The organism is Cupriavidus sp. P-10 (genome assembly GCF_003402535.2).
Lineage (GTDB): Bacteria > Pseudomonadota > Gammaproteobacteria > Burkholderiales > Burkholderiaceae > Cupriavidus.
Window position 1 is genome coordinate 1,997,100 of sequence record NZ_AP025171.1, and the last position, 230,686, is coordinate 2,227,785.

Consider the following 230,686-nt stretch of genomic DNA (forward strand, 5'->3'; position numbering starts at 1 on the left):
CCATCTAAATGGCCCGTGATGAACCGTTGCGCAGGGGGCCAGCAGTCTCCTGGCTTTTTTGTATTGCGCCTCGACGAGCACTTACGGGCTTTATGCGGGTGAGTCCTTTACAACTGGACCTGCCCTTGGCCTTGCGGCACATGAATCCGTGGATTGATGCTAACTGAAGCTAAATTAGTCTTGGCTTAAAGTTTTTTATCGTATCTATTCATGACCGCTTATATATTGCGGGAACTGGCATGAATTCGGGTGCAGGAATGCCATCGAGGATTGCCGGTGGCACCCCACCCCTGGAAAACCCCTACGCCGGCGTTTCCTCCAGCTGCCGCAGCAACGCATCGACACTGCCCTTGGCATCGCCAAACCACATGCGCGTGTTGTCCTTGTAGAACAGCGGATTGTCGACTCCCGCGTAGCCCGCCGCCATGCTGCGCTTGGACACCACGACGGTCTTCGCCTTCCACACCTCCAGCACCGGCATGCCGGCGATCGGACTGGCAGGGTCTTCCAGCGCGCCCGGGTTGACGATGTCGTTGGCGCCGACCACCAGCACCACGTCGGCTTTCTCGAAGTCGTCGTTGATCTCTTCCATTTCCAGCACGATGTCGTACGGCACGCGGGCCTCGGCCAGCAGCACGTTCATGTGCCCCGGCAAGCGGCCAGCCACCGGGTGGATGCCGAAGCGGACATTGACCCCCTGCGCGCGCAACCGCCGCGCGATCTCGCTGATGGTGCCCTGCGCCTGCGCCACCGCCATGCCGTAGCCCGGCACGATGATGACCTCGTTGGCATCCTTGAGCAGGCTGCTGACTTCCTCGCTCGACACCGGCAGCACCTCGCCCTGCTCGGTCGCCGTGCCCTGCGCCTGCACCGCGCCGAAGCCGCCCAGGATCACCGACAGGAACTTGCGGTTCATCGCCTTGCACATGATGTAGCTGAGGATGGCGCCGCTCGATCCCACCAGCGCGCCGGTGATGATCAGCAGGTCATTGCCCAGCATGAAGCCGGTCGCCGCGGCCGCCCAGCCGGAGTAGCTGTTCAGCATCGACACCACCACCGGCATGTCGGCGCCGCCGATGGCCAGCACCAGGTGCGCGCCGACCAGCAGCGCGATCCCGGTCATGACCGCCAGCGGCACCAGTCCCTGCTGCGGATCGGCAGCACTCAGGAAGCTGTAGCCCAGCCACACGCACACCACCAGCGCGCCGGCATTAAGCACGTGGCGGCCCGGCAGCAGCATCGGCTTGCCGCCCATGGTGCCCTGCAGCTTGAGGAAGGCGATGATCGACCCGGTAAAGGTGACCGCGCCGATCAGGATGCCGAGGTAGGTCTCGATCTCATGGATCGCCTTCTCGGCGCCGGCCAGCGTGGTGGGTTCGAGGTAGTTGGCGTAGCCGACCAGCACTGCGGCCAGGCCGACGAAGCTGTGCAGCACCGCCACCAGCTGCGGCATCTGCGTCATCTCCACGCGCCTGGCCAGCACCGCGCCGGCGATGCCGCCCACCAGCATCGCGCCGATGATGATGGCGACGCCATCGGGCGTGCCGGCCAGCACGGTGGTCACCACCGCGATCACCATGCCGGCGATGCCGAACAGGTTGCCGCGTTTGGCGGTGGCAGGATGGCTCAGCCCGCTCAGGCTGAGGATGAACAGCGCGCTGGCGCCAAGGTAAGCGATATTGCTGATTCCGGAAGGCATGGCTCGGTCTCCTTTGCCCTTGTGTTCAGTCGCGCTGGAACATCTTCAGCATGCGCTGCGTGACGAGGAAGCCCCCGGCGATATTGATGGTCGCAACCAGCACCGCGCAGCCCGCGATCACAGCCGTCAGCAACGACGGCTTGCCCAGTTGCACCAGCGCCCCCACCACGATGATCCCGCTGATGGCATTGGTCACGCTCATCAGCGGCGTATGCAGCGCGGCGGTGACGTTCCACACCACCTGATAGCCAACGAAGATCGCCAGCACGAACACGGTGAAGTGCGCCATGAAGGCCGGCGGCGCCACAGCCCCGAGGGCGAGCAATGCGATCGCCGCCACCGCGAGCACGGCCAGCTTCACGCCGGTACGGTTTGGCGGCGGGGCGGCTTCCGCCTGCACCGGCGGCGACGCGGCCGGCGCCTGCTGCTGCGGGATCGCCACCGTCAGCGGCGGCGGCGGCCAGGTCACGGTGCCCTGGTGCTGCACCGTGGCGCCGCGGATCATCTCGTCGTCCATGTTGACGACGAGCCGGCCGTCCTTGCCCGGCGTCAGCTCGGTCAACAGGTGGCGGATATTGGTGGCGTAGAGCTGGCTCGACTGCGCCGCCATCCGGCTCGGCAGGTCGGTATAGCCGATGATCGTCACCCCGTTGCGGCGCACGCTTTCGCCCGGCACGGTCAGCACGCAGTTGCCGCCCTGCTCGGCGGCAAGGTCCACCACCACGCTGCCGGAACGCATGAGCCCGACGGTCTCGGGCTGCAGCAGCTTCGGCGCCGGCTTGCCCGGGATCAGCGCGGTGGTGATGATGATGTCCACCTCGCGCGCCTGCTCGGCAAAGAGACGCATCTCCGCCTCGATGAAGGCGGGGCTCATCTCCTTGGCATAGCCGCCGCTGCCACTGCCGTCCTCTTCGATCTCGACGGTCAGGAACTCGGCGCCCAGGCTCTCGATCTGCTGACGCACCACCGGCCGCGTATCGAAGGCACGCACCACCGCGCCCAGGCTGCGCGCCGCGCCGATTGCCGCCAGCCCCGCCACGCCCGCGCCGATCACCAGCACGCGCGCCGGCGGGATCTTGCCCGCGGCGGTGATCTGGCCGGCAAAGGGCCGGCCGAAGGCATGCGCGGCTTCGATCACCGCACGGTAGCCCGCCATATTGGCCATCGAGCTGAGCGCATCCAGCTTCTGCGCGCGCGAGATGCGCGGCACGCAGTCCATCGCCAGCACCGTGGCGCCGCGCTGCGCCAGCCGCTCCAGCAGCGCCATCTGCTGCGCCGGCCAGACAAAGCCGATCAGCGTGGCATGCTTCTTCAGCAGCGCCGCCTCTTCCACGCCGAGGCTGGGGTGGACCTGCGGCGGGCGCACCTTGACCACCACGTCGACCGAGGCCCACAGGCTCGCCGCATCGACGATGGCGGCGCCGGCGGCGCGGTAGTCATCGTCGGAGAAAGAAGCCTCCTGCCCCGCGCCGGTCTCTACCACGACCTGGTAGCCGAGCTTGAGCAGTTCCTTGACCGAGTCCGGGGTGGCGGCAACGCGCCGCTCGCCCGGGTGGACCTCGCGGGGCACACCGATCGTCATTGGCATGGCATTCACCGTAATCGAGTTTGCGTTAGGTCGCGCTCAGCCGCGCACGTGGTTGACCAGCGAGCCGATGCCAGCGATCGACACCTCCACCACCGCGCCATCCTTCATCGAACCCACGCCCAGCGAGGTACCGACGGCAATCACGTCACCGGGCAACAGCGTCAGGTCTTGCGAAATGCGGCTGACCTGCTCTTCCGGCGAGAAGATCATGTCCGACAGCGGATAGTTCTGGCGCTCCACGCCATCGAGCCGCGTCACCACGCTGGCGGCGCGCCAGTCAAAGCCGGTGACAATGGCCGGGCCGACACAGCCAAAGGTGTCGAAGCCCTTGGCGCGCGTCCATTGCGGGAAATTGGGATCGGCGGTGATCAGCTCGGCCGCGGTCACATCGTTGACGATGGTGTAGCCGAAGATATGGGCGCCGGCCTCTCCCACCGACACATTGCGCGCCTTCTTGCCGATGACGATGCCAAGCTCGCCCTCGTAGACGATCTTGCCGTCGTAGCTCTTGGGGCGCTGCACGGCGTCGTTGGGGCCGGCCAGCGACGACGCCGGCTTGATCAGGAACAGCGGGTGCGTCGGCACCGGCTTTTCCAGCTTGCGCGCGAGCGCGTGGAAGTTGTTCCACAGCGCCACCACCTTGCCGGGCTCGCACGGCGCAACCAGCGTCAGCGCCGCGAGTTCATGCACAGCGCCGGTGGGCGCGGGATGGTTGAAACCGTCGCTGTCGTATTCGACGACACGATGTTGATCTTCGAGGCGCCCATGGGCGATGCCGCCGTCAGCGCGGCGAAAGCGTATCCAGGTTTGCACGGGAATGCTCCTTGCGCAGGCAAAGGCGGGCCCTGCCTGCGCCGATATCGGTTGCAGGATTCGATCGAGGAAGAAAGAGGAATTGGCGGGAGGGGCCGCCTGCCGCGCCTGTCGCCCTCGCCGCTGCGGGAACGACTGGCGCCAGCAAGCGCCCCTCAGGCCGGGTGCGTCATACCGCCCCGGCCAGCTTCATCGCCGAGATCTGCGCGGGCGTGCGGCCCAGCCATTCGAGAATCTCGTCGGTATGCTCGCCCAGCAGCGGCGAGCGCTCCACCTGCACCGGCGACGCCGACATCGTGATCGGGCACCCCAGCTGCACATAGTTACCGCGCTGCGGATGCTCCAGCTCGACCAGGTAGCCGCGCTGGTACAGCGACTGGTCCTCGATCAGGTCCTTCATCGACAGGATCGGGCCGCACGGTACATCCACCTCGTTGAGCGCTGCCATCACGTCGAACTTGCTGACCTTGCCGGTCCACTTCTCGATCACGGCGAAGCAATCGGCGAGGTGCTTGAGACGCGCTTCCGGCGTGGCGTAGTCCGGGTTGGTGATCAGGTCCTCGCGGCCACACAGGCGCATCAGCGGCTCCCAGCCCTGCGGCTGGATGATGACGTAGACATAGTCGTTGGGGCCGCCCGGCGCGCAGCGCAGCGCCGCGCCCGGCTGGCCGCCGCCAGAGGCATTGCCGGCGCGCGGCACGTGGTCGCCGAACTCCTGGTTGGGGTATTCGCGCAGCGGGCCGTTGTCCAGGCGCTGCTGGTCGCGCAGCTTGACGCGGCACAGGTTCAGCACCGCATCCTGCATCGCCACCTCCACGCGTTGTCCGCGGCCGGTGTGCTCGCGTTGCAGCAGCGCGGCCAGGATGCCGACCACGCAATGGATGCCAGTGCCCGAGTCGCCGATCTGCGCGCCGGTCACGGTCGGCACGCCTTCGGCATCGCCGGTGGTCGAGGCCGACCCGCCCATGCACTGCGCCACGTTCTCGTACGCCTTGCAGTCAGCATATGGTCCCGGGCCGAAGCCCTTGATCGAGGCATAGACCAGCCGCGGGTTCAGGTCCTGCAGGTGCTCCCAGTCGAAGCCCGCGCGCTCCAGCACACCCGGCCCGAAGTTCTCGATCAGCACGTCGCTTCGCTGTACCAGGTCTTCCAGCAGCGCCTTGCCTTCGGGCGTCTTCATGTTCAGCGTCAGGCTGCGCTTGTTGGAGTTGAGCATGGTGAAGTACAGGCTGTCGGCGTTGGGCACGTCGCGCAGCTGGCTGCGGGTAATGTCCCCGCGGCCGGGCATCTCGACCTTGATCACGTCCGCGCCCAGCCACGCCATCAGCTGCGTGGCCGAGGGGCCTGCCTGGACGTGGGTCATGTCCAGGATACGAACACCTTGCAGTGCCTTGGTTTCCATTGCGAAAGTCTCCTCGGGAGATGGTGATTTTTGTCGCTCCTGATGACATACGGTATGTGATATATCAGAAGAGAGCAAGAGGAGTTTGACGGATGCATCAGAAATATCGACGATGCGGCGCAACATAAGCGCATGATGAGGCACCTTGCGCAAACGTCACTACAGACGCCAGCGCTAAATTCTCACATTGATATATTACATACCATCTGGCGAAATGGCATTCGCGTGAACATCAAACAAAAACGGCGGACCGAAGTCCGCCGATTGTTGCCTTCCCCGCTCGCCTCAGTCGAGGAAGTCGCAGTGCTTCTCCACGTATTCCGCCAGGTCCAGCGAGTGCTGCCGCACCAGCCGCTCGGCCAGCTCGGTATCGCGCTTTTCCAGCGCTTCGATGATGCGCAGGTGATCCACGATCGACCTTGAGGCCCGGTCGCTCTGCGAGATCGTCATCTTCCGGATCGCGCGTACGTGGATAAAGATATTGCGGATCGTGTCCATGATGATCTGCGACTTGGACAGCTGCACGATCGCCTGGTGGAACACGATATTGGCGTCTGAATACTCTTCGATATGCTCCGCCGGCGTCGAATCGCGGAAGCTGTCGAACATGCGGCGCAGCTGGGCGATTTCCTGGTCGGTGGCATTCTGCGTGGCCAGCCGCGCCGCCATGCTCTCCAGCGCCGCCCACATCTGGATCATCTCGACGATCTCGCGCTTGGTCTTGCGCATGATGTAGATGCCCCGGCGCGGCACGGTACGCAGGAAGCCTTCCTGCTCGAGCAGCGTCATGGCTTCGCGGATCGGCGTGCGGCTGACGCCCATGGCTTCGCTCAGCACCCTTTCGTCGAGCCGGATTTCGTCGTGCGACTGGTAGATGTCGGCATCGGCGATGGCCTGCCGCAGCATGGCGTAGGCCTGGTCGCGCAGGCTGGCGCCAGCGTTGATCGGTTGCACGGACAAGGTCAGCCCGTTGGGCTGGACGATGGATTGTGGTTGCGCAGACATGGAATATGCTCGTGTGAGACCGGTGGCGCGGCGGCCGGGATGGCTGCCCGCCACATTTCCGCACAGCTTAGCAAAACGCCCGACTCATTACGAAAATGCATCAAGCAATACGTTGCGGTCATGCATCGGCACCGTCAGCGTGCGCGGTCTGTCGTATATGGTATATCACAATCGTCCTGCCATTTCTTGCCCCAAAGCGGGCCAGGCGCAACATTGGCGCGGCCGGCTCAGGGCGGGAGGGCCAGACCCGCGGCCTCTCCCGTCATCCACTACCGCCGGCGGTTACGCCGCGAGCTTGGCCATCGCATCACGCTGCTTGATCAGGCCCAGCACGGCGTCGCACATCGGCGTCGGTTGACCGACCAGCCGGCCCATTTCCTGCACCACCGTCAGCAGCGGGTCGATTTCCATCGCCCGCCCGGCCTCCAGGTCCTGCAGCATCGAGGTCTTGTGCGCCCCGACCGCTCCTGCGCCATCGATGCGCCGCTCGACGTCGACGCGGAACTTGACGCCGAAGCGCTCGGCAATGCCCTGCGCTTCCACCATCATCTGGCGCGACAGCGCGCGCGTGGACGGGTCCGAGGTAATGACATCGAGCGTGGCATGGGTCAGCGCGCTGATCGGGTTGAAGCACAGGTTGCCCCACAGCTTCAGCCAGATTTCGTCGCGGATGTTGTCACGCACCGGCGCTTCCAGGTCGGCGGCCATCATCAGTTCGCTGAGCCGCGTAACGCGGGTGGAGCGGCTGCCGTCCGGCTCGCCCAGCGGGAATTTCTTGCCATACACGTGCTTGATCACCCCGGGCGCGACGATCTCGGCAGCGGGATAGACCACGCAGCCGATCGCGCGCTCCGGCCCGAAACCACGCCACTGCCGGGCGCCGGGATCGACGCTTTCCAGCGTCGATCCCGCCAGTTCTCCGCCGTGCTTGTAGAAATACCAGTAAGGAATGCCGTTGACGCCGGTCACGATCGCGGTCTCCGGGCCCAGCAACGGCTGGATCAGGTCGACCACCCCCGGCACCGAGTGCGCCTTCAGCGTGATGAAGACATAGTCCTGTGGCCCCAGCTCGCGCGGATCGCTGGTGCAGCGCACGCGCGCGGCGCGCTCCTCGCCGTCGATCAGCAGCCGCACCCCGTGTTCCTGCATCGCCGCCAGGTGCGGGCCGCGCGCCACGAAGCTGACATCCGCCCCCGCGCGCGCAAGCTGCGCCCCGACATAGCCGCCGATGGCACCCGCGCCGTAGATACACACTTTCATTGCTGTCTCCTTGATGGCTCGATTGGATGTTTTGATATATCACATACTATATTCCACTAACGTGCAAAACAACCTTTATCTTCGCGGACACATTTCGGCAAGCGGCGCTGCGCTAACATGAAGCTTCGTGCGCCTGGAACGATGCCTGGGCGCCGGCTGCTTACTGACACCGGAGCCCGTACATGGAATCGTCGCTGGCATTGCTGCAGGACCCCGCCGCATGGGCGGCGCTGGCCACGCTGGTGGCCATGGAAATCGTGCTGGGGATCGACAACCTGATCTTTATTTCGATCCTCACCAACAAGCTGCCCATAGAGATGCGCGAGAAGGCGCGCAAGATCGGCATCAGCCTGGCGCTGCTGATGCGCCTTGGCCTGCTGGCCACCATCGCCCTCATCGTCAAGCTGACCGAGCCGGTCTTCACGATCCTTGGGCAGGGCCTGTCGTGGCGCGACATCATCCTGATCGCCGGCGGCGCCTTCCTGGTGTGGAAGGCCACCCGCGAGATCCATCACCACGTGACCGCCGAGGAAGAAGGCGAAAGCAACGGCAGCGGCAAGGTGGTGCACAGCTTTGCCGCCGCGATCGGCCAGATCCTGCTGCTGGACCTGGTGTTCTCGATCGACAGCATCATCACCGCGGTCGGCATGACCGAGCATGTCCAGATCATGTTCGTCGCGGTGATCGCCGCCGTGATGGCGATGCTGTTCGCCGCCACGCCGCTGGCCAACTTCATCAACCGCAACCCGACCATCGTGATGCTGGCACTGGCCTTCCTCATGATGATCGGCATGACGCTGATCGCCGAAGGGCTCGGCACACATGTGCCGAAGGGCTATATCTATACGGCGATGGCGTTCTCGGCCGCGGTGGAAGGGCTGAACATGCTGGCGCGGCAGCGGCGCCTGGCGCGCCGCGCGCGGGGCGAGTCCCGCTGAGCGTCCGGCGGCACAATGTGACTCGCGTGCCGCCGCAGGCTGTAACAGACGGTGTCCGAACTTTTCCCGGGAAACGCCGTCTTTTAGAGTGCTCTGCTCAACCCCGGAAACAAAAGGACGCTTTCGCCACATGATGAACCGCCGAACCCTGCTGGTCTCCGCCACCGCCTCCGCCGCCCTGGCCGCGCTGGGCATTACCCCATCGGTGCTGGCGGCCAGCCGGATCAAGCTCGGCGAGGCCCAGCCGTTCGGCTTCGACGCCCTGATCGAGCGTGCACGCGCCCTGGCTGCCAAGCCTTACGCGCCCCCGCCCTCACCGCCGGCCGACGTGCTGTCGCGCATCGACTACGACGCCCACGGCAAGATCCGCTTCCGCACCGACGATGCGCTGTTTGCCAAGGGTCCGGGCCAGTTTCCGGTCACCTTCTTCCACCTCGGCACCTTCTTCCGCACCCCCGTGCGCATGCACGTGATCGAGCGCGGCAAGGACGGCGCGGGCCGCGCCCGCGAGATCGTCTATGACGATGCGTACTTCGACATGCCCGCCGACAGCCCCGCGCACAAGCTGCCGCCGGGCAGCGGCTTTGCCGGCTTCCGCTTCCAGGAAAGCCGCCTCGGCGACCAGAAGACGCGCGACTGGCGCAAGAACGACTGGGTCGCCTTCCTCGGGGCCTCTTACTTCCGCGCCATCGGCGACCTGTACCAGTACGGGCTGTCGGCGCGCGGCGTCGCCATCGACGTGGCCGAGGCAGGCAAGTCGGAGGAATTTCCGTCTTTCACCCATTTCTGGTTCGAGACCCCGGAAGGCAACGGCGATACCGTCACCGTCTACGCCCTGCTCGACGGCCCCAGCATCTCCGGCGCCTACCGCTTCGTGATGCAGCGCGCCAAGGCCGTGATCATGGACGTGGAATGCGCGCTGTTCCTGCGCAAGGACGTGGGGCGCCTGGGACTCGCGCCGCTGACCTCGATGTACTGGTTCTCGGAAAGCATCAAGGGGGTCGCCGACTGGCGCCCGGAAGTCCACGACTCTGACGGCCTCGCCATCTGGAACGGCGCCGGCGAGCATATCTGGCGCCCGCTCAACAACCCGCCGCAGACCACGGCATCGGCATTCTCCGACGACAACCCCAAGGGGTTCGGCCTGCTGCAGCGCGACCGGCTGTTCGACCACTACCAGGACGGCGTCAACTACGAACGCCGCCCGAGCCTGTGGGTCGAGCCGCGCGACGGCTGGGGCGCCGGCACCGTGCAACTGGTCGAACTTCGCACCGACGACGAGATCCACGACAACATCGTCGCCATGTGGGTTCCCAAGGCGCCCGCCAAGGCCGGCGCGGCCTACCGCCTGCGCTATCGCCTGCACTGGCAGGCCGACGAACCGAACCCGTCGCCGCTGGCGCGCTGCGTGGCCACGCGCCTGGGCAACGGCGGCCAGCCGGGGCAGCCGCGGCCCAAGGGCGTGCGCAAGTTCATGGTCGAGTTCAAGGGCGCGCCGCTGGAAAAACTGCCGTTCGGCGTCAAGCCGGAAGCCGTGCTGACCGCCTCGCGCGGCACCTTTTCCTATGTCTTCACCGAAGCCGTGCCCAACAACGTCGCCGGCCACTGGCGCGCCCAGTTCGACCTGGCCGCCGACGGCAAGGAGCCGGTCGACATCCGCCTGTTCCTGCGCCTGAACGGCAAGCCGCTGTCGGAGACGTGGCTGTACCAGTACCACCCCTACCAGTCGTAAGCCCGCCCAGGGCGCAGCCGGCAGCCGGCGCCGCTTTGCAGGATATTGCGACGCCGTGATGTCAGGCGCGCTTGAGCGGGTATGATGGCTGGCTACGACAGTCAAACCGCACCAGCCAGCCTCACATGATTTCTCAAGAGTTTGCCGGTGCCGCCGACGGCGGCCAGGCTGCATCGCTCCCGCGCTCGGAGCGCGCCTATCAGCAACTGCGCGCCGCCATCCAGGCGGGGCAGCTATCTCCCGGCACCCGGCTGCGCGAAGTGGAACTGGCGGAATCGCTGGGGCTGTCGCGCACGCCGGTGCGCGAAGCGCTGTCTCGGCTGGAATCCGAGGGCCTGGTGGTCAACGAGCCAAACCGGGGCATGATGGTGACCCAGCTCGACGCCAGCATGGTCAGCGAGCTGTATGTGATGCGCGAGGTGCTGGAAGGCACCGCCGCGGCCCTGGCCGCGCGCCATGCCACCGATGTGGAGATTTCGCTTCTGCGCGATATCGTCGAGCGCGACCTGGCGTTCGCCGACGATCCGGACCGGCTGGCGCAGAACAACCGGCTGTTCCACGAGACCCTGCACCGCTGCGCCCATAACCGCTATCTGCTGAAGAACCTGCGCTCGCTGCATGAATCGATGGCGCTGCTCGGCCGCACCACGCTGGCAGTACCCGGCCGCGCGCGCAGCTCGTATGAAGAGCACACCGCGCTGGTCGAAGCGCTGGAAAAACGGGATCCGGCGCAGGCCGAGCAGATCGCCCGGCGCCATATCCAGCAGGCCTACAAGGTGCGGCTGTCGCTCTGGATCCAGGAACAGTCGGGTAGCTGAACCCTGGGAGCGGGCGTCAGGCAGCCGCTTGTGCCCGCTCCGTGCGCAGCGTGCCGACGCTCAGCACGGCCAGCGCCAGCAGGATCAAGATCACCGCATACAGCGTCTGCGGCGCGATCAGCTCCCCACCCAGCCAGGCGCCCATCGCCAGCGCCACCGGCGGATTGACGTAGACGTAGCTCGTCGACAGCGTCTGGCTGACCGTCGCCACCAGGTACATGTAGGCCGAGAACGCCACCAGCGAACCCGCCACCACCAGATAGACCCAGGCCCAGCCAGCCTGCGCGCTGATCGACGACAGCGACGCCGGCCACGGCTCCTGCCGCAGCGCCGACAGCACCATCAGCACCACCCCGCCGATCAACATTTCCGCGGCAAAGGCCGCGGCGCCCTGCGGCAGTTCGAGCCGGCGCACCAACTGCGAGCCGAACGACCAACTCGCCACCGCCAGCATCAGCGCCACCACGCCGCCCGTGCTGACGCGGAATTCCGCCCCCGCGGTCAGCACCAGGATGCCCGTGCTGCCGATTGCAATCGCCACATACTCATACCATTTCGGGCGCTGGCCGAAGCAGGCTGCCCAGATCAGCGCAAAGATCGGCATCGAGCCGATCATCACCGTCGTCGCGCCCGAGGAGATGGTCTGCTCGGCAATCGCGGTCAATCCCATGCCGCCTACCAGCAGGAACAGCGCCGGCACCGCGCAGTTGCGCAGCAACCGCCACGACGGCATCGGCGTGCCGCGCCACGCCAGCCAGGCGCTCAGCAGCAGGCCCGCACAGAGAAAGCGCGTACCCGTCATGAACAGCGGCGGAAAGCTCTCCAGCGTAAAGCGGATCGCCAGGTAGGTCGTACCCCAGACCACGTAAGTGATCAGCAGGCACACGAGGACAAGCGGGGGCATGGTCGCGGACGGTTCTGCAAAGGCATCCAAGATAGCCCCTGGCCGCGCCGCGACAAAATGAAAAGGTCTGGCAAGCCTTGTCAGAGTTGCTCACAAGGCACGTCGACCTGCAGTGCGTGAAACGCGCAGGCAAAACAAAACCGGCCGCGTCTTGCCCATCGCGGGCGCGCGTCTGGCCGGTTCTCAACGCAGCCACAAGGGGCCGCGGGTACTGCAATACTGCTGGAAACTGCTTAGCCGTTGGCGTAGACCACCTTGGCCTTGCGGGCTTGCGACTGCAGGCGAGCAATGGTTTCCTGCACGGCGGCGATGGCACGCTTGGCGTCCTGCACGAAGCCCAGGCTTTGCTTGCCCAGCTCACGCTCGATGAGGTCACGTTCCAGTTGATCGGTCAGCTTGATATCGGATTGGGTGTTCATGGCTTCCTTCCTTGCTTGCTTCGAGGGATTACCCTCATGGGGTTTTCCCGAATTGTAGCAAAGGAATTGTCGCATTGCAGCATTAGGTGATAGTACGTATGCGGGAAAGCAACGGTGTGTTAACTGAGGACACCAGGCAAAGGATGTCGCAAACGACAGGCTATGCCTTGTCAAAAAAAACGACACGCTATGCCTTATGAAAGCCCTATAGATGGTCATAAAAGCACTTTCGAATCATGTCGGCTGCTTCCATGCCTCCATAACGGGGAGGCAGCACTAAGTACTGCTTGACACGATGGTGAGTTGGGGAGTAGCCGTCGGCGATAGCCTTGCGCCCCGCTTCCCGCACCAATCTCTCGAGTTCCTCCAACCGGTTTTCCGCCTGTGTCCGCCGATGGAAATTTCTTACCCCTTGGCAGAGCTCCCATACAGAGGAATGCTTCTCCGAAAGATATGCAGCAGACACACCGAGACGCTTGCTTAGCATTTCCCCCGAGACGACGCGGCCACCATTTCCCAACTCTCGATAAGCATCCAGCACCTCTTGAGCACTACGAGTTGAACCCCTAGGGCGCACAGGCTCATAGGCGAACGTTGGAGCAGAAAGAACCTTACTCCCCACTTCGCCTCGGACAATCCCTACCAGCTCGGCATGACTATGAGCTGCGAGCGCCAGTAGCCCCTGGAGGTTAGGGCAGATGCGCCCAGCCAACCAAGAGCGGACAGTGTCGAAGGTCATACCGGTTTCGTTTTTCCGTTCTCTGTCCCATTTACCGGCTCTTTCAATACATTGCCGAATGCCGTGACGGAGGCTTAAGGCAGAGAATTCGCCACCGCTGGAAACGAACGAAAGCAACGCTCCCACCTGGCTCGCAGCCCAGACCTCCTTCTCTGTAGCGACATCTTGCTTCGGTCGTTGGCATTGCATACCAATAGAGCCGCAGCGCGGACAGACACCACTAAGCTGTACCGTATGAGGTCCTTTCGCCCAGTGTTCACCCGGTGCGCCACACCTTGCCACGCCCAATTTCTTGCCATGGATAGGACAAGCTTTCACTGCCTTAAAGGACCACAGAACACGTCCGAAAAGCACATCCGCTTCGATAGCATCTTTCAGACTGGCAAATCCAGCCAAGTCGGCTGCAAAGCACTCGAAGCAGAATTGCTGTGCTCGGCATGCCAGTCCTGCGCTGCCTAGCACCGCAGATAGACGAATCAGACTAGCTGTCACTGCAACGATTTCGCCCGTGAGCTCTACCAAGCGTTCGGCTAAGATCTTCAATACCAAACTGTCCGCCCCGATCGAAAACGTCTTCGATGCCAGGGCGATAGGCGTACCCGTTGCTTTCAGGCCCGACGCCTGCAAGGTCGGTTTGATATAGGAATTGAACAAGACTCCCGGTGTCACGCGATGCTTAAACGCGAGCCGCCGAAAGACACTCTGCAAGGATTCCAGTTGTGAGGTTCCGACACCCTTCCATTGAATCTCGTAGAGCTCGGGATGGTCTTTCGGGACGTAGAGCATTCCGGACATGACTTTCTCTCCCTTACGTTTCTGCGTCTGGTTCAGCGGCTTTGCGATCGACTTGTGGCAGGTTCCTTGCCCCGCTGGCTGCTAGTAGGGAACTTCTTGGGGGGATCGACCACGATGTCCCGAGCCATCCACCCGTCGTCAAAGCCTCGGATGCGCTCCTCTTGTTCTTCAAACTCCGCCTTCATTCGCGCGAGCTTTGCCGATTGGAGCCTGCAATCGCTAAAGTATTCGTCGTCCCATTGACCGTGGTTGGCATCTTGTTTTTGCGCCAAGGCAGCACACAGCTTCTTGGTCGCTCTCATGTTGCCCAGGCATTCGGTATAGAAATGATCCACGTGCGCCGCCAGGTTCGGACGTTCCCGATAGGGCCATTGATTCTGGATTCCAACCAGGATCTCGCTGTACGCCTCCTTTTCTTCTTTGTGCCATCCTTCCTCTTCTTTCTCATCATCGGGGCATCCCGACTTTGCCCCATACCTGGCGAGATAGAGATCCGAGCCTCGTAGCTGGATCTGCGCATAACCATCGACTGCCTCGAGCATCTCGAAGCCACCGATGATGATGATCTTTGGACCACAGTCGTCCGCACAAGATTTGATGGAATCCAGCGTCGCATGCTGATCCCCGAAGCGGAGCAGATGAAAGAACTCATCAAGGGCCAGCGCGAGAATTTGACGATTTTTAAGGGCAGTCATCATTTCCTTCTGCTTGGCACTGACCTTCTTCGCCTCCCGCTTGGGAAGCATCACGATCCGTCCGTCTATCACCTCATAGGCGACCTTCTGGTCCTTCATCTTTTCGTTGATGGCGTCCAAAGCCAGGTCGTAGACCACACTGGCTTCTGTCTTTTGCCCTTTGAGGGCAGGGATGCTTAAGGGCAGGATCCCCCCGGGAAATCCATAATCTGCCGAGACAAGCAGGTCAGCAACCAGTTCGAAGACGAGGGTTGACTTCCCGACGCCGCTGACCCCCGCCAGGGAAATGATTGACACATCATTGCAGGGACATAGCAGCTCCAGCATGCGATTGGCGACGTCCTCAAGGTTACGGTGCTTGATGCGCAGTCCGCGGAGGTGCCGGATCTTTTCTCGCAAGGGCAGCTCATACACGAGAGCCATCTTCTCGGCAAAGGCCTCTTCCGCTTCCAAGCTTTCCATTTCGGGATTTGTCATTGATGTGCCTCCTATAAGCGTACGCAAATAAGGGCAAGCAACTCACCAGGCAGATTCGCCAGGCAAGGGTCGCCCCCCGACATTCCGTCGATTTCTCCGAGCAGGATTTAAAAGAATGGCTAAAACGTAGTGCCCTACTTCAGAACTACCACCAAACCCATGGCCTACGGCAACCACGATATGGCAATCATGAGAACCCTGACCGCTTCCAGGCGTCGTCCGGCACGATGCGCGTCTTCCGCCGGGGGCGCCCAACCGAGACAGATGTCGCAGGCGGTTTGGACGGCGGCGGCGTAGTTTCGCCCGTAGTTTCGCCGTTTGAAGCAGTCGGTCCGGTGTCGATTGGATGCTCCTCTGCCGCACTGCTTACAAAAGACGCTGATTGCAGCACCGTAGACGAAGTCGTGTCAGCAGTCGGCTGTGACCTACTGGGAAGACGATCTGCCCCCGCATATAGGGGACGGCCCCTGGAACTGCTCAATGGCTTTTCCACGCCAATGCGTACGTTTTTGCCTTCGACGTCGATGTTCAATCCAAGGTGGTCGAGCAAGACCTGCTCTTCCTGGCACTCTAGAGTGAGAAGGCGAGCATCGAAATTCTCCGGATGCAGCATCCGCTCTTGGAGATAGCAGGCGTATTCATTTGTCTTCGACTTGCGGCTCGCAGACGTCGCCAGCTTCTTCCACTCGCTGTGGGCGATGGCCGCTTCGTGCCATGTCCACTTTCGATACGGCTGGAGATTCCGCGCAAAAGCCGCCCGCCATCCATTCGTTGTTTTCACGTAAATCAGATTTGCGCAATGTGGCTCGACTCGAACCGGCAGCTTCGAACCTGCCTTCGTATTGGCAATCGCCGCGTTGGTGAAGTATTGTCCATCGACAAAGACGCCCTGCGGTTCTACCGTACGCGTGGCACTTTTGAAGATCGGCGCCGTCATCACGACGAGGTCAAAGTCGTAGGACACGGGCAAGAAATCCCTACTGCCGCAGTACTTGCGTAACTCGTTCTCGTGCTGCTCAGGCGTTCTGCCCGTTTTCACATGCTTCTGATGCTTGGCACGGAGCTCGAAGAAGTAGTCCTGATACGCCAGATACAGCGCAGGCAGCGTCCACTGTGCGTCATCCCGCGGCAGCTTGCGGCCCGCATAGCGGCGGGCCGCTTTCAAATGGGACGTATTGCCCTGCATTTGCTTGTCAACTTGCTGCTCCCTGGCTCGGTTCTGTGACTCAATCGGCGAACCGGAGCGGGGATCTGAGCCCTTGCGTTTCCGAATCGTAATGCCAAAGGCCTCTTCCAATGCCGCGACGCTCTCGGTATGCAGATCAACGCCGCCGTCCACCACGAATGTCTTGGCCAAGCACCCCCATCGCTTGACGTATTCGCGGATGGCCATCAGACAAGAGCTGGTGTTCGGAGGCCGAAAGCTCAAGTACATGGCGCGACAGCGTCGGACGCTTGCGTCCCAGATCACCGTCAGCCACGGCCGCCCCAGTTTTGTACCGTCCTCCGCGATCGCGAAGACATCCACCTGGGTGTGGTCAATATGGCAAACATCGTGCGGCAACTCACCATGAGGAGATCGGCGGACCTCCATGCGGCCCGTCAGGTTGCGTAAATGGTAGGCGCCCCTTCGCCCATGCTTGTCGACGGGCGAACTTACGCGATCGATGCGCTCACTCGCTGCCGCAAAGCTCATCGGATCCTCGCCCACCGCTGTCTTCGGATCGCGGGCAAGATAGACCTTATAGGTTGCAGTCTTGGTGGCGCTCGGGGTGCGGTCGTGCACCTCCCTCACAATCGCGGCGAAGAACGCTTCATGTACTTCTGTAAAGCGTGCTGCGCGATTGCCGACGTGATTGCTTTTGCCAAGGGCAACAATCTTCCAAAGGCGTGTGCGGACCGCCGCTGCGAGTTTTGCCCACCGCTGCTTCGTTCTCACATTGACGGGCGCGAGCTTCTTTTCATTGGGCCCTTCGAGGTAGCTCAATCGTGCGATGCCGCGCTCACGCTCCTCGTGGGACAAGTCAACATATGCCGCACGCATCTGCTGGTGCGCCGGCCCATCGTGGTAGTCTCTGCCCGCACTGTTCGCTTTGAGGATAGCCAGCTCTTCCCGGGTGACCATCAACGCAATATCGCCCGCCCCTTGCAGCAAGACTTCGTGCTCGTCGACGAATTGGACGACATACGTGTACCCATGGTATTTGACGAAGTCTCCGACCTCGACGATGCCGTCTCCGGGCAGCGGGAGCGGCTGCAGCGGTTCTTGCGCGGCCTGCCAATCTACAAGCAGACCGCGATCCCGGTAGATCATGACGTCCGGTGTACTGATCCGCTCGTGAATTAGGTCCGCAACAACCAGACCCTCTACCAATGCGCGACGGATGACGTTCCCGTCAATCGAGAACTTGTCAACGCATTCGCGGACACTCATGAATCCGTTGGCGTCGAACACATCGAGAATGGTTTGTCGCGCATCCTCGGTCAACGGGGGCCAGACACCATCCTTGTAGCGTTCGAGGTCCTTGATATTGTCGAGCAGAACGTAGGGAATTTCCGCGGTGGACCGGATCTCGTAGCGCAGTCCAAGCGCGGCATAGGCCCGCTCCGCGTCCGGCCAACTCCAGTCGTGCGTCGCTGGATTCTGAATGAGACCTTTTCCCTTCTTCTGTCGCTTGCGCAAGTCGCTGTCGGACGCGAAGTCCATCACTACGAAGCCGGATTCCCGAAGCACCACGTAGTCGGGATCATGCCGGCTTCTTCCCGTCGCCTTGCCGTCCAAGTTCTGGCTTACCCAGCCATATTCGAATGGCTGCGGCCACCATGCCAATATCGTGGGATCTCGCTCGAAGCACTCGGCAACTGCCGCGAGATCGTGGTGACCGCTCAAAGCCATCCGCCGCCCCGTCTTTTCGCTGAACCAGTGGTCCACACAGCCGTTGGTCGGCCGACGCAACGCAGATGAATCCTTTTGCCACATGCGTTGAAGCAGTGCGGCGGCATGAAACCCCACGCGATGCTGGATCAGTGCCGCTTGAAACGCTTCCTCTCGCATCCGCAGCTCCCTTTGCGAAGACTTTTGGCCCGGGCATCCAGCATGTTCTCAGTGCTGGTGCCAGCGAGCCATCGTGATTTCATCAACGTCTCGTACTGATTGCACGTCCGCGGCAAATCCGGACAGCACCGTTAATCGTGCTCGAAACGCGGCGACGGCCGAGCACGTCACCCACTGAACAAGTCAACGCAACCTCGCTGGAGTTGCGCCTGCGGCTGCTCCGGACTCATCCATCCGAGCCTAACCGGAATCTGCCCAGCAGTCGGAACATTGTTTGATCGCGATCGCCTGCAGGCGCAACAGGGATCGCGTACTGGAGACCTAGATTGCCGTACTAGCACTAGGCGTCGAGCCACGCCAGTGAAAAAATCCGGATCGCACTCCCCCAGTATTCCGCCCTGATCTTCTCAGCAGCGCGGATGGGCTGATGACATCGAGGACCGTCCCAAACCTGGCCTTCCCCGCCAAGCATTTCGAGCCCGATTTCCGGCAGCGTCCCCGCAATGCCTTTCTACAATCGGAAGACCGCGCTCTGGCGAGTGATAAGCAGAGCCAAATCGTTGTTCCGTCAAACGCGAGTATTGCCGGTACCACATACACCGCAGTAACGCCTCGCTGTGCGGAAGACTGCCGTACCGGACCGAGTGCCACCTCAAACTAGTCTGATAACAGCATGATGGCTATCGCGCTGTCGTTGGCGGCTCATTCCGTGGCCTCGTCCGGGCCGGCAATGGTCGCCCGGGCGCACGACTTGGTGCCAGTCGGCGCCATCGGCCGTCACGACCCGGGCCCCGCGGTCCTGGCCCTCACTCACGACTTCGTCACAACTGATCTGGCCGCTCATCTCACACACCACCGACTCTTGCATCGTCGGGATCGACGCCGCCCACGGCGGTGCGCTGCCGCCGGCGGTAGCAGTGCAGGATCAAATGTGCTTGGATTCGCGAGCGGAATGTTGTGAAGCCCATCGGCCGCGGAGGTGTCTCTCGATCCTCGAACAAGCGCGACAGATACAGCAGGTACATCGCCCGAAACGTCGGTCTCCCGCCGTGGAAGTAAGCGTCCTCGATAGCGTCTCGAACGAGCGCCTCATGCCACTCCGGAAAATATTGACGAGCGCGGGACCGTTGCTGCGCGCCCGTCGCCATTGGTGCAATTTCCTTCAGGCCAACACCTGCCGCGGCCATGTCTGGCCGCCAGGGGATCACCGGTCCGACCCCATGCTCTCGCCGCTCGCTATCCGACATGTTTCCCCCTTTTTTACGTACGCCCTTGGCGGGAACGGTTGGGTCGTCACGCAGGTCCCTGTCCCGATTCTCGATGGCTTTGGCGATGACCTTGCCGTTGTAGTGGGTGGGCATAGCTCGTCCGGCCAACAGGCTGGCCTCCGACGGATGTCGGCCCGTGGTGTTGCGCACTGCGTACTGCACCATCTCTAGCGGGAACGCCTTCTCATAGTGCCCGCCCCCATGAGCCAGAACCCGATCGCCGTCGACTCGCACGACCACAAATCCTTGACCGTCGAAGGCGAATACCATACCGACATACACACCATCCCGGACAGACATCGGCACGAGGCCACGCTCCGGTACTCGGAGTTGCGCCACCGGCAGATAGCGTAAGTCCGCCACGATTTGCGGGGCCGGCGTGCCGCTCAGACTGAAGTGAAGCAGGTCGGCATGCAGGACACCTGCCACGATCCCTCGCTTCACCGTGTCGACAGGGATGTCGAACCTATCGCGCAACATATCCATCGGAATGACTGGGATGACGGCAAACAGATCGGCGATCTGCTTGCGAACTTCATCCGTCAAGCCCGGATCCGACGACACACGATAGCGATCAAGATCCCGCTGATTGATAACCCATAGATACGGTATCTCGGCATCGGAATGCAGTTCGTATGCCAAGCCCTTGTCCCGGTAGTAGCGCTCGAGGTCTGGGTAATGCCAGGCATATGGGCTTTCCGTGTCCTTGTGGACCCGCCCTCTGGCCGCTTGGCCAACGAGGTAGCCTTCATCTCGCACATCGATGACCACAGGACGGTCGGCAAGGATCAAGAGGAATGCGGGCTTGTGGGTGAAGCGAGCAAGCGTCATACCACTCTTGTCACGAAGGTGAAGCGTATGCTCGAACGGCTGTGGATAGAACGCGAGAACGTCGCTACGCCGTTCGAACATTTCCGCCAACGGCGCGGCGACGGTGCGATTTGGGAGGGCGATCATGCGCCCTCCCATTTTGAGGCTTGGCTGTCGCACCTCGACACCCTTGCCACGCCAGCGCAGTGTTCCGAGGTCGCGCCCGCGTGCCTCCTCGACCAACTCCAAGCCCAATTGCGAAATTTGCCAACCACTCGAGATGCGATAGAAGGATGTCTCGTCCACGACGCCTCCGTCGATGTTCCAGTTCACGTACGATCCGCAGCAGAAAGCCAAGAGCGAATTGCCGCCACGTTATTCCCACAGGATGGATCGCCCCCCTAGCGCCGGATCTACATTCGATTGATGTGGAGCATCTCGCACTGGCCAGCGACCCGCGCGCGCCCCTTGCAATGCCATCCACGGAACCCGCCGCAATACGGCGCGGCGACGTTTCCCCTCTTGCGCCGCGCGCACGCAGTACCGGCCCACCAGCAAGCGACGGTCAGTTTCAATCGCCGAGGAACCCGTCATCCCACTTCCCACCGTTTGACGCTTGCTTGCGGGCCAAGGCCATATAGAGCTGCTTGGTCAGCGCCATGTTCCCGTGGGTACGCGAATAGAAGGCATCCACTTTTGCCGAGAAATCTGGCCTGTTTACATATGGCCAATGGTTGCGCAGACCATTCAGGAGATTTCGGTATGCGGCGTTCGCTGAGCCGCCTCCGGAGGGCGCGTCCGGCGACACCGGCTCTCGCCGCGGCGTCCCGTAGGCACCAAGGCGAACATAGGCCGCGCGATGCCAAACACTCGCCAGTTCGGCGAACACGTTGTCCAAATTGCTGTTGCCGACAAAAAGGACTTTGCGCCCAACGCCATCGTTCCATGCGAGGAGTGTCTCCAGGGCGATTTGCTGCGCGCCGGAGCAAGGCAACCCGACGACGTCGTCGATGACCAGAATGCGGGGAATGCAGCGTTGCTGCTCCGCCAGTCTCGTCCGCCGCGTCCGGCCCGGCCCGTCAACCACCCCCGCTGCATGAGCAAGCTGGTCAACGACATGGCGCACCGATAACACGTGCGGCGCGCGTGGCCATGCGACAAAGGCCATGTCCGTCCCCCCACCCGATTCCTCCTGAAGGTGCTTGACCAGCGAGGTTTTCCCCACCCCTGGCGGCCCCCCTAGCAGAATCGTCGACATCCCATTCTTGGGATGAAGCCACGCCGCCAGGCTGCGCGCGGCCCGCTCAAAGCGGGGGTGTCTCAGCACCACGTGATCGAGATAGGCGATCTTGTCCTTATCCGAGAGCCGGTGGACTTGATCCATGGTTAAGGAATTGTTCGCCATGGTGACCTCCTGTTGGCAAGGAATGGTGGACGTAGCGCTCACGTCTACTTGCGCACGTTGACGGTGACCGGCTCGGACGATGGGCGCGCACCATGTCTCACGGTCTGCGAACTGATCCACATACGGACACGGCAACGAAAAGCGGTGTAGCTCATGGCCCGCGTATCGGGCAATTCGGACGCCGACAGTTCGCAGCAATACATCCGGTAGGCATGCCGCATCGTTAGCCTTTGCGTGTCGGCATACGCCCTATTCAGGACGTCACGCAACAACCTGTCGTGATCGGCCGAAAAGCGTGGCATACGGTTGCCGCTGGGCGACTGCTCTGCCGAGACAGGTCGGGCGGGTAGGTCTTGCCGCGGGCTTTTGAAGCCTGCGTAGCAGCGCGCGGTACTCTGGCGAGCCGGGGTCCGAGGCAACAGCGTGTCGACCTCTCGAGCCAGATTCCGTGACGTGCTGGACGAAGCGGATCCGCGATCCGAACGCTTGTTGGGCATGACACGCTCCTTGTCGCGCCAGAGTCAGGGATGACAGCAGTGTGGGCCCCTGCCGGCGCGCGAGGCGAAATCCGACGACTGGAAGCATGAGGCGCTTCGACCTCCAACACTTGCCACTGCGACAAGAGAACCTGCAGTGCAGACTCGACCTGCATGATCGCTCCTCGCCAAAATCAAAACCGGTCCATCGACTCTTCGTGACGGCCGCACAGGCGCACATGCGTCTGCAAACGGTTCGGCGTCATAGGCCGAACCGCGTACACGAAAACCCCCGTGCGGTTCGGACGTCCGTCGCTCTACGGCTACGCCCTACGAGAGGGCAGCTTTCCAGTTCTTGCTCATATCGGGGGCGCCAGTCGTCGACGGCGCCCCCAGCCATTCGTGTGTCGGCCCTCGACGTGCCGATTTCTGCGCTACACCGGGCTCTTCCGGTATTGACGGGCGTAAAGCTCGCCAATCAACTGGCCCTGAGACTAGCTCTCGCGGCGCCGTGCATGGGATCATCCGTCGATATCCCATCCACTGGCGGCCTCCGCACAGGGGCGCCACATCCGTGACAAATCATTGGAGCAGGCCGACCACGTCTGCGGTAATTGCCATGCCTGCCCTAGGTGCAGCGCGAAAGAAAGGTCACGCCTTTGAGACCGCCTTAGCCAAAGAATGATTTATGCCATCGGTGGTCCGTACACCGACTCGGTCTCTTCGCATTGACATTGATCTGGAGATGCGGCAGCGAGGCCCGATAGCCGTATGGTTTGCCGTCTGGCGCGATCATCTCTGCGCGCCGGAGCATGCTGTGGACCGCTTGCCGCTTCATGCCGGTCAGGCTCTCGACGACCTTGTAGCGATGGCCGTTCAGGCGCAAGGCCATGGCCAGCATCCGCTTCTGGACTGCCTCGCGTTCCGCCTCCGCCATGAGGTCGTAAGCCGGTACCGGCCAATCTTTGCGCAAGTCCAGTTTGTCACAGCTAATCTTTCCTGATTTGGACATGGCCCCCCTTTGGGTTCTGCGCTAAATCACGTGACTAACGTATCGCTGTTCGGCAGTAAAGCCGAGGACACCACGTCGCGCAATCCGCTCAGGGCGGCTAGGTGACATAACACGGGCACTTTCGCGACAAAATCGCGGGAAAACCCCTAGACGAAGCCAGCCGGAAAGCAGACCTTTTAACATCAAGCCCCGAGGCCTCCGGTGCGCCCCGCTCGGTTACACGCAGGAGTGGTATCGCGCGCGCCGGCCGTCCAGGAATCGGCCGGACGGCCGTTTGGCCGCCAGTCCCGGCGCCCCTAAAAGATCCCCGGCCGCTCCAGTTCCTGCGCCCGTCGTTCGGCTTCGGTACGCACATACACCGACGTGGTCGAGAGCGACGCATGGCCCAACTGCGATTGCACGACGTCGAGACCTACGCCCACGGCCACGGCATGCATGCCGAAGCTGTGGCGCAGAAAGTGCGCCGACGCCTTCGCGAGCCGCGCCGCGCTTGCGGGGTCGTCTTCCTGCAGCGCCGCAGCCGCCTCGGTAAAGAAGCGCTTTAAGATCGCGTGAATCTGCTGCACCGAGAGGGCCCCGGCCTGGCCATCGGCCTTGACCCGGCCAATCAGCGGCGTCGCCGGATGCAGGCGTCCGAAATCCTCACTCAATCCGCGTTGCGCGAGGTAACGACGCAAAGCGGCGATGACGGTATGCGACACGTGCACCTCGCGCTCAACGGTCCCTTTACCGGTGAAGACCAACTCCCAGCTCCCACGCGGGTCGTCTTGCAGGTCATGGTGACGCAGGTCTCCGACCGTGGCACGCGCCAGTTCGCTGATGCGCAGGCCCGTGGAATACGCGAAGCGAAGCAGAAATTGCAGACGCATGCTCCTTGGATCGTCCGCCGGCAGGTCCGCCGCACAGCGCTGCAGGAACGCCCACTGGGTCTTGCTGAAACTCCTCGCCACCTGAATTCTGGTGCGTGCACTGCGCGGCTTGGACACCAGGGCGAACGGGTTGTAGCGCAAGTACTGCGCCTCGACCAGCCAGCCGAACATGCCACGCAGCACCGTGTAACTCTGGCGGACGCTGTGTGGGGAGAGCGGCCCCGCCAGCGGGCGCCAGCCATAGGAGTAGCGTGGTACGCCGCGCGGCCCGACCCATCGGTCTGCCGGCTGTGGATCGGCGAGAAACGCCAGGTACGCCGTGCAATCCTCGACCGTCAGGTCCGAGAGCGCCTTGCCCCGCGCGAACACCGCCCACAGCAGGAATCGTTCGCTGTGGCAGCGATAAGTGCGCCAGGTCTGGCCGTCCTCCGGCCCGCACGTCGCGAGCCAGGCCTGGATCGCGGCCAGGTCGGTCTGCGCCGTGGTGCGCGGGGTCGCGCCAGGCCCCGGCCGGTTGTGGCCGATGTGGCCATCGCGCTCGGCCGGCAACGCCAGCGCCTCGAGCGGTGCGATCATGACCGCGGGCGGGCGTAGCGCGGCGCGCGTCGCCGCCGCGAGGCCGCGGCGCGGCACGAGCGCCGCGGGGGCGAGCGCGCCGAGCGCAGCGCTTTCCGTTTGCAACCAGGCCACGATCCGTTTCGCGGTCATGGCCCCGATGCGCGGGACGCGCCGGTACCAGCGCACACCGCGCGCGAGCACGCATCCGTGCAGGACAGCGAGCGTGGCGAGGCCCGCCGCCTCCAGCCGCGTCGCCACGGGCTGGGAGAACCAGCCCGCGACCGGATCGGTTCGCGCCGGCGTGCGCGTCAGCAGCGGGCGCAGCGCTTCGAGCGCGGCCAGTTGCCGGGCGCGCACGCGCGCGGGCACGCCGGCTCCCGTCTTTCGGAACAGCCGCTGCCACGCTTCGGCCGTGGGCAACTTTTTTGATGGACAGTCGGCGTCGGCGGTCGGGTCGCTCTCGGCAGCAGCGGCTTGCAGCCGGCGCACGCCGCGCAGCAGCTCCGCCTCGATCATCGCCAGCGTCAGGCGCACCTGGCGCCGGTCGCGGCCGGTGTCGAGATAGCAGTCGCCCAGGACGGCTAGGTCGACGGCTTCGAGGTTGCCGCGATAAAGCGCGAAGTGGTGCGCGCCGAGGTGGTGCGTTGCGGCGACCGGCTGGCCGGCGCCGCGCCGGCGGCGGCCATCGGTGGTTGGGTTTTTCCCCGGAGGGGTCCCCGCCGAAGCCGGACGGTGCGGGATGGCAGGATTGGAAGCCATACGGGCCCTCCTGAGGCAGCGCTGCTGCGCATGACGCATGCGGCGCTTGGGTGGCGAGACGCAGAAACGCTTGTGCAGATAGGTGTTGATATCTATATAAGCAGATTTGCTGCAGTTTCCCAGCTAGCTCCAACTCGCCTCCTGGCTCGCTACCCCAGGCCTCGCTCAGACGGCACGACCGGTGAGCCAGCATCGGCAGCGTTGGGTTGCGCCCCTCGTGCGCGAGCGTGCCGCGGCGCCAACGCCACCCGCACCGCGGCGGCACAGGGATCATGCCCGACGCAACGCAGCGCTCTCACCGCGAGCAGCCCTGAGCGCCAATCCCCCCGCCCTGCCACCGGATCGCTTTGACCACCGACGCCTGCGGTCAGCGCCCGATCGATCGCGCCCCTCGCCGCCAGCGCGCCGGCCTATCTCCGGCCGGCTCCGGGCCCACCGCCCCTGCTGGGCCATTGCGCCATGCGCGTCAGGCGGCACGACGGACCGTTCGCCGGCTTACCGGGCTGCGCCTCATGCCGACGTCACGTACGAGGCAATGCGGTTGGGGGAACAAGCGCCGGAGGCCGGGCTCCGCGCAACGAAGGCGGCGGCAGGCCACACAGTCAGGCGTCAGTGCCCTGATCCGGAATGGTTGCCGCACGCCGAATTGCATTGCGAGGACATCGTGCCGGCACGCCCGTGGGGCGTCCGGCCAAGCAAGGGTCCGCTCGTAACCCAGCGCGTCTTGCCAAGATCGGTCCCGCGAGGCTCGTCGTGGCGAGCAATCACGGTGGCAATGCCTGCGGCGGCGGTCCGGCACCGGCAGAGGCATTGCCATCACGCCGCAGCCGAGCCGGCGTTCGGCCCCACCGTTGGAGCGCAACGTCACCCTTCCCTACGTGTCCATTCCGCCCAGGCTGGCCAGCTTCTCGAGCAATGACGCTTTGCTGGTCTCCTCTAGACGCAGGATGCCGCTCGTCAAGGTGGCGAGATAGAGCTTGACCACGTTTTGCCCGAGCAGGCCGCTTTCCACCGGCACACACCCGCTTCCGTTGGCGACGGGTGTTGGATTGTGAAAGACCATGAGGTCATGCAGATTGGAGAAGCCCATGGCAACCTCTGCCGGCAAGAGGGAGGGCACAAAGTATCTTAAGAATACCCCCCGGTCTTCGATGTACGCGGTGTCGCGCCACTTCCGCCCAGCGGCCTTGCCGGGCGACACATAGAACGGAAGCAATGCCCAGTCGGCACCGCGACTGAATACACCTGACGGTAACAGTCCCTCGTTGCGCGCCATCTCGTCGAGGGCCTGTTCAATACTGCCATACTTGGCATTGAGAAGAATCTTTGGCGCCAGGGCCCCACTAATGCGCTGCAGGAACACCTGATTGGCGTCATCCACCACGAAAAAGTGGTCCGCTCGGATTCCATTTTGCAGGCAGGGATACTGCCGGGTCAGCGCCTGTAGATCGCCAAGCCCTAGCTCAGAATGGAATTCGCGATGGACAATCTGGATTTCGCCATTCCCCGCTCGTACCTTGACGATCGCGGCCATCAACAGCTTCTCGCCCTTCAGGCTGCCCAATTGCAGTGTCACCGCATCGGTGTGAATCAGGGTGAATTCACCCTCAAGCTCACACTGTGTCGGCAGCGCGACTTTGCCTTGAGCAAAATTGCATTTGATGCCCAATTCCAGCGCGCAACGACGCAGTTCGTACAGTTTCTTCGCGGGTACATCCGGCAGAACCACGGTGTCATGTTCCACCGAACAGTCCAGCCCCTGCAAGACCGGGTATCGAGGCTTGTCGCGACGATAGAGATGCACGTATTTCGCCCACGTGTAACTATCCACATCGTCTTGGCCCAAGATAGCAGTTGTCAGCCCGTGATAGGCCTCCCAGGGACGACTGCATGGATCGCCCTGGATGCGAACGCTGCCGAACGGCGCATTGGCCGGATTCAGGACCAGCAAGGCGGTACGGGCATCCACCAATTGAGTCCAGTCAGCATTCGTCGCCGGCATCCCGGCGCGATAGAAGTCAATCCCACGAAACTGCAACCCATCAAAGCGCAGCGCCTCGATGATGCGCTGCCGGTCGCGATCGACCAGCCGCGCGCCAGTATTGTTCACAATCAGCACTGCGTGGTCGGGATGGGCGATCTGGGCAAGGGAGAGCCGTGGCAGCGCAATGGTCCGAGACGGCGAGAATTTGGTCCGCTGATAGCGAACGCCGGATTCCTGCAGAATCGCGCAGAAGAGTTCGGTGATCCGGTTCAGCAAGAACAGTCGCGAGCGCCGGAGCGACGCGTTGTCAAAGGTGATATCAAGCGGCCGGGACTTCCGTGCATCCCATTTTTGCAGGCGTGTCGGCGAAATGTTCGACAAGAGAAAGCCCGCGTCATGCTCATCGTCCGCCACGGTGCCGGATACCATTTCACCGGCCGCAACCTGCATCACTCGCGCTGACAAGGTCGCTTGTATTTCGTTATGCCGAATGCGAATGCCGAGCTCGAACGCCTCGATGCCCGTCTGCCCCTGCTTCGTGGTAAAACTTCGGGCGCCAAGATAGACATGCGGTCCGATGGCTTGCGCCCGCAAGGCGTTGGCGCCGTATGCCGTCCGGTGCAGGAGTCCAGCCAGCAAACAGAGGTGGATCACGACCGCCGCGTTATTCTCGGCAGGCACCGTGGCTGCGGGGCCGGGTTTCAAGAAGAAATACTGCCCCTCCCCGGTGCCCCGCAAGAAGGGAATCGCATCGGGATCCAGCCCTAGCGGGCCCGCGATTTGTCGCTTGCGCGCCTGGATCCGAACGTCGGGATTTTTGCGATCAGCTTTCGCGAGCTCGGTGGACGCCACCGCCCAGTGCCCCTTCCCCCCGAGCCGAAGAGAGGCGAGCAACCGCTCTGCGGCAGCGTCGATGGGGTCGTCGACGCGAATAAAGTTAGTCCAGGCAGTGGCAATCTCGGCCGGGGTGTCGACAAACATTACGCTTCCCGCTTGACGGACGCCAACCGGCTTAGCAGATCGGCGTTGAGTTCGTACCGCAGCAGGTTCGCTTCATCACGGACGGCCACGAAAAGATTATAGAAATGGAGGGGATACCCCTCGAGCGTTTCATCGCTGTGCGGTCGTTCCCCACACAAATTGATATAAATGGGAATGATCCGCTTCCCGAGTAGATTGCCAACCCGTTGGGCGCCGCTAATCGTCTTTCGTCTCAGGGTCAGTGGCATCCGCAATGCTTCGGCCACGATCTGCACTTTTGGCACCGCCTCCATGCGAGTCCGCGCGCCCAGCATGCGATCGCTCCTGCGGTTCCAGTTCTTCAAATCGAGGGCGAGAATGACATCGCGTCCCTCGATGAAAATATCAAAGCGCTCGAAGATTGCCGCCGCGCCAGGGTGGCTCAACGGGTCGATCTGGCGAATGCCGCCCCGCCGCACCAGGATTTCCTGCATGACCAGCTCGGCAAAATAGCCCTTGACATAATCATTGAAAAACTGCGGACGCGGCACCCATTCACTGTAGAGGGTATCAAAATCCAAACCAAGCTTGCGCTGAACTTCGGCAAACTCCGGGCACGACCGCAATGCGCGTGGTACCAAACGCTCGGCCGCGTCGAAGCGGCGGCCTTTGCCGTGATCGAGATCAGCATAGATGGCCAGCTCGCCGTATGCTCCCTCAACCAGAGCGCACACGGTTTCACCAAGCAATTCGGAGAGACCTGGCGTGGCGCTGATCACTTGACGCGCCTTCACCACGTAGCGTTCGGGCAAGCTGTTAGGAATGAAAAGGTTGCTGACAAAGTCTTGCCAGACCTTCTGGTCAAGGCCTTCCGGGGTCGAAGCAAGCGTAGCCAGGTAAGCCGCGGGATCGCGAAACATCAGCGGGCTGCGGATGCGCGCCCAGGCTTGACGGTTGGCATTATTGCGAAAGCCACGATAGATACGCCGGCTAGCGCGCAGAAAATCCCCTCCGGCGACGATTTCACGGGCAGCGTAGTCGGCCCACTCTGCTTCGGTCGCAAACATTCGGGTACGCCGAACGAACTCCTTGACATGCTCGTAAACCGCATAGTTTCCCGCTGACAAGCGTCGATGGAAGTCAGGCTCGACCTGATGAAAATGTGCGAGTTCTCGCACAAGCTCCTGGTTGATCAGGATCAACTGGCGAGCCGGCCGGTCTTCCACCCGCTCAACTCGCCCGATCGTCTGGACCATTTCGCGGCCGATCTTCCGAAGGTATTCATCGTAAAAGACGTCGTCCGATTCGTCTCTGAGCACCGCCGGCAAGTCCCGCAGATGATAGTCGGACAGTCGCCCGTCCAGATACAAGCGCTGCTGCATGGCCTGCAGCCGTTCCATATGGGCCAGCTCTTGGTGCGACACGCGATAGAGGCCATCGTAGTACGGCGACATGGCCAACATCAGAATGTCAAAATCCTTGATCGACGACGGGAGATGGCGTCCGTCCTGTTGCCGAATCGGCTTGCACTTCGGTGTCAGGTTTAACCCCCGATTGCCGGAGCGGAAGCTGCTGACCACGAGCAGCTTCTGTTCCCGTTCGTCGAGCAGCGACTGGAGCCGGGACTCGTCGACGTCGTCCTCACTAATTTCCCCGTCTGCAACCGGCGATGATTCCCCAACGCCCAACCGATGGCGCTCCTGCCCGAAGGAGGCGGTATAGAGGAGCAGTCTGATAGATTCCGGGGGGCCGCCGAACACGGCCGGATCGAACGTGTAGAGACCCTCAATGCGCTCGTCCGCCTCTACCCCCAGACCCCGTCGGGAGAGTCCATCCAGTATCAGCCGGAAGTTCCCTACGGTCTGCGTGAAGGCAATGGCCGATCGCTCCGGCCCCAGTGCCAGCCGCCACAACAAGGCGCAAAGGTATTTCAGTTCGTCGACCTTGTACGGATTACGCCCGATATGGCTCCCCTCGAACACCAGTTCATTGATGAACTGGTGCTCGACCCGATGGAAATGATCACCGGGCTCGATCCGCTCCAGACAGTTTTCGCGATCAAATGCCTTCACCGCAGTTTGGCGCTTGGACGCCCGGTACTCGCGAAACGCTCGCATGAACTGGAATTCGCTGTCGGTCGGCCCTATCACCCTTCCGCCGGCCTCCTCCAGTCGCGCTCCCAAATAAGGCAACAGGAGACCGCCCCAGCAGCCACCCATGCCACCGGTCGCGGACAGCACATAGGCCAGGTTGCCCGGCAACTCGGGTTGCCTGCGCCGCTTCTGCGTCAAGAATTCGTCCAACATATCCTCCGGCGTCCGCTTCAGGACGGTCGCCGCGATTGACATGATGCGCATATCGTTCGCGTATTCCTGCCGGTGCATCGAATCTTCCACGATGCTCAAGGCGAACTTGGCGCGCCGAAAGACGGCCTCGGCCGTAAGCGGCTCATCCGGGGCCTCCTGAGTCAACTCCGGCAACGCGTCCTTGGGAATGCGCCATCCGCCAATCTTGTTGCGATACATCGATAGCACTTTCCACTGATGATCGGATATGCGCGCCAGGGAAGCACCGAGGGGTTTTTGAATCCTCGTTCTCAGGATCACGCGGGTGATCAGCATCACGAACCGCAAAAACTCTCCCAGCGAAAAGCTGTTCTTCTGGCGCTGGACGTCCTTGTTCTCCTGCAAGCTCGCGGCAGAAATCAGTTCCAAATTGTTGTGCGCAAGCACCGGAGCGACGCGAATCTGTTCGAGAATTTCGTGTTCGTAGATCTCCAGCCGTTCATTAAAGAACAGATAGACCATGTCCGTTCGGAACTCACCAAGGCAACCGGTGTTGATCAGGATATGCTTTTTGTCGTGGAAAACGTTCTCCAGTCGACGATAGACGTCGAAGTCCGACTCCACCGCATTCCGGTCCGGCCACGGCTTGATCGTGTCCTGGATAAATCTCTTGACGGCCTCCAGGATACGGAGCTTCTCCTCCAAACGTGAGAAGCGGTTGTCGACGTCATGCTTGCTCAGAAAATCTTCTATCAGCTTCCGCACCCATGACGGGCTAAAGCTGGCACAGCAGGGTATGCCCCGCATCGCTGCCACCTGATCGTCCAGGTCCGGATTGCTGACAATGGCTTCTTGAATCTTATCCAGCGAACGCAGTATCTCGCCGGAATTGTCGAATAGCTTCCTGGCAAATGCTTCGCTGTCATGTTCGGCATAAGCGGAAAAACTAGACAAATCGAAATGGTGGAAGAAGGAGTAAATGACACGGTGCAGATCAACGTCCTTGTTTGTCAACTCCTTCTTTAGCGACTTCATGATAAATTGATGGGACTCCTCCTCTTCGTCGACAAGCAGGAGGAACCGCTCGGGACGCGCAGCCGCCCAGCCAAAAAAGGAATCCGCTTTGCCACGTACAATCTTCGGGATATCGAGTTTGTTGCGCTCGACCGAATATACGGTAGGCTTGCTAGCAAATTTGCTGGTGGTAGAAACGAAGATGCCTGGTTGCTGGTCGAACAAATTCAGGGGAACAAGCCTGAGCAACATGGGGCGGAGCTTGCTATGCTGAAAGAGTCCGGCAGCATGCTCATTCAGCAATTCGTGCTCGACGATTGCGGCGCAAACGTAATTCAGGTCGCTCCAGATGCGGCTCATGGCGGACTTCATTTCGTTCACCACATCCTCAGAGGGGATAAGCTTGAGGATGTCGCGCGCACGGCGATACTTGAATACCGCTCCTTCGATCCGCCGCAAGCGCATGGCGGGCGTAATCCGGGTGGACGGTGGTCCGCCCGGGTCGTCCACCAGCGCGTCGTCGGTCTCTTCGAAGGGCAATTCCCTATCGGCGACAAAATACTGCTTCGCGGCCGTGCAAAAGGGCACGACTTCTTCCAGCAGCGTGTCATCGTTTTCAAAATCGCTACGGGCATAGATACGGTAAATCGGGATATCCAAACCCAGTGACTGCAGTGTCTGCGTGACTTCAGGAATGAACTCTTCGATCAGGCGCTTAAGCGGGGCCACATAAATGGGAATGACATGGTCCTGATGAAATGCGTCCACCACCAGGCGACTGGCGGCGCGGGTCTTCCCACTCCCAGTCGGCGCGTAGACACCTTTGAGCACCGGCGCGCCGCTGCGTAACCACTGACGCAGCGGCGTCTCGAACGAATCCTCCGGGAATCGTGGCCGATTCGATATGGTCATGGACCTCCGCGGACTGAGCCATTGCCTTGTGTAACCGCATTAGTCATCCGCAATGCCCTTGCAGACGGCGGAGTCGAAAGCCTACCGACGCCAGTGGAAGCCGCAAATAGGCCATTTGACCGAGATGGCATCCATCTCTACGCGCATCAGCCTTGATCGGAGGCGCTTGGGTGCGATTCCTGCCCCCCACCGATTATTGCCCTCAAGCTTCCGAGGGCGAGAGTGCTTTCTAGAGCGCCCCGCGCGCGAACGGGCATCCCGGCGAGCGAAAGTTTGGGCAGCACCTGCTGAGCGGTCGGGACTCGGGCCGCTGCGGCTCAATGTTACTTATAGATCACCGTCGTAATTCCGGCCACGGCCGCTCGTATGGGCCGGTCCGGTACGCCGACCCGCGGGCTCCGCGCGCGTCGGGATTTTTGTGCCCCAAGATACGACGCATTATCTTGGGGGTCTCCAGCGGCAAAAATATCGACGCGATCTGCCGCGCGCCGCCGCTTTGGACACAGTTCCGTCCCGCGCTGTGCCCCGGGTAACCCCGGGCGCTGATAGCAACCCGCTGTGCCCCGGGTAACCCCGGGCGCTGATAGCAACCGGTCGCCAGCCATCTCTGGGGGCCGGTCCGACCTGGTGCAACACGAGTAAAATGCGAGGGAAAACGACAACCCCCGGCTTCTATCGAGCGAAAACGACAATCTGGCCGGTTCTGCTGACCAGCGGCGCCCCCCTAGCGATTCGCGATGAGCCAGAACGGCACGTCATAGGTCTCCCGGAGATAATTTTCCGTCACGCCCAGCAGTTCTAACTGCGATCGACTCACGTCCCGCTTCGACACCCCGGGTTGTACGGCATAGATTTCCAAGGTGATTGACAGGACGTTGAGCCGGCGCGCGATGTCATGCAGGTCCGCCAGCGTGCCTTGATCCAGCCGGGTCCCGCCCCGCTGGTTCCGCTCGACTTCGCGCCGACGCATCCTGTCCACCATCTTCCAGACCATTCCCTTCCAGCTCACGCTACGCTGCGCCTGGCCGCACACCTCGTAGAGGTCCTTCACGCGCGCGCCCGCCTCACCCTCGCTTGAGAACTTGCAGTGATAGAGGCGCACGAACAGCGCGTTCTCCGTCACGCGCAGCGCGACCACATCGGCAATCTCGCCCGATCCGTCATCGTCGAACACGACGTCGAATCGTGTGGCCGCGGGCTCCGCGAGCAGGCCCAGGACGACCTTGCGCTGAATCGACTCCGGCCGGCGTTCCTCGCGTTGCGATTCCATGCGGATGTTAGTCCCCTGCCAATCCCATTCGAGGATGCGCTCCAGCGGGAACGGCATGCGCCGGTGCGCTTCGGGAAGCGGGTAAAGCTCATTGCCAACCATCATGGCGCCATCGGCAAAATAGATGGTCGGCGGATTGTCCGCGAACCACTCGGCAAGCGGCCGGGACGCCCCGCGCCCGACCGAAATGCTCGCCTCCGGGCCCGACACCCTGACGAAGATCGCGCGCCGGTCGGCGATCCTCACCTCGTACTCCGCCGCCGCACCGATGTCATCGGCAACTACGGCAAACCGCAGCGGCCCGGCCGGTTCGTGAGAGGTGATTGCCAGGCCGACGTCGTAGAGAGACACTTCCTGCTGCCCCATCTGGATCAGCACCCGTTCCTGCGGTCGCGCGAGCAGGTCCGGATGCCACTCCACGGCGATGGCGACCGTCTCCGGCCGGCCCTCGACCTCGATCGGGATCACCACGTTGCGGAACACGTCGATGGTGGAAATGGTCGCATCATTGAGTTTGGCGCCGACGCCATGGCACCACTCGACCCATTCGGACAGGTCGTAGGCGACCCGATGCGACCAGACGCGGCCCTTCTGGGAACAGCCGAACGTGACGGGCTCACCGTGCTCGAACCCCTTGCCGAACAGGTTCGACTTCGCCTTGTTTTCCCGCATCGCCGTGGCGAGGGCCTGGGCCACGTCCGCACCGTTGTGCATGGAGAATTGGATGTTGCGGTTGAGCAGATGCCGCAGTCCCAGGCTCATGATCACGAAGCGGTTCAGTCCGTGCATCGCCCGGAAGATCGGCTCGCCCCGGATCAGCCGGGCCGAATCCCCGGCCACCACCGTCGCCAGGTCTTCGTGAACGGAGCTGTTGTCGGAACTGTTGATGAACAGCAGGCCGCTTTCCTGGTCCCAGTGCAACAGGTACAGATGCCAGAACGTTTCCTTGAGGTCGCGAATGTCGCCCCAGGGAACCGGCAGGAGGTCGCGCGCAACGACGATCAGCGTGCGCGCTTCCCGGTTGATATAGGGACCGGCATATAGCCGCCCCGCGGGGAAGTTCCTCACGATGGCTTCCGGCTGCCAGTCTGCACACTCTGTCTTGAAGACGACGGCGCTCATCTTGGGGAAGATGTTCTGCAGCGAGATTACTGGATTGGCCTCCCTGAATCCCTCGATGAAATCCGATCTGCGCACTTCGCGCTGCGTCGCCCCTTCGCTCAGCTTGCGCAACAGTTCGTTCCAGTCCGCATCCTCCGCATAGAGCTCCTGCAGCTTCTGCTCGACATTGGCGTCGGCAATATTGGCAATAACCGTGGCCTCGCCAATGCCGTTCGCCGAGCGGGTAAAGCGGCCGGTGAACTGCAGGGTGATCGCCAGGCTCTTGTGCATGTCGTGCAAGGCCGCGATCTTGAGGGCCGGCAAGTCGAAGCCCTCCCCCAACATATCGACACACACGACAATTCTCGAGGCACGCGTCTGCAAGGCCGATAGACCCGCCTGGCGGGCCCCGGCACCCTGTCGGCTGTGCACCAGGACGGGCCGGTGCTCGGGCGCCATCTGCTGGTAGATGGCATGGAGCTTCTCTGCTCGCGGGATCGAGGCGGCGCGGGCCATCACCAGATGGTCATGGCCGCCTGCCCGGTCCTCGTTGAGAACGGCGATGGCAGCTTCGCAGATCGCCGCGTCGGCCTGCCGCGGATCGAACTCCATGACGGGCCTGAACGACACGGCACGAAAGTAGCCTTCTGCCTGGGCCCGCCGGAGGGGGTAGTTGAAGATGACCTTGCCGTCGACGGGTTTCCCGTCCTGCCGGAATGGCGTCGCCGTAAACTGCAGGATGCGCGCGGCAGCCATGCGCTCCTTGAAGGCATCCCAAGTCCGGGCCGCGACATGATGGGCCTCGTCGATGAACACGTGAGACGCCCATTGCGCCAGCGCATCGTCGCGCAGACTCATGCCGTTCGCGATCGCCATCGTCGTGACAAGGACGTTGCACTGCATCAGGATGCGATCGGCGTCTTCGCGGGACTGGGGCATCTGCGTGAGCATGCCCACGACGGGCAGGCTCGCCGCCCGACCGACGATGCCAAACGCCTTCAGCCAGCCCAACGTCAGGAATTTTCGCCCCACCTGCGCGCGCAGCGCATCGGAGGGCACCACGACGAGCAATCGCGGGATCCGCCTCGCCACCAGGAGTGCCAGCATGGTTTCCGTCTTGCCGGTGCCTGTTGGCATGACCACGGTGGCCGTAGCCTCGGAAACCTTCCAGTGCGCCAGCACGGCGTGCAGCGCGCCTATCTGTGGCCCGCGCAGGCCAGGCGACACGGTCCCGTCCGGCAGGATCTCCTCCTCCCGGAAAAAGAACTGGTCCCGCCAGCTTTGCAGGACCAGGTCGCGACGATGCTGCGCAGCCGCGGCGTCCATAGCTTCGGGCGCCTGCGGCAACGGCGACAGCCAGCGCGCACCTCGACTCGTTGCCAGATCCCATCCCCGCTCGTCGCTGGGAAAACCGACCTTCGTGGTGACCAGAACGGGCACCCCGGCGTGGCCCGGGTCCGCGCCGCTGGGCAGGACGCGGGCGCGCTCGCCGCCTGGCATCTCGACATCGAATGCCACCACGCGGCCCCTTGCGTCGGTCTCTTCCTCGACTTCCAAACCACCGCGTATCGCCTCGACATGCAGTTGCTGGACCGCATTTCCTCCAATACTGCCATACAGGTGAAACCGCTCCGGAATAGAGCCTTCAAATCGCTTCGCCATTGCAAGCATCACGGTAGACGGGTTGTGCCGGAGTATACGAGGTAACCCATCCTGCGTATTTACCCCTCTGGTCCGGTACTCCCGCGTCGCCGCAGCCATGCACCCGATCCACCCATGCCGCTCGCTCCGGTTTTTGCGCCAGCGTGGCCCTGTCAATGCGGTACCATGCGATGACAAATGTCAGAAACAACAAGGATTACGATCTGGGGTCCCGCACATGTATTTGGCGCAGCTAACGATTTCAAATTTCCGGAAACTGAACAGCGCGACACTGAAGTTCCAACCCGGCCTCAACGTCCTGGTCGGCGCCAACAATGTTGGCAAGACGGCGATTGTCGACGCCCTGCGCGCCCTGCTTGCCGGCCATGACGAGCCCTACCCCCGCCTCGACATCGACGATGTGCATCGTCCGCCTGGCGGAACGCCCGCAGGCGACATCACCTTCGAGTACGTCTTTCGCGCTCTCGACGAGGATGACGAAGCCGATTTCCTTCCAGCCCTCAAGCTGGATGCCGCCGGAAAGGCCGAGGCACACATCACGATTCGCTATGCAGAGGCCGACAAGACTGGCCGACTGCGTGCCAAGCGATGGTGTGGCGACCATGACGACACCGGCCTGACCGCGGACATGATGGAGAACCTGCGCGGAGTGTATCTGCCCCCGTTGCGGGACGCTTCGCAAAGCCTGAAGCCCAGCCGCACCAGCCAACTGGCGCGCCTGTTCCAGCTTCTATCCGATGATGCCGGACGGGATGGCATCAACGACGTCCTGAAGAAGCTCGACGAGGAGCTAAAAAGGCATCCACCGATTACCGCCACCCAGAAGGCCATCAAGGGCCGACATGACAGCATGCTTGGCCCGCAACTATCCCAGCTTCTTGAACTTGGGCTCAGCGGCAGCGATTTCCAGCGACTGGCCTCCCGTCTCTCCCTGATGGTCAACACCTTCGACATCGAGCAAAACGGCCTCGGCTTCAACAACCTAATCTTCATGGCGGTGGTCCTCAGCGAACTGGCCAAGAACCCCGAGGCCAGCTATCGCGGTCTGATCGTCGAGGAACCGGAAGCGCATCTGCACCCACAGCTTCAGGCGGTCCTGCTCAGCTACCTGGAGACGGTCAAGGCGACCGACGGAGAGAAGCCGGTCCAGCTCTTCGTCACCAGTCACTCCCCCAATTTCGCGAGCATCGCCGACATCGAGACGCTGACTTGTTTGGTGGACACCGGCAGCCGGGTCGAAACCTTTTTCCCCCGCGACATCACCTTCGAAGAGGGCAAGCGGGAAAAGCTGGAACGCTATCTCGATGTGACGCGTGCGGAAATTTTCTTTGCCCGCCGCGTCATCTTTGTGGAAGGGGCTGCGGAGTTGATGCTAGTCAGCGTCCTGGCGGAAAGAGCCGGATACAAACTGCGAGAGCACGGCGTCAGTCTTATAAGTGTCGAAGGCCTGAATTTCGACTCGTTCCTGCCATTGTTCGGCGAGAAGGCGCTGAAGATCCCGGTTGCCGTCATCACCGACGCCGATCCCGAGGCTACCCCCGCCGATGGCAGCGAACCGGTCGCGCTTTACCCCGCTGCCCACGATACGGTCAAAGTGTCCGACAACACTGCGAAGATGAAGGCACGTGAGGACGCGCTGGTGAAGGTCTTTCACGGCGTCAAGACGCTGGAATACGACCTGGCGCTGCACGCCGACAACCGGACCGCCATGCTGAAGGCACTCAAGGAGCTGCATCCGAGAATCGGCGAGGCGGTGGGAACCGCCGTCAACGCCGCGACGGGCGATGTCGAGAAGGCCCGCCTGCTGTTTTGCGGCATGTTCGAACGCCAGCAGAACAACGTCCAGAAGGGACGGTTTGGACAAACACTGGCGCAGGTGCTGGCCGATGGCGCATCGTGCGTCGTGCCAGAGTACATCCGTCAGGCCGTCGCGCACGCTTGTCAGACGCCCGCGGCACACCCATGACCGAGCTCTCCCTCGAACAATCGGCAATAATCTACGCACCGCTGGATCCGGTGTCCGTCATTGCTTGCGCGGGAAGCGGGAAGACGCTGACGGCTGTGCGCCGGCTCGTGGAAATCCGCCGTCAGCTTGGGAGCCACCGGGGGCGCGTGGCGTTGCTGTCGTTCTCCAATGTCGCCGTGGATACCTTCCGCAAGAGCTACATGTCCCTGATGCAAGGGCAGACGCTCGGCGCTGGCGGCCACCGGGTCGAGATTGACACATTGGATGGTTTCTTCGCCCGCCACGTCCTCCACCCTCACGCGCACCGAACCATGCAGGCGTCCCAGGCGGCCTTTCTCGTTACCGGGGGCGAATCCTTCCTGAGCGGCTTCACGTTTCAGGCCGGGGGACTACCCCGTCGCCATCACGAACATGCAGGTCGGCAGACGTGCCTCCGGCGTCTATTTCTACTACGGTAACAATGACCAAGTTGTGGAACTGGACGCCGGCTATGCCGGCGCCATCGTCCATCGTCTGGGAAGAACCGGGGCCTATTCGCACAACCTCGGGCGCTACTGGTGCCATCGCACGCTGAGCGAGCAGCCCATCATTCTGCGGGCGCTGGCACGCCGGTATCCCCATGTTCTCATCGACGAAGCGCAGGACATTGGTACGCTCCATCAGGCCATCCTCGAACAGCTCATCGGCGCGGGCGTACGTGTCTCGCTCATCGGCGACCCCAATCAGGGCATTTACGAATTCGCCGGCGCCAATGGCAAATTCCTCTCGCAATACGGCACACGTGCCGGCATCGCGAGTCTGGGATTGACCCGGAACTATCGGTCCGTACCGCCGATCGTCAGCCTAGCCAATACACTGTCAACGCGTGGCGATGCGGCAGATCTATCCGTCCCTGCCACCCTGCATGGCGCGTTCTTTGTGCCGTTCAAGACGGCTGAGCGCGACAAACTGATCGACGCCTTCCAGGCCACGGTCCGCGCAGCGGGACTGCAGGTCCAGAACTCAGCCGTGCTTTGCCGCGGCCGCGAGCTTGCCGACAAGCTCGCGGGCAACGACTCCCCGGCCGGCCAGGGAACCGTCAAGGGCTTTGTGCAAGCGGCGATCGCACGCGACACCAAACAGGACTATCTGGCCGCCTTCAAGGGTGTCGCCACCTGCATAACGGGCCTTCTTAGCGATCCGCCCAAAGGATTGGTGGCCTCGATCACCCAGCCGGCCCGCTACCATGACGCGCAACCCTTGCGACGCCTGATCTGGCGCTTCACCCGGAACCCGGACAGCGGATTGCCATCTGCCACGCTCCGCGCAGATGCGGAATGGCACCCGTTACTGCTGGCCAGAGTCAAGGATTTGCTCGTTACCTTGCAGCGCGAACACGGCCTGACACCGGCCAACAACATCGGTATGAAGCTGGCCAAGAAGAGCCTTCCCAATGCACCGCTGGTGGCCGCGGACGATCTGGCTGCACCGAATGTCCGGCGCATCCGGATTGATACGGTCCATCAGGCGAAGGGGGAAAGCCTAGACGCTGTTCTCTACCTTGCCACCAAGGAGCATGTTTCCGCCTTGCTCGACGGAGTTGCGTCAGAGGTAGGACGTATCGGCTATGTGGCCGTGACCCGCGCCAGAACGCTGCTCTGGCTGGCCGTTCCAGCCAATACCCTGTCGGAGTTGCGCCCGAAGCTGATCGCGCGCGGCTTCCTGGAGGCGAGCATGCCGGCAGCGCAACCCGTGTCCAGCCCCACAGCCGAAGTCGTGCCAACGGCGTGAGGAAGACAGCATGGAATGGAGGATATCGGAGGAATTCGAACCGGATGAGTCCGTGGCTAAAATTCATATCCCTCTCGGTTGTGGCACCAAAGTACTGTTTGGCCGTTTCCGGCCAGAAGCGGTCGGTCGACCTCGCCATCCAATTCGAATAGCCGAGGTGTCGTTCGCCCCGGCTCAACCGATGCCCCAACGTCCAGACGGTACTGACCGGAGGCTTACCGCAAAGGATGCCCGACGTCTGCCGGTGTCAACACTAGGCCGCCCCTGCCTCGAATTGCGAACTCAGCTTCGGAAGTCAAAAAAAATTGACATGGACTATAATGTCAATTATTGTTGACATCAGATTTGCTGAATCCAACCCGGTTAAGGGGGTCAAATGGACCATCGAGGAGAGCTACATGATAAAGCGGACGCAATGCGCCGCAAAATCGGGGAAGCCTTGCGCTCCGCGCGCGAGCGACAAGGTAGTAAGCAATCCGACATCGCCCAGAAAGTGGGCGTGTCTCGGGCAACCGTCATTGCAATCGAGAGCGGCCAAAGCGTCTCGACGTTGAATCTACTCCTGATGGCGGCTGCGGTCGGCGTGAACCTTAACCCTCAACCAGACCCGGCGATCGTCACGCCACCACGTCGCCCCATGCTCAGGGAAATGATGCGAGCGGAGCGGGAGCGCCAGGCAATGCTCCAGGCGAAATTACCCAGCCGGCAGCGCGTGGGATCGGCGTCCTTTATCGCCCCAGTTTCCTACCCGGAAAGCAACGTAAGGCGTCGCCCCACGCTCAGGGAAATGATGCGAGCGGAGCGGGAGCGCCAGGCAATGCTCCAGACGAATCTCTTGCACAAAGTATCTCAATGAGTAGCGAACTCGAGGTTTTCGTTTCGGACTATCCTGTCGGCTTGCTCAGTGAAGACATCGAGACAGGCCTGATTGATTTCCGTTACCTTCCGGATGTCCCGGATCAAATGACAGTCTCGTTACTGATGCCGCCGAGCGCGCCAGCAGAAGAGTATCTTGGTTTCAACGGGGTGCCCCCACCCTTTCAGGTATCCCTGCCCGAAGGCATCGTGCTGGAAGCCATTAGAACCCGCTTCGCCAAGCATATCGACGTTGATAACGATATGTCGCTGCTCCGTCTTGTCGGTCGTCACACTATCGGCCGCACTACCTTCGACGGCCCGCTGGACCCAGACGCCACACTTCAACAAAACATTCTGGATGCCGCCAGAGCTGAGGGTGCGGCACAGCGGCTGATCGAAATTCTGAAGACATCTCCGGAGATGTTTGGCGTGTCTGGCGTCATGCCCAAGATGTCGACATTCCCGACGGAAAAGACTCGCCCCGGGACTGTCGCCGCGCACGGCTCCATAGTTAAATTCGACTCGCCCCATTATGTTGGCGCGAGTTTGGTTGAGTATGCATGCTTGAAAGCATGCTCGGCAGCGGGACTAGACGTTCCTGCGATTGAATTAAGCCCGGATCGCACGTCACTGACGATGAGCCGATTTGATATCGCCCCTGACGGATCACGTCGCGGATTCGAAGATGCATGTGCGCTGTCGGGCTTGTTTCGTAGTGGGAAATATAACGGATCGATTGAACACCTGTTTGAGATGATCCGCTTCTTCGTACATCCAGACGACCAGGCGACAGATCTCGTGGCCATGCTGAAACTGGTCATGATGAACGACGCACTACGCAACGGCGATGCACATCTGAAAAACTTTGGTTTGGTCTATGACGATGTCATGCGCCCGCGGCTCTCCCCCGTGTACGACGTACTCACCACCCAGGTATGGTTTCCGCAAGAGGTGCCCGCGCTGGCGATGCAAAAGACCGACCCGAGGGGTACGGAAAAATGGCTGGATCAGCTTGAGCTGGAGCGCCTCGCCTCTCTCAGTCATTGCCACAATGTTGACGTCGTTCAAATGCAAGCACAGTGTCGCGAGATCGCATTGCAGAGCATGGCGACGACCTTGGATGAGTGCCCAAAATGCCCGCCGCGCAAAGCGCTTGAGCACGCCTTGAAGATCATCGAGGGGGCACTGCCTGTGCCCTAGCTCAATAAAAGCGTCACTTCGGCTCAGTCCGTATTAAATCTGACACTTTGCCTCACCGCAGGCCTTTGCCGGAATTTCAGCGGCTTGATCAGCAAGAGTGTAAGCGTCCGCTGATGGCCGTGTAGACGCGAGAGTCGAACCTATCCAGAGTAGTTCCCATCAAAAATCTGGCGGAGACTACTTTGGAGACTGTGGCTAAGCGTGGTGGCCGCGTACGCGGCAGCCGCAATCATCCGATCGAACTGAAGCAAAGGCTTGCAGAAGCTGCGTGCGTGCCAGGCGTCTCGGTTTCAAAGCTGGCGCTGGAACACGGTCTAAACGTGAACATGGTCTTTCGGTGGCGTCGCATGCTTCGAGCAGGCCAACTAGGGATCCCCCATGTTGGTGACACCCCAGTGCTGTTCCCCGTTGTAGTCAGAGGCCCCGGAGTCGAAGCGTCGCTCACGGGCAAGCCATGCGAGCGGCCGGAAGCGTTGCCAGCAGGAGTCATCCGATTGCACCTGGCCAAGGGCCAGGTGAGCATTGAAGGCCGAGTCGATCCAGAAACCCTGCGTATGATCGTGCAATGGCTGAGCTGATGATGGAGCCGCCGGCGAACACCCGGATCTGGGTTGCTGCAGGATTTACTGACATGCGATGTGGTTTCGATGGCCTAGCTGCCAAAGTGCAGATGGTCCTGCAGAAAGACCCATTCTCTGGCCACGTTTTTATCTTCAGGGGCAAACGTGGTGATCTGCTCAAGTGTCTGTACTGGCGGGACGGTGGCTTGTGCCTGTTCGCCAAACGTTTGGAACGGGGTAGGTTCGCCTGGCCGCGTGCCGAAGGTGGCGTGGTGGCCCTGACGAATGCGCAACTTGGCCTTCTGTTGGAGGGGTTCGACTGGCGCCAACCCATCAATGCGGCCCGTCCGTGCAGTGCTTTGTAAACGTCTGTGACAACACACGTGGGGAGTGACGCTGGCGCCTAGACTGCCTGCATGACCTCCAGTAACGCTTCACTTCCCGACGACATCGACGCCTTGAAGGCCCTGCTTCTGGCGCGGGAAGCTGAGCTTCGCGAGCGCGACAGCGACGTGGAAAATCTACGTGGCACGGTCGCGACGCTTCAGAGGACACTCTCAGATCGAGCACTGGAAATCGAGAGCCTGAAGCTGTGGATCGCAAAGCTCCAACGAATGCAGTTCGGGCGCAAGTCCGAGAAGATTGATCGCCAGATCGAACAATTGGAATTACGTCTGGAGGATCTGCAGGCCGACGAAGGTGCCGGAGTGCTCGACGCAAGCGAGCAGCGCTCAAAGGACGCGACCAGGCCGACTGGACGCAGAGCCCTCCCTGATCATTTACCGCGCGAAGATCTCGTCCATCAACCTGACGATGTGTGCTGTCCGCAGTGCGGCGGAACGCTCAACGAGCTTGGCGAAGACATCGCCGAGCAACTCGAGTAGGTGCCGGGGCACTGGCGAGTGATCCGGCATCGTCGACCAAAGAAGGCCTGTGCCTGCTGTGACTGCATCGTACAGGCACCAGCGCCCAGCCGGCCCATTGATCGCGGTATGCCTGGTCCTGGTCTGCTCGCCCATGTCCTGGTTGGAAAATTCTGCGACCATCTCCCCCTGTATCGGCAGTCGGCGATATACGCGCGGGATGGCGTCGAGTTGAGCCGCTCGACACTTGCCGACTGGGTCGGACAAGCCAGCGCACTATTGCGCCCCCTGGTCGATGCAATCCGGCAGTACGTGATGGCGGCGTCGAAGATCCACGCTGACGATACGCCGGTACCAGTACTTGAACCTGGGAAGGGCAAGACCAAGACCGGACGGCTCTGGACCTATGTACGTGACGACAGGCCCGCTGGTTCAGTGGACGCGCCAGCCGTATGGTTTGCGTACAGCCCGAGTCGGTCAGGCGAATATCCGCAAGCCCACCTGAAAGGCTTCAGGGGGATCCTGCAAGCTGACGCATTCGCAGGCTACAACTCGATTTACAGAGACGGCGAGGTGCAAGAGGCCGGATGTGTCGCTCAGTATCCCGAGTACCGTTTTATGTGGGGTGAGCGCCGTTCGGGCGCCAACGGACGAGTTTGAAGGGCCAAACAACTCGGCATATTATCTGTCTGGACGCTATGCATGTACGGCGTCTGGGCGGTGAACATGCAGATCCCACTGCGAACGGTATCGAGTGCCGAGAGCTACGTCGCGAATCGCGAATGGCTCATCGCGCGTTTGGACCGTTGTCCGTTGCATCCCTCTGGCGGTTGCTCGTTTGCTCGCCATGGCACCTATCGGCGTGCGGCACCATCAGGGATGCGCATTGCCAGGTGGTACTGTCCTCAGGGACACCGAACTTTCAGTCTCCTGCCTGATTTTCTCGCCGCAAGGCTGCCGGGTCTGCTTGCCTCGATCGACGCCGCCGTCGCAAGCTTGCCGCATGTGCGCAGCATGGAGGCCGCTGCCGATGCGCTACGGCGGGACGACGTGAGTTTGCCGTCGGCTGTACGTTGGTTGCGCCGCAGGGTACGCGCGGTTGAAGCAGCGCTGCATGCGGTATCTTCCCTGCAACTGCCAACGCCGAGCATGCCGCAAAGGTGCCGCATGCCCGGCGAAGCCAGCCCGTACCGGACGCTACTGGAGTTGAGGCATGCGCTCCCACCACAGATACTCAGCGAACTACCGGCACCGCTGGGTTTTCTGAGATTGCAGCGAGGCGTGTGGATCCGTCCTGCGCTTGACCAACAAGACACGGGGCCTGACGGGAGGCGCGAGCCGATCTACGCTGCAGCGGTCAACTTTGAGCAAACATTATGCAGCTTGATCCGACCGATACACGCCGATCCAGGCCGTCCCCGACGACGAGCGAGATCATCCACGTGTGGCGTGACGACCGCTCCGTAAAGGACGGCAGTGCCTACGTGTATCTCCGGTGGATCAGGCGCTTCAGGGCATATTGCGACCAGCGCGGACTGCACGAGCAAGCCCAGTTGACTCTCTATGGTGCACGTCGCTTCGTCGATTGGTATTCCCGACGGCATGATATAGGTCCCGACGCAGCGGCGAACGCTAGGACTGCGGTTCACGCATTGAATCGTGTTTATTGCGTGCTCGGAAGGGAAGCGCCGCCCTGGCGGGTTGCGCCGGTTGCCAGTTGCCCTGCGACGGGGGTACTGCGCGCATACACGGATCACCTCATAGCACATCGCGGCAGCCCGCAGACGACTGTGCACAAGAGGCTGATCCACATGGGCTATTTTCTGGAGCATCTTCGCAAGTGCGGTCAGACGTGGCGCTCCATGACTCTGGTTGATATCGATACGTTTCTCGTTGACTGCAGTCATCGATACGCCCGTACCACGACGGCCGACATCGCTGGCAGCATCCGGTCTTTCGCGCGCTTTCTGATTGCCACCGCTCGCAGCCGGCGCAATCTCGCCGATTCAGTAATAGCGCCCGTACAGCCAAAGTATGAGCGTCCACGTCGGGCGCTGCCGTGGGAGGATGTGCAGCGGTTGCTCCATGCCGTTAGCCGGTCAAATCCGTGTGGTCTGCGCGACTACGCGATACTGCTAATGATGAGCACCTATGGCTTCGGCGCCGGCGAAGTGATCGGGCTGCGACTTGACGATATCAACTGGAGCGCCGCCACGTTTCGGGTGATTCGACCGAAGACCGGAACGGCCTTCACGTTACCGCTGCTGCCGGCCGTCGCGAGGGCACTGGCTCTCTATCTTCGCGACGGAAGACCACCACACGCAACGACCCGCTATCTATTTCTTCAGTGCAAGTTGCCATTCGCCCCTCTGAGTTGCGCGTCCGCTGTCAGGCACATCGTGGTCAAGCATGCCACCGTGGCCGGCTTGACAGCTACTTACCTCGGCAGCCACGTGCTGCGTCACTCCAACGCATCACGTCAAATTGACCTTGGTGCGGACCCGCGGGTAGTCTCCGATATTCTTGGCCATCGCGACCCGGATTCCATTTCTGCATACGTACGCATTGCAACGGAGTCGTTGCGGGACGTTTCACTGCCGGTGCCATCATGAGAACGCTTGTGACAGCGAGAGGGCTGGCCCGTGATGCAGCGAACTTTCTGAACTTCCGGCGTGCCATGGGCGTGCAATATCACCGCGGCGAGTTTGTGCTCAACGGCTTCGTGCTGTTCATTGCCGAACAATGGGGCGAGCAGACCGTGGCACTTGATGAGGCTATCCGGAGATGGTCGTCGCGCGTCGCCGGACGCAAGGCCGTCACGGTGAGCCAGGAATTCGGGGTGGTCCGCCAGTTGTGCCTTTACAGGCGCCGCACCGATCCGCGCGGATATGTTCCCGAACATGCGCTCGCGCCAGTCAAGGAATCGCCGTTTCTCCCGTACATCTTCTCGCATGAAGAAGTGCTTCGGCTCCTGCATGCGGCGAGCAGCCATCGCGGTCGCTGGATTTGGGGGCCAATGTTTCGCGCATTGATGCTGGTGCTTTACTGCACTGGCCTGCGACTGGGAGAAGCGGTCCACCTGAATATGGAGGACGTAGATCTCCGCCGCAACACGTTCCTGGTGTCGCACAGTAAAGGGCGATCCCGCATCGTGGCGTTTCGCCCGGATCTGGCCAGGGAGCTGCATCAATACCTGGAGGCACGTCGACAGCTCCTTCGGAATCGTCGCGTCAAAGAACCGCAAGCGTTGTTCATTCGTCTGGACGGCACACCACTTACGGTGAAGTCCGCATCGGAGGCAATTCGGCGGTTGCTTCGGCAATTGGCGATCAAACCACCCGCCGGCAGGATCGGACCGAGACCGTACGAGTTCCGCCACGCCTTCGCGGTGCATCGTCTCACGGCATGGGCATCTACCGGAGTGGATGTCCACGCAAAGCTACCCTTACTATCTGCCTATCTCGGTCATCAGGACGTGCTCGGTACAGAGGTCTACCTGAAGGCGACACCACAACTGCTGGATCTCGCCAGCAGACAGCTCCAGAATCATCTGCGCCATGCGCATAGTCCAGAATGAAGAATGCACCATCCGCGGCCTTGTTCATTCGGGTCGAGTCGTTCTTTGCCGATTACCTGCAACGCGCGCGCGGTGCTAGCATCCATACGGTGCGCGCCTATCGCGATGCCCTGAAGCTTTTCTTTGAGTTCGTCGCGACGAACAAGGGGTGCAGCGTTTCGGCTATTGATCTTGGTGACATGAATGCTGCAACGGTTTCCCGATTCCTCCTTCATCTCGAGACGGACCGGTCAAACTCGGTGGCAACGCGCAACTGTCGACGTACCGCTATTCGAAGCTTCTTCAAACACCTGCTGCGCACAGACATCGTTCACTCGCATCAGTATGCCGGAGCGCTCGCAATTCCGGCAAAGAAGGCACGACATCAGCCGGCGACCTATTTGGAAGCTGATGAAGTCCGTGCGATTCTTGCAACGCCCAACACAAAGACCATTCGTGGGCATCGCGACTACGCATTACTGCTGTTTCTCTACAATACCGGCGCGCGTGTCAGTGAAGCGGCGGGTCTTTGCTGGAACGACCTGCAACTAGCCTCTCCACGGCAGGTCCGGCTCCACGGTAAAGGTCGCAAGGATCGACTCCTGCCGTTGTGGCGCGAGACTGCCGATGCGCTTCGCCGGCTAGGAACGATCAACCATCCGGGCACACAGCCTCATGTTTTTCTCAATCGCCATGGAGAAGCGCTAAGTCGTGATGGGATTGCCTACATTCTGCGCCGGCACGTGCAAGCCGCGGCTCGGGAACTGCCTGCGCTCGCTCATAAGCGGGTCACGCCACATGTACTGAGGCACAGTTGTGCTGTCGGATTGCTGCAATCGGGTAACGCCTTGCCGGTGATTCGCGACTATCTTGGTCATGCGAGCATTGCGACAACCGGACGCTACATCGAGACAAACCTTCAGATGAAGCGCGATGCCCTGGAAATGTTCTGGCAGCATGCTGGGATCGAGCCTGCTCATGCGAGATCATGGAAACCGAAACCCGACCTTCTCGCGTTTCTGAGTTCGCTGTAAGCGATAAGATTTATGTGGTGACGCAGGAGCATCCGAAGTCTACGTAAAAGCGTCGACCGCTCGATGCTCAGCATAAAACCGTACTCGGGATACTGCGCTGTATCTGGAGCTCCAGATACCGCTCACGCGAGACGAAAGTTCCACGATCTGTACTTAGCACGCAGGAACGACGTCAACACTGAGGCGCTGCGCCGGATCGGCGAACTTTACGCTATTGAGGCTGATATCCGCGGGAAGCCTCCCGACGAGCGAAGGCGCGTCCGACAGGAGCGGGCGCGTCCATTGCTGGAGGCCTTCGAGATCTGGTTACGTTCGACGCTCAGCAAGGTGTCGCCCAAAAGCGATACCGCGAAGGCTATTGGCTATGCATTGAATCAGTGGTCGGCATTGACCCTGTATGCCAGTGACGGTCGCGTTGAGATCGATAACAACGCAGCGGAGCGTGCGCTGCGGGCCGTTGCCCTCGGTCGAAAGAGCTTCCTGCACTTCGGCTCTGACAGTGGCGGCGAACGCGGTGCCGCTATCTATTCGCTGGTGGCCTCAGCCAAGTTGAACGGCCTCGACCCCGAGGCCTACCTGCGCCACGTCATTGCGCGCATCGCCGACCACCCCGTCAATCGCGTCAGCGAACTGCTGCCATGGGCCATGGCTGAGCCGATCCGTTCGACCGCCGCCTGAAAGCAACCCCGTCGTCAAGAACGCTGTCCGCCGGACGGTTACGCAAGAGTGCAGTTTCGTCGAAAAACGCGGCTACATCGCTGATACCCGTTAGCGACAGGGCCGCGCCTTTTCGGCAAGATCGTCGCATGCATGCCGCTATCAGTGGCCGCTCTCGGGCGATACGTCAGGCACTAGCCGGCCAGGAAGGGTCGTTGGATTTGCGCTGGAGAGGCGCGGTAGATTCGTCGAAGGCTGAGATAAGGAGGACTATGGCGCTTTATTTTGATCTCGCGCACGGAACCAAGCCGCTAGCTAACGCAGGTAATTTCCCTTGGCCTTACGACATCGCTGTGTGCTTTGAGTTAGTGTCCCGCATCCAATGGCATTCAGCGAGGGCGTTGGTCATGGCGCCGCCGGATGTGTGGTGTCTGCCGCCGAAGCGCTAGAGGAAAAATGGAAGGAGCACTTCGAGATTACCGGGGCGGATTGGCTTATTCCTTACATAGAATTATTGGCCCAGGGCATCCCGTTTTCAAAAGTTGACATCTTGCTTGCCTTCGAAAGGATTCACGGCCGGCCTCCTACCAGCTAGGAATCAAGAGTCTGGTAGCACCGGCTTGCAAACGTCCGCTTTTGAGAGTTGCAACTGACCGCTTCGGGTCGACTCCAGCCCTCCATTGCCTCGAAGCGGGAGCTCGACGCCGGCCACCAGCGAGCCTTCGCATACCTACGTGATCCTGATGGCGCAGTATGACGGTGCGTTACCGCCCCCCTGCCCCAATCTCGCGCCAGACACTTATGCGTCAAACGACAGGTATTGTGATAAGCAGACTTTGGGGTATCCATTTAACCGGAGCTATTCCATACTTCGAGCATGGAGCTTCCAACCGCAGACATTGACTACCCCCGTTCCTTCGGTGAATTCCAGACATGGTTTCAGTCCGATGCTGACTGCCTGGATTACCTGGAATGGCTGCGCTGGCCGACCGGATTCGTCTGTCCGGCTTGCGGCCAAGCTGGCGGATGGCGACTCGGAGACGGGCGATACATGTGCACGCACTGTGACAACAGGACATCCGTGACGGCGGGGACCATCTTCGATCGAACCCGTACGCCACTCACAGTTTGGTTCGCTGCTTGCTGGAACTTCGCCAGCGGCAAGGACGGAATCTCGGCCCTGAGTCTGAAGCGCTCTTTGCAGATTGGTTCCTATCAGACAGCCTGGGCTATGCTGCATCGGCTGCGATCAGCGTTGGTACGTCCCGATCGGGAACGCCTGCGCGGAAGGGTAGAGGTAGATGAAACTTACATCGGTGGCATTGAGCCGGGGTTGGTCGGAGGACGCGCTCAAGGTAAGAAGGTGCTGACCTGTATTGCGGTCGAACTCTTGCAGCCCAGCGGATTCGGGCGCTGCCGTATGGCACCCATTGCAGACGCCTCGTCGGATTCACTGCAGGCATTCGTGTTAGCCAACGTGGAACCCGGGGCAACAGTGGTCACCGATGGTTGGCCGCCCTACCGGGGGTTGGAGCAGAAGGGCTACATCCATGAGCGTCGCAGCCAGCGGGCAGCCCGCGCGCGAGGGGAAGACCCGGGCGCGCTCTTGCCGGGCGTACATCGAATTGCGTCCCTGGCAAAGCGCTGGCTGCTCGGGACCCACCAAGGAGCGGTGGACGCTGCGCACTTGCCCAGCTATCTCAACGAATTCGTGTTCCGCTTCAACCGCCGACGTTCGCGCAGCCGCGGGCTGTTGTTTTACCGGATCTTGGAACTGGCTGTTGCTCATGACCCCGTGCGCTACCAAGACCTGACGCGCAAAAAGAGTCCTAAGGCCGTGCGTCCGACGCCACCCAAGAAACGTGGACATCCTCCCAGTCTCGATCGCCCCCGGCAGAACCGGCCATGGAGGCGTGTGGACTCCGGTTAAATGGATACCCCAAAGCAGACTTATCGCAATAGCATCCCACTTAAGTGTAGAGAGCAGCTTGCCTCGTACTACGGCCTGCGCGGCTCCCGACGAGACGTTGCTGACGTATGCCTATGTGAATGATCGCGACAAACTGCATCTCTTTTGGGGCAGCGTGAAGGCCTGGTGCCCATGGGGCGCCTGGCGGTGTTTGCCTAGACGGGTTTTGGAATAGGCGTGGCGCGCCCGCTGGAATCGCTTATGCGTCTTTGCGTTGATGTTGGCGCTGTCCGGCGTTCGCCGCTCCCCCTTACTGCATCGCCAACGTCCCAGCATGTCCGGTTTGCTTCCGTGACGCTTATGGCCACGTGTGGGACGGCCACGGCGATCTGCCGGACTGGCTGCAGCGCGCCGTGAACGCTGGCCAGTCGATCGAACATTTTCGCGTAAAGCCGTAGGATACTTTTTGCGCCGCCGTAGCCGTCGAAAGTGCGCTGCCCAGCCGGAGACTACGATGGGCCGATTGGCGCTTGGCGGCCGTTCTCAGTAATCAAGTCAGCCAATGGATCGGCTAACCCGAACAGCGCCCGCCACTGAAGTCAAGCGTATTCATCGAGATCATAAGATACCAAGCAACAGATCAGCATTACGCATTTCCTGGCATGCCTTGCGTCGGGCATACTGGTCGTAAACACTGACCATATATGCCAAAGTCAACCATGGACCACCCCTTGCGCGAGACGCTTGCGCGCGAACTGCACGCCCGCCCCTTTCTGCGTATCGGCGGGTCTGCCTCGCTCACGCACTTCGCCATCTATGCCGACGGCGATACTGCCGTCCACCATAGTTTGCTGACCGAGCTGTGCCGGCTGACCGGCTTGGAAGAGCCGGCCGAAGGCGTGACGCACTATTCCGCGCGATGGAGCGATGACAAGCAGTTGAAGTGGGAGCGGCACACCGAGTTTTCCACTTTCACATTTGTGGCGCGGCGGGATGACTCGGACTATTTCTCCGACCTTGCCATCTCTCATGTCCCGACCGGGTGGTTTGATAGTTTCGCTGGCAAGCGTCTAGTGGCGCTGCGCATGGAACTTGTTTCCGGCGCGGCCGCGGCCGCCGCGCGCGACAACGTGCGGCAATGGATCGACGGCCCCATCCTAGCCGGCAGCCACGTGTTGGGCGGCGGCGAGGTGTTCTGCGACTGGACCATTCCGCCAGATGGCTTTACGCGCTTCCTGGTGATCGACAACGGCTTTCGCGAGGTGCAAGGCGGACGACTGCTGCAGCGGCTGTATGAAATCGAGACCTATCGAATGATGGCGCTGCTGGCCTTGCCTGTTGCGCGCGAACTGGGCCGCAGCGTGGACAACCTGCAGGGCTCACTTGCGCCGCTGATGCGCAGCATGGACACCAGCCGGGGCGGACGTCAGGACGCCGAGTTGCTGGAGCGGCTGACACACCTGGCGGTCCGCATCGAGGCGCTCGCCGAATCCGGTAACCGCTTCAGCGCATCGCGCGCCTACGAGAAGCTGGTGCTGGCGCGTATCCAGGAATTGCGTGAAGAACGGATCGAAGGTATACCGACCATCGCCGAATTCATGGAGCGTCGCTTCGCCCCCGCCATGGACACGTGCCGATCGGTATGGATGCGGCACGAACAGTTTGGCGATCGCGTGGCGCGCGCGCTCGACCTGCTGCGCACCCGGGTCAACCTCGCCCAAGAGCAGGACACCACGCGCCTGCTTGAGGGCATGGACCAGACCGCGCGCAACCAGTTGCGGCTGCAGCATGCGGTCGAAGGCCTGTCGGTTGCAGCGATTTCCTACTATGTGCTGTCGCTCGCAGGCACGGGACTCAAGGCTCTGCATGTGGCGCATTTGCCGCTGGACCCGGATCTGATCAAGGGCGTGTTGATCCTGCCGGTGGTGCTGCTGGTGTTGCACGCAACTCGGCGCAGCAAGCATGCCGGGCTAAAGAGGGCAGCGCGGCAGCCGGCAGCCAATCCGACGGCCTAGGAGGCAGGCGCTGGAGTAAGCATGCGATCGCCTCAGCGTATTGCGCGATCGCAATGCCTCCATTACGCCAGCGTCGGTTTCGATTCCGCAGCATCGTCGACACATTGCGCCGCGCCGACCCCTGCGAGGGTGCGCGGTTGGTTCAGACGAGAGTCATCCGCGTCCGGCACGTGAAAATGTCAATCACCAATAGCGGCCAGCGCATGCCGGGGCGCCCGAATTCGTCTCCGCCATTGGTAGAGACGCAGGCTCCGAGACAGGCGTACCACCGCTGTCGGGTCATGCTGCCCAAGGCCCGACAGCACGCATTCAGCGGACGAGTTCTGGCAGGCCGCCGGCCTCGTCGGCAAACCCATACACCGACTTGATCTCAAGATACTCCTCCAGCCCGAAGACCCCCATGGAGCGGCCAATTCCCGACTGCTTGTAGCCTCCCATCGGCGTCAGCGAGTTGGTTGCAGCCCCATTAAAGCAGATGCGCCCGGCTCGAAGGCCGCTGGCAAATTCATAGCCCCGCTCGCGGTCGCTCGAGAAGACATATCCGCCCAGACCGTAGATCGAGTCGTTCGCAATCTGCAGGGCCTCGTCCTCGGTGCGGTAGGGCATCACGGCGAGAACGGGGCCAAAGATTTCCTCTTTCGCAATGGTCATGCCCGGGGTTACATCGCTGAACACCGTCGGTTGCACGAAGAAGCCCCGGTCCAGGCCAGCGGGGCGCTCCATGCCGCCGCAGACCAGTCGGGCGCCTTCATCGATGCCGGACTGAATGTAGCCCCGTACAGTTTCGTATTGCGCCTGGTTGATGACCGGTCCCATCGTGGTCTGGGGAGCCCTTGGATCACCGATGCGGAATTTGGAAATTTCGTCCACCAGGAAAGGCAGCACAGTTTCGACCTGGCTCTCATGGACCAACATCCGGCTGGGCGCGTGGCAACTTTGCCCGGTATTGAAGAAGCAGCGGCCAACGTTCCAGCGCGCAGCGGCCTCGAGATCGGCGTCCTGCAGCACGATGTTGGCCGACTTGCCGCCAAGCTCGAGAGATACACGCTTAACCGTGTGCGCCGCGGCTTCGCCGACTTTGATGCCCGCGGTCGTCGAACCGGTGAAAGACACCAGGTCCACGTCGGGATGCGCGGATAGCGCCTCTCCCACTACCCGGCCGCGCCCCAGGATCAAGTTAAAGACGCCCGGGGGCAGACCGGCCTTATCGATGACTTCGGCCAGCAAGATGCCACTGAGCGGCGAGGCGTCCGAGCCTTTCATGATCGACGTGCAGCCAGCCGCCAACGCGTAGATGAATTTGATGACTGGCGTCTGGATTGGCCAGTTCCACGGTGAGATCAGTGCGCAGACCCCGATCGGCTCGCGCCGGATGATGGTATCGCCCATGTGGGTGTCGAACCGGTACGACTGCAACAGTTCGCGCGCGACCTTCATGTGCCCGATGGGGCCGGAGACCTGCGCGCGCGCCGAGACCGGCGACCCGAGTTCGCTGGCCACGATGTCGGCGAAATCGTCGACCCGCGCCTCGTAGGCAGCGATGATGCGATCGATCATGGCGACCCGTTCGGCTACGGTGGTGCGAGAGAAGGTCTCAAACGAACGACGCGCAGCGGCCACGGCACGATCGACGTCCTCGGCGGTGCCGCCGTTAGCGACCGTGGCAAATACTTCCTCGGTAGCCGGGTTCACCATGTCGCGCTGGCCCGGCCCCGAGGGGGCGACCCAGCTACCGTTGATGTATTGATGAGGATAGATTTTCTGCATATACGTTCCAAGCAGGTTCGATGAGGGAAAAAGGCCGTGCGAGGCGCACTGCGACTGATCTAAAGAAGCCCGTCCGGATTACGAGATGCCGGGCACAGGCGCGCGCGAAGGCCGCTGTCTATTGCTGCCGTGGGCCGTTAGGAAGCTCAGCCGGCGGTCGCTCCGATCTGACCGCTGGCTCTCCCACCGTTGAACTGGGCGGGTGTCATTGGCTGGCTGCTTCCAGGATGGCGCGAGCATCGATGCCGGCTTGCTCTCCCATGAACTGGATCAGCAGCATGCTGTCTTTGTCGAGGTACCCTGCCTCGGCGGCCGTTTTCAGGGTCTCAACCATGCGCGGCGCGAGCCAAAGGGGCACGCCGAGAGCCTCGGCCTCGTCCATCAGCAGGGATTCATCCTTGACACTGTTGGCCAGCCTGGCCCCATAAGCGAAGTCCCCGGACCGAACGGCGGCGGGAATCTTGTCCGACGTGGTGTGGTTCCGGCCTGTGCTGGTATTGATCACTTCGAGCAAGCGCATGGGATCGATGCCGGCTTTCATGCCCAGTACCAACCCCTCGAACGCCGCCAGTCGACCTGCTGCAGAAAGGTGATTGTTGATGAGCTTGGCCAACTGGGCCTGGCCCGCACGATCGCCCACGTGAAAGACATTCTTGGCCATGACTGCCAGATATTGCCGTGCCAGCGCAAAAGCCGTCGCGGGCCCGGACACCATGGTCGTCAGTGTCCCCGCCCGAGCGCCGTTCGGCCCGCCGCTCACGGGCGCATCGAGAAATCCGATCCTATTGGGCAATCCCTCTGCGATGCGCCGGGCAACCTCCATCCCAATCGTCCCGGTGTCGACATACACTTCGACAGCGTGTCCCTCGCTGATCGGCCCGAGAGCAATGTCCAGCGACAGTTGCGTCGTCGGCAGGCAGGAGAACACCACACGGGCCCGGTCGGCGACCTCGCCGACACTGGCTACACTTTCGGCGCCCCCCGCAACGAAGGGCGCCACGTTTTCGGCGTTCACGTCATAGACAGTGAGCGGCACGCCCCTGGCGAGCAGCCGCTCTGCCATCGCCCCGCCCATGCGTCCCAGCCCTATGAAACCAACCCGATCCTTCGACATGAAACTCTTCCTGTCAGTACTTTCGGCCGCTTCCGACCGACTCTCATCGCAGCTATTATCTATATAAAGTCCCACATTCTGCAAGTATTTTCAGACCTCCACCGTAGTGCATATTGAGGCACCCATCGCCCAGCGATGCGCCGTATAACCGCGTAAAGTGGCTTTTCCTCCGCGAATCCGGGACGACGAGAGAGGAAAAAATTATCGCCATGTAAAGTTACTCCCGTAATATGGGATTAATGTATGATCTCGAAGCGCGAAATGACGCACATCCATAAAGTGGCATACAGGAGGCAGCGACGTCCCTGCAGATCCAATAACGGCCTACATGCCTCCACAAGCAAAATCGGCGACCACAAAAAGCACCGACTTGCGGACCTTGCTGCTATTGCTTGGGAATGCCCAGATCGCTGATCAGCTTGGCCGCCTGTACGGTTTCGCGCGCAAGGAACTGATTGAACTGGTCAAACTTCATGTCCATCACTTCGGCGCCCTCATCCTTCATCTTTTGCTGTAGCTGCTTGCTCATCACCGCCTGACGAAGTGCGTCGTGGAGCTTTTTGACGATGTGGGGTGGCGTGCCAGCAGGCGCAAAGAAGGCAACCCAGGTGTACGCACTGTAGTTTGCGATCCCCATTTCAGCGAAGGTTGGCACGTCCGGTAGCGCGGCGACGCGATGCTGAGCCGTTACGGCTAGCGCTCGAAGTCGCCCGCCCCGCACGTTGGGCGCGGCACTCGCTACGGTGTCGTACATCATATCGACACGACCACCGATGACGTCAGGAACCGCGGGAGCGTTCCCCTTGTATGGGATGTGGTTGACGCGCAGTCCAGCTTGCTGCAAGAAGCGCTCTGTGGCCAGGTGGGGGGCAGTGCCAACACCCGCGGAAGCAAAGGTGAGCTTGCCAGGATTCGCTTTGGCCCGTGAAATAAAGTCGCCGAGCTTCTTGTCCGGCTGGCTGATACTCACGACCATGAGAAACGGTGATCTGCTGACCGGCCCGACACCAATGAAGTCTTTGCCCAGGTCGTAGCCGGCATCGATGCGCAATGCCATCTGCTGGGTAATAGTGCCGGTAGCGGCGAGCAGTGTGTATCCATCCGCTGGTGCAGCCTTGGCTGCGCGAATGCCGATCAGCCCGTCGGCACCTCCCTTATTCTCGATCACCACAGGCTGCCTTAGATAGACGGCCATCTCTTGTGCCGCAACTCTGGCCATCGCATCGGTAAAGCCGCCCGCCGCGGTGTTGACGATAACCTTAACGGGGCGGTTTGGATAAGGGTCGGCGGCAACGGCTGGCGCGCCGCTCCCTAGCATCAACATGAGCACCGCAGCGCGGCGGGCGAGACCTACTGGCATATTGTCTCCAGAGCTGTGAGGTTTGATTGAGTCTCTATTGTTTGATGGCGATTGATTTAGTTGCCGCATCCTTTGGCTCCGAGGTCGAGCATCAAAGCGCGTGTGCCACTTCAGGGTTGGCGACACATCCATCATGCTTGGCCAAGATCATGTCCGCACATTTCTCCCCGATCATCATGCACGGCACACTGGTGTTGCCCGAAATGATGGTCGGCATGATGGAGGCATCAGCTATCCGAAGCCCCTCGATGCCGTGCACCCGCAACTGCTCATCGACAACGGCCATGTCGTCGTGCCCCATCTTGCATGTGCCAACTGGATGAAAAGTGGTGGCGCCGGTTTCGCGAATAAAGTTCAGGATCTCTTCATCGCTCTGGATCTGTATGCCAGGATGAAGCTCCTCGGCAATAACATCGGCTATCGGCCTGGAGGCGGCAATCTCCCTCGCCTTCCGTACAGCAGCCACCGCAGTCTTGCGATCATTCTCCGTGTCGAGGAATCTATAGTTAATCGCCGGAGGTGCGAAGGCGTCGGAGGACTGAATATGCGTGCTTCCGGTGCTTTCTGGGCGTTGCACCTGAGCGTAAATGAAGAACCCATTAGTGTTCGACATTCGCCGCTTCTGATTCTCGATCTCTAGCAGGAACGGATTGATCAGCAAGCCGATATCTGCTTGCGCCGCCACCTGTTCGCTTGACCGTGTAAAGACGCGCAGCGTGGCGACGCCCTGCGAGATGAACCCAGAACGGAACAGGGCATAACGGGCGACTTCGAGCAGCAGGCGCCACCCTCGACCGCGGCCTGCCAGGGAGAAGCCTCGCCGCTTGAACGCCCACTTCAGGGTTGGTCCATAGTGGTCCCTCATATTCTCGCCAACGCCAGGCAAACGCTTGACGACCTTGACGCCGTGGCGCGCGAGAATGCTCGGATTCCCAATGCCGGACAATTCCAATAGCTTCGGGGAGCCGATCGCGCCGGCACAGACGATCACTTCTTTGGTCGCGTAAATTTCCTGTGCCTCACCGCGGTAATGAAGTCTTACGCCGCGGCATCGCAGACCGTCCAGAATCAATGAGGTAACTTCGGCGCCGGCCAGGATAGACAAATTCTTCCTGGCTGCCGCCGGAGCCAGGTACTGAGTTGCAGTGCTTTGGCGCAGCCCCCGGTAGATCGTCTGCTGTGCCATCGCCACGCCGTATTGGCTTTCCCCACTGTAGTCAGGGTTGAGCGGGTAGCCTACCGCCTGCGCCGATTTGATAAATAGGTCGAAGAACGGTGATGTTTTTGCAGCCTGCGTGACCTTCACCGGGCCATTGCGTCCCCGGTACCGGTCTGACCCGAGTTCTGTGCTCTCGATCCTCTTGAAGTACGGAAGCACATCACGATAGGCCCAACCCCTGCAGCCAAGCTCTTCCCACGTATCGTAATCCGTACGCTGTCCACGGTTGTAGATCATCCCGTTGATAGCGCTCGATCCACCGAGGATTTTCCCGCCCGGCACATAAATGGAGCGGTTACCGGTGGATTCGTTCGGCGTGGAATGTCGACACCAATTGACGGTCGGATTGACTATGGTGAAAGCCGTACCACCGGGCGCCCGTGTCCAGATGTAGCTGGCACCCTTCGTGCCAGCCTCGATGCAGAGAACCCGGTACTTCCCACTCTCACTTAGGCGTGCCGCGACCACACCACCGGACGATCCTGACCCGACCACAATAAAGTCGTAGCTTGCCGACATTCTCCCATCTCCATGATTGCCCAATGATGTGCGTGCACTGCCGTGGCATCCACTCTTCGAGTGGTCGCCTATTCGTCACTCTTGATGTTGTTCTCCTGCACGACCTTCTTCCAACGTGCAGCTTCCAACTTCAGGTGGGCCTTCGCATCCTCAGGATTGCGAGTCTCCGCGGCGTAACCGAGCGCCGCCAGCCGCTTGCTGGTCGCCGGATCGTTGATAGCTTTGGCATACGCATCATGCAAGCGCGCCACCGTTTCTTTCGGCGTCGCGGACGGGACCATGAACGTGTACCAGACAGATGGCGAAAAATCGGCCAAGCCCAGTTCCGTCATCGTTGGAACACCGGGAAAGCTCGGCATTCGTTTCTGCGACGTAACACCAAGAACGCGGATCTTGCCTGCCTGCATCAGGGGCAGCGCCTCCGCTGTGGTGGTGAACATGAATTGGACTTCGTTTGCCAGCAAAGACTGGATTGCATAGGCGTTGCCGCGGAATGGGACATGCATGCCATTGCCACCGAGATCCCTGAGCATGCGCACCGCGGTAAGGTGCGCGAGGGTTCCAGGTCCTCCCGAGCTATAGTTCAGCCCCCCTTTTGCTTTGGCTGCAGTGGCGAGATCCTGATACGAGCGGAGTCCGGAATTAGCGTTGACCACCAACGTCATCGGGAACGAGCCGGTACCGATCACTGGCTGAAGATCGCGCTCCGTGTTGTAAGGCAGGTCGTTTCGCATAAGGCCGGCAATCAAGCCGGAAACTGTAAACTCCAGGATGGTGCAGCCATCCGGCTTGGCGGCAGCCACCACAGCATTGCCAATCGTGGTGGTAGCACCGGGGCGGTTGTCAATCACGACGGACTGTCCCAGAATCTCGGTCACTTTTGCGCCAATGATTCGCCCAACCGTGTCTCCCACACCCCCCGGCGGTTGCGGGATAACCATCTTCATGTATCGATCCTGGCACGGACTGCCGGCAGTTGCATGACCAATGCCAAGTATCGCCATCACCAGGATACCCATCACCTTTGCACTTCCAGTCATCATCGTCTCCTCATCTTGTCGTCCAGCCGTTCCAGGCATCATCCGTTTGCCTGCAGCGTGTGACCGCTCTCCATCGGCAAGCCTAAATCGCCGATAACGGCAGCAACGTTTTCTTCCGTTGCCCTTCATCCATGAAGGCACAACTGAATCCTTCCAAGCATTACGCGTGAGGCGTCGTGCGCGGCATCAGCCCAAGGCTTCCGAGAGTTCCGCCACATCCCCGAGCCCCTCAAGTCGCGAAATCAGATCCAACGCCCGGTCGACTTTCGATTCTGTGAGCGGAACCGCCGCGGCATTGGCACAGTCCCGGAACTTCGCTGCCAGGGAGTCCCAACCCATTGGCGCCTCCGGACTACCTGGCACCTTGTGGCCCAGTTGCGAGAACGTGTGCCCGTCTCGCGTAACGATCTGTACCCGTCCCACCGCCACTTTTGCCTTCCGCTCAGCACTCTCGTCGTCGACCGCGACTACGCGCGCTGCCATCGCGCGGACGTCGCCGGCCCGTAATGCCTCGGCAGTGAAATCGCTGAGCCTGATCTCCCCATGCATGGCGGCAAGAGCAATACAGAAGGGAAGGCTGAATTTGGCATCCACGGCAGTTTCCGGCGCACGGCGTCGTTCCACCGGCACGCACATCTGCTTCTGGCGCTGCGCCACGAACACCTGAATTTGCTCGATGTCGTCAGCGACGAGCCTGTGCCGCTGCATCAGTTCCGTGGTGGCGTGAATATAGGTGTGAGCCAAGCCGACGACTGGCCATGGCTTGTAAAGCATATCGGCACCGAGGTAGTCCTCTCCGAGCTCTGCGAGCATTCCCTCGCGGTCGTAGTCTTGCCGGAAATAGGTCGGAAGAATTCCCCCTCTTCCCTCGAAGGCATCATCAATACCAGTCAGCCCCTTGTCCGCCAACAGCGCAGCAATGACGGCAGCCTTGGCACTGAATCCGGCATACATGCCGCGCAAATGACTGCCGCCGTAGATCAATTGCATGGTTCCGCTGGACTGCATGCTGGCAATGCCAAGCGCATGCGCAGTCTGCGCGGCGCTCAAGCCAAGCACCTGTGCAGCGCCCGCGGCCGCGGCAAACACCCCCATCACGGTGGAGACGTTCCATTCATGATCCTGCAGCACATTGCACCGTAGCCGCACGAAGATGTCCTGTCCCACAGCGATCGCCGAAATGAGCCGCTTGCCGGAAATGCCACCCTTTCGCTCGGCAAGCGCAAGCACCGCGGGAATAAGGGAGCTTCCCGCATGCCCCCCCCAGGTTGTCCGGTCATCGAAATCCAGACAATGTGCCAACGCACCATTGACCAGTGCCGCCGATGCCGCGGGGAGGCGGCCTCCGAACCCTAGCAGCAGGCTCTCAGGCTTGCCTCCGCTTTCTCGTGCGAGCGCCACCACGCTGCGCACCGATGGCTCCAGTCCGCTTGCCGCGAGAATGACACCCAGAGTATCGAGAAGGCTCTTCTTCGCAGTGTCCGCCGCTTCGGCAGGCAGGCCTTCATAGTGGGTGCTGGCGACGTGGCTGGCAAATACATCGCAAAGGTCCTTGGATGGTTGCATGACTTCGTGACTCTATAGTGGTATGCGGCCGGCCTCTGAGCCACCCGGCAAGGCGATCGGCCGCGCCTGTTTTTGCGACCTGGCGCGGCGCCATCACTGGCATGCTGGGCGATCTGCCAGATGGGGCGTCCGGCGCTATGCTGCGGATCACCGAGCAGTGATCGACAGTCCGTCTGCTCGTTGTGTGGCACTGCGATGACGCAGAACTCTCCTATCGGCAGCGCCACTGAACATTCCTGTGAGGGAAGTCTCAGAAGAAGACTTGCACCGATTTTTCCTCGGTATATGAGTAGAGTTCCTCAATCCCTCGCTCGCGTCCCACTCCACTATTCTTGTACCCGCCAAAGGGCACGGCACGGGCGTTCGAGGCCACTCCATTGATCCAGATGTATCCGGTTTGCAGCCGTCTGGCCGCCCGCATGGCGGTTCCGATGTCCTGCGTCCAGATCGCTCCCGTCAGCCCCAGATCGACAGAGTTCGCCATGTCGATGACTTCGTCCACTTGCGACCAACGCAGAATGGAGAGCACCGGGCCGAAGATCTCTTCGCGAGCAATCCGCATGTCCTGCGTGACATCTGCGAAGACGGTCGGCTCATACCAAAAGCCTCGTTCGAAGGATGACCCTGCAGGACGGTGACCGCCGGTCATCAAACGTGCGCCCTCTGCGTGGCCATGCGCGACATACTGTTCGACCTTCTCGAGCTGCGCTTGTGAGATGATCGCTCCCATCTCCGTCGACCACGAGAAGGGATCGCCTAAACGAATTGCCTTAGCCTTTTCCGTGACCCGGCTGACGACCTCGTCATACACCGCATCGTGCACGAACAAGCGGCTTGTAGAGCTGCAGGACTGCCCTTGCCAGATGAAATTCATGCCGAGGACCGCTGCATCCGCCACGCGATCCAGCGGCGCGTCGGGGAAGACAATGAACGGGTTTTTTCCACCCAGTTCCAGCGATATGGACTTGACCGCAACTTCGGCGGCACCGCGTTGAATGGCCAAGCCAGTGCGCGCCGAACCGACGAATGACAGTCGCTTGACACGAGGGTGCTGGACCAGAGCGTTTCCGACCGCGCCATCACCCGTTACGATGTTGACAATTCCTTCTGGAAACACGGCGTTCGCAATCTCGCCGAGCAGTGTTGACGACAGCGGGCACTGCTCCGAGGGCTTGAGCACGACGGCGTTGCCAGCCATCAACGGAGCAGCTAGCCCATTGACCGCCATCGCCAGGGGGTGATTGAAGGCCGCGATTCTGCCAACCACACCGTACGGCTCCCGCACCGTATAGTTCAAACGGTCGGTCCGACCAGGAATGGTGGCGCCCTGCAGTTCGTACCCCAACCCTGCAAAATAGCGCAATCGCTCGGCGCAGTTCACTACATCGCCGTGCATCCCGGTAATCGAGTTGCCCGAGTCTGCCACTTCAAGCAGGAGCAGGTCGTTTGCTCTTGCCGCAATGGCATCGGCGAAACGCACGAGATAGGTAGCACGCTCGGCAACCGAAAGCTCCGCCCAGGACTGCTGCGCACCTTCTGCCACGCGCACGGCCCTGGCAACATCATTGGCGGTGCCTCGCGGAACCCTGCCAATGGTGCGACCATCTGCGGGATTGACGCATTCGATCCAGCCGCCCTCACTCTCGACAAACTGTCCGCCGATCAGCATCCGGCCAATGTGTGGATGGTCGTGCAAGGAACTGCCCGAGAGCACTGGTCGCACATCCGCCTGCGTCTTTGTTGATCCCCGATCTGAACTCATCTCTTCCGTATCCTTACAGTCCTTAACATGCGTTTGCCAAGCATCCATGGCGTGACGCCGACGCGCTCAGCGCCAGCACCATGCCAGTCGTTTCCTGGTTCTGCGGAATGCCGAAGTGCGCCGCCTCATTGCCCCGGGATTCACCCGCCAGGCCAGCACCGTGCCAGCATTGGTGGCGCATAGGCGCATTTGAAACAGCCGGGAGCGCGTCCCACTCCTTATGGGGAAGGCTGGATGCCAACCCGTTGAAATGCGGCCTGCCACTTCCTCTGATCGCTGGCAACAAACTGCGCGAAATCACTGGCGCCCTGGCGCGGGCTGGCGGGTCGATAGCCGTTGTTTGAGATCTCTTGTCCGCCTGAGCCCCGCAGCATCTGATCCACTTGGTCTCTGAGTCTCGCCTGAATCTCAGGCGGCGTTCCTTTGGGCGCGAACACCCCGGTCCAACCAGCGTACTGCTCGGCGAATACGCCGAGTTCGACCAGACTTGGCACATTCGGGAGCCGCTGATCTCGCGACTTTTGCGTGACTGCAATCGGACGAAGTTTTCCGGCGGAAATGAGTTGCATAGATAGCGGAACAACATCGATGGAGAAATCGACACGTCCCGCCACGAGATCGGCGCGAAAGGCGGCCGCTCCCGGATAGGGAAAGTGCACGGCTTTGATCCCAAGTTCCTTTGCGAGATGCTCCGACATCACGTGTGCTGTGGTGCCAACCCCTGAGGTGGCGTAGGTGATTGAGCCCTGCGCCCTGGCGTACGCGACAAACTCCTGCCAACTGCTCACCTTCAGTGAAGCCGGTACCACCAGGACATAGTCCTGGTCCATCAACTTAGCGATAGGCACGAAATCCCGGTCGATGTCATAGGGAGGCTTGAGTCGGTTGGACTTAAGCATGGTCGTTTCGGACTGGGAGGCCACCAGCAGGGTCCCGCCATTTGCTGCAGACCGGGAAACGTGGGCCGCTCCCACAGTGCCCCCTGCACCAGGCTTGTTCTCCACGACCACCGGAATCGGCAACGAGGCCTTCATCGAGTTGGCGAGGATGCGGGCGGCAAGGTCGGTATTGCCGCCAGCGGCAAACCCAACGACGAGCGTAATCGCGCGTGGTGGCCACGGATCGGCCGCATAAGCAGCTCCGAACAGACACACCGCACCGAGGGCGGCGACGAAGCGTTTCAGCACAGGTTGTCTCCTTGTGTCAGACCCACCGAACAGCGCACTTTCCCACCGGCGGGATCAACAATCTTTTCTCGTATTATGCGACTACTTTAGCAACACGAATAGGCCAGGTCAACACTGCGAAGTGCGGGTTCGCGTGCCCACTGGTAATCGCTCGCTGAATTGCGGGCAGGAAGTGGCGATGGATATGGCGCACGCGCACAATCTCACCAGAAAATCGAAGCAAAAGTGTTATCTCATATTGCGGGATATATTTTTATGAAATGATCGCCCACCGCGTACTTCCCGGAGGTGCCCGAGGCCCATATGAAGCCGCAGCAGCCCCGGCCATGACCTACGATTCATGTGGCGTCCGGGAGAGACATGCCCCGGCACGAGGTCGGAAGAGGGACATGCGCTGCTTAACCTGCGGATATGAGAATTCTCCGGGCGGCAACTTTTGCGAGGCCTGCGGGGCCTCCATGCCGGCAGACTCGCTGCACCGGCGCGCCGACCCCGGTTCCCCCGCCAGATTTTGCCGCTCATGTGGTCGGCCATTTGCGGCCGGCACGCCGCACGTAGGCATCGGCTTGTGGAGTGCTGCCGGTACAGACCTTGCCCCAGCCCTTTACACCCCGCTGCATCTCGCCGAACGCATCCGTGCGCAACAAGCGGCGACGGGAGGCGGGGACAATATGACCGGTGAGCGCAAGACCATTACAGCGCTCTTTTCCGACATGGCCGCATCGACGGCGCTCATCCAGGACTTGGATCCGGAGGATGCCCGTGGGCTGATTGATCCGGTGGTGGCGCTAATGATGGAGGCGGTCCACCACTACGAGGGATATGTCGCCAAGTCGCTTGGCGATGGCATTCTTGCGCTCTTCGGCGCACCGATCGCCCATGAGGACCACCCCCATAGAGCGATCTATGCTGCACTTCGAATGCAAGAGGCGATGCGCCGTCACAGCGACAAGATCCGGGCAAAGCAAGGCATCCCGTTGCAGATACGGGTCGGCGTCCACACTGGGGAAGTGGTGGTGCGGCCCATTTGCAGAGACGACTTGCGCGCGGACTACGATCCAGTCGGGCACACGATCCACATCGCGTCACGCATGGAAGGCGTGGCCGCACCGTCGACAATCCTAGTCAGCGAGACCACAAAAAAACTGGCGGAAGGATATTTCGAGTTCAAGTCCTTGGGCACCATCCAGGTGAAGGGAGTGCGCAACCCGCTCACCGTGTATGAGGTGATGGGGCTCGGCGCCCTGCGCACGCGGTTGCAAGTGTCGGCCTATCGCGGCTTGGTACGGTTCGTCGGCCGGCAGCTTGAAATGGACTCTTTGCATGACGCGTGGGACAAGACGCGCGCCGGCCACGGCCAGATCGTCGGCGTGTCCGGAGAAGCCGGTGTGGGCAAATCTCGCTTGTTCCACGAGTTTAAGGCGCGCTTCCAGCAAGGTTGCATGGTCCTTGAAACCTATTCTGTTTCGCATGGAAAGGCGTTTCCCTATCTGCCACTGTTTGATTTACTGAGAAACTATTTCGACCTGACAGGGCTGGATGACGACCGCCTGTCGCGCGAGAGGGTCACCGGCCGCCTTCTGGCCCTGGACCGCGATCTTGAGGAATACCTTCCTTATCTCCTGTACCTGCTTGGCACCAGCGAAGCGGGATCGGCGCTGCCTGGGATGGATCCAGGCATCCGGCGCCAGCGTACCCTAAAGGCAATTGTCGAATTGTTCTTGCGCGAGAGTGTGAAGCAGCCCCTGCTGGTGTTGTTCGAAGACCTGCAATGGCTCGACCGCGAGACCGAGGCCTTCCTCAACATGCTCATGGCGCATGTGCCACATGCCAGAATTCTTCTGCTTTTGAACTATCGCCCGGAGTACGTGCCAAGTTGGGGCAGCACGACCCGCTATGCCCAGATCGATCTCAAACCGCTGGGTGGCGGGGAGGCGCAAGGCATGCTGGCGGCGCTGCTGGGCAGCCAGCCTTCCCTCGCACCGTTGAAGGCGCTGATCATGTCGAAGACCGATGGCAACCCGTTGTTTATCGAAGAGGTGGTTAAGACGCTAGCGGAAGAGCACGTCCTGTTAGGCGCTCCCGGCCACTACTGGGTCGACAAGCCCCCCCTGACACTCCATATCCCGACCAGCGTGCAAGGGGTGCTGTCGGCGCGCATGGACAGGCTACCCCACGCGCAAAAGGAGCTTCTCCAGACCTTGGCGGTCATCGGCACGGAGTTCCCCTTCAGTCTGGTCCAGCATGTCACTGCCCTGTCCGAAGCCGTATTGCGTTCGCTTTTGCACGATCTCCAGGAAGGAGACTTCATTCACGAACGCCCCTCGTTCCCCGAGGTCGACTATGCATTCAAGCACGCATTAACCCAAGAGGTTGCGGGCCAAGCCTTGCTTTCGACAAGACGGAGTGCGCTGCATGAGCGTACGGCCGAGGCGATCGAGGCATTATTCCCCGGCCGGCTGAAGGAATACTGCAACGAGCTCGCGCATCATTACAGCAAAAGCGGAAAAGTCGCCAAGGCTGTCGAATACCTGCATCTGGCCGCACGCCAAGCGTTGCAGCGGTCAGCCCACGTCCAAGCGATCCAACATCTGCAAGACGCGCTTGCGCTGCTCAAGTCCGCGCCCGACGCTTCGCAGCGCTCTCGCGCCGAACTCTCGCTGCTGCTAAGCCTTGGCCAGGCGTGGATGGCGGTCCGCGGGCAAGCATCCGTGGAAGTGGAATCGGCTTACCGACGTGCCGCTGCCTTGTGCCAGCAAGGCGAAAAAACACAAGAGTTCTTCTCCGCGCAATTGGGTCTTTGGTCCTTCCATCAATTGCGCGCGCAATATGGGACCGCACGATCTCTGGCCGTACGCTTGTTTCGCATTGCCAAAGCCACGAAGAATTCCGAGCAACTCACAGAGGCCCATCGCGCTCTTGGTAGCACCTTGTTCCGCTTAGGCGACATCAAGGCGGCACGTATCCACATGGAACATGCGCTGACGCAACAGCGAAGCGATCAGCAAGACTACGACCAGCTCATGCGCTATATGAGGAACCCAGCGGTTCATACCCGCAGCGCTTTGAGTTGGATTCTTTGGTATCTAGGCATGCCCGACCAGTCGCGCGCCTGCAGCCAGGACGCATTGGCGCTTGCAAGGAAGGGCTCCGATCCATTTAGCCTCGCGCTGGGCCTCGCCTTTGCGGCGCAGTTGTACCAATGTCGGCGTGAAGCGTACCGGACCATGGAATATGCCGAAGCGGCTGTCAGTGTTTCATCTGAACAGGGATATCCGCATTATCTCGCCTGGGGCACGGTACTTAGAGGCTGGGCGTTGTCAGCCCAAGGCGCCGTGGACGAAGGGCTTGTGCAAATTCGCCAGGGTCTGTCGGCGCACCAAGCCACGGGAGCGGCGCTGGGACGCCCAACTCTCTTGGCTTTGCTGGCTGAGACCTATGCTAACGCTGGACAAGTCCAGGCGGGGCTTGACGTACTGACCGAGGCAATTGACCTGGTAGCCGAAACGTGCGAGCGGTTCAGCGAGCCAACGCTGCTTCGCCTCAAGGGTGACCTGCTGCTGCGCTTGCCATCACAAGGCAGGTCTGCGCATGTCACGGAGAAAGACGCGGAATCCCATCTTGTGCGAGCCATTGCACTAGCGCGCCAACAAGCATCCAGGTCAGTCGAACTGCAAGCCGCCCTTAGCCTGGCCGCGCTATGGCAGCGTCAGGACAAACGGCATGCCGCGCACGAGATGCTAGCCGCGGTTCATGGCGCGTTCACTGAAGGCTATGACACCGTGGATTGGCGTCACGGAGATGCACTGCTGAAGGAACTCTCCTGAACTGTGCCGTATCGATGTCGCAGAAGAGCCACAGACTTAAGTATTACTTGGAAGCCCCGAAACACGGCGATTCCCTCGGCTCGATCACTCGATCAGTTGTAGCCGAGAATTGCCACCTTAGCGACATCCGGTCTATCGTTCGAGTTCTCCATGAGAACCTGTGTCGGCCGATTCGGCCGCTTAACCCAAGCGCGGCCGTCTATCGGCACAAAGCGTTCGATGGATTCAGCGGAAGTGCCTGGTTTGCCGTAATGGTCGGACAAGGGGAAAGTGTTCATCATCAATGCCTTAGCGGGGTGAAGCCAAAATCAGGTCGTGACCCGAGCGTCTGCGGAGCCACGTCGGCAAATGGAAGGACGATTAGGAGCGCAGTGCGGGAGACTCGCGCACGCCGGTACTGAGCAAATTACTCCAGCGGCACCTCATGTATAACATAGTCCCTTATTATGGGACAACTTTATATGCGATCTCGGCTAACTGCAAGTGCGACAGCGGCGCCCAACCTTTACGCGGCGCGCACGTCACACCCCATTTCATTCGACCAGCCACGCCCGCCCTTCGGATCGAGCCACCGCGCGCCCTCCTGTCCCGGATGAGGGTCCAGGCTACTTCGCCAATTCCCTGACGATCTCGATCATCCGATCCAGAATGGGCGTCCGCTCACCTTTTACCCAACCGAATATAAAACTGGTTGGGTAGTTAAGGCTTTCAAGCGGCACGACGGCAAGGTTGTTCGGATAGGTAAAGCCCTTACCCATTACTGCGAGGCCGATCCCCATTCCTACGGAAATAAGGTTGAGCTGAGCAGCAATGGTGCTCACTTCCTGTACAACATTGGGGTTACCCCGTTTCATCGGACAGATTCGCATTGGAATTTTATGTCGATGGGTTTTCTCCTTGTGATGGGGCAGTGTAGGCCCGGTGTAGCGCCGGATTCCTGCCATTGACGGGCAGCTTTTCAAATTCCTGCGGAGACCGATAGCCCAGAGCGCTGTGCAAGCGATGCGGGTTGTACCAGCCCTCGATCCAAGTAAACAGTGCCCGGCGTGCGTGATCGTGCGTGGCGAAGCGCGAACGCATCAGCAGCTCGCATTCGAGCGTGGCGAAGAAGGACTCACACATGGCGTTGTCGTAGGCATCGCCCACCGAGCCCATCGAAGGCTGAACACCGGCGTCCCGGCAACGTCGCCCGAAGGCGACAGACGTGTATTGGGCAGCCTTGATCCGAGTGGTGAATGACATCCTCTGGGCGGCGCTGCGCGAGCGCCATATCCAGTGCCTGCAACATCAGCGCGGTACGCAGATGGCTGCCCATGGCCCAACCAACAATGCGCCGGCTGTACACATCCAACACCACTGTGAGATAGAAGAAGCCCGCTGCGGTCGGAATGCAGGTCGCATCGGCGACCCACAGACGGTTTGGCACGTCAGCTTGGAAGTGGCGCTGGACCAGATCCGGAGCCGGTCTTGCACCAGGTGCTCGTCGCGTGGTCTTTACCCAGCGTCGCCGGCTCACGCCGCGCAGGCCCGCTTCACGCATCAGGCGTGCCACGCGTTTGCGCCCGACGTGTATGCCTTGCCGGGCCAGCGTCGCATGAATGCGCGGCATGCCATAGGTGCCGTGCGAGCGCGTGTAGATGGCCCGGATTCGTGCCAGCAGGTCCCTATCCTGCTGTGCATGGGCCGATGGACGGCGTTGATTCCACGCATGGAAACCGCTGCGCGAGACCTTGAGCAGCCGTGCCATGGTCGCCAAGGGCCAGGTGGCCTGATTCGCCTTCATGAATTCGAACCCTTGTCGGGTACCGTTCCGGCCTCCCGGGCGAACCAAGACGCGGCTTTCCTAAGAAACACCATCAATGGCTTCGAGGCGGAACCCGAAGTTTGCCGCTCGCCGCTGAAGCTGCTTGACGACACGGTCTCGGTAAGCCGCCTCGTAATAATCGGCACCGGGATCTTTATAGTCGGCCCCGTAGCGCATTGTGTTATAGAACAGCACGGCAATCTTCCGTGCTGTCGCCGTCACCGCCTTTGCCTTGCCGAGGCGGGCCGCAAGGCGCCGATAAAAGGCGCCAAGCGCAGTATCGGTGCGGCCCACCGTCACTGCTGCCAAGCGAAGATGGGCGGCGACGGGATTGCTCGACCTGCGTGTTCGCGAAGACAGGACCTTGCCGCCACTGATTTTGCAACCTGGCGACAGGGACAGCCAAGACGTAAAGTGCTTAGCAGTCGGCCAACGGCTCAGATCAGTGCCGCATTCTGAGACCAGGCGCAGCGCGAGGTAGGGGCCAATGCCATGGATTTGAGTCAGATCAGTGCCCGTGATCTGATGCAGCAGTGGTCGCGTGTCGAAATCGACGGCGTTGGGCTGTTTGGTTCGATGACGTGGTTTAGGCAGCGGTGCGGTGGGCGCAGGGGATTGCGCAGCAAGCCTCGTCAGTACTTGCTCGATCTGCCGGTCGCATTGCTCGACCTGTCGCTGATAGAAGTCATACAGTTCGAGTGCCTGCTGTAGCGCAAAGACGTGTTCGGGCTGATAGTTGCCTTGCAACGCGGCTTCGATCACCTCGTGCGTCGCCTTGCATCGGAGATCACGCATGCGTGCCAGTACTTTAGTGTCACGCTCGCCGGCGATGATGGCCCGCACGATCCTCAGCCCGGTCGCCCCCGTTACATCGCTGACGACGTGATGAAGGTGCAGATTCATGAACGTCAATGCCTTCTGCATATGCTGGATATGGGCGGCAGCGTAATCCAGATGCCTTTCTCTAAGCCGCAGGTACGCGCGTAGCGCCGCGATCTCCCGGCCCGGACGAAAGCTGGCCCGCAGAAGACCGCAAGCATGCAAGCGCTGTAACCATTGGGCGTCCTTGATATCGCTCTTGCGGCCGGGCACGGCGCGCGCTTCGCGCGCATTGGTGACGATGACCTCCAGCCCCGCGTCCTCCAGCACCTCATACACCGGGATCCAATACACGCCGGTGGATTCCATTGCCACCGTCGTGATCCCCAGCGCGGACAACCAGTTGGCCATTCGGTGCAAGTCACCGGTGAAGGCTTGAAACGTCTGCACTGGCTCGGCACACAATTCGCTGGGCACCGCCACGACATGGAAGCGGGCACCGATATCGACGGCCGCAGCACGTGCGTTGAGAATTGGTAGACCTACCGCCTTGGATCGCCTGCTCATGGTCACCTCCTGCGTTGAGCGCCCGGACGGGGACACGGACAAGCATCACTTTCCTAAACGGGGTCACCGAAGCGCCACCAAAATCGGGTCCGCAGATCCCCTGGACCATGTTTGCCGACGGGGTGGAATATCGCCAAAAAGCTGACGGCCTCGGGCCCGGGTGCCACGACAGTGTAGGCGCCGCGTGTTTCTTCTGCCCGGGCCGCGACGGGTCGCGAAGTCAGTTTGCCAATATATCGCGCTCCATCTTGACCTGCCGAAGCTCTCTACGAAGATGGGTCAGTTCCTGGCGCTCGGCAGTGCTCAGGCCATCGTGACGTTTGCCCGCGTCACGGTCAGCCTGTGCGACCCAGTTGTAGATGGTCTGGGCAGTGGGTTCAAACTCCTTGGCCAGGTCTTCCGGCGTCCGGCCGGCATGGACGAGGTCAATCATTTGCTGCCGGAAAGCAGCGGCATACGGCGCTCGAGTCTTGGCCATGATGGGTACCCCCTACGGTTCAAGATAGCGGGTGTCCAAAAAAACGGGTCATCTCCAATTGTGCCTCTGTCGCCATCGAACCCCTGTCCGCCGACCAGATCAAGGCCGTGCATAGGATGGTGCAGACATTGGAGCGTGCGGATGACGCGACCGAGGTATTGCAGGCGCTTTCGTGAAGTGGGATCCAAGCCTCAGCTAGCAATCGAACGCCCGGCGCATCTCTTCCGGTGGTGGCGCCCGGCACCCCAAGCTGTCAGATAGCAACGGGGCCTAGTTAAACAGGAAATAGTCCGCGCTCCCCCACGCAATGCCGGACAATGCAGCCTACCTACCGAGGCGTCCCCCCGACCAGCGATACTCGGTGCGACCGCCTCCAACTTCTGATGCTGGCGTGCCGGGATTTCCCGGCACGCCCTCTTCATGCCAGAGCCCGCAGAACGTCGGTAGCGTCCTCCAACGACTCCAGGCGCTGCACCATGCCGCATACGGCTTTCGTCTGGTCGGTCGATCGGGGAACCGCAGAGAACGAAGCGCAGTCTTTAAACTTCATCACGATATCGTCCCAGCCCATCGGCGCTTCTGCGCTACCAGGGACCCCTGTACCCACTCTTTCGAACCTGCGACCATCGTTCGTAACGATCTCGACGCGGCCGGGAGGAAGTTCGAGTTTCCAGTCCAACGCCGCGTCGTTGACCGGCACAACCTTCCTTGCCGCCTCCAGCACAGCGGGGCTCTTCAGAGCCTCGTCGGTAAAGTCCTTCAGTCCCATCTCGCGGCGAGCCGCGGCGACGCCAACGAGAAACGGTAGACTAAACTTCGCGTCAACGAGCGTCGACGGCGCGCGGCGCTTCTCAAGCGGGTCGCACATGAGCTGATGGTAATCGCCCACGAATACGCGGATTTCCGAGATTTCCGCCAGATTGAGATTGTGGTCCTTGATCAAGCCGATGGTAGCGTGGATATGGCTATGCGCTGTACCCACGGCAGGCCAACGCTTGTAGAGGGTCCGCCCGCCAGAAAAGTCCTCGCCAAGACCGGCGACGAGCTTCTCTCGGTTGTATCGGCCGCCGAAATACAACGACAGAATGCCATACTTGCCTTCGAACAATGTGGGGACGCCGCTTAGGCCTTTCTCGGCCAGCAGCGCCGCCATTACGGCACCTTTGGCTGGAAATCCAGCGTACACGGCCCGCAGGTCACTTCCCGTAGCGTTGATCATCTCCGTCGTGCCGCCCGACTGCAGGCTAGCGATACCCAAGGCGTTAGCGATTTGATCAGACGAAAGCTTGAGGATACGGCCCGCTGCAGCGGTGGCTGAAAACACGCCCATGACGGTGGAAAAGAACCAGTCTTTTTTCCAATCCGTAAATTGCCGGAATCGATTGAATATATCCTGGCCGATAGCGACCGCGGCGATCATATCCTGGCCGGACACCCGCCCCCTTCGCTCAGCGACCGCAAAAATTGCCGGCAACAAGGAACTTGCAGCATGTTGACCCCAGGGGGTCTGATCGTCGTAGTCCAGACTGTGCGCCATCGCACCGTTCGCAAATGCAGCCATGACAGCGGACACCTTGGTTCCGAAACCCAATATTGTGCTTTCGGGCTTTCCTCCACAGTCCTTCGCCAGTTCCACAGCGATGCGAGACGCCGGTTCCATCCCGCTCGCAGCCAGGATCACGCCTAGCGTGTCTAGTGTACTGCGCTTTGCACCCTCGATTGCCTCTCGCGGCAGTCTTTCATAGGGAGTGTTGGCGGCAAAGTCTGCCAGTACCTGACACAGATCCCGCTCTATGGTCCTACTTTCACTCATATCTGAAAAAAATGCTGTTAGTGTGGGTTTAGATCCAACTCGCGGGCCAGCGGCACACCATCCAGAATCGATCTGGTCGGCACATACTCCAGGCCGATGGAGCCGGTGTAATCGAGCTGTCGCAAGGCCCTGAAAAGAAGGGGAAAATCAATCATAGCCGTGCCGGGCTCGTGCCTTCCGGGATAGTCGGCAAGCTGTATATGGGCGACCTTATCCGCATGCTTTGCGAGGAAATCGATTGGATCCTCGCCGTTTACGTGGGCGTGATAGACATCCAAGATGATCTTCACCGCAGGTCGGTTGATCTGAGCGATCGCGCGGAGCACGAGCCCAAGATGATCGATGAAGTACCCTTTGAAATCCCTCGCATTTACCGCCTCGATCACGACGGTCAGGCCCTCCGCCTGAAGCCGGTCATGTGCCTGCGCGACACGATCGCAGTAGGTATCGAAAGCTACCGCCTCGGAAACGTCTGCCGCCTTGGGTCCGGCGAACACGTGTACCTGGGAGCACTCGATAATCTTGGCATACTCGATGACAGTATCGATCGAGCGGTCGAACTCGGACTTCTTACTGGGCGTCAGCGAGAAGCCGGGCTCTCCCCCTTTGTAATCACAGGCTGGCGCCCCGATAGAGATTTGCCGTAGGCCGTTATCGGAGAGCAGCCTGGCATACTCTGATGCCGGCATTTCATAGGGAAACGGATACTCCACGGCACTAAAGCCAAGCTGTCTTGCCGCGACAAATCGTTCTTCAAAAGGCAGCGCCCCAAGAACATAGCTGAGGTGAATTGAGGTGTGCATAGCTTTCCCCGCTGATCATGCGAACCCGCACAAGGCGACTGAAGTCGCCGTCACGGGCTGCGGTGAGTAGCGGTGGCGACATATGTCGCCACCATCGTTAAGGTTCAGACTCTTGCGGTAGATTGCAGGATCGTCTTTGTGACCAGGTATGCGTCAAGACTCGATGGACCGCCCTCGCGACCGATTCCGCTGTCCTTGACACCGCCGAACGGCGTATCCGCATCTGGGGTACCAAAGTGGTTGATTGCCAGCACCCCACACTCCAGCCCTCGGGAAATGCGTTCAGCATCCTCCAGCGAGTTTGTGAAGGCGTACGCGGCAAGCCCCACCGACATGTCATTCGCGATAGAGAGCGCCTGATCGAGATCCGGGACCGAAACGCAAGCTGCCACGGGACCGAACGGCTCCAGCGTCATGGCCTCTGCGTCCAGCGGCACATCTGCCAAGAGCGTGGGCGCGAAGAAGTAGCCGCGCTCTCCGATTCGGTAGCCGCCGGCCGCAATGCGCGCGCCTCGCTGTTTAGCGTCCTGGACCATGGATTGCGCGGCGGCGAGTCTGCGAGCGTTCGCAACCGGCCCCATCTGCACGCCCGGTGCAAATCCGTCTCCGACCCTCAGCCCATTCAAGGTATCCGCACAGGAGCCGACGAAATCATCATAGGAATTGCGATGGACAATGAATCGCGAGACCGAGGCGCAAATCTGCCCCGACGCGCGCACTTTTGCCATTGCGGCGAGCTTGCCAATCTCGACCGCGTTTACCCCATCAGCGATCAGCACCGGTGCGTGCCCGCCCAATTCCATCAGTACTGGCTTCATGGCTTGCGCAGCAAGCTGCATCAAGTGCTTTCCGACCCGCACCGAGCCGGTGAAGGTGACCAGCCGTGTAATCGGTGACGCGATCAGGGTCGACGAAACATGTTCCGGATCGCCGAATACAAGGTTGAGAACGCCCGACGGCAGTCCTGCCTCCTCGAAGCATCTGACCAGCTCGCAGGCCGTGCCAGGTGTTTCCTCGGCCGCTTTGAGAATGACGGAACACCCCGCGGCGAGCGCCGCACTGGTCTTGCGGGCTGCCGCGCTCATCGGCACGTTCCACGGTGTAATAGCGACCACGGGACCGATCGGTTGCCGTATCACAAACTTTTGCATTTGCGGCTCACCGGGAACAATGGTTCCGAAGGCACGAAGCGACTGCCCTGCGTCCCATTCAAAGAAATTGCCGCACCGCTCAATCTCCGCAATTGCATCCTCAACATGCTTGCCGTGCTCGAGAGTCAGCACCCGGGCGATGGCGCTCGTCCGATCACGCAGCAATTTCACCGCCCGTTGAATCACCCGAACACGCTCTTGCGCGGGTGTGTCGCGCCAAGCCAAAAATCCGCGCGCTGTGGAACTCAAGGCGCGCGACAGATCGTCGTCAGTCGCCTTTGGCACGGTCCCCAGAACCTCTTCCGTGCTCGGATTGATGACATTCGCGCAAGGCGCTCGGTCGTAGATCCACCTTCCATCAATGAACAGACCGATCTTGGGGTATGCAGAACTGTTCACCACCAAGGGCTGATTCTCTTGTTCAGACATTTCCTTTCCTCATTATGGCGCGGTGGTCGCCACCGCCGTCGACCACCGCGGCGACTATCGCGAAGTGCTAGTCACGCATGAATACGGCGACGCGGCACTGCGTCCTGGCTGATCATGTCGGCACCCTTTGCACCAATCATCAACGAAGGGGCATTGGTGTTGCCGGAGGTAACGTGCGGCATGATGGAGGCGTCAACGACGCGCAATCGCTCTACTCCCCGGACCCGGAGGCGTTCATCGACCACTGCCAATGGATCGCGACCCATCCTGCAGGTACTTGTCTGGTGGGCGGCGGTGTTCCCGGTTTCAGCCATGAAGTCGAGCAATTGCGTATCGGTTTGGACGTGCGGCCCCGGGATGTGCTCGCTGATGACGTGCGAGGCAATCGGCTCTGTGGTCATGATCTTCCGGATTTGCCTGAGGCCACTCATCATCGCACGGACATCGTCTTCATCCGTCAGGAAATTGGGAGTGAGCTTGGGTGTGTCGGCGGGATTCGCAGAACGAAGGGTAACGGCTCCGGTCGTTCGAGGGCGCAAGATGAATACCGACACACCCATACCAGGCTCAGAATCGACCTCCACCTGCCCAGTGGAGTGATATGTGAAGGTCATGGGACGGAAGCTGATCTGAAGATCGGCGTACTCCACGTCAGGCCTGCTCTTCACAAACGCCGCGACCTGTGATGTTCCAAGCGCGAGGTAGCCGCCGTGGGTGGCCAAATAGCGCGCGCCTTCAAGATACTTCCATAAGCCGCGGATGTTCCGGTTATAGGAGCTCGACTCAGTGGAGCGCCAAGCGGTGTGTACGTAGAAGTGGTCCTGCAGACTTTGGCCGACGCCGGGCAGATCGTGGACTTGCCTGATCCCGTGTCGTTGCAGTTCCTCATGGGGACCGATCCCGGACAGCATCAACACCTGAGGAGAATTCAAAGAGCCGGCCGAGAGGATGACTTCCCGGGCGGCCAGGATGGTCTTCTTCTCCCCGTTCGCCGACACCTCGACGCCCGTGGCTTGCTTGTTTTGAAACAGAATGCGCTCCACCAGACATCCGGTACGTACCGTGAGGTTGGGACGATCGAGAACCGGCTTCACGAACGCGACATAGGCGGACTGCCGCTTGCCGTCGCGAATGGTGTGCTGCATAAAGCCAACGCCATCATGCAGGACACCATTGAGATCCTCCGTGCGAGGAATTCCCATGCGATGCGCCGATTCGATGAAATCGAACGAGCTGGACATCTTTACCGCAGGATCACTGATCCATAAGGGACCACCCACCCCGCGATATTCGTCCGCACCGCGCTCGTTGTGTTCGATGGCTTTGAAGTATGGCAGGACATCGTCGTAACCCCAGCCGGGGTTGCCAAGCGCCCTCCAGTTGTCGAAGTCGCTCCGATGTCCGCGGATATAGATCATCCCATTGATCGAACTCGATCCGCCCAACCCCTTGCCACGCGGCCAGTACATCTTTCGGCCGCGCAGTGCCGGCATCGGTTCGGTGAAGTAATTCCAGTTCAGCTCCTTATCGAAGTAGAGCTTCGCCATCCCGGCAGGGGTATCCACCCAGAATCGGTCTGAATGCGGACCCACTTCCAGCAACAAGACTTTGTTCTCGGGGTTATCGGTGAGCGCTCGGGCCAGCACGCACCCGGCCGATCCGGCACCAATGATGATGTAGTCGTAGATTTCCATGGCGATGACCGCCTCTCCTGCTAAGTTGCTCTTTTGCTTATCGACGCGCGATCGCCGCGCCCGCTTTGATGGTGACTGACTTCGCTGCCGATGCATCTACCGACGTACTCAGGTCAACATCCTTGGTTTCCGGTACAAAGCGAACAAGAATGAAGCACAGGACCGCCATGAACGTCACGTACCAACCGGGTGCGAGCGGGGAGCCGGACGCGTTGACGAGCCACGCCGAGATCAGCGGCGTCGTGCCACCCAGGGCCGCGACAACGGTTTGATAGGCGATCGCATGGCCAGTAGCCCTGAACGACGTCGGAAAGAATTCTGGCGCGGCGGCAAAGCAAGGACCGGAATAAATGCCAGCGCCGATCGCGATCAGAATCTGGCCGATGAAAAGTTCTGGCAGCGTCCCGACCGATGCCATCCGGATGGAGAAGTATGCGAAGACGGCAATCCATAGCGCGCCAAACGACAGGACAGTCTTTCTTCCATAGCGATCGCTCAGATGACCGCCAATCGGAATGAAAATCGCGTAGACAAAAATGGCAAGTGCGTTGGAGAACAGTGCCACCCGGGAATCCACGCCCGCCTGCTTTACCAGGAAGGTGTACATGAAGCCAATCAGCAGATACGCAGACACCGTCTGTACCGGCTGAATCATCGCCACATACAGCATGGACTTGAAACCTGATTTGGTTACTGCACGCAAGGGATTCTGAAATTCTGACTTCCGTGCCGCCTTGTACTCTTCCGGATCATCCAGATTGCGTCGCAGCCAATAGCCAACGACACCAATGAGTCCGCCAATCAGGAACGGAACCCTCCAGGCCCAGTCCAGGTAGGTTTCCTTGCCAACAGACAGTTGCAGTCCAAGCAGCATGACTGCTACCACCGCATTAGGGAGTGTCGCGAACGCAAAGATCACTCCCACCCATCGCCCTCGGTTTTGTTTCGGCGCGGATTCCAAAACGAAGCTGGTGCTACCCGTGGTCTCGCCCCCCATCGCCAGGCCTTGACATAGCCGGCACACGACCAGCAACACCGGCGCAGCCAATCCAATACTTGCGTAGGTCGGTAGCATACCGATGACGGCCGTACCCAGGGCCATCAGCCAGATAGTAATGGCGAGGACTTTGACCCGGCCGACCCGGTCTGACATATAACCAAACAACAACCCACCCACCGGTCTTGCCACAAACGCCACCGCATACACGGCAAAGGTGCTCAGCAGGCCGGCCTTCGGATCACTGCTCGGAAAGAAATGTGCTGCAATGAACGGGACCGAAAATCCGAATACCGCGAAGTCGTAGATTTCACCGAAGTTTCCGATTGAAGCTGCCCCTAAGGTCCGCTTGGAACTACTTTGTCTCACTTCTGTCTCCTGACAAATCCGCCGCCGGGTGGCGGCGTTTTATTGGCAGACTACGGCTGATCCGGGGAGCGGCTGCTTACGTATCCGAGGGATGCGAGGTCGACGACAAGCGAGTCAGCGTAGTCATCCGCCCTGCTGTCCGGGCGTGCGAGGTATTATGAAAGTCAAGCTAGACGAACGGAAATGAAGAGATCGGATGCACGCATAAGCAAATTTGCATGACCCGTGACGTCTGTGGCAGCGGGGCTTGGCTTGATGGGGATCCCCGGCGCAAGCGCTCGGATCATCCACCGCTTACGCTACGTCCAGACCTGGCTGCGACTCTGCTCGCAGCGCCTCCAGAAGATGCGACACAAGGGGACTGGCTCGCTCGCCGTCCCAGATAGCCCCGATATCGGGAAAAGATATGCCCGGAGTGAGCGACACATTCTGAAGTCCGAGGGGGCTGTACAAAAGCACTTCCGAGGCCAGGAGAATCGACAAGTAGTTTCGTTCCCCCATCAGAAGCTGTGCGCGAATCGATGAACCCGCTTCTACGCATGGCAGTGGCGGCGCCACACGCTGTGCGGCAAACGCGGCGTCGAAGATCGTCCGCATCTCGGCCCCGCGCGGAGGAAGAATCCATGGGAAGCTGATGATATCTTCCCAGCTACAGGACACTTTCTGAAGACACGGATGTCCCGCCCGGGCCACCACCTGTATGCTATCGGGTATCAACGCTTCGCAGGCATAGCCAGTTGTGAGCGCTTGCGAGCCCAGCGCGCCGATGATGACATCGATCGACCGATTGCCGAGCATGTCGATCAATGCAGCAAAAGGTGCCTCTACGACGGAAACGAATATTCCGGGCCGACTTTCCTGTAAGCGGGCGATTGCTTTCGGTAGCAGAACCCGCGGCAGGCCGCTGCCAACGTTCAGCCGTCCTTGCAAACCACTTTGGACGGCCTTCAGTTCCGCGTCCGTACGGTAGACGTCCCCAAGCATTCTCTCCGCGTGCCGGCGCAGCACTTCGCCCTCAGCCGTCAAGGCGAGGCGACGGTTGCGCAAGAACAGCGGACGGCCAATGACCGCCTCGACGTCGGACAGCCAGTGCGACAACGCCGGTTGAGTCATGTGAAGCTGGGCGGCGGCTGCAGTGAGTCCCCCAGATTGATGCACCGCCAGGAAGACCTCAAGGTGCCGCAGCTTCAACTTGCGCGCCCACGGGATGCTTTCAAGGGTGTTCTCCACTTTAGTCTCCCAACTAAGCGTTCGCCGCTTCCTTGGTCCTCGCCAGCATCTTGGCCAGCAAAGGGCCGATCGACACCACTGTCAACAATCGCAGCGTTTGGGCGGCGACTACAAAATTCATATCGGCGCTGGTCCCCATCGCAATGGCGACAACAGAATCCAGGCCGCCGGGTGTCGTGGCGAGGTATGCAGTAAGGAAGCTGATGGAAGCGATGCCCGACAGCAGCCATGCGCAGCATCCGCAAAGAATCAGCATTGCGAGAATCGCAAGGAGCATTTCGGGAAGCGAGCGAAACATGGACATGGCCAACTCGCGCCGGAATTGCAATCCGATCGCCCAGCCCAGGATCGTAAAGCAGCCCGCCAGAAGCAGCGTCGGCACGTGCAAGGCAAGGGAAAAACCGCCGGTGCATACGGTGCCCAGCAGAAGTGGCACTAGGAATGCACCGGCGAGAATCCGACATTTCTTACCGACCCAGCATCCCAGCAAGCTTACGGCGATCGCCAAGAAAACGCTCCCTGTCAGCGATGGCGCAGTCGCATGGCTCGCCGCTGAAGTCGCAATCACGGCTGGTCTGGCCCCGTCCAGCGCATGGGCGATGACCGGTCCGGTCGCCACCACAAGTACCACACGAAGGTATTGCATGAGCGACACAAGAATGCCGTCGGCGCCGTGGTCCATACCCAACGGCCCCATGACAGAGGCAGCCCCCGGCAAACTGCCCCACGCCCCCGTGGTTCCAGGGAGAGAGCCAAAGCGTACGATTACCCAGCCGACGACGACAGGGATCGCGACCGTCAACAGTACAGCCACGAACACCCATCCATCGGTCGCGGCTTTCACCAGACCTCGCGTGTCAATCGTACTCGCGATCGCGACGGCAGTGATCGCTTGTGCTATCAATACAAACCTGGGTGGCACTATTAGCCGGCCGCCGGACAAGCCAACGCACATCGCGCTCAACATTGCCGCAACCAAGACGCCGGCCGTGGACATCCAATGCTCCAGCGCTATGGCAAGCATCGAAGAACCGACTACAAGTAGGCACCATTGCAGCGCTTTAGCAAAATGACGCATGCTCCTTTTCCGCTGTACCCATAGCGTTTGCTCTGTCGCATTGCCGATCCACTGAGCTGGGTCGGCAACAGGAGCGAAATCCGGGCTCCGATCAGCGCTACAGTTAGCCCCAGGTGCTGATATCGCGAAGCGGCAGAGGCACGTGTAAGCGGTCGACCAATCCAAGGCGCGAAGTGTCCTCGCCCCCAAACGCGGAAGTAAAGCCATCCGCGATTCCCAACGGCACATCCCGAGGGGGTGTGCCGCAGGAACGCCTACTTGCCAGCCGGTCTCACTGAAGCGAGACTTATGGACCGCTACTGGCGCTCGAACACCATTAGAACTTATGACGCAACCCCAGCATCACGCCCAGCCGCGTGCTGTTTCCAAAGGTGTTGCCGCTGTTTGTGAAGGTGGGCATGCTGTTCAGCGCGATCCAGCCGCCCTTCAGATTGGTATAGTCGACTTCGATGTACGCATCGGTCCGCTTGCTGAAGTTGTAGTCCAGCATGGCTGCTGTGGTGAGGCGCTTGCCACCGGTACCAGCGTGCTTGAGCCAGTCATAATAGAACTGGCCGATCAAGACAAGCGATGGAGCAAGCTCATACTTCGCACCTACATAGGCAGAATCATTTCTGTAGTCCGCGACGTCAAGACGGTTGTTGGTGTAGCCGAGGAAGTACTGGCCGCGACCGACCTTGTACTTGCCACCTGCCGCCCACACCGTTTGCTTGCTGGCCTGGCTGCTCGGCAAGCCAAAGTAGGCCGACGAAACATTATGCGAGACCTGATAAACTGCGCCCACCTCAAAAGGCCCGGAGCTGTAAGCAACACTCCCCCCTGCAGCATTGTTGGTGGAGAAGCTTCCCGGCACTTCACCAAACGTATAGGCTGCTGCCAACTGCAAGCCACCAAACGACTTGATGTACTTGACCGTGTTGTCATAGCGAACCCCGGTATACGCCGCCTGGTAACCGACGATGCCATTGTTGGGAATTCCCATGGCATCGTATGACCCGATCATTTCGTGGGCAAGGGTAAATTGGCGACCAAAGGCCACCTTCCCGAAGTCGCCATCGAGGCCGAGGACGGACATCCGTCCAAACAGGCGGCCACCTTGAAGACTGGTCCCCGTATCCGGTGCAAAGCCCGATTCAAGGATGTACCAGGCCTTCAGGTTGCCACCGAGATCCTCCGTGCCACGCAAGCCCCAGCGACTTCCGGTCAGCGCCCCGTCGGTCATCTGGACTTTGTTGTCCCCGGCAGCATTCTCGTTGGTACTGAACCGGATGGTGGTATCAATCAGACCATATAACTGCACATCTGCGGCATTTGCCACGCATGGCAGGCTTGCCATGCAAGTTGCAGCCAATGCCACCAGCTTCTTATTCATCCTCTCCTCCGTAGTTAATCGTTATTTGAGGCGCCTTCCGAATCTGTCGATTGCCGAGCGCCTCTGGGGTGATGGCGAAAGACTCGCCTTAAACGATCATTGGCCGCGCGCCGCCGTCCATCGAAACGATGGCGCCCGAGATGTAGCCCGCACGCGGCGAGGCCAGGAACACCACGGCATTGGCTACGTCTTGTGGGGTCGCCAGCCTGCCTAGTGGCAGCGCTTCCTTCGCCTTCGACAAGGCCTCGTCAACTGAAATGTTGCTCTGCTTGGCCTCGGCCTCCACTCCGTGGGCCAGACGGGCGGTGGCGGTTTTGGTCGGGTTGATGGCATTGACACGAACCCCTTGCGGGCCGTACGCCATGGCGAGTCCGGCGGTCGCCAACATCAGTGCAGCATTCGCAGAGCCGCCCACCAAATGCGTGGTGATGGGCATCTTGCCCCCCATCCCCACAATGTTCACGATCGCACCGCTGCCCCGTGACCCCATGCGCTTGATCAAGGGGTCCATCATGTTGATGTAGGTAAAGAACTTGGCATCCATCGCATCGCGCCAATCCTGCGGCTGCAATTCCGCGAACGGCTTCTGCCGTGCGGCGCCCGCAGCGTTGACAAGGATATCGACCGGGCCGTTCGCCGCCTCTGCGTCGTTGATCACCTTCAATGCCTGTGCCGCATCGGCAAGTTCGGCGAGGAACGCCTTCACACGCTTGCCTTCCGGATCGAGAGTCGCCTGTGCAGTTTCAAGTTGCAGTTGATCACGACCCACAAGCGAAATGACGCAGCCTTCCTTATAGAATTCCTCCGCACACGCAAAGCCAATGCCGCCGGAACCACCGGTAATCAAGACATGCTTGCCTTGGAGTTGCAGATCCATTGAATGTCTCCTTTCGACAATCGCTACGCGGCTTGACGCTCGCGGAGAATCTGGTCCGCGATCTTTTCTGCCAGCATGATGGTGGGAATATTGGTATTGCCTCGCGGAATCGACGGCATGATCGACGCATCGACCACGCGCAGCCCCTCGACGCCAAGCACACGGCCATGCGGGTCGACGACCGCATCAGGATCGTCGGATCGCCCCATCCGGCATGTACCGACGGGGTGATAAACACCCGTCACCTCTCGCCGCACGAACTCCACCAACGCTTCCTGGTTGTTCGACAGGGCCTCCAGGTCGACGGCTTCGCCAGTCATGCGAGCCAGCAGGCGATCCGCAACCGACAGCGGCAGCGCATCAAGTACCGCTGCAAAGGCGGCGGCCTGTAACGCATTCTTCCGCGTATAGGTATTCCACTTGCGGATCCGATCGCCTAGTCGTACAACGAACGGCTTCCCGATGTGCGGGGCAACGTAAGACGAGCGCAACACACGGAAGGTCTGGCGCAGGCCGACTGCGAGGCGTTGCATGTCGCGCGCATGGTCACCGAATCCAAACTCGACGATAGGCTCGCGATCGGGATCCTGCGGCGCCAGGCGCACGGTGCCAGTTCCTTCCGGCTTTAGAAGCACCGCATTCAGGCTCGCCAAGCGGTTCCCCATCGCATTCCATGAGGTCTTGCTTTGGATGTTGACGTACAGGTCCGATGCCGGTGCCCCCGGCAACCCGGACGACAGGCGCATACAAGTTGTCGGATGCGTACGCAGTGTTTGCTGTTGGCGAAATCCACGCGGGAGAATCGCACCGACGAACAATGCCGCATGGTTCTGCAGGTTTTTCCCCACCCCGGGGCGATTGACGAGCACCGGGATGCGAAGATCCTGCAATTCCTTTGCGTCGCCGATACCAGCGCGCTGCAACATCGCAGGCGAATGGATCGCGCCGGCCGACAGAATCACCTCCCGCGCTTGATAAACGACGGTCTGTCCCTCGGCGACGACGACGACTCCCGTGGCGCGCCGTGCTTCAAAGATCAGCGAGCGAACAAACGTGTTCGACAGAATCTTCAGGTTCGGTCGCTGGCGCACAACCTGTGTCAGATAGCCGGAGGCAGTGGTCACACGGCCAGCCTCGGTATTACTGATCGGCGTCATGCCAAAGCCGTCACGGAAATCGGCGTTCATATCCGCGACGAAAGGCATGCCGGCGCCCTGTGCGTATTGCTCAATGGCGCGCGTCAGCGGCGGCCATTGTTCGCGCGGGACACGACGAATCGGGATCGGCCCACCCGAACCATGCGCTTCGCCGTTGAAATCCTGGTCCGCTTCCAACTTGCGGAAGTAAGGCAAGACATCGTCCCACGACCACCCGCGCGCCCCGGCAGCTTCCCATTCCTGGTAATCCTCCGCTGTGCCGCGGAAGGCAACCATGCCCGCAACGCAGGATCCCCCGCCCATGACTTGCGCCTGCGGAAACTTGACAGCGCTACCGGCCGACCTGTTCCGCCAATACGCTTTGACGTCAGGCCAGAAGTACGAAGCGTTGTATGAAGACAGTGGATAGGGATCCCGAATGTCTGCCGGCTCGTTGCCGGGCGGGTTCGCTTTCCCCGCCTCTACCAACAGAACCGTGCAATTCGGATTGGCCGAAAGCCGGCTAGCCAGTACACAGCCAGCCGATCCCGCGCCCACGATGATGTAGTCGTACTTGGTTTCCATGGATTTCCGCTCTGCCACGCCGCCCCCCTTCTTCGACAGGGTGCTGGCTCAGGCCTCCAACACGATCTTCGGCGCGATGGGCCGGGTTATCGAATGCGGGGCACCCCGCGTGCCTTTGGGAACTGCGCGCCAATGCAGGGCGCGAATCTCGCCGAACTCGTGCGGCAACCGTACCCAGGAGTCCCCGCCATCGACGCTCCGGAATAGCTGGCCGAGGTTCGTACAGACAAACATCAGGGAAGGATTCGACGGATGGACGGAAATGCACCACACCGTGCTATTCACATCGCCAGGCAGTTCCAAGCGCTCCCAAGTGTCACCACCGTCCCTGCTGCGCAACAGTCGTCCATCGTTGCCGGGAGGCCCGTTTCCGTTAGCGAGGAACACCGTCGACGGATCATCCGGACGCACCACGACGCCACGGCCGTATTGCCACGGTGAATCGAGTTCCACGAAGCGCCACGTCTCACCCTGGTCTTCACTGACATGCAAGCCGCGATTAGTGGTCGCCAGTACGCGCGGCACCCCTTCCCGCGTTTTGGTCACCGCAATACCATGGACGTCGCCCGAAATCAGGCCGTTGGTCAGCAGACGCCAGGTAACTCCCCGATCGTCGCTTCGGTAAATGCCACCGATCTCTACCGTTGCCCAGAGCGTATCTTCGGCAAACGGGTCGAACAGCAGTTGTGTCACCCGCGTCGGTCCCATGTTGACTTCAGAGAACTGGGCAATCCCCGGCGCATTCAATTGACTCCATGTCACGCCACCGTCTTGCGAGCGGTAAAGCCCCGCGGGGCGCGTCCCGGCAAACAGCGTATTGGGATCCTTCGGATCATGAACAATGGCCCATACGTCACTCAGCTCGGTGGAGATATGTTCCCAGCGCGCAGTGGTCTCGCTCCACTGATACACACCATCGTCCGCGCCCGCGTGCAGGGATGCGGGAGTTGCGTCGTGGCTGCTGATGGCCCACACCCGAGCTTCCAGATACATCCCCGAATGGCTGTTCGGATGCACCCAGGTCATTCCCAGGTCATCGCTGAACCATGCCGAGTGGCCTGCGGTGCCGGCATAAACGTGAATCTCGCCGCAATCCGCATCCGGACTCCCGGTCCAGTGCAGGCGACTTACTTTGTCTGATGTCATATACGGCCTCATGGGAAGGTTTAGAAGATTGTCTCGTATGGTGACACTTTGTGCAAGACGATTTTTTGCAAGGGGCTGGGATGAGAAGCGCCATACGCACCATGGGCGCAGCAGATGGCGTCCGCGCGGGCGGCATGTCGAGAATAAGCCGCGCACCTTCGGATAATCACGTTATCCCGTATTTCGGGACTTCTTGACTTCGTCGGTGCTGGCACAGACAATGTTCTCGACAACCCTCACAGGAGAAATACCTTGCAGCAGCCCGTTATCCTTACGTGCGCCGTTACCGGCGGCGACGATACCGCTGGACGTTTCCCCGCCGTCCCCGTCACCCCCCAACAGATCGCCGTTGCCGCCATCGAGGCCTGCAAGGCAGGTGCAGCCATCGCCCACATTCACGTACGCGACCCCCAAACCGGAAAGCCCAGCATGGCAACCGAGCTGTATCGGGAAGTGGTGGAGCGAATTCGCGACAGCGGCAGCCCGGTCATCATCAATCTGACCACGGGCCCCGGCGCCCGCTTCGTTCCCAGCAACGTCGAAACCAACCGGGCCGAGCCCAGCTCCAACCTTCGTCCGCCGGCTGAACGCGTTCAGCACATTCTTGAGCTGAAGCCCGAGATCTGTAGCCTGGACATGGGCTCGCTGAACTTCGGCAAAGGCGCGCTCATCAACGTGCCGGCACACGTCGAAATCATCGCCGCCGCGATCCGTGAAGCAGGCGTGAAGCCGGAGCTCGAAGTCTTCGACAGCGGCCACATCGCACTGTCTGTTGACATGATTCGTCGCGGCCTGCTGGATCCGAAGCCGCTCTTTCAGATGGTCACGGGGGTGCCGTGGGGCGCGCCGGCGAACAGCGAGGTGCTGGCGGCGATGAAGAGCCTGCTGCCTGTCGGCTCGCCGTGGGCTGCGTTCGGTGTGGGCCGCTCGCAGTTCCCCATGGTGGCGCAGGCGTTCCTGCTCGGCGGCCATATCCGTGTCGGGCTGGAGGACAATCTCTACATTGCCAAGGGTGAACTCGCGCCGGACAACGCCTCGCTGGTTCGCAAGGCCGCAACGATCATCGATCTGCTGGGGAGCCGCCTCGCCACCCCGGCCGAAGCCCGCGACCTGCTCGGACTTCCTCAGCAATGAGCGCCAGCAGCTTGATTGTCGGGTGCGTGCAGGTCAACCCAGGCGATGACCGGAAGGTCAACATCGAGAACGCCTCCGCGGCGGTCTGCACCGCAGTGCGCCGCGGCGCCTCTCTCGTCGTATTGCCGGAATATTTCAGCTTCCTGCACGCCAGCGGGCGCGCCATGCGCGGCAATGCGCTGCGCGAGGAAGAGGAACCCACCCTTTCTCACTTCCGCACGCTTGCCAAGGAGCAAGGCGCCTGGATCCTGCTGGGGTCGATTGCCACGGCAATCGATGACGACAGGCTCGCCAACCGCTCGTTCCTGATCTCGGCAGATGGCGATATCGTTGCTCGCTATGACAAGATTCATATGTTCGATGCAACCCTGCCAGGCGGAAGGGTGATCAACGAGTCCTCCAGCTATCGCCCCGGCAACGAGGCGGTGGTCGCCAGCACGCCCTGGGCACACCTCGGCTTGTCCATCTGCTACGACGTACGGTTTCCCGCGTTGTATCGCGCGTTGTCGCAAGCCGGGGCGGAACTGCTGGCAGTTCCCGCTGCTTTCACCAAGGCGACCGGTACGCTGCATTGGAAAGCCCTGCTCCAAGCTCGCGCAATTGAAAACGGCGCTTATGTGGTGGCCGCCGCAACCTGCGGCGAGCACCCTGGCGGGCACCAGACGTACGGGCATGCCATGATCATTGACCCCAATGGTCAGGTTGTCGCCGAGGCAGGTGATGAACCCGAGGTTCTCTGCGCACCAATTGATCTGTCCTTGGTACACACAGCGCGTTCGCGTATCCCCTCGTTGCAACATGATCGCGAGTTTGACCTGCAGCGCCCCACCGGGAACAAGGAGCACCATGACACGGTTTGAAATTCTCGAGCGCGAAGAAATGTCCGAGCGGCAGCGCGAAGTTGCCGACGCCATCGCAAGCGGCCCGCGTGGTGCATTGAAGGGCCCTTTCCTTGCGTTGATCCACAATCCCGAACTGGCCGCCCGCGTTCAGGCGCTCGGTGAACATCTTCGCTATGGCACCGGCCTGTCACAGGCCCTGGTCGAGATCGCCATCCTGGTCACGGCCCGGCGTTGGAGTTGCGACTATGAATGGGCCGCGCATTCGCGCATTGCCCGGGAGGCGGGGCTGCGTGAAGGGATCATTAGCGCAATTGCAGTGCGCGCACGCCCGCAAGACCTATCCGCGGACGAGGCACTGCTCCACGACTTTGCCATTGAGACGGTGTGGAACGGCGAGCCCTCGGACGCCTCCTTCGACGCGGTGGTAGCGCGATTCGGCCGTGCGACGGCACTGGACCTGCTTTCGGTGTGCGGATATTACTCGCTACTAGCCTTTGTTCTGAACGCGGCCAAGCTGCCCTTGCCGCCGGGCTCTACAGCACTGGCGTCCATTTCCTGAAGAGCATCGCGACGAGGCGAGCGTGACGGTGTACAACTTAGTGCTTGAACAGTCTTTACCGGAATATGGCGCACAATTGGCGCCGAAATGGCAGACGAAAGACAGTAGAAACGATGGCTGAACCAAGTAATGCGCAGGGCGCAACGGAAGTACTTGCGCACTTTATCCAAGAATTGCATTTCGCCGCCCTCCCCGAATCGACGCGTCATGCCGCGCGTCGGGCATTGGTCAATATTATTGGCTGCTGCCTGAGCGGCGCACGGCACGAAATCGTCGACATTACGGCGCGCTCGCTCTTGCCTTTTGGCGGTAAGGAAACTTCCAGCCTGGTTGGCCGGGGCGAGCGAACGGACGCGCTTACTGCAGCACTGCTAAACTGCCTGAGTTCCGCCGCGTACTCGTTTGACGACACGCACGCCGAAACGATTCTCCATCCAAGCGGCGCCGTCACGGCTGCGCTATTAAGCCTCGCGGAGCAGCAACCGATGAGCGGGCCGGAGTTCATGGTTTCCTTCGTCGTAGGCGTGGACATCGCATCCAGACTGAGCAAAGCCGTTTCTACGCCGCCGGCAACGGCAGACATCGGTTGGTCCCAGACCGGGATTGCCGCAGGGATCGGTGCTGCGGCGGCAGCGTCCCGGGCACTGCGATTGGGACCTGAAGCGACAGTCGCAGCGCTCGGTATTGCCGCGCTCCAGGCATCGGGCCTACGAGTAGCGCATGGGACCATGGCCGCCACCCTGATCTTCGGGCATGCCGCTCAGTGCGGGCTGCGCGCTGCGTTGCTCGCACGAGATGGTATTACGGCCCCCTCCTCACCGCTTGAAGGCAAACACGGTTTCGCCAGTCTCTTCGCCAATCGCGCACACCTGCCGTACCTCACCGACTCCCTCGGTGAGCAATTCGAAGTCGAAGCTCTTACCTTCAAGCCCTACCCATCCGGGATTGTGATTCACCCGGCAGTGGATGCGGCACTGGAATGGTATCGGACTGCGCGTGAGGAAAGCACTGCCATCGACGAGATCCGCTTGCACGCGCACCCCAGCGCCCTCGCGCTGGGGTCGCGACGACATCCGGCTAATCCTCTTGAAGCCAAGGTCAGCTTGTGCCATTGGATCGCCGCCGCGCTCCGGTATGGTCGCGCAAGCCTTGCCGAGGTGGGAGAATCGGTGATCGCGGAACCTGAAGTCGGCCGACTTCGCGACATCATCGAACTCGTCGACGACCCAACCCAGACAGCAGAGAGCGCGTTGCTGACAGTCACCGAACGGGATGTCCCGCCGAGGACGATTTCGATCGAACATTGCAAAGGCAGCATCGCCAACCCGATGACCGACGAAGACCTTACCGAGAAATTCCGCGGCCAGGCTCACTTGAGCTTGTCAGCGCAACGTACGGCGGAATTGCTCGAAAACTGCTGGCGAGTCGACCAACTTGCCGATGTGGCTTCTCTGCTGCCCTTGACACTGCCGGCGTGAAATGCTTTGGAAGCAGGTCATGCGGGGCCGCAGGCTGACGGGGCTTTTCAGAATGGTTATAATGTTCCGCAGTATGGGAAAATTTCCCGCACCTGATCTTTTCTGAATGCAGGGGTGTACCGTCTGAGCACGTTCACCGAGCATTCGGAATCGCCAATCAGCCAATTCCGGATACAAAACATGGTGAAACGCGCTACGCCGCGAGCATCGACCGACGGCGCCGAAGCCAAGGCACCCAAAGCGACCAAAAAGGAAGCGGATTCGCAGAGCAGTTTCGAGCGGATGCTCGGCCTGCTTGACCTTTTCACGCATTCAGCGCCGGTTCGTCCGGTAACCGACCTGGTCAGCTACCTGGGCACATCCCGGTCCACATCCTATCGGTACATTAAGGCGCTGCATGCCGCCGGCCTGATCGAAGCCGTTGCAAACGGCAAGTATGTCCTGGGTCCCCGCATCGTTGAATTCGATCGTCAGATCCGGATGAGCGATCCGCTGTATAAGGGTGGCGGGCATGTACTCCATTCCCTGATGAAACTCACCGGTCACTCGGCCTTGCTGTGCGGCCTCTACAGCGACTCAGTGATGTGCATTCGGGAAGAGCTGGCCGAAAACAGCCCGCCGAACCTGTTTTCACGCGGGCAACGCAGGCCATTGTTCTCCGGGGCGGCCTCCAAGGTCATTCTGCCGTATCTCCCGCCACACCGCCTGCGCAGCATCTTTCAGCAGCATCAGCGCGCGATCGCCCTGGCGGGGCTTGGCACCGATTGGCAGAGCTTCCGTGACAACATGACTGCGATCCGGCGCGATGGTTATCTGATGAGCCACGGCGAGTTCAATCCCGGCGTATTCGGCATATCCGCACCGGTATTCAATGCCGATGGCCTGGTTGTGGGCAGCATCGGGATAGCAGGTGCTGAAGAGAGGCTCGACCGCAAGAAGGTCTCGGCTTACGCTGAAGCGGTGGTCGAAGCGGGCAAGAAGCTTAACGACATTCTCACCGATTCGGATGCGGCCCTGGTGAATCCGCCTCGGGCGTACGGTTCAGTCTCGGCCCGAGGTGGGCGCTAGCGCCACGAAGTGTAGTCGCGGTGTCCCCGCCCTTGGGCCAGCTCCGGCTGAGGGAAGCCAAAAACCTGGCCTTCGCCTCGAGGTACTCCCCAAGGCCCTCCCCTTCTCGACGCTTGCCGGATTGCTTGTAGCCCGCCCATGGGCGGGCCGGGACTGCTTCCAGCGCCATTCACGCACTCGCCCGGCCCGATTGCCCTTTGCGCAGATCGGTCGTGACCAGGTATCCGTGGCAAACCTAGCCGCGGGGACGGCGTCACAAGTTCAAAGGATCGGGGCGATTGGGTTTCAACCCATTCGCACCCGACATTGATCTGCCCTTAGTGCTTCATTGCGCCGCGTGCAGCGCCGCCGGTTAACTGCTGTGCGTCAGGCCGCCGTCGCAGGCAATGGTTTGGCCGCTAATGAAGGCCGACGCCGGAGTCGTCAGGAACATGACGATGCCGACCAGGTCGGTCGGCACCTGGCCCTTGGGCACACACTGCTGTGCCAACATCTGCTGGCGGCGCTCTTGCGTGGGATTCACCGTGCGCTCGACCTCGGTGGCCACGCCACCAGGACGGATGCAGTTGACCGTAATACCATGCGGACCGAGCTCGCGCGCCAGGGAAGCGGTCATGCCGATCAGCGCAGACTTCGAGGTGACGTAGTGCAGATAGTTGGCCACGCCAAGTCGAACGGAATCCGACGAGATGTTGACGATGCGACCCCAACCGGCTTCCCGCATTACCGGTGCGACTGCACTTGCACAGTTGAACACGCCGGTGATGTTGATCCGCATGACTTGCTCCCACTCCTGCAGCGGAATCTGATCAAACGGGCGCTTTTGCAGCGTCGCGAAGATTGCCGCATTGTTGATGAGGCTGTCAATGCGACCATAGTTGGCCAGGACTGCAGCGACCATTGCGTCCACGGATGCCCGGTCGCCCACATCAACTTTCAACGCCATCGCCTTGCCGCCGGCGGCCTGAATCTCGGCCTGCACGCGTTCGGCATTGGCAATGTTCAGATCAGCAACCACCGCTACGGCACCGGCCGCCGCGAACTGCCTTGCGAACTCGCGCCCAATGCCTTGCCCCGCGCCGGTAATGATGACCACGCGATTCTCAACACTGAAATCTCGCGCCGAAGCGGGCACGCCGGAATCGTCGGGTGCGTGGATGAATACATCTTGGGTCATTTGCGACTACCTGTCTAAGTCTGAAGAAGTGATGAAGTCAGCCTTGACCTGCCTTCGGCTCCGCCAAGGACTGGACTCATAAAAATGTACCGTAATACGGGATTTGATTCAATCAGGAATGTCCCGCTTGGAGCTTCGTCGGGTGCGCGTGCCGCAGTGGCGCCGCGCCTGAAGGGTACAGGCCCGAAGCATTAGTGGAACGATCGACCGCCATCGGCAGCCAGCGCGGCACCTGTGATGTACGAAGATTCACTGCTGGTCAGGAACAGAATGGCCTGTGCAATCTCCGCAGCATCGGCCATCCGCTTGAGCGCATAGTTACCCACGTTCCCGCGAAAGCCGTCTGCCATGGGGGTATCGACCATTCCCGGACAAACACTGTTGGCACGAATTCGCGGTGCCAGCTCGGCCGCCAGCGCCCGAGTGAGGTTGATTACGCCACCTTTGGATGCCGCGTACGCGGTGAGTCCGGGGGCGTTTGGCAACAAGCCCGCGGCCGAAGCAATGTTGACAATGGTGGCCGCAGGCTCTTGCGCCATCCACCGCAGGCAGCTTTGCGTAACGATGTAGGTGCCCGTGAGATTGACCTCCAGGACTCGCCGCCACGCCGATGCTGGCACATCCCCCACCGGGCTCGAGCACATCACTCCCGCGGCATTGACCACACCGTCAATCCCACCCAATACAACGCTGGCTTTTTCGATAACCGCGGCGACGAGTTCCTCGTTGGTGATATCGACTTGATACGGGTGGCCGCCCGTTTCGCGCGCAATCTCGGCCAGCCCCCCTTCGTCCCGGTCGAGCAGCGCGAGCGATGCACCTTCGCGCGAAAATAGCCGTGCGGTAGCACGCCCGATACCGGATGCAGCTCCTGTAATCACAATGCGGCGCCCGCGAAGTTGGCCGCGCGACGTCTCGGTCGTAGATTCATTCATTTCCAAAACGCTGTCTGTCATGGGTGTTTGGCCCGTGGTGAGTGAATTCGTTATCGAACTTGCAGCGATCGCCGCTAGACCGGCGACTGGATCTTGTTCTCCGTGATGACGGTGCGCCACCGGCTAGCTTCTGCATTGATGTAGGAGTTAAGCGCCGCGCCCGACTTAAGCTCTTCCTGAAACGCCAATGGCTTGAACCGGTTCTGGAACGCCGGCGCATTGACGGATCGGGTAATCGCCTCGGCGAGCTTGCCGACGATGTCTGCCGGCGTACCGGCTGGTGCGACAAAGCCATGCCAAAGCGTTGAATTAATGCCGGGAAAGCCGAGTTCGCGCATTGTCGGCACATCCGGAAGATTCGCCGCACGCTGGTTCGAGGTAACGGCCAAAACCCGCAGCTTGCCCTCGCTTCGAAGTGCCGCCACTTCGGACGCGGAAGCGAACATCATTTGGGTAAAGCCCCCCGCGAGCGCCTGCAAGCCTTCCGGGTTGTTCTTGTAGGCAACGTCCACCCCTTTACCGTGCACCGTGTTAAGAAACATCACAGAAGTCAGGTGGGCGACGGTGCCGACCCCACCGCTGGCAAACGTCACGCCCTCTGGAGATTTCGCCACCGCGATGAGATCCTGGATGCTATTGAGTCTCGCCTTCGATGTTGCCGAGACGGCCAGCGCCAACGGGAAGCCGCCCACGCCAACGATTGGCGCAAAACTGCTGAGACCGTACTTGAGTTTGTCTCGCAGAACCGTTTGCACGATGCCAGCGCTGATAAGGCAAAGAATCGTGTAGCCATCCGGAGCCGCCGATGCCACCATGGAGCCCGCGATCGTGGTCGACCCGCCACCGCGATTCTCGATGATCACACTCTGCCCAAACTGCCCCGCGATCTCATGGGCTACCGAGCGGCTGATGGCATCATCGGTTCCGCCCGCTGCATTTCCTACAACGATCCGGATCAGGCGCTCCGGATATGGCGTCCGCGCGAGCGCCGGGTTTAGCATGCCTAATGACATCAAACCGGCGGATGCACCAAGAAGGCCCCTTCGTGAAACCATGGTGTCTCCTGTTGGGATGCGCGTGGTGGGTGCTGGGTGAATAGCGATCACCCTTCCCCACCGGCGCTCAATCCTGCTTTTCGTTGTGTTTTATGAAAAAGTGCCTTAGCGCTGCACAAAGGGATTGGCCGGTACACTGGTGGCGGTGGAGATCATGACGCTCTTGGTCTCGAGGTAATCGTCCACCGCTTCAATGCCGCTCTCCCGTCCGAGGCCGGACTGCTTCATGCCACCGATTGGCACCAGGAAGCTGTACGCCCGGTAGGTATTCACCCAGACCATCCCGGCCTTCAACGCTTTCGACATCCGGATTGCCCTGCCGACGTCGCGTGTCCACACTCCTGCTGCGAGGCCGTAGATCACGTCATTGCCGATGGACACGGCCTCCTCTTCACTGTCAAAGCCGATGATCGACAGCACCGGCCCAAAGACTTCTTCCTGCGCAATGCGCATACGGCTGAAAACGTCGACGAAAATCGTCGGCTCGACAAACTGACCGACGCCTAGGCCATCGCCACGCGCGGGGTTGCCTCCGAGCACGCAGCGTGCGCCTTCGGCCTTGGCCAGGTCGATGTAGTGGAGAACTTTCTCGTATTGAGGACGCGTCGCAATGGGCCCGATGTCAGTGTCTGCCGCCATCGGGTTCCCGAGGCGCAAATGGCGCGCCATCTCAAGAAGCCGCTCTGTGAACGCCTCGCGGATAGAGTTCTGCACCAGCAGCCGGGAGCCCGCCGTACACATCTGGCCCGCGGCGCCAAAGATGCCGGCGACTGCGCCCACGCAGGCGCTATCCAGATCTGCATCCTCAAACACGATGTTGGGCGACTTTCCGCCGAGTTCCATCGAAACCCGCTTCATCGTCCGCGCCGCGGTTTCATACACCTTGGCACCCGTCGTGTCGGAGCCGGTAAATGTAACCTTTGCCACATCCGGATGCTCGACCAGAGGCGTGCCAAGTTCCTGACCAAGCCCGGTCACCACATTGATGACACCGTCCGGGAGCCCGGCTTCCTTGACCAGTGCGGCAAGCTCCAAAGAGCTTGCCGAGGCAAACTCCGAAGGCTTGAGTACCACCGAGCAGCCGGCAGCCAGAGCAGGCGCACACTTGATCGTGAAGAACATCAGCGGCGAGTTCCACGCCGTCAACGCGACCACCACCCCCACCGGCTCACGATACGTCATGGCGAGCATGTCAGGCTTGTCCACTGGCAGGACGGCCCCTTCAATCTTGTCGGCGAGGCCGGCGAAGTAATACCAGTGTTCGGGGAGATACTTAAGCTGTCCCTGCATTTCGGCAAGGATTTTGCCGTTGTCACGAGACTCGATCTCGGCCAGCCGCCTGGCATGCTCCGGATCGGAAAGCAGATCGCCGATCCGGCGCAAGATCCTGCCGCGCTCGGTTGCAGTCATGCTTGCCCATGGGCCTTTCTGCATGGCATCCCGAGCCGCGGCTACGGCACGATCCGCATCTTCCTTGTTCCCTCTCGGAATTCTGGCCCATACCTCTCCGCTGTAAGGGTCCACCGTATCGAGCCACTCGCCGCTCGCAGGCGCGATGTGTGCGCCATTTATCCAATGCTGGTAAGTTTTCATCGATCTGTCCAGGAAGCTACATGTGATCAAATTCATGTACGGTCTGTTCAACTGTCCTTAGGACAGCGTCTTGACAAGCGTGTTGGTGCTGTCGAGAAACTCGAGGTGGCGGACCATTTCGGTGGCACTCCGGATCTTGTCCTCACACACCGGCACCGCCGCCACCGAGGCGCAATCGCGGAATTTTGCGCTGAGGGCTTCCCACGACATCGGCGCTTCGGGACTGCCGGGTACGTTGTCACCCACCCGCTCAAGTCTTCGGCCGTCACGGGTGATGATCTCCATACGCCCATCAGGGATCTTCACCTTCCAGTCCAGATTGCTGTCTTCCACCGGGACGACCTTCTGCGCGATGGCAAGTACCTCGGGATCCCGGAGCGCTGCGGCGCTGAAGTCGGCGATGCGGATCTGGCCGCGCGCAGCGGCCAGCGCCACGCAGAAGGGAAGGCTGAACTTGGCATCGACGAGTGTCTCCGGCGCCCGCCGGATATCGATAGGGGTGCACATACGTTGGTGGAAGTCCCCCACGAACACGCGGATTTCCTCGATATCGCTGGCATTCAGGCGATACTGCTTCATCAGTTCGATGGTGGCGTGGATGTAGGTGTGCACATTGCCAACCGCCGGCCACGCCTTGTAAAGCATCGCGGAACCGAGATACTCCTTGCCCAGGTTTTCGACCATCTTCGCCCGCTCGTACTTGCCGCCGAAGTAGACGTTGAAGATCCCTGCCTTGCCTTCGAACAAGTTCGTAATACCCGTGATCCCCTTCTGTGCCAGCAACGCTGCCAGCACTGCGCCCTGCGCCGTGAAGCCCGCGTACATACCGCGCAGGTCGCTACCGATGCCGAAAATCACTTCCATAGTGCCGCTCGATTGCATGCTGGCAATGCCCAGGGCATGCGCGACCTGTTCGCGACTGAGACCCAATACCCACGACGCCGCAGCAGCAGCCGAAAAGGCGCCGACCACCGACGAGAGATTCCAGTCCTGGCGCCATCCCACGTTGCAACGCAGCCGCACGAAAAGATCCTGCCCCAGCGCCACCGCAGTGATCAGATCCCGCCCCGTGATGCCACCTGTTCGCTCGGCCATCGCCAACACTGCCGGCACCAGGGAGCTGTCGGGGTGGGCGCCCCATGGCGTCTGATCATCGAAATCCAGGCAGTGCGCCATCACCCCATTGGCAAAAGCGGCCGCCGGCGCCGGCACGCGACCGCCGAAGCCCAACACCGAGGCTTCCGGGCGGCCGCCGCCTTCCAGCACGACCTCGGCTACGCCGCGTACTGCTGGCTCCATACCGCTGCCCGCGAGGATCACGCCCAGCGTGTCCAAGATGGATTTTTTTGCAGCTTCGACCGCCTCGTCAGAAAGATCCTCATAGCTGGTGTGGACCACATGGCTTGCAAACAGGTGACACAGATCGGTGTCAGGGGACATGGGGATACGGTGGTAGGACAGTGGATAAAAGCCCGGCTCGCGCCTTCATTTGCATACAAACGGCAGGACGCCGGCAATGGATGCGCCTCGGCATTGCTTGCGATGCCCTCGCCGATATCGCAGTTCTCCTGACTCAGGAGTCACCGATCTTGACCTTGCCGCGCAGTTGCTTCCATGTAGCAAGATCCTTCGCCAACTGTCGCGCAAATGCCTCGGGCGAGTCGGTGTGCGGCCGTAGGCTGACCTCGCGCATACGCTGAGCCACGTCAGGCATCGCGATGGCCTTGTTGAACGCTTCGTTGATTCGCTTGACGATTGGCTGTGGCATGCCGGCTGGCCCCATCACGGCATAGAAGGTGTAGCTGCCGACGGCTTCCAGCCCAGGCACACCGGTCTGCGCGATCGTGGGCAGATCAGGCATCGACTTCAGGCGCTCCGTACCTGTCACGGCAATCGGCTTGAGCTTTCCCGCCGTGATCAGGGGCACGGCGGTCTGGACCATGGCCAACACGACGTCAACGTTGCCGGCCATCGCATCCCGCGTCGACTCGGCCTCCCCCTTGTACGGGATGTGTAGCATGGATGCCCCCGTGAGGGCGATCATGTATTCCATCGCCAGGTGGCTGCCAGAGCCGACTCCGGCCGAACCATACGTCAGCTTGCCCCGATTGTTCTTTGAGTAGGCAACCAGTTCGCTCATGGTATTGCCGGGCGCCTGCTTGCGCGCAAGAAGGACCGCCTCGCCGTCAGCAATCATCGCGATAGGCGTGAAATTCTTGACCGGATCATATGGCAAATCGGTCCTGACAGCGGGCCCCTGCACCATCGCACCGGCCGAACCCAGCCACAGGGTATAGCCGTCTGGCGCGGCGTGGAGCACGGGCTGTGAAGCCATCAACTCGGAAGCGCCGGGCTTGTTCTCAATCACAACCGGAACTTTCAGAATCTCGGTGAGCTTTGGCGCCAGCAGTCGTGCCAGACTGTCCATGCCGCCACCCGGGGAATAGCCGATCAGGATCCGGATCGGCTTGGAAGGAAACTGCTCGGCCAAGGCAGCACCAGGGACCAGTGCGACAGTTGCGCATAGCCATAGGAATGCGCGGGCGATCTTTGAAGTAAGCATTGTCTCGGATTAGTAGTAGTTGTGTCGGATCCGCGAGTTGCGTTTGCAGATCTGGGTAAAGCCTCCCGAAACGCGCGGGAGCCAACAAGACTGTCCACAACTAACAAGAGCGCCATCACAAGCGCGCCGCGCTGGCTAAACCTACTCTCGTCGCGAAACGAAATTGACTAGGGAATTGAGAGCAGCGCTCTTGAGATTGCTCAGACTGGTGTGGCCATACTTCGGTACGGCAGGCACAAGAGACTCTAAGCCCCTTTTGCCTGCTCATGCTTTTAGTTGGTGATGTTTGCCATCTTGACCACGGGTCGCCACTTGGCCATTTCAGCTTCCAGTCCCTGCTTGACCTCTGCAGGCGTGGTGCGCTTCGCAGCTTCCACCCCGGCGGCCAGCAAACGCGCCCGCAACTGCTCATCGGCCAGAACGTCATTCAGTGCCGCATTGACCTTCTTGACCACCTCGGCAGGGGTCCCCTTCGGCGCTGCGAGGTAGTACCAGGTGCCGACCTCTACTCCGGGCACACCCGCTTCGGCCATCGTTGGCACATCCGGCAGCGCCTTCGAGCGCTCCTTGGCAGTAACTGCTAGCGCTCTGAGGCTGCCGTCCTTGATACGCGGGCCGCAAATCAGCGGAGCGCAAAGCTGAAAGGTAATCTGCCCACCAAGGAGGTCATTGAGGGCCGCGCTCTCGCCCTTGTAAGGGACATGCAGCGCACTGGACTTGGTGACAAGGCGGAAGAGCTCACCGCCAAGATGCGCCGGGGCCCCGATGCCGGGCGAACCAAACTGGACCTTACCGGGCTGCGTCTTCATGAGATTTACCAGGTCCTGCAGGTTGCGAATCGAAGATTGCCCGCGCACCACCACCACAAGATCGATCTTGCCTAGCTTGCCAATGAATTCGAAATCCTTCAGCAGATCGAACGGGGTCTTCATGCCCTCGACGACAGAGCTTGCCGCAAGCGCCGCAGTGCCAACCAGTAGCGTATAGCCATCCGGCTTCTCCCGTGCTACTGCGCCTGCGCCAATCGCGCCACTGGCGCCCGGCCGGTTATCAATGATGAGGCTCTGTCCCAGCTTGCGTCCTAGCTGCTCGGCGACCAGCCGGGAAGTAACGTCAGTTCCGCCGCCAGCGGTGAAGGGAACCACCAGTCGGATCGGCCGCGACGGATACTCATCTGCGGTTGCTACTGCAGCGCTCAACGACAACATCATTCCGGTTGCCGCCATCAGCAGACTCCGGGTCAGTTTCTGCTTGAATGTCGTGCTGATGTGAAAAGCCGGCGAACGCCGGTTAAACGTGCTCACGTACTTGTCTCCGTGCATCTCGTATTTGTTGACACAGTTGAGTGGTCAGCCGCCCGACTCGGCGATGGACTTAAGGAAGTCGTGCTTGTCCTTGAACCGCAACGCCTTCTGATTACCTGCGGCCTGCTCGCACAGTGCCTTGATCTGCGAGAAATAGACGCGCCTGGCAGAGTTCATTGGTACGACCTCCAACATCAGTCCGAGCGCTGGCGGGGATTTGAAGTAATAGACATCGACCTCGCCAGTCGGCGCACAAATGGAGGCGATCTCTTCGAAGCCCTTCGAAACGAGGTCAAGACGCGCCGCCTCCATGTCGTCGGGCCAGAAAGCTATATGGTGTGCCGCGCCGCTGCCAAAGCCTTCATGCATGACTTCGGTATAGATCGACGGCGCATCGTTCCTGGGGCAGATCAGTTCGATCTGCGTTTCGCCGACGTACGACAAGGCAAGCGACAGATCGACCGGACTGCGCTTGCCCCGGTAGACAAAGTGACGATCGCCCAGTGCATGTTCGAAAACAACGAACGGCCCAATCTTGAGTTTGTCTGTCCAGACTTCTAGCGCGGCCTCCATGTCTTTCACCAAGAAGGCCAGTTGTAGCTTGCGCCCGAGGAAGAACGGGCCATCAAAGCCGGCGGGGACTGTGTTCAAAGCTCCACTCCTTTTGCGCCGATTGCCAGCACTGTCGCACAGCGCTCGATCGCGTTAATTTGTCTCTGTATGTGCGATTAGTTTATACGCATCCTCCAGCCACGGCAAGTTTACGATGAAGGCTGGAAGGTGTGACGACGGCGCTTTTTGCGTCAGATCTACATGGGCGCCGGGGTTCTCCGTCACCTACGCACCACATCGGTACGCTTTGACAATGATCCCGCAATACGGGACAATTTTCAACATAAACGCCGAAAGACGACGGCGTGGACCAACACCCTCCACAACACGTTACGGAAACTACGCAAATGAAGGCCTCTACCATTCGAGTCGCGGAAGTCAATGCTGCAGCGGTTGAACGCTATAAAGAAATGCGTTCGGTCTTGATGGCGGCTTCAGGCGACGATCGAACGATGTGTGAAATCGTCGTGACCTCTCAGTTGGGCCTTCTGGGGCATGAAGTGCCCTTCAAACTGCATGCAAAGCGCCTGTTCGAGCTCAGCATATCCAAGCAGCAGTTGCAGAATGTGATCCTGGCGGGAGTTGGCGTTACTTTTGTACTGCCACAGGCCGCGCTGGTTCTGGATTGGATCGATGAGGCCTACCAGCAATATCAGCAAAGCTAGTGTGAGCTAAAGCCGCTCCTAGATCTCTTCTGGGGCGGCCACCGCCGTCTCTTGATGGCCTCAATTGAGGCGCCTAGCTCGCCCAAAACGTGTGATCCCGTCACCGACCTTCGGCGCCGGCACGGACCCTTTCTGGACATGTGCAGGAAATCGTTCCGGTCCAATCTTGAACGCTTCCATTGAGAGATGACGGGCAGTGCCATATTCCCTACCGCTGGTAGGAGAACACCAGTGTCGGACAGATGCCGCCGGCACCTGAACATAGTTGCACCCAAGGACTGGAGACAAAGTGAATTACACGGAGCGAGATTCAAATTTGTGGGACGACATCGTCGTTGGAGCGGGAAGCGCGGGCAGCGTCGTCGCAGCTCGACTAAGCGAGAACACCTCGCGGCGCGTTCTTGTCCTTGAGGCCGGCCCTCGGGAAGTGTGGCTGATGAAACCGTTCGGCCTCAGCTATTACCTTGACTTCTCGCGCTTCGAGTGGGGTTATTGGTCCCAGCCCGACGCCACACGTAATCTGCGAACCGACCATTGGCGGCGCGGACGCGTGGTGGGCGGCAGCGGCAGCATCAATGGCATGAACTACGTGCGCGGTGCCCGTGCCGACTACGACCGTTGGGCTGCCATGGGCAACGTCGGCTGGTCGGCCGATGACGTCATGCCTCTGTTCCGGGACATGGAGCGTTGCGAGCCCGGCTACCACTCGCCGCCTGACTACTCAATTCGTGGCAATTCTGGTCCACTGCCCATCCGCGAGGTGCGACACTGCCATCCGCTCACGGAGGCGTTTCTCGAAGCTGCACAAGCGGCCGGCATTCCGCGCACACACGATTTCAACGGTGCGCAGCAAGAAGGAGTTGGCTACGGACAATTCAACCAGCGCCGAGGAATGCGGGTGAGTTCGGCGGATGCATGGCTCAAACCGGCGCTGCGGCGCAAGAACCTGAAGCTGATTACGGAGGCGCTCGTACACAAGCTGCTGGTAAAGGAAGGTAGGGTTACGGGCGTCAAGTACGAACGCGATGGCGTCGTGCACGAGGCTCGGGCTGGCCGCGTCATCTTGTGCGGCGGAGCGATCAATACGCCGCAGCTTCTGATGCTATCGGGCATCGGCGGTGGAGAGGAACTGCAAGCGCTTGGCATCGATGTTGTGCTGCACCAGCCTGGGGTCGGACGGAACCTGATGGAGCATCCCCTGATTAGGCCCACTTGGCGTGTTAAGCGGCCGAGCTACAGCCCTACGAACAACTTGTTGCGGATGGCAGGCTTTGGAGCCAAGTTCTTGTTGACAGGGCAAGGGCCGCTGGCCACGATTACAGAGGCCATGGGATTCCTGAGAACTTCACCGGCGGAACCCATGCCGGATGTTCACATGCTTTTCTCGGTCGCTGGCGCGGTCAACGACGACGAACTCAAGTTCTACAAGAGCCTCAAGGTGCTGCCATATCCGTCGTTCTCAATGGTGCTCGACAAGAGCTATCCCTTGAGCCGCGGCACCATCCGCCTCGCCAGCGCGGATCCTAAGGCTGCACCGTTAATCGACCCCAACCTTCTGGGGGATTATGGCGATGTGGAAACGCTGGTGAAAGCGATAAAAATTCTGCGTCGTATCGTCTCCAAGTCGCCGTTGGCCGATATGGTGATGGAGGAGGTAGAGCCAGGCCCACACGTGACATCCGAAGCAGCGTTGGTCGAGTACGTCAAGGCCCGCGCCGGGCTGGCATACCATGCGTCGGGCACCTGCCGCATGGGAGTCGACGAAAAGGCAGTAGTGACTCCCGACCTCAAGGTAAGGGGACTGGAGAACCTCTGGATCGCCGATGCGTCGGTGATGCCTGACCTGATCAGCGGAAACATCAACGCGGCGTGCATGATGATCGGAGAGAAGCTGGGGCGGCAGCTCCGAAACTGATAGGTGCGAAAACAAGGCAGCCTGCAACCATTCTTTCAATTGCCCGGACATCCAACGGTGCCGAATGTCATCACTTTCGTGGACGGTTCCGGCACGGACATCAGAGTGCGCCCGGCCACCCAACAGCACGACATTCTTCATGATGCTCATCCTTTGTTGACCTGGTAGCGCAGCCACACCGTGCTGTCCTTCATTGGCTTCACGTCGAGCAGGGAGAACGAGCGTGGCTGAACCGACGTCAGCGGTTCTTTGGCCGTGAACAGGCCAGGTGCTTGGGGCGAGGCGTCGGTGACGGGCGCCATCAGGATGCTCACCTCGTCCACCAGTCCATCCTGTAGGTAGGTCCAGTTCAGGACACCGCCGCCGCCGATCATCACGCGCTGCATCCCGAACAACGTGGCCAGCTTGTGCAGCACCAGGGCGTTGTCCAGCTTGTCCTGGCCGGCGATGACGTAGGAGATGCCCAGGCGCCTCAGCAAGTCCTTGTAGGCATTGCTGGCCTTCTCGGTCAGCACCGAGACCACGTGCGCCCTGCGGGTGCCGTAGTTTACGAAGTTCTCCTGCCAGCCCAGCCGCCCGCTCGGGTCGATCGAGACGTAGTACATCGTCGCCTCGGCGTCCGCCACGAAGTCGCCATCGGGCACCTGCGCGGCCGATTCGTTCACGTCGGGCTTGCGATAGAACGTGTTGTTGTCGTCGGTGGTGACGCGGCCGTTCAGGTATCCGTTGATGTTGAAAACCTGCTGGTCGGTGTGCAGCGCCAGTTGCTCGTACAGGAGGGCCGCGGAGTCGAACTCCGGCAGGTCGATGTTGTGAATTCGGCCATCCAGAGTCGTCAGCGTATGGATGATAACGTAAGGCTTTTGCATGGAGGTCTCCCTGTCCTTCATCGGAAGCTAGTTCTTGGAAAACACCACCCGCACATCGCCCCGGCCGAGCGCCTGGGCCAGGCCGGCAGGGTCGTCCACGCGGCCAAGACGGGTGTACGAGTAGGGTGAATCGAAGGTCTTGTAGAAGACGACCACGGTGCGCGCTCCCCACAGCAGAAGGTCGCCGGTGCGGATGGTTCCCGGCTGGAACGTGGCGGTGGGCAGCGCCTGGGGCAGTTCCTTCTTCTTCTCGTTGCCGTTGAGCTCTTCCATGTCCAGCGTCAGCGGCAGCTTGGCGGACAATGCGCAGGCGGCCTCGGTGTCGGCCAGGGTGATGGCGAAGCGGCGTTCGCCGACGGTCATCCACATGCGTGATTCCTCCGATTGGCTTGCGGTCCGCGCGGCATCCGGTCCCGCGGGACTGGCCGCCTGGGCGGCATGGCTGCCAGTCAGTGCAAGGAGAAGCAGCGGCAGCCCGAGCAGCCGTATGGCCCGCGCGCGCCAGGAATGGCCGTGGGTTGCCGCACCCATCGAGACGCCGGTGCTGATTGCATCCACATCAAAGGTTCTGATGGCCATGGGTTCCCCTTGCAATACGGACAGGGATCAGGCCGCTTGACGCGCTTGCGCGCGCGAGGTCTGAAAGGTCAGGAAGGCGGCAAACAGCAACACCACCGCGCTGGCGATGAAAGTGCTCTGATAGCCGCTGGCATCGAAAAGCAGGCCGCCAACCGTCGAGCCGAGGGCAATGGCGAACTGGATGACCGCCACCATCAGGCCGCCGCCCGCTTCGGCGTCGTGCGGCATGGCCTTTGCGATCCAGCTCCACCAGCCCACGGGGGTGGCAGTCGCCATCAATCCCCACAGGCCCAGCAACACGGCCACGGGAAGCACCCAGGCGCCCACCGGAATCAGCGCCACGGCGATCACCGACATGAGGATCGGAATGGTGATGAGCGGGCCGTACAGGCCGCGCTTGAGAATCGTGCCGATGACCGCGGTGCCGATGAAGCCCGCGATGCCGATCACCAGCAGCAGCAGCGACAGCGTTGACACGCTGACATGCGTCACCGTTTCAAGGAAGGGACGCAGGTAGGTGAACAACGCGAACTGGCCCATGAAGAAGGCCCCGCAGCCGGCCATGCCGTAGGCGACGGTGCGGCTCTTGAGCACCTTGAAGACGTTGCCGGAGCCGGGGGCGCGTGCTTGCGTCTTCATGGCGGGCAAGGCGAACCATTGCCAAACCAATGCGATCAGCGCCACGGGCACCAGAGCGAAGAAGGCACCGCGCCATCCGATGATGGAACCCAGCCAGGCACCCAGCGGAGCTGCGATCACCGTCGCCAGCGCGTTGCCTCCGTTGAAGATTGCCAGGGCCTTCGGCACGTCACGGGAGGGCACCAGGCGGATCGCCATAGCTGCCGACATCGACCAGAAGCCACCGATCACCACGCCAATGAGCGCGCGCCCGATCATGTAGATCAGGTAGTTCGGCGCCATCGCGACGATGGCGCCAGAAACGCCCATCAGGACGGTCAGGACGAGCAGCAGCTTCTTGCGGTCCATGGTGCCGGCCAGGGCCGAGATCGACAGGCTGGTCAGTACCGCGAAGGCGCCGGAGATCGCAATGCCCTGACCAGCCATCCCCTCGGTGATCCGCAGGTCGTCAGCGATCGGCGTCAGCAGGCTCACGGGCATGAATTCGGAGGCCACGAGTGCGAACACGCACAGGGATAGGGCGAAGACGCCGCTCCAGTAAGCGGGCCGGTCTTCAGTTTCGGTTTGTGCCCCGACAGGAGTGTCAGATGTGTTGGGTGTCATGAAATTCTTTGTTTTGTCCCGAGGCTCATAGGAAATCGCCATGCGCATCCGTTGGACGGGCATGGCGACGTAAATAACAGTCGCTAATCAAAGGACCGGCGCTCCCCGGTCCTTGCCGTGGGATTGCGGCAGTCGCCTTCCCACTGAGGCAGATGGCGCACCATCCGCCTCATCCCTGATGATTCAACCGGCCAATCGGCGCGCTCAGGCCAGGTGTTGCTTGAAGAACGCCGTCAGCTTGTCGAACGGAATCTTGTCCACCTGGTCGTACAGATCCACGTGGACGGCTCCAGGGACGATCAAGAGTTCCTTCGGCTCTGCCGCAGCCGCGTAGGCGGTTTCGCTGAAGTAGCGCGAATGCGCGTTCTCGCCGTGGACGAAGAGGACGGGCCGCGGCGCGATCTCCTTGATGTAGGTGAGGATCGGCATGTTCATGAACGACAGCGGCGTGGTGAACGTCCAGGCGTTGCCCGAGTTGACTGAGCGCGCGTGGTAGCCGCGCTTCGTCCGGTAGTAGTCGGCGTATTCGACCAGGAACTGTGCCTCGCCACCTTTCAGCTCGTTGTAGGGCGGCTGGTAGGCGGGCTTGCCGGCTTCCGCGTCCTTCCAGCGTTGCTGGCTCAGTTGCTCCAGCGTCTGCGTGCGCTGTTCGAGGGTCACGCTGTCGTTGTAGCCCTTGGACATGACGCGGGTCATGTCGTACATGGTGCTGGCAACGACCGCCTTCACGCGCTTGTCCACGGCGACGGCATTGAGCACCATGCCGCCCCAGCCGCAGATGCCGATGACCCCGATGCGCTCACGGTCCACGTTGGGTTGCAGGCCGAGGCAGTCCACGGCGGCGCTCACGTCTTCGGTGTTGATGTCCGGCGAGGCGACATTGCGCGGTTCGCCGCCGCTTTCGCCGGTATAGGATGGATCGAACGCGAGGGTGACGAAGCCACGCTCGGCCATGGTCTGCGCATACAGGCCCGAGGACTGCTCCTTCACCGCGCCGAACGGACCGCAGACAACCAGGGCCGCCTGCTTGCCGCTGGCGCCTTTGGGTTGATACAGATCGCCCGCTAGGGTGATGCCGTAGCGGTTCTTGAAAGTGACCTTCTTGTGATCAACCTTGTCACTCTTGGGGAAGGTCTTGTCCCATTTGTCGCTGAGCTTCAAGCGCGTCTGCGCGGCGGCAGGGCCCGTGGCGATTGCTCCCACGCCCAATGCGGCGATCCCGGTAGCCGTCATCTTCAGCACGTTGCGACGGCCGACGTTGGCGTCGTCTTGATGGGCAACGGCGGTGCCAATTTCATTGTTCTTCTCCATGGTGAAAGTCCTTTCCTGCTCGAAATTGAATTGATTGGGTGTGATAGAAGACGTCAAACGGTCTGTCCGCCATCGACGACGAGGTTGGAGCCCGTCGAGAAGGCAGCTTTCTCCGAGCACAGCCAGAGCACTGTCGCTGCAAGCTCCTCGGGGCGGCCCGGGCGGCCGACGGGTTCGTTGGCGACCACCGTCCGCAGGCCTTCTTCCGTGCCGCCCGTGAAGCGTTCCATCATGGGCGTGGCGACGAAGCCGGGCGAGACGACATTCACGCGGGTGCCCTTGGCAGCGTAGTCGAGCGCCGCAGCCTTGCTCATGCCGATGACGCCCCATTTGGAGGCGCAGTAGGCGGCCTGCCCGGCAAAGCCCTTGACGCCAGCGCCCGACGAGATGTTGACGATGGAGCCGCCGTCTTGCTTGAGCACCTGCGGGATCTGGTGCTTCATGCTGAAGAAGACGCCGCCCAGGTTGATGCCGATCTGGCGCTCCCATTCCTCGGTGGAAATGTCGGCCAGGGCGATGACCTCGTGTTCGACGCCGGCGTTGTTCAGGACGAAGTCGAGCCGGCCGAAGGTGGAGATCGTCTTGGCAACCGCCGCCTGGATTTCATCCTCCTTCGCCACGTCGCAGCGGATGGAGATCGCACGGCCACCGGCCTGCTCGTTCATTTGAACGGTTTCTGCGTGCTCGCCTCGGTGCGACCCACCACGGCGACGCTGGCGCCTGCCTTGGCGAAGGCCAGTGCGGTGGCGCGGCCGATGCCCGTGCCGCCGCCGGTGACGAAGGCGACCTTGCCCGCGAAATCAAATTGGATGGCCATGTGAACTCCTTTGCAGTCTTCGGTTGAAAGACATGGAAGGAGCACGCTTCAGCTCGCGCGGGCGTCAGTGAATTCGCATGCCCTAAACGCAGACCTCCATCGGTATGTGGCAAATTTTCCCGCTTCTCGCGCACCTTGACTACCTAATGAATGCTTAAAAGGTATATTAGTTGCACTAATCAAAGGTGGGTGAGAAACTGCAAGCATGGTCAGACGAAACCTCAACGATCTACTCTCATTTGTCACGGTGGCGCGAGAAGGCAGCTTCACGCGCGCGGCCGCGCTCTTGGGTGTCACACAATCGGCTCTGAGCCAGGCCATCAGCGGGCTGGAAGCCCGACTGGAGATTCGCTTGCTCACCCGTACCACGCGCAGCGTCTCGCCCACGGCGGCCGGGGAGCGGCTGTTGCAAGCCATCGGGTACCGCTTCGACGAGATCGAAGCGGAGTTGGATGAGTTGTCGGGACTGCGCGACAAGCCGGCCGGCACGGTGCGCATCACCTGCGGCGACCATGTGCTCAAGACGACGCTCCTGCCGAAGATCGCGCCGCTGCTGCACCAATATCCCGACGTGAAAGTGGAGTTCGACGTCAACTACGGGTTCCGGGACATCGTGGCCGACCGCTTCGATGCGGGCGTGCGCCTGGGCGACACCATCGACAAGGACATGATCGCGGCGCCGATCGGCCCGAAGCTGCGCATGGCGGCGGTCGCCGCGCCGGACTACTTCGCCAAGCATCCGAAGCCGAAGACGCCGGAAGACCTGACCAAGCACAGTTGCATCAACCTGCGATTTCCCACGCATGGCGGGTTGTACGTTTGGGAGTTCGGACGCCGGGGCAAGGAACTGAACGTGCGTGTCGAGGGACAGGTCACGCTCAACAGCACCCCGCACATCGTTCAGGCGGCGCTGGAGGGCCTGGGTGTCGCCTTTCTCCCGGAAGAAGAGTTCGCGCCCCACATCGAGGAAGGCCGGCTCATCCGCGTGCTGGACGACTGGTGCGCGCCGTTCGAGGGGTATTACCTCTATTACCCGAGCCGGCGGCAACCATCGCCCGCGTTTTCGTTGGTGGTCGATGCGCTTCGCTCGCACGAAGCTACTGGAAAGAAACGGCGATAGCGCCCGCTAGATGAAGTCCATGACTCGGTACATGGCAGCGTTTCTGGCTGCCGCCGTGGCGACTGGCGCTATTGCCAGCATCTTCCAGACGCAGATCGTCCTCGGTCAACTCGTCGAGTTCGGCGCGCCGGTGACGCGGTTCGGGCCTGGAGCACATTGGAAGACTTGGCGAGGTTCGGGCCGGTCATGGTCGGCATGGCGGTTACTGTGCTGCTGCCTGCGGTTCTCGCGGGGCATCTGGTCCTTCGCGCTGTTCCTCCTGCCTGGCGCAGGATTGTTTTCGCTGTCGCGGGTGTGGCTGTGTTGTGACTGGCGTTCTGGCTGATGCGCTCGGTGATCCCCATGCCTGCGATCCCTGGCACAAGGGGGCAGCTCGGCCATGCGCTGATGTCTCTGTCCGGGGGCGTCGGCGGTCTGCTGTATGCAAGCCTTACTTCGCCAGCACGGTGGTCCCAACAAGCTTCGGGTCGCCAGCAATGGCGCCATGTTGCCGCAGCCACGCTCGTGTTCGTCCCGCCATCCTCTTCTTCGCCATGGCACCGATCGCTGGCGACAAGCCCGCAGCCGTTGACCCTCAAAGCTATGAGGTTCAGACCGTCGCCACTGGACAGGCGCCTAGACACGGCGAAGCGCCGAAGGCACACGGCGCTTGAAAGGATGGCACCAGTCTTTCCAGAGGAACGCATCCCCCTAATGGGGTGGCCTTAAGTGGTTTTCAGATCGTCCCGCGTCATGGGCAGCCTGCGGATGCGCTTGCCCGTCGCGTCGTGGATGGCGTTGAGCAAGGCCGGCGTGATGAGGACCGTGGCAAGCTCGCCAATGCCGGTGGGGTCTTCGTTGCTGGGCAATATGTGAGTTTCCATCGCCGGAATCTCGTTCATGCGCAGCACGCGATAGTCGTGGAAATTCGACTGTTCGACGCGCCCGTCCTTGATCGTGATGTTGCCGAACAGCGCGGCTGACAAACCGAAGATCGTCCCGCCCTGTACCTGGGCCTCCACCGAACCGGGCGACACCACCCGGCCGCAGTCCACCACCGTGACGACGCGCTCGATCTTCACGTTGCCGTCGGCATCGACGCTGACCTCCACCACTTGGGCCGCATAGGTGTGGAAGGCGAACGTGAGCGCCACGCCGCGCCCACGGCCCTTGGGCAGTGGGCGAGTCCAGCCGGATTTCTCGACCAGCGCGTCCAGCACGCGCACTGCGCTCGGGTGCTTGTGCAGCAGAGGCTTGCGGAAGGCGATGGTGTCCTGGCCCGCGGCTCGGGCCAGTTCGTCGATGAAGCTCTCCACGGGGATGGCGTTCTGCATGTGCCCGACGCCGCGCCACCAACTGGTCAGAAAACCCGGCAGCTTCGGTTCCTGGCGGACGTACTGGATGAGCACGTTGGGAAACGCATAAGGCCCTGCGGCATCGCGGGTGGCGTCCGCGTCGATGTTGTCCTTGAAGGCCGCCGGTGCAAACCGGGCCATGATGGACGATCCGGTGACGCGGTGCTGCCAAGCGATAGGACGCCCCTGCGCATCAAGTGTCGCGCTCAGGCGGTTGTAGTGGTAGGGGCGATAGGCGCTGTGCTGCATGTCCTCCTCGCGGCTCCAGACCACCTTGACCGGCCCCTTGACCTCGCGAGCGATGCGTACCGCCTGCGTGATGAAGTCCACCTCAAGACGGCGGCCAAACCCGCCGCCCAGCAACTGGTTGTGAACCTGCACCTTTTCCTGGGGCAGTCCTACCACCTCGGCCGCCGCAGCCTGGGCGCGGGTGGGCACCTGGGTGCCTGTCCAGATCTCGCAGCCGTCCGGCCCGAGGCGTACCGTGCAGTTCATCGGCTCCATGGTGGCGTGAGCGAGCAAGGGCTGCTGGTAGATGGCCTCGATGGTGCGATGGCCTTTGGAGGCGGCATCCTTGCGCACGGCCGCCACATCGCCTTCCTTGCGGGCTATGGCGCCGTCCTGCTCCGATGCCTTGGCCAGTTCGTCGATCATGGCTTGCGTCGAATAGCCGGCGGCTGGGCCGTCGTCCCATTCCACTTTGGCGGCCGCGAGGCCTTTGCGCGCTGCGCCCATGTGGTCCGCCACGACGGCAACCACGTCATCGAGCCGCACCACCTGCCGCACACCCCGTACCGCCATCGCTGCCTGTGTGTCCACGCTCTTGACGCGCCCGCCAAATACGGGGCTGGCTGCGACGGTGGTCACGCGCAGGCCAGGCAACTTCACGTCGATGCCGAACTGTGCGCTGCCGTTGACCTTGGCAGGACCGTCAAGGCGCTTGAGTCCGCTGCCGATGATCTGGAACTGCTCGGGCTTCTTGAGGGGAATGTCGGTGGGAACCGGCAATTGCGCCGCGCGCGTGGCAAGCTCGCCGTAAGTCGCTCGGCGGCCGCTGGCTTCGTGCAGTACAACTCCATTCTTCGCCGTACAGGTGGAGGCTTCGACCTTCCAGGCCCGCGCAGCGGCATCAATCAGCATCATGCGGGCGGCGGCACCAGCACGTCGCATGGGCAGCCAGGCGGTACGTACCGAATCGGAGCCTCCCGTCACCTGCTGGCCGCCAGGAGTGGGGGCGTAGAGCTTGTCATTGGCTGAGGCGTGCTCCAACTGGACGCGCGTGGGATCGATCTCCAACTCTTCGGCGAGGAGCATCGATAGCGCAGTATAGGTGGCTTGCCCCATTTCGACGCGAGGCATCACCAGCGTCACGACATCACTGGAGTCAATGCGTACGAAAGCGTTGAAGGTGGCAGGCGCGGAACCACCAGGCGCCGCGAGCGTCTTCGCAACCGCCATCGGCAGGTCCACGCTCAGCAGCAAGGCGCCGCCAACGCCAGCGGCCTTGAGGAAGTTGCGCCGCGAGAAGCCCGCAGGACCGTTGACCGAATGATCGATTTTCATCATCTGGCTCCCTTGCTTGGCTGCTGAACGATGCGTGCCGCCTGCTTCACGGCCGCGTGGATGCGCTCATAAGTGCCACAGCGGCAGATGTTGCCGGCCATGCCGTCGCGAATCTGATCGTCCGTGGGGGAAGGCGTCTGCATCAGCAGCGCCGTGGCCGACATGATCTGGCCCGGTTGGCAGTAGCCACACTGAACCACGTCCACGTCCAGCCAGGCCTCTTGCACGGCACGGCCTGCCGCGGTGGTATGCACGGCTTCGATGGTGGTGATGGATTTGCCAGCGGCGGCCTCCACCGGCGTCACACAGGAACGGATGGCGGCACCCTCCATATGCACCGTGCAGGCGCCACACAGCGCCATGCCACAGCCGAACTTCGTTCCCGTCATGCCGAGCACGTCGCGGATGACCCACAACAGGGGCGTATCGCCGTCCACGTCAGCGGTGTGCTGCGCTCCATTGTAAGCAGTCTTTCATTGACGCCCTACCAAGGTAATCGGTGAGTAGGGATGATGGTGTCCACCTACAACAAGGTGGACACCTACCATGGAAGAGAAGACCCCTGAACTCAGAGTCATTGAGTCGCGTAAGGATGGCCGTCGCAAGTTCGACGAGCAAAGCAAGCGCGCGCTGGTCGAGGCCTGCCTGAAGCCAGGCGTATCGGTCGCCCGGATGGCGCAGACCTACGGCGTTAATGCCAACCTGCTGCGCAAATGGATCGCGCGGTATCTGGTAGAACGAGAGCAGCAGGCTTGGGCCGAGCCTTCGCAGCACGACCACGCACCGAGTGCGGGCAGCCTTGACGAGGTTTGTATCGATGTCCCTGCCCAGCCTGCCAGCGACGCCTTGGCAAGCAAGGCTCATGCTGCGTTTGTGCCGGTCGTCGCGGCACCTGCGCCATTGGCGACATCGCCACAGCCCAAGGCAATGGCCGCTGCTTTGCATGTGCGGCTTCCCAATGGTGTCGAGTTCGATCTGGGCGAGGCACACATTGAGGAACTGGCGACGATCATTCAGATGCTGGGGAGGATGCCGTGTTCCGGTTCGACGACAGCCTGAAGGTATTCCTGCATCGCGATCCTGTGGATTTCCGCGTTGGCATCAACGGCCTTTCGATCCTGGTCGAGCAGGCGATGTTGCTCAATCCGATGTCGTCGGCACTGTACGTGTTCGGCAATCGTCGACGCGACCGGATTAAGATTCTTGGCTGGGATCGCAACGGCTTCTGGGTCCTGATGAAGCGGCTTGAGGTCGATAGGTTTACATGGCCCGATGCAACTGACATCGTCAAGCTCACCGTCGAGCAGTTGCACTGGTTGCTGGACGGCATCGACATCGCAGTCATCAAGAAGCATCCCCAACGCATCTACGTGCGTACGAGTTGAACTCGCGCACAGGCATGTCGGTCCAAGCCGACATGCCCATCAACGTCACGATCACCGCTGAGGAACTCGAGGAGCTACTCGCAGAACGCGACGCAGCGCGCCAACTCCGCCTCGAACGTGATGTACTTCAGGGTGAGTTGCGCCTGGTAAAGGCTGAACGCGATCTGGCAGAAGAACGACTGCGTGCCTATCGGCGCGAACTGTTCGGCGCTAAGAGCGAAGCGCGTGATGCGGGCCAGCTCGGGCTGTTCAACGAGGCTGAAGCACTCACCGCCAACGCACAGCCTGCACAGGAAGACGTGCCCGGCACGAAGGTCGCCGCTCACACCCGCAACAAGCGCGGTCGCAAGCCGCTCGATCCCAATCTGCCACGCGAAGTGGTACGTCACGACCTGCCCGAGTCCGAGCGCTTCTGTGCAAACGATGGCCACGCGCTGGTCGAGATCGGCGTCGAGATCAGCGAACAACTGGACGTGATCCCGGAACAGGTCCGTGTCATCCAGCACCAGCGCGTCAAGCGCGCCTGCCCGTGCTGCGATCTGGGCATCAAGGTCACGCCGGCCCCGCCGCGTATCATCCCCCGTGGCCTGTTTACCGAGTCGGCTCTTGCCTGGATTGCCACCGGCAAGTACCAGTTCGGCATGCCCCTGTATCGCCAGGCCGCATTACTGCGCCGCTTCGGCGGCGACATCTCGGCGAATACCATCGCCGCCAGCATGGTGCGCGTGGGCCAGGCCGTGCAGCCGGTGATCAACCTGCTGCGCGATACGCTGCTTGAGTCTGACATCATCTACGGCGACGAGACGACCCTCCAGGTCCTGAAGGAGCCGGGACGGCGGCCACAGACGAAGAGCTATATGTGGGCGCAAATGAACGGCTCCGGGCCGCCCGTGCGCTTGTTCAGCTACGCGTCGGGACGCGGCGCCAAACATGCCAAGGAAATCTATGCTGGCATCCGTCCAGGTGCGGCGTTGATGACCGATGGCTACGAGCTTTACAACGGCTTGGCGATCGAGCACCAGCTCATTCACCTTGGTTGCTGGGCCCACGCGCGGCGTGCCGTGATCAAGGCAGAGGAGGCTGTGCCCAAGGCCCTGCGCACGCCGCAATTGACGGCCACGCGCTTCGTCAAACTCATCGGCAGGTTGTTCGCCGCGGAATCGCGCTCGGCCGACTGGCCGTCAGCGCGGCGACAGCGCCTGCGTCGGCGTTACAGCGCGCGCGTGCTGACGGTCATCGAGAAGCTACTGCTCGAACAGTTGCCAAGCGTAGTGCCTGGCAGCCTGCTTGGAAAGGCGCTGCAATACCTGCATGGGCAGTGGCCCAAGCTCATTCGCTACGTCGAGAATGGGGATTGGCCGATCTCGAACAACGCTTGTGAAAACGCGATCAGACCATTCGTGGTCAGCCGCAAAAACTTCCTGTTCTCGACCTCCGTCGGCGGCGCAAAGGCCAGCGCTAACCTCTACTCGCTCATCGAGACCTGCCGGGCCAATGGCATCGAGCCGTATCGTTATCTGACCTGGCTGTTCCAGCGCCTTCCGCTCGCACAGACCGCCGACGACTACACGGCGCTGCTGCCGTGGAACATGCCTGCTGAGCCCAACTGAATCTTGCGTATCACGCTGCAACTCTGAGGGGCGTCGTTAGAAGACTGCTTACGCTCCATTGATCGTGATGGTGTAGCTCAAGATGTGTCCTCCAAATTGTGGGGTGTCTCCGGATCAACATCGAGCAACAGGCTCACCTCGTCTGTTGGATCGTGGGCAGACGTCAAAGCAAGAACGATCAACCCCTGCCGGCTGGTCGTTGCGCATTGAAGACTCGGCGCGCTAAGCTGCATCAGAAACTTCGGTTGGCTGCAATGAACCGCCCCTGAGATCAAGACAAATGCACCTCCGAGTTTATTTTTTTTGGTGCGCGTGAGTAACCGTCTGATACTGAATAGCGTTATTAGTTGGACTAATTAATTCAGGTCTGGGGACGCAAGCGCCAGTAGCGAGAGATAAGGGTTATTCGGTGGCGTTTCGGAGAAAAGCAGCCTTGCATCTTCTAGAAGGTAGCCATGCAGGCGCCGGGATTTTCTCGGTCCGGTGACCTCGCAGCTCCAAATGTCCAGGCCGTTTGGCTGCTTGCGGTGCAGGTGCAGCCGCTCGAAGCGCTTTTGCATCCATTGCCAATCCTGTTGGCTCTCCTGCCTGGCCAGCGTGCCAACTTGCGGGTGTTCTTGTGCGTAGCGTTGGAACACGCCGGGGCTGACCAGGTAGGCCGTGTCGCTCACCGTATGCACGAGCGCCTTGGCGTCGTTGATGATGAGTCGTCGTGAGGCGATTCCCTGCTTCAGCCACGCCATGAAGTGCTCCCCGGACGGTTTTGCTGCCGACGAAACTGGTGCAGGCGCGGGTACAGGTGGCGGAAGAGACGTTGCGGCTGTCGCGGGAATGGGAGCGTCGAGAACCTGCGCCGGGATCTCCTTCGCATGCTTGTCGGCGGAAGCGCCGCCCAAGCCCACCATCGTCAGCATGTCCTCCACGACATCGGGCACGGGCTGGGCTGCAGGCGGCGAAACGGTGGCGGTGCTGTCGCCTTCCCAAGGCGGAGGTTCCTGACCTTCCTGGGCTGGTGTCGCTGCGGCCGTAGTCGGAGTGGCTGGCAAACCGGCGTTGTTTTCCGCGGAACGCCGCGTCGATCTCGACCGAGCATCTCCTGCGTCTCAGCAATGCCACCGATCATCGATCCCGCGATGGCGCGTCGCTTGGTAATCAGGTTCAGAACATTCTGCTGAGGGTGCGGCGATGCCGGTGCACCGACCAGCGCCATCGCGCTTGAGCAGCGTGACAAATGCGTCAAGGTCGTGCGGCGCTGCGACGGTGTTCAGGATCCAGTCGAAGCTTTTCGTATGGACCGCCATCTCTTCGACGTTTCGTGATACCACAACCTGATCTGCGCCCAGCGCCTTGACCGCTTCGCGCTTGGACTCTGAGGTGGTGAACGCAACGACATGCGCCCCCATCATGGGCGAGCTTGATACCCATATGGCCAAGGCCAACGATGCCAACAATTCCGATCTTCTTGCCGGGCCCTGCTTTCCAGTGTCGCAGGGGCGAGTAACGTGGTAATGCCTGCGCACAACAGGGGCGCTACTGCGGCGAGCACGGCTTCAGGATGACTGATGCGCAGCACATAGCGCTCATGAACCACAATCTGCTGGGAATACCCGCCAAGGGTATATAGCCCGGTGCGTCTACAGTCGGAAAGTTATAAGTTCCGACCATCGCGTCGCAGTAGTTCTCGAGGCCCGCATCGCAATCTTCGCAATGCTTGCAGCTATCGACGATACAACCCACACCGACGAGATCTCCAGGACGGAAGGCGGACACATGCGCCTCTACTGCTGCCACCTTACCTACGATTTCGTGGCCCGGGACACAAGGAAAATGTGTTCCAGCCATTCTCCACGTGCCTGATGTAAGTCGGAATGGCAGATGCCGCAGTAAGCGATGTCGATCTCGACATCGTGCGCCCCGGGGGCGCGCCGAGTCATTTCCATCGGTTCAAGTGGTTTGTCACCTGCGTAAGCGCCATAGGCCTTCACAACCATAGGGTACTCCTGTTCATCGATGCCCAACGGAGGGCGAATGACCATAATTTAGAGCATTTATCACCTCTGAATTACGCATCAGACTGCGCATCCTATGCATCAGATTGCACAATCCGATATCGGCGAAATTGGCAGAGGAGACGCATGGAGGGCTATTACGCTGAGAACAACGGCAAGGCGCCTGCGTTCTGGTGGAAGCGGAACGCCGGACACAACCATGGAATGGAAGCGCCACCATTGGAATGCTGGACGCCGGACGTCTAAGCACGAACCACGTCGACCCTGATATGACGCGCCAATGCTTCCTTCGACCGCCTCGTATGGACGCCCTGACCGTTGCAGCAGCGCGCCCGGATCCAGGATGTGGTGTTTCAAATCGCGGTAATGTTGGCGTCGCGAATCACCTTCTCTAACTGCCTCAAGTCTTCACGAATGAATCGTCCAAATTCCCCTGCGGGCGCACCTATCGCCCGCCCGCCGACGGCTTGCAGTTTCGCAACGACCTCTGGTTGCTTCATGATCTCGACGACCCAGGAGGAAAGCTTGTCGACGATCGGAGCTGGCGTCTTCGGCGGGGCAACCAGGCCATACCATACGGTGGAGGTGAAGCCTGGGAGCGTGGCCGCAATTGGCGGCACTCCCGGCAACAAGCGATGGCTGGATGAAGTCCCCACTCCCAGCGCCGCCACCCGCCCGCTCTTGATGTGCTCAATGGATGCACCTAACTCACCGAAGAACATGTCGACCTGCCCGGACAGCAGCCCCACGGCGGCGGCCGCAGACCCTTTGTAGGGCACGTGCACGATGTTCGTTCCAGTTCTTGTCTTGAACACTTCCATCGAGAGATGTGTGCTGGTGCCGACGCCTCCGGACCCGTAGTTCAGCTTGCCGGGATTGGCCTTTGCAAATTCAACCAGTGCACCTAGGGTTTTGAAGCTACCGGCGCGCACCAGCAGCACGTTCGCCGCCTCGGACATCAAGCCGACCGGTGTAAGGTCCAGTGGTTCATAGCCGAGCCCCTTGTACAGAAGCTTGTTGACTCCCAGCGGCCCCGGCGAACTGAACAGAAGCGTGTAGCCGTCATTCTCTGAACGAGCGACGAACTCGGCTCCTACGCTTCCACCTGCCCCGCCCGCTCGATTGTCGACGAGCACCTGGACACGAGCCTTTTTTCGCAATTCTTCGGCGAGCATGCGTGCAAGGGCGTCGGTGTTGAACCCGGGGCCCACCGGTACCACGATTCGGATAAGGCGATTCGGATAGGGTTCCTTCGCCCGGAGGGGAGCAGTCGTCAACATGGTGGCTGCCGCCGCCATGGCGTGGAGCGCGGTTCGCCTGGACATTCCGTTGGAGTGCATTATGGGCCTCATCCATCTACAATAAGATCCCGTATATTAGGATAACTTTACGTATTACGCACTCCTTTTCCTTCGACGCGATGCACGGGCTACCGCCGGTGGTGAACAAGCGTACTGCCACAGACCGGTCGCGAACAGGGCGCGTGAAGCCCTGCGCTGTGGACGCTTTTCGAGGTTCTGCGAAATGGCCATAGCTGAATACAGGTATCATTGGGCCGCCGGGGCTCTATCAACCGTTGCACTCGCGCTCGATTGGCGATCGCACGGAGCGCCCATCTGCGGGTTCGGCAGCACTATCGAGCCGGGGCAGAGCCAGACCGGTGCTACTTTGAGCATTCGGCATAAATTCTGATTGAACGCGGGAGCGCGGATTGGTATCCGGCCATGAGACCGATCTCCTCGAGATGCGGCTCACTATCTCAAGTCTCTTGCGATGCTGCCTTGTCGAGTGACCAGTTAAGCATTGGCCGCTGATTCTCCAAATTTGAGTTTCGAACGGCCAATCGTTAAGAGTCAATGATTTATGTTGAAGCTGAAGAGCCATGGTAGCCGGCGCGACTTGATACCACCATCTCTTCCCACGCTAGCAGCAATAGGTCGGTTTAAACGCCGTAGGTCTCTACTGACCGGACAAGCCGATGAGCGCAAGTTGAGCGGCGGCTTCTGGAGCAGTGAAATCGCCGATTCGAAGGGCCGCCCGGGGCCGGTCAGCGACAAGCGCAGTTCTCGCGACAGGTACCTTCCGCGGCCAATTTCCGCCACTCGTCATCGCTGTCGCACGGACATTCGAGTGGCGGCTCCGCATTACAGATCCTCAAAGCTGTGCCCGTCTCCTCGCTCCATAAAGTCGACAAGCTTCGATAGGTTATCCAACCACGCTGAGGGGATTGGAAATCGTCCGAGCGCCCAGTGTCCACCACTACTGACGAAAATGACAAAGACCGCGCGATACGTCGCTGAGTTGGCACGGCGGGAAGGCATCCAGTATTTGGCGACCTTCGCCGATGAATGGGCTACAGCCGTGACGGGCCTGCTGGGTGACGACGTGGCGCCTGACGCAACGGATAATCTGCTTGTTGCCCTTGCGCGCGCTGGCAAGCTGTCACTCCGTGACATGGTGGCCTTGACCATCGCTCATCATAGGGAACTGAAGCAGCACGTTTAGTCTCGTCCGTCAAGGCTGGCAGGGGTTGCCTACCGTGACGCGTCACTGTCGCTCACCATCAAAGATGGAGAGCCTCAGGATCCTTCGAGGATGAGGCCGCGAAGTGGGCCATAGACTGCACGAAGTAACTTCCTTTTTTCAGATGCAAAAGCGCTATGGACGTTCGATCTGGTTGTCGTCGATCTCGACTTGTCTGACTGGGAAGCTGTTCCTATCCGAATTTTTTTGTGACCTGGTACTTCGGCGCGCGGTCATTTAAACAATTTGCTGAAGACATTGGGTAGTCCCAGAGTAAGCCTCACACGAGTGAGGGGGCCTTGTGCTGCCCGCTTCCGCCTACTAGTAGCGTGGCTTTCGCCGCAACGAGCCTTGGAATTCAGGCGCTGGTGCGTCCGCAAAGACACGAAGCATTTGCCTGGCGCGATCAAGCGCCGGCAGCAAATCTTCCCGACCTCGCAAACTTGCCATGTCCCGAGCTCTTTGCTCATTCTCAGCTCTCTCTTTTGCGAGCGCGGCGGCGCCCTCTGTATTCATGGCGCGGGTTGTTCGGCGAGACCCATGTGCCGGCACGGATGGAATAAGGCGCCAGGGCAACGTAATCGCCTTCTCGACAGAGGTGGCCAAGACTGAGTCTGCGACCAGACCCGCGGGCAGCCGGCCGGCGTTCGCACGCGTTGCTGCAATCCAGGTCTCAATCACGTCGTTGCGAACGTCAACGACCGCATACTGAATGTAGTCGACGCGCAAACGCAAGCGTCTTGCGTGTCGGCGCCGGGCACGTCGACGATTGCGCGCGGACGCCGGGTTCATCGCTGGGGCTTCCATCCTTCCTCCTCATTTCAAGACATCCGATGTTTGGCAAGAGGGAGACCGAGAAGCTCGACAAACTCGTTGTGAGCCGCTCCGCGTCCTCGGTCTCCCACCAACGACCACTTTGAGGCGGACACGTTTTGCCCATCGCGTGTGCAAAGGTCGACGAAAAATCCAGACGAAGCGCTCTGTCTCCTTCGCGAACATCGGCGGGCAACGTCACATTGGCCAGCTTGTCATCAGCGCGCTCTCCCGGCACATCCTTGTCGGAACATTAAGGCCTCGCCAGAAATGCTGCCATGGCTGACTCGTATTCCTTTGTCACGTCACGCCATGACTGCACTCCATTAAAGGTAGCCCAGCGATCCCATGCATAACGCGCATCGTCCGCCAAGTTGGCGGCTTCGCACATCCGGTAGCGCCGGCCACTGGCCGTTCGGAACTCCATGGCGCGCGCATCGAAGGCCTCAATGGCACTGCTTACCTGCCCCGCCCCAGTCGCCAGGTCGATCCCAACCAGGTGCCGTTCCCCCTTGTCGGTCTCCACGACCGCCCAGCAAGCCAGCTCGATCTCGGGCTTTACCGCCACGTCAGGTGTTTGCCAAAACATCAGGTCATCCCCTCATCTCAGACCGGCGAGCAAGTCGCCCCAGTGCCAGAAATGGGCACATCCGAGCGGATTGAGTGCTTCGGCGACGATCGGTCGGGTTGATCCTCGAATGAGTTGTGGGCGAAATTGCTGCGCGTCGGCTCGGGAATCTCCTCCAGCCTGACGTGGGAAGTCCGAGGCGCCGAAAGGTGAACTGGCACCTGTGGCTGAGCCGGCCGCGGGGGCAACTCTTCCCCAGCTCTGCAGCCGTCTTCCGTCCGGTCAACTGGGTCCCCCGCGTTCGGCCGGAGATCTGCCTCTCCTTGCCTGTCGACCGGTACGCATTGCGCCTGCAGTCGTGACAAGAGGGGCAGATCCAACTCCACGCGCCAGGTATAGCTGTCGAGCACGGGACGAACGAAGACGGGAGCTGGCGTGAGCGCCCGAAACCGCTCCTCCATGGCCGACACATGGCCTCGCACCAGCAGCGAGAACGTATTGGGGTAGGTGTCCGAGCGGGCATCCAATCGCGCCTCCACGTCGGCGTTAGCGGCGATGCGGAGCATTTCCAGGCCGGTCCTCACCCACGTGGGCTCATCAAGGACAAGTGAGGCCGAAGCCTTCAGCTCTGCCGCGATAGCGAGCACTCTGTCCATTCCATTCATTGCATATCCGTCCTGCATATTGTCTGACCTTCTTCCTATGTTGATCGAGCGAAGCCTTGCCCCCTCATGATGGCCGGGGGCGGCCGCCCGAAAGTCCTCGTGAAGCCAATTGCGCCAGAGCGGCAAAGTTGATGGCGAAGGCGTCCAGGCCCTCAATGGCTTGGAAGCCGGCGATCTGGGCGCGCCGCATGGGCGGCACAGGCGCCCTTCCGCCTGGCTCGGAGGTTTGGCGCGGCGGCTCACCGTTCTCGCCGTGCACCGTAGTGCGCGAATGTTGCAATACCCCCAGCGTTGTGCAGTCGCCAAAAATCTCGGCGACTTCCACCTGCGGCAATTCGACACCAGCAATCCGGCAATCCAGCAGGTTGCCCTCCGCGTCGAGTGACCGCTGCAGGCAGAGTTCGCCGCGCCCGCTGGCCACTTCCATGGCGCGCAGTCGATCTGCCAGGGCTTGCAACGCCGCGGCGGTCCACCGCTGCGCCAACGCTCGATAGAGCAATCGGGCCTCATCATGGAGCACGAGCAGTTTCGCTGCGGGGTAATTCCTCGGCAGCACACCAATCTGAAACCCATCCGCCGCCCCCTGTAGCAGCAAGCCGCTGCGGTGTACCAGCCTCTGCTTTAGCAAATTGACGTGCCAATGCTGACGCTGCCGGTCGGATTCATTGCTGGCGCATGCCGGGGCGTCAGCCGGCGCGCCGAATGAGGACATCCTAGAAACAACCTTTTCCTTCATGATTTCGGGATCCATGTCTTGACCATTGCCTTCATCGTGGACCGGATACACACGCCCGCGCCGCGCTCCATGTCGCCAGCGTCTTAACGTGGGAAGGCGCGTTGTCATCGGGGCTGCGTGGCGTCCGATCGGAGGGATGGCAAACCTCAGTCCTCGATCAAATAAAAACTGGCACGCCCTAGCGGCGCGCCCGCCGGCGCGTCAGCACGCGGGACAGTTCGCCGATCGGGAGCGTGGCCAGCTCGGGCTCGAGCGCTTGCAGCCAGGCTTCACACTCCAGCGCTGTGAGCACGCGCAACAACGTGGAGACGGACGAGCCGGCTCCGCTCTCGAGGTTGCGCAGCGCGCGCAGGCTGATGCCGGCCTGCGTGGCCAGCACCGACTGCGGCCGATTGCGCGCCAGCCGCAGGCGACGCACCCGTTGCCCCAGGTCTTGCTCCAGCCTGGATTCCGCCTCGTCACGCATGGGGAAATCGCCGGCCCCGATGTGCGTTACGCGGGACGCGCGGCGCATCTAGCGCTCAGCGGCAATTTTAGAACATATATGTTCTTTTAGGAACACCAAACGATATGGATCTTAAAGCGCCTCGATAAAAAAATAGCGGTTTCGCAAGGCGTGGCAGATATGACACTCGAACAGGCGTTCGGCGCAGCCGTGAAGTTGCGCCGGCTCGAAGCAAAACTGAGTCAGGAGGAACTGGCAGAAAAGGCGGACATGCTGGGGTCCGCGCTGGGTCGCCTGGAACGGGGTGCAGTCTCGACCTCGCTCGAGACGGTGGGACGCGTCGCGGCGGCACTCAACACCAAGCCCTGGGCACTGTTGTGGTTCGCCGGCCAGATCCAGACCGGCGTGCGGCTGGAGGCGCTCGAGCCGCCGCCGCACATCGCGGGCGACTGACCTACAATGAAGGCACCGGGAGGGTGGCGCGGCGCTCGCCGTTGCCTGCGCAAGCTGCGCGTGCCGTCCCGCGTTCAGTGGCAGCGCAGCATGTCCATTTCACCCATGTCACGCGTTTGGCCCCTCAGCGGACCCTCGGCCGGCTCCGCCCGCGTCGCGAGGGCCGGCCCGAAGCGGCGAAACGCGCGCCACCCCCCGGAAAATGCGTGGCGCGTCCTAGCAGGCTGCTGAAGTACTCGCCGCGCAAGCGGCGAAGCTTCCCCTGCAAGGCTTCCGGATTGTGATTTTTCACAATCCGGAAGCCAAACGTCACTGCATCGACCTTTTCGGTGATTTGGTACCCGATTCCGGCGTCAATACCGCGATTACGGCAACTGCGGACGGATTTGTCCCAACGAGCGCATGCGCACGAGGTTGTAGGCGGCCATGCTCAGCACAAACATCTGGTCAACCTTCTTCAGGCCGCGCACCATCACCTGGCGGATGCGTCCCACGGTCTTGGCCCAGCCAAAGCCTTGCTCGATCAGCTTGCGCTTCTGCTGCGAGATCGCATAACCGATGCTGTTGGCGATCTCGTCCGGAACGGCCGAGCGCCGCCCCGAGGTGTTCTGTGCCACGTGGGGCGTCACCTTCATCTCCAGGCATGCCTGAATGAATTCTTCGGCGTCGTAGCCCTTATCCGCGCCCACGGTGACTTCCACATCCAGATCCTCAGCCACCTGCCTGGCATCATTGAGCATGACCTTCGCAGCCTCGCGCTCGGCGTGTCCGTCCGCATTGGTCACCATCGCGCTCACCACCAGGCCGTGGCGGTTGTCGCTCAGGGTATGACCCATGTAGCGCAGTTCACTGGCGGTCTTGCCCTTGCGGTAGAGCCTGGCATCGGGATCGGTCTTGGACTCGTGCGTCTCGTTGCTGCGCTTGCGACCCTTGAAGTTGGCGCCGTCGTTGTCGTCTTCGTCGCCGCCATCCTTGCGCACGAAGCTCTTGTGGCCCGCCCACGCTTGAATCAGCGTGCCGTCGACGCTGAAGTGTTCGCCCGACAGCCAGTCCTTCTTCTGCGCGATGGCCAGCACTTCGTTGAAGAACTCGATTACTGCATCATGCTTGATCAGCCGTTCGCGGTTCTTGGTAAAGACCGTGGGCACCCAAACTGTGTCGTCCATCGACAGCCCGATGAACCAGCGAAACAGCAGGTTGTACTGCGCTTGCTCCATGAGCTGGCGTTCGGAGCGAATGCTGTAGAGCACCTGCAGCAGCATGGCCCGCAGCAACTTCTCCGGCGCGATGCTGGGCCGGCCGCCCTTAATGTCGGCCTCGTACATCTGCGCGAACAACCGGTCCATCTTCACCAGCGCCTGGTTGGCCATGGCGCGGATCGAGCGCAGCGGGTGGGACTTCGGCACGAAATCATCCAGCCTCCGCATGGTGAACAGGCTTTCGGTGAAGGTGTCTGCGCCGCGCATGAATGTGAGGTTGGATGAGACCCTCAAATCAACGCTTCACCCGGCTGTCGCGCTGACTTCCTCTGGAGGTATTTCAGCGGCCTGCTAGAGGACTCGAACCTCTGACCGCTCGCTTAGAAGGCGAGTGCTCGGGAATTGACGAACCTGCAGGCCCAGACGACGTGGCTGTAACAGGCCCAGACCGATCCCCCCAAGTCGCAGCAGCGAGGATAAGCCGCGCGCTACTTCGCGACAGTGCTGACTTTGCTCATAGCACCCTCGCACATACACTCGTCTCTAACTTCAAATGGCGGTGGGGACGGTGACGTGTCAAAAAAAGCACTTGGCCAGAAGACCGATGAAAAGCTTCTAAACCTAGGAGAGGTTGCATTCTGTGTGACTCATATCGGGATAGCGGAAGCACGTACAAACCTTCCTAGGATCCTGAAGCACGTTGCTGCAGGGGAAGTCTTCCCCCTCCAAGACGCGAAGAGGCCCGCGTCGCCGGCGGCGCTGCTACTTTCGCGAGCAAAGCTCGCGACTGCGCTTACAAGGCAAAAACCCCAGCGCACGCTGCTCGAGCTAATCGAATCCCTCCCATTGCGCGGTTCACTTGAGGCGATTTCTCGAGTCGAAATGCCGGATGACTTTACCCCCAACGTTGACCGTGCCAAACAAGGCAGATTCTTCCTGACAGGGCTTATTCCCTTTGCCCGATACCGAGAAGCTTTGAAAGACGTCAATTCTTGAGCGGAATTTGAGCTGCTGGCTGACTCAGCAGCGCCAACTGGACGGCCGTACCACTGCCGCCTGGACGCAAGACCCTCTGCATCCATGCATATACGCTCACAGTCTCGTTCGAAGTGCGGCCGCGTCCGAAAGCAAAAGTGCGGGACTACTTCAGACATAATCCGTCTATTGTCTAAACGTGCACAAATAAACACATTTGAGACAAGAGCTGCTCTACTGTCCCACCAAAGTTGACGTTTGCCGTCCAGTCGAGTCGCACGGCTACTGGAGGGTGGATGGGCATAGCAGCGTGTAGTCTGCTGAGTAGACGGTTTGAACTTCCCAAAAGAAGGCGGAAAGGAGTGCCCCTTTGACTCAAGGATGGCCTTCATCACCTACGTCGAACCCAAGGACACAAGAGCCCAATTAATCACATGTGTTGATTGCGCGACATCTAGTGCCTTGCCCTGGGACAACAGGCGCAAGAAATATACATAAAAAACAAAGACTTAGCTCACAGAAAAAACGTCATCTCATGCCTTGTCGAAAAAAAATTACGACATGCTTTGGTTCTTTGGCCAACTCAGCACGAGGCGTATGAATCATTTTTTTGGTGAAAAACGCGACATCCAGTGGCTTGTCGCGCGACATCTTCTGCCTATGTTTCTCATTAACGGGAAGCCCGCCGCAAAGTGGCCTTTGAGCGGCTCAGGCGGCCGACAACAACTCAGGTGCCGGAGAACGTGGGCGGGCGCTTCTCGCTGAACGCATGAACGCCTTCCTGGTAGTCCTGGCTCCAGCCTAGCTCCCGGATAGAGGTAGCCTCCATCGACAACTGCTGTTCAAATGAATGCACCGCGGCGGCAAGCATCATGGATTGACCCTCATACATGGAGTGGTGCCGGTTGCGCCCTGGCCGCCACCAGCCGCGCGGGCGTTGAGCGCCGTGCCGGCACCATCGGCACCCCCGCTCCTTCAGGAGATACGTTATCTGCCGGTGAACTGCGGCGCGCGTTTGGCGAGAAATGCTCCGATGCCTTCCCGCGCGTCGTCGGTGCGCGTGGCGCGCGAGAACAATTCAGCCTCCGCGCGCAGGCCGGCATCCAGGTCCAGCCGTGCCGCGGACAACACCGCCTCACGAGCCAGATGAAAGGCTGAAGGCCGGCCTTCCGAGACTTCAGCCAGGTGTGCCTTGCCGACAGCGACCGGGTCGCCGCCCTCGACCAGCCGGTCGACCAGGCCGATTTCCAGTGCCTCGTCTGCGGCAATCATTCGGCCGGTAGTAATCAGATCCAGCGCCCGTGTTGTGCCGACCAGCCGTGGCAGCCGTTGCGTGCCGCCGTAGCCCGGGATCAGGCCGAGCTTGATCTCAGGTAGCCCGAGGTTCGCGCCGGCCAGCGCCACGCGGTAGCTGCATGCCATGGCAAGCTCGAGGCCGCCCCCAAGCGCCAGGCCACGGATGACCGCAACACTTGGCATGCTGAGCGCAGCCAGCTTGGAGAGCACCCCCTGCCCGAACACCGAGCCATCCAGGTGCTGAGCCGGCGTGCGGTCCTGCAATTCCGCAATGTCGGCACCGGCGCAGAATGCGCGATCGCCGGCGCCGACAATGACAACGCCGCGCGCATCAGACCGTTCGATGTCATCGACATAGCCCGACAAGGTCTTGAGCATGTCGACGTTCAGGGCATTGAGGGCGGCTGGCCGATCGATCGTCAGCACGGCGAGTTCGCCGTCATAGCGCAGGCTGATGGTCATGCCTCGCCTCCGCCAGCGGCTTTGCGCTTGCCTTCATAGACTTCGCGAAAGCGCGGCTTGCGCTTTTCGAGGAAGGCGCGCACGCCCTCCTGCGATTCGTCCGTCTCGTAGTACAGCGCGAGTGCCTGCATGCCCAGGCCGCCGATGCCGCGGATCGAATCGGTGTCGGCGTTGAACGAACGCTTGGCGATGGCCAGTGCCGTGGGGCTCATGGCCAGGATTTCCTGGCACCATTTATCGACTTCCGCGTCGAGCTGGTCGTGCGGCACGACGGCATTCACCAGTCCCATGTTCAGGGCCTCCGCCGCGGTGTAGCGCCGGCACAGGAACCAGATCTCGCGCGCCCGCTTCTCCCCCACGACACGCGCCAGCAGCGCCGTGCCAAACCCCGGGTCGACCGAGCCAACCTTCGGCCCCACCTGGCCCAGCTGCGCGGTATCGGAGGCAATGGCCAGGTCGCAGCATGTGACCAGCACATTGCCGCCGCCAATGGCATAGCCATTGACGCGCGCGATCACCGGCTTCGGGCATTCGCGGATCATGCCTTGCAGTTCTTCGACCGGCAGGCCGATCACGCCGCGCCCGTCGTAGCCGCCGTCATGCGCCGACTGGTCGCCGCCGGTACAGAATGCCTTGTCGCCGGCGCCCGTCAGCACGACCACGCCGACGGATTTGTCCCACGATGCGGCGTTCAGGGCATCGATCAGCTCGTCGCAGGTCTTCCCGCGGAACGCGTTGTATTTCTCCGGGCGGTTGATCGTGATGCGCGCCACGCCGGCACGCATTTCATAAAGGATATCGGTGTATTGGCTCATGGTGTGCGCTTGCCTTTAGCCGTGCTGCGCAACGGTGTCGATTGCCTGCTTCACCGCGCCGTGGTCGGTGATATCGACCTTGACGGCGGTGACGCTCGCCCCGCTTGGCTTGAGCGCTGCGCCGAGCTGCTCCAGCGCATCGGCATTGACGTCGACGGCGACCACGCGCGCCTCTTCTTCGCAGAACCGCTGGCACAGCGCCTTGCCAATCCCACCGGCCGCACCGGTGATGACGACCACCTTGTCGTTCAGACCTCGCATACTGCTATCTCCTGAGTGAATTCGTGACTAAGTCCGGCTGGCTACCGCTGCGGCAGCCAGCTTGCGCAGGACAAATTTCTGAAGCTTGCCGGTCGCCGTGCGCGGCAGCGTTTCAAATACGATATGGCGCGGCGTCTTGAAGCCGGGCAGTCAGTGGGTTAAAGGTGAACTCAGAGGGCGACAGCGAGCCGGGTGGCCTGGTCGATGGCGCGCAGCGCGTCAAGCTCGCTGGCGACATCGGCGCCCCCGATCAGGCGGGGCTTGAGACCACGTGCCACCAGCTCGTCGTACAGCGTGCGGTTCGGGTTCTGCCCCGCGCACAGGACGACGTGATCGACGGGAAGCACATGCGGCTTGCCCTGGACCGTGTAGTGCAGGCCTTCATCATCGATGGCGTCATAGGTCGCGCCCGCCGTCATGCCGACATTGGCCTTGCGCAGCCTGGCCTTCAGGATCCAGCCGGTCGACTTGCCCAGGCGCCTGCCGAGGGGCTCGTCCTTGCGCTGGAACATGAAGACGCTGCGGCGCGGCGCGTCCGGCTCGGCCGCCGCGGTCAGGCCGCCGGGCGTGACGCTCTTCGGATCCACGCCCCATGCACGGAAGAAAGCCTGCGGATCGAGGGATTCCTCGGCATCGCCAAGCAGGAATTCGGCAACGTCGAAGCCGATCCCGCCCGCGCCGATGATGGCCACGCGCTGCCCAGGCGTGACCTTGCCGCTCAGCACGTCGAGATAGGACACGGCTTTGGGATGATCCGCGCCGATGAAGTCCGGCACTCGCGGCGACACGCCGGTGGCCAGCACGATCTCATCGAAATTGCCCGTGGCAAGCGCCTCGGGCGTGGCGGCCTCGCCCAGCCGCAGCGTCACCTTCAGCTTGTCCAGCCTGACGCGGAAATAGCGCAGCATCTCGTGGAACTCGGCCTTGCCGGGCACCATCTTGGCCAGGTTGAGCTGGCCGCCGAGCTGGGCCTCCGCTTCGAACAGCGTGACGCGGTGGCCGCGCTCCGTGGCGTTGATCGCAAACGCCATCCCGGCCGGGCCGCCCCCCACGACGGCGATCCGATTCGGGGCGGAGACGACCCCAATGGGAAATTCGATCTCCCTGCCGGCGCGCGGATTGACGAGGCAGGTCGCGGTGCGTTCCGTGAAGATGCGGTCCAGGCAGGCCTGGTTGCACGCGATGCAGGTGTTGATCTCGTCGGTGAGGCCAAGCCGCGCCTTGCGGGCGAAATCCGGATCGGCCAGCAGCGGCCGCGCCATGGACACCAGGTCGGCAACACCGCCGGCGATCACCTGTTCGGCGGCATCGGGCGCATTGATCCGGTTCGAGGCCATGACGGGAATGCCCACCGCCTGCTTGACGTTCTTCACGGCCGCGCTCCAGGCGGCCCGCGGCACGGTGGCTGCAATGGTCGGCACTGCCGACTCATGCCAGCCCACCCCGGTGTTGATCAGGTCTGCACCGGCGGCTTCGACCTGCCTGGCGAATTCGGCCACTTCGCCACCGGTCATGCCGCCCTCGACCAGATCGATCGCGGAAATGCGGTAGACCAGCATCGGATCGCGGCCGATCCGCTCGCGCACCGCGCCGATGACTTCCAGCGGGAAGCGGATGCGCGCGGCGAAGTTGCCGCCGAACTCATCGTCACGCCGGTTGGTCGGCGCGGCGGTGAATTCGTTGATCAGGTATCCCTCCGAGCCCATGATCTCGACACCGTCATAGCCGGCTTCGAGCGCCAGCGCCGCGGTATGGGCAAAGTCGTCGATCGTCTTCCAGACCTCGTCCGTGCTCAGCGCGTGCGGCAAAAAAGTATTGATACGCGCCTTGCCCGGCGACGGGGCCACGCACTCCGGCACCTTGGCATAGCGGCCGGCATGCAGGATCTGCAGCACGATCTTGCCGCCCGCCTCATGCACGGCACTGGTCACGGCGCGATGCTCGTCAAGCTGGCCGGCGCTGTTGAACAGCGGCCCGCCCGCCTCCATGACCCCTTCCGGATTGGGCGAGAAACCGCCGCTCAGGATCAGCCCGATCTCGCCCCTGGCGCGCTCCGCATAGAAGGCGGCAAGGCGCTCGTGCGGCCGGTCAAGCGTCTCAAGCCGCGTATGCATCGCACCCATCACCATCCGGTTGGGAATGACGTGGCTGCCTATCCTCAGCGGCGTCAGGATCTTGTCGAGTGTCTCCATGGGGTCCTCGTTTGTTCTGGTGGTTGCGTGAACACATACTAGGCACCCCACGAATATACGTCAATTACTTGATATAGTTTTACGTGAAATCAGCATTTCAGCCGAACAATCATGCAATCTACATGTCATACATTGTTGAAGAATCACTTATCCGGCGCATCCGGCATTCCGGCGCGGGCGGCACCCCCGGCCGTAGAATGTCGCCATCCCGCCTGCCCCCCGCTGCGCGACCCGCAGCTCCCAGCCATGACCAGTTCCGATCCCTCCTATGACCAGTCCGTCTCGTCCGTCCACAACCGCCTGTTCTTCCGGCTGTTTCAGGCGGGCAATACGCTGGACCGGCAGACCATCAAGTACCTGGGCATCACCACGGTGCAGTGGTCGGTGCTGGGCGCGCTGACGCGGCCGCAAGCCGCGCAAGGCATGTCGTTCTCGGAGCTGGCCGAATACCTGGTGGTCAGCCGGCAAAGCCTCGATGGCGTGCTCAAGCGCCTGGAGCGCGACGAACACGTGGTGCGGGTGGCTGACACCGTGGACCGGCGCGCCAAGAATGTGGTGCTGACCCCAATGGGTCGCGCGTTCTGGTCCAGCCTGCAGCCCAGGATCTATGAGTTCTATCGCCAGGCCCTGGAAAGCTTCAGGTTCGACGACAAGGTCTCGCTGGTGCACTTTCTGAACCAGCTCAATGGGGGGATGGCCGATGTGCACCTTGACGGCACCGAGGGCGACGCCACCGCGGACACCGACGCCGCACAGGCCCGCTGAAAGAGGGCGGCATCCCGTTCCGATCTTTTATGAATCCATAGCAGCGGGTCTCGACAAGAGTGGGAAGAACGCTGGTCCCAGTAGTCGCCATAGGACTCTGTAACGTCAATCCCCGCTCCCACGTCACTGCCGCCCTTTTTCGCGCAAGCGCATGTCGTGCACGCGCCCGGCCGGCACGCTGTATATCCATATCCGAAAGCCTTCTTTGTTCACCGCGGCACCGGGCGATAGCATCGTCCCCTCATTGTTCCTATGACCAGACATGCCCGCGCTCCCGCTCCTTCGCATCGCCGCTGCTGCGGCCCTGTCCTGCCTCACCCTGAACGCCGCCTGGGCGGATGCCACGCTGGACCGCGTCAAGCAGCGCGGCAAAGTCTCCATCGGCGTGCTCGTCGGCGGCAGCCTGTTCGGCTCGATCGATCCCGTCACGCAGCAGCCCGTCGGCTGGAATCCCGATCTGGCGCGCGACCTGGCAAAGCGCCTGGGCGTGGAAGCCGAACTGGTTCCCGTGCAGCCTTCCAATCGCGTGCAGTTTCTGCAGCAGGGCAAGGTTGACCTGCTGATTGCGTCGATGGAATACAACCCCGAGCGCGGCGAGCTGCTCGGCTATGCGCCAACGCCGTTTTACCGCGTCGGCGGCACGGCTGCCGTGCTCAAGCGCAGCGGCATCGCCAGGTGGGAGGATCTGCGCGGCAAGACCGTCTGCGCCTCGCAGGGCAGCAGCTTCGTCAAGCCCTTGCAGGAACAGTACGGTGCGCAGGTGCGTGGCTTCAAGACCTCCGCCGAATCGTTGCTGGCACTGCGCGGCGGCCAGTGCGTCGCCGCGGTTCACGACGCGACATTGATTCACCCGCTGGTTCGCAGCAACCCTGACTGGGCCGACTATGCCGCGCCGATTTCCACCGAGATCCTGCCGGCGCCCTCCGTGGTCTGGACCCGCAAGGGCGAGACGGACACCATCGCCGCGGTGGACAAGATCGTCCAGGAATGGCACCGCTCGGGCTGGCTGATCGCCACGGAAAAGCGGCTCGGCATCACGCCGCCGCAGCCGCTGCTGCCCGAACTGCAAGCGCGCTTCAAGAACGCGTCCTGAGCCGGTCGCTCCGCACCTGCAGTACCTCCGCCTGAAGCAGGCATTCGGCCCGCTCAACCCCGGCAAGGGCCTGCCAGGCACCGTTACCGAGATTTCTCCATGAGCGTTCTCCTGCTCGAGCGCGCCCACCGGGTGCGCCTCTCGCCGATCGTCCGCGCCAGCCAGCGTGCCACCGCACTGGCCGGCCACGGGCGCGACATCCTGGCCCTGACCGCCGGCGAGGAGGGGGTGGCATGACCGATTTCCTGGCCCCCGTGGTCGCGGCGCTCAAGCCGCTGGGGCTGAACTATGCCTTCGTCCTCGATGCCGGCGAACGTTCGGCGTTCCTGCGTGGCCTGGTCGTGACGCTGGAGCTGTGCCTGCTGACCATCCCATGCAGCCTCGCCGCCGGCATCGTGCTGGCGGCGATGCTCACGTCGGGCCGGCGCGCGCTTGCCGCGCCGGCCCGCGCCTTTGTCGAGCTCACGCGCAACACGCCCACGCTCGTGCAGCTCTACTGCGCGTTCCTGGTGCTGAACATGCTCATCACCCAGCAGCTCGCCAGCCGCGGCACCGGCAATCCGCTGACGCCCTTCATCTGGGTGGTGATCGTGGTCTCGCTGCACAAGGCGGTGTTCCATGCCGAGGCGCTGCGCGCCGGTATCGAGGCGGTGCCGCGCATCACGCTGGAAGCGGCGCGCTCGCTGGCCTTTTCGCGGCGCCAGCTGCTGCTCCAGGTTGAACTGCCGCTCGCGGTGCGCTTTGCGTTGCCGGCGCTCATCAACAACGTGGTGGACCTCGTCAAGATGACTGCGGTCGCCTCGGCCATCGCGGTCGGCGACGTGACCTATGAATCCATCATGATCTGGACGCAGCGCGACAACGTGCTGGAACTGCTGTTGCTGATCCTGGCCTGGTTCGGCCTGCTGACCTGGCTGGTCAGCCGGGCCGGCCGCTGGCTGGAAAATCACCTGAGGATGCCCGGCTATGGCCAGTGATTCGATGCTCCCGTCCGCCTTCGGCCGCCCCGCGTTGCCGGCGCGCGCGCTGCGCGACCCATGGGTGCTGGCCCTCGCCGCGCTGGCGGCGCTGCTGCTGTTCTGGAGCGTTACCGGCAGCACGCCGGCCGCGGTGCGCAGCCTCTGGACCTGGACCCCCGCGCTGCTGCGCGGGCTGCTGGCCAACATCGAGATCAGCGTGTTCGCCATGGGGCTCGGCACCGTCGTCGGCCTGGTGATCGGCGCGCTGTCGTTGTCGTCGCACGCGGCGCTACGCGTGTTCACGCGGACCTGGGTGCAGGCGTTCCGCAACGCCCCGGTGCTGGTACTGGTCTATTTCACCACCTACGTGTTCCCCTTCGAGTTGCACCTGGTGCACTGGACGTTTCCGTTTCCGGACTGGGTCAAGGTCGTGCTGGGCCTTGCGTTGCCGGCAAGCGCCAACGTTGCCGAGATCTTCCGCGGCGCGATCCAGTCGATTCCGAGCGCGCAGTGGGAGGCGGCGCAGTCCCTCGCCTTGCGACGCCGCCAGATCTTCCGCCTGGTCGTGCTGCCCCAGTGCCTGCGGCGCATGCTGCCACCGTGGATGAACCTGTACGCCAGCATCACCATGAGCACGTCGCTGGCGTCGCTGGTCGGCGTTCATGACGTGGTCGACACCGCGCAGGTTGCCAGCAATACCGTGGCGCGCACCGACTTCACGATCCTCGTCTACTTCACGCTGCTGGTCCTGTTTTTCGCTTACTGCTACCCGATTGCGCGCGCGACCCGCGCGCTGGAACGCCGCCATGAACGCCACTGAGTCCTTCCTGCGCCGGGACACCGGCAGCCATTCCACATCGCCACTGGTGCAGCTGCGCGACGTCCACCTGAGCTTCGGCGCGAACGCGGTGCTCAATGGCATCGATGTCGACGTGCGCCGCGGCGAAGCCGTCACCATCATCGGTCCGTCCGGTTCGGGCAAGAGCACCATCCTGCGCTGCATCACCGGGCTGCTGCGGCCGCAACGCGGGCAGATCCGCGTGGGCGACACCGCCGTCGAGACCTTGCGCGGCGAGGACGAATTCATTGCGTTGCGCAAGCGGGTGGGGTTCGTGTTCCAGCAGTACAACCTGTTTCCGCACCTGACGGTGCTGGAGAACCTGGTGCTCGCCCCGACCCGCGTGATCGGCCGCCCGCGCGCCGAGGCCGAGCGCGAGGCGCAATCGCTGCTCGCCAGGGTGCGGCTGTCGGAGAAAGCCGGTGCTTACCCGGGCGAGTTGTCCGGTGGCCAGCAACAGCGCGTTGCGATTGCGCGCGCGCTGGCGATGCAGCCCGAGCTGATCCTGTTCGACGAGGTGACCTCCGCGCTCGATCCCGAGACCGTCGGCGAAGTGCTGACCGTGATCCGCGAGCTGGTGGAGGACGGCATGACCTGCGTACTGGTGACGCATGAAATGCGCTTCGCGGCCGAGATCAGCGACCAGATCTACTTTACCGAGGCCGGCCGGATCGTCGAGCACGGCCCGCCGGCGCAGATCTTCGGCAAGCCGCAGCACGAACGCACGCGCGCGTTCCTGCGCCGCGCGCTGGGCGCGATCCCGCGCCTGCCGGCCGAATTCGATGCCGCGTTCGCGCCGGCGCCTTCCTTCTTTCCTGCTGACGGAGTCTCCGCACCATGAGCCATTCTTCTCCCGCCGAACGCCAGGCGGCCCGCCGCAAGGCAGTGGCCGCCGCACTGACCGACATCCGGCGCCTGGCCGCGGGCCAGCCTGACCGCGACGCGCTCGACGCAGTGGCCGCGCGCCTGCAGGCGCTGGCGGCGCAGCGCGAACTGTTCACCCGCGAGGACTTTCCGCCACCGGCGGATACGGCCAGCGGCGCTTCGACGCGCTACCGGCTGAATCCCGATGATGGCGACGACGCGGCCGCGCTGTACCTGAACTCGATCAATCCGGGCAAGACGACCATCCCTCACAACCACGATACCTGGGCCGTGATCGTCGCGGTGGAAGGCCGCGAGTTCAACCGGGTCTACCGCCGCACCGACGACCGCAGCGACCCGGCTTTCGCGCAGCTTGAAGTGGCGCGCGAGCTGACGGTCGAGCCGGGCACGCCAATCGCCTTCCTGCCTGACGACATCCACAGCATCCACGTGGTCGGCGAGGCGCCGACGCTGCATTTCCACTGCTATGGCCGACCGCTCGAAACGCTGACGGGCCGCTATGGCGTGCGCCCGGAGAGCGGCGAGATAGTCAACTACAACGCCACGCAGATGCAACCGAGCAAGGTGTCGGCATGAGCGGCGCAGGCAGGCATACGCAGTTGCTGCATGCGGGGGCGGCGACGCTGCGCGACGGCGCGGGGCCGGTCAATGTGCCGGTGGTGAGGACCAGCACGGTACGCTTCGCCAGCCAGCAGGCACTGGAGTCGCGCCAGCACCGCCGCGCCGCCGGCGAACGCGTCGCTTCCTACGGCCGCCACGGGCTGGATACGCACGAGGCACTGGAGGACGCGCTGACCACGCTCGAAGGCGGCCATCGCGCATTCCTGGCGCCGTCGGGGCTGTCGGCGATCACGCTGGTGCTGCTGGCCCTGCTCGGTCCCGGCGACCATGCACTGGTATCCGACAGCGTCTATGCGCCGGTGCGGCGCGTCGACAAGACGCTGCTGCGGCGGCTGGGCATCACCATCGAATACTTTTCGCCAGCGCATGACGACCTCGCCGCGCTGATCCGGCCCGAGACCAGGCTCGTCTACCTGGAATCGCCAAGCTCGCTGTTGTTCGAGGTGCTGGACCTGCCAAGGCTGGCGGCGGTGGCGCGCGAACGCGGCGTGCCGGTGGCCGTGGACAACACCTGGAGCGGCGGCTGGTTCCTGCAGCCCCTGCGCCTCGGCGCCAATATCTCGATCCAGGCCGCGACCAAATATATTGCCGGGCATTCCGACGTGATGCAGGGCGCGGTCATCGTGGACAACCCCGCGCTGGCGGAGCGCATCGCCGCCACGCACGAGGCCCTGGGCCTCGCCATCGGCGCCGATGATGCCTACCTGTCGCTGCGCGGTCTGCGCACGCTGCCGCTGCGCCTGGCCCAGCACCAACGCAATGCCACCGAGGTCGCGCAATGGCTGCAGCGCCACCCACAGGTGGGCCGCGTGTTCTACCCGGCGCTGCCGGACGACCCTGGCCACGCGCTGTGGCTGCGCGACTTCAGCGGCGCCAGCGGGCTGGTGTCGTTCGCATTCCGCGATGGAGGTGCCAGCGCGGCCAGCGAATTTGTCGATGCGTTGCGGTGGTTCTCGATCGGCGCTTCCTGGGGCGGCTACGAAAGCCTCGCGCTGGTCGCCCCGCCGGAACGGCTGCGCGAGCACCGCACGTGGCAGGGCAATACGCCAGTGGTGCGGCTGCACGTCGGGCTCGAAGACACACAAGACCTGCTGGCCGATCTCGACCAGGCCTTCCACCGTACCCTGACCTGATATGAGCGATCCGGATCAACTCGCCCGCGAAGCGCTGCGCCTGCTCGGGCCGGCGCCAGAAAACTGGGTACCACCACGCGACAGCTTCGACCACAACGTACTGATCGTCGGCGGCGGCCAGGGCGGCAGCGCCTTTGCGTATGCCCTGCGCCGCGCCGGCATCGGCGGCGTGTCGGTGATCGACGCCGCGCCCGACGCCACGCAAGCCGGCGTCTGGCTGACGCGGGCGCGCATGCACAAGCTGCGCACGGTCAAGAACCTGGTTGGCCCCGAACTGGGCGTCACCGCGCTGGGCTTCCAGGCCTGGTACGAGGCCCGCCATGGCAGCGAGGCTTACGCAGCGCTGGACCGCATCCCGCGCACCGACTGGGCCGCCTATCTCGACTGGTTCCGCCGCTTCCTCGATATCGAGGTCCGCTACGGCACCCAGCTTACGGAGATCGCGCCGCACGAAGGCGCTGCTGTCCCAGGGCTTGCGGTGCAGCTCGTCGTGAACGGTCAGGCGCGCACGGAAACCACGCGCAAGCTCGCGCTGGCGCGATCGCTACACGCCGCCCACCGGCGAGTGCGACGACGCACTGGGGGCATCGCCTTATCTCGGCGATGGCCTGCAGTACAACGAGAAGGTCCCGGGCACCGCCCCGTGGCTGGGTGCGATCCACGTCTACAACCCGGCCGGCTATGCCACCGTCGGCGTACCCCTGGGCGACCTGCCGAGCATGCGGCGCGACATCCCGGCCGCGGTGCGGCGCATCGGCGAGGACCTGTTCCTGGCCGACCTCGACCTGCATGAGGCCCGGGCCCGCGCCGACGTGGAGCCGGACTTCAGTCCCGAGTTGTATGCGGGAGCAGTCTGGCGCGGGTGAGTGGGGTGCGGCCGGGGCATGCCAACAGTGCCTGCCCCGGCGGCTACGCGCTATGGCTTGCCGCCGTACTGCTGCTGAAGCTGCACCAGCAGCGGCGAGCGCGGCACCAGGTCGAGACGGGCCTCCAGCCCGAGCAGCCAGACGCCCATCTCAGTGCGCCAGGAGCCGGATGCCGATGTCCCCTTCGCGCTCAAGCTGCGCAACCAGTCCGATCTCCCAGTCCAGGTAGGCCCGGAATCCTGCATCGCGCAGCGCTTCGTCGGCGTGGTGGTACGGGCTGTACCAGTAATCCTCCTCGCCGGTCAGCACGCCCTGCGCGCCGCTGCCGGTGGGCAGCCCCGCCGCCGTCCATGCTTGCGTGCCTCCGGCCAGGTAGCGCACGTCACGGCCGCTGCGCGCCGCCAGTTCCGCCGCCACAATGCGCGCCAGCACACCGTCCGATGACGTGACCAGCAACGTTTCGGCGGCGGGAATCCCGGCAATCAGCGCCTCTAGCCGGTCCGGCACCGCGAACTGCGCGCCGGCAACATGGCGCTTCTCGTAGGCGGCGCGCCGCTCGACGTCGAAGACGCGTGCCCCGCCTGCCTGCAACAGCGCATCGGCCTGCTGCGCCGACACCGGCTGCGCCGCGTGCCGCGACGTCAGCACGCGAAGCGGCTCCGCGCCGGTGTCGACCGCGGCGTCGGGCGACGGGGCATACACGAACACCTCGTGCGCGCCCAGTTGCGCCAGCCACGCACCGGTGGTCAGCGCCCGCACGCCGTCCCAGTCGGCGAGCACGATCCGCGCATGGCGCGTTGCCGCGTATTCGTCCGTGGCTTGCACCAGTTGCCCGCCAGGCGCCCAGCGCCAGCCCGGCAGGTGGCCGGCCTCATATTCGGCGCGCGTGCGCACATCGAAACGATACAAGGTGTGCTGTCCGGCTTCTCGCTCCAGCCGCGCCAGGCCGGCGGCATCGAGACGGCGTACACCGGCGCGCGAGGCGACAGCCTCGGCACGGCCACGGGCGGCTTCACGTGCCGCCTCCGCCGGTTCGGGCAGCGGTGTATGGCGACCGTGGGCCAGCGTGCGGCCATCCAGCAGCCAGGCCATGGTGCCGTCCTTGAGCGAGACCACCGGGTTGGGCACCCCCGCGTCGATCAGCGTCTGTGCGCCGACGATGCTGCGGGTGCGGCCCGCGCAGTTGACCACGACCAGCGTTTCCGGCCGCGGCGCCAGCTCGCCAATGCGGTAGACCAGTTCCGCGCCGGGCAGGCTGTGCGCGAAGGGCAGGCTGAAGTCGGCAAACTCCTCGGTGGTGCGGCTATCCACCACCACCAGGTCGTCGCCGCGCTCGATGCGTTGCTGCAGTTCGTCGGCGCTGATCCAGGGCGTGTGCTTCTGGTGCTCGATGACTTCGCCGAAAGCCTTGCTGGGGACGTTGCTGCCGGAGAACACCTCGAACCCCGCCGTCGCCCATGCCTGCGTGCCGCCGGTCAGCACCGACACGTTGCGCCAGCCCAGCCGCAGCAGCTTGGCGGCCCCCTGGTGCGCCAGGCGATCGCCGCCATCGTCGCCATCGTCGCCATCAGTCAGGACGATGCGCGTATCGCGGCGCGGCACCAGCCGGTCGATCAACAGTTCCAGCCGCCACAGCGGTGCCGAAGCCGCAAGCAACAGGTGCCCGCGCACAAAGACACCGGTCTCGCGCACGTCCAGCAGCGCGATCTCGTCGCCATCCGCCAGCGCCGCCTTCAGCGCGACCGCGTCGATGGCGGCATGGGCGATATGCCTGGGCGGCCCGAAGTGCCGATAGCTGCCGCCCGCGGCGCTTTCAAACACCACGCGCCCGCTCAGGCGGTCGAGCGCCAGGCCATAGAAATGCAGGTGCAGGCCGGGCTCATTGCCGATCAGCTCGATGGTATGGACGTCGTCGGGCAACAGCGTCACGGAGCTGCCGCTCGCGACATCGCTGCGACCGGTCTCGGTCAGGCGGTCGCGTACGGGGTCGTCGGTGGCTTCCCGGCGATAGAAGACATTGCGCTCATTGCCGGTGATGCCGGCAATGATGGCCCACGTGGTGTGGTCATGCGGCGGCTGTGCCTTGCCCGGCAGCCCGGCGGAGACGTACAGCGCATAGCGGCCATCGAGATCCTCCGAGAGGCGATAGACCTGCGCGGGATTGTCGGCCGAGACAGGAAAGTGCGCCGCCGGGAACAAGTCGCGTTGCGCGCCCAGCCGCTCCAGCGCTCGCGCCACGGTCTGCAGCGTCTCGCGGCCAGGATGCGGGGCAGGCTCCAGCAACTGTCTTGCCTCGGCGATGAAGGCGGCCACGGCCGCGTGGCGCCGGCTGGCAACGTCGCTGCCCGGCACCGCTGATGGGGAAAGGTTCTGTTGGGTCATGCGCCGACTTTAACGCCGCCATGAAGCGGTGCAAAAGAAGGCTTTCGAGTATCAACATGCTGCCCGCGTCCATCGCCGCCCGTCGCGGCCAGCGGCATGCCGCATATCCATAGGCTCAAACATTCGTTGGTGCGGGCCGGCCGGATTCGTAAGCTTGATGGTCCTGTCAGGCCTTCGCACTTCCGTGCCCACAACGGCCTGCAGGCTCCCTTCCAGGTCTTGCCATGCTCCGCCGCAACTTTCTCCGCGCTCTCCTTGCTCTTTCGCCAGCGATGCTGGCCGCCCCGCCGCTTCCGGCGACTGCCGCCGACGCGGCGTTTCCCACGCGCCCTGTGCGCATCGTGGTGCCGGTCGCACCCGGCGGCAGCGCTGACAAGCTGGCGCGCACGCTTGCCACCCGGCTCAGCGAGCTGTGGCAGCAACCGGTGATGGTGGACAACGTGGTCGGCGCCAGCGGCACCATCGGCGCGGCGCAGGTCGCGAAGGCCAGGCCGGACGGCCACGTGCTGCTGCTTGGCGGCGAAGGCGTGACGCTTAACGCCTCGCTGTTCAAGAACCTGCCGTATGACACCAGCCATGCCTTCCGCGGCGTCACCAAGGCCGTGGTGAACCCGCAGGTGCTGGTCGTCAGGCCGGACCTGGGGGTACGAAGCTTCCAGGATTACCTGGCCCTGGCCCGCCGCAAGCCGGGAGAACTGGCGCTGGGGCTGCCCGGCAATGGCGGCATCGCGCACGTCGCCCATGAAATGTTGTCGCGCCAGCTTGGCTTCAAGGTCAACTACATTCCTTATCCCGGAGGAGCGCCGGCTACGGTGGACCTGCTCGGCGGCCATATCGACGCCACGCTGATCACACTGGCCGCGGTGACCGACTATGTACGGGCAGGCAAGCTCACGGCGCTGGCGGTCACCACGCCGTATCGCTCCAGGGCACTCCCGCAGGTACCCACGCTGGCCGAGGCCGGCGCCGCGGGATTCTCCGTGGAGAGCTGGCAAGGACTGCTTGCCCCCGCTGCGACCCCGGCCGCCGTGGTTGACCGTATCAGCCGCGATGTGGCGGCGGTGCTGCAAGCACCCGCCACGCGCAGCCAGCTGGAGGATGCGGGCTATGTCGTGGTTGCCTCGTCGGCGCAGGAGCTGGATGCCACGCTGTCGCGCGACCTGCCCCGCTACGCCTCCGTGATTGCCTCATCCGGCATCGCCTTGCGCTGACAGCCGCCATCACAACAATGACCGACATGACCCATACCATCGACGCCGCCACGCTGCGCAACTGGCTGAATGATGGCCAGTCGTTGGCCCTGTTCGACGTGCGCGAGCATGGCCAGTACGGCGAAGGCCATCCCTTCTTTGCCGTCCCCCTGCCCTACAGCCGCCTGGAACTGGAGGTTGGCCGCCTGGCGCCGCGCCACGCGGAGCGTATCGTCTTGCTCGACGACGGTGCCAGCGACGTGGCAGCGCGCGCTGCGCGCCGGCTTGCGCAACTTGGCTACGCTGACGTGACGTTGCTGGCCGGCGGTGCGCCTGCCTGGGCGGCCGCCGGATACACCTTGTTCAAAGGCGTGAACGTGCCTTCCAAGACGTTTGGCGAACTGGTCGAGCATATCCAGCACACGCCGCGTCTGAGCGCCGATGCATTTGCCGCGCGCCGGGCCGCCGGTGAGCCGTTCGTGCTCGTGGACGGCCGCACCGGGGAAGAACACCGCAAGATGACCATCCCCGGCGCACTGGGGTGTCCCAACGGAGAACTGGCGCTGCGCCTGCCGGCTCTGCTGACCAATCCGAATACGCCAGTTGTCGTGCATTGTGCGGGGCGCACGCGCAGCATCATTGGCGCCCAGACGGTGTTGAACCTCGGCTTGCCCAACCCGGTGCTCGCGCTGGAGAACGGCACGCAGGGCTGGTATCTGGCAGGCCATGCGCTGGAACACGGCAGCGAGCGCTCCGCCGACGCCGTACCCACCACGCCCCTTCTGCAGGTTGCCCGCGATCGATCCGCCACGCTGCTGCGGCGCTTCGGCCTGCCGTCCCTGTCTACGGCACAGGCGCAGCAATGGCTCGATGACGCGCACCGCACCACCTACCTCTTCGATATCCGCACCGCGGAGGAATTCGCCCGGCACTCGATCGAAGGCGCCATCCACGCACCCGGCGGGCAACTGGTCCAGGCCACGGACCGCTATATCGGCGTGCGCGGCAGCCGTGTCATCGTGTTCGACGATGACGGTGTGCGCGCACCTGTGATCGCCAGCTGGCTGCACCAGCTGGGCTATGAGAGCGCCGTCCTTGCCGATGGCCTGGATGCGGCGGTCAAGGTGCGGGCGTGGCCGCAGCCGGACCTCGGCGGGGGCCCGCGTGTACTCGACGCCGGGCAACTGCGCAAACTGCACGGTGAAGCCGCAGCACTGGCGATCATCGATCTGCGCGAAAGCGCCGCGTTCGATCAGGGCCACGCGCAAGGCTCGGTATGGTCGATCCGGCCGCGCCTGCTGCAAGCGCTGCAGTCACTACGCACGACGCCGGAGGATCCCGTGGTATTGCTCGCGAGCGAGCCCGATGTGGCTGCCCTCGCCTGGAAAGACCTGGTGGACGCGGGCTACGGCAATGTCTTCCGCACCGACGAAGGCTATCAAACGTGGCTGTCGGCCGGGCTGGCGCCAGCCGTGGATGCCGAGCCGTTGCCCCCGGCTACGCGCATCGATTACCTGTTCTTCGTGCATGACCGCCACGAAGGCAACCAGGACGCGGCCAGGGCGTACCTGGCCTGGGAGACCGGGCTGATCGCCCAGTGCGAGGAAGATGAACTACAGGTGTTCCGCATTCCGGCGGATACGCGTAGCTCGCCGCCCGAGGCGGGCGCGACAAGGAGCGCATAGCACAGTCAGGACGCGCCGCTCCGTCCACGTTGCTCCGCAAGGGCCAGCCGCCCGCCCCCGCCACCTTGCCCTGCGGGGGCGGGGGCGGGGGCGGGGGCGCAGGGCATGCTAGAACAACGCCCCCGTCGGCGGCACGCCGAACGTCTTGCCCTTCCCCGCCAGTTCCAGCACGCGGCGCGAGAACGGTTCATCACGGGTGCCGACGTGCTGCTCGACCGCGAAGAAGTGGGGCGCCTTACACCCGGACCGAGTAGTCGGCGACGTTGATTTTCTTCGGCAGGATGCGGCGTGCCGACAGCCAGTCGGCGGCGCGCTGGAAGTCCGCCAGGAAAGCCTTGTCGTCGGCGTCGTAGAACTTGTTGCAGCGAGACCAGGTGGTCACGTACCGCGTCGCTGTACTTGCCCTCCTTCTGCGCGAACAACTCTGCTTGCGGGCCGTTCTCGTCGAGCCATTTTCCCTCGATCCGATAGGCGTCGATCACCGCGCGCACCAGCGCCGAGTTTTCCGTCGCGAAACGGCGCGCGGTCACCAGCGAGGAATAGTCGATCAGGAAATCGAGGTCGCTGCCCTCGAAGAAGATGGTCTTGGCATCGAACTGCTGGCGTGCGATGTCTACCCCCGGCGAGCACATCGACCAGGCATCCACCTTGCCCTGGCCGAAGGCGGGCGCTGCGTCCGGCGGGTTCAGGTAGACGAACTCCACCCTGGACCGGTCGATGCCGTTCTTCTCCAGCGCCGCCACCAGCAGGAACTCGCCCAGTCCGGAACGGTTGACCGCGACTTTCTTGCCGGCAAGGTCGCGCACCGAGCTGATGCCCGAGCTCTTCTTGACGATGATCGCCGTGCTGCGCGGGCCGTACACATTGAACTGCGCAAAGACCAGCGGCGAACCGGCGATCATGGCCGCCAGGGCCGGCGTGGTGCTGCCCCAGAAGCCAAAGTCCGCGCTGCCGCCCACCACCGCCTGCAGCGACGGGGCATGATTGGGGAACGGGCCGACCCATTCGACCTTGATCCCCTTGGAAGCCAGGTTTTTCTCGAATTCGCCGCGTTCGCGGGCGATCAGCGGCAACCCGCAGGAACGAAGATGTCAGGATATGAATATGCGGTTTCCGGCGAGGCTCGCACCTGGACCGGCCCGGCGCGACTTTTGCCACGCGACCCCCGACCACTAGCGGCACAGCGCCATCAGCTGCACCCACGCCAGCGCATAAGCCGGATCGAGCCACGCCGCCAGTGCCGCCGCGCACACGGCCGCGAGGCCGAGCGCCGACAGCCACGCACCGAGTGCCGGTCCGCAGCGCGGCGTCATGTCCGCGCCGGCGCGAGGCCGGCCCTGACGATCTGCCGGTCGTCGATCGGCCAGTGCAGCGCCGCGGCCAGCACGCCCAGCACCATGGCGCCGAACCAGACCGGCTCGTACGAACCCGTCAGCTCGAACACCAGCCCGCCCAGCCATACGCCGAAGAACGAGCCAAGCTGGTGGCCGAAGAACACAAAGCCGAACAGCGTGGCGAGGTAGCGCACGCCAAACACCTGCGCGAGGATCCCGTTGGTCAGCGGCACGGTGCCGAGCCACAGGAAACCCATCGCGGCGCAGAACAGGTACAAGGTAGGCGTGCCCAGCGGCAGCAGCAGGAACAGCGCCATCGCCGACGTGCGCGCGAGGTAGATGCCGGCGAGCAGGTACTTTTTGCTGTGGCGTCCGCCCAGCAGGCCGAACACGTAGATGCCGGCCACATTGGCCAGCGCGATGATGGCAAGCGCTGCCATGCCGTCGGCCGGACGCATGCCGCGATCCAGCAGATACGCGGGCAGGTGGCTGGCGATGAAAGCCAGCTGGAAGCCGCATGCCAGAAAGCCAAGGTTCAGCAGCCAGAAGCCGGAGTGGCTGAACGCCTCGCGCACGGCGGCCAATAGCGGCAGTTCGCCGGCAGCCGCGCTGGCTGTATTGCCAACGGGCGCCGGCGCCTCGGCGGCCCGATCCTGGAAAGGCAGCGCCAGCGGCAGCACCACGGCCAGCGCGACGGCGAGCATCAGCAGCGTGCCGGCCCATCCCGATGCAACCAGCAGCCCCTGCGTAGCCGGCACCAGCGCGAACTGCGCGATGCCGCCGACGGCGCCGGCCAGGCCCAGCGCGCGGCTGCGCTGCGCGGCGTCGGTCATCCGGCTCAGCGCGCCGTACACCACGCCGAAGGTCGTGCCGGACAGCGCGATGCCGATGCACACGCCTGCCGACCAGACCAGGGCCGGCGACGTGTCCGCCTGCGTCATCCCGTACAGCCCGGCGGCATAGAGCACCAGTCCGCCGGCCATCACCTTCCATGAGCCGTACCGGTCGGCCAGCATGCCGGTGAAGGGCTGCGCCAGTCCCCACGTCAGGTTCTGCACCGCCATCGCAAAGCCGAAGGTCTCGCGGGTCCAGCCGCGCTCGCCGATGATGGGCAGCAGGAACAGCCCCTGCACATGGCGCACGCCCAGCGCCAGGCCCCTCAGCACACCGCCGCCCAGCACCAGCACCCACAGCGTTCGCCACCACGGCGTGGCGGCTTGCTGAGGAGCGATGGCGGCTTGCTGAGGAGCGATGGCGGCGGACGGATGCGGCAGGCGGGTGGTCATGACGGCCCCTTGTCGGACGATGGCGCCGGCAGGCGCGGGATGGCTCTATTGCAGCCGCCCCGGCGCCCTGCTTCAAACGATCATTCTGTCGTCTGGCCATGCGCACGACGCATGGCAAAGACTCAACGGATCGTGCTGTAATGGAGCTTCCCGCGTCTGTCCGCCGTGTTTGCCAGGAGGCCCTCGCATGTCAGTGCCGCTCGTCAGACTGTTCCCGCTCGACCTGCTCAAGGGCTTCGTCGCCGTTGGCCGGCGCATGAGCATCACCCAGGCAGCTGATGACCTGTGCCTGACGCAGTCGGCGGTCAGCCGGCAGATCCACGCGCTGGAAGAGCAGCTGAAGGTGCCGCTGTTCGTGCGCAAGCATCGCGGCGTCGCCTTCACCGCCGAGGGCGAACGCTTGTTCCGCAGTGCCGACAGCGCGCTGCAGCAGTTGCAGGACGTGGTCGCCGAGGTACGCCGCATCGAGGGCCAGCGGCCGGTCACGGTCACCGCCAGCATCGGCGTCACCGGCTTGTGGCTGCTGCCGCGGCTGGGGAGCCTGCAGAAGACGCATCCGCACCTGGATGTGCGCCTGTCCGCCAGCAACCGCATCAGCGACCTGCGCGCCGAGGGCATCGACCTCGCCGTGCGCTATTGCCGCGATGCCGCGGCGCCGCCCGGTGCCGTGCGCCTGTTCGGCGAGCACATCGCCCCGGTCGCCCATCCGTCGCTGGTGCGCGAGGTAGCCAAGGCGGCCGGGCACGACGAGGCGCTGCTGCGCCTGCCGCTGCTGGAATTCGACGATCCCCGCCCGTGGCTGCAGTGGCGCAGCTGGCTGGAGCCAAGCGGCTACCATCAGGCGAGCCAGCGCGGCATGCTGCGCTTCAACCAGTACGACCAGGTCATCCATGCCGCGCTGGCGGGCCAGGGCATCGCACTGGGGCGGCTGGAGCTGGTGCGGCCGCTGATCGATGGCGGCCAGCTGGTGATCGTGCCGACGGCGCTGCAAGCGCCGCCGAGCCCTAACGCGTATTGGCTGGTCCATGCCTCGGACGATCCGCGCGAGGATGTCAGGCGCGTGGCCGAATGGATCTGCCTTGAAGCCGCGCACACCGTCAGGACGCCCGGGCGCTCCCCAGCCACCTGAATCGCCCGAGCCACGACGAACCGGCGCCGCGGGAGCGCGGCGGCGCTTCGATCTGGCACAACGCGGGGCCGGCGCCATGCAGCGCGGCGATGAACACGTCGGCGTCGCGATGCAGCCGGTAGCGCTCGCCGGGCGCGAGCATCACGTCAGGCGACGGCCGCTCCCCCGCTTCGAAGGTCAGCCACAGGCTGCCGCCGCGGCAGACCAGTTCCGCGCCGGCGCGCAGTCGCAGGCGCCGGCATTCCGCTTCCAGGAAAAGAATGCATGACATGAAAGGCTCCGGTTGGCCTTTCCATTGTGCGAAGCGGCGTGCTGGCTTGCCATGAGCATTGTGTCGGCGTGGGATACCCGGACGGCATGCCATGCGCGCCGCCCGCCCACCCTCAAAACCGATGCCGCAACCCCACGCTCACCGACCTGGCATCGTCGCCACTGCCAGGATCGACCGCGATGCTGTTGATGCTGGCGCTGCCGCCCGGGCTGTTATGCACCCACACTGCCCGCATGTACGCCGTGGTGCGCTTGCTCAGGTCATGGTCCCAGCCGATGGTCATGGCCAGCGGCCGTTCCCCGCCGCCCAGGATCTGCCGCTTGATTGCCGCGGCCTTGAAGGTGTCGCGCGGCGTTACCGTCCAGCTGAAGGTCACGCCATAGTGGCGCGCCGAGCGGGTATCGGGACGGTTGCTGCTTGCCGCGCTGAACAGCAGGCCGACCTCCACCGGCCTGAAGCGGTAGGAGCCGCCGACAAAGTGGTTCGACGTCAGCGTCGGCGTGATCGGCAGGTTGGCGCCGGTGTACATGCCCTGGTAGCTGTAGAAGGTATAGGCATTGCCGGCCTCGTAGGTCGCGTTCATGCCGAAGTTCAGTCCCGAGCGCGGCGAGCCCGGCACCTCGCCCGGCGCCACCGCGGCGCCGAAAGCGAAGCCACCCCAGTTGGGCGAGAAGTACTGCACCGCGTTGTCGAAGCGCGCGCCGTAGGCCACATGGCCAGTGCCCTGCGATGCCGTGGCGCTGAGCAGGTTGAACGGCGACACCGCGCCGTTGAGCAGGAACGGGTCGAGCCGCAGCAGCGCATAGAACGATGGCGTGTACTGGCGGCCGAGGCGGAATTCGCCCCAGCCGTCGGACAGTCCCATGTAGGCCTGCCGCCCGAACAGCCGGTTATTGCCAAAGAACTCGGTGCCGTTGTCGATGTTGAAGCCCGACTCGACCAGGAAGTTGGCCTTCAGGCCGCCGCCCAGGTCTTCGATCCCGCGGATGCCCCAGCGCGACGCCGCCTGCTGGCCCTCGCGCATCCGCACCACGCTGTCGGAGCCCCTGGCATATTCGATCGAGGCATCGACCACGCCGAACAGCTGCATCGTGCCCGCTGCCGCATTGCCGCCCGCCAGTGCCGCCCCTGCCATTCCCATTGCCATCCACTGTCTAGCCTTCACGCTGCTTGTCTCCCGTCCTCGTTGTTGTCCTCGTTGTTGTCGTCGCGTGCGACGTTCATTGCGCCTTCAGCCCCGCCACCTTCACCACCTCGCCCCACGCCGCCAGGTCCGCGCTGACGAGCTTCGCCAGTTCGGCCGCGCTGGCCGGCGTGGCCGGCTTCAGGTTCATCGCGGCGAAGCGCTCGCGGTCTTCAGGCGATTGCAGGATCCGGTTCACCTCGGCGTTGAGCCGCGCGACGATCGGCGCGGGCAAGCCCCTGGGCCCGAACAGCGCGACCCAGCTGGCTTGCTGGAACGGCACGCCCTGCTCGGTCATGGTCGGCACATCCGGCGTGGGCAACAGCCGCTCCGGGCCGGAGACGGCGATGCCGCGGATGCGGCCGGATTTCAGGTGCGGGATGGATGAGACGGAATCGGTAATGCCGATGATCACGTGCCCCGCCGCCAGGTCGTTGCTGCACTGGGTAGCGGTCTTGTAGGGGATATGGCGCAGGTGGATGCCGGTCTTCGCCTTCAGGTACTCCATCGCCAGGTGACCGCCCGAGCCGACGCCCCACGAGCAGTACGCCAGCTCGGCCTTGCTGGCCTTCACGTAGGCCAGCAGTTCCTGCAGGTTGCGCGCCGGCACGCTGGCGCTGACGGCAAGCAGGTTGCCGCCGGGCGCGCTGGGCCGCGCGATCGGCGTGAAATCCTTGACCGGGTCATAGGGCAGCGACGGCGTGGTCCAGGGGTTCACCGTCAGCGTGGCGGAATAGGTGAACAGCAGCGTGTAGCCGTCCGGCGCTGCGCGGGCCACGGTCTCGCTGGCGATGATGCCGTTGGCGCCGGGGCGGTTGTCGACGACGACCGGCTGCTTCAGCGCCGTGGTCAGGCGCTCGGCGACCAGCCGTGCGGTCTGGTCGGTCACGGTGCCGGCGCCCGAGGGCAGCACCATGCGGATCGGTCGGTTCGGGTAGTTCGGGTAAGCGGCTTCGGCGTGCGCGCCAGTGGCGCCCGTCAAGGCCAGCGCCGCAACGAGGGCCGTGCCCGCCCGGCGGGCGCCAGTGTGATGGCTGAACATGCTGCTGTCTCCGTGCGGCGCATTGGCCGCGCTGTGCCGGTGCGTTGCCGGCTTTGCTGTGAACGGGCGCTCGCCGGCGCCCTGGGTAATGGTGCTCAAAGGGGGGTCAAATTGGGCTCAGGCTGGCGGCTCAGGCTGCGTGCGCCTGCGCCGCGTGATCGGACTTCGCGGACTTCGCGGAGTCCGCAAGCCGTTCGTAATGCCAGTCGGCATCGCCGAACAGGTTGGCCAGCGCGGCCAGCCGCTTGTAGCAGTGGCCGATTTCCATCTCGTCGGTCATTCCCACCGCGCCATGCAGTTGCACCACGTCCTCGCCAAGCGCCCTCGCCCCGACCGACACGAAGGCCTTGGCAAGCGAGACCGCGCGCCGGCGCGCGGGCGCGTCGCCGTGCAGCGCGGCGGCGGCGGCCTCGGTGATGGCGCGCGCCTGCTCGACGCTGACATACAGGTCCACCAGCCGGTGGCGGATCACCTGGTTGGCGGACAGCGGGCGGCCGAATTGCTCGCGCGTGGCCACGTAGTCGCGGGTCAGTTCGAAGGCGCGGGCCATGGTCCCGACGGCTTCGGCGCAGGCCATGGTGGTGGCATGGTCGATGGCGGCTTCGACAAGCGGCCAGGCACTGCCTACCGCGCCGATACGGGCGCTGTCCGGCACGCTGACACGGCGCAGCGTCCCCGTCGCGGTCTGGCGGCCGTCGTAGGTCGGCAATGCTTCGATGTGAATGCCGCGCGTGGCGGCGGGCACGGCGAACAGCGTCAGGCCGTCGCGGTCGCGGCGTGCGCCACTGGTGCGGGCCAGCACCAGCAGCACGTTCGCGCAGCCGCCGCCCAGGACCAGGGTCTTGCGGCCGTCCAGCATCCACTGGCCGTTGGCATCGTCGTGCTGCCGCGCGGTGGTGCCGACGTCGAAAGCGTCATAGCGCCCCTGCGGCTCCCATGCGGCCAGCGAGAGCAACGTGCGCCCCTCCGCCATCTCCGCGGCGGTGGCCGCATGCGCCGCATCGCCGCACGCGGCCAGCAGCGGCGCGCACAGCGCGGCATTGGCCAGCCACGGTTCGACGGGCTGCGCGCGGCCAAGCTCCTCGGCCAGCAGCGCCTGATCGCCGGCATCGCCGAGGCCTCCACACGTCTCGGGCAAGCCCACCGCCAGCCAGCCGAATTCGGCAAATGCCTGCCAGTGCCGGCGTGAAAAACCGCCCGGTTCGGCCAGCGCCGCGCCACGCTGCGCGAAGCCGTAGTCGCGTTCGACATAGCGCCGCACGCTTTCCTGCAGCATGCGGCGATCGTCCTGATTGTCCTGATCGTCCTGGTTGTCCTGAAGGTCGCTCATGGGTTGTTCCTGTTGTCAGCGGTGCGGGGACTAGAGCCCCAGCACCTGCTTGGCCAGCAGCTCGTGCTGGATCTCGCTGGAGCCGCCGGCGATGGTGTAGCCGCGGGTAACGAAGCGCCGGGCGGAAGCCGCCGCCGCATAGGCAGAATGCCCGGGCTGCGGCGCCGCCGGCTCGAAATGCGCGGCGCGGTCATAGGCCAGCGTGCCTGGCCCGATTGCGTCGACGGCCAGGTTCTCGATGTCCTGGATCAGCCGGCTGCCCAGCAGCTTGAGCATGCCGGTCTCCGGGCCCAGCCGTTCGCCGGCGCGCGCCCGCTGGCGGAAGCGCAGCACGGTCGCGGCCAGCGCTTCAAGACGCACCTCCAGTTCGCGGAACCGGCGCGCAAACCACGGCCGCAGCAGCAGCGGCTGCCCGCCCTCTTCCAGCTCGCCGGCGATGGCGCGCACCTTGGCCAGCCGGCGCCGGTTCTCGGCGACGCGCGCCAGGTTCAGGCGCTCATGCTCCAGCAGCGACTTGGCGATGGCCCAGCCGGCGTTCTCGTCGCCGACGCGGTTGCCGACGGGCACCTCGACATCATCGAAGAACACCTGGTTGAACAGGTGCCAGCCGTGGATGCCCACCAGCGGCCGCACGCTGATGCCGGAGCTGCGCATGTCGACCAGCAGGAAGCTGATGCCCTGCTGCGCGCGCGCCTCGGTGTCGGTGCGCACCAGGCAGAAGATCCAGTCCGCGTACTGCGCATACGATGTCCAGATCTTGCTGCCGTTGACCACGTACACCTCGGTGCCGTCGGGACGGGTCTTGCGCACGGCGCGGGTCTTCAGCGAGGCCAGGTCGGAGCCGGCGTTGGGCTCGGAATAGCCCTGGCACCACCAGTGTTCCAGGTTAAGGATGCGCGGCAGGAAGTATTGCTGCTGCGCCGGCGTGCCGTAGCGGATCAGGACCGGCCCGATCATCTCGATCGAGATGCCGCCGGTCTCCGGCGCGTGGGCGAGCACCAGTTCCTCCTGGAACACGGCGCGGCGCTCGGCGCTCCAGCCCTGGCCCTGCCAGTCGCGCGGCCAGTGCGGCGCGAGCCAGCCGCGTTCCGCCAGCCGGCGCTGCCAGTCGATCATCTCGTCCTTGCTCACTTCCAGGCCCAGGCGCACCTTCTCGCGCACGCCATGCGGCAGCGCCTGCGCGACGAAGGCGCGCACCTCGCGGCGGAAGTCCTGCAGCGAGGCTTCGCTGTCAGGGATATGGGAATCGCTCATGCGGGGTCTCCCTTCAGTGATGGATGTTGCGGCGGGTGGTGGCGGCGCGCATGCCGCCTTTGATCGCGGCTACGCCGTCGGCCGGGAAGCCGGCGATGGTCGCGGCGAGTTCGCGCGCGCGGCCAAGCACCTGCGCGTCGTCGGTGACTTCGGTGGCAATGCCCAGCCGCATCAGGTCGGCCGCTGGCACCCGGTCGCCCAGCAGGCACAGCCGCGCCGCCACCGCTTCGGAGTGCCGCAGCGCCAGCCACGCCGCGTTGCGCGGCGCGGCCATGCCGAGGCGGATTTCGCCGATCTGCAGGAAGGCGCCGGCGCCGCAGACCATCAGGTCGCCGGCCAGTGCCAGCGCCGCGCCGCCATTGACCGCATGGCGTTCCAGCGCGACGATCCAGGCCTTGCGGCTTTGCAATAGCGACTGGTGTACCCGTTCCCAGACCCGCGCAAACCCGGCCATGCCTTCGGGCTCGGCCTGCAGGGCCTTCAGGTCGAGGCCGGAACTGAAGGCACCATCGGCACCGCGCAGGAGCACCGCGCACGTTTCGGAGTCGGCATTGATCGTGTCGATGGCTTCGGCCAGCGCACGGGCCAGCGCACCATCGATGGCGTTGCGCAGCGCGGGCCGGTTCAGCACGATCTCGGCCCAGCCGGCATGGCGTACCAGCAGCACTTCGCTCATGCCGCCCCCCGTTGCCCGCAACCAAGGCCGATTGCGCCGGCGCTGGCCAGCGCGTCGATCTGGGCAGCGTCGTAGCCAAGCTCGGCCAGCACCTCGGCGGTGTGCTGGCCGAGCCGTGGCACGTCGGGCACGTCGCGCATGTCGTCGGCCTGCATGTTGTCGGCCTTCATGCTTGCCAGCGTGAACGGCAGTCCCGGCAGCTCCAGCTGGCCGCCCTCGCCGTTGCCGACCGCGCGCAGGATGCCGCTGGCGCGCACGTCGCCGCTGGCGCTGACCTGGTGGTAATCGCGCACCACGCCAACGACCACGTGATGGCGCTCCAGCAACGCACGCGCGGCATCGCCGCTGAGGTGGCGCAGCGCCGCGTGCAGGATCGCCAGCAGCGCGGGCCGGTTCTGCACGCGCAGCGCATTGCCGGCGAAACGCGGGTCATGCGCCAGCGCGGGCTGGCCGATGGCCTCGCACAGGCGGCTGAAGTGCTCGTCCAGGTAAGCCGACAGCACCACGTGCCCGTCCGCCACCGCGATCACGTCGGCCGCGGGCGCGGCCTTGGGCTGGCTGTTGCCGCTGCGCACCGGCAGCGCGCCGGAACACTGGTACTCCGCCCACAGCTGCGCCTGCAATTGGACGCCGACCTGCAGCAGCGAGGTCTCGATGGTCTCGCCCATGCCGGTGCGCAGCCGGCGGAACAGCGCCGCCAGGATGGCATTGGCGGCCGCCAGCGCGGTGGCCGCGTCGATCAGCGCGAAACCCGCCTTCAGCGGCTGTCCGCCGGCCTCGCCGGTGACGGACATCATGCCGCTTTCCGCCTGCGCGGCGATGTCGAGCCCGGGCCGCGAGCGCGATGGCCCGCGCGTGCCGAAGCCGCTGATCGACGCATAGACCAGATCTGGTTTCGTTGCGCGCAGCGTGTCAGCGTCGAGGCCAAGCGCTTCCATCACCCCGTGGCGGGTGTTGTGCAGCACCACGTCGCTGCCCAGTGCCAGCCGGCGCGCCGCCTCCACGCCGCCGTTGGTGCGCAGATCCAGCGCGATGCCGCGCTTGCCGCGGTTGTACGCCAGGAACATCGGGCTCTGCGGGCTGGTGCCGTCGAAGCGCCGCGCGCTGTCGCCGCGCAGCGCTTCCACCTTGACCACGTCGGCGCCCAGGTCGGCCAGCATCATGGCCGCGCCCGGCGCCGCGATGAACTGCCCGAACTCCACTACCCGAATGCCTGCCAGAGGCAGGTCTTGCCGGCTTGCCATGCGATCCACTCCCGTTGCGATGATGCGAAAGGATCATGCGGCAGCCGCGCCTTTTGCGGCAGATGCCAGGATCGCGGGGGCGTAAACCCACGGTTAGCACCGGGGGTTATCCCGGGCATCGCTGCCGCCTTAGCGCGCCGCGCGACAACCGGGAACTGCCGCGCAACGCTGGCTGCTAACCACGGGTTCACACCGCGCCAGCGTGGTCGGCTCCCGCGCCGCGCCGGCGCTGGCCCGACGGGTGACGGGCGTCGGCTTGCGGGGAGTTTCCCCAATCCCCATGCGCCGCCCGTTTGCGCGACATTGCCGCTGAGGGCAAGCCGCATCCGTCCAGCGGATGGAGGCCTGCCGGACCCATTTTTTACTCAGGGAGTCACGCATGCAGGATCTCGAGGACAAGGCCGTCGCGCTGGTGACCGGCACGGGCATCGAACCGATCGACGACGGCGTCTGGCTGTTGCACGGGCAGGGACAGAGCTTTGTCGCCGACGTCGGCGGCGGACTGCTGGTGGTCGACAGCGGCCCCGGCGGCCGCGTCACCGCCGGCATGATCGAGGCGCTGCGCACGCAGACCAGCCTGCCCGTGCTGGCGATCTGCTACAGCCACGGCCATATGGGCTACAACGCCGGCGTGCAGCAATGGCTCGACCATGCCGCCGCGCGCGGCGAGCCGGCGCCGCGCTTGCTGGCCCACGTCAACGTGCTGGCACGCCAGGCGCGCTACCGCGACACCGCGCGCATGCAGGAGCGCATGGCGGAAATCCAGTTCCGCCGCCCGGCCGGCGCGCTGGCCGGCAAGCTTGGCCACACTGCGCCGACCGAGACCTTCGCAGAAGGCCTGACGCTGGGCCACGGCGAGCGTCGCGCTGAACTGCTGTGGGCGCCCTCGGAGACCGACGACGCGATCGCGGCCTGGCTGCCGGGACGGCGCGTGCTGTATGGCGGCCCTGCCGTGATCGACTCCATCCCCAATATCGGCACCCCCTTCCGCACGCTGCGCGATACCGTGCGCTGGGCCGAGACGCTGGAGCGCATGGCCGCGCTGCATCCGCGTACCGTGGTGCGCGAGTTCGGGCCCACGTTGCAGGGCGCGGCGGAATGCGAACGCGTGCTGGGCCAGACTGCCCGCGCGCTGCGCTGGTTGCGCGCCGAGGTGGTGCGGCTGATGAACGCCGGCTGCAACGAGCGCCAGATGCTGGCCGCGCTGAAGCCGCCGGCGGAGCTGTTCGACCAGCCGTGGATGCGGCCGACGTACGGGGATCCCAGCTATATCGCCCGCGATATCTACCGCTCGGAGAACGGCTGGTGGGACCGCAACGCGAGCACGCTGCATCCGGCCGCGCCGCAGGATGCCGCCGCGGAAATCGCGGTGGCGGTGGCCGACCACGGCGCGCTGATCCGCCACGCGCAAGCCCTGGCCGGGCGCGGCGAAACGCAGCTGGCGCTGCATGTGATCGACGTGCTGGCGCTGGCGCCGGGCGACGCCCCCACGCTGGCCGAGGCGCGCCGGCTCAAGGCCGGGTGGCTGCGTACGCGCGCCGGCCAGGTCAGGAGCTATGTCTCGCGCAGCCTGTACGGCGCCGCCGCCGACATGCTGGAGCACGACACAGCCGACACCTTCGGCATCCAGTAAGCGCCTGATGTGGCGTGTGTGCCGCTACTCCAGCACCACGCCACTGGCCTTGATCACCGTGGCCCACTTGCGCACTTCCGCGTCGATGAACCGCGCAAAGCCGGCGCTGTCCACCGGCTCCGGCTGCAACCCCAGCGCCGCCAGCTTGTTGCGCACATCCGTACTGGACAGCACGGCGCTGGCATCCTGGTTGAGCTGGCGCACGATGGCGGCGGGCGTGCCGGCCGGCGCCATCAGGCCGAACCAGCCGGAGCCAATCACGCCGGGAAAGCCCTGCTCGACGAAGGTGGGCGCATCGGGATAGACCGGCGTGCGCTGTTCCGACGCGACCGCCAGCACCCGCAGCTTGCCAGCCTTGATAAACGGCAGCGCCGTCGTGATGGCAGTCAGCGTGGCATCGACGCGGCCGGCCAGCAGCTCGGTGTAGGCAGTGGCATCGCCGCGGTAATGCACGTTCAGCACCTTGAACTTCGCCTGGGCACCGAACAGCTCCGCCGTCAGGTGCGGCCCGGAACCGGCGCCCGGCGAGGCGAAGGTCACGCCTTCCGCCCTGGCGCGCGCCAGCTTCACGAAATCCGCGACCGAACGCGCCGGCGATTCCGCCTTGACGATCAGGAACACCGGGCCGGCCACGCGCGGCCCCACCGCGACGAAATCCTTGTGGATGTCGTATTGCTGCGGCAGCCCGGCCGCCGTATTGATGGCAAACGGCGCGGCCGCCCACAGCAGCGTGTAGCCGTCGGGGGCGGCGCGCGCCAGCGTTTCATTGGCAACCCGGGTGCCAGCGCCGGGCTTGTTCTCGACCACGAACTGCTTGCCGTACTTGCGGCTCAGCGCTTCGGCCAGCAGCCGCGCCGAGGTGTCGTTGGACCCGCCGGGGCCATACGGGGAAATCAGCCGCACCGTGCGCGCCGGATACCCCTGCGCCAGCGCGGCCAGCGGCGCCAGCGCCGCGCCCAGCAGCATCAGGCCACGCATGCGGGCCAGCATGGCCCTGCGCGATATCGTGTCGGCGGTCATCGTCATGCCTCCGCGGACTGGATGCCCGGATACGGGAAGGTCTTGCCGAGGTGCGCCTCGCCTGGCACGTAGAGCCGCAGGGCCACGTAGAAGGGCCCCGCCGGCGCCGGCAGCCAGTTGCCGTGGCACGCCGCGTCGCGCGGCGCTGCGGCGCCCAGGCGCAGGCGCAGGCTGCCGTCCGGCTCATAGCGAAGGCTGGGCGAGCGGTCGCCCAGCGAGTAGCGGCCGATCGGGTTCTCCACCAGCATGCAGTCGCCCTTGCCGTACATGGTCAGCGACCAGAACGCGCCCACCTGCGGCAGCTGGCCGGCTGGGAACACCAGCTCGTGCGGCTCGTTGCCGTCGAGCGGACGGCCGTGCGCGTCGCAGTCGGCGATGATGTACATGGCCTCTTCCATGCCCAGCGCGCCGATGTAGTTGCGCGCCACCTGCGCGCGCTCGGCATAGCGCGCGCCGAACGACGCGCCGATCTCGACCGGCAGGCTCCAGCCGCCGCCCAGCGCGGAAGGCATCGGCCGGGCCAGTTCAGCCAGCACCTTTTCCATGGCAGCGGCCAGCAGCATTACCTGCGTGTCGTCCAGCGCCACACCCTCGCACGCAGCACCGAGGCCCAGCGGCGCGAAGGCTTGCACGGTCGCCGCCTCGTCCGCAGGCGGCGGGTTCTCGCGCAGCGCGCGGTTCACCACTTCAGCGTAGCGCCGCACCTGCTGCGGCGACGCGCCGAGGTGTTCGTTGGGCTGCATGCCGACGTCGCAGGCGCGCACGGGGTCGCCGCCATCCGGCAGCGTCAGCCGGATGCGCTCCTGCAGCGCATGCACCGCGGGCAGGTCGTCCGCGCCGTCCACCAGCAGCCGGCCCAGCAGCCACACCGCATCGGTCGGACAGGCGATGGCGGTGGCGCCAGCCGGTGCGTCGCCGTGCCAGCCGGGGCCGTGCAGCAGGAAGCGCCCGGCCTGCGTGCCCGTGGTGCGGCTGCCGATGTAGGCAAAGGGATTGGTATAGAAATCGAGGAGCCCGAGCACGTAGTAGCGGCCGGCGCTGTCCGGCACCTCCAGCAGCAGCGGTCCCTGCGACAGGTCCAGCCACGCGTTGCTGTACAGCGTGTCGTTGTTGGGCGTGACCACCTGCCGGTGCTGCGGGCCAAGCAGCTGGCGCGTGTGGAAGAACTGGTTGACCCAGCGCAGCGTGCCGTCCGGGCGCTCGTCGGCAAAAGCGCCTTCACGCCGGCGGCGCGGGCAGGTGGCGGCGCGCATGCGCGCCATTTCGTAGAGCGGCAGCGTGTACAGCACGGCTTCGCGGGCCAGCGCGGGCGTGCGTGAGTCAGCGTGGGATGGCGTCATGGGATCTCGCTCCTCAGGCAATGCGGCGCACCGGCGGAATGCGGTACTCGCCCGCGATAAAGGCCGGCGCGGGATGGTACAGGCGCAGGATCAGGTAGAACGGGCCCGCGGGTGCCGGCAGCCAGTTGTCGGCGTGTTCGGCCTGTTCGGCCTGTTCGGGCCGGCGGTGCGAGATCGGGATGACCAGGCTGCCGTCGGCCTCCATGCGCAGGCCCGGCGTGCGGTCTCCCACGGCGTAGCGGCCGATCTCGTTGGCGCTGAAGAAGCGGTCCTCGCCGTACAGGGAGACCGACCAGAACGCCTGCGCCGGCGGCAGCATGCCGGGCGGGAAGCGCAGCTCGTACGCGTGCGCGCCATGCAGCGGCGCGCTGTCGGCGTCGAAATCGGCCATCGCATAGATAGCTTCGTCGGCGCGCAGCGCACCGAGGCCCTTCATCGCGGTGCAGGCGCGCTGCAGCCAGTCGTCGCCATAGAGGCCCAGCTTCAGGCTGTAGCCCCAGCTCTTGCGGCCCTGGCTGCGTGTGTGCGCCTCGATCAGCTGCATGGCCTGCCGATATGCGTTCTCCAGGCCGGTGCGGATCTCCGCGCGCAATGCCGTCACGTCAATATCAGCTTCCAGCTTCAGGCCGGCCTTGCGCAGCAACGTGAACGCGCCCAGTTCGCGCTCGGTGGGCGGATACTCGCGCAGCGCGTTGAACAGGTTCTGGAAGAAGTCGAGCGCCTCGCTGCCCGTGTGGCGCCAGTCGCGCACGCATTGCGGCATCGCCTTGCCCGGGGCGTCGAGCGCGAAGCCGCTTTCGAACGCATGGGCCGCGGCGAGGTCGTCAGGGCCCTGCACCAGCACGCGCCCCAGCAGCCACACCAGCGAGGTCGGGCAGGCCACCACATGCTCGCCTTCGGCGTGCTGGCCGGGTCCGACCAGCGTCACGGTGCCGCCTTCGGCCGGTACGTTGCGCGGCCCCAGGTTCTCGAAGTTGTTGGTATAGGCATCCAGCAACTCCACCACGTAGTAGCGGTCGCGCTGTGGGTCACACTGCGGCAGCGGCGGCACGCGCAGCGTGACCGGTCCGTCGGCCAGGTTGGCCCAGCCGCAGAAGTACAGCAGGTCATTGGCGGGCGTGACCACGTCGCGGTCTTCATGCGTCCACTGGCGCTCGCTCGCCGACAGCGTGTTGACCGGGGCGCGGCCATAGCCGGTGGCCTCGCTGACCGCGGTCTGCACCTTGCAGGTACGGATCGTCTCGACCAGCGGATAGCCGTAGATCACCAGCGGGATGGCTGCGGCGGCGACCAGCGCTTCCTGGCTGGAGCCGTAGACGGGTGCGGAGAAGAACTGTGGCGCGGGATGGTTCATGCAAGAGCTCCGAAGAATGTGAAGGAACAGGGCAACAGGTAGCGGCTCATTCCTGCGCCGCGCCGCTCGACTTGACCAGCGCGGCCCATGCGGGCACATCGCTGCGCATCTGCGCGGCGAAGGCGCTGCGCGGCTGGTGGGTGTAGCGCATGCCGAGCGCCTCGGCCTGCGCCTTGATGGCCGGGTCGCGCATGACGGCGTTCGTGGCGCGTTCGAGCTTGTCGACGATCTCGGCCGGCGTGCGCGCGGGAGCGAACAGCCCGAACCAGCTGTCGACACCGAACGCCACGCCGGCTTCGGTAAAGGTCGGCACGTCGGGCAGCGCGGGCGAGCGCTCGGAGCCGGTGACCGCCAACGCCCGCACCTTGCCGCTACGGATCAGCGGCAGCGTGCCGGCGAGGTCGGACATGGCCACGGGCAGCGTGCCGCCCATCACGTCGGTCAGCATGGGGCTGACGCCTTTGTAGGGGATGTGGCGCAAGTGGATGCCGCCCAGCACGTTGAGGCTTTCGCCGGCGAGATGGCCACCGGAGCCGTTGCCCCACGAGCCGTAGGTCAGGTCGGCGCCGGGGCGCCTGGCCGAGGCGATCAGCGCGGGCAGGTCGCGGCCGGTAAAGCCGGGGCCGGCGATCAGCACGTTGCCGCCGTAGAAAAGCCGGCTGACCGGCACGAAGTCGCGCAGCGGGTCATAGGGCAGCCTGGGGAAGATCGCCGGCGCGATCGCATGCGTGGCGGAGATGCCCAGCACCAGCGTGTAGCCGTCGGGCGCGGCGCGCGCGACCTGGGCCGAGCCGATGGTGCCGGTGGCCCCGGCCACGTTCTCCACCACCACGGTCTTGCCAAGCTCCTTCGACAGGCCCGCCGCCAGCAGCCGGCCGACCACGTCGGTGCCGCCGCCCGGCGGGAACGGAACGACCAGCCGGATCGGCTTGTCGGGATAGGGGCCGGCGTGCGCGGGGGATACCGCCCCGCACAGCGCCACGGCGAGCGCGCCAAGTGCGCCCAGTGCGCGCAGCGCCATGCGCCGTGACGGCAAGTGCATGTGCATTTGCATGCTTGTCTCCAGTCTTGTTAGAGGTACTGCGTCCTGCCGCGGCGGCGGCGCCCGTCTGTGCGGGCATCCTGTCCACCGCGCTGCGCGCCGTCGCTATGCCGCGCTGCGGCGGTCCGGGCGAAGCGTGACCACCGCGTCGGCGGCAACCAGCCCCTGCGCGGTGACGATGAACGGATTGATTTCGAGCGTGTCCAGGCGCTCGCCCAGTTCCGCGGCCAGTTGCGATACCGTGGCCAGCACCTGCGCGGCGGCATCGAGGTCCACCACGGGATTGCCGCGATGCCCTTCGCACAAGGCGGCGGCACGGCTGTCGCGCAGCATCGCGCGCGCCTGGGCGCGTGACAGCGGCGCCAGCCCGCACGCGGTCTGGCGGAAGATCTCGACGGCGGTGCCGCCGATGCCCGCCAGCGCCACCAGCCCGAACACCGGGTCGCGCCGCACGCCGACCATCACCTCGCCCCAGCCGCGCACCATGCGCGCCACCAGCACGCCTTCGAACGGCACCGGCGCGCCGCCATCGGTACGTGCATGCGCCACCGCTTGCGCCATGCGGGCGAAGGCATCGCGCACCGCCTGCGCATCGGCGAGGTTGAGGGCCACGCCGCCGACATCGCTCTTGTGCAGGATCTCGCGCGAGCACAGCTTCACCACCACCGGATAGCCAAGGCGCCCGGCAATGCGCACGGCCTCGTCGGCATCGTGTGCGAGGCCGTGCGGGGCCACCGGCACGCCGGCGTCGGCGAGCAGGCGCATGGCTTCGTATTCAGACAGCGCCGTGGCTTCGGGGGGCAGATTGCGCGGCAACGCAGCGCGCCGCGGCTCAGTCTCTGACGACGCACCCTGCGCGGCCTCCAGCGCCGCCGCATGCGCCAGCGTGGCGACGGCCTCGACCGCATGGCCCGGTTCGCGGAACACCAGGCAGCCGCGTGCTTCCAGCCATGCGCGCTTGTCGTCGTCGACGATGCCGGCCAGCAACAGCGGTGCGCCATTCGCGTCTTCGCTCAACGCGCCGACGGTCTGCTGCAGCTCCGGCCACAGCCGCGGCGCATTGGCGCCACCGGCCAGGAAGGCCGCCACGCAGCCAAAGGCGCCGCTGCGCGCCACGCCCGCGATGGCATCCATGAACACGCGCGGCTGCGCCACTACCTGCCCGGTCACGTCGATGGGATTGGCGGTGCTGGCGAACGGGATCGCGGTGCGCAGCGCCCCGGCCGCGTCGTCCGGCATTGGCGGCAGCGGCAAACCCAGCTGTTCGGCGCGGTCGGCCATCATGATGCCCACCCCGCCCGACACGGTGACGATCGCCAGCGGCGTGGCGGCACCGGCGCCGTCCCCTTCCGGGCGCTGCCAGGCCGCCGGCCGCCGGCCGCGGGACAGCACGTAGCCGAGCCGGAAGAATTCTTCCAGCGTATGGGCCCGGTGCACGCCGTAGGCATTGAACACCGCCTGGTACACCGCGTCCTCGCCGGTCAGGCTGGCCGTGTGCGACTGCGCCGAGCGCGCGCCGGCCGCCGTGGTGCCGACCTTGGTCACCACCACCGGCTTGCCCGCCGCACGCGCCGCTGCCAGCGCCTGGCGCAGGCGCGCGCCGTCGCGGCAGCCTTCGATGTAGGCGAGGATCACGCGGGTGTTGGGGTCATTGGCCAGCCACTCGATCACGTCGGCCACCTGCAGCCCGGCCTCGTTGCCGGTGGTGACCCAGTGGCTCAGCCCCAGCCCCGCCTCGCGCGCCAGCGCATACGCATAGGCACCGAAGGCGCCGCTCTGGCTGACCAGCCCGACTTCTCCGACCGGCGGCACCCCGCCCAGCGGGATCGGCGAGAAGGTGGCGAACATGCGTTCGCGCAGGTTCATCGCACCCAGGCAGTTGGGGCCCAGCAGCGTCACACCGCCATCGCGCGCGCTGCGGGCCAGCATGTCCTGCATGCGCACGCCGCCCTCCCCGGCTTCCGCGAAGCCGGAAGTGAAGACTACCGCGGCGCGCGTGCCGTTGCCCGCAAGCTGCGCCATCACGTCCTGGCTGGCGCTGGCCGGCACCGCCACGATCGCCAGGTCGACGGGTTCGCCGATCTCCGCCAGCGAGCCATAGGCGCGCAGGCCCTGCACTTCGGCAGCGGACGGGTTGACCGGATAAAGGCGTCCCGCGTAGCCCAGTTCGCGCAGCAGCCGGATCGGCATCCCGCCCACCTTGTCTGGCTGGGTGGAAGCACCGACCACCGCGATCGAACGCGGGTACAGCAGGGAATTCAGGTCAACCATGTGGCAGTCTCCGGATCTTGTTTTCTGGATAGTTTCGGCCGGGCCTGGCCGGCTATTGCCGCAGGCCGGTGGCGGCCTCGATGGAACGGACCATCTCCATCAGCAGCGGCGCCACCTTCTTTTCCATCATTCCGCGCTTCACCTGCGAGCCGGGCACGGCGCAGTTGAACAGCAGCGGGCGGTTCAGGTACCGGATGCGCGAATAGACGCCCACGCCGTACACGCCGATGCCGGCATCGCCCTCGTTGAGCGCGAAGCCGCGCTTGGGGTAGTGCGCCACGTTGTGGCACAGCGTGTCGTAGAACGCCGCGTATTCCTCGGGCCGCTCCTCGCGGGCGGCCACCATCAGGCCTTCGAACTCCGCCTTCGACAAGGTGCACAGGTAAGCCCGGCCCATGGCCGTGCTCAGCACCGAGCGCACGGCGCCCGTTCCCGGCCGCGCCGGGGTGCCCTCGTTGTGGGTGCAGGACTGCAGGTAGGTCACGTCGAGCCGGTGCGCCACGCCCATCGACGCAGCGCCCTCGATACGGTCCGCCAGTGCCTGCATCAGCGGCCGGGCCACGTGGCGCACCTGCAGCCCGGCCAGGTACGGGTAGCCGAGCGCCAGCACCTGGGCGCTGACGAAGTACTTGTCGAGCTTGGGATCCCAGTCGAGGTAGCCCAGCTCGAACAGCGTGCGGCAGATGCGCGAGACGGTCGCGCGCGGCAGCTGCAGCCGCTGCGCCAGCTCGCCGTTGCCGAGCGGGCGCGGCTCGTCGATAAAGCAGCGCAGCAGCGCGAAGCCCTTGGCCAGCAGGCCGCCGAAGGACGGGTCCTCGCGGCGGCGTTCGGCGATGAATTGTTCGACTGGCAGGTTCATGGCGTTTTTCCTCTTTACCCAGTCTGGACAGCGCGCCATCCAGTGTCAAAAGGCGGAATCAATTTCCAAATATTGGAAATATAGGCCATCGTGTTGACCCTCACGGCGCACCGCCCATAAGGTTCTCCGGCATCGGGCACAGATTCGAAAAGGAGACAAGGACATGAAGAACCGCACCCTGGCCCGCCGGCGGCGTGCCTTGCTGATCACAGCCGCGGCGCTGAGCCTGTTGCCGTTTGGCGCAAGCGCCGATGATGCTTACCCAGCCAGGCCCGTGCGCCTGGTGGTGGCGTACCCCGCAGGCGGCCTGACCGACACGCTGGCTCGCGCGCTGGCGGAAGGTCTCGGCAAGCGGCTGGGCCAGACCATCGTGGTCGAGAACAAGGGCGGCGCGGGCGGCATCATCGGCACCGACCAGGCAGCCAAGGCGGCGCCCGACGGCTACACCCTGCTGCTGACCATCCCCGGCCCGGTCACCTCGAACCTGGCGCTGTACAAGAAGCTTCCCTACGATCCGCGCACCGACCTGCGCCCGATTTCGGACATCGCCACCGCGCGCACCGTGCTGGCGGTCAACGCCGGCGTGCCGGTCAAGACCGTTGCCGAACTGATCGACTACGCGAAGAAGGAACCCGGCAAGCTGCGCATGGGCTCGTGGGGACCGGGCACCCAGCCGCATACCATCCAGACCTACATGGGCAAGAAGTATGGCGTCGACATCCTGCACGTGCCGTACCGCGGCGAAGGACCGATGGTGACGGACCTGCTGGCCGGCCAGGTCAATGTGACCGTCGGCTCGGTCACCGCGCTGCAGCAACACTTCGCCGGCGGCAAGCTGCGGCCGATCGCGGTGACCGGACCGCGCCGCGCCAGGTCGCTGCCCGACGTGCCCACCTTTGCCGAGGCGGGCTTTCCCGATGACGCCTACCGGCTGACCGGGCCGATCACGCTGATGGCCCCGGCCAGGACGCCCCAGCCCATCATCGACCGCCTCGGCCGCGAGGCCAGCGCGCTGGTGAAAAGCCCGGCCTTCGCCAGGCGCGTCGAGGACATGGGCGCCGAGCCCATCGGCAACACCCCGTCGGAGGCAGCCAGCGCCTACACAGCCTACCTGCCGGTGGTGCTGAAGCTGACCGCCGACACCGGGGTCACGCTGGACTGACGCCCCGACCGGAGCTCCTGCCATGCGCCTCAGCCAGATCCAGGACTTCATCGCGGTGGCGGAAGGCGGCAGCATCCGCGCCGCGGCCAGGACGCGCGACGTGTCGGCGCCCGCGCTGACCAAGAGCATCCGGCAACTCGAGGACGAGCTGCATGTGCCGCTGCTCACGCGCACCACGCGCGGCGTCGTGCTATCGAGCTACGGCGAGGCTTTCCTGCGCCGCGCGCGCCTGATCGCGGCCGAGGCCCGCAGGGCAACCGAGGAGATGACGCAGATGCTGGGCGCGCGCACCGGCACGGTCCGCCTCGGCGTCACCGGCGGACCGGCCCACCTGCTCGTGCCCGCGGCACTGAACCGCTTCCGGCGACAACACCCAGAGGTGCAGGTCTGCATCGACAGCGGCCGGTACGCGGTGCACCTGCAGGATTTGCGCGCGGGCCTGATCGACATGGCGGTGAGCCCGGTGCCAGACGAAGGCATCGACAACGACTTTATCTGCGAGCCGCTCTACAACAACGACTCGGTGGTGGTGGCGCACCAGGAACATCCGCTGCGCCATGCGCGCTCGCTGCGCGAGCTGGTGGGATCGGAGTGGATCCTGACGACCACCCGCATGCACGGCCCCGGCGCGGCCATCATGGATGCCTTCCGGGCACGGGCCCTGCCGTTGCCGCGCGTAGCCGTGCGCTGCGACACCTTCGGCATGATCCAGTCGCTGCTGCAGGACCGCAAGCTGCTCTGCATGGTGGCGCGCCAGCTGATGCAAGGCCGCGCGTCGGTGTCGACCGGGCTGGCCGTCCTGCCGATCGAGGACGTCCTGCCCAGCCACACCGTGTGCCTGATCTACCGCGCCGATTCGCCGATGCCCCCGGTCGTCGCCAGCTTTGCCGCGCAGCTCAGGCGCGAGGCGCACTACCTGATCAACATGCCCGACAGTCCGCTGCGGCGTCCCCTCCCCCAGCCTCCTTCGCCATGCCAGGCGCCGCAGGGAAGTGACCGTATCAGTACTCCGGCATCCTGAACCGTCCCCCCATTCGCAAACGGTTGGCGAACTGCACGCGATTAACACCAGCAGTGACTCTTTTTTCACCCGGCCAACCTGGGGGGCCGCGGGCACTACAATGCTGCAAAAAATGCAACGGCAGCGCCCGCGTGTTCCATGATCGACTTTGCAAGACAACGCTTGCCTGTACGCCTGAATCCCGCCGGGATGATCGTTGCGGTGACCATCGCACTCGCCTGCGCCATCGCCGGACTGGGCGCCGCGGCGCTTGCGCAGATGCGCAGCGACGCCCTCGCCAGCGCCAGCGAAGCCTCGGCCAACCTGGCGCTGACGCTGGAGCGCAGCATCTCGCGCAACCTGCATATCTACGAGTTCGCCATTGCCGGGGTTGCCGATGCCATCCGTGCCCCCGAGGTGATGCAGCTGCCCACGGCATTGCGCCAGCGCGTGCTGTTCGACCGGTCGCTTAATGCCGAGGACATGGGTTCGCTGCTGGTGGCCGACGCCAGCGGCAACCTCGTGCTCGATTCGCACAAGTGGCCACCCCGCGCCGTCAACGTTGCGGACCGGGACTATTTCCAGGCCCACGCACACGACGCCAACGCCGGCACCTTCCTCAGCCAGCCGTTCCAGCCCCGGATCACGACGGAGAACAAATCCATCGGCCTGAGCCGCCGGGTGCCGGCGCCGGATGGCAGCTTCGGCGGCATCGTCGTCGGCACCCTGCGCATCAATTATTTCCGCAAGCTGTTCAACGGCGTCAGTCTCGGCTCCGGCGGCACGCTGACACTGCTGCGCACCGACGGGACCATCATCATGCGCCGCCCGTACGAAGATTCGTCGATCGGACGCAATATTTCGGGAAGCTCTTCCTTCACGCCACTGCTGCGCGGCACCGAAGGCAGCTTTATCGGCGTCGCGGCGGTCGACGGCGTGCAGCGGCTGTACAGCTACCGGCGCCTGCCCGGCTTCCCGCTCATGGTGGTGGTCGGACTCTCGGTCCGCGACGTGCTGGCGCCCTGGTACAAGCGCGCCTGGTGGTTTGCCGGGCTGATCGCCGTGGTCGATGCGCTGCTCGTGGGACTGGCGGTGCTGCTGTCGCGCCAGTGGCGCCGCCGCCTTGCCATGGAAGCGCACCTGCGCCTGATGGTGAATACCGATGGCCTGACCGGCCTGGGCAGCCGGCGCGCACTGGATGACGCTGCCGACAAGGAATGGCGGCGCTCACGGCGCGACGGCCTGCCGCTGTCGCTGCTGATGGTCGATGTCGACCACTTCAAGCAGTTCAACGACCGCTACGGCCATCTTGCCGGCGACGATGCGCTGGCCGCGGTCGGCGACTGCATCCAGAGACATATCCGCCGGCCGGGCGACTATGCCGGCCGCTATGGCGGCGAGGAATTCGCAATCCTGCTGCCCGGCACGCCTGCCGCGGGCGCCGCAAGGGTCGCCGAGGCCATCCGCCATGCGGTGCAGGCGCTGGAACTGCCGAACGCGGCCAGCCCGCTCGGCGCGGTGACGGTCAGCATCGGCATTGCCACCAGCTCGGCCCGCGAGGGGGATGGCCCTGCGTTCGCGGACCTGCGCGCCTTCCTGCATGGTGGCGACCAGGCGCTCTACCTGGCCAAGCGCGACGGCCGCAACCGTGTGGTGGTGTTCGGCGAGACGGGCGAGACCGCGCCGACGTTGTCCGTCTGAGGCGGCGACGGCGTTTGCAATGCAGCGCCTCAGCGAGTCCGGTGCAGACAGGCTTCGACGTAGCTCACGCCGAACTTGATCAGGTCGCGGGTATCGCCCGAGTGGTGGCCCGCCTCGGCGGACACCACCAGCGCCTGCGCCAGTTCGCGCAGGCGGTTTCGCAATGCCTGCTTGTCCGAACCCGCTGCGCTCCTGAAGTGAATGAAGGCCTTCTCCCCCGCATCCGCGATAGCGACCGCCGTTGCCTGCCCTTGCTCTCCCGCCTTGACGGCAGCCTTCACGATCTCGTCGACGTACAGCGCCACGATGGGCGTCACGCCGTCGTCGCCGGCCTTCACCGGATGGCGCGTCGCCTCGCCCCGGGCATGCTCGTCCACGACCACCTGCGCCCGCCCGCGTATCGGCGCGGTCGGCGGCGCAGGCTGGCCGCTGTGCCGCAGCGAGCCGAAGCGCTGGGCAAAATGCCAGGTAAATTCGGCACCCAGCAGGAAAATCTGCGCGGCGTAGTACACCCATAACAGCAACACCACCAGCGACCCGGCGGCGCCATAGCCGCTGGCCACACCGCTCTTGCCGATGTACAGGCCGATCAGGAACTTGCCCAGCGTGAACAGCAGCGCCGTGACGACGGCGCCAAGCCAGACGTCGAACCAGCGGATCTTGGTGCGCGGCATGATCTTGTAGATCATGGCGAACACCACGGTCGTCAGCACCAGGCTGATAGCGGTGTCCAGCGCGTGCCCGAACGCCTCGTCGATCCCCAGCAGCGGCCCCCACTCACGCCCCATCGCCGAAATGCCGGCACTGAGCAGCAGCGAGACGACCAGCAGGAAGCCGATGCCCAGGATCATGCCGAACGACAGCAACCGCGCGCGCAGCAGCGAAAACAGCCCCGAGCTCTTCTGGCGCTCCGGCACGCGCCAGATGCGGTCGAGCGCCGACTGCAGCTCGGCGAACACCGTGGTGGCACCCACCAGCAATGCCACCACGCCAAGGACGGCGGTAATCGTGCTGGCGGCGGGTTCGCTGACCGCGATCAGCATCTCTTCGACCACCTCGGCCCCTTCGGCGCCGATCAGCCCGTTCAACTCGCCGACGACCTCGCCGCGCGCCGCTTCCGCGCCGAATATCACGCCCGCCACGGTGATGACGATCATCAGCAACGGGGCAATCGAGAAGACGGTGTAGTACGCCAGCGCCGCGCCCATGCTCGGGGCATAGTCGTCGATCCAGGAGTTGATGCTCTCCCGGACCAGCTCGAAGGCGGCACGCGGCGACACGGGGCCAAGGGATAGCATGCGAGCTCCTGTCGCAGGGTGTCCTGCTTGGCAACAGCAAGACCCATTCCAGAGCCATGGCGGCGGCAATGCCGTGTCCGGCGGCCCTGCGTGGCGTGCGAACCCTGCAATGGGGTGCTGCCACATTTACCAGGCTTTGCCGTGCCTTCAGAGGTAGATGTATCCTCCGCTGCCCGCTTCGACTGGTTCTAGGGTGATTTACGCGCCCCTCATGCAGGCAAACCTCGAACGGCAAAGCGGAAGGTCCTGGCTGGCGGCCGAACGTGGACGAGACGCGTCCTCACACCGTGGCCTGCTATGGCCGATCGGGTGGCGCCGCGGTGGAGCCGCGCACGATCAGCTGCGGCGTGAGCTGCACGGTGACCGCATCCGATCCCGGCTTGTCGATCTGCCGGAGCAGCAGCCGTGCTGCCTCCTCGCCCATTTCGTGGACGGCGATGCGCACCGTGGTCAGCGGCGGGGTCAGCGCATCGGCGAACGGCATGTCGTTGTGGCCCACCACCGAGATGTCGGCAGGGCAATCCAGGCCGCGTTCGCGCAGCAGGTCATAGCAGCCCATCGCCACCAGGTCGTTGCCGGCGGCGATGGCGGTGACCGCCGGAAAGGCTTCCAGCAGTTGCGCGCACGCCAGCTTGCCGGCCTCGCGCGAATAGCTGGCGGCCTCGATCACATGCCAGGCGTCGCGGCGCAGGCGGTGCCGCTTGACCGCCTGGATGAAGCCCTCGCGCCGCAGGAAGCCGGTGGACAGCGAGGCCGGACCGGCGATATGGCCGATATGGCGATGGCCCAGGCCGGCCAGGTGGTCGACCGTCAGCCGCATCGCCAGCAGGTTGTCGCTGACCACGCACGAGACCCGTCCCGTCTCTTCGCCGCGGTTGACCGTGACGACCGGGATATGCTGCCGGATGCAGTAATCCAGGACCGCGTCTTCGCGCTCCGCCGTCGCCAGCACCAGCCCTTCGACCTGCCGGCCGATCATCTGGTCGATGATGAAGCGCTGCCGGCTCTTGTCGGTGCCGGCGTTGACGACGATGGGCACGTAGCCCTGCTGCGCCAGCACCGACTCGATCCCCGCCAGGATCGGCGGAAACACCGGGTTGGCGATATCGGGCAGCACCACGCCCACCAGCCCGGAGCGCTGCGTGCGCAGACCCGCGGCGATACGGTTGGGGCGGAAGCCGCGCGCCTCGGCCACCTCCAGGATGCGCGCCGCCACGTCCTGCGCCACCAGATGCCGCGTGGCCGGGTTCATGACCCGCGAGACCGTCGAGTAATGCACGTCGATCTCGGCGGCCAGGTCTTTCAGGGTAAGGCGCTTGCGCTCTGGCATGACGGCGGGTAGTGGGGCGGCGGCCCGGGAATGGGGGATGCGACATTTTAAGGTGCATTGCCCCTGGAGTTCCCGTTCTCCCCTCTCCGCTCGCGGGAGAGGGGCCGCGGGAGAGGGAGCACCCCAGCGGCGGTGCCACGGCCATGCCCCTACTCGCCAGCCCTGACGCCGGATTGCCGGACCACCGGCGCCAGCTTGCCGATTTCCGCCTGGATATACGTGGCAAATTCCTGCGGCGACGAGCGCCGCGGCTCGGCACCCTGCGCGGCCAGGCGCTCGCGCACGTCGGGGGCGGACAGCGCCTTGCCGATCTCGGCATTGAGGGCGTCTACGATCTCGCGCGGCGTCCCGGCGGGGGCGAGGATGCCGAACCAGGAATCGAAGGCATAGGCAGGGAAGCCCGACTCCGCGACGGTCGGGATATCCGGCAGCGCGCTGGCCCGCTTCGCCGTGGTCACCGCTAGCGCGCGCAGCTTGCCTTGCCTGACAAAGGGCAAGGCCGAAACGGAAGGCGCGAACATCATGTCGCCGCGGCCGGCCATGACGTCGGTAAGCGCTTCGCCGGTACCCTTGTACGGGATATGCGTGATGTCGATGCCGGCCTGCATCTTGAACATCTCGCCGCTCAGGTGCGTGGAGCTGCCGGAACCCGCGGAGTCGAAGTTGAGCGCGCCCGGCGTGGCCTTGGCCGCCGCCACCACATCGCGCACCGACTTGTACTTGCTGGCCGCGTTGACCACCAGCACGTTGGGCACGCTGGCCACCAGCGAGACCGGCGCGAAGTCCTTCACCGTGTCGTAGCCGAGCCTAGGATAGAGCGTGGCATTGATCGCGTGCCCGACCGACACCAGGATCAGCGTGTAGCCGTCCGGCGCCGCCTTGGCCACGCCGGTGGCGCCGACGGTGCCTCCCGCGCCGGGCCGGTTGTCGACGATCACCTGGTAGCTGCCGCCTTCGGCCATCTTGCTGCCGAGGATGCGCGCCAGGATATCGGTGGCGCTGCCGGCCGAGAACGGCACCACCAGCCGGATCGGCTTGCTGGGGTACTGGGGCTGTGCACTGGCGGCGGGGGCGGCCGCCAGCATCAACGATGAAGTCAGCGCCAGCACGGCGCCCTGGATGGATCGAATCATTCCTTGTCTCCTCACTTCCGGTCGGGACGCGTGTGCCGCGCCTCAGAAGAAATGCCGCATGCCGAGCGCGACGGTCTGCGGGTCGGCGCCCGCGCTCACGCCCAGCTCGTTGATGGCGAAGTCATAGATCGCGTTGCGCTTGTTGTTGATGCGGCTGTAGTACGCATACAGCGCCGTGCGCTTGGATAGCGGATAGTCGTAGCCCACCGTGACCTGCGTCGCGCCTGTCTCCGCGCCGCTGCGGAAGAAACCGACGGTCTCGGTGGCATTGCCGGCGCCGTTGCTGGCCAGGCCAAAGCCGACCCGCACGCTGCCCGGCCCCAGCTTCTGCACCACCGACGCGTAGTACCCATTGCGCGTCAGGTCGCCGGTGGCGGTGCGGTAGTGCAGCCGTTCATAGAGCAGCGCTACGGTGGTGCTGGGGAACTTGTAGGAAACGCCCGCCTTCATCGCATCATCGTTGCGCCCCGCGGTCTGGTAGTGCTGGTGGATTTCGTAGGCCAGCACTACGTTAAGCGGGCCGTTGTCATAGGCGGCGGAGAACGAGTACAGCCCCGGGTTGCGCGGCACCGTGGTCTTTTCCTCATTGACGCCCCACGCGGCCGCGCCGCTGAAGCCCGCCAGCGACGGCGTCTTGTAGACGATGATGTTTTTCTGCCGGCGGTCGAACGCGCTGGTGTCCTGCACGTTGTCAGAGCTGGACGTGGAGCCGTTGCCGATCAGCGCCATATAGCCCGCCGTGGTCGGGTAATACGGGTCGTAGGTCAGGGTCGCCTCGGTATAGGGCGTCTGCCAGTGCCCCATGAACAGCGTGCCGGCGCTGCCCTGCAGCCCGATGCGCGAGTTGCGCCCCGCGATCTGGCCCTGGCCGGTGTCGAGCGAGACGTTGCTCTCGATCTGCCAGATCGCCTTGAGACTGCCGCCCAGCCCTTCCTCGCCGCGCATGCCGAACACGGAACGGTTGTTGGTCAGGCGGCCGACGCCGCCCAGGCGCGTGCCGTCGGTCGCCGTATTGGCATAGGAATACTCCAGCGCGGTGTTGAGGCGCCCGTACAGCGTCACGGACGACTGCGCGCCCGCGTGGCCGCTGCAGGCCGCGCCCACCGCCAGCAGCAGCAAGCGGCACCGCTTGGGAACGGATCTCATTGGTCTACCCCTGTGGTTGTGATCATTCTTTTTGTAGTCACTTTTGTGGTCAGCGCCGTGCATTTCAGCGCTGCAATCGTTTGCATTCCAGCGCAAGGAATCAGGCCTTCGGATACGGCATCGCCAGCAGCAGCAACGCCGGCCGGTTGCCCGGATTCGACACCTGACGCGCCTCCCCCGGGGCAAGCCGCACCGAGTCGTACTGTCCCAGCGTGACGGCCTGGTCCGGCGTGCGCACGCAGACTTCGCCTTCGAGCACGACGTAGTGCTTTTCCACCGGCGAGGCATCCAGCGCGGTATGGCCGCCGGGCAGCAGCACCGAGACCCCGAGCCACAGCGCCTCGGACGGCCCGGCCTCGTGTCCCTGCAGGCGCAGGCAGTGCATGCCGTCGTGGTTGGCCGGGAAATACGCCGGCGCCTGGGCAAAGCGGGTCGTGTTCATGGCTTGAGCACCACGCGCTCGGTCGCGCCTTGCAGGACCGCGCGGTAGGCGTCCTTGGCATTGGCCAGCGCATAGGTGTAGCCGGACAGCACCGGGAACGGCCGCAGCGCGCCCGAGGCAAACATCGGCGCAAGCTGGTCAAGGATCCTGGCGCAGGCGCCGCTGTCCAGCGCCAGCGTGTCGACGCCGACGTACGTATGCTGGCCGCGATAGAAGGCAAAGATGTCGAACGGCACCGGCTTCTCGATGGTCGAGATAAAGACCTGCGCCGCGCCGATCGCCATCGCCTGGTTGGCCTGCTCGAAGTACGGGCTGCCGACGGTGTTGTAGACGATGTCGGCGCCATGGCCGCCGGTCTCGTCGCGCACCACTTCCGCGATTGCTTCGCGGCTGGCGTCGATCATGCGCACCGCGCCGCTGGCGTGGCCGCGGTAAGCCTCGGCCGCGCGCTCGACGGCAAAGACGCGCGCACCGAGCGCCGTGGCGATCTGGATGGTGGCCTGCCCCACCTTGCCATTGCCGCCACAGACCAGCACGGTGCTGCCGGCCTGCGGCATGCCGGCGCGGCGCAGGCCTTCATACGCGGTGATGAACGGCACGCCGACGGCGCCGGCCTCCAGCAGCGACACCGACGCCGGCTTGGCGCGCACCGCGCTGGCCTGGATGCGCAGGTACTTGCCATGCGTGCCGTCGCGGCGGATGCCAAGCTCGCCGCCGCTGCCCCACACCTGCAGGCCCAGCAGCGCGGCGGGACCGTCGACCACCAGGCCGGCATAGTCGCGGCCCGGCGTGCGCGGCCAGATTGCATGCGGCATCAGGCCCAGCGTTGCCTTGACGTCGCTGGGGTTGACCCCGGCACTGGCGACTTCGATGATGCATTGGTCCGCCGCGGCATCGGGGCGCGGTACGCCGAGCAGTTCAAGTTGCAGCGCTTCGATATCGGCGGCTTTCTGGTTCACGCGGATGGTGTTCATGAGGTTTGTCCTTTCAGGAATCGGCAATACGGTTGGCGGGGCTCAGGCTTCGCGCAGCCCCAGCGTGCGGCGCGCCTCGGCCGGCGACGCGGTCTCGCCGCCAAGCGAGCGCACGATGTCGCGGGCCTTGGCGACCAGCGCGGCATTGCTCGGGGCCAGCACGCCCTTGTCCAGGTAGATGTTGTCTTCCAGGCCGACGCGCACGTGGCCGCCGGCCAGCCATGCCTGCGCCACGATCGGGAACTCGGCGCGGCCGATGCCGAAGGCCGACCAGTGCGCGCCGGCGGGCAGCATGTTGCGCGCGTAGAAGATGGTCTCGGGCGTGGGCGCGAAGCCGTACTTCACCCCCAGCACGAAGGTCCACAGGCCGGGCCCGTCAAGCACGCCGTCGCGGATGAAATCGAGCGCCATGTTGAGGTCGCCCGAATCGAAAATCTCCAGTTCCGGCATGACGCCGGCGGCGCGGATCGCGGCGGCCATCTTGCGCACGTTGGCGGGCGTGTTGATGACCACGTCGCCGCCGGAATTCATGGTATTGAGGTCGAGCGAACACACGTCCGGGCGCAACGCGGTGATGTGCTCGACGCGCTTGCCCGGAGGCAGCAGCGTGGTGCCCGGCGCCGCCACGCGCGGCTCGTCTTCGCTTGGTACGAAGCGGCCGCCGGGACCGGTGGTGAGGTTGATGATCAGCGTGCGGTTGCGCGCGCGGATGCGGTCGATGACGTCGGCGTAGTACTCGAGCGCCATCGACGGGCGGCCGGTCTCGGGATCGCGCACGTGGATATGGGCGGCGGCAGCGCCAGCTTCGGCGGCTTCGAGCGCGGCGTCGGCGATCTGCGCGGGCGTGACCGGCAGGCCGGGATGCTGCTCGGGGGTGACGATATTGCCGGTCACCGCGCAGGTGATGATGGTCTTGCGTGCGTGCATGAGAGAACGTTGGTTAAGAACAAGAGGAAAAGGAGCGCGGCGCGGGGCTAGCCGAGCTGCCGGCCGCCGTCGACGACGATGGTGGTGCCGGTGGCAAAGCGCAGCGAAGTCGCGCACGCGGCGATGGCGTCGGCCACGTCCTGCGCCTGGCCGATGCGCTGCAGCGGCGTCGTCCTGGCGGCGCGCTCGTTGAAGCTGCTGTCGCGGCCGGGCACGAAGGCGCTGTCGACCACGCCGGGCGAGACGTTCAGCACGCGGATCTGCGGCGCCAGTGCGCGCCCGAGCGACATCGCCATGACGTCGAGCCCGGCCTTGGCCGCGCAGTACGCCACGTTGCTGCCCTGCCCGTTTCTACCCGCGATGGAGCCGACATTGACCACCAGACCGTCGCCGCTGGCGCGCAGGTGCGGCGCGAAGGCGCGGATTGCGGCGAACTGGCCGCGCCAGTTGATGGCGAAGAGTTCATCGATCAGCGCGTCGTCGAGTGCGTCGAGGTCGGCGTGCGGGATCGCCCGCGTAAAGCCGGCGGTATTGACCAGCATGTCGACGCGGCCGTAATGGCAGATGACTTCGTCGGCCAGCGCGCGCAGCGAGGCGCTGTCGGCGACTTCCGCGACGGCGGCAAGATGGTTGCCGGCCGGCAGCGCGGCCGCGGCGCTCGCCGCCTTGTCGGCGTCGCGGCCGGTCAAAACGATGCTCGCGCCGAGGCGGGCCAGCGTTTCACCGGCGGCAAAGCCGATGCTGCCGGTGCCGCCGAGGATCACGGCAACCTTGCCGGAAAGAGGAGATGCGCTCATGTTCGGAGTTGGAATTTGCGTAAAAGGAATTCGGCCAGTGTTCAGTCGATCGGCGGCTTGGGAAAGGTCTGCTGCCCCGGTTCCAGCGTGAAGTCGAAGTCCAGCGTGTAGAACGGCGCCGGCACGTCGCCCCACGGGCTGCGGCCCTGCTCGTGCAGTTGCAGCGTGCCGACCAGTTGCCGGTGCACGCCAAAGGTGACGTCCGAGGCCAGCTTGTCGGCCTCGTCGGCAAACACCTGCGTCACCAGCGTCCGGTATCCCGGCGCCGCGACGATGAAATGGATATGCGCCGGCCGGTACGGATGGCGCTGCTGCGCGGCCAGCAAGGCGCCGACCGGGCCATCGGTCGGGACGGGGTAGCCCGCCGGGCGCACCGTGCGGAAGTGGTAGCCACCGTCCGCATCGGTATGGAAGCACCCGCGCAGGTTGCGGTCGGGCTGGGTCGGATCCTGGTTGTCGTACAGGCCGACCGGCGAGGCCTGCCACACCTCCACCAGCGCGCCGGCCAGCGGCGTGCCGTCGGTGCCGCGCACGGTGCCGCTGACCAGCAGCGGCAGGCCGGGCGCGTCGTCCTGCACCACGCAGTCGCCGCAGGCATAGCGCGGCGCATTGGCGCGGTAGAACGGGCCGAGCAAGGCACCGGGCGTGCGGCCGTCGCGGGTGCTGTTGTTCATCACCGTCACCAGCGTCGACAGGCCCAGCACATCCGCCGCTAGTACGACTTCGTTGTGCTTGGCATGGGTCGCGTGGCCAAGGCTGGCGAGCCAGCCCAGCGCAAACTCGAACTCTTCGTCGGTCAGGCGCACCTCCCGCAGGAAGCCGTGCAGGTGCCGGACCAGCGCATCCATGACCAGGTGCAGGCGCGGGTTGGCGGTGTCCGCCATCGCGGCCTGGACGATGCCGGTGACCGAATGTTCGTCGTCTATCAGCGTGGGGCGCGGGGCCGGCGATACCGGCCGCGCGATCGATGTTTCCATGTCATGCCTCCTTTGCAAACGTTTGCAGTATTATCGGCGGCCGGCGCGGCAGGTCAAGGTGAAAGTTCGGACCAGCAGCCGCCCGATGCGCCACTCCCCGTCCGAAATCGCAATCAAAACAAGCCGCTAAGCCACGTATTCGGGACAAACCCTAGGCCGTCTCCGCCCACGCGGAGGGTGGCAAATGGCGTTCTGATTACCTATATATGCCTCAACAGGCACTAATTGGCGGCACCTGACATGCCGGCGAGCGCTGGCCGCGCCACAATGCATCCGCGGCGTGGCCCTTTGCGCTCACACAAGCGTTGAACTGGTGGAAGCCCGGTCACAATCGACACCCCGGACTTGGCACAGTGATCGCTACCGTGCGGACGCCCCGACTTGCCTGCCATGCCCAGGGACCTGGCAATGCTGCCAGCGATCCCCCCATCGACCCGCCTTACTACGCAAGGAAAACCGATGTTCTCCGCCGCCCAGCGTCCGCAGCCGACGCCCTCCGTTCCCTGCTTCCCCCGCAGCGTGGCCACGCCGCCGCTGCCGCAGTGGATCGCAGCCCGCATGTCTGAGCACTTCGATGCCCGGCTGGGCCAGCTCTGGGGCGGCGACCACCTCTTGCACGGGCGCAAGCCGGGGCCCGACGCGCTGCACCTGAGCAGCAACGACTACCTGTGCCTGCTGGGCGAGCGGCCATTGCTGGAAACGCAGGCCCGTGCCCTGCTGGACGAGCAGCCCGAACTGCTGATGTCGTCAGTGTTCCAGTACGGCGAGACGCCGCAGCGCCACGTCGAACGCAAGCTGGCCAACCTGATGCAGGCCGAGGACGGGCTGATCGCCCAGTCGGGCTGGGCCGCCAATGTCGGTCTGGTGCAATGCATCGCCGGGCCGGGCGTGCCGGTCTACATCGACATGAACGGCCACGCCTCGCTGTGGGAAGGCATTACCGCGGCAGGCGCGCAGGCCGTGCCGATCCGCCACAACGACGTGGCCCATGCGCGCCGCCAGGCCGAACGCTTCGGCCCCGGCGTGATCATGGTCGACGCGGTCTACTCGACCACCGGCAGCGTGGCGCCGCTGGAGCAATATGTCGCGGTGGCGGAGGCGTCGGGGTCGGTGCTGGTCGTGGATGAGTCGCACTCGCTCGGCACCCATGGGCCGTCGGGCGGCGGGCTGGTGCCGGCGCTGGGGCTGTCGGAGCGGGTGCATTTCCGCACCGCGTCGCTGGCCAAGGCTTTTGCCGGACGCGCGGGCTTCGTCACCTGCTCCAGCAGGTTCAAGGACTTCTTCGCGGTCGAGTCGCGGCCGGCCATCTTCAGTTCGGGGCTGCTGCGCCACGAGATTGCGTGGTTCGACGCCGCCATCGATTTCATCGCGGCGGCGGACCACCGGCGCGAACAACTGCATGCGATCACCCGCGAAACCCGCGAAGCGATCAGTGCGCTCGGCTACAACATCAGCGACGGCTCCGAGCAGATCATCGGGCTGGAGGCCGGCACCGAGCCGCAGGTGATGGTCCTGCGCAACGCGCTGCAGCGGCGCGGCATCTTCGGCGCGGTATTCTGCTCGCCGGCAACCCCCAAGAATCGGGCATTGATGCGACTTACCCTGCATGCGAAACTTAGCGCCGGTGAAATCGACCGGCTGGTAAGCGTCCTCGCCAGTATCCGCGACGAGGTACGTCTGGAAGAATGGTCATCGACGCGCCGCAGCCGGCGCAAATCCCTCAATCCCAAAGAGGAGCTCGCCGCAAGCTCCCGCGAGGAGTAGCCGTTGGAGATGGAAGCAGAGTTGGCCGACACAGGTGGCCGCAAGCGCCGCACCGGCCTTTCCGGTCTTTCCGGCCTTTCCGGGCTTGCGCGCCGGGCCTGGCAGGCGGTGTTCGATACCGCGGCGCGGGCCATCCTGCTTGACGAGGAAAGCGTCATCCGCCTGCGGCGGATCCAGATGGTGGGCGCGCTGGGGGTGATCGGGCATCCGCTCTACTACCTGATCTGGTCCTACGTGTTCCCGCAGCCCTACGAAAACCTGTGGCTGCGGCTGGTCTGCACCGCGCTGTTCGTGCCGCTGCTCTTCGCCAGCGCGTTCTCGCACCAGCGCTGGCTGCCGCCCTACGCGCTGTTTGCGATCACGGTGGGGATGCCGTTCGCTTTCATCTTCCTGTACCTGGAGAACGGCGGCTCGATGGCCTGGGCCGAGTCGGTCATCATTGCCGTGGTGATCCTCTACCACTTCAATACGGCGTTCGCGACCATCTCGCTGCTGTCCGGCGCGGCGGCGGCGGTCGCGCTGTTCGTGCTGGCCGGCAATTCCATGGGCGGGATCCCGTGGGAGCCGGTGCTGCTGCAGCTGCCGATCATCGGCTTCGTGATCTCGGTGCTGGTGGTGATCAAGCTCGACCGCCAGCTGCTGATCGAACAGAAGCGGCGCGGCATGGCGGCGGCGCTGGCCACCGTCGCGCATGAGCTGCGTACGCCGCTGACGAGCCTGAGCATCAGCGCGAGCGGGCTCAAGGCGCGGCTGCCGGCCGCGCTGGACCAGGACGCGCCGCGCCGCGAGGGGCTGATGCAGGCGGTCGCGCGCATGGAGTCCGACATCGCGCATATCAGCAACAGCATCGAACTGCTGGTCGCCAACTCCAAGAACCCGGAAAAGGCCACGCGCGAGCTGTTCGAGCTGGGCGGCGTGATCCGCGACACCATCGCCCGCTTTCCGTTCGATGAGCCGGGCCGCGACATCGTCACGATCGATGTGCCCGGGTCGGTGCGCGTGCTCGGCAACGCGCAGCTGTTCGGGCTGGTCATGACCAACCTGCTGAAGAACGCGCTCGAAGCGATCAAGCGCGCCGGCAAGGGCGATATCCAGATCCGCTGCGAGGTCCGGCCGGACGGGGTGCATGTCGCCTTCCGCGACACCGCGACCGGGGTGCCGCCACAGGTGCTGGCGCGCATGTTCCAGCCCTTCTTCTCCTACCCGGCACACCGCGGCACCGGCATCGGGCTGGCCTTCTGCCAGAACGTGCTGACCAGCTGGGGCGCCGGCATCAGCTGCCGTTCCGTCGAACACGAATTCACCGAGTTCGATATCCGCTTCCCGCACAAGGACCACTGAGAAGGACCACTGAGCGGCATCAGCCGGACAGCGCCAGCGCCACCTGTTGCCGCAGCAGCGGCAGCACGTCGGTATCGAACCATGGGTGGCGCCGCAGCCAGAAGCGGTTGCGCGGGCTGGGGTGCGGCAGCGGGAAGAAGCGCGGCAGGTACCCGGCGCATGCGGCCACGGTATCAGCCAGCGTTGCCCCGGCCCGGCTGCCGAGGTAGCAGGCCTGTGCGTGGCGGCCGATCAGCAGCGTCAGGCGGATGTCGGGCATGGACGCCAGCAGCGGCGCATGCCACAGCGGCGCGCATTCGCGCCGCGGCGGCAGGTCGCCACTCGCACCCTTGCCCGGATAACACAGCCCCATCGGCACGATCGCCACCTTGCCGGCGTCATAAAACTGCTCCGGCGTCAGCTGCAGCCAGCTGCGCAGCAGGTCGCCGGAAGGGTCGTTCCAGGGGATGCCGGTTTCATGCACGCGCCGTCCGGGCGCCTGGCCGACGATCAGCAGGCGCGCATGGGCGCCGGCCTGCACCACCGGCCGCGGTTCGTGCGGCAAGGCGCAGGCGCGGCAGCCGGCAATGTCGGCGAGGAGCCGGTCAAGCGTGGTGGATCGGGTACGCGGCAAAATCTGCGGGCTGGGCAATGCGGGGGCTCCCAGTGTAAGCGCTTTGCCCGGCAGGGCAGGTTCGCCCGCTACCGCGCACAAAGCACCCGCGCCATCTCGTCGGCGGCGCCCTGCAGCAGCGGCACCGCCTTGAGCAAGGCCTCCATCGACACGCGCGCCGTCGGCGCATGGCAGGCGATGGCTGCCACTACCTGACGTTGCCCCGGCTTCGATGGCTCCGGCCCCGGCTCCCGTACCGGCACCGCCACCGCGCACATGCCGCGCACGAATTCCTCATGGTCGACGCCGATCGCGCGCGTGCCCAGCCGGTCCAGCTCCGCCTCCAGCGACGCCAGGTCCGACAAGGTCCGCGGCGTGTTGCGCGTCAGCGCCAGGCGCGCCAGCATCTGGCGCCGCTCCAGCCGGTTCATCGCTGCCAGGAACAGCTTGCCGCTGGCGGTGCAGTGCAGCGGCACGTGGATACCCGGCGACAGCTGCAGCCGCAGGGGCTCGTGCGTCTCGACGCGCTCCACGTAGAGCACGCGGTCGCCGTCCAGCGCGGTGAGGTTGCAGGTCTCGCCCAGGTTCGCCACCAGGCGGGCCAGGATGGCCCGGCACTCGCGCAGCACCGGCGGGCTGCGCAGCGTCTGCAGCGCCAGCGCGCTGGCGCCGGGCCCGGGCACGAAGCCGCGCTCGGCCGGCATCCTGACCACGAAGCCGGCGCGCTCCATCGCGGCCAGCAGCCGCATCAGCGTTGCCTTGGGTACGTGCAGGCGCTGCGACAACTGCGACAGGGTCTGCGGATGCTGGGCGCGGGCCAGGCTTGCCAGCACCGTCAGCGCGCGCAGGCTGCGGGCATCGTCCTCGCCGGCAGCAGCCGCGCCCGCGTCAGTGGCCAGGTTTGTGGCCAGGTTTGTACCCAGCGCGCCGCCGGCGGCCTCTGCTGCACTGCGATTCTGAAACGGGATTGACACGTTCTGTTTCACAACCGGCGTCTCCTCGCGATTGGGCTTTCCATTCCACGTTTGAAAAATAAAATCCGGAACAGAACGTTTCAGATTATAGATCGAAGCCGGCTACAGATCCCTACAGATCAGTTCGCCGGCCATCAAAGGAGACAGCGACGATGTCGCAAAGCGTTGACTACATCGTGGTAGGCGCCGGCTCGGCCGGCTGCGTGCTGGCCAACCGGCTCAGCGAAGACGGCCGCCACTCGGTCTGCCTGCTCGAGGCCGGCCCGCCGGACCGCTACCCGTGGATCCATATCCCGATCGGCTACGGCAAGACCATGTTCCACAAGGAAGTGAACTGGGGCTTCTATACCGATCCCGACCCCAACATGATGAACCGCCGCATCTACTGGCCGCGCGGCCGCACGCTGGGCGGCAGCAGCGCCATCAACGGCCTGATCTACGTGCGCGGCCAGCGCCAGGACTACGACCACTGGGCCGGACTGGGCAACCCCGGCTGGGAATGGGACGCCTGCCTGCCCTACTTCCGCAAGCTGGAGAACAACGACCTCGGCGCCGGCCCGACGCGCGGCACCGCGGGCCCGCTGAACGCCACTTCGATCGACCGTCGGCACCCGCTGGTGGATGCCTTCATCGACGCCGGGCAGGCGCTGGGCCTGCCGCGCAAGACCGATTTCAACGACGGCGACCAGGAGGGCGCGGGCTACTACCAGCTCACCACGCGCAACGGCTGGCGCTGTTCCACCGCGGTGGCCTACCTGCGGCCGGCGCGCACGCGCCACAACCTGCGCGTCGAGACCGATGCCCACACCACCGCGGTGCTGTTCGAGGGCAAGCGCGCCGTGGGCGTGCGCTACGTCAAGGACGGCCAGCCCTATATCCTGCGGGCGCGCCGCGAGGTGATCCTGTGCGCCGGCGCGCTGCAGTCGCCGCAGTTGCTGCAACTGTCCGGCATCGGCCCCGCCCCGCTGCTGCAGGAGATGGGCGTGCCGGTGGTGCAGGCGCTGCCGGGCGTCGGCGAGAACCTGCAGGATCACCTGCAGATCCGCCTGATCTACGAAGTGGCGCAGCCGATCACCACCAACGACCAGTTGCGCTCGCTGACGGGCAAGGCGCGCATGGGGCTGGAATGGCTGCTGATGCGCAGGGGGCCGCTGGCGATCGGCATCAACCAGGGCGCCATGTTCTGCCGCGCGTTGCCGGAAAGCGCCACGCCCGATACGCAATTCCACTTCGCCACCCTGTCCGCGGACATGGCCGGCGGCAACGTGCATCCGTTCTCGGGCTGCACCTATTCGGTCTGCCAGCTGCGGCCGGAATCGCGCGGCACGGTACGCATCCGCAGCACCGATCCGTTCGAGCCGCCCTCGATGCAGCCCAACTACCTGTCCGCCGAGCTGGACCGGCGCTGCACCGTCGCCGCGGTCCGCTACGCGCGCCGCGTGGCGCAGGCCGAACCGATGCGCGCGCTGATGCGGCGCGAGTTCCGCCCCGGCGACGCGGTACAGAGCGACGACGAGATCCTGCACTTCTGCCGCGAGTACGGCGCCACCATCTTCCATCCTTCCGGCACCGCAAAAATGGGGCCGGCGCACGACCCGCTCGCCGTGGTCGACGCGCGCCTGCGCGTGCATGGCGTGGGCGGGCTGCGCGTGGTCGACTGCTCGGTGATGCCGACGCTGGTGTCGGGCAATACCAACGTGCCGGTGGTGATGATGGCGGAGCGTGCCGCCGACTTTATCCGCGAGGATGCGCGCCGCGAGCCGCTGTCGGCGGAAATAGCCGAGCGCGCGCCCATGGCGGCGGTCGCCTGATCTTTCAGCAAGCGCCACGGCCAGGCGCTGACAACGACAAAGGCCGGCCCTGCAGTGCACGCGGCGTCCAATACGACGATTAAAGCGGACGCCTCCCACCACCAGAGGAGACAGCAATGACAAGCCCCAATGAACAGGCGGTGCGCAAGGTAGCACTGGCGTCGGTGATCGGCGCCACCATCGAATGGTATGACTTCTTCCTGTACGGCGTGGTCGCCGGCCTGGTCTTCAACAAGCTGTATTTTCCCGGCGAGGACCCGCTGGTCGCGACCATGCTGGCCTACACCACTTTTGCGGTCGGCTTTGTCACGCGGCCGCTGGGCGGCGTGATCTTCGGCCACTTCGGCGACAAGGTCGGGCGCAAGAGCATGCTGGTGATCACGCTGATGATCATGGGCGTGTCGACCTTCCTGATCGGGCTGGTGCCTACCTATGAAAGCATCGGAATCGCCGCGCCGATCCTGCTGTTGCTGCTGCGCGTGCTGCAAGGCATCGGCCTGGGCGGCGAATGGGGCGGCGCGGTGCTGATGGCATACGAATACGCACCGCCGGAGCGGCGCGGCTTCTACGCCTCGCTGCCGCAGATCGGGCTGGCGATCGGGCTGTGCCTGGCCTCGGGCGTGGTGGCGCTGCTGTCGCTGACGCTGACCGATGCGCAGTTCCTGTCGTGGGGCTGGCGCGTTGCCTTCCTGATCTCGGCGGGGATGGTGTTCGTCGGCATGTATATCCGCCTGAACGTGAAGGAGACGCCCGAGTTCGCGCGCGTCAAGCAGCGCAATGCGGAAACGCGCATCCCCTTCGTCGACATGATGCGCCGCTACCCCGGCAATATCCTCAAGGGCATGGGCGCGCGTTACATCGACGGGGTGTTCTTCAATATCTTCGGCGTCTTTTCGATCAGCTACCTGACGCAGACCGTCAACATCAGCCGCACCGAAGCGCTGGTGGGCGTGATGGCCGCCGCCATCGCGATGTGTTTCTTCATCCCGTTCTTCGGCCACCTGTCCGACCGCATCGGCCGCACCCGCGTGTATTTCTGGGGCTCGCTGGTCACGGCGCTGTCGGCGTTCCCCGCGTTCTGGCTGATGCTCAACAGCGGGCAGAGCATGATGCTGCTGTGGCTGTCGATCGTGGTGCCGTTCGGCATCTTCTACGCCGCAGTGTATGGGCCCGAAGCGGCGCTGTTCTGCGAGCTGTTCGATGCGCGCGTGCGCTACACCGGCATCTCCTTCGTCTACCAGTTCTCGGGCATCTTCGCCTCGGGCATCACGCCCATCATCGCCACCGCGCTGCTCAGGTCCGGCGGCGGCAAGCCGTGGCAAATCTGCGCCTACGTGGCATTTGCGGGGCTGGTGTCGGCGCTGTCGGTCGCGTTGATCGGGCGGCGCGCGGGCGCCGCGCCGCTGCGCGAAAGCAACGCGCCGGCGCGCTAGGCGGACACGGAGGGACAGGTCAGCGTCATCGGCTCAGGCCGCGCGCTTCGATGGCCCATACCGCTTCCACGCGCTCGCCGCGCACGCAGGCGTAGGCATCGTGCAGGTTGACGGTGGGATCGCAATGGCCCGGCACCAGCCACAGCCGCTCGCCCAGCAGGTCATGGCTGTCGGCGTCGGCCACCTTCAGCACGCCGTGCTCGTCGTTGGCCGCCACGTACTCCAGCGCGCCGTCGGCATCGCGCGGCCAGACATGGGGCAGGCCGGAATCGACCGCCACCGATTTCAGGCCGACATCGCACACGGCCACGCCGGCGCGCGCGGCGCTCATCACGGTCGATGCCACGAACAGGGAATGCAGCGGCCGCAGCGCGCCTTCCCAGTCGAGGGAGCCGTAGTGGCCGTCGAGAAACAGGTACGAGCCCGGCTGGATTTCGGTGTAGACGCCGCTTTCCAGGTCGAACTCGGCGGTGCCGGTGCCGCCTCCGGTCACCACGGGGCAGCGCAGCCCGCGCCGTTCCAGCGCGCGCACGTAGCCGGCGGTGGCCTCGGCGGCGCGCTGCGCGGCCTCGCGCCGCTGGGCCCATGCCTCGATATGCTGGATGCCACCGTGATAACCCTGCACGCCGACGAAATCCAGCGCGGCTTCGGCATCGATCGCGTCGATCAGCGCCAGCAGGGCGTCATCGGTGGCCACGCCGCAGCGGCCCTGCCCCACGTCCACCTCCGGCAACACCGCTATGCGCACGCCGGCGCGCGCCGCGGCGGCGCCGACCTGGCTGACCTGGCGCACATCGTCCACGCATATCGACAAACGCGTGTGGCGAGCCAGTTCGGCCGCCATGGCGGCCTTGTCGGCGCCGACGAACTCATTGCTCAGGTGGATGCTGCCGATGCCGGCCGCCGCAAAGGGATACGCCTCGGACAGCTTCTGGCAGCAGATGCCCACCGCGCCCGCATCGACCTGCCGCTGCGCGATCGTCACGGACTTGTGCGCCTTGGCATGCGGGCGCAGCGCAACGCCGGCGCGCTCGGCAAGTTCCGCCATGCGCGCCAGGTTGGCTTCAAAGGCATCGAGTTCGATCAGCAGCGCGGGCGTCGACAGCGCTGACAACGATTGTCCGGCCGCGGCGTGCGGCGGCCTCAGAACGCTGGCTTCATGCATGGTGTGGGGCCCGTTTGCGGCGGTGCTTGTCGTGGGCCCTCACGATAACACCGGCGTGCGCTTGCGCACAGACCGGCGTGCGCAACAACGCTAGCGGCGCGTGGCCAGCAGGCGGTAGCCGCGGCCGCAATGCTCCGACGCGGCCGCGCGGGCAGCATCAACATCGTCGAACAGTCCGGCCTGCGCGATCGACTTCACCATCACCCCCTCGCCACGGTCGGAAGCGAGGAAGCGACCGTCCCAGCCCTGCACGATGTACAGCACGTCGCCTGCCGGGGAGCCGACCGGCTGGCGCTGGCCGGTGGACTGGCCGACCCGCTGTTGGCTCCGCTGCTGGCCATCGTCGCCGGCACGCTCGCCGATTCCGCCATTGCCGCCGCGCTCGGCGCGGCTGCCCGGCCGCGCCACCTGGATGTTGTTGCGCACCTCACTGACGCCCAGCACATCCTCGGCCATTTCCTCGATGCGGACCTTGGCGTCGCGTTCCCGCACCGTGCCGGCCAGCGTGACGATGCCCGAGCCGACGTCGACCGTCACGTCCGAGACGTCGTCATCGGCATGTGCGAGCCGTTCGCACAAATCATCGCGAATGCGGGCGTCGGTGCGCTGGTAGCCCTTGGGCATGCGGCGCGAGCCCGCCTGCGTGGCCCAGCGCAAAGGGCGCGCGGGCCGCTCGTTGTCTTCATCCTCGATGCCATAGCGGGCCTCGCCATAGCCATGCGGCGAGCCGCCGGTGTTGCCGCTGCGCCAGTGGCGGGCCTCGCGGGTATCGTCGGGCTCACCATAGCCGCGGTGGCGCCAGGCTTCCCGGATTTCCGACGGTGGATAGTCTTTCATGGATTGCCTCCGATCTGACGTCCTATCCAAGTATCGGTAGCAGGAAATATGCCCTTGCGCGGTGCCAGCCGCATGGCGCCCCGGGCGGCGCCGCGGGACGCAGTTTTTACACGCTGCGCAACAACGTCATGCGCTTGGTCAAGCCGCGGCCGGACGGTCGAGGTACTGGCCGACGATGCGCACCAGCAACGGCAGCTTGCCGGTAAAGAAGTGATCGGCACCCGGGACCACCACCACCGGCAGCGCCTGCGGACGAGCCCAGTCGAACAGCGCGGACAGTTCCGCGCGCTCGTCGCGCTCGCCATGCACCACCAGGCAATCGGCGGGCACGGGCGGCGTGTCGTAGCTGCGATGGGCCTTGACCGTGCCATATGGCAGGCCGGTCAACACGAGGTGGCGGATCGGCACATCCTGCGCCGCCAGCGTGGCGGCCACCTGCGCCATCACGAACGCACCGAAGGAAAACCCCGCCAGCGCCAGCGGCAGGTCCGGGTGGAGCTCACGCAAGTGCGCCACCACGGCCAGCATGTCTTCGGTCTCGCCACGGCCCTGGTCGTGATCGCCGCCCGAGCCCGCCACGCCGCGGAAATTGGGCCGCACGCTCAGGTAGCCGCGCGCCAGCAGCGCCTTGGCCAGCTGGTGCGGCACCTTGTGCGTGGCCGAGCCGCCCAGCAGCGGGTGCGGATGCAACACCACCGCGATGCCGCGCGGCGTGCCGGCGGGACGGTCGACCAGCATTTCGATCGGCCCGGCTGCGCCGACCAGTTGCGCCGCTTCCGTGGCTGACGGGACTCCCATGGATGCTCCTTGCAATATCGGTGCGGGCAGGCCGCGGCCCGCGAAGCCGTGATGGTAATGCGATTGTGGCGAGCATGCCGCCCGCGCCGCCGACGCGGGTGGCACCGCCGTGCGAAATTCTGGACCGTAGTGCCCTATGCGCCGCCTGTGCAGGGCATGTGACCTGAACGCTTCCGTATAATGGCCCCAACCGCGGCGGCCCCGGTAATGGGCACGCCACGATCGGTCAGCACGACCCGTGCCACGCATTGCCGGCCTGAGGCTTCGCCCCCAGGCCTTTTCTCGTGGCTGACCCAAATTCGCCGAAGCGGATGGCCTGCCTGCAGCATCCCTTCCCGTGTTCATCGCCGGTGACCCGGCCGTTCCGCAGTGGAATCGCGACGCAGCGCCATGTGGCCCTGCCCGCACCGTGCCTTGCCATTTCCATCCGCCGCCGGAGCGCCGCAAGCCGTCACCATCCGACGAGAATCCGCCATGAGCAAAGCTTCACGGCTCGCACTGGGCCTTGCGCTCGCTGCGCTATGCCACCTGATGCCGGCCACGCTGCCCGCCGTTTATGCCGCAGAAACCGCATCGGAAGCCCAGGCCGCCGAGCAAGCGCCCGCGCTGACCCACGCCGAGGCCACCGCCGAACTCAAGCGCCTGCAGACCGAGCAGGACAGCGTCAAGCAGCAGGCCTCGGACCCCGACGGCAATACCAAGCTGCACGACCTGCAAGAGACGCTGCAGCGCCTCGATACCGATGCTGACAAGCTCGGCGCCGCGCTGACGCCGCAGCGCGCCCAGCTCCAGGCGCAGCTCGATGTGCTGGGGCCGCCGCCCGCCGATGCCACCACCAAGGAAGCGCGCGCCGTGGTGAAGCAGCGTGCCGAGCTCAATGCGCGCCGCACGCAACTCGATGCCCAGATCAAGCAGGCGGCCGAAAGCAAGGAGAACATCGCCAACCTCAGCGACCAGCTGGGTCGGCTGGAGCGCGGCCACCTGAAAGACCAGCTTGCGCTGCGCTCGGAAAGCATCCTCAACCCGCAATTCTGGCAGCCGCTGTTCAGCCCGCCGCCGGAAGACCGGGTGCGCCTGGACGGGTTCCACGACCAGGTGGTGCCGATGGTGCAGCTGGCCTGGCAGCCGTCGCAGCGCGCGGCCACGGTGGCGCTGCTGCTGCTCGCGCTGGCGGTGTGGACCCTGGGCCGGCGCCTGGCCGAGCGCGCGCTGGCGTGGTTCTGCCTGACCCGGCTGCCCGAGACGCGCCTGCGCCGCAGCGCGCTGGCGCTGGCGACCACGATGGCGACGGTCTGCACCACGGGGCTGGCGGTGCAGCTCGTCTACCATGCCTTCGCGCGCAACTATGAACTGCCGCCTGACCTGATGGCGCTCTATGCGCAGCTGGTCAAGCTGACGCTGACCAGCGCACTGATCGTCGGGCTGGGGCGCGCGTTGCTGTGCACGCGGCATCCCAGCTGGCGCCTGCCCGCGCTGGCCGATCCGGTGGCGCTGGCGATGAAACCCTTCCCCGCCGTGCTGGCGGGCCTGCTGCTGCTGGCCGGCACGCTGGAGCAGATCAACCGCATCGCCGACACCAGCGTGCAGGTCACGCTGCTGGGCCGCGGGCTGGTGTCGCTGGTGGTGGTGCTGACCATCGGCGCGGCGCTGCTGCGCGCCAACCGCGTGCGCAACGAACTCGCCGCCGCGGGCGAACGCCCGGAGGCGCGCGCCACGCTGGCCGGCATGATCCACGCCGCCGTGACGGTGCTGGTGATCGTGTCGATGATCGCGCTGCTGGCCGGCTACATCAGCTTCGCGCGCTTCCTGACCTATGAACTGGTCTGGTTCGACATCGTGCTGTGCAGCCTGTACCTGCTGACGCAGGTCACGCGCGACGTGTGCGAAGCCGTGCTGTCGACCAACCACGCCAGCGGCCGCGTCATCAAGCAGCTGTTCGGCGTCGACGATTCGCACCTGGAGCAGGCCTCGACCATCCTGTCGGGCATCGGCGCCAGCGCGCTGCTGCTGGTGGCGGTGGTGGCGCTGCTGACCGGCGGTTTCGGCACCACGCCGGCGGACCTGCTCAACAGCCTGCTGACAGTCCTGGGCGGCGACAAGCTGCGCAGCCTGAACATCATGCCGGACCGCATCCTGAATGCGGTGCTGGCGCTCGGCGTGGGCATCTGGCTGCTGCGTTCGGTGCGGCGCTGGCTCGACGCCGAGCTGCTGCCCAAGGTGTGCAAGGAGCCGGGGCTGCGCGCGTCGCTGATCACGCTGTTCAGCAATGTCGGCTACGTGCTGCTGGTGCTGCTGACGCTGTCGCTGCTGGGCGTGCGCTGGGACAACCTGGCGTGGATCGTCAGCGCGCTGTCGGTGGGTATCGGCTTTGGCCTGCAGGAGATCGTGAAGAACTTCGTCTCGGGCCTGATCCTGCTGACCGAGCGCCCGGTCAAGGTCGGCGACATGGTCAGCCTGGCCGGCGTGGAGGGCGACATCCGCCGCATCAACGTGCGCGCCACCGAGATCCAGCTGGGCGACCGCTCTACCGTGATCGTGCCCAACTCGCAGCTGATCTCGCAGAACGTGCGCAACGTGACCATGAGCAACAGCACGCAGGGCGTGGCGTCGCTGCAGCTGACCTTCCCGCTCAATACCGATCCGGAACAACTCCGCGACCTGCTGCTCGATATCTACAAGGAAAACGAGTCGATCCTGGACGTGCCGGCGCCGTCGGTCATGTTCAGCCAGCTCGCGCCCAACGGCATCACGCTGTCGGTGACGGGCTACGTCGGCAGCCCGCGCATCGCCGCGAATACGCGCAGCGAACTGCTGTTCGAGATCCTCAAGCGGCTGCGCGCCGAGGACATCGCGCTGACCGAACCGCAATCGCTGCGGCTGGAGAACCTGCCGGCGTTCGGCGAAGCGCAGCAGCGCGCGTACGCGGCTGGGTAAGTCCGCCGGCCCGTCCGCCGGCCGGTCCGCCGGCCGGTCCGCCCGCCTGCGCAAGGCCGGGCGGGCTGGCCCAAACCCTCGGGGGCGATTTCGGACAGGGCGCGTGACAGGGGCCGTATTACGGCCTGTTAAAAAGCGGCTGTCAAGTCCTGACATAGGTTGACAGGTTCTGCTGGGTCATTTGAACCTAGCAACCCATAGCAACGGACGCCCGATGAACCTCATCGGGCGTTTTGTATTTCAGGGCTTGATGGGGGCGTTCACGGTTATAGATCTCAACTGACTCCCTTACCATGCGAGCCGCTTGCTGCAGATCAGCCGGTCGGTTCAGCAGGAATTCGCTCTTGAGGATGCCGTTGATGCGCTCTGCCATGGCGTTCTGGTAGCAGTCGTAGCCGTCGGTCATGGAACAGGTCAGGCCATGCCGCTGATGGATGGCCTGGTAGTAGGTGGCGCAGTATTGAATTCCTCGGTCCGAATGGTGCACCAGCGCCTGCCGGGACTGGCGCGAGCGTAGCGCCATCTTCAGCGCCTGGCTTACTTGCTCGGTCTGCAGGCCGTCATGGACGTGGTAGCCCACGATCTTTCGCGACCAGGCATCCGTGACGAGGCTCAGATAGACCGTCTGCCCGGCGGTGGGAAGTGGAGTAAGAGACAGGGCGTAGTCGGACTATTTCCCTGTCTCTCCTCCCCGAACCGGACTTGCGCCTCTCAACGCATCCGGCTCTCCGTTCAAGTGTTGCTCATAGCAAAGGCAACATCGGGGTAGCGCGACTCGATGGTACGGCGTGTCTCATCGCGCAGGATGTACGGATTTTCTGTCAGGGTTCGCCAGGTAAAACGACCTTTGCGACTGGTAACGAGACGCCGAAGCGCCACTACCCCATACCATCCCCGACTGTTCTGGCCTTGTAACACCCATGTTGTAGCCTGTCCCGGCTCCGGCGCTCGAATGTAGTCGCGCATCAGCGACCTGAACCCGCGCCGATACTTGCGCGCGAGCCAGTATCCGAGTTTCCAGAAGACCGTTCGGTCTACTTTCTTGAACATGGTGGCCGTGTAGTCGGTGTATTGATAGAAGGCAGCCCAGCCAGCGATCTGCCGATTCAGGCTTTCCATCAGGTCCATCCGGTTCATGCTGTAGTTGCCCGACAGTTGCTTGACGAGCCGCCCGGCAAAGCCCCGATACTTCTCCCACGGTATGGACGTCACAGGCCGCATGCGGCCGCGTGGACCACGCTTGCGAATGATCCGGTGACCGAGGAAGACAAAGCCGTCGTTCACATGCGTGATATGGGTCTTCTCCATATTCAGCGTGAGCTTCAGCTCGCCTTCGAGGAACCCACGGCATGCTTCACGCACTGTCTCAGCATGTTCACGAGTCCCCTTGACCACGATCACAAAGTCATCCGCATACCGGCAGTAGGCGATAGCTGGTTTCCACTGCCGGTTTTCTCGAACAGTAATGGGTCGCTGTTTAAGAATGGCGAAGTTCCATGCCCACCGATCCTTCCGCACCTTCTTGTTCAGGTAGTTCCGCTCCATCCACGCATCGAATTCATGCAACATGATGTTGGATAACAGGGGCGAGATGACACCGCCCTGAGGAACGCCTTCACTCGATGCACGAAACAGCTCGCGATCAACACAGCCCGCCTTGATGAACTTCCAGAGCAGGGCAAGAAAGCGCTGATCGGCAATCCGCTTGCGAATCCCCTTCATGAGCAGGCGATGATGAACCGTATCAAAGTAGCTGGCGAGGTCGCCCTCGATAACCCAGCGTCCCGCCGTACTTTGTTCACCGCTGTCTTGTAGCTGGAGCTTCACCGCGCGAATCGCGTGATGTACGCTACGGGCAGGCCTAAAGCCATATGAAGCCGGGTGGAAATCGCTCTCCCATATCGGCTCCATCGCCATCAACATTGCCCGTTGCACGATCCGATCCCGCAGGCTCGGTATGCCAAGCGGCCTGAGCTTGCCGTTCGCTTTCGGTATGTACACGCGTCGCGCAGGCAGCGGACTGTACGAGCCCGCCAACAGCTCTTCACGTATCGCCGCCAATTCATGCTGGAGATTCGCTTCCAGCCTGCATTTGTCGACCCCGTCAACGCCCGGCGTGCGAGCTCCGCTGGAGGCCAGCGTAATGCGAGCCGCTTCGCTCAGCCAACTTCTGTCGGCAATCAATCTCAGGAGGCGATCGAACTTGCGCTCTTTGTTCTCCGTTGACCATGTCGCCAGTTTGCTTTGCATTTCACTGATTATCAAAGGTCTTCACCTCACTATGGTCAGCTAATCAACCAAACAAACCACTTCAACTGCCTCCCTTCGCCATGTGGCCGGCTTTCCCGGCCTCGGACTACTACGGAGGCTCCGCCAGTTTGCACATCATCGGGGGCACACTCCCTTGGCATCTGTGCAAACCTTCCCCAGTTCACATGCTGGACTCAACGCATGGGCGAGGTTGCCTGTCGCAGTCTTTATCCTTGCTTGCCGCAAGTCGTCGCGAACACCACGGTCTAGTTGCGCGCTCCCCGTGGCTCCCTGCTGCTGGGCTTATATATCCAAGTAGCATTCGTGTCGCCGGCCCATACCTGTACCCGGCGGCAGTCCGCGTCCTGCCTGTAAAGCGGTGTAGGCAGGGGTGACATTTCAACCCTCAGATGCGTTTCAACAGGTTCGTGTTCCTCAACCGTCCCATGCTCAGCCTAGAGACTCATCTTGGCGTAACCGCTTCGCCGCAAGTCCCGTTTCCCACGGACTACGTCACCCTGCCAGTGTCAGCAGGTCACCGCCGCTTCGGCTCACTTCCCCTCGCAGCAGAGGAAGGGCATGCCCGGTACTGCAACGTCAATTCCACCGGGTCCTGCATTCCATACATGCTCAAGCAGCTTCACCCCCAGACGGGCGGGCTACGCTGGCTGGGCGTACGATACGTAATGTCAGCCACCCAGACCTGTTCGGCGGCGGTAGGCACCACCTTCTGCGGCCCGTCCTTGAGTAGGTTGGGATGGCGTCGGAAGCGGTGATGGCTGTTGGTGGTCTTGTGATACGCCCGATGCGGCTTCACAAGCAGCCGCGCCGCGCGCAGGACATCGAACAGCCGATCACGGCCCACTCGGATATCCGCCTTCTCCAACGGCACCTGCAGCACCCGCTGCAGTTTGCGAGTGCCTATGCGCGGCTGGCGCAGTCGCACCTCGGTGACCAGCGCGCAAATCCTGGCATCCCGGGCGGCCTGCCTAAGCTCACTGTCGCGGCGCTTGTAGTATGCCTGGCGGCTGATGCCGAAGTAACGGCAAGCCCTGCTAACGCTTAGCCCTTGGATGAGCTCTTGCGCGAGGACTTGCCCGAAGGCTTTTTTACGATGCGAACCCCGTGCTCCTTCTGAATCACGTCGATCACCGTCTCGAACAGCCGCGCTTTCTCCTGCGCTTCGCGCAACTGAGCCTCCAGCTCCTTGATCCGCTGCTCAGGGGTACGGGGCTTGGCTTTGTCTTGTTTTCCCATCGTGGCGTACCGGGTGCCCTGTGGCAACGTGCCGCTCCAGTCCTGTAGTCCGTGCTTGCGTAACCATACCAGCACCGTGGACCGGCCCTGGATTCCATACTTGCTTTGCGCCTGCTTGTACGTCAACTCGCCTCTTTCTACTTCCTCCACAACCGCCAGCTTAAAAGCCAGCGTGTAATCACGCTGGGTTCGCTTTCGATCCGTCTCCAAGGCACTCTCCTCGTCACAGCCAGAAAAGTGTCAACCTTATTCAGGACGGGTCAGGCCCCTGAAAAAAGCCCCGTTACAAAGCTAACAAGTCGGCCTCCGCGGCGAAACACCTTAGTGGGCAGTTTGCGTCCATCATTCAGGGACACAAGCTGCATCACAAGGAGTCCGACATGCGCCCCTCCACCCGAATCGTCGCCGCGGCCGCCCTGACCGTGGCCCTGGTAGCCGCCGGCCCCGCGTCCGCGCGCGGCCGCCATCACGGCGGCGGGTCGAATGCCGGCGCGGTGCTCGCCGTCGGCGCACTGGTCGGCCTGGCCTTCGGCGCCGCCCTGGCCTCGGCGCCGGTGGTGGCCGCACCCGTGGCGGTGGCGCCGCCGCCCGTCACCTATGCCCCCGCGCCAGTCTCGTACGCGGCGCCGGCGGCGCCACCGGGCTATTGCTACAGCGACTATGACCGCGCCTACGTGCCGTGCGGCCCGCAGCCGTCCGGCTACTACCAGCAGCAGCAGCAACCGTACTACGGCTACTAGCATGCCAGTCGACCGCGACTACTTCAGCCGGCTGTATGGCCGGCACGACGACCCCTGGGGCATCGGCACGCGCTGGTACGAGGCACGCAAGCGCGCGCTGCTGATGGCCATGCTGCCGCGCGAACGCTTCTCGCGTGCGTTCGAGCCGGGCTGCGGCGGCGGGCATCTTACCGTCGAACTGGCGCCGCGCTGCGACGCGCTGGTGGCCATGGAACTGGCCGACAGCGCGGCCGAACAGGCGCGGCAGCGGGCGGCGGAGTTTGCGCACGTGCAGGTGCTGACGGGTGAACTGCCGCAGCAATGGCCGGAAGGAACGTTTGACCTGATCGTCTTTTCCGAGCTGGGGTACTACTTCCCCAAGTCCGACTGGAACGATGTCGCAGCGCGGGCGGCGGGCGCGCTGGCCGAAGACGGCATCATCGTCGCCTGCCATTTCCGGCACCTGTTCGCCGAGCAGCAGATCACGGCGCAGGCGGTGCATGATGCGATCGATGCGCAGCACGGGCTGTACCGGCATATCCATCACCAGGAGCCTGATTTCACGCTGGACCTGTGGTCACGTCAGTTGGAGATGCGGCTGGCTTGAGGGGATGGCGCAAGGACTAAAAACGCCGCATGCGGTAAAGCATGCGGCTTTTTTTACTCGAAGGTGTTGGCGAGCCCTCAGGCGTTTAACACTTGCCTGCTCCCTCTCCCGCGTGCGGGAGAGGGAGCAAACCAGCGGTTTCGGCGAACCGCCGCCGAGTCTTACACCGGCACATCCCTGGTCGGATCCGGCTTGCTGTCATCGAACCACCGGTACAGCGTCGGCACCATCACCAGCGTCAGCAGCGTCGACGTAATCAGCCCGCCGATCACCACCACCGCCAGCGGCCTCTGTACTTCCGAGCCCGGACCGGTGGAGAACAGGAACGGCACCAGCCCCAGCATCGCAATGGTCGCGGTCATCATCACCGGACGGAAGCGCTGCGTCGCGCCCTGCACCACCGCCTCGTCAACCGACAAGCCCGAATCGCGCAGCGAGCGGATGTAAGACACCAGCACCACCCCGTTCAGCACCGCCATGCCCCACAGCGCGATAAAGCCCACCGACGCCGGCACCGACAGGTATTCGCCGGTGACGAACAGCCCGATGATGCCGCCGATCGATGCGAACGGCAGCACCGTGATGATCAGCGTGGCAAAGCGCAGCGAGTTGAACAGCAGGAACAGCAGGAAGAAGATCGCGGCGATGGTCACCGGCACGATGATCTTCAGGTGGCCCATGGCGCGTTCCATGTTCTGGAACTGGCCGCCCCACTCGAGGTAGTAGCCTTCGGGCAGCTTGACCTTGGATGCCGTGGCCTGCTGCAGCTCGGCCACGAAGCCGCCGAGGTCGCGGTCCTTGACGTTGATCATCACCACGACGCGGCGCTTGGCCATTTCGCGGCTGATCTGCGCGGGGCCGTCGTTGACCTCGATCCTGGCCACGCTCTGCAACGGCACCTGCGTGCCGTCCGGCGTGTTCACCAGCAGTTGGCGGATCGACTGCACGTTGTTGCGGAAGTCATCCGGCAGGCGCACGGCCGCCGCAAAGCGGCGCTCGCCTTCGAAGATATCCGTGGCGCGCTTGCCGCCGATCGCGATCTCGATAACGTCGTGGATGTCGGAGACATTGAGCCCGTAGCGCGCGATCGCCTGGCGGTCGATCTCGATCGACAGGTACTGCTGTCCCGAGACGCGCTCGATACGGATATCCTGCGAGCCCTGGATGCCGCCGGCCACGCGCGAAATCTCGCCCGCCAGCTCGCGCAGCTTGTCCAGGTCGTCGCCGAACACCTTCACCGCCACGTCCGAACGCACGCCGCTGACCATTTCGTCGACGCGGTCCGAGATCGGCTGCGCCATCACGATCTGCACGCCGGGGATGGCCTTGAGCTTCTCGCGGATGGCGTTGGCGATATCGTCCTGGGTCCAGCCGTCGGGCCACTCGTCGCGGTCCTTCAGGCTGGCGATCGGGGTCGACTCGTTCTGGCCCTGCGGGTCGGCCGGGCTTTCGCCGCGGCCCACGCCGGACACCACGGACTTCACGCCCGGCACGCCCAGCACCAGCTTGTTGGCTTCCTTCTCCAGCTTGATCGACTCTTCCAGCGAAATGTTCGGCACGCGGTCGATCGCGGGAACGATCGAGCCTTCCTTCATCTCGGGGATGAACGAGGTACCCAGCAGCGGCACGATCAGCAGCGTGGCGACGAAGGCGCCGACCGCGCTGAGCACGGTCTTGCGGCTGTTGCCGAGCGCCCAGTGCAGCATGCGCAGGTAGTGGCGCTTCATGAAGGCAATCACAAACGTGTCATGCTCGGCGCCGCCCTTGAGCAGGTAAGACGACAGCACCGGCGACAGCGTCAGCGACAGGAACAGCGAGATCGCCAGCGCGATCGAGATGGTGAACGCCAGCGGCGCGAACATCTTGCCTTCCATGCCCGTCAGCGTCATCAGCGGCAGGAACACCAGGATGATGATGCCCACGCCCACGATCACCGGCGTGGCCACTTCCTGCACGGCCTTGACCAGGATCTCGGTCTTGGTCAGCCCAGGTTCCTTGTGGCCCAATCGCTCGAACGCGTTCTCGACCACCACCACCGAGCCATCGACCATCAGGCCGATAGCGATCGCCAACCCCCCTAGCGACATCAGGTTGGCCGACAGCCCCACCTCGTTCATCACCATGAAGGTCAACAATGGCGTCAGCACCAGTGTCGCCAGCACGATCACCGAGGAGCGCACGTCGCCCAGGAACAGGAACAGCACGATCACCACCAGCACCACGCCTTCGAGCAGCACCTTGGTCACCGTCCACAGCGCGGAGTCGACCAGTTCGCTGCGGTCGTAGTACGGCACGATCTGCAGCTTGCCGGGCAGCATGCCGCGCTCGTTGATCTCCGCCACGCGTGCCTTCACGCGGCTGACCACTTCCTTGGCATTGCCGCCGCGCATCATCATGACGATGCCGCCGACCGCCTCGGTCTGGCCGTTCTTGACCAGCGCGCCCTGGCGCACCTCATGCCCGATGGTGACGTTGGCCACGTCGCGCAGGTACACCGGCGTGCCGTTGACCTCCTTCAGCACGATGCTGCCGAGATCCTCGACACCCTTGGCCAGGCCCACGCCGCGGATCAGGTACTGCTCGGCGTAATGCGGCAGCACGCCGCCGCCGGAGTTGGCGTTGTTGCGCGCCAGCGCCTGGTACACCTGCTGGATCGAGACACCGTAGTGGCGCATGCGCTCCGGGTTGACCAGCGCCTGGTACTGGCGCACGTAACCGCCCTGCGAGTTGATTTCGGCCACGCCGGGGATCGAGCGCAGCAGCGGGCGCACCACCCAGTCCTGGGCGATGCGGCGCTCGGCCAGTTCTTCCTGGGTCAGCTCGCGGTTGCCGTCATCGGCGCGGTCCAGCGTGTACTGGTAGACCTCGCCCAGGCCGGTCGAGACCGGGCCCAGCACCGGCGACACGCCTTCCGGCATGCGCCCGCCCACTTCGATCAGGCGCTCCATCACCAGCTGGCGTGCAAAGTACACGTCGGTGGCATCGGTAAAGACCAGCGTGATCAGCGACAAACCCGCCTTGTTCAGCGAGCGCATTTCCTCCAGGCCCGGCAGGCCCGTCATCGCCATTTCCACCGGTACGGTGACAAAGCGCTCGACTTCCTCGGGCGAACGGCCCGCGGCTTCGGTCGCGATCTGCACCTGCACGTTGGTCACATCGGGGAAGGCGTCCACCGACAGCTTGGTGGCAGCGCGCAGGCCGAAGAAGAACAGCACCACGGCAAGCACGCAAACCACCAGCCGCTGTTTGATGGCGGCTTCGACTAGGGATTTCATCATGGCGGCTTACCCTTGCTCGATGCGCTTGCGCTCGTTGTCCAGGTGGAAGGCGCCGTCGACCACGATGCGGTCGCCGGCCTTCACGCCGTTCTGCACCACGCGCATGCCGTCGCTCTCGGCGCCAAGCTTGACCTTGGTCAGGCGGAACTTGTTGCCCGGCATCTCGACGTAGACCAGTTCGTCGTTGCCTTCACGCACCACCGCGGCCGCGGGGATCACCAGCTGGTCCTGCGGCTTGCCGGCGATCAGCATGCTGGCGAGCATGGCGGGCTTCAGGCGCCCTTCGCGGTTCTCCAGCTCGGTGCGGACCAGCACCGTGCGCGACTGCGGGCTGACCGTGCGGCCCACGTAGATCAGCTTGCCGGTGATGGTGTTGTCGCCCTTGCCGTTGGCCAGCGACGGCACCTCGATCTCCACGCTCTGCCCTTCGGCCACCTGGGCGGCCTGCTGCTCCGGCACCTCGGCCACGACCCATACGCGCGACAGGTCGGCCACCGTGTAGAGGGCGTCGGCCGGCTGCACCACCTGGCCCTGCGCCACGTTGCGCTCGACCACGGTGCCGCTGATGCTCGAATACACCGGCGAATGCGAGTTGATGCTGCCGTTCTTGGCCAGTTCGGCGATCGAGCCCTGCGCCATGCCCAGCACGCGCAGCTGGTCGCGGTAGGCGCGCATCTCGGCGGAGGCGATCGCCAGTTCGCTCTCGCGGCGCTGCAACTCGCCTCGGCCGATCACGTCGGCGGCAAACAGCTGGCGCGCGCGCTCGGCGTTGCGCACCTGCAGGTCGTGCTGTGCCTCGCTCTTCAGGAACGACATCTGCGCCGCGCCCAGCTCGCTGCTGTGCAGGCGCGCCAGCACCTGGCCGGCCTTTACTTCCTGGCCCAGCGTGGCGTACAGGTCGGTCACGCGGCCAGTCACGCTGGCGCCGATGCGCGAGACGCGCTGCTCGTCGAAGTCAATGCGGCCGGCCACGCGCAGCATCTCGCTGAACGGGGACGTGGCTACCGGCGCCACCTTCAGCGACTGCTGCAGGTTGCCTTGCGGCTGGATCACGCCGGGCGGCAGCTTGGGCGCTTCGGCAACGGGTTCAGGTTTGTCGGAACAGGCCGCCAGGCTGAACGTCAGGACGGCGGCGGCCGTCAGCGAAAGCAGGAAATTGGGACGCATGGTTATTTCTGTTCGATGGTGGTGGTCGGCTGCAGGCCCGGCGCGGCAGTGGCGCCCGGGGCGGTCGACATGAGCTTTTCGATCTGGATGGCGGCCAGTTGCAGTTCGTACTGGGCGGCGATCAGCTCGTTGCGCGCGCCGCGCAGCACGCGCTGGGCATCGAGGTAGTCCAGGATGCCGCGCTCGCCGAAGCGGTAGGCGGACTCGGCCACGCCCAGCGCCGACTCGGCCTCGCGCACGATGCCGGACTCCAGCGCGGTCACCTGCGCCTGCGTGATCTCATACTGGCGGTAGGCGGTTTCCAGCTCCTGCGTCAGCTCGAACTCGCGCATTTCCAGCGCGCTCAGCGCCTGCGTGGCCTGCGCCGTCGCCTCGCCCACCGGGCCGCGGCGGCGGTCCCACAGCGGGATGGTCATCACCAGGCCGATCTGCGAGACGTTGTTGTCAGGCTGGCGGTCCGTGCTGGCGCGCACCGACACCTCCGGCCAGCGCAGCGAACGCTGGTAATCCACGCCCAGGCGCGCGCGCTCCAGTTCCGTGCGGCGCTGGACCAGCTCGGCGTTGCTCGCGGTCATGGTGTCGCGCAGCACCGGCAGCGGCGGCACATCCGGCGACTGTCCCAGCGTGCCGGCCAGCGAGAACTGGCCGCCCGGCATCGCGCCGCCGACCTGCTGGCGCAGCGCGGCCTTGGTCTGGTTGACGCGCAGCTCGGCGGTCTGCTGGTTCTTCTGCGAGGCCAGCAGTTCGGTCTCGGCCTTGATCAGTTCATAGCGCGGCGCTTCGCCCACCTCCACGCGCAGCCGTGCGCGCGAATGGATCTGGCGCATCATCGCCAGGTCTTCCTCGGCGGCATGCAACTCGCTCTCGCGGCGCAGCACGTCGTAGTAGGCGGTCTTGACGCGTGCGGACAGTTCGGAGCGGAAGCCCTGGCGCGCTGCCTGGGTCGACTCCAGCCCGCGCGTGGCCATGGCTTCGCGCAGGCTGCGCTGGTGCGGGTAGTCCAGCTTCTGCACCACGGCGTAGCTGGGTGCATTGCCGCTGGTCACGCCCGGCTGCTTGCCGGACAGGCGGCCGTACATCACCTCCACTTGCGGATTGGGATAGGCGCGCGCGCTGCTGATGGCGGCGCTGGCGGCATCGACATTGGCCTCGGCCGCGGCGACACCCTTGTTGGTCGACTGCGCCATGTCGAGCAGTTGCGGCAGCGTGAACGCGGGGCCAGCCGCGGCGCCGGCGGGGCGTGCGGATGCAGCCTTGGGCACGGCCGTGGCAGCCAGCAGTTCGGCGCCGGGAGTGGGCGCCGTGGCGGCGGCAATCTTCGGAGAAGGCTTGGAGAGCGGTGCGGCCGGGGCAGCGGGTACGGTGCCCGTTGCCCCCGCGGCCTTCGCCGGGGTGGCGCCCTGCTCACCGGCATGGGCCGGGGCAGCGGCGAACGCGAGCAGCGAAAGCGACGCGATCAGGGTCAGCTTGGTTGTTGTCATGAGTCCGGAATGCAAGCAATACGACGCCTGCGCCATGCCGCCGCGCGCCCCGGCGCACGAGTCACGGCGGGACGGACAACGGCAGCGGCTTACCCGCGCGCGGTAGCGGCGGGCAGGCTGGCGATATCAGGCAAGGGGGCGCGGCCCGCGGCACGGCAACTGCGGAGGCAGCGCGTGCGCGCGGGGGAGCGGCAAGGCGTGTGAACGCCCGGCGCTCAGGAGCGGGAAATTGGCGGCCGGAAAAAGGCCGAAGGCGGCGGCTCGGCCCGGCCGTGGGGATTTTGCGCCACATCCCCGGTGGGCAGCAGCAGCTTCACGGGGGGCAAGGCAATGAGGGCGCTGGATTCCTCGATCTCATCCAGCAGGTCCAGCGGATCCAGCAGGTCGGCCGACCAGATATTGCAGTACCCGGGCGGCGGGTCTTCGCAGATATCGTCGTCGGTCAGCCCATCGTCGCCGGGCGCGATGATGCGGCCCAGGTCGTCCACCGACTGCAGTGCGGCCAGTTCGGTGCTGGCCTGGACCTCCGGCTGCACGGACGCGCGCGCGTCCGCCACCGCTCCAAAGGAGAGCAGCGACAGGCACATGGCAGTCAGCAGCAGGAAAAACAATCGCATCGGTCGGGGGCTTGGGGCACGGGGCGAAAACGCCATTTTGGCAAGGCGCGCGCCGTGCTGCGGTACAGCATTGTAACGTAACGATTACGATTGACAGGGAATCGTTACGTTCGTTCCCCAGAGATGACGGTGGATGGAAGGTGGAAGATGGAAATTCAGCCCCTTCCCCGGCCGAGGGATGGCCTTCCGGGTTTACCCTCCGCACGCCATCTGGACGCGCCTGGCCAACCAGCGAACTGGCCCCTCCACTTACAAATCCAGCACCAACCGCCCACCGCACGCCCGCGACACGCACGGCGTCAGGAACGACTGCCGCTCCGTCTCGTCAAGGATGTAGTCCTGGTGGTCGACCTCACCGCTTACATAGCGAACCTTGCAGGTCCCGCACAGCCCGGACTGGCATGAGGTCTCCAGCGCGATGCCGGCGGACTGCAGCGCCTCCGCCAGGTTCTGTCCCGCGCCTACGGTGACTTCCTGTCCCGTGCTGGCGATCTGTGCGACATAGCCGCCGGTGGCAACCACAGCGCCGGTCGGCGCCACGGGCGCCTTGAAGTGCTCGCAGTGGACGGTGCCCGCGGGCCAGTGCCCCGAGGCTTCGCCGCAGGCTTTCATGAAGCCGCCGGGGCCACAGTAATACAGGTGCGTGCCCGCCGCGGGCTGCGCCAGCATGCCGGTAATGTCCAGTCCGTTGGCGGGATTGCCGCCGTCGAAGTGGTAGTGGACGTGGCCCCCGAGCCCTGACAGTTCCTCGGAGAACGCGGCGCAGTCCGGCGCCTTGGCGCAATAGTGGAGTTCGAAGCTGGCGCCGTCCGCCGCCAGGCTGTGCGCCATCGCCTTGAGCGGCGTCACGCCGATGCCGCCGGCCAGCAGCACGACCTTGCGCGCGCCGCCGGCCAGCGCAAAGTGGTTGCGCGGTGCGCTGACGGCAACGCGGTCGCGCACGCGGATGCGCTCATGCACCGCGCGCGAGCCGCCGCGACCGCCTTCGTCGCGCAGCACGGCAATGACATAGCGGTGGCGCTCGGCCGGGTCGTTGCACAGCGAGTACTGCCGCACCAGCCCGGACGCGACATGCACGTCGATATGCGCGCCGGCGGAAAACGGCGGCAGCGGCCGGCCATCGGGTTCGACCAGTTCATAGGCGTTGATACCGGCGGCTTCGGCGCGGATCTGCCGGACTAGCAGTTCGATCGGAGCGGATTCTGGGGTAGTGCTCATTTCGCTTTCCTTCACGGCTTGGGCTGTTGCGGGGGGCGGCGCGCACGCCAGGTGCGGCCGCCCGCCTGTTCACGCTGCGCGCATCAGGCGCGGAAGCTCTGCTCCAGGGCCTCGAAGCGGTCGCGCACGAACTTCGCCCGCTCCGCGCCCTTCAGGCTGTCGGACTCGTTCAGGATGGCCACCACCTCGCGTGCCAGCCGGCGGCGGTTGGCGACTTCCTGCTCGACGGTCCCGGCTTGGGGAATCGCGAACACATTGCCCGAGCAGAAGCTGTTGGGCTCGCCGCTGACCGCGCGCAGCCAGTCGGCAAACCCGCGCGCCTCGGATGAGACATTGGTGCCGCGCACCGCCTCGCGCAGCATCTTGCGGAAGGCAAACAGGCCGGCGTCGAACTTGGTCGGGTTTTCCAGCGCGTGCACGGCGATCGGGCGCTGGCTGATGATGGCCTCGTAGTCGCCAGGCGCGTATTGCGCGGCCTTGTAGTCGTGGCGCTCGCGGTGGTTGGGCGGGATCGGCGGCAGGTCTTCCAGCTTGTAGTTGCCGAACCGCTCCGGGCGGCGCATCGCCACCTGCCCTTCCAGGAAGTCGATGGTTTCATAGCCGACCATGCTCTTGTCGCCCACGCCGCGCGTGTCGATGCCGGGGCCCATCACGCGCCAGCCGATCATCTTGCTGTTCTCGTCGTCGACGGGCACGGTCCAGCGGATGATGTGGAAGCGGCTGAACAGCTTTTTCTCCGAGCCGTCCTCCGAGGTATAGGCGTGCAGGCTCAGGTTCGGCAGCACCTGGTGCTGCACGCGCAGGAACAGCTTGTCCTGGTCAACGCGGCGCGCGCCCGCGCAAGCCAGCCCGCGGCCCTGGTGCACCGGGATGAACTGCATGTCAGGCGCGACTTCCATCGACGCGGCCCCCACTTCATCGAAGGTCGTGCCCTGGTAGTTGCCGCCGACCACGTTCCTTGCCGCGTGCAGCGCGGTCGGGTGGAAGTTGTCGGCGGCATTGTCCTGGACCTGGAGCCAGTTGCAGTGCTGGAAGTTGCTGTACGGCACCAGTTCGTCACCCGGCAGCACCGTGAAGTCCGCCTCCCATTCGGGGAACGGCGGCTCCTCGTCGGGCGGGCCCATGTAGGCAAACACCAGCCCGTTGCGCTCGAACGCCTTGTACGCGCCCTGGCGGATCGAGCAGGCGTACTTCTCGGCCTCCTTCTCCTCGCCCTTGGGGAACGGCACATGCAGGCACGCGCCGTCCACGTCGAACACCATGCCGTGGTAGCAGCACTTGATGCCGTGCTCCTGGATCGCGCCGTATTCCAGCGACGCGCCGCGGTGCACGCAGTGCGCATGCAGCACGCCCACCCGGCCGCTGCCGTCGCGGAAGGCGACCAGTTCCTCGCCCAGGATCTTGAGGAAGCGCGGTGTGTCGGTCAGCTCCAGCGACATGCATACGGGGTGCCAGAAGCGGCGCATGTACTCGCCCATCGGCGTGCCGGCGCCGGTTTCGGTCAGTTCGGGGTCGTGGTCGGGAATGCGGTTGGCGTAGTAGCCGCCATAGGGAATCAGCTTCTTGGCAACGACATTGCCGCCGGCGGTGCGGGGCGTATCGAGCTTCTCGGACTTCTGGGTCATGACTTGTCTCCGTGAGGAATGAGGAATTCCGGTTTCGTTACCGGCTACCGAATTCTGAACTCTGTATACAGAGTTTAGGCGCGGACGGCGCCGATGCAAGTAAAGGTTTACCCCCGGGTGTTACGCCGGCCTGGTGGTTTGCCTCAGTTCCGGCTGCGGTCGACCAGCGCGCCTTTGCCGATCCACGGCATCATCGCCCGCAGCCGTGCGCCCACGGTTTCGATCGGATGCGCGGCGGTCAGGCGCCGGCGCGACTGCAGGGTCGGCGCGCCCGCCTGGCTTTCCAGGATGAACTGCCGCGCATACTCGCCGGACTGGATATCGTGCAGCACCCGCCGCATTGCGGCGCGGGTTTCGTCGGTGACGATGCGCGGACCGGTCAGGTACTCGCCAAACTCGGCGTTGTTGGAAATGCCGTAGTTCATCGTGCCGATGCCGCCCTCGTAGATCAGGTCGACGATCAGCTTGAGTTCGTGCAGGCATTCAAAGTACGCCATCTCCGGCGCGTAGCCGGCCTCCACCAGCGTGTCGTAGCCGGCCTTGATCAGTTCGACCGTGCCGCCGCACAGCACGGCCTGCTCGCCGAACAGGTCGGTCTCGGTCTCCTCGCGGAAATCCGTCTCGATCACGCCCGAACGGCCGCAGCCGATGGCCGAGGCGTAGGCCAGCGCGATATCCCGGGCGCTGCCGGAACGGTCCTGCGCCACCGCGATCAGCGCCGGCACGCCGCCGCCCTGGGTATAGGTCGAGCGCACCGTATGGCCCGGCGCCTTGGGTGCGACCATGACCACATCCAGGTCTTCACGAGGCACCACCTGCCCGTAGTGGATATTGAAGCCGTGGGCAAAGGCAAGCACCGTCCCCGGACGCATCGCCGGCGCCACCGATTCGCGATAGACCTGCGCGATGGTCTCGTCCGGGATCAGCAGCATGACGATATCCGCCCGTGCCGCGGCCTCCGCCACGGTCGCGACCGCCAGGCCCGCCGCGGCCGCCTTGCGCGATGAGGCGCCGGCTTCGCGCAGGCCCACCACCACCTCGACGCCGCTGTCGCGCAGGTTCAGCGCATGGGCGTGGCCTTGCGAGCCGTAGCCGATCACCGCCACCGTGCGCGCGCGCAACAGCGACAGGTCAGCATCCTTGTCGTAATACACATGCATGGTCATTCACTCCTGATTGAACTCCGTTGCCGGATTGACGGCGCGCGAGCGCGCCGTGTAGTCTGAATACAAAGTGCAGACTGCCCTACCATGACCGCCATCCTCCCCAAGATCCAGACCCGCCCCGACTATGTCGACGAGGTGTACAAGATGCTCCTCGACGCCATCAGCGATGGCACCCTGGCCCCGGGCACGCGCCTGACGCAGGAAGAGATCGCCGACCAGATGCAGGTGTCGCGCTCCCCGGTGCTGCAGGCGCTGCGGTTGCTGAAAAAGGACGGGCTGGTGCAGGACGCGCCCGGCCGCGGCGTGCTGGTAACCCCGCTCGACACGGCCGCGGTCGGCCACTATTACGAGGTCCGCGGCGCGCTTGACGCGCTGGCGGCGCGCCTGGCCGCCGCGCGGCGCTTCCGGGTCGACCCGGCGCTGATCGCGCACGGCCGCCGTGCCGCGCGCGGCAAGGACGTGAAGGCGATGATGGACGCCGACATGGCCTTCCACCACGCTATCTACGAGGCCGCCGGCAACCCGCTGCTGGCGCAGAGCGCCGAGATGTACTGGGTCCACCTGCGCCGCGCCATGGGTGCGGTGCTGCAGTCCTCGGCCCAGCGCGAGTCGATCTGGGACGAGCACGAAGCCATCGCCGAAGCCATTGCCGCCGGCGACGCGACCCGCGCCGCCGAGCTGACCGACCTGCACACTACCCGCGCCCGCGAGAACCTGACGCGCCGGCTTGGAGAGTTCCTGGGCGAGGCACGCCAGATCGCCTGAGCGCGCCCGCTCCTGCCCGGCACCTGTGTAGCGGCGGCCCATCATCAGTCCTTGCGCACGCCGCTGTTGACCAGCCGCGCCGGCACGGTGAACACCAGCATGCCGCCGATCACCAGGCTCGCCGCCAGCACCAGCACGCCGTTGCCGGTGGTGCCCGTGTTCGACTGCACCCAGCCGATCAGGTAAGGACTGATCACGCCCGAGATGCTGCCGACCGAGTTGGCCAGCGCAATGCCCGCCGCGGCGGCCGCACCACCCAAAATCGCCGGCGGCAGCGTCCAGAACTGCGAGATGGTGGTCATGATGCCCATGGTGCCGATGGTCAGCGCCAGCATCGCCAGCGCGGTATTGCCGGCATAGGCCACGCTCAGGCACAGGCCCAGCGCGCCCACTACGCCCGGCACGGCCAGGTGCCAGCGCCGCTCGCCACGCGCATCGGAACGCTGGCCGACCAGGATCATCGACACGGTCGCCGCCGCATACGGAATCGCCGAGAGCAGGCCGATATCGAGCGGATCCGACACGCCACTGGCCTTGACGATGGTCGGCAGCCAGAAGCTGACGCCGTACAGCCCCATGGTGAAGAAGAAATAGATCACGCTGAGCAGCAGGATGCGCGGGTTGGTCAGCCCGTCGCGCACGGAGTGCAGCGCATGGCCGCGGCTCTCGGCCGCGAGGTTGGTCTCGATCATGGCGCGCTGCTGTGCCGTCAGCCATTTCGCATCGGCCACCTTGTCATCCAGGTAGAAATACGCGATTACGCCCACCAGTACCGTCGGAATGCCTTCCAGCAGGAACAGCCACTGCCAGCCGGCCCAGCCGTGCGAGCCGTGCATGGCGCTCATGATCCAGCCCGACAGCGGCCCGCCGATCACGCCGGACATCGGGATACCCGTCAGGAACAGCGCGGTCACCTTGCTGCGGCGCGACGCCGGGAACCAGTACGTCAGGTACAGCAGGATCGCCGGGATAAAGCCGGCCTCGGCCACGCCCAGCAGGAAGCGCATGATGTAGAAGCTGGTGGGCGACTTCACGAACATCATTGCCGCGGAGATGATGCCCCACGTGACCATGATGCGCGCGATCCAGCGCCGCGCGCCGACGCGCAGCAGAATCAGGTTGCTGGGCACCTCGAACAGCAGGTAGCCGACGAAGAAGATGCCGGCGCCCAAACCATAGATGGCGTCGCTCAGGCCAAGGTCCTGCATCATCTGCAGCTTGGCGTAGCCGACGTTGATGCGGTCAAGGTAGGCGCACAGGTAGCACAGGAACAGGAACGGCAATAGCCGCCACATGACCCGGGTATAGGTTTCCGATTCGGTAGCGGCAAAGGGCGCCGCGGTTGCGCTGGGTGATTGCATGGTGTCTCCTGGGGGCGTCATCGCTGTGGTTGCGTGATCTGGCGGGGGAACTGCATCGGCGGCCGCCCGTGCCATGCGAGCACGCGGCGGCCGTGGCAAGCGGGCGTGCCCGCTCAGTCGAACATGTCGGGCTGGGTGGCGCAGAGGTGGTCCCAGATTGGCTGGAAGTGCAGCCAGCCGATGTAGTCGCTGCCGACGTGCTCGCGGCTGTAGCGCGCGCGATCCGGCGACACCAGGCGCGGCGTGATGCCGGTCGCCTCCACCATCAGTTGCTGCTTGCAGCAGCGCTCCAGCGCGATAAACCAGAACGCGGCCGACTCGATGCTGTGCCGGCTCGCGGTCAGCAGCCCGTGGTTCTGGTGGATCGCGGCCTTGACGCCCTTGAAGGCGTTGGCCACCTTGTGGCCGCCCTTGACCTCGACCGCGACCTTGCCGGCCTCGTCGCCGATCACCACGTGGTCTTCATAGAACGCGGCCGCGTCCTGCGTGATCGGCTCGATCGGCTTGCCCAGCGAGGCGAACGCGGTGCCGTATTCGGTGTGCGCGTGGCACATCGCCACGATGTCCTGGTGCATCTCATGCACGGCGGCATGCAGCACGAAGCCGGCGCGGTTGATGGCGTAGCCGCCTTCCACGACCTTGCCTTCATGGTCCGCGCAAATCAGGTTCGAGACCTTCACCTGCGCGAAGTGGATCGCCATCGGGTTGGTCCAGTACAGCTCCGGGTGCTCCGGGTCGCGCACCGTCAGGTGCCCGGCAAAGCCGTAGTCGTAGCCTTCCAGCGCAAAGGCGCGGCACGCCGCCACCAGCCGCTCCTTGCGGTACTGGCGCTCTTCGGCAAAGGAAGAGAACTCCGGGATCGACGGAAAGATCAGGCCGCGCTGTTCGGGCTGATAGATGGAAACGCGTTCTTCGTCGTTGAAGACCTGCGCGGTGCGTTCGAGGACTGCCGCCATGACTGCTCCTGTTGGGTTTCGAAGGGAACTGTTCTTGCGACGGCCCTGCCGGGTACACCGTCGCGCTGGAGGCATAGTCGCGCCGGGAGGATATGTTGACAAACGATGGGTGTTCATGAAAGCATGAACTGTATTCATGGATTCACGCGAGAGAAAACAGCCATGCGGCGGGTACCGAACTTCGTGCTATTGCGCGCCTTTGAGGCGGCAGCCCGGCTGGAGAGCTTTACGCTGGCGGCCAACGAGCTGCACCTGACGCAATCGGCAATCAGCCATCAGGTGCGCGAGCTGGAGGATTACTTCGGGCGCAAGCTGTTCGTGCGCCGCAACCGTCGGGTCGAGCCGACGCCCGAAGGCCGCCGCCTGCTGGAAAGCCTGTCGCGCGTGTTCGACGTGATCGAGGCCGCGTGCAACGAGGTCGCGCTGGCGCCGCAGGCGCAGGTGCTGGCGGTGTACAGCGCGCCCAGCTTCGCGGTGAAATGGCTGGGGCCGCGCCTGCCGGCGTTCATGCAGCAGCATCCCGACATCACCATCCGCCTTTCGTCCGGCGCCGAGCCCATCGACATGACGCTGGCGCGCGAAGTCGACCTGGCCATCACCTACGGCACCGCGCAGGCGCGCGCGGGCGTCATCGTCACGCCATTGGGCAAGGAGCGGATCCTGCCGCTGTGTTCGCCCCGGCTGCTCGACGATGGCTTGCCGGCGCGCGCGCAGATGCAGGCGCTGCCTTTGATCGATTCGCAGCTTAGCCGCGTGACCTGGCCCGACTGGTTCGATGCCAACGGCATGGTGTGCCCGACGCGGCCGCGCGCTTCATTCGACCGCGGCGCACTGGCGATCTCCGCTGCGGTCGATGGCATGGGCGTGGCGCTGGAAAGCATCCGCCTGGCCGAGCGCGAACTGGCGCGCGGTGACCTGGTGCCGGTCGGCGAAGGCGAGTTCCGGCCGGTGGCGCGTGAAACCCACTTCCTGTGCTACCGGCAGAATGAAGCGCACTTGCCGAAGATCGCAACCTTTGTCGCGTGGCTGTGCGCGGAGCTTGGCCTGGAACCAGGCCCGGGAGCGGGCGGCACGGGTACGCGCCGCCCGAAGTGAGGCTGCTCAGGCCACCCTGAAGCCGTGCGTGCCGTCGCGCTCCAGTTGCGCGATCAGCCCGAACTCCCAGTCCAGGTAGCCCTGCATCGCCTCGCGCGGGTTGTCGGTGCCTTCATACGGCCGGCGATAGCGGTCGGTGCGCTCTGACGCCAGGTGCGTCTCGCCGGACTCCAGCGGCAGCCCGGCCGCGATCCACGCCTGCGTGCCGCCGTCCAGCACCACCACCTCCGCATCGGTCAGCCGCTGCAGGTCGGCGGCGGCAAAGCGCGCGAGCAGGCTGGAGCCGCAAGTCAGCACGTAGCGCCGCGCCTGCGGGATACGTGTCAGCGCATCCGCCAGCTGTGCACGGATGACAAAGTACGCGCCCGGGATATGGCGCTTGACGTAGTTGGCGCTCGCGGTGAAGTCGAGCACGACGGTACTGCCCTCCGCGTCCTTGTCTAGCCACGCAGCCAGTCCGGCGGGCGCCACCGTCGGCACCGCCGGCGGCACAGGAACGCTGGCCGCCACCGCGCCGGTCTCGCCGCGCGCGGATGCATCGGCCGGCTCCACCACCCAGACGTCCCAACCCATCTGCGCCAGCCATGAGCCGGTCATGCTGGCGCGCACGTCGTCGTCATCGGCCAGCACGATGCGCGCGCCGCGCACCGGGGCGTTGTGGTCGGTTTCCTGCACCAGCTGCCCGCCCGGCGCATTGACGAAGCCGGGCAGGTGGCCATCGGCAAACTCCTCGGGCGTGCGCACGTCGAAGCGGTACACGGTGCGGCCCGGCTCCTGCAGCGATGGCAACGCGGCTAGCGCGATGCGGCGCACGCCGGCGCGGTCGGCGATCTCGCGCGCGCCGCGGCGGGCGCTGTCGCGGTTGCCGCTGCTCACCTCGGCAGGCGCGCGGCGGCTGGCGCCGTGGTCGAGCTGCTGGCCCGCCAGCGTCCAGCCGATGGTGCCGTTGCGCAGCGCCGCCACCGGGTTGGGAATGCCGGCGTTGACCAGCGACTGCGTGCCGATGATGCTGCGCGTGCGGCCAGCGCAATTGACGATCACCTGCGTGCGCGGGTCGGGCGCCAGCTCGCGCACGCGCAGCACCAGTTCGGCACCGGGCACGCTGGTGGCCGTGGGAATGCTCATGGTCTGGTACTCGTCGAAGCGGCGCGCATCGACGATCACCGCATCGGCCCTGGTGTCGATCAGCGCCTGCACTTCCTCGGCCGACAGGGACGGCGTATGGCGCTTTGCCTCGACCACTTCACCGAACGACTTGCTCGGCACGTTGACGTCGCGAAACACTTCGCCGCCGCCGGCAATCCAGCCCGTCAGCCCGCCTTCGAGCCGGTGCACGTTGGTATAGCCCAGCGCTTGCAGCACCGACGCAGCGCGCGGTGCCAGGTCTTCCCCGGCGTGTTCGCCGTAGACCACGATCAGCGTATCGCGGCGCGGGATGCGCGGCCACGCCTCCAGCTCAAGCTTCGACAGCGGGAAGTTGGCGGCCCACAGCGGATGCTCCTGCGCGAAGGGCTCCTCCTCGCGCACGTCGATCAGCGCGATCTCGGCGCCGGCCAGCAGGGCCTGGCGCACCTGCGCGCGGGTGAATGTCGGGAGTGCCGTAGCGGCGGCTTGCGTGGCGTGCTGGATGGTCATGACTTCGAGACTTCGCGGGAACGGTCCCACAGGTTGGGCAGGGTCGGGTTGGAATACCCGGAGATAAAGGGCTTGCGCGTGCCGTCCTCGGCGTAGACCGAGCGCCGGACCGCGCCGATATTGGCGCCATACACGTGGATGCTGACCGAGACGCGGTCGTCATGCGCGTTGTTGACGCGATGGATGTCGCCCACCGTGGGGGACACCGCTTCGACCTGCCCGGGCACCAGCCGCACCGGCTCGCCGTGCGGCACGGGGCGGCCGGCGTCGTCGAGCACGAAGGGCTGCGAGTCCTCCGCGCCGCGCAGCATGCCGATCAGCCCCCAGACGGTATGGTCGTGGATGGGCGTGCGCTGCCCCGGGCCCCAGACAAAGCTGACGATCGAGAAGCGCTCGGCGGAATCGCAATGCAGCAGGTGCTGCTGGTAGTACTCGGGGTGCGGCTCGGCCCACGCCTCGGGCAGCCAGTCGTCGCGCGCCACCAGCCGCGCCAGCAGCGCCCCGCCCTCGCGCAGGATGCGCGGCTCGTCGGGATGCTGGTCCAGCAGCGCGGCCAGGCCGGTGATGAAATCGCGCAGCGGTGCGAGCCCGCTGGCTTCGGTGGAACTGCTCATGAAATGCCTCCGGGGGTGGTTCTCTGTTCGGGCCCTCTGTGGGGCGCTGCCGCTGCAAACATAACACGGCGCGGCGGCCGCGTTCATGCCTGCGCTGCATGCCCCTACAGCCCCAGGTGGTGCTTGCCGGCGGCGACCAGGATCGAATCGTTCTGCGGCGTATGGATGCGGCTGCACAGCACGTCGCGGTAGTGCCGCTCGAGCGGGTTGTTGCGGCTCAGGCCATGGTTTCCGGCCAGTTGCAGCGCCAGTTCCACCACGCGGATCGCATTGCCGGTGACGGTGAACTTGAGCAGGCCGCTGTCGGCGGCGGCGGGGGGCGCATTGGCGTCGGTGCGCGCGGCGGCATCGTCGAGCAGCACCTGGTTGGTCCGCAGCAGCGCGGCGATCTCGCCGATGGTTTCCTGCACGCGCGGCAGTGTCGCCAGCGGCGCGCCCAGGCTGCCGGGTGCGCGCTCGCGCACGAAGCCGCGCACCCACGATTCGGCGGCGCGCGCCACGGCGTCATAGAGGCTGCCGAGCAGCACGATCATCCACGCCTGCTGGTCGGCATTGGCGTCGAGGTCGGCCTGGCTCGCACCCGCCGGCGCCCACGCGGCGGGCGGGCGGATATCGACGGCGTGGTCGGGCGGGATCCAGATATTGTCGAGCACGGTCTCGTGGCTGCCCGAGGCGCGCAAACCCAGGTGGTTCCAGTTCTCCACGATGCGCACGCCGGCCACGCCCGCGGCCGGCCCCGGCACCAGGAACACGCCCACACGCGGCTGCGGCTCGTCGGTGCGTGCCCATACCGCCAGCCAGCGCAGCGCCGGGATGCCGGTGCTGTACAGCTTGCGGCCGCTCAGGCGCCAGCCATCGCCAACCTGCGTGGCAATGGTGTTGGGCAAGCCGCCGCGCGCCGGCGAGCCGAGTTCCGGCTCCACCCGCAGCGCGTTGACCAGCGCGCCGTCCTGCACCGCGCTGGCAAAGACCTGCTCGCGCACCACGTGCGGCCAGTGCGAATCGGGGCGCGCGATGGCGCGATGCTGCAGGTAGGTCATGGTCAGCACCAGCGCCGTGGCCGGGTCGCCACCCGCGACCGCCGCGATGATGCGGCGCGCCTGCGCCAGCCCTGCCCCGCCGCCGCCGTAGTCGCGCGGCACCACCTGCGCGATCAGGCCTTGCGCGTGAAGCCGGGCGAAGTTGTCGTGCGGGAAGCTGGCCGCGGCGTCGTGCGCGGCGGCGCCGGCGGCAAAGCGCGCCGACAGCTCGGCCAGCACTTCGCCAAGGCGCGCGTCGCTGGCGGGCAGGCGGCGCAGGGAAGACGTCGAAGACATGGAACGGAGCTCCGGGAGGGATGGCTGGCAAGGCAGACCGCTGTGGAAGCAGTCGGGGCCGATCGCCACGAATGCCGCATAGCGTAGCGCTGCCGCCGCGTTCCGAAAACGACGCTTATTGAATATGGTCCGTCGTTTTTATTCGTTAGTCGCGGCGCGCCGCTGGCGTACTTTGTTCCCCAGTCCATACAAAGCCCGGGTGGCACGCCGCCGCCGTCACCGATTCAGGAGAGTACGCATGAGCGTCGATTTCATCGGCATGATCCAGAGCCAGAAGCAGTCCGAGATCCATCCGCCTTCGGGCCCCGTAATCGACCGCGACTACGTGCGCGCCTTTGCGCAGGCGCACGAGCAGGCCGGCTTCGACCGCATCCTGGTGCCGCACCATTCGACCGGGCCGTCGGCCACGCTGACCATCGCCTATGCCACGAGCGTGACCGAGCGCATCCATTTCATGCTGGCGCACCGGCCCGGCTTCACCGCGCCGACGCTGGCGGCGCGCCAGATCGCCACGCTCGACCAGTTCAGCGGTGGGCGCCTGGGCGTGCATTTCATCTCCGGCGGTTCCGACAGCGAACAGCAGCGCGACGGCGATTTCCTTGACCATGACCAGCGCTATGCGCGCACCGACGAGTACCTGGACATCCTGCGCCGCATCTGGACCGAGCCGCAGCCGTTCGACCATGCTGGCGAGTTTTACCGCTTCACGCAGGGCTTTTCCGAGGTCAAGCCGGCGCAGCAGCCGCATGTGCCGATCTATTTCGGCGGCGCGTCGGAAGCGGCGTTGAAGGTCGCCGGCAAGCATGCCGACGTCTATGCGCTGTGGGGCGAATCGCTCGAACAGGTGCGCGAGCTGACCACGCGCGTGCGCGCCGAAGCCGCGCAGCATGGCCGCACCGTGCGCTTCTCGGTCTCGTTCCGACCGGTGCTGGCCGAGACCGAAGAGAAAGCGTGGGCGCGCGCCGACAGCATCCTGGAACGCACCCGCGCGCTGCGCGTGCAGGCCGGCTACAGCCGTGGCGGCCCGCAGCAGAGCGAAGGCGCGCGCCGGCTGCTCGCCGCCGCCGACAAAGGCGACCGTGTCGACCAGCGCCTGTGGACCGCGATCGCGCGCGAGACCGGCGGGCGTTCCAACTCGACCGGCCTGGTCGGCACGCCCGGGCAGGTGGCGCAGGCACTGCTGGCCTACTATGAACTGGGCGTGACCACCTTCCTGATCCGCGGCTTCGACCCGCTCGAAGACGCCATCGACTATGGCCGCGAGCTGATCCCGCGCGTACGCGAACTGGTGGCGCAGCACGATGCCGCGCACCAGGCGGAACGCCGCGCCGCCTGATCACCGCAGCCGTACATCACAACAACACACCCACAACAAGAATCGGGGAGTATCGCCATGAGCCAGAAGCACAATGACACCGACCCGCGCCGCCGCGGCGTGCTGCGCCTTGCCGGCGCCGCCGCCATCGCGGCGCCGGCGCTGATCCTCGGCCGCCAGGCGTGGTCCGCGCCGCGCAAGCTGACCTTCGCCTGGAACCAGAATTCGTTCTGCCTGACGCCGATCGTGGTGGCGCAGGAGAAAGGCTTCTTCGAGAAAAACGGGCTGCAGGTCGACCTGATCAACTACAGCGGCTCGACCGACCAGCTGCTGGAATCGATCGCCACCGGCAAGGCCGATGCCGCGGTCGGCATGATCCACCGCTGGCTCAAGCCGCTGGAAGCGGGCTTTGACGTCAAGATCATCGGCAGCTCGCACGGCGGCTGCGTGCGCCTGGTGGGATCGAAGGCAGCGGGCGTGACCAGCCTGCAGCACCTGAAGGGCAAGACCGTGGGCGTCAGCGACCTGGCCGCGCCGGGCAAGCACTTCTTCACCATCCTGCTGGCCAAGAACGGCATCGACCCGGACAAGGACATCACATGGCGCCAGTATCCGGCCGACCTGCTCGGCGTGGCGGTCGACAAGGGCGAGATCCAGGCCATCGCCGACGGCGATCCCAACCTCTATCTGCTCGAGAAACGCACCAACGGCGCCTACGTGGAGCTGGCCACCAACCTGACCGGCGAATATGCGCGCAAGGTTTGCTGCGTGGTCGGCGCGCGCGGCGAACTGGTGCGCAATGACCGCCCCGCCGCCGCGTCGCTGGCGCGCGCCATCGTGCAGGCCACCGACTACGTCAACGAGAACCCCAACGAGGCCGCCAAGGTCTTCGCCAGGTACTCGCCCAAGATCAACCCGGAAGACCTGCGCAAGCTGTACGCGACGCTGACCTACAACCACCATCCGACCGGCGCCGACCTGCGCGAAGAGATCGCGTTCTACGCTGACGATTTCCGCCGCATCGGCGTGCTGAAGAAGAGCACCGATGCCAAACGCCTGGCGCAGCATGTCTACGCCGATGTCCTGGGGTAAGCGATGACGACAAGCCAACCTGCACTCGATGCGCGGCTGGCGCGCCAGCCGGCCGCCGCGGCTTCCGACGTACCCGCGCAGGATGCCGCCACGGCACGCGTGTGGCCCGTGGGCCTGCTGGCCGCGCTGGCGTGGGCCGCGTTCGGCGCGCTGACGTGGCGCTGGCCCAACCATGTGGTGGGCTTCAGCGACTGGGCCTATACCGAGGAACTGGGCCTGGCCGCGCTGTCGGCCGCCGCGCTGCTGGCGCTGCTTGCAGTGGCCGGCCAGCACGTGCGCGCGCTGCAACGGCCGCTGGCCGCGCTGCGCACCGCAGGCCCGTGGCTGGTGGCGGTGCCGGCGGTGCTGTCCGCATGGGAGATCCTGACCGCCAAGACCGCAACCCTGCCGACGCCTTTCTTCGCGCCGCCGCAGGCGCTGATCGAGGTCTATGCCGATGACTGGCGCCGGCTTGGCGACAGCGTGCTCAACACGCTCAAGCTGCTGGGGCTGGGCGTGGCGTATGGCGGGCTGGCCGGCTTCCTGGTGGGCGTTTCCATCGGCTGGTCGCGGCGCATCGGCTACTGGGTGCATCCGGTGCTGCGGGTGCTGGGGCCGCTGCCATCGACCGCGCTGCTGCCGCTGACCTTCTACTTCTTTCCGTCGAGCTATTCGGCGGCGGTGTTCCTGATCGCGCTGGCGACGGCATTTCCGGTGGCCGTGCTGACCTGGTCGGGCGTTGCCGGCGTCAACAAGAGCTATTACGACGTGGCGCGCACGCTGGGGGCATCCGGCTGGTTCCTGGTGTTGCGCGTGGCGATTCCCGCGGCGCTGCCGCAGGTGTTTGTCGGGCTGTTCATGGGGCTGGGGGCGTCGTTCTCGGTGCTGGTGACGGCGGAGATGATGGGCGTGAAATCGGGGCTGGGGTGGTACCTGACCTGGGCGCAGGGGTGGGCCTCGTACGTGAATATGTATGCGGCGCTGATCGTGATGGCGCTGCTGTTTTCCGGGGTGATTACGTTGCTGTTCGTGGCGCGGGACCGGGTGTTGTCGTGGCAGAAGGGGACGGTGAAATGGTGAGCGTGGTCGAGCGGTTGAAAGCCTCCAGGACTTACGGGCGCGCGCAGAAGGCTCCCCTCTCCCGCGCAGTGGGAGAGGGGTCGGGGGAGAGGGCAGGCGGTGGACCGGGTCCGGACCCTGGTAGTGCTGCATACGCCAGCCCTCTCCCCCAGCCCCTCTCCCGCGAGCGGGAGAGGGAGAGGGAGAGGGGAGTCAGCGCGGCGGCAAGTGTTGATTCGGGAGTACTGACCGGCGCCCGTATCGACATCCACGGTGTCAGCCACTGGTTTGGCCATGGCAACGAGCGGCTGCAGGTGCTCGACGACGTCGACCTCAACGTCGCGCCGGGCGAATTCGTTGCCCTGCTCGGCCCCAGCGGCTGCGGCAAGTCCACGCTGCTGCGCCTGGTCGCAGGCCTGGACCAGCCCACGTCGGGCGAGATCCTGCAGGACGGCACGCCCATCACGGAGCCGGATCCGTCGCGCATCGTGGTGTTCCAGGATCCCACGCTGTACCCGTGGCGCCGCGTCTGGGACAACGTCGCGCTCGGACTGCAGGCGCAGGGCATCCTCGCGCAGCAGCGCCATCGCGTGGACGACGCGCTGCGCCGGGTCGGGCTGGAATCGTTCGCGCGCGCCTTCCCGCACCAGCTCTCAGGCGGCATGGCGCAGCGCGTGGCGCTGGCGCGAGCGCTGGTCAACGATCCGCGCCTGCTGGTGCTGGACGAACCGCTGGGCAAGCTCGATTCGCTGACGCGGCTGGCCATGCAGAGCGACCTGGTCGAGCTGTGGCAGCGCTCGCGCTTTTCGGCGCTGCTGGTCACGCACGACGTGGAAGAGGCGCTGTTCCTGGCGCAGCGCGTGATCGTGTTCAGCCAGCGGCCCGCGCGCATCACGGCGGAAATCAAGGTAGACCTGCCCTACCCGCGCCATCGCGGCGACCCGCGCCTGACCGAACTGCGGCACGAAGCGCTGCGCCACCTGGGACTGGACGCGAGCTGGTAATGCACCATTGCAACACCTGGCGGGCCGCGTCATGAGCGGCCCGCCGCCCCAGGCGTGGCTGAACGCACTGCTTGTCCTGATCGAGAACTGCCAGCTTGGCCTGCTGTGGCTGTGGCATGTGCTGGGCCTGACCGGCACCAGCCATGGCCAGCCGGCCTGGCCATGGGCGCAGCGCATTGCCGGCGAAACGCTGCTGATCGACCTTGCCCTGGCACGCCAGGTCGGCTTCAGCCTGTGCGCGTTCGCCGTCGCCGTGCTGGCGGTCGCCGTCGCCATTGCCTGGCGCCGGGGCCGCCCGGTACTGCTGGCGTCTGCGGTGCTGGCCCTGCTGCTGGCGCCGTGGCCACGGGTGTCGCTGCTGCTCAGTCCCGCCAGCCCCACCAGCTTCCATACCAGCCCTACCCGCTTTGCCGTCGACGCCATCGTGCTGGGGCAGCGCGTCTACGCGCAGCATTGCGCCGCGTGCCACGGCAATGATGGCCGCGGCGAAGGACCGCTGGCCGCCAGCCTGCCCCAGTGGCCGCCGACGCTGGCCAGCCCCCTGCTCGCGCGCCGCGCCGATGGCGAGCTGTTCTGGCACGTGCTGTCCGGCATGCGCGACCGCCGCGGCCAGCCGACCATGCCGGCATTCCGCGGCCAGCTTGCCGATCGCGAGGCCTGGGCCGTGATCGACTACATGAAAGCGTTGTCGGCCGCCAACAGTGCCGAAGGCAACTGGCCGGTGCCGCTGCGGTTACCGGAGATGGCGATCCGCTGCGGCGACGCGTCCCCGGTGGCGCTGTCGCACTGGCGCGGCGAGCAGCGCGTGCGGCTGGTGGCGGTGGACGCAGCCGCCACTTCCCTGCCCTATGAAGACCCGCGCTTCCTGACCGTGCTCGTCACACCGGACGGCAGCGTGCCGGCGCAGGTACCGCGCTTCCGCGCCGGCTGCACGGCGACGTCGGCCCAGGCCTGGCAAGCCGTGGCGGCGATTGCCGGGTTGCCGCCGGCACAGCTGGCGGGCACCCAGCTGCTCGCCGACCGGGCGGGATGGCTGCGCGCGCGCGGCACGCCGGGCAGCGCATGGTCCGATGCCGACCTCGTCTGCGTGTCCGGGCCGGCGGCCGCGACGCCGGCCATGTCCGCCGCGATCGATGGCCTGACGGCACTGTTGCTGCGCATGGATGCCGAGCCGGTACGCTTCGTCAAAGGCGGCTTTATCCATTAAGGATGGATTGTTCGCTGGCAGCGAATTCTGACTTTCCAGCCGCCGCCGCCATCGACCTCGCGCGGGACAGTACCCTCGGCTTCATGAAGGACCAGCCTGGACGCTGACATGTTGCGGTTAAGGATGGCGCCATGAGCGCCATGGGAAGTTCGCGGCCCCTGCAGGGCATCGCGCTGATGGTTGCCGCGGTGGCATGCTTTGCCGCGCTCGATACGATGACCAAGATCACCGGCGCCGCCGTCCCGGTGGTGATGGCACTGTGGGTCCGCTATCTCGCGCAGGCGGCACTGACCGGCGCGGTGCTGCTGCCGGCGCGCGGCCGCATCCTGCTGCGCACGCGCCGGCCGTGGCTGCAGGCCGTGCGCGCGGTGACGATGCTGCTGTCCAGCGCCTGTGCGTTCTTCAGCCTGCAGGTGCTGCCGGTGGGCGAGTTCACCGCGGTGGTCAGCCTGACGCCGCTGGCGATCGCGCTGGCGGCGGCGACGCTGTTCGGCGAGCGCATGTCTGCGCTGCGCTGGCTCTGCCTGCTGGCCGGATTTGCCGGCGCGCTGGTGGTGATCCGACCCGGCGCCGACCTGGAACCGGCCATGCTGCTGCCGCTCGCGGCGGTTTGCCTTAACGCCGCCTACCAGTTGCTGACCAGCGTGCTGACCCGGATCGACGGCGCCGGCACCACGCATTTCTATACAGGCTGCATTGCCGCGGTGCTGCTGTCGGCGGCGCTGCCGCTGGCGTGGACCTGGCACGTCGACGCGCTGCACTGGTGGCTGCTGGCGGGCATGGCGCTGGCCGGCTGCGCCGGCCATATGTTCCTGGTGCTGGCCTATGCCCGCGCGCCGGTTAGCGTGCTGACGCCCTATCTCTACCTGCAGATCGCCTTTGCCATGCTGGGCGGCTGGCTGGTATTCGGCTGGCTGCCCGATGCCTGGTCGCTGCTGGGCGTGGCGATGATCGCCGCCAGCGGCGTGGCCGGCACCGCGGTGGCAGCCCGCGAGCGTGCCTTGCCGGCACGGCCCGCGGCGCGGCAAGCGAGCGCGGTCTAGCGCTCTACCGTGCCGCGTGCGCAGCGCCGCCGGCGCGCGCTGCGGCCACGGGCGCGCCGTTGGTGACTGCCTCCAGCCATTCCAGCGAGCGCAGCCCATCCTGCGCAACCGGCAACGGGGGCGCCACACGGAAGGCATCGTTGAACACCTCCAGCGACAGCGGTCCGCAATAGCCCGCCCGGAGCACGGCACGCGTGAAGCCGACGACAGGCAGGTCGCCTTGGCCGGGGAAATTGCGGTGGTGGCGGCTCCAGGTGCGCACGTCCAGCGACATGCGTGGTGCGTCGGCAAGCTGCACGAAGAAAATCCGTTCGGCCGGCACGGCGTCTAGGCCGTGCAGCGTATCCCCCAGCGCGAGCGTATGGAAGCTGTCCAGCATCAGCCCCAGCGCGGGATGCCCGGCGCGCTGCACGATGTCCCACGCCTGCCGCCAGCGGCGCACATGGCGGCCCCAGGCCAGCGCCTCGTAGCCCAGGCGCAGGCCACGGCGGGCCGCGGCTTCGGCCAGCGCATGCAGGTCGGCGGCGGCGCGCGCGGGATCGTCGAGCGCCGCGTCCTGCACGTTGCTGCAGACCAGTGCCAGGTCCACCCCGAGTTGCTCCATCGCATCGAACTTCCGCTCGGCACGCGCCAGCTCGGCGGCGGACAGGCCGCCCGGCATGGCCTCGAAATCGCGCAGCGGCTGGTAGAGCAGGATCTGCAGGCCCAGGTCGGCGGCCATGCGGCGGACCTCGGCGGGCGTGCCGGGGAATTGCAGCAGGTCGTCCTCGAAGATTTCCACGCCGTCGAAACCGGCATCGGCAGCGGCTTGCAGCTTCTCCGGCAACGATCCCGACAAGGTGACGGTAGCGATCGATTTGCGCAGCGGGGCAGGAAAGAGAGTCATGGCGGTCAGTCGAGGTAGCGGCTTGGATTTCCCAAGGTTATGAGCCATCATTGCCCTCAACAACCGTCATTCGCGCGCGTGCGTGCGACAATCGCTCCAATGCGATCATCTATCGCGCGAAGCAAGGGTTAACCATGGAAAACGAACAGCTGAACCGGCGCGACTGGATCGCCGGGCTGGAGAAGGGCCTGGCCATCCTGGAGGCCTTCGACAACGACCACCCGCGCCTGACGCCCACGCAGGCGGCCGAGCGCACCGGCCTGACGCGCACCGCCGCGCGCCGCTACCTGCTGACGCTGGAGCACCTGGGCTACACCACCAGCGACGGCACGCTGTTCAGCCTGACGCCGCGCGTGCTCAAGGTGGGCTGGTCGTATTTCGATTCGGCGCGGCTGCCGCGCACGGTGCAGCCCTTCCTGCAGCAGATCACCGCGCAGCTGGGCGAGGCCGCCTACCTGAGCGTGCTCGATGGCTGGGAGCTGGTGTTCATCGCCCGCACCAGCACCAACCGCGTCATGAGCACGGGCTTTGTGCTGGGCGCGCGGGTGCCGGCTCCGCTGGGATCGGCGGGCGTGATGATGCTGGCGTCGCAGCCGGAGGAACAGGTCAGGGCATGGCTGGAGAGTGTGGTGCTGGCGCCCTACACGCCCTACACCATCCTGCAGCACGACCGGCTGCTGGAAGAGATCCGCAAGGCCGGCGCGCAGGGCTATGCGATGCTGGAGCAGCAACTGCAGACCGGCGTGCGCGGCGTGGCGGTGCCGCTGCGCGATCGCCACGGCAAGGTGATCGCCGCGCTGTCGGTCAACATGCCGATCGGCGACGAAACCCCGCAGCAGGCGCTGGACCGCGTGCTGCAGGTGTTGCAGGACACGGCGCTGCTGATCATGCGCGTGCTGTAGCGGCCTACCCTTCCAGCGAAGTCGCCAGCGCGTGCGGCCCCTGTGTCAGCTGCGCCTTCAGGAAGGCCAGGCACACGCGCATGCGCGCAGAGGCCGACGCGCGCGCGCTGGTCACGGCCCAGATGTCGGACGGATGCTGCCAGCCGGGCAGCACGCGCACCAGTTCGCCCGCGCGCACGGCGGCAGCCACGTCCCAGACCGACGCCATGATGATGCCGTAGCCCTCCAGGGCCCACTCGTGCGTCACGTCGGCAACATTCGATGCCATCGGGCCGGTGACTTTCGTGGTTTCCCAGCCGCCACCCTCCCCCTGCAGCCGCCACACGCCAAAGGCCTGGTCGCGCTCGCGCAACAGCAGGCAGTCATGGCGCGGCAGGTCGGACGGATGCTCCGGCATGCCGCGCCGCGCCAGGTAGGCCGGCGCCGCGCATAGCACGCGGCTGCCGGTGGCGATGCGGCTGGCGATCAGGTGCGGCTCCTGCACCTCGCCCACCCGGATATCGAGGTCGAACTGCTCGCCGATCAGGTCGACGCGGCGGTCGAGCAGTTCCAGCCACACCTCCAGCCCCGGATGCTGCTGCCGCAGCCGCGACAGCACCGGCGCCACGTGCCGCCGCCCCAACCGCAGGCTGGTGGCGATGCGCAACTGCCCGCGCGCTTCGCCACCGGCACCGCCGACCGCCTCAAGCATGCCGTCCACGTCCTCCAGGATCTTCTGCGCCCACGCAAACGCGCTCTCGCCTTCGGCCGTAACGCTGACGCGGCGCGTGGTGCGGTGGAACAGCTTTGCGCCAAGCATGGCCTCCAGCATGGCGATGCGCTTGCTCACATGGGCCGGCGAGATGCCTGTCTCGTTGGCCGCGGCAATAAAGCTGGCGCGTCGCGCCACCGTGCAGAACAGCCGCAGGTCGCGCAGGAACGGGTCATTGTTCGCGCTGGGCGCATGCTGAGTTTCCATGGCAGTGGATGATGGGACAAGGGCTAAACGATAGGCTATCGGCCGTGGCCGCGCCAGCATCGGGGCCGATTACAGGGAACATGAAGGAGACATGATGAAGACAGTACTGGTGCTCAACGGGCCCAACCTCAACCTGCTCGGCACGCGCGAGCCGGCCGTCTATGGCAGCGAGACGCTGGCCGACGTGGAGCGCATCTGCCAGCAGGCCGCGCAGCGGCTCGGGCTGCGGGCCGAGTGCCGGCAGAGCAACCATGAAGGGCAGCTGATCGACTGGATCCACGAGGCGGGCAAGCTGTGCGCGAGCGGCGAAATGGCCGGCGTGGTGCTGAACGCAGGGGCGCTCACGCATACCTCGATCGCGCTGCACGATGCGATCAAGGGCGCGGCGGTGCCGGTGATCGAGTACCACGTCTCCAACGTGCATGCGCGCGAGGCGTTCCGGCACAAGTCGTGGATTTCGCCGGTGGCGGTGGCGGTGATGGCGGGGCTGGGGGTGAAGGGGTATGGCTTGGCGGTGGCGGCACTGGCGCAGGTGACGGGGGCGCAAACTGAGTCGCAGCTCGCTTAACGCAATCAGCAATGCGTGTTGCGATGCGCCGGCAATTCCCGCAGGCCGGCTCCCTCTCCCGCGAGCGGGAGAGGGGAGAAAACCAGCGCGGATGGAAGGCTGTGAGCGCTCAGAACTTATGCCTGACCCCCGCCATCACTCCCACCCGCGTCTTGTTCCCATACGTATTCCCGCTGTTCACAAACGCCGCGCCGCTATTGAGCGCGATCCACTGCCCCTGCAGGTGGGTGTAGTCCACCTCCACATACACGTCGGTACGCTTGCTGAAGTTGTAATCCAGCATGCCCGCCGTGGTCAGCCGCTTGCCGCCCTGCCCCGCGTGCCGCAGCCAGTCATACTGGAACGTGCCGATAAACGCCAGCGCATCCGTCAGGTTGAAGCGCGTGCCGACATAGCCCACGTTGTTGCGGTAGTCCGCCACGTCGAGCCGGTTGTTGGTATAGCCCAGGTAGTATTGCGAGCGCGCCGCCTTCCACGTCCCGCCCACGCCCCACACCGTCTGCTTGCTCGCCTGCGCCGCCGGCACCGCGCCGAAAAAGGCCGAGGTGACGTTCTGCGTCTGCTGGTAGACCGCGCCGATCTCCAGCGGCCCCGAGCTGTAGACCAGCGACCCGGCCGCGGCCGAACTGGTCTTCATGCTGCCCGGCACCTCGCCGAAGGTGTAGGCCGCGGCCACCTGCAGGCCGCCAAAGCTCTTGATGTACTTGAGCGTGTTGTCGTAGCGCAGCCCCGTGTAGTTGCCGCCCTGGTAGCCGACGATCGAGTTGTTGGCAAAGGCCATCGCCTCGTACGACGACAGCACTTCATGCGCCAGCGTGTATTGGCGGCCGAGTGCGAGCTTGCCGTAAGGACCGTCGAAGCCGACCACGGCGGTACGCCCGAACAGCCGCCCGCCCTGCTGGCTGGTTCCGGTGTCGGGCGAGAAGCCCGACTCCAGGATGAACCACGCCTTGTTGCCGCCGCCGATATCCTCGGCGCCGCGGATGCCCCAGCGGCTGCCGGTCAGCACGCCGTCGGTCATCTGCGTGCGGCCGTGGCCGGCCGCGTCTTCGTTGGTGCTGTAGCGGATGGTGGTATCGAGCAGGCCGTAGAGCGTGACGCCACCGGAAGTCTGGGCGACAGCGGGCATGCTGCCCGCGCCCAGCGCGAGCAGCGCAATGAATCGTTTGTGCATCGGAGTGTTGTCCCGGTCTTTGTTGTCGTCTCGCGGCACAAGCCGTGCCGGCGAGGGATTGTTGTCAGACAGCGTCAGGCACCTTGCGCGGGGCGAGGAAGAACAGCCACGTCAGCGCGATGAAGTAAGCGCACGGGATCATCGTGAACAGCACCGCGTAGTTGTTGTTGGTCACGGTCAGCACGTAGCCCACCAGCTGCGTCATGAACATGCCGCCGATCGCGCCGATCATCCCGCCGAAGCCGAACACCGAGCTGACCACGTGCTTGGGCGTGTAGTCCATCACCATGCTCCAGATATTGGCGGTCCACGCCTGGTGCGCGCCGATCGCCACCGAGATCGCCGCCACGGCCATCCACAGGCTGCTGGCGCCGGCGGCCATCACCACCGAGACGATGCACACGGCAAAGACCAGCATCGACAGCAGGCGCGCCCGCACCGCGGGCATGCCGCGCGCGATCAGCCACGACGACAGCGCGCCGCCGCCCACGCTGCCTACGTCGGCGCACAGGTAAATCACGATCAGCGGAATGCCCATCTGCGTCACGCTGATGCCGAGCTGGTATTGCTGGTTGAGGAACGGCGGCAGCCAGTACAGGTAGAACCAGAACACCGGCGCGGTAATGGCGTAGGCCAGTGCAAAGGCCCAGGTGCCGCGCATGCGCAGGATCTGCGTGTAGCGGATGCGCTGGGCCGGCGGATCGATGTCGCGGGTAACGTGCGCCAGTTCCGCGTCAGTAACGGTCGGGTGCTGCTCCGGGTTGTGGTAGCGCGCGAACCAAAACGCCAGCCAGATCGCGCCCAGCGAGGCGATCACCAGGAACGCGGCCTGCCAGCCCCAGGCCTGCAGGATCAGCGGCAGCATGATCGGCGTCAGCATCGCGCCGACGTTGGTGCCGGCATTGAAGATGCCGGTGGCGATGGCGCGCTCGCTGGCCGGGAACCAGATGCGCGTGGTCTTGACGCACGCCGGGTAGTTGGCGGCCTCCGACAAGCCGAGGAAGAAGCGGCAGATCATGAAGCCGACCGCCGACGCCGCGAACGCATGCGCGCCGCAGGCAATGCTCCACAGCAGCACCGCCAGCGCGAAGGCGCGCTTGACGCCCACCAGGTCGATAAAGCGGCCCTGCAGCGCAAAGCCAATGGCATAGCCCACCTGGAACCAGAAGTTGATATTGGCGTAGTCCTGCGCGGTCCAGGCCATGGCCTTGGCCAGCACCGGCTGCAGCACGCCCAGCGCGGCGCGGTCGACGTAGTTCAGCGTGGTCGCGAAGAACACCAGCGCCAGCATGCCCCAGCGCACCTTGCCGAAGGCAAAGGCGGCGCGCACCTTGTCGCCGATCGAGTTGCCGAATGACGCGGCCGCCGGCAGCTCCTTGTGAGTCGTTGTCATGTTGTCTGTCTCCACCAATGGATAGGAAGTCTTCTTTGCCGGCGTGCCTTTTTGTGGTGGCCCGCGCGCGGCTTGAGGCAAGGGCTTGCGCCCCTGCCCGTCAATGCGTCAGTACCGGATCTGCGCCACCTCGCGCAGGGCGTCGGGCGTGGCCGTGCCGTACCCGAAAAACTCCAGGTAGGCAGGGATCATCTCGAACAGCATGTCCGTGCCCACCTGCACCTTGCAGCCGCGGGCCAGCGCGGCCTGCAGCAGCGGCGTGTATTCCTGCTTCATCACCACCTCGCCGACCATGGCGCCGGGGGCGATGCGCGCCACGTCGAACGGCAGCGGGTCGCCGGGCTGCATGCCCAGCGGCGTGGCATTGACCACCACGTCGAAGCCATCCGGGTCCGCGGAGCCGGTGCTGACGCGCAGCGCCGGGTAGTGCGCGGCAAGGCGCTCCGCCAGGGCGCGCGCGGCTGCCTCGCGGGCATCGAACAGCGCCAGCTCGGCTACGCCGGCCGCCGCCAGCGAGGCGGCGATCGCGCTGCCCACCCCGCCGCTGCCCGACACGATGGCGCGCGCGCCTTCGAGGCCGCAGCCCTTGCGCCGGATGCCACGCACGAAGCCCTCGCCGTCAAATTGGTCGCCGACCAGCGTGCCGTCGTCGCGCCGCAGCACGGCGTTGCAGGCGCCGGCGATGCGCGCGGCGGGCGTGAGTTCGTCCACCAGCTCCACGGTGGCGACCTTGTGCGGCATGGTCACCAGCGCGCCGCGGATATTGGTCATGCGGAACAGCGCGGGGAACACCGTGGCGTAGTCGTCCGGCTTGATCCCCATCGGGATCACGGCGGCGTCGATGCCCTGCCGGTCGAACCAGGGGTTGTAGATCATCGGCGCCTTGAACGATTCCGTCGGATAGCCGATGTGGGGGATTAGCATGGTCTTGCCGTGGATCATGATGTGCCTGGGTTCCGGTAATTCGCGCTTCCCGGACTCCGGCATGCGTGGCCGCTGGGTGGGCCTGGCAGAGAGACGGGGGCGCGTCGTTGACCGGAGATTAGTGGTCGCCCGGCACTCAGCCAACGGTCTTATCTATCACTTTGCGCGATTAGTGAACGCATATGCGCGATCAAGGCGCCGAATGCGGGTTTCTACGAGTCCGTTGCGAAGGGGCCAACGCGCGGGGAGGCGCGGCGCCGTTGCTACTATCGGTCGTCGCCGCAAGGCCCGCACCGCCCCCGCAATGCCCAGACAGGAGCCATGACCATGAGCGCCGCACACGACACTTCCCCGCGCGCAGAGGATGCCCAACCGTGGGACAACCCGCTCGGCATCCGAGGCTATGAGTTCATCGAGTTCGCGTCGCCCGACCCGGCCGCGCTGGGCCGGACGCTGGAACGGCTCGGCTTCGCCGCCATCGCACGGCATCGGCACAAGGCGGTGAAGCTGTACCGGCAGGGCGAGATGAATTTCATTGTCGACGCCGAGCCGGACTCGTTCGCCACGCGCTATGCGGCGCGTTATGGCTTGTCGATCTGTGCGATCGGGATTCGTGTCGACGATGCGGCGGTGGCGTTCGCGCGGGCGCTGGAGGCTGGCGCATGGCCGTTCGAGGGTGGCACGGTGGGGCCGATGGAACTGAATATTCCCGCCGTCCAGGGGATCGGACAGTCGGTCCTGTACTTCATCGACCGCTGGCGAGGGAAAGAGGGGCGGCCGGGCGATGTGGGGGATATCTCGATCTACGACGTGGATTTCCGGCCGCTGCCGCCCGCCGGCGACATGTCCGACGCCGGCCTTCTCCGCGTCGACCACCTGACCCAGGCAGTCGATCCCGGCCACCTCGAAGAATGGCTGGAGTTCTACCGCAAGGTGCTGGGGTTCCGGGAACTGCGCAGCGGCGGCGCGTCACACGCGCTGGTATCGCCATGCGGCAGCATCCGTATCCCGCTGTACGAAAAGGGAACGCCGCGGCACGACCAGATGCGGCATTACCTGTCAGATCAGCACGGCGAAGGCATTCAGCACATTGCACTGGCCAGTGAGGACATCCTTGCCAGCGCCGCGGCACTGGCCGGCCGTGGCGTGCAGTTCGTGCAGCCGCCGACGGCTTACTACGATTCCGTGCCAGTGCGCGTGCCAGGCCACGGGCTGGACCTTGCCGCCCTGCAACGCTACGGCATCCTGGTCGACGGCACCGGCCCTCGCGAGCGCTTCCAGCAAGCCTTCCTGAAACGCGAGGCGGGCGAGTTTTTCTTCGAGGTCGTCCAGCGTGACGGTCACCAGGGTTTCGGCGAGGGCAACCTGCCGGTACTGGAAGCGCTGTCGACACGCTGACACCCTGCGCCGCCGCCTAGGCGCGGCCCCCTCCTTCCTGCTTTCCCTCTGCGCCGGCCCTGTGCCGGCGTTGTCTTTTCCTCCCTCCCTTGCCGCTGCCAACGCCACTAGTGCCTCACAAGGCGCTTAGCATCGCATTTCGTCTCATTTTTTTGCTCAATTCATTCCGTAAACCAAAACTTCTTATTGACGTCGGCCGATCTTCCGCCTACATTTCGACCAACGCATCAATTTTCCGGAACGGACTGTTCCACTTTATAAGACCCCAACCAGGAGACACCCGCCATGCGCGACCTCGAAACCACCAAGCAGCCCGCCGTTTCCGGTGGCTCGGCCGCAGCGAAAGACAGCCAGGTTCCGGCTGGCCCGCAGACCATGACCCCGTCCGAAGCCTTCGTCGAGACGATGGCCGCCAACGGCGTGACCGACATGTTCGGCATCATGGGCTCGGCCTTCATGGACGCGATGGACATCTTCGCCCCGGCCGGCATCCGCCTGATCCCGGTGGTGCACGAGCAAGGCGCCGGCCATATGGCCGACGGCTATGCCCGTGTGTCGGGCCGCCATGGCGTGGTGATCGGCCAGAACGGCCCCGGCATCTCCAACTGCGTGACCTCGATCGCCGCTGCCTACTGGGCCCACAGCCCGGTGGTGATCGTCACCCCCGAAGCCGGCACCATGGGCATCGGCCTGGGCGGCTTCCAGGAAGCCAATCAGCTGCCGATGTTCCAGGAGTTCACCAAGTACCAGGGGCACGTCACCAACCCGGCGCGCATGGCCGAATTCACCGCGCGCTGCTTCGACCGCGCCATGTCGGAAATGGGCCCGACCCAGCTGAACATCCCGCGCGACCACTTCTACGGCAAGATCACTGCCGAGATCCCGCAACCGCGCCGCCTCGACCGCGGCCCCGGCGGCGATGAAAGCCTGAACGAGGCCGCCGAACTGCTGGCCAACGCCAAGTTCCCGGTGATCATCTCGGGCGGTGGCGTGGTCATGGCCGATGCGATCGAGGAATGCAAGGCACTGGCCGAGCGCCTGGGCGCGCCGGTGGTCAACAGCTACCTGCACAACGACTCGTTCCCGGCCAGCCACCCGCTGTGGTGCGGCCCGCTGGGCTACCAGGGCTCGAAGGCCGCGATGAAGCTGATCTCGCGCGCCGACGTGGTGATCGCGCTGGGCTCGCGCCTGGGGCCGTTCGGCACGCTGCCGCAGCACGGCATGGACTACTGGCCCAAGAACGCCAAGATCATCCAGATCGATGCCGACCACAAGATGCTGGGCCTGGTGAAGAAGATCTCGGTGGGCATCTGCGGCGACGCCAAGGCTGCCGCCATCGCGCTGACCCAGCGCCTGGCCGGCCGCACGCTGGCCTGCGACGCCACCCGCGACGCACGCGCCACCGACATCAGCAATGAAAAGGCCGCGTGGGAGAAGGAGCTGGACGACTGGACGCACGAGCGCGACCCGTACAGCCTGGACATGATCGAAGAGCAGAAGCAGGAGCGCACGCCCCACGGCGGCCACTACCTGCACCCGCGCCAGGTGCTGCGCGAGCTGGAAAAGGCCATGCCGGAAGACGTGATGGTGTCCACCGACATCGGCAACATCAACTCGGTGGCAAACAGCTACCTGCGCTTCGAAAAGCCGCGCAGCTTCTTCGCGGCGATGAGCTGGGGCAACTGCGGCTACGCCTTCCCGACCATCATCGGCGCCAAGGTCGCGGCGCCGCACCGCCCGGCCGTGTCGTACGCCGGTGACGGCGCCTGGGGCATGAGCCTGATGGAAACCATGACCTGCGTGCGCCACAACATCCCGGTGACCGCGGTGGTGTTCCACAACCGCCAGTGGGGCGCGGAGAAGAAGAACCAGGTCGACTTCTACAACCGCCGCTTCGTCGCGGGCGAGCTCGACAACCAGAGCTTCGCCGAGATCGCCAAGGCGATGGGCGCGGAAGGCATCGTGGTGGACCGCCTGGAAGACGTGGGCCCGGCACTGAAGCGCGCCATCGACCTGCAGATGAACCACGGCAAGACCACGATCATCGAGATCATGTGCACGCGTGAACTGGGCGACCCGTTCCGCCGCGATGCGCTGTCGAAGCCGGTGCGTCACCTGGACAAGTACAAGGACTACGTCTGATCGCCGCGTGCTCCCTCTCCCGCACGCGGGAGAGGGCTGGGGAGAGGGCCGGTGCTGCCACGAAGTGAAGCGCTTCAGCATAGCGACGGCCCGCCCTCTCGCCCTGCCCCTCTCCCGCACGCGGGAGAGGGGAGAACACCAAGGGCATAGCGCGAGTCGCTGGCCCTTTTTTCAGTTTTACCGAGCCAACCACCATGAAACCCATCCTCCGCATCATCGACCGCGCCCGCGCCGCACCCCGCCGCATCGTGCTGTGCGAGGCCGAAGACCCGCGCATCCTGCAGGCGGCGCAGCGTGCCACGCAGGAAGGCATCGCCCGCATCGTGCTGGTCGGCAATCCGCGCCAGATCAACGCGGCCGCGGCCATCCAC

178 protein-coding genes, 1 tRNA gene and 11 pseudogenes (1 of these 190 running past the window's edge) are annotated in these 230,686 nt (G+C 64.2%); 70 read left to right on the top strand and 120 right to left on the bottom strand.

The window, feature by feature from the left end; genetic code table 11:
* Positions 1-301: 301 nt before the first annotated feature.
* From pntB to CTP10_RS25940, 6 genes are all read right to left on the bottom strand, one after another.
* Positions 302-1,699: a Re/Si-specific NAD(P)(+) transhydrogenase subunit beta gene (pntB, locus tag CTP10_RS25915; protein WP_116321766.1), complete on the bottom strand. Its 1,398-nt coding sequence runs from the start codon at positions 1,697-1,699 to the stop codon at positions 302-304.
* A 25-nt stretch (positions 1,700-1,724) separates the two neighbouring features.
* On the bottom strand, positions 1,725-3,287 hold the full coding sequence (locus tag CTP10_RS25920; protein ID WP_116321765.1) for a Re/Si-specific NAD(P)(+) transhydrogenase subunit alpha: 1,563 nt from the start codon (positions 3,285-3,287) through the stop codon (positions 1,725-1,727).
* Between the two features lie 36 nt (positions 3,288-3,323).
* Positions 3,324-4,100: a fumarylacetoacetate hydrolase family protein gene (locus CTP10_RS25925; RefSeq protein WP_116321764.1), complete on the bottom strand. Its 777-nt coding sequence runs from the start codon at positions 4,098-4,100 to the stop codon at positions 3,324-3,326.
* A gap of 169 nt (positions 4,101-4,269) precedes the next feature.
* The gene (frc, locus tag CTP10_RS25930; protein ID WP_116321763.1) at positions 4,270-5,502 is read right to left on the bottom strand and encodes a formyl-CoA transferase; all 1,233 of its coding nucleotides are present in this window, start codon (positions 5,500-5,502) and stop codon (positions 4,270-4,272) included.
* 285 nt (positions 5,503-5,787) lie between these two features.
* Positions 5,788-6,507 (bottom strand): GntR family transcriptional regulator, encoded by a 720-nt coding sequence (locus tag CTP10_RS25935; RefSeq protein ID WP_116321762.1) that lies wholly within the window; start codon positions 6,505-6,507, stop codon positions 5,788-5,790.
* A gap of 282 nt (positions 6,508-6,789) precedes the next feature.
* Entirely contained in the window at positions 6,790-7,767 is a 978-nt protein-coding gene (locus CTP10_RS25940) for a 2-dehydropantoate 2-reductase (protein ID WP_116321761.1), read from the bottom strand.
* A gap of 182 nt (positions 7,768-7,949) precedes the next feature.
* On the opposite strand from CTP10_RS25940, the gene CTP10_RS25945 reads away from it, so the two are divergent.
* The 3 genes from CTP10_RS25945 (at position 7,950) to CTP10_RS25955 (ending at position 11,255) form a co-directional block, all read left to right on the top strand.
* Positions 7,950-8,705, top strand: a complete 756-nt coding sequence (locus tag CTP10_RS25945) for a TerC family protein (protein ID WP_116321760.1) — start codon at positions 7,950-7,952, stop codon at positions 8,703-8,705.
* A 130-nt stretch (positions 8,706-8,835) separates the two neighbouring features.
* The gene (locus tag CTP10_RS25950; RefSeq protein ID WP_116321759.1) at positions 8,836-10,437 is read left to right on the top strand and encodes a glucan biosynthesis protein; all 1,602 of its coding nucleotides are present in this window, start codon (positions 8,836-8,838) and stop codon (positions 10,435-10,437) included.
* Between the two features lie 125 nt (positions 10,438-10,562).
* Complete coding sequence (locus tag CTP10_RS25955) at positions 10,563-11,255, top strand: GntR family transcriptional regulator (RefSeq protein WP_029047007.1); 693 nt, start codon at positions 10,563-10,565, stop codon at positions 11,253-11,255.
* Positions 11,256-11,271: 16 nt separating this feature from the next.
* Here CTP10_RS25955 and CTP10_RS25960 read toward each other — a convergent pair whose 3' ends face one another.
* The 12 genes from CTP10_RS25960 to CTP10_RS26020 all read right to left on the bottom strand — a co-directional run bounded on the left by CTP10_RS25960 (position 11,272) and on the right by CTP10_RS26020 (position 36,684).
* Complete coding sequence (locus CTP10_RS25960; protein ID WP_116321758.1) at positions 11,272-12,159, bottom strand: EamA family transporter; 888 nt, start codon at positions 12,157-12,159, stop codon at positions 11,272-11,274.
* Positions 12,160-12,392: 233 nt separating this feature from the next.
* Positions 12,393-12,578 carry a hypothetical protein gene (locus CTP10_RS25965; RefSeq protein ID WP_116321757.1) on the bottom strand — a complete coding sequence of 62 codons (186 nt, stop codon included), beginning with the start codon at positions 12,576-12,578 and terminating at the stop codon, positions 12,393-12,395.
* 205 nt (positions 12,579-12,783) lie between these two features.
* The gene (locus CTP10_RS25970; RefSeq protein ID WP_116321756.1) at positions 12,784-14,112 is read right to left on the bottom strand and encodes a TniQ family protein; all 1,329 of its coding nucleotides are present in this window, start codon (positions 14,110-14,112) and stop codon (positions 12,784-12,786) included.
* A gap of 32 nt (positions 14,113-14,144) precedes the next feature.
* The gene (locus CTP10_RS25975) at positions 14,145-15,284 is read right to left on the bottom strand and encodes a TniB family NTP-binding protein (RefSeq protein ID WP_147316253.1); all 1,140 of its coding nucleotides are present in this window, start codon (positions 15,282-15,284) and stop codon (positions 14,145-14,147) included.
* A gap of 187 nt (positions 15,285-15,471) precedes the next feature.
* Positions 15,472-18,339, bottom strand: a complete 2,868-nt coding sequence (locus CTP10_RS25980) for a hypothetical protein (RefSeq protein WP_116321754.1) — start codon at positions 18,337-18,339, stop codon at positions 15,472-15,474.
* A gap of 845 nt (positions 18,340-19,184) precedes the next feature.
* The gene (locus CTP10_RS25985) at positions 19,185-20,750 is read right to left on the bottom strand and encodes a hypothetical protein (RefSeq protein WP_147316252.1); all 1,566 of its coding nucleotides are present in this window, start codon (positions 20,748-20,750) and stop codon (positions 19,185-19,187) included.
* Between the two features lie 238 nt (positions 20,751-20,988).
* Complete coding sequence (locus tag CTP10_RS25990) at positions 20,989-21,822, bottom strand: AAA family ATPase (RefSeq protein ID WP_116321752.1); 834 nt, start codon at positions 21,820-21,822, stop codon at positions 20,989-20,991.
* Between the two features lie 1,146 nt (positions 21,823-22,968).
* On the bottom strand, positions 22,969-23,310 hold the full coding sequence (locus CTP10_RS25995; protein ID WP_147316251.1) for a hypothetical protein: 342 nt from the start codon (positions 23,308-23,310) through the stop codon (positions 22,969-22,971).
* Between the two features lie 296 nt (positions 23,311-23,606).
* Positions 23,607-25,496: a phage integrase family protein gene (locus tag CTP10_RS26000; RefSeq protein ID WP_158577699.1), complete on the bottom strand. Its 1,890-nt coding sequence runs from the start codon at positions 25,494-25,496 to the stop codon at positions 23,607-23,609.
* Positions 25,497-26,370: 874 nt separating this feature from the next.
* Positions 26,371-28,461, bottom strand: a complete 2,091-nt coding sequence (locus CTP10_RS26010) for a hypothetical protein (protein WP_116321748.1) — start codon at positions 28,459-28,461, stop codon at positions 26,371-26,373.
* Positions 28,461-32,651, bottom strand: a complete 4,191-nt coding sequence (locus CTP10_RS26015) for a DEAD/DEAH box helicase (protein ID WP_116321747.1) — start codon at positions 32,649-32,651, stop codon at positions 28,461-28,463. Before CTP10_RS26015 ends, CTP10_RS26010 begins: the two co-directional genes overlap by 1 nt.
* A 724-nt stretch (positions 32,652-33,375) precedes the next feature.
* Positions 33,376-36,684, bottom strand: coding sequence for a DEAD/DEAH box helicase (locus CTP10_RS26020; RefSeq protein WP_158577698.1), 3,309 nt, complete (start codon positions 36,682-36,684; stop codon positions 33,376-33,378).
* 217 nt (positions 36,685-36,901) lie between these two features.
* Here CTP10_RS26020 and CTP10_RS26025 point away from each other — a divergent pair, with 217 nt between their 5' ends.
* The 15 genes and pseudogenes from CTP10_RS26025 (at position 36,902) to CTP10_RS26095 (ending at position 53,072) form a co-directional block, all read left to right on the top strand.
* Positions 36,902-38,650 carry an ATP-dependent nuclease gene (locus CTP10_RS26025; RefSeq protein ID WP_116321745.1) on the top strand — a complete coding sequence of 583 codons (1,749 nt, stop codon included), beginning with the start codon at positions 36,902-36,904 and terminating at the stop codon, positions 38,648-38,650.
* Complete coding sequence (locus CTP10_RS26030; RefSeq protein WP_233528271.1) at positions 38,647-39,108, top strand: UvrD-helicase domain-containing protein; 462 nt, start codon at positions 38,647-38,649, stop codon at positions 39,106-39,108. Before CTP10_RS26025 ends, CTP10_RS26030 begins: the two co-directional genes overlap by 4 nt.
* A gap of 13 nt (positions 39,109-39,121) precedes the next feature.
* Positions 39,122-40,420, top strand: a complete 1,299-nt coding sequence (locus CTP10_RS26035; RefSeq protein WP_233528270.1) for a UvrD-helicase domain-containing protein — start codon at positions 39,122-39,124, stop codon at positions 40,418-40,420.
* Positions 40,421-40,835: 415 nt separating this feature from the next.
* Positions 40,836-41,276 (top strand): helix-turn-helix transcriptional regulator, encoded by a 441-nt coding sequence (locus CTP10_RS26040; protein WP_271815746.1) that lies wholly within the window; start codon positions 40,836-40,838, stop codon positions 41,274-41,276.
* On the top strand, positions 41,273-42,478 hold the full coding sequence (locus tag CTP10_RS26045; protein WP_271815748.1) for a type II toxin-antitoxin system HipA family toxin: 1,206 nt from the start codon (positions 41,273-41,275) through the stop codon (positions 42,476-42,478). Before CTP10_RS26040 ends, CTP10_RS26045 begins: the two co-directional genes overlap by 4 nt.
* A 191-nt stretch (positions 42,479-42,669) precedes the next feature.
* On the top strand, positions 42,670-43,056 hold the full coding sequence (gene tnpA, locus CTP10_RS26050; RefSeq protein WP_271815904.1) for an IS66-like element accessory protein TnpA: 387 nt from the start codon (positions 42,670-42,672) through the stop codon (positions 43,054-43,056).
* Positions 43,044-43,403 (top strand): IS66 family insertion sequence element accessory protein TnpB, encoded by a 360-nt coding sequence (tnpB, locus tag CTP10_RS26055; protein ID WP_411860354.1) that lies wholly within the window; start codon positions 43,044-43,046, stop codon positions 43,401-43,403. The genes tnpA (CTP10_RS26050) and tnpB (CTP10_RS26055) overlap by 13 nt, the downstream gene beginning before the upstream one ends.
* Before the next feature lie 51 nt (positions 43,404-43,454).
* Positions 43,455-44,498: pseudogene (gene tnpC / locus CTP10_RS26060) on the top strand (IS66 family transposase); the annotation flags it as partial.
* 1,214 nt (positions 44,499-45,712) lie between these two features.
* Positions 45,713-46,513, top strand: a complete 801-nt coding sequence (locus tag CTP10_RS26065) for a site-specific integrase (RefSeq protein WP_271815750.1) — start codon at positions 45,713-45,715, stop codon at positions 46,511-46,513.
* Complete coding sequence (locus tag CTP10_RS26070; protein ID WP_116324050.1) at positions 46,510-47,478, top strand: tyrosine-type recombinase/integrase; 969 nt, start codon at positions 46,510-46,512, stop codon at positions 47,476-47,478. The genes CTP10_RS26065 and CTP10_RS26070 overlap by 4 nt, the downstream gene beginning before the upstream one ends.
* Positions 47,475-48,491 (top strand): site-specific integrase, encoded by a 1,017-nt coding sequence (locus CTP10_RS26075; protein ID WP_116324049.1) that lies wholly within the window; start codon positions 47,475-47,477, stop codon positions 48,489-48,491. The genes CTP10_RS26070 and CTP10_RS26075 overlap by 4 nt, the downstream gene beginning before the upstream one ends.
* A gap of 120 nt (positions 48,492-48,611) precedes the next feature.
* A pseudogene (gene tnpC / locus CTP10_RS26080) lies at positions 48,612-49,169 on the top strand (IS66 family transposase); the annotation flags it as partial.
* Positions 49,170-50,025: 856 nt separating this feature from the next.
* On the top strand, positions 50,026-51,078 hold the full coding sequence (locus tag CTP10_RS26085; protein ID WP_442875143.1) for an IS1595 family transposase: 1,053 nt from the start codon (positions 50,026-50,028) through the stop codon (positions 51,076-51,078).
* Positions 51,079-51,389: 311 nt separating this feature from the next.
* Positions 51,390-51,515 (top strand): annotated as a pseudogene (locus CTP10_RS26090) (H-NS family nucleoid-associated regulatory protein); the annotation flags it as partial.
* Positions 51,516-51,776: 261 nt separating this feature from the next.
* Positions 51,777-53,072: a DUF3422 family protein gene (locus CTP10_RS26095; protein ID WP_271815754.1), complete on the top strand. Its 1,296-nt coding sequence runs from the start codon at positions 51,777-51,779 to the stop codon at positions 53,070-53,072.
* A gap of 309 nt (positions 53,073-53,381) precedes the next feature.
* Here the strand turns inward: CTP10_RS26095 and CTP10_RS26100 are convergent, their stop codons facing one another.
* The 8 genes from CTP10_RS26100 to CTP10_RS26135 form a co-directional block, all read right to left on the bottom strand.
* The gene (locus CTP10_RS26100) at positions 53,382-54,839 is read right to left on the bottom strand and encodes an aldehyde dehydrogenase family protein (protein WP_116321838.1); all 1,458 of its coding nucleotides are present in this window, start codon (positions 54,837-54,839) and stop codon (positions 53,382-53,384) included.
* 205 nt (positions 54,840-55,044) lie between these two features.
* Positions 55,045-55,953, bottom strand: coding sequence for an NAD(P)-dependent oxidoreductase (locus CTP10_RS26105; protein ID WP_116321839.1), 909 nt, complete (start codon positions 55,951-55,953; stop codon positions 55,045-55,047).
* A 385-nt stretch (positions 55,954-56,338) separates the two neighbouring features.
* Positions 56,339-57,313 carry a Bug family tripartite tricarboxylate transporter substrate binding protein gene (locus CTP10_RS26110; protein ID WP_116321840.1) on the bottom strand — a complete coding sequence of 325 codons (975 nt, stop codon included), beginning with the start codon at positions 57,311-57,313 and terminating at the stop codon, positions 56,339-56,341.
* Positions 57,314-57,404: 91 nt separating this feature from the next.
* The gene (locus CTP10_RS26115) at positions 57,405-59,051 is read right to left on the bottom strand and encodes a GMC family oxidoreductase (protein WP_116321841.1); all 1,647 of its coding nucleotides are present in this window, start codon (positions 59,049-59,051) and stop codon (positions 57,405-57,407) included.
* Between the two features lie 68 nt (positions 59,052-59,119).
* Positions 59,120-59,998: a Bug family tripartite tricarboxylate transporter substrate binding protein gene (locus CTP10_RS26120; protein ID WP_158577705.1), complete on the bottom strand. Its 879-nt coding sequence runs from the start codon at positions 59,996-59,998 to the stop codon at positions 59,120-59,122.
* Between the two features lie 279 nt (positions 59,999-60,277).
* On the bottom strand, positions 60,278-61,657 hold the full coding sequence (locus CTP10_RS26125; protein WP_116321843.1) for an MmgE/PrpD family protein: 1,380 nt from the start codon (positions 61,655-61,657) through the stop codon (positions 60,278-60,280).
* Positions 61,658-61,907: 250 nt separating this feature from the next.
* The gene (locus tag CTP10_RS26130; RefSeq protein WP_233528278.1) at positions 61,908-63,467 is read right to left on the bottom strand and encodes an aldehyde dehydrogenase family protein; all 1,560 of its coding nucleotides are present in this window, start codon (positions 63,465-63,467) and stop codon (positions 61,908-61,910) included.
* A gap of 170 nt (positions 63,468-63,637) precedes the next feature.
* Positions 63,638-64,606 (bottom strand): Bug family tripartite tricarboxylate transporter substrate binding protein, encoded by a 969-nt coding sequence (locus tag CTP10_RS26135; RefSeq protein ID WP_116321844.1) that lies wholly within the window; start codon positions 64,604-64,606, stop codon positions 63,638-63,640.
* 389 nt (positions 64,607-64,995) lie between these two features.
* On the opposite strand from CTP10_RS26135, the gene CTP10_RS26140 reads away from it, so the two are divergent.
* Positions 64,996-68,433, top strand: a complete 3,438-nt coding sequence (locus CTP10_RS26140; RefSeq protein WP_116321845.1) for an adenylate/guanylate cyclase domain-containing protein — start codon at positions 64,996-64,998, stop codon at positions 68,431-68,433.
* Between the two features lie 605 nt (positions 68,434-69,038).
* Here CTP10_RS26140 and CTP10_RS26145 read toward each other — a convergent pair.
* The 15 genes and pseudogenes from CTP10_RS26145 to CTP10_RS26215 form a co-directional block, all read right to left on the bottom strand.
* Positions 69,039-69,287: a hypothetical protein gene (locus CTP10_RS26145; RefSeq protein WP_199414664.1), complete on the bottom strand. Its 249-nt coding sequence runs from the start codon at positions 69,285-69,287 to the stop codon at positions 69,039-69,041.
* Between the two features lie 100 nt (positions 69,288-69,387).
* Positions 69,388-70,264, bottom strand: a pseudogene (locus tag CTP10_RS26150) (IS3 family transposase); the annotation flags it as partial.
* A gap of 12 nt (positions 70,265-70,276) precedes the next feature.
* Positions 70,277-71,623: an IS110 family transposase gene (locus tag CTP10_RS26155; RefSeq protein ID WP_116321938.1), complete on the bottom strand. Its 1,347-nt coding sequence runs from the start codon at positions 71,621-71,623 to the stop codon at positions 70,277-70,279.
* A 220-nt stretch (positions 71,624-71,843) separates the two neighbouring features.
* Positions 71,844-72,101 carry a transposase gene (locus tag CTP10_RS26160; RefSeq protein WP_052279792.1) on the bottom strand — a complete coding sequence of 86 codons (258 nt, stop codon included), beginning with the start codon at positions 72,099-72,101 and terminating at the stop codon, positions 71,844-71,846.
* Positions 72,102-72,519: 418 nt separating this feature from the next.
* Positions 72,520-73,914, bottom strand: a complete 1,395-nt coding sequence (locus CTP10_RS26165) for an MmgE/PrpD family protein (protein ID WP_116321848.1) — start codon at positions 73,912-73,914, stop codon at positions 72,520-72,522.
* 17 nt (positions 73,915-73,931) lie between these two features.
* Complete coding sequence (locus CTP10_RS26170; protein ID WP_116321849.1) at positions 73,932-74,717, bottom strand: hydroxypyruvate isomerase family protein; 786 nt, start codon at positions 74,715-74,717, stop codon at positions 73,932-73,934.
* Between the two features lie 104 nt (positions 74,718-74,821).
* Positions 74,822-76,297 (bottom strand): NAD-dependent succinate-semialdehyde dehydrogenase, encoded by a 1,476-nt coding sequence (locus CTP10_RS26175; protein ID WP_116321850.1) that lies wholly within the window; start codon positions 76,295-76,297, stop codon positions 74,822-74,824.
* A 71-nt stretch (positions 76,298-76,368) separates the two neighbouring features.
* A complete protein-coding gene (locus CTP10_RS26180) occupies positions 76,369-77,991 on the bottom strand; it encodes a GMC family oxidoreductase (protein ID WP_116321851.1) in 1,623 nt (540 codons plus the stop codon).
* Between the two features lie 37 nt (positions 77,992-78,028).
* Positions 78,029-79,357, bottom strand: a complete 1,329-nt coding sequence (locus CTP10_RS26185; RefSeq protein ID WP_116321852.1) for an MFS transporter — start codon at positions 79,355-79,357, stop codon at positions 78,029-78,031.
* 294 nt (positions 79,358-79,651) lie between these two features.
* Complete coding sequence (locus tag CTP10_RS26190) at positions 79,652-80,587, bottom strand: LysR family transcriptional regulator (RefSeq protein ID WP_116321853.1); 936 nt, start codon at positions 80,585-80,587, stop codon at positions 79,652-79,654.
* A 13-nt stretch (positions 80,588-80,600) separates the two neighbouring features.
* The gene (locus CTP10_RS26195) at positions 80,601-81,665 is read right to left on the bottom strand and encodes an AbrB family transcriptional regulator (RefSeq protein ID WP_158577707.1); all 1,065 of its coding nucleotides are present in this window, start codon (positions 81,663-81,665) and stop codon (positions 80,601-80,603) included.
* A 316-nt stretch (positions 81,666-81,981) separates the two neighbouring features.
* Positions 81,982-83,037, bottom strand: a complete 1,056-nt coding sequence (locus CTP10_RS26200; RefSeq protein WP_116321855.1) for a porin — start codon at positions 83,035-83,037, stop codon at positions 81,982-81,984.
* Between the two features lie 88 nt (positions 83,038-83,125).
* A complete protein-coding gene (locus CTP10_RS26205) occupies positions 83,126-83,914 on the bottom strand; it encodes an SDR family oxidoreductase (RefSeq protein ID WP_116321856.1) in 789 nt (262 codons plus the stop codon).
* Between the two features lie 23 nt (positions 83,915-83,937).
* Positions 83,938-85,635 carry a GMC family oxidoreductase gene (locus tag CTP10_RS26210; protein WP_116321857.1) on the bottom strand — a complete coding sequence of 566 codons (1,698 nt, stop codon included), beginning with the start codon at positions 85,633-85,635 and terminating at the stop codon, positions 83,938-83,940.
* Between the two features lie 48 nt (positions 85,636-85,683).
* Positions 85,684-86,781 carry a WD40/YVTN/BNR-like repeat-containing protein gene (locus CTP10_RS26215; protein ID WP_116321858.1) on the bottom strand — a complete coding sequence of 366 codons (1,098 nt, stop codon included), beginning with the start codon at positions 86,779-86,781 and terminating at the stop codon, positions 85,684-85,686.
* 252 nt (positions 86,782-87,033) lie between these two features.
* On the opposite strand from CTP10_RS26215, the gene CTP10_RS26220 reads away from it, so the two are divergent.
* The 5 genes from CTP10_RS26220 (at position 87,034) to CTP10_RS26240 (ending at position 91,862) form a co-directional block, all read left to right on the top strand.
* The gene (locus CTP10_RS26220; protein ID WP_116321859.1) at positions 87,034-87,915 is read left to right on the top strand and encodes a 3-keto-5-aminohexanoate cleavage protein; all 882 of its coding nucleotides are present in this window, start codon (positions 87,034-87,036) and stop codon (positions 87,913-87,915) included.
* Positions 87,912-88,775 carry a carbon-nitrogen hydrolase family protein gene (locus tag CTP10_RS26225; RefSeq protein WP_116321860.1) on the top strand — a complete coding sequence of 288 codons (864 nt, stop codon included), beginning with the start codon at positions 87,912-87,914 and terminating at the stop codon, positions 88,773-88,775. Before CTP10_RS26220 ends, CTP10_RS26225 begins: the two co-directional genes overlap by 4 nt.
* Positions 88,762-89,316 carry a carboxymuconolactone decarboxylase family protein gene (locus CTP10_RS26230; RefSeq protein WP_158577708.1) on the top strand — a complete coding sequence of 185 codons (555 nt, stop codon included), beginning with the start codon at positions 88,762-88,764 and terminating at the stop codon, positions 89,314-89,316. Before CTP10_RS26225 ends, CTP10_RS26230 begins: the two co-directional genes overlap by 14 nt.
* Before the next feature lie 113 nt (positions 89,317-89,429).
* Positions 89,430-90,794 carry an MmgE/PrpD family protein gene (locus CTP10_RS26235; RefSeq protein ID WP_158577709.1) on the top strand — a complete coding sequence of 455 codons (1,365 nt, stop codon included), beginning with the start codon at positions 89,430-89,432 and terminating at the stop codon, positions 90,792-90,794.
* Between the two features lie 180 nt (positions 90,795-90,974).
* Entirely contained in the window at positions 90,975-91,862 is an 888-nt protein-coding gene (locus tag CTP10_RS26240) for an IclR family transcriptional regulator (protein ID WP_116321863.1), read from the top strand.
* Positions 91,863-92,214: 352 nt separating this feature from the next.
* Here CTP10_RS26240 and CTP10_RS26245 read toward each other — a convergent pair whose 3' ends face one another.
* The 8 genes from CTP10_RS26245 to CTP10_RS26280 form a co-directional block, all read right to left on the bottom strand.
* Positions 92,215-93,039: an SDR family NAD(P)-dependent oxidoreductase gene (locus CTP10_RS26245; RefSeq protein ID WP_116321864.1), complete on the bottom strand. Its 825-nt coding sequence runs from the start codon at positions 93,037-93,039 to the stop codon at positions 92,215-92,217.
* A gap of 191 nt (positions 93,040-93,230) precedes the next feature.
* Positions 93,231-93,995, bottom strand: a complete 765-nt coding sequence (locus tag CTP10_RS26250; protein WP_116321865.1) for an SDR family NAD(P)-dependent oxidoreductase — start codon at positions 93,993-93,995, stop codon at positions 93,231-93,233.
* 53 nt (positions 93,996-94,048) lie between these two features.
* On the bottom strand, positions 94,049-95,029 hold the full coding sequence (locus CTP10_RS26255) for a Bug family tripartite tricarboxylate transporter substrate binding protein (protein ID WP_116321866.1): 981 nt from the start codon (positions 95,027-95,029) through the stop codon (positions 94,049-94,051).
* Between the two features lie 105 nt (positions 95,030-95,134).
* Positions 95,135-96,622, bottom strand: a complete 1,488-nt coding sequence (locus CTP10_RS26260; protein ID WP_116321939.1) for an aldehyde dehydrogenase — start codon at positions 96,620-96,622, stop codon at positions 95,135-95,137.
* A gap of 57 nt (positions 96,623-96,679) precedes the next feature.
* Positions 96,680-98,062, bottom strand: coding sequence for an MmgE/PrpD family protein (locus tag CTP10_RS26265; RefSeq protein ID WP_116321867.1), 1,383 nt, complete (start codon positions 98,060-98,062; stop codon positions 96,680-96,682).
* A gap of 133 nt (positions 98,063-98,195) precedes the next feature.
* Positions 98,196-99,113, bottom strand: coding sequence for a Bug family tripartite tricarboxylate transporter substrate binding protein (locus CTP10_RS26270; protein WP_158577710.1), 918 nt, complete (start codon positions 99,111-99,113; stop codon positions 98,196-98,198).
* 344 nt (positions 99,114-99,457) lie between these two features.
* The gene (locus CTP10_RS26275; RefSeq protein ID WP_158577711.1) at positions 99,458-100,489 is read right to left on the bottom strand and encodes a Bug family tripartite tricarboxylate transporter substrate binding protein; all 1,032 of its coding nucleotides are present in this window, start codon (positions 100,487-100,489) and stop codon (positions 99,458-99,460) included.
* 45 nt (positions 100,490-100,534) lie between these two features.
* Positions 100,535-101,140 (bottom strand): VOC family protein, encoded by a 606-nt coding sequence (locus CTP10_RS26280; RefSeq protein ID WP_116321870.1) that lies wholly within the window; start codon positions 101,138-101,140, stop codon positions 100,535-100,537.
* Positions 101,141-101,448: 308 nt separating this feature from the next.
* Between CTP10_RS26280 and CTP10_RS26285 the strand changes: the two genes are divergently transcribed.
* Positions 101,449-101,766, top strand: a complete 318-nt coding sequence (locus CTP10_RS26285; protein ID WP_116321871.1) for a hypothetical protein — start codon at positions 101,449-101,451, stop codon at positions 101,764-101,766.
* Between the two features lie 289 nt (positions 101,767-102,055).
* Complete coding sequence (locus tag CTP10_RS26290; RefSeq protein ID WP_158577712.1) at positions 102,056-103,681, top strand: GMC family oxidoreductase; 1,626 nt, start codon at positions 102,056-102,058, stop codon at positions 103,679-103,681.
* 146 nt (positions 103,682-103,827) lie between these two features.
* On the opposite strand, the gene CTP10_RS26295 is transcribed toward CTP10_RS26290, so the two are convergent.
* The 5 genes and pseudogenes from CTP10_RS26295 to CTP10_RS26315 form a co-directional block, all read right to left on the bottom strand.
* A complete protein-coding gene (locus CTP10_RS26295; RefSeq protein WP_199414665.1) occupies positions 103,828-104,550 on the bottom strand; it encodes a RibD family protein in 723 nt (240 codons plus the stop codon).
* Positions 104,551-104,577: 27 nt separating this feature from the next.
* Positions 104,578-105,129: a cyclophilin-like fold protein gene (locus CTP10_RS26300; protein ID WP_233528279.1), complete on the bottom strand. Its 552-nt coding sequence runs from the start codon at positions 105,127-105,129 to the stop codon at positions 104,578-104,580.
* 27 nt (positions 105,130-105,156) lie between these two features.
* Entirely contained in the window at positions 105,157-106,371 is a 1,215-nt protein-coding gene (locus tag CTP10_RS26305) for an MFS transporter (protein WP_116321874.1), read from the bottom strand.
* 204 nt (positions 106,372-106,575) lie between these two features.
* Positions 106,576-107,682, bottom strand: a complete 1,107-nt coding sequence (locus CTP10_RS26310) for an alpha/beta hydrolase (RefSeq protein WP_116321875.1) — start codon at positions 107,680-107,682, stop codon at positions 106,576-106,578.
* Between the two features lie 53 nt (positions 107,683-107,735).
* Positions 107,736-108,499: pseudogene (locus tag CTP10_RS26315) on the bottom strand (glucose 1-dehydrogenase).
* 205 nt (positions 108,500-108,704) lie between these two features.
* Between CTP10_RS26315 and CTP10_RS26325 the strand changes: the two are divergent.
* Both CTP10_RS26325 and CTP10_RS26330 read left to right on the top strand, forming a co-directional pair.
* Positions 108,705-109,619, top strand: coding sequence for a LysR family transcriptional regulator (locus tag CTP10_RS26325; RefSeq protein ID WP_116321876.1), 915 nt, complete (start codon positions 108,705-108,707; stop codon positions 109,617-109,619).
* A gap of 31 nt (positions 109,620-109,650) precedes the next feature.
* A complete protein-coding gene (locus CTP10_RS26330; protein WP_147316258.1) occupies positions 109,651-109,944 on the top strand; it encodes a hypothetical protein in 294 nt (97 codons plus the stop codon).
* 379 nt (positions 109,945-110,323) lie between these two features.
* On the opposite strand, the gene CTP10_RS26335 is transcribed toward CTP10_RS26330, so the two are convergent.
* Together CTP10_RS26335 and CTP10_RS26340 are read right to left on the bottom strand one after the other, a co-directional pair.
* Positions 110,324-112,519: a xanthine dehydrogenase family protein molybdopterin-binding subunit gene (locus CTP10_RS26335; protein WP_199414666.1), complete on the bottom strand. Its 2,196-nt coding sequence runs from the start codon at positions 112,517-112,519 to the stop codon at positions 110,324-110,326.
* Positions 112,516-112,953 carry a (2Fe-2S)-binding protein gene (locus tag CTP10_RS26340; protein WP_233528282.1) on the bottom strand — a complete coding sequence of 146 codons (438 nt, stop codon included), beginning with the start codon at positions 112,951-112,953 and terminating at the stop codon, positions 112,516-112,518. Before CTP10_RS26340 ends, CTP10_RS26335 begins: the two co-directional genes overlap by 4 nt.
* Before the next feature lie 109 nt (positions 112,954-113,062).
* On the opposite strand from CTP10_RS26340, the gene tnpA (CTP10_RS26345) reads away from it, so the two are divergent.
* The 3 genes from tnpA (CTP10_RS26345) to tnpC (CTP10_RS26355) are packed head-to-tail and all read left to right on the top strand — an operon-like array spanning position 113,063 to position 115,511.
* Positions 113,063-113,575, top strand: coding sequence for an IS66-like element accessory protein TnpA (gene tnpA / locus CTP10_RS26345; protein WP_116321879.1), 513 nt, complete (start codon positions 113,063-113,065; stop codon positions 113,573-113,575).
* Positions 113,551-113,901 (top strand): IS66 family insertion sequence element accessory protein TnpB, encoded by a 351-nt coding sequence (gene tnpB / locus CTP10_RS26350; protein WP_147316259.1) that lies wholly within the window; start codon positions 113,551-113,553, stop codon positions 113,899-113,901. The genes tnpA (CTP10_RS26345) and tnpB (CTP10_RS26350) overlap by 25 nt, the downstream gene beginning before the upstream one ends.
* A gap of 32 nt (positions 113,902-113,933) precedes the next feature.
* Positions 113,934-115,511: an IS66 family transposase gene (gene tnpC, locus CTP10_RS26355; protein ID WP_116321942.1), complete on the top strand. Its 1,578-nt coding sequence runs from the start codon at positions 113,934-113,936 to the stop codon at positions 115,509-115,511.
* Positions 115,512-115,867: 356 nt separating this feature from the next.
* Here the strand turns inward: tnpC (CTP10_RS26355) and CTP10_RS26360 are convergent.
* The 3 genes and pseudogenes from CTP10_RS26360 to CTP10_RS26370 form a co-directional block, all read right to left on the bottom strand.
* Positions 115,868-116,575 (bottom strand): annotated as a pseudogene (locus CTP10_RS26360) (conjugal transfer nickase/helicase domain-containing protein); the annotation flags it as partial.
* A gap of 23 nt (positions 116,576-116,598) precedes the next feature.
* A pseudogene (locus CTP10_RS26365) lies at positions 116,599-117,502 on the bottom strand (NAD(P)-dependent alcohol dehydrogenase); the annotation flags it as partial.
* Positions 117,503-117,873: 371 nt separating this feature from the next.
* A complete protein-coding gene (locus tag CTP10_RS26370) occupies positions 117,874-118,800 on the bottom strand; it encodes a Bug family tripartite tricarboxylate transporter substrate binding protein (RefSeq protein WP_158577713.1) in 927 nt (308 codons plus the stop codon).
* A gap of 991 nt (positions 118,801-119,791) precedes the next feature.
* Here CTP10_RS26370 and CTP10_RS26375 point away from each other — a divergent pair.
* Positions 119,792-120,025 carry a hypothetical protein gene (locus CTP10_RS26375; protein WP_116321882.1) on the top strand — a complete coding sequence of 78 codons (234 nt, stop codon included), beginning with the start codon at positions 119,792-119,794 and terminating at the stop codon, positions 120,023-120,025.
* Between the two features lie 1,084 nt (positions 120,026-121,109).
* Here CTP10_RS26375 and CTP10_RS26380 read toward each other — a convergent pair.
* The 3 genes from CTP10_RS26380 to CTP10_RS26390 all read right to left on the bottom strand — a co-directional run bounded on the left by CTP10_RS26380 (position 121,110) and on the right by CTP10_RS26390 (position 123,291).
* On the bottom strand, positions 121,110-121,445 hold the full coding sequence (locus tag CTP10_RS26380; RefSeq protein ID WP_116321883.1) for a hypothetical protein: 336 nt from the start codon (positions 121,443-121,445) through the stop codon (positions 121,110-121,112).
* Positions 121,446-122,153: 708 nt separating this feature from the next.
* The gene (locus CTP10_RS26385) at positions 122,154-122,840 is read right to left on the bottom strand and encodes a hypothetical protein (RefSeq protein ID WP_116321885.1); all 687 of its coding nucleotides are present in this window, start codon (positions 122,838-122,840) and stop codon (positions 122,154-122,156) included.
* Positions 122,841-123,003: 163 nt separating this feature from the next.
* Positions 123,004-123,291: a helix-turn-helix domain-containing protein gene (locus tag CTP10_RS26390; protein ID WP_116321943.1), complete on the bottom strand. Its 288-nt coding sequence runs from the start codon at positions 123,289-123,291 to the stop codon at positions 123,004-123,006.
* A gap of 159 nt (positions 123,292-123,450) precedes the next feature.
* Between CTP10_RS26390 and CTP10_RS26395 the strand changes: the two genes are divergently transcribed.
* Positions 123,451-123,723, top strand: a complete 273-nt coding sequence (locus tag CTP10_RS26395) for a helix-turn-helix domain-containing protein (RefSeq protein ID WP_116321886.1) — start codon at positions 123,451-123,453, stop codon at positions 123,721-123,723.
* Between the two features lie 365 nt (positions 123,724-124,088).
* Here CTP10_RS26395 and CTP10_RS26400 read toward each other — a convergent pair whose 3' ends face one another.
* Both CTP10_RS26400 and CTP10_RS26405 read right to left on the bottom strand, forming a co-directional pair.
* Complete coding sequence (locus tag CTP10_RS26400) at positions 124,089-125,189, bottom strand: IS5 family transposase (RefSeq protein ID WP_116321887.1); 1,101 nt, start codon at positions 125,187-125,189, stop codon at positions 124,089-124,091.
* A 77-nt stretch (positions 125,190-125,266) separates the two neighbouring features.
* Positions 125,267-125,342, bottom strand: a tRNA-Arg gene (locus tag CTP10_RS26405).
* Between the two features lie 153 nt (positions 125,343-125,495).
* On the opposite strand from CTP10_RS26405, the gene CTP10_RS26410 reads away from it, so the two are divergent.
* Positions 125,496-125,918: a hypothetical protein gene (locus CTP10_RS26410; protein WP_147316261.1), complete on the top strand. Its 423-nt coding sequence runs from the start codon at positions 125,496-125,498 to the stop codon at positions 125,916-125,918.
* Positions 125,919-126,624: 706 nt separating this feature from the next.
* Here CTP10_RS26410 and CTP10_RS26415 read toward each other — a convergent pair.
* The 5 genes from CTP10_RS26415 to CTP10_RS26435 all read right to left on the bottom strand — a co-directional run bounded on the left by CTP10_RS26415 (position 126,625) and on the right by CTP10_RS26435 (position 130,923).
* The gene (locus CTP10_RS26415) at positions 126,625-126,771 is read right to left on the bottom strand and encodes a hypothetical protein (protein WP_158577714.1); all 147 of its coding nucleotides are present in this window, start codon (positions 126,769-126,771) and stop codon (positions 126,625-126,627) included.
* A gap of 113 nt (positions 126,772-126,884) precedes the next feature.
* Positions 126,885-127,655 carry an enoyl-CoA hydratase-related protein gene (locus CTP10_RS26420; RefSeq protein WP_116321888.1) on the bottom strand — a complete coding sequence of 257 codons (771 nt, stop codon included), beginning with the start codon at positions 127,653-127,655 and terminating at the stop codon, positions 126,885-126,887.
* The gene (badI, locus tag CTP10_RS26425; protein ID WP_116321889.1) at positions 127,652-128,470 is read right to left on the bottom strand and encodes a 2-ketocyclohexanecarboxyl-CoA hydrolase; all 819 of its coding nucleotides are present in this window, start codon (positions 128,468-128,470) and stop codon (positions 127,652-127,654) included. Before badI ends, CTP10_RS26420 begins: the two co-directional genes overlap by 4 nt.
* Before the next feature lie 15 nt (positions 128,471-128,485).
* Complete coding sequence (locus CTP10_RS26430) at positions 128,486-128,731, bottom strand: SDR family NAD(P)-dependent oxidoreductase (protein WP_116321890.1); 246 nt, start codon at positions 128,729-128,731, stop codon at positions 128,486-128,488.
* Between the two features lie 170 nt (positions 128,732-128,901).
* Positions 128,902-130,923, bottom strand: a complete 2,022-nt coding sequence (locus CTP10_RS26435) for an oxidoreductase (protein WP_116321891.1) — start codon at positions 130,921-130,923, stop codon at positions 128,902-128,904.
* Positions 130,924-131,169: 246 nt separating this feature from the next.
* Here CTP10_RS26435 and CTP10_RS26440 point away from each other — a divergent pair, with 246 nt between their 5' ends.
* The 9 genes from CTP10_RS26440 to CTP10_RS26480 all read left to right on the top strand — a co-directional run bounded on the left by CTP10_RS26440 (position 131,170) and on the right by CTP10_RS26480 (position 138,010).
* Positions 131,170-131,688 carry a MarR family winged helix-turn-helix transcriptional regulator gene (locus CTP10_RS26440; RefSeq protein ID WP_116321892.1) on the top strand — a complete coding sequence of 173 codons (519 nt, stop codon included), beginning with the start codon at positions 131,170-131,172 and terminating at the stop codon, positions 131,686-131,688.
* A gap of 262 nt (positions 131,689-131,950) precedes the next feature.
* Positions 131,951-132,781, top strand: coding sequence for a transporter substrate-binding domain-containing protein (locus CTP10_RS26445; protein ID WP_199414667.1), 831 nt, complete (start codon positions 131,951-131,953; stop codon positions 132,779-132,781).
* 99 nt (positions 132,782-132,880) lie between these two features.
* Positions 132,881-133,018, top strand: coding sequence for a hypothetical protein (locus CTP10_RS26450; protein WP_158577715.1), 138 nt, complete (start codon positions 132,881-132,883; stop codon positions 133,016-133,018).
* Positions 133,015-133,758, top strand: coding sequence for an amino acid ABC transporter permease (locus CTP10_RS26455; RefSeq protein WP_116321893.1), 744 nt, complete (start codon positions 133,015-133,017; stop codon positions 133,756-133,758). The genes CTP10_RS26450 and CTP10_RS26455 overlap by 4 nt, the downstream gene beginning before the upstream one ends.
* The gene (locus CTP10_RS26460; protein ID WP_116321894.1) at positions 133,748-134,560 is read left to right on the top strand and encodes an amino acid ABC transporter permease; all 813 of its coding nucleotides are present in this window, start codon (positions 133,748-133,750) and stop codon (positions 134,558-134,560) included. The genes CTP10_RS26455 and CTP10_RS26460 overlap by 11 nt, the downstream gene beginning before the upstream one ends.
* The gene (locus CTP10_RS26465; RefSeq protein WP_116321895.1) at positions 134,547-135,419 is read left to right on the top strand and encodes an amino acid ABC transporter ATP-binding protein; all 873 of its coding nucleotides are present in this window, start codon (positions 134,547-134,549) and stop codon (positions 135,417-135,419) included. The genes CTP10_RS26460 and CTP10_RS26465 overlap by 14 nt, the downstream gene beginning before the upstream one ends.
* The gene (locus CTP10_RS26470) at positions 135,416-136,039 is read left to right on the top strand and encodes a cysteine dioxygenase family protein (RefSeq protein ID WP_116321896.1); all 624 of its coding nucleotides are present in this window, start codon (positions 135,416-135,418) and stop codon (positions 136,037-136,039) included. The genes CTP10_RS26465 and CTP10_RS26470 overlap by 4 nt, the downstream gene beginning before the upstream one ends.
* Positions 136,036-137,217, top strand: a complete 1,182-nt coding sequence (gene metC / locus CTP10_RS26475) for a cystathionine beta-lyase (protein WP_116321897.1) — start codon at positions 136,036-136,038, stop codon at positions 137,215-137,217. Before CTP10_RS26470 ends, metC begins: the two co-directional genes overlap by 4 nt.
* Position 137,218: 1 nt before the next feature.
* The gene (locus tag CTP10_RS26480; protein ID WP_233528283.1) at positions 137,219-138,010 is read left to right on the top strand and encodes an FAD/NAD(P)-binding protein; all 792 of its coding nucleotides are present in this window, start codon (positions 137,219-137,221) and stop codon (positions 138,008-138,010) included.
* Positions 138,011-138,233: 223 nt separating this feature from the next.
* On the opposite strand, the gene CTP10_RS26485 is transcribed toward CTP10_RS26480, so the two are convergent.
* A complete protein-coding gene (locus CTP10_RS26485) occupies positions 138,234-140,465 on the bottom strand; it encodes a rhodanese-like domain-containing protein (protein WP_116321898.1) in 2,232 nt (743 codons plus the stop codon).
* A gap of 224 nt (positions 140,466-140,689) precedes the next feature.
* Between CTP10_RS26485 and CTP10_RS26490 the strand changes: the two genes are divergently transcribed.
* Together CTP10_RS26490 and CTP10_RS26495 are read left to right on the top strand one after the other, a co-directional pair.
* The gene (locus CTP10_RS26490; RefSeq protein WP_116321899.1) at positions 140,690-141,676 is read left to right on the top strand and encodes a tripartite tricarboxylate transporter substrate-binding protein; all 987 of its coding nucleotides are present in this window, start codon (positions 140,690-140,692) and stop codon (positions 141,674-141,676) included.
* A gap of 17 nt (positions 141,677-141,693) precedes the next feature.
* Complete coding sequence (locus tag CTP10_RS26495) at positions 141,694-143,340, top strand: rhodanese-like domain-containing protein (RefSeq protein WP_442875147.1); 1,647 nt, start codon at positions 141,694-141,696, stop codon at positions 143,338-143,340.
* A 235-nt stretch (positions 143,341-143,575) separates the two neighbouring features.
* On the opposite strand, the pseudogene CTP10_RS26500 reads toward CTP10_RS26495, so the two are convergent.
* The 3 genes and pseudogenes from CTP10_RS26500 to CTP10_RS26510 all read right to left on the bottom strand — a co-directional run.
* Positions 143,576-144,413: pseudogene (locus tag CTP10_RS26500) on the bottom strand (NrtA/SsuA/CpmA family ABC transporter substrate-binding protein); the annotation flags it as partial.
* Positions 144,414-144,512: 99 nt separating this feature from the next.
* Entirely contained in the window at positions 144,513-144,653 is a 141-nt protein-coding gene (locus tag CTP10_RS26505) for a hypothetical protein (protein WP_158577716.1), read from the bottom strand.
* Positions 144,650-145,960, bottom strand: a complete 1,311-nt coding sequence (locus CTP10_RS26510) for an MFS transporter (protein ID WP_116321900.1) — start codon at positions 145,958-145,960, stop codon at positions 144,650-144,652. The genes CTP10_RS26505 and CTP10_RS26510 overlap by 4 nt, the downstream gene beginning before the upstream one ends.
* A 187-nt stretch (positions 145,961-146,147) precedes the next feature.
* Here CTP10_RS26510 and CTP10_RS26515 point away from each other — a divergent pair, with 187 nt between their 5' ends.
* Positions 146,148-147,089 carry a LysR substrate-binding domain-containing protein gene (locus CTP10_RS26515; RefSeq protein ID WP_116321901.1) on the top strand — a complete coding sequence of 314 codons (942 nt, stop codon included), beginning with the start codon at positions 146,148-146,150 and terminating at the stop codon, positions 147,087-147,089.
* Here CTP10_RS26515 and CTP10_RS26520 read toward each other — a convergent pair.
* From CTP10_RS26520 to CTP10_RS26550, 7 genes are all read right to left on the bottom strand, one after another.
* Positions 147,058-147,360, bottom strand: a complete 303-nt coding sequence (locus tag CTP10_RS26520; protein WP_116321902.1) for a DUF2917 domain-containing protein — start codon at positions 147,358-147,360, stop codon at positions 147,058-147,060. The genes CTP10_RS26515 and CTP10_RS26520 overlap by 32 nt on opposite strands.
* A 112-nt stretch (positions 147,361-147,472) precedes the next feature.
* Positions 147,473-148,507 carry a porin gene (locus tag CTP10_RS26525; protein ID WP_116321903.1) on the bottom strand — a complete coding sequence of 345 codons (1,035 nt, stop codon included), beginning with the start codon at positions 148,505-148,507 and terminating at the stop codon, positions 147,473-147,475.
* A gap of 73 nt (positions 148,508-148,580) precedes the next feature.
* Positions 148,581-149,585, bottom strand: a complete 1,005-nt coding sequence (locus CTP10_RS26530; protein ID WP_116321904.1) for a Bug family tripartite tricarboxylate transporter substrate binding protein — start codon at positions 149,583-149,585, stop codon at positions 148,581-148,583.
* A gap of 130 nt (positions 149,586-149,715) precedes the next feature.
* The gene (locus tag CTP10_RS26535; RefSeq protein WP_116321905.1) at positions 149,716-150,915 is read right to left on the bottom strand and encodes an acyl-CoA dehydrogenase family protein; all 1,200 of its coding nucleotides are present in this window, start codon (positions 150,913-150,915) and stop codon (positions 149,716-149,718) included.
* Between the two features lie 30 nt (positions 150,916-150,945).
* Entirely contained in the window at positions 150,946-152,169 is a 1,224-nt protein-coding gene (locus CTP10_RS26540) for an acyl-CoA dehydrogenase family protein (protein WP_116321906.1), read from the bottom strand.
* Between the two features lie 13 nt (positions 152,170-152,182).
* On the bottom strand, positions 152,183-152,845 hold the full coding sequence (locus CTP10_RS26545) for an enoyl-CoA hydratase/isomerase family protein (protein WP_116321907.1): 663 nt from the start codon (positions 152,843-152,845) through the stop codon (positions 152,183-152,185).
* Positions 152,842-154,089 (bottom strand): CaiB/BaiF CoA transferase family protein, encoded by a 1,248-nt coding sequence (locus CTP10_RS26550; protein ID WP_116321908.1) that lies wholly within the window; start codon positions 154,087-154,089, stop codon positions 152,842-152,844. The genes CTP10_RS26545 and CTP10_RS26550 overlap by 4 nt, the downstream gene beginning before the upstream one ends.
* 379 nt (positions 154,090-154,468) lie before the next feature.
* Between CTP10_RS26550 and CTP10_RS26555 the strand changes: the two genes are divergently transcribed.
* On the top strand, positions 154,469-155,722 hold the full coding sequence (locus CTP10_RS26555; protein ID WP_116321909.1) for an alkyl sulfatase dimerization domain-containing protein: 1,254 nt from the start codon (positions 154,469-154,471) through the stop codon (positions 155,720-155,722).
* A gap of 24 nt (positions 155,723-155,746) precedes the next feature.
* Here CTP10_RS26555 and CTP10_RS26560 read toward each other — a convergent pair whose 3' ends face one another.
* The 6 genes from CTP10_RS26560 to CTP10_RS26585 form a co-directional block, all read right to left on the bottom strand.
* Complete coding sequence (locus CTP10_RS26560; protein WP_116321910.1) at positions 155,747-156,742, bottom strand: tripartite tricarboxylate transporter substrate binding protein; 996 nt, start codon at positions 156,740-156,742, stop codon at positions 155,747-155,749.
* Positions 156,743-156,744: 2 nt separating this feature from the next.
* A complete protein-coding gene (locus tag CTP10_RS26565; protein WP_116321911.1) occupies positions 156,745-158,082 on the bottom strand; it encodes a DUF1254 domain-containing protein in 1,338 nt (445 codons plus the stop codon).
* A 13-nt stretch (positions 158,083-158,095) separates the two neighbouring features.
* Entirely contained in the window at positions 158,096-159,436 is a 1,341-nt protein-coding gene (locus CTP10_RS26570) for a DUF1254 domain-containing protein (protein ID WP_116321912.1), read from the bottom strand.
* Between the two features lie 46 nt (positions 159,437-159,482).
* Positions 159,483-160,490 (bottom strand): Bug family tripartite tricarboxylate transporter substrate binding protein, encoded by a 1,008-nt coding sequence (locus CTP10_RS26575; RefSeq protein ID WP_116321913.1) that lies wholly within the window; start codon positions 160,488-160,490, stop codon positions 159,483-159,485.
* Positions 160,491-160,583: 93 nt separating this feature from the next.
* A complete protein-coding gene (locus CTP10_RS26580) occupies positions 160,584-162,749 on the bottom strand; it encodes an acetate--CoA ligase family protein (protein ID WP_116321914.1) in 2,166 nt (721 codons plus the stop codon).
* A 52-nt stretch (positions 162,750-162,801) separates the two neighbouring features.
* Positions 162,802-163,608, bottom strand: a complete 807-nt coding sequence (locus CTP10_RS26585) for an IclR family transcriptional regulator (protein WP_116321915.1) — start codon at positions 163,606-163,608, stop codon at positions 162,802-162,804.
* Positions 163,609-163,771: 163 nt separating this feature from the next.
* On the opposite strand from CTP10_RS26585, the gene CTP10_RS26590 reads away from it, so the two are divergent.
* From CTP10_RS26590 to CTP10_RS26600, 3 genes are all read left to right on the top strand, one after another.
* The gene (locus tag CTP10_RS26590) at positions 163,772-164,770 is read left to right on the top strand and encodes a Bug family tripartite tricarboxylate transporter substrate binding protein (RefSeq protein WP_116321916.1); all 999 of its coding nucleotides are present in this window, start codon (positions 163,772-163,774) and stop codon (positions 164,768-164,770) included.
* A 22-nt stretch (positions 164,771-164,792) separates the two neighbouring features.
* The gene (locus CTP10_RS26595; protein WP_116321917.1) at positions 164,793-165,791 is read left to right on the top strand and encodes a LysR family transcriptional regulator; all 999 of its coding nucleotides are present in this window, start codon (positions 164,793-164,795) and stop codon (positions 165,789-165,791) included.
* Positions 165,792-165,953: 162 nt separating this feature from the next.
* Positions 165,954-167,471, top strand: coding sequence for a sensor domain-containing diguanylate cyclase (locus CTP10_RS26600; RefSeq protein ID WP_233528284.1), 1,518 nt, complete (start codon positions 165,954-165,956; stop codon positions 167,469-167,471).
* Positions 167,472-167,500: 29 nt separating this feature from the next.
* Here the strand turns inward: CTP10_RS26600 and CTP10_RS26605 are convergent, their stop codons facing one another.
* The 9 genes from CTP10_RS26605 to CTP10_RS26645 all read right to left on the bottom strand — a co-directional run bounded on the left by CTP10_RS26605 (position 167,501) and on the right by CTP10_RS26645 (position 176,495).
* Positions 167,501-168,769: a YihY/virulence factor BrkB family protein gene (locus CTP10_RS26605; RefSeq protein ID WP_116321919.1), complete on the bottom strand. Its 1,269-nt coding sequence runs from the start codon at positions 168,767-168,769 to the stop codon at positions 167,501-167,503.
* Between the two features lie 295 nt (positions 168,770-169,064).
* A complete protein-coding gene (locus CTP10_RS26610; RefSeq protein WP_116321920.1) occupies positions 169,065-170,099 on the bottom strand; it encodes a LacI family DNA-binding transcriptional regulator in 1,035 nt (344 codons plus the stop codon).
* A 149-nt stretch (positions 170,100-170,248) separates the two neighbouring features.
* Positions 170,249-171,232: a tripartite tricarboxylate transporter substrate binding protein gene (locus tag CTP10_RS26615; protein ID WP_116321921.1), complete on the bottom strand. Its 984-nt coding sequence runs from the start codon at positions 171,230-171,232 to the stop codon at positions 170,249-170,251.
* A gap of 42 nt (positions 171,233-171,274) precedes the next feature.
* Positions 171,275-172,378, bottom strand: coding sequence for a porin (locus CTP10_RS26620; RefSeq protein ID WP_116321922.1), 1,104 nt, complete (start codon positions 172,376-172,378; stop codon positions 171,275-171,277).
* Positions 172,379-172,478: 100 nt separating this feature from the next.
* The gene (locus tag CTP10_RS26625) at positions 172,479-172,820 is read right to left on the bottom strand and encodes a cupin domain-containing protein (RefSeq protein WP_116321923.1); all 342 of its coding nucleotides are present in this window, start codon (positions 172,818-172,820) and stop codon (positions 172,479-172,481) included.
* Positions 172,817-173,794 (bottom strand): quinone oxidoreductase family protein, encoded by a 978-nt coding sequence (locus CTP10_RS26630; RefSeq protein WP_116321924.1) that lies wholly within the window; start codon positions 173,792-173,794, stop codon positions 172,817-172,819. Before CTP10_RS26630 ends, CTP10_RS26625 begins: the two co-directional genes overlap by 4 nt.
* A 42-nt stretch (positions 173,795-173,836) precedes the next feature.
* Positions 173,837-174,721 carry a 3-keto-5-aminohexanoate cleavage protein gene (locus CTP10_RS26635; RefSeq protein WP_116321925.1) on the bottom strand — a complete coding sequence of 295 codons (885 nt, stop codon included), beginning with the start codon at positions 174,719-174,721 and terminating at the stop codon, positions 173,837-173,839.
* A 47-nt stretch (positions 174,722-174,768) separates the two neighbouring features.
* Entirely contained in the window at positions 174,769-175,518 is a 750-nt protein-coding gene (locus tag CTP10_RS26640; protein ID WP_116321926.1) for an SDR family NAD(P)-dependent oxidoreductase, read from the bottom strand.
* A 41-nt stretch (positions 175,519-175,559) separates the two neighbouring features.
* Positions 175,560-176,495 (bottom strand): dioxygenase family protein, encoded by a 936-nt coding sequence (locus CTP10_RS26645; protein ID WP_116321927.1) that lies wholly within the window; start codon positions 176,493-176,495, stop codon positions 175,560-175,562.
* Positions 176,496-176,954: 459 nt separating this feature from the next.
* Between CTP10_RS26645 and cqsA the strand changes: the two genes are divergently transcribed.
* Together cqsA and CTP10_RS26655 are read left to right on the top strand one after the other, a co-directional pair.
* Positions 176,955-178,259 (top strand): alpha-hydroxyketone-type quorum-sensing autoinducer synthase, encoded by a 1,305-nt coding sequence (gene cqsA / locus CTP10_RS26650; RefSeq protein ID WP_116321928.1) that lies wholly within the window; start codon positions 176,955-176,957, stop codon positions 178,257-178,259.
* A gap of 3 nt (positions 178,260-178,262) precedes the next feature.
* Positions 178,263-179,600: a sensor histidine kinase gene (locus CTP10_RS26655; protein WP_233528285.1), complete on the top strand. Its 1,338-nt coding sequence runs from the start codon at positions 178,263-178,265 to the stop codon at positions 179,598-179,600.
* Positions 179,601-179,619: 19 nt separating this feature from the next.
* Here the strand turns inward: CTP10_RS26655 and CTP10_RS26660 are convergent, their stop codons facing one another.
* Together CTP10_RS26660 and CTP10_RS26665 are read right to left on the bottom strand one after the other, a co-directional pair.
* Positions 179,620-180,213, bottom strand: a complete 594-nt coding sequence (locus CTP10_RS26660; protein ID WP_116321929.1) for a uracil-DNA glycosylase family protein — start codon at positions 180,211-180,213, stop codon at positions 179,620-179,622.
* Positions 180,214-180,281: 68 nt separating this feature from the next.
* Positions 180,282-181,178, bottom strand: a complete 897-nt coding sequence (locus CTP10_RS26665) for an IclR family transcriptional regulator (protein WP_116321930.1) — start codon at positions 181,176-181,178, stop codon at positions 180,282-180,284.
* A 140-nt stretch (positions 181,179-181,318) separates the two neighbouring features.
* On the opposite strand from CTP10_RS26665, the gene CTP10_RS26670 reads away from it, so the two are divergent.
* Both CTP10_RS26670 and CTP10_RS26675 read left to right on the top strand, forming a co-directional pair.
* Positions 181,319-182,977, top strand: a complete 1,659-nt coding sequence (locus CTP10_RS26670) for a GMC family oxidoreductase (protein WP_116321931.1) — start codon at positions 181,319-181,321, stop codon at positions 182,975-182,977.
* A gap of 116 nt (positions 182,978-183,093) precedes the next feature.
* On the top strand, positions 183,094-184,410 hold the full coding sequence (locus CTP10_RS26675) for an MFS transporter (RefSeq protein WP_116321932.1): 1,317 nt from the start codon (positions 183,094-183,096) through the stop codon (positions 184,408-184,410).
* 25 nt (positions 184,411-184,435) lie between these two features.
* Here the strand turns inward: CTP10_RS26675 and CTP10_RS26680 are convergent, their stop codons facing one another.
* The 3 genes from CTP10_RS26680 to CTP10_RS26690 form a co-directional block, all read right to left on the bottom strand.
* Positions 184,436-185,575: a DSD1 family PLP-dependent enzyme gene (locus CTP10_RS26680; RefSeq protein WP_116321933.1), complete on the bottom strand. Its 1,140-nt coding sequence runs from the start codon at positions 185,573-185,575 to the stop codon at positions 184,436-184,438.
* Positions 185,576-185,665: 90 nt separating this feature from the next.
* Positions 185,666-186,412, bottom strand: coding sequence for a BON domain-containing protein (locus CTP10_RS26685; protein ID WP_116321934.1), 747 nt, complete (start codon positions 186,410-186,412; stop codon positions 185,666-185,668).
* A 138-nt stretch (positions 186,413-186,550) separates the two neighbouring features.
* Complete coding sequence (locus CTP10_RS26690) at positions 186,551-187,210, bottom strand: alpha/beta hydrolase (protein ID WP_116321935.1); 660 nt, start codon at positions 187,208-187,210, stop codon at positions 186,551-186,553.
* Between the two features lie 474 nt (positions 187,211-187,684).
* Between CTP10_RS26690 and CTP10_RS26695 the strand changes: the two genes are divergently transcribed.
* A complete protein-coding gene (locus CTP10_RS26695) occupies positions 187,685-190,144 on the top strand; it encodes a DUF3772 domain-containing protein (protein WP_116321936.1) in 2,460 nt (819 codons plus the stop codon).
* Between the two features lie 187 nt (positions 190,145-190,331).
* Here CTP10_RS26695 and CTP10_RS26700 read toward each other — a convergent pair.
* The 3 genes and pseudogenes from CTP10_RS26700 to CTP10_RS26710 all read right to left on the bottom strand — a co-directional run.
* Positions 190,332-190,808, bottom strand: a pseudogene (locus tag CTP10_RS26700) (IS3 family transposase); the annotation flags it as partial.
* Positions 190,809-190,876: 68 nt separating this feature from the next.
* Complete coding sequence (gene ltrA / locus CTP10_RS26705; protein ID WP_116324054.1) at positions 190,877-192,394, bottom strand: group II intron reverse transcriptase/maturase; 1,518 nt, start codon at positions 192,392-192,394, stop codon at positions 190,877-190,879.
* Between the two features lie 679 nt (positions 192,395-193,073).
* Positions 193,074-193,861: pseudogene (locus CTP10_RS26710) on the bottom strand (IS3 family transposase); the annotation flags it as partial.
* A gap of 170 nt (positions 193,862-194,031) precedes the next feature.
* Between CTP10_RS26710 and CTP10_RS26715 the strand changes: the two are divergent.
* Together CTP10_RS26715 and CTP10_RS26720 are read left to right on the top strand one after the other, a co-directional pair.
* Positions 194,032-194,391: a mechanosensitive ion channel protein MscS gene (locus tag CTP10_RS26715; RefSeq protein ID WP_116319606.1), complete on the top strand. Its 360-nt coding sequence runs from the start codon at positions 194,032-194,034 to the stop codon at positions 194,389-194,391.
* A gap of 1 nt (position 194,392) precedes the next feature.
* Complete coding sequence (locus tag CTP10_RS26720) at positions 194,393-194,977, top strand: SAM-dependent methyltransferase (protein ID WP_116319605.1); 585 nt, start codon at positions 194,393-194,395, stop codon at positions 194,975-194,977.
* Positions 194,978-195,138: 161 nt separating this feature from the next.
* Here the strand turns inward: CTP10_RS26720 and CTP10_RS26725 are convergent, their stop codons facing one another.
* From CTP10_RS26725 to ilvC, 7 genes are all read right to left on the bottom strand, one after another.
* The gene (locus tag CTP10_RS26725) at positions 195,139-198,255 is read right to left on the bottom strand and encodes an efflux RND transporter permease subunit (protein WP_116319604.1); all 3,117 of its coding nucleotides are present in this window, start codon (positions 198,253-198,255) and stop codon (positions 195,139-195,141) included.
* Between the two features lie 6 nt (positions 198,256-198,261).
* A complete protein-coding gene (locus tag CTP10_RS26730; RefSeq protein ID WP_116319603.1) occupies positions 198,262-199,422 on the bottom strand; it encodes an efflux RND transporter periplasmic adaptor subunit in 1,161 nt (386 codons plus the stop codon).
* Positions 199,423-199,424: 2 nt separating this feature from the next.
* Positions 199,425-200,903: a TolC family protein gene (locus CTP10_RS26735; protein WP_116319602.1), complete on the bottom strand. Its 1,479-nt coding sequence runs from the start codon at positions 200,901-200,903 to the stop codon at positions 199,425-199,427.
* A 215-nt stretch (positions 200,904-201,118) separates the two neighbouring features.
* Positions 201,119-201,520, bottom strand: coding sequence for a cobalt-zinc-cadmium resistance protein (locus CTP10_RS26740; protein ID WP_233528123.1), 402 nt, complete (start codon positions 201,518-201,520; stop codon positions 201,119-201,121).
* A gap of 249 nt (positions 201,521-201,769) precedes the next feature.
* Positions 201,770-202,738 carry a PDR/VanB family oxidoreductase gene (locus tag CTP10_RS26745; RefSeq protein WP_116319600.1) on the bottom strand — a complete coding sequence of 323 codons (969 nt, stop codon included), beginning with the start codon at positions 202,736-202,738 and terminating at the stop codon, positions 201,770-201,772.
* An 83-nt stretch (positions 202,739-202,821) separates the two neighbouring features.
* Positions 202,822-204,363 (bottom strand): Rieske 2Fe-2S domain-containing protein, encoded by a 1,542-nt coding sequence (locus tag CTP10_RS26750; RefSeq protein ID WP_116319599.1) that lies wholly within the window; start codon positions 204,361-204,363, stop codon positions 202,822-202,824.
* 143 nt (positions 204,364-204,506) lie between these two features.
* On the bottom strand, positions 204,507-205,523 hold the full coding sequence (ilvC, locus tag CTP10_RS26755; protein WP_116319628.1) for a ketol-acid reductoisomerase: 1,017 nt from the start codon (positions 205,521-205,523) through the stop codon (positions 204,507-204,509).
* Positions 205,524-205,613: 90 nt separating this feature from the next.
* Here ilvC and CTP10_RS26760 point away from each other — a divergent pair, with 90 nt between their 5' ends.
* Entirely contained in the window at positions 205,614-206,294 is a 681-nt protein-coding gene (locus CTP10_RS26760) for a GntR family transcriptional regulator (protein ID WP_116319598.1), read from the top strand.
* A 44-nt stretch (positions 206,295-206,338) separates the two neighbouring features.
* Here CTP10_RS26760 and CTP10_RS26765 read toward each other — a convergent pair whose 3' ends face one another.
* Together CTP10_RS26765 and CTP10_RS26770 are read right to left on the bottom strand one after the other, a co-directional pair.
* Positions 206,339-207,655 carry an MFS transporter gene (locus CTP10_RS26765; RefSeq protein WP_116319597.1) on the bottom strand — a complete coding sequence of 439 codons (1,317 nt, stop codon included), beginning with the start codon at positions 207,653-207,655 and terminating at the stop codon, positions 206,339-206,341.
* Between the two features lie 113 nt (positions 207,656-207,768).
* Positions 207,769-208,611: a class II aldolase/adducin family protein gene (locus CTP10_RS26770; RefSeq protein ID WP_116319596.1), complete on the bottom strand. Its 843-nt coding sequence runs from the start codon at positions 208,609-208,611 to the stop codon at positions 207,769-207,771.
* Positions 208,612-208,773: 162 nt separating this feature from the next.
* Here CTP10_RS26770 and CTP10_RS26775 point away from each other — a divergent pair, with 162 nt between their 5' ends.
* Positions 208,774-209,706 (top strand): LysR substrate-binding domain-containing protein, encoded by a 933-nt coding sequence (locus CTP10_RS26775; RefSeq protein ID WP_116319595.1) that lies wholly within the window; start codon positions 208,774-208,776, stop codon positions 209,704-209,706.
* Positions 209,707-209,712: 6 nt separating this feature from the next.
* On the opposite strand, the gene CTP10_RS26780 is transcribed toward CTP10_RS26775, so the two are convergent.
* The 3 genes from CTP10_RS26780 to CTP10_RS26790 form a co-directional block, all read right to left on the bottom strand.
* A complete protein-coding gene (locus CTP10_RS26780; RefSeq protein ID WP_116319594.1) occupies positions 209,713-211,341 on the bottom strand; it encodes a rhodanese-related sulfurtransferase in 1,629 nt (542 codons plus the stop codon).
* Complete coding sequence (locus CTP10_RS26785) at positions 211,338-211,955, bottom strand: cysteine dioxygenase (protein WP_116319593.1); 618 nt, start codon at positions 211,953-211,955, stop codon at positions 211,338-211,340. Before CTP10_RS26785 ends, CTP10_RS26780 begins: the two co-directional genes overlap by 4 nt.
* Positions 211,956-212,059: 104 nt before the next feature.
* A complete protein-coding gene (locus CTP10_RS26790; protein ID WP_116319592.1) occupies positions 212,060-213,271 on the bottom strand; it encodes an acyl-CoA dehydrogenase family protein in 1,212 nt (403 codons plus the stop codon).
* A gap of 238 nt (positions 213,272-213,509) precedes the next feature.
* On the opposite strand from CTP10_RS26790, the gene CTP10_RS26795 reads away from it, so the two are divergent.
* From CTP10_RS26795 to CTP10_RS26820, 6 genes are all read left to right on the top strand, one after another.
* On the top strand, positions 213,510-214,607 hold the full coding sequence (locus CTP10_RS26795; protein WP_116319591.1) for an LLM class flavin-dependent oxidoreductase: 1,098 nt from the start codon (positions 213,510-213,512) through the stop codon (positions 214,605-214,607).
* Positions 214,608-214,664: 57 nt separating this feature from the next.
* Positions 214,665-215,678, top strand: a complete 1,014-nt coding sequence (locus CTP10_RS26800) for an ABC transporter substrate-binding protein (protein ID WP_116319590.1) — start codon at positions 214,665-214,667, stop codon at positions 215,676-215,678.
* Positions 215,679-215,681: 3 nt separating this feature from the next.
* The gene (locus CTP10_RS26805; RefSeq protein ID WP_116319589.1) at positions 215,682-216,737 is read left to right on the top strand and encodes an ABC transporter permease; all 1,056 of its coding nucleotides are present in this window, start codon (positions 215,682-215,684) and stop codon (positions 216,735-216,737) included.
* Entirely contained in the window at positions 216,731-217,720 is a 990-nt protein-coding gene (locus CTP10_RS26810; RefSeq protein ID WP_233528124.1) for an ABC transporter ATP-binding protein, read from the top strand. The genes CTP10_RS26805 and CTP10_RS26810 overlap by 7 nt, the downstream gene beginning before the upstream one ends.
* A gap of 31 nt (positions 217,721-217,751) precedes the next feature.
* Positions 217,752-218,927 (top strand): c-type cytochrome, encoded by a 1,176-nt coding sequence (locus CTP10_RS26815; RefSeq protein WP_116319588.1) that lies wholly within the window; start codon positions 217,752-217,754, stop codon positions 218,925-218,927.
* Between the two features lie 131 nt (positions 218,928-219,058).
* Positions 219,059-219,970: a DMT family transporter gene (locus CTP10_RS26820; protein WP_116319587.1), complete on the top strand. Its 912-nt coding sequence runs from the start codon at positions 219,059-219,061 to the stop codon at positions 219,968-219,970.
* Positions 219,971-220,010: 40 nt separating this feature from the next.
* On the opposite strand, the pseudogene CTP10_RS26825 reads toward CTP10_RS26820, so the two are convergent.
* A pseudogene (locus CTP10_RS26825) lies at positions 220,011-220,856 on the bottom strand (sugar phosphate isomerase/epimerase family protein); the annotation flags it as partial.
* A 134-nt stretch (positions 220,857-220,990) separates the two neighbouring features.
* Here CTP10_RS26825 and CTP10_RS26830 point away from each other — a divergent pair.
* Positions 220,991-221,758, top strand: coding sequence for an IclR family transcriptional regulator domain-containing protein (locus tag CTP10_RS26830; RefSeq protein WP_116319585.1), 768 nt, complete (start codon positions 220,991-220,993; stop codon positions 221,756-221,758).
* Between the two features lie 4 nt (positions 221,759-221,762).
* On the opposite strand, the gene CTP10_RS26835 is transcribed toward CTP10_RS26830, so the two are convergent.
* The gene (locus CTP10_RS26835; RefSeq protein ID WP_116319584.1) at positions 221,763-222,716 is read right to left on the bottom strand and encodes a LysR family transcriptional regulator; all 954 of its coding nucleotides are present in this window, start codon (positions 222,714-222,716) and stop codon (positions 221,763-221,765) included.
* A gap of 94 nt (positions 222,717-222,810) precedes the next feature.
* Between CTP10_RS26835 and aroQ the strand changes: the two genes are divergently transcribed.
* Positions 222,811-223,284 carry a type II 3-dehydroquinate dehydratase gene (gene aroQ, locus CTP10_RS26840; protein ID WP_116319583.1) on the top strand — a complete coding sequence of 158 codons (474 nt, stop codon included), beginning with the start codon at positions 222,811-222,813 and terminating at the stop codon, positions 223,282-223,284.
* A gap of 109 nt (positions 223,285-223,393) precedes the next feature.
* Here the strand turns inward: aroQ and CTP10_RS26845 are convergent, their stop codons facing one another.
* The 3 genes from CTP10_RS26845 to CTP10_RS26855 form a co-directional block, all read right to left on the bottom strand.
* Positions 223,394-224,458, bottom strand: coding sequence for a porin (locus CTP10_RS26845; protein WP_116319582.1), 1,065 nt, complete (start codon positions 224,456-224,458; stop codon positions 223,394-223,396).
* Positions 224,459-224,522: 64 nt separating this feature from the next.
* Positions 224,523-225,851, bottom strand: coding sequence for an MFS transporter (locus CTP10_RS26850; RefSeq protein WP_116319581.1), 1,329 nt, complete (start codon positions 225,849-225,851; stop codon positions 224,523-224,525).
* A gap of 108 nt (positions 225,852-225,959) precedes the next feature.
* Positions 225,960-226,793: a shikimate dehydrogenase family protein gene (locus CTP10_RS26855; protein ID WP_116319580.1), complete on the bottom strand. Its 834-nt coding sequence runs from the start codon at positions 226,791-226,793 to the stop codon at positions 225,960-225,962.
* A 309-nt stretch (positions 226,794-227,102) separates the two neighbouring features.
* Here CTP10_RS26855 and CTP10_RS26860 point away from each other — a divergent pair, with 309 nt between their 5' ends.
* The 3 genes from CTP10_RS26860 to pta form a co-directional block, all read left to right on the top strand.
* Positions 227,103-228,173, top strand: coding sequence for a 4-hydroxyphenylpyruvate dioxygenase family protein (locus CTP10_RS26860; protein ID WP_116319579.1), 1,071 nt, complete (start codon positions 227,103-227,105; stop codon positions 228,171-228,173).
* A 375-nt stretch (positions 228,174-228,548) separates the two neighbouring features.
* Positions 228,549-230,315 carry a sulfoacetaldehyde acetyltransferase gene (gene xsc / locus CTP10_RS26865; RefSeq protein ID WP_116319626.1) on the top strand — a complete coding sequence of 589 codons (1,767 nt, stop codon included), beginning with the start codon at positions 228,549-228,551 and terminating at the stop codon, positions 230,313-230,315.
* A gap of 194 nt (positions 230,316-230,509) precedes the next feature.
* Positions 230,510-230,686: the 5' portion of a phosphate acetyltransferase gene (gene pta, locus CTP10_RS26870; protein WP_116319578.1), read on the top strand. 858 nt of this gene lie beyond the right edge of the window; the window shows 177 of its 1,035 coding nt (coding positions 1-177); the start codon lies at positions 230,510-230,512; its stop codon lies beyond the right edge, outside the window.

Coding starts and splice junctions, on each gene's coding strand:
- pntB (WP_116321766.1), bottom strand. CDS start 1,699: ATGCCTTCCGGAATCAGCAATATCGCTTACCTTGGCGCCAGCGCGCTG.
- CTP10_RS25920 (WP_116321765.1), bottom strand. CDS start 3,287: ATGCCAATGACGATCGGTGTGCCCCGCGAGGTCCACCCGGGCGAGCGG.
- frc (WP_116321763.1), bottom strand. CDS start 5,502: ATGGAAACCAAGGCACTGCAAGGTGTTCGTATCCTGGACATGACCCAC.
- CTP10_RS25935 (WP_116321762.1), bottom strand. CDS start 6,507: ATGTCTGCGCAACCACAATCCATCGTCCAGCCCAACGGGCTGACCTTG.
- CTP10_RS25940 (WP_116321761.1), bottom strand. CDS start 7,767: ATGAAAGTGTGTATCTACGGCGCGGGTGCCATCGGCGGCTATGTCGGG.
- CTP10_RS25945 (WP_116321760.1), top strand. CDS start 7,950: ATGGAATCGTCGCTGGCATTGCTGCAGGACCCCGCCGCATGGGCGGCG.
- CTP10_RS25950 (WP_116321759.1), top strand. CDS start 8,836: ATGATGAACCGCCGAACCCTGCTGGTCTCCGCCACCGCCTCCGCCGCC.
- CTP10_RS25955 (WP_029047007.1), top strand. CDS start 10,563: ATGATTTCTCAAGAGTTTGCCGGTGCCGCCGACGGCGGCCAGGCTGCA.
- CTP10_RS25960 (WP_116321758.1), bottom strand. CDS start 12,159: ATGCCCCCGCTTGTCCTCGTGTGCCTGCTGATCACTTACGTGGTCTGG.
- CTP10_RS25965 (WP_116321757.1), bottom strand. CDS start 12,578: ATGAACACCCAATCCGATATCAAGCTGACCGATCAACTGGAACGTGAC.
- CTP10_RS25970 (WP_116321756.1), bottom strand. CDS start 14,112: ATGTCCGGAATGCTCTACGTCCCGAAAGACCATCCCGAGCTCTACGAG.
- CTP10_RS25975 (WP_147316253.1), bottom strand. CDS start 15,284: ATGACAAATCCCGAAATGGAAAGCTTGGAAGCGGAAGAGGCCTTTGCC.
- CTP10_RS25980 (WP_116321754.1), bottom strand. CDS start 18,339: ATGCGAGAGGAAGCGTTTCAAGCGGCACTGATCCAGCATCGCGTGGGG.
- CTP10_RS25990 (WP_116321752.1), bottom strand. CDS start 21,822: ATGGCGAACAATTCCTTAACCATGGATCAAGTCCACCGGCTCTCGGAT.
- CTP10_RS25995 (WP_147316251.1), bottom strand. CDS start 23,310: ATGTCCAAATCAGGAAAGATTAGCTGTGACAAACTGGACTTGCGCAAA.
- CTP10_RS26000 (WP_158577699.1), bottom strand. CDS start 25,496: ATGGCTTCCAATCCTGCCATCCCGCACCGTCCGGCTTCGGCGGGGACC.
- CTP10_RS26010 (WP_116321748.1), bottom strand. CDS start 28,461: ATGTTTGTCGACACCCCGGCCGAGATTGCCACTGCCTGGACTAACTTT.
- CTP10_RS26015 (WP_116321747.1), bottom strand. CDS start 32,651: ATGACCATATCGAATCGGCCACGATTCCCGGAGGATTCGTTCGAGACG.
- CTP10_RS26020 (WP_158577698.1), bottom strand. CDS start 36,684: ATGGCGAAGCGATTTGAAGGCTCTATTCCGGAGCGGTTTCACCTGTAT.
- CTP10_RS26025 (WP_116321745.1), top strand. CDS start 36,902: ATGTATTTGGCGCAGCTAACGATTTCAAATTTCCGGAAACTGAACAGC.
- CTP10_RS26030 (WP_233528271.1), top strand. CDS start 38,647: ATGACCGAGCTCTCCCTCGAACAATCGGCAATAATCTACGCACCGCTG.
- CTP10_RS26040 (WP_271815746.1), top strand. CDS start 40,836: ATGCGCCGCAAAATCGGGGAAGCCTTGCGCTCCGCGCGCGAGCGACAA.
- CTP10_RS26045 (WP_271815748.1), top strand. CDS start 41,273: ATGAGTAGCGAACTCGAGGTTTTCGTTTCGGACTATCCTGTCGGCTTG.
- tnpB (WP_411860354.1), top strand. CDS start 43,044: ATGGCTGAGCTGATGATGGAGCCGCCGGCGAACACCCGGATCTGGGTT.
- CTP10_RS26065 (WP_271815750.1), top strand. CDS start 45,713: ATGGGCTATTTTCTGGAGCATCTTCGCAAGTGCGGTCAGACGTGGCGC.
- CTP10_RS26070 (WP_116324050.1), top strand. CDS start 46,510: ATGAGAACGCTTGTGACAGCGAGAGGGCTGGCCCGTGATGCAGCGAAC.
- CTP10_RS26075 (WP_116324049.1), top strand. CDS start 47,475: ATGAAGAATGCACCATCCGCGGCCTTGTTCATTCGGGTCGAGTCGTTC.
- CTP10_RS26085 (WP_442875143.1), top strand. CDS start 50,026: ATGGAGCTTCCAACCGCAGACATTGACTACCCCCGTTCCTTCGGTGAA.
- CTP10_RS26095 (WP_271815754.1), top strand. CDS start 51,777: ATGGACCACCCCTTGCGCGAGACGCTTGCGCGCGAACTGCACGCCCGC.
- CTP10_RS26100 (WP_116321838.1), bottom strand. CDS start 54,839: ATGCAGAAAATCTATCCTCATCAATACATCAACGGTAGCTGGGTCGCC.
- CTP10_RS26105 (WP_116321839.1), bottom strand. CDS start 55,953: ATGTCGAAGGATCGGGTTGGTTTCATAGGGCTGGGACGCATGGGCGGG.
- CTP10_RS26110 (WP_116321840.1), bottom strand. CDS start 57,313: ATGCCAGTAGGTCTCGCCCGCCGCGCTGCGGTGCTCATGTTGATGCTA.
- CTP10_RS26115 (WP_116321841.1), bottom strand. CDS start 59,051: ATGTCGGCAAGCTACGACTTTATTGTGGTCGGGTCAGGATCGTCCGGT.
- CTP10_RS26120 (WP_158577705.1), bottom strand. CDS start 59,998: ATGAAGATGGTTATCCCGCAACCGCCGGGGGGTGTGGGAGACACGGTT.
- CTP10_RS26125 (WP_116321843.1), bottom strand. CDS start 61,657: ATGCAACCATCCAAGGACCTTTGCGATGTATTTGCCAGCCACGTCGCC.
- CTP10_RS26130 (WP_233528278.1), bottom strand. CDS start 63,467: ATGGATGCTTGGCAAACGCATGTTAAGGACTGTAAGGATACGGAAGAG.
- CTP10_RS26140 (WP_116321845.1), top strand. CDS start 64,996: ATGCGCTGCTTAACCTGCGGATATGAGAATTCTCCGGGCGGCAACTTT.
- CTP10_RS26145 (WP_199414664.1), bottom strand. CDS start 69,287: ATGAAACGGGGTAACCCCAATGTTGTACAGGAAGTGAGCACCATTGCT.
- CTP10_RS26155 (WP_116321938.1), bottom strand. CDS start 71,623: ATGAGCAGGCGATCCAAGGCGGTAGGTCTACCAATTCTCAACGCACGT.
- CTP10_RS26160 (WP_052279792.1), bottom strand. CDS start 72,101: ATGGCCAAGACTCGAGCGCCGTATGCCGCTGCTTTCCGGCAGCAAATG.
- CTP10_RS26165 (WP_116321848.1), bottom strand. CDS start 73,914: ATGAGTGAAAGTAGGACCATAGAGCGGGATCTGTGTCAGGTACTGGCA.
- CTP10_RS26170 (WP_116321849.1), bottom strand. CDS start 74,717: ATGCACACCTCAATTCACCTCAGCTATGTTCTTGGGGCGCTGCCTTTT.
- CTP10_RS26175 (WP_116321850.1), bottom strand. CDS start 76,297: ATGTCTGAACAAGAGAATCAGCCCTTGGTGGTGAACAGTTCTGCATAC.
- CTP10_RS26180 (WP_116321851.1), bottom strand. CDS start 77,991: ATGGAAATCTACGACTACATCATCATTGGTGCCGGATCGGCCGGGTGC.
- CTP10_RS26195 (WP_158577707.1), bottom strand. CDS start 81,665: ATGCGTCATTTTGCTAAAGCGCTGCAATGGTGCCTACTTGTAGTCGGT.
- CTP10_RS26200 (WP_116321855.1), bottom strand. CDS start 83,037: ATGAATAAGAAGCTGGTGGCATTGGCTGCAACTTGCATGGCAAGCCTG.
- CTP10_RS26205 (WP_116321856.1), bottom strand. CDS start 83,914: ATGGATCTGCAACTCCAAGGCAAGCATGTCTTGATTACCGGTGGTTCC.
- CTP10_RS26210 (WP_116321857.1), bottom strand. CDS start 85,635: ATGGAAACCAAGTACGACTACATCATCGTGGGCGCGGGATCGGCTGGC.
- CTP10_RS26215 (WP_116321858.1), bottom strand. CDS start 86,781: ATGACATCAGACAAAGTAAGTCGCCTGCACTGGACCGGGAGTCCGGAT.
- CTP10_RS26225 (WP_116321860.1), top strand. CDS start 87,912: ATGAGCGCCAGCAGCTTGATTGTCGGGTGCGTGCAGGTCAACCCAGGC.
- CTP10_RS26230 (WP_158577708.1), top strand. CDS start 88,762: ATGACACGGTTTGAAATTCTCGAGCGCGAAGAAATGTCCGAGCGGCAG.
- CTP10_RS26235 (WP_158577709.1), top strand. CDS start 89,430: ATGGCTGAACCAAGTAATGCGCAGGGCGCAACGGAAGTACTTGCGCAC.
- CTP10_RS26240 (WP_116321863.1), top strand. CDS start 90,975: ATGGTGAAACGCGCTACGCCGCGAGCATCGACCGACGGCGCCGAAGCC.
- CTP10_RS26245 (WP_116321864.1), bottom strand. CDS start 93,039: ATGACCCAAGATGTATTCATCCACGCACCCGACGATTCCGGCGTGCCC.
- CTP10_RS26250 (WP_116321865.1), bottom strand. CDS start 93,995: ATGACAGACAGCGTTTTGGAAATGAATGAATCTACGACCGAGACGTCG.
- CTP10_RS26255 (WP_116321866.1), bottom strand. CDS start 95,029: ATGGTTTCACGAAGGGGCCTTCTTGGTGCATCCGCCGGTTTGATGTCA.
- CTP10_RS26260 (WP_116321939.1), bottom strand. CDS start 96,622: ATGAAAACTTACCAGCATTGGATAAATGGCGCACACATCGCGCCTGCG.
- CTP10_RS26265 (WP_116321867.1), bottom strand. CDS start 98,062: ATGTCCCCTGACACCGATCTGTGTCACCTGTTTGCAAGCCATGTGGTC.
- CTP10_RS26285 (WP_116321871.1), top strand. CDS start 101,449: ATGAAGGCCTCTACCATTCGAGTCGCGGAAGTCAATGCTGCAGCGGTT.
- CTP10_RS26295 (WP_199414665.1), bottom strand. CDS start 104,550: ATGCAAAAGCCTTACGTTATCATCCATACGCTGACGACTCTGGATGGC.
- CTP10_RS26300 (WP_233528279.1), bottom strand. CDS start 105,129: ATGGCCATCAGAACCTTTGATGTGGATGCAATCAGCACCGGCGTCTCG.
- CTP10_RS26305 (WP_116321874.1), bottom strand. CDS start 106,371: ATGACACCCAACACATCTGACACTCCTGTCGGGGCACAAACCGAAACT.
- CTP10_RS26310 (WP_116321875.1), bottom strand. CDS start 107,682: ATGGAGAAGAACAATGAAATTGGCACCGCCGTTGCCCATCAAGACGAC.
- CTP10_RS26325 (WP_116321876.1), top strand. CDS start 108,705: ATGGTCAGACGAAACCTCAACGATCTACTCTCATTTGTCACGGTGGCG.
- CTP10_RS26330 (WP_147316258.1), top strand. CDS start 109,651: ATGGCAGCGTTTCTGGCTGCCGCCGTGGCGACTGGCGCTATTGCCAGC.
- CTP10_RS26335 (WP_199414666.1), bottom strand. CDS start 112,519: ATGATGAAAATCGATCATTCGGTCAACGGTCCTGCGGGCTTCTCGCGG.
- tnpA (WP_116321879.1), top strand. CDS start 113,063: ATGGAAGAGAAGACCCCTGAACTCAGAGTCATTGAGTCGCGTAAGGAT.
- tnpC (WP_116321942.1), top strand. CDS start 113,934: ATGCCCATCAACGTCACGATCACCGCTGAGGAACTCGAGGAGCTACTC.
- CTP10_RS26370 (WP_158577713.1), bottom strand. CDS start 118,800: ATGTTGACGACTGCTCCCCTCCGGGCGAAGGAACCCTATCCGAATCGC.
- CTP10_RS26375 (WP_116321882.1), top strand. CDS start 119,792: ATGACAAAGACCGCGCGATACGTCGCTGAGTTGGCACGGCGGGAAGGC.
- CTP10_RS26380 (WP_116321883.1), bottom strand. CDS start 121,445: ATGTTTTGGCAAACACCTGACGTGGCGGTAAAGCCCGAGATCGAGCTG.
- CTP10_RS26385 (WP_116321885.1), bottom strand. CDS start 122,840: ATGGATCCCGAAATCATGAAGGAAAAGGTTGTTTCTAGGATGTCCTCA.
- CTP10_RS26390 (WP_116321943.1), bottom strand. CDS start 123,291: ATGCGTGACGAGGCGGAATCCAGGCTGGAGCAAGACCTGGGGCAACGG.
- CTP10_RS26395 (WP_116321886.1), top strand. CDS start 123,451: ATGACACTCGAACAGGCGTTCGGCGCAGCCGTGAAGTTGCGCCGGCTC.
- CTP10_RS26400 (WP_116321887.1), bottom strand. CDS start 125,189: ATGCGCGGCGCAGACACCTTCACCGAAAGCCTGTTCACCATGCGGAGG.
- CTP10_RS26415 (WP_158577714.1), bottom strand. CDS start 126,771: ATGATGCTTGCCGCCGCGGTGCATTCATTTGAACAGCAGTTGTCGATG.
- CTP10_RS26420 (WP_116321888.1), bottom strand. CDS start 127,655: ATGACCATCAGCCTGCGCTATGACGGCGAACTCGCCGTGCTGACGATC.
- badI (WP_116321889.1), bottom strand. CDS start 128,470: ATGAGCCAATACACCGATATCCTTTATGAAATGCGTGCCGGCGTGGCG.
- CTP10_RS26430 (WP_116321890.1), bottom strand. CDS start 128,731: ATGCGAGGTCTGAACGACAAGGTGGTCGTCATCACCGGTGCGGCCGGT.
- CTP10_RS26435 (WP_116321891.1), bottom strand. CDS start 130,923: ATGGAGACACTCGACAAGATCCTGACGCCGCTGAGGATAGGCAGCCAC.
- CTP10_RS26440 (WP_116321892.1), top strand. CDS start 131,170: ATGACCAGTTCCGATCCCTCCTATGACCAGTCCGTCTCGTCCGTCCAC.
- CTP10_RS26445 (WP_199414667.1), top strand. CDS start 131,951: ATGCCCGCGCTCCCGCTCCTTCGCATCGCCGCTGCTGCGGCCCTGTCC.
- CTP10_RS26450 (WP_158577715.1), top strand. CDS start 132,881: ATGAGCGTTCTCCTGCTCGAGCGCGCCCACCGGGTGCGCCTCTCGCCG.
- CTP10_RS26455 (WP_116321893.1), top strand. CDS start 133,015: ATGACCGATTTCCTGGCCCCCGTGGTCGCGGCGCTCAAGCCGCTGGGG.
- CTP10_RS26460 (WP_116321894.1), top strand. CDS start 133,748: ATGGCCAGTGATTCGATGCTCCCGTCCGCCTTCGGCCGCCCCGCGTTG.
- CTP10_RS26465 (WP_116321895.1), top strand. CDS start 134,547: ATGAACGCCACTGAGTCCTTCCTGCGCCGGGACACCGGCAGCCATTCC.
- CTP10_RS26470 (WP_116321896.1), top strand. CDS start 135,416: ATGAGCCATTCTTCTCCCGCCGAACGCCAGGCGGCCCGCCGCAAGGCA.
- metC (WP_116321897.1), top strand. CDS start 136,036: ATGAGCGGCGCAGGCAGGCATACGCAGTTGCTGCATGCGGGGGCGGCG.
- CTP10_RS26480 (WP_233528283.1), top strand. CDS start 137,219: ATGAGCGATCCGGATCAACTCGCCCGCGAAGCGCTGCGCCTGCTCGGG.
- CTP10_RS26485 (WP_116321898.1), bottom strand. CDS start 140,465: ATGACCCAACAGAACCTTTCCCCATCAGCGGTGCCGGGCAGCGACGTT.
- CTP10_RS26490 (WP_116321899.1), top strand. CDS start 140,690: ATGCTCCGCCGCAACTTTCTCCGCGCTCTCCTTGCTCTTTCGCCAGCG.
- CTP10_RS26495 (WP_442875147.1), top strand. CDS start 141,694: ATGACCGACATGACCCATACCATCGACGCCGCCACGCTGCGCAACTGG.
- CTP10_RS26505 (WP_158577716.1), bottom strand. CDS start 144,653: ATGACGCCGCGCTGCGGACCGGCACTCGGTGCGTGGCTGTCGGCGCTC.
- CTP10_RS26510 (WP_116321900.1), bottom strand. CDS start 145,960: ATGACCACCCGCCTGCCGCATCCGTCCGCCGCCATCGCTCCTCAGCAA.
- CTP10_RS26515 (WP_116321901.1), top strand. CDS start 146,148: ATGTCAGTGCCGCTCGTCAGACTGTTCCCGCTCGACCTGCTCAAGGGC.
- CTP10_RS26520 (WP_116321902.1), bottom strand. CDS start 147,360: ATGTCATGCATTCTTTTCCTGGAAGCGGAATGCCGGCGCCTGCGACTG.
- CTP10_RS26525 (WP_116321903.1), bottom strand. CDS start 148,507: ATGGCAATGGGAATGGCAGGGGCGGCACTGGCGGGCGGCAATGCGGCA.
- CTP10_RS26530 (WP_116321904.1), bottom strand. CDS start 149,585: ATGTTCAGCCATCACACTGGCGCCCGCCGGGCGGGCACGGCCCTCGTT.
- CTP10_RS26535 (WP_116321905.1), bottom strand. CDS start 150,915: ATGAGCGACCTTCAGGACAACCAGGACGATCAGGACAATCAGGACGAT.
- CTP10_RS26540 (WP_116321906.1), bottom strand. CDS start 152,169: ATGAGCGATTCCCATATCCCTGACAGCGAAGCCTCGCTGCAGGACTTC.
- CTP10_RS26545 (WP_116321907.1), bottom strand. CDS start 152,845: ATGAGCGAAGTGCTGCTGGTACGCCATGCCGGCTGGGCCGAGATCGTG.
- CTP10_RS26550 (WP_116321908.1), bottom strand. CDS start 154,089: ATGGCAAGCCGGCAAGACCTGCCTCTGGCAGGCATTCGGGTAGTGGAG.
- CTP10_RS26555 (WP_116321909.1), top strand. CDS start 154,469: ATGCAGGATCTCGAGGACAAGGCCGTCGCGCTGGTGACCGGCACGGGC.
- CTP10_RS26560 (WP_116321910.1), bottom strand. CDS start 156,742: ATGACCGCCGACACGATATCGCGCAGGGCCATGCTGGCCCGCATGCGT.
- CTP10_RS26565 (WP_116321911.1), bottom strand. CDS start 158,082: ATGACGCCATCCCACGCTGACTCACGCACGCCCGCGCTGGCCCGCGAA.
- CTP10_RS26570 (WP_116321912.1), bottom strand. CDS start 159,436: ATGAACCATCCCGCGCCACAGTTCTTCTCCGCACCCGTCTACGGCTCC.
- CTP10_RS26575 (WP_116321913.1), bottom strand. CDS start 160,490: ATGCAAATGCACATGCACTTGCCGTCACGGCGCATGGCGCTGCGCGCA.
- CTP10_RS26580 (WP_116321914.1), bottom strand. CDS start 162,749: ATGGTTGACCTGAATTCCCTGCTGTACCCGCGTTCGATCGCGGTGGTC.
- CTP10_RS26585 (WP_116321915.1), bottom strand. CDS start 163,608: ATGAACCTGCCAGTCGAACAATTCATCGCCGAACGCCGCCGCGAGGAC.
- CTP10_RS26590 (WP_116321916.1), top strand. CDS start 163,772: ATGAAGAACCGCACCCTGGCCCGCCGGCGGCGTGCCTTGCTGATCACA.
- CTP10_RS26595 (WP_116321917.1), top strand. CDS start 164,793: ATGCGCCTCAGCCAGATCCAGGACTTCATCGCGGTGGCGGAAGGCGGC.
- CTP10_RS26605 (WP_116321919.1), bottom strand. CDS start 168,769: ATGCTATCCCTTGGCCCCGTGTCGCCGCGTGCCGCCTTCGAGCTGGTC.
- CTP10_RS26610 (WP_116321920.1), bottom strand. CDS start 170,099: ATGCCAGAGCGCAAGCGCCTTACCCTGAAAGACCTGGCCGCCGAGATC.
- CTP10_RS26615 (WP_116321921.1), bottom strand. CDS start 171,232: ATGATTCGATCCATCCAGGGCGCCGTGCTGGCGCTGACTTCATCGTTG.
- CTP10_RS26620 (WP_116321922.1), bottom strand. CDS start 172,378: ATGAGATCCGTTCCCAAGCGGTGCCGCTTGCTGCTGCTGGCGGTGGGC.
- CTP10_RS26625 (WP_116321923.1), bottom strand. CDS start 172,820: ATGAACACGACCCGCTTTGCCCAGGCGCCGGCGTATTTCCCGGCCAAC.
- CTP10_RS26630 (WP_116321924.1), bottom strand. CDS start 173,794: ATGAACACCATCCGCGTGAACCAGAAAGCCGCCGATATCGAAGCGCTG.
- CTP10_RS26635 (WP_116321925.1), bottom strand. CDS start 174,721: ATGCACGCACGCAAGACCATCATCACCTGCGCGGTGACCGGCAATATC.
- CTP10_RS26640 (WP_116321926.1), bottom strand. CDS start 175,518: ATGAGCGCATCTCCTCTTTCCGGCAAGGTTGCCGTGATCCTCGGCGGC.
- CTP10_RS26645 (WP_116321927.1), bottom strand. CDS start 176,495: ATGGAAACATCGATCGCGCGGCCGGTATCGCCGGCCCCGCGCCCCACG.
- cqsA (WP_116321928.1), top strand. CDS start 176,955: ATGTTCTCCGCCGCCCAGCGTCCGCAGCCGACGCCCTCCGTTCCCTGC.
- CTP10_RS26670 (WP_116321931.1), top strand. CDS start 181,319: ATGTCGCAAAGCGTTGACTACATCGTGGTAGGCGCCGGCTCGGCCGGC.
- CTP10_RS26675 (WP_116321932.1), top strand. CDS start 183,094: ATGACAAGCCCCAATGAACAGGCGGTGCGCAAGGTAGCACTGGCGTCG.
- CTP10_RS26680 (WP_116321933.1), bottom strand. CDS start 185,575: ATGCATGAAGCCAGCGTTCTGAGGCCGCCGCACGCCGCGGCCGGACAA.
- CTP10_RS26685 (WP_116321934.1), bottom strand. CDS start 186,412: ATGAAAGACTATCCACCGTCGGAAATCCGGGAAGCCTGGCGCCACCGC.
- CTP10_RS26690 (WP_116321935.1), bottom strand. CDS start 187,210: ATGGGAGTCCCGTCAGCCACGGAAGCGGCGCAACTGGTCGGCGCAGCC.
- CTP10_RS26695 (WP_116321936.1), top strand. CDS start 187,685: ATGAGCAAAGCTTCACGGCTCGCACTGGGCCTTGCGCTCGCTGCGCTA.
- ltrA (WP_116324054.1), bottom strand. CDS start 192,394: ATGCAAAGCAAACTGGCGACATGGTCAACGGAGAACAAAGAGCGCAAG.
- CTP10_RS26715 (WP_116319606.1), top strand. CDS start 194,032: ATGCGCCCCTCCACCCGAATCGTCGCCGCGGCCGCCCTGACCGTGGCC.
- CTP10_RS26720 (WP_116319605.1), top strand. CDS start 194,393: ATGCCAGTCGACCGCGACTACTTCAGCCGGCTGTATGGCCGGCACGAC.
- CTP10_RS26725 (WP_116319604.1), bottom strand. CDS start 198,255: ATGATGAAATCCCTAGTCGAAGCCGCCATCAAACAGCGGCTGGTGGTT.
- CTP10_RS26730 (WP_116319603.1), bottom strand. CDS start 199,422: ATGCGTCCCAATTTCCTGCTTTCGCTGACGGCCGCCGCCGTCCTGACG.
- CTP10_RS26735 (WP_116319602.1), bottom strand. CDS start 200,903: ATGACAACAACCAAGCTGACCCTGATCGCGTCGCTTTCGCTGCTCGCG.
- CTP10_RS26740 (WP_233528123.1), bottom strand. CDS start 201,520: ATGCGATTGTTTTTCCTGCTGCTGACTGCCATGTGCCTGTCGCTGCTC.
- CTP10_RS26745 (WP_116319600.1), bottom strand. CDS start 202,738: ATGAGCACTACCCCAGAATCCGCTCCGATCGAACTGCTAGTCCGGCAG.
- CTP10_RS26750 (WP_116319599.1), bottom strand. CDS start 204,363: ATGACCCAGAAGTCCGAGAAGCTCGATACGCCCCGCACCGCCGGCGGC.
- ilvC (WP_116319628.1), bottom strand. CDS start 205,523: ATGCATGTGTATTACGACAAGGATGCTGACCTGTCGCTGTTGCGCGCG.
- CTP10_RS26760 (WP_116319598.1), top strand. CDS start 205,614: ATGACCGCCATCCTCCCCAAGATCCAGACCCGCCCCGACTATGTCGAC.
- CTP10_RS26765 (WP_116319597.1), bottom strand. CDS start 207,655: ATGCAATCACCCAGCGCAACCGCGGCGCCCTTTGCCGCTACCGAATCG.
- CTP10_RS26770 (WP_116319596.1), bottom strand. CDS start 208,611: ATGGCGGCAGTCCTCGAACGCACCGCGCAGGTCTTCAACGACGAAGAA.
- CTP10_RS26775 (WP_116319595.1), top strand. CDS start 208,774: ATGCGGCGGGTACCGAACTTCGTGCTATTGCGCGCCTTTGAGGCGGCA.
- CTP10_RS26780 (WP_116319594.1), bottom strand. CDS start 211,341: ATGACCATCCAGCACGCCACGCAAGCCGCCGCTACGGCACTCCCGACA.
- CTP10_RS26785 (WP_116319593.1), bottom strand. CDS start 211,955: ATGAGCAGTTCCACCGAAGCCAGCGGGCTCGCACCGCTGCGCGATTTC.
- CTP10_RS26790 (WP_116319592.1), bottom strand. CDS start 213,271: ATGTCTTCGACGTCTTCCCTGCGCCGCCTGCCCGCCAGCGACGCGCGC.
- CTP10_RS26795 (WP_116319591.1), top strand. CDS start 213,510: ATGAGCGTCGATTTCATCGGCATGATCCAGAGCCAGAAGCAGTCCGAG.
- CTP10_RS26800 (WP_116319590.1), top strand. CDS start 214,665: ATGAGCCAGAAGCACAATGACACCGACCCGCGCCGCCGCGGCGTGCTG.
- CTP10_RS26805 (WP_116319589.1), top strand. CDS start 215,682: ATGACGACAAGCCAACCTGCACTCGATGCGCGGCTGGCGCGCCAGCCG.
- CTP10_RS26810 (WP_233528124.1), top strand. CDS start 216,731: ATGGTGAGCGTGGTCGAGCGGTTGAAAGCCTCCAGGACTTACGGGCGC.
- CTP10_RS26815 (WP_116319588.1), top strand. CDS start 217,752: ATGAGCGGCCCGCCGCCCCAGGCGTGGCTGAACGCACTGCTTGTCCTG.
- CTP10_RS26820 (WP_116319587.1), top strand. CDS start 219,059: ATGAGCGCCATGGGAAGTTCGCGGCCCCTGCAGGGCATCGCGCTGATG.
- CTP10_RS26830 (WP_116319585.1), top strand. CDS start 220,991: ATGGAAAACGAACAGCTGAACCGGCGCGACTGGATCGCCGGGCTGGAG.
- CTP10_RS26835 (WP_116319584.1), bottom strand. CDS start 222,716: ATGGAAACTCAGCATGCGCCCAGCGCGAACAATGACCCGTTCCTGCGC.
- aroQ (WP_116319583.1), top strand. CDS start 222,811: ATGAAGACAGTACTGGTGCTCAACGGGCCCAACCTCAACCTGCTCGGC.
- CTP10_RS26845 (WP_116319582.1), bottom strand. CDS start 224,458: ATGCACAAACGATTCATTGCGCTGCTCGCGCTGGGCGCGGGCAGCATG.
- CTP10_RS26850 (WP_116319581.1), bottom strand. CDS start 225,851: ATGACAACGACTCACAAGGAGCTGCCGGCGGCCGCGTCATTCGGCAAC.
- CTP10_RS26855 (WP_116319580.1), bottom strand. CDS start 226,793: ATGATCCACGGCAAGACCATGCTAATCCCCCACATCGGCTATCCGACG.
- CTP10_RS26860 (WP_116319579.1), top strand. CDS start 227,103: ATGAGCGCCGCACACGACACTTCCCCGCGCGCAGAGGATGCCCAACCG.
- xsc (WP_116319626.1), top strand. CDS start 228,549: ATGACCCCGTCCGAAGCCTTCGTCGAGACGATGGCCGCCAACGGCGTG.